Raw genomic sequence first — 173,021 nt, 5'->3', positions numbered from 1 at the left:
GACAGCACAGCCCACTCGGCATCCGAAAGCTCATGACGACGCACCATGCCCGACATGATCTCTCATCACTTGATCAGCTTTGAAGACGGGCCCTAGGCGGGCGCGATGGCGAAGCCCAGCATGACGGCGGCCGAGACCACGACGGAGCCGGGGGCGAGGTCGGCCTCGGACGCGCTGCCCGAGTCGCCGTGTCCCCGGTAGCGGCCTCCGCCGATGCTCTCCGGATCGACGTCCTCGATGTGGAGGACCGGGCCCAGTCGGACGCCCGCGGCCGTGGCGTACAGCTCGGCCTTGGCCCTGGCGGCGTGGACGGCCTTCTCCCGTGCCTCGGCCCGCAGTTCCGGCTTGTTGCGCACGTCGAAGTCCACGCCGTCGAGTTCGTTCGCGCCGGCGTCGACCGCCGCGATCAGGAACGGTTCGAGCGAGTCGAGGTCCTGGTACTCGATGGCGAACCCGGCGTGGCAGCGGTAGCCGAGGAACTTCCGGTCCGAGCCGTAGCCGCTCCAGGCCGTTTCGAGGTCGAGTCGGGACGCCGAGACCTGCGCGTCCTGCACACCGTGGCGCCGGACCGCTTCGCGCAGGTTCGCTATCGCGGTGCGCGCGGCGGCGAAGGCCTCCTGGGGGGTCGCTTCGACCCGTTCGACACCGAGCCGGATCCTGGCGAGGTCCGGTGCGGCCTGGACGCTCGCGGCGCCGTAGCCGGTGATTCCCCACGGCGACTTGATCGTTGTCTGCATGAGCGGGAGTCAACCACGAAGCCACCGGGGAAGCAGCGGAGTTTCCCGGGTCCGGAGACCCCGGGGGCGAAGGGGGTGGCGCCGGCCTCCTCGGTCGAGGAGGCCGGCGACCGGGGGCGGTGCGTGGTCGGGCTGGCGGTGCGGTCGGTGGTGCCGTCAGGCGGGGCTGCCGATCAGGGGTCGGGCCGCCGGCACCCGGTCGAGACCGAGGCCGAGGTTGCGGTGGATCTCCAGCGCGGCGGTGGAGCGGTTCAGCGTGATGTAGTGCAGGCCGGGCGCGCCCTCGCGGAGCAGGCGCTCGGCCATCCGGGTGGCGTGCTCGACGCCGATCCGGTGCGCGGCCGCCCGGTCGTCGCGGGCCGCCTCCAGGAGCCGTGCCAGGCCGACCGGGAAGGACGCCCCGCTGAGCTCGGCGAAGCGGCCGATCTGCCGGACGTCGGTGGCGGGCATGATCTCCGGGATGACCGGGGTCTCGCACCCCGCCGCGGCCAGCCGGTCCCGCAGCCGCAGGTAGTGCTCGACCTCGAAGAACATCTGGGTGACGGCGTAGTCGGCGCCGGCCCGGCACTTGGCGACGAAGTGCCGGATGTCGCTGCCCCAGTCCGCGGAGCGCGGGTGCCGCTCGGGGAAGGCCGCCACGCCGACGGTGAACGCGCCGCACTCCCTGACCAGCCGCACCAGCTCGATGGCGTGCCGCAGGCCCTGCGGGTGCCGCTCCCAGACACCGTTGGGGTTGCCGGGCGGATCGCCGCGCAGGGCGAGGACGTCGCGGATCCCGACGTCGGCGTAGCGCCGCAGGACGGCCTGGAGCTCGGCGGTGGAGTGGCCGACGGCCGTCAGGTGGGCGACCGGGCGCAGCGTGGTCTGCGCGGCGATCCGCTCGGTGGTCTCGATGGTGCGGTCGCGTGAGGAGCCGCCGGCGCCGTAGGTGACCGAGACGAAGGTCGGTGCGGCCGCCTCCACCCGCCGGATGGCCGCCCACAGGGCGCGTTCGCCGGACTCGTCCTTGGCGGGGAAGAACTCGAAGGAGTAGGTCCGTTCGCCGGCGGCGAGGAGTTCGCGCAGGCCGCGTGGGCCGCGCGGGGTCGTCTGGTCCATGGGGTTCACCTCGTGTGGTGGGGTTCGGTCGTCCGGGGGCATGAGGGAGCGCCTCCACCCTGCTCGGTCACCCGCAACAGGGGTGTCACAGCGGCGCGTTGGCGGACCCGTGGCGCCCACCGGGGGGCGGCCGCGTCCTGCGCCGGACCCGTCCGGGATCTCTTCAATACCCTGGGGGGGTATGGTATGTTCGAAGAGAAGCAGCCGCCGGACCACTCCGGCCGGCGCCGGGCCATGACGACAGGAGCACACCCATGAGCGAGACCACCGTCACCGTCGAGTCGGCCAGCATCGAGGCCTCCTCCTGCTGCGGCTCGTGCGGCACCGGCGCCACCGCCGCCCCCGCCACCGGTTCCGCCCCGACCTCGGTCTTCCAGGTCTCGGGCATGACCTGCGGCCACTGCGTCACCTCGGTCACCGCCGAGCTGAAGAAGCTCGACGGCGTGACCGACGTCGCCGTGGACCTCGCCTCGGGCAGGGTCACCGTCGGCAGCACCCGGCCGCTCACCGACGCCGACGTGGCCGCCGCCGTCGACGAGGCCGGCTACGACCTGGTCGGCCGCCTCGACGGCTGAGGCCTCGACGACGATCCCCGACCCCTTGACGCCGGCCCGGTGCGGCACCCCCACCCGCCCGGGCCGGCCCTCCCCCTACCGCGCGCCGGTAGAGTGAGCACCCTCCTCGCCGCACAGGAACCGGAGACGGCCGTGGCCGGCTACAGCTCCCACAAGGACGACTTCCACAAGCGGCTCCGCCGCATCGAGGGCCAGATCCGCGGCCTGCAGCGCATGGTCGAGCAGGACACCTACTGCATCGACGTCCTCACCCAGGTCTCCGCCGCCAGCCGCGCCCTCCAGGCCTTCGCCCTCCAACTCCTGGACGAGCACGTCGAATGCTGCGTCCGCGATGCCATCGCCGAGGGCGGCCAGGAGGCGAGCACCAAGATCCGCGAGGCCAACCAGGCGATCGCCCGCCTCGTACGGTCCTGACCCGCTTCCCCGTCAAACCGCGGGGGCCCGGCGGTGAAGTCCGCCGGGCCCCGGCCCCATTCCCGCGCCGACCGGTACGGGGTGGGGGTACCCTCGAAGCCCGCCGGACGACGGGCGGGGCCGCCAACCGGGACGAGGGGGAGCCGCCATGCCATCGATCGAATTCGTCCGCCGCCTGGACGGTCTGGTCTACCGCTTCCGGCCCGACGGCACCTTCAACGGCCGGCCGTCGTTCAAGCGGACCGACCTGGACATCTGGTGCCGCTGGCTGCCCGACCGCGGCTGGTGCACCGTCGACGCCGCAGGCGTCCCCAACTCCGCGCCCCTGCCCGGCGGTACGGCCGACCAGCCGCTCCCGCCGCGCTGCCCCTGGCGCAGCTGGAAGGCCGGCAAGTCCTACCTCTACGACCTGCGCCTCAGCGACCCCGACGAGCTCGACGGCCTCAGCGACCCCGACGACCTCGACGACCTCGGCGAGCCGGAACTCCCGGGCGGCTGAGCCCCCTCCGCCTGGCCGGCGATCCGTCAGACCCGCTCGAGCGCCCGGTGCGGGCCCTCCGGCAGCTCGACCGCGATCCGGTCCCCGGGCCGGACCGGACCGCCCGCGCGGACGACGCCCATGATGCCGGCGCGGCGGACGATCGTACCGTCCTCGGCGCGGCCGACGACCTGCTTGAGCAGGCCGGCCCGGTAGTCGTCGATCTGCGCGCACGGGTTGCGCAGGCCGGTGACCTCCACCTCCGCCTCCGCGCCGATCCTCAGCACCGCGCCGACCGGCAGGCCGAGCAGGTCCACGCCCTCGGTGGTGATGTTCTCGCCGAGCCCGCCCGGCGCCACGTCGAAGCCGGAGGCGGCGAGTTCGGCGAGGAGTTCGCGGTGGATCAGGTGGACCTGCCGCAGGTTGGGCTGGGTCGGGTCCTGGGCGACGCGCGAACGGTGCTTGACCGTCACTCCGGCGTGCACGTCGCCCTCCACGCCGAGCCCGGCGAGCAGCATGATGCCGTCCCGGTTCGGCTTGGTGAACGCGTACTCGGCGTTGCTGCTGACTGCCACCACGGTGCCGCTCATGCCTCGGACCTTCCTCGCGCCCCGACGTTCGACCGGCCCGAAGCCTAGTCCGTGCCGGTCGGTCCGTGCCGGTCAGTCCGCGACCGGCGCCTTGAGGAGTGGAAGCACGATCTCGTCGAGGACCTCCGCCACGACCCGGTCGGACGGGACCGCCGCGCCGACCAGGAACGCGTCCCGCAGCAGGTCGAGCGGGAGCGAGACGACGCGCGGGGTGATCCGGCCGGGGTGGATCTCGCCCCGTGCGGCTGCCCGGCGCATCATCAACCCCAGGCTGTCGACCGGGCCTTCGGTGTTCACCAGGCCCGAGAAACCGGCCCGGAGCTCGGGGTGGCGCAGCAGGTCCACCAGGACACTGTGGACGGCGTCGGTCGGCAGGTCGTCGAAGCGGTGCAGCACGCTGCCCAGGAACTGCGCCAGGTCGGTGCGCAGGTCGCCGGTGTCCGGCGGCTCCTGGTAGTCGGGGGCGTTGCGGCCGAGGGCCGCGATGACGAGGGCGGCCCGGTTGGGCCAACGGCGGTAGAGGACCGGCTTGCTGGTCCGGGCGCGGGCCGCGACGCCCTCCATGGTGAGGCGGTCGTAGCCGTGGTCGGCGAGTTCGGCCCAGACGGCGTCCAGGATCGCCCGCTCCAGCTCGTCACCGCGCCGCCGCACCGGCTTGTCGCCACCGGTGGAGTCCACCCCGCCCTGCCCGTCCCGCACGTCCCGCACCCGGCCCTCATAGATACGTTGCGTTTCTTATCGGGGCCAGTCTACAGTCGAACACAAGAAACGTGCCGTATCTTATGGCCGCAACGGCCAGGGGGAGATCCGTCATGCGCACTGCCCGCGCCACTGCTGACACCACCGCTGACGCCACGACTCACCACCACCGGACCGACGTCCTGGTCGTCGGTGCCGGACCGGTGGGTCTCGCGCTCGCCCTCGGGCTGGCCCGCGCCGGGGTGGACTGCCGCGTCATCGAGCGGGAGCCGGAGTTCCGCGACCGCGGCGTCCGCGGCAAGGGCGTCAACCCGCGCACCCTGGAGGTGTTCGACGACCTCGGCGTCGTGGACGCGATCCTCGACCGCGGCACCCTCGACCTCAAAGTCCGCACGTACGAGGGGAGCCGCCTCCTCCGTGAAGTCGATCCGACCCCCGGGCTCCGCCCGACGCCGGACCGCCCGTACGCCGGGATGGTGCTGCTCGCCCAGCACCACACCGAGGCCGTGCTGCGCGAACGGCTCGCCGCGTACGGCGTCACCGTCGAGGCCGGCACCGAGCTGCTCGACCACGTCCAGGACGCGCACGGCGTGCTCGCCACCGTCCGGCGCGGCGACCGCACCGAACGGCTGGGCGCCCGCTACCTGGTCGGCTGCGACGGCGGTCGCAGCACCGTCCGCAAGCTGGCCGGCATCCCCTTCCTCGGCGAGACCTGGGAGGAGGAACGGTTCCTGATGGCCTCGATCGAGGTCGACGGCCTGGACGCCGACGCCATGCACATCTGGAACGACCCCCGGCTCGGCGTCGGCGCGCTGGTCATGGTCCCGATGCGGGCGGACGGCAACTGGGCCGTGCACGCCTGCGTCGACCCGGACGCGCGGGGCCGGATCCCGGCCCCCACCGGGGACACCTTCCGCGCGCTGTTCGCCGAACGGGCCGGCCTGCCCGGCGTCACCCTGCGCGAACCGGTCTGGTCCACGGTCTGGCGGCCCACCGTCCGCATGGTCGAGCGCTACCGCGACGGCCGGGTGCTGCTCGCCGGGGACGCCGCGCACTGCCACTCCGCGGCCGGCGGCCAGGGCATGAACACCGGCATCCAGGACGCCCACAACCTGAGCTGGAAACTGGCCGCCGTCCTGCGCGGCGCGCCCGACGCCCTGCTCGACAGTTACCAGGCCGAGCGGCTGCCGGTCGCCCGCGCCGTCCTCGCCGCCACCTCGGCCCAGCACAGGGCGTTGTTCGGCGCCGACGGCGCCCGGGTGCTCACCGACCAGTTCGTCAATCCGGCCGCCGCGGGCTCCGACTTCACCGGGCTCTCCGTCGGCTACCGCGGCGGCCCGCTCAGCCGTGACCTCGACGACAGCACCGGCATCCGGGCCGGCGACCGGGCCCCCGACGCCCCCTGCACCGCCGCCGACGGCACGCCGACCCGACTGTTCGACCTCTTCCGCGGCCCGCACTCCACCCTGCTCACCATCGGCGACCACCCGGCGCTTCCGGCCGAACTACCTTTCTCGAACGGGCACTTCACCGAAATCCGCCGGGCCGCCGTGCTCGACCCCGACGGTCACGTCGCCCGCGCGTACGGGCTGCGCGGCGACGCCGTCGTCCTGGTCCGGCCGGACGGCTACGTCGCGCTGACCGGGGCCACCGCCGATCCGGGCACCCTCGCCGAGCAGCTGGGGGGCTACGCCCCGGTGGCCTGAGCCCCGCCCGACTCCGGCAGGCACGACCGCGCCCACTCCCGCCCCCGCTCCCGCCCCCGCCCCCGCTCCCGCTCGTCAGCGTCGGCGAGCCGGAAGTAGACCGGCGGGAGGGCGAGTTCGATCCCCATCAGCACCACCTGGAAGCCGTGCGGCCACCCGTCCACCGCGATGGACAGCACCCGGGCGAGGCCGCCCAGCAGGAGCACCGCCGCCAGCCACCGCACCACCCGGGCGGGCACCGGCTCCTGCCGGGCGGCCCACACCCAGGCCGCGCCGTACCCGGCGAAGACCGCGCCCATGAAGCGGCCGAAGCCGCCGACCGTCGGCCCCGCGCCCGCGGTCCCGGGCATCGCGGCGTTCCCCAGCAGGATGTGGAGGGACCCGATCGCCACGCAGGCGATCCCCATCGTCCACACGAGCACCCGCAGCGTCCTGGCCATGCCCCCGACTGGGGGCGGTAGCCCCCGCCGGGCACCCGCCGGCACCTCCGGACGCATACCATCGATCCGCAACGGGAAAATCCGCACGAAGCATCCAACTCTCGCTGAAAATATGACAGTTGGATGTGAAGTCCGCATCCACCCCGAAGGGACCCATGGACTCCGCCGCCGACACCCGGACCGCCCTCCCCCCGCTCCACCGGCTCCCCCTCTCCCCCGCCCTGCCGCCCCACCCGACCACCCTCCCCGACGGCACCCCCGCCTGGCTGGTCACCCGCTACCACGACGTCCGGCAGGTCCTCGGCGATCCCCGGCTCACCCGGGCCGACCTGCACGAGGTCGGCACCGCGGGCGCCACCGCCGACGTGGCCGCCAACCCCGCGTCCCTGTTCAACCAGGACGGCCCCGCCCACCGACGCCTGCGCGGCACCGTGCAGCGCGCCTTCACCCCGCGCGCCATCGCCGGCTGGCAGCCCTGGGTCGCGGCCGCCGTCCAGCAGTCCGTGGACGCGCTGGTCGCCGCCGGGCCGCCCGCCGACCTGGTCACCGCCTTCGCCCGGCCGGTGCCCTTCGCCGTCACCACCCGGCTGATGGGACTCGACGGCGACGGACCGGACAGTCTCGACGAGGAGCGGCTGCGCCGCTGGACGCTCGCCCTGCTCGCCCAGGGCGAGGGGCCGACCGCCGAGGAGGACGGCGGCGCAGGCCCCGACCACGCCGACGTCCTCGCCGAATTCGGCTCCTTCACCCGGGAGTTGATCGATCGCCGGCGCCGCGAACCCGGCGACGACCTGGTCAGCCGACTCGTCCGAGCCGCCGACCAGGACGGCGGCATCCCCGAGGAACCGCTGGTCTACCTCGTCGCCGGCCTCACCGCCAGCGGCAACGAGAGCGTCGCCGGGGCCCTCGGCAACGCCCTCCTCTACCTCCTCGGCGAACGCGCCGACCACTGGCGCCGCCTCGCCGACCCCGGCACCGCCGAACGCACCGCCGAACGCCTGCTCCACTTCATCCCGCTCGGCGACGACGAGGCCACCATCCGCCGCACCACCGCGCCGGTCGAGCTCGGCGGCGCCACCATCCCGGCCGACGCCGTCGTGGCCATCAGCCTCGGCAGCGCCAACCGCGACCCGGCCGTCTACCCCGAGGGCATCGACGCCGACCTCGACCTCCCGCTCGCCTCCCCCACCCTCGCCTTCAGCGCCGGCCCGCACTACTGCATCGGCGCCTGGCGGGTCCGCCTCGAAATGCGCGAGTCCCTGCACCGCCTCGCCGCCGCCCTCCCCGGCCTCCGCCTCACCACCCCGGTCGAGGAGATCGCCTGGCAACTCGGCGGCACCACCCGGAGCCCGGCCCGGATCCCCGTCACCTGGTGAGCCCCGGGGCCGGGCCGCCGCCACCCGCACGGGCCTCGGACGGCGGCAGCTCGGCCCGCCCGGCGCGCCCGGCACGGAACGGCACGGAACGGCACGGCACGGCCCCGCCCCGGGCGGCGCGACTCGGCTCGGCTCAGCTCGGCGCGCCGTCAGGCGTCAGGCGTCAGGCGTCAGCCGAACAGCCCCTCCCCCAGCACCCCGCCCTCCGGCGCCCCCGGCAGCACGTACGCCACCGCCGAGGCCGTGTGCTCCAGGAAGGCGTTCAACGCGTCCCGCGCCGCCAACCGGTTCTGCACCCGGGTGAACTGGGCCGGGTCCCGCATGAAGGCGCAGAACAGCAGCCCCCGGTCCGCCGGCCCGTCGTCGTAGCTGTAACCCCGCCGCAGCATCCGGGCGCCGCCGTCCAGACGGGGGCTGGAGAGCCGCACGTGGGCGGTGGCCGGGATGACGTACGAGCCGTCGTGGTTCTTCGCGTAGACGTCCGGCTCGTCGTGCTCCGCCGTGCCGGTGAGCGGGGCGCCGTCGCCCTCCCGGCGTCCCATCGCCTGCTCCCGGCGGTCCGCGGGCAGGGCGGCGAAGGCGGCGGTGTCCATCCGGATCCGCCGGTAGACCAGCGCCGTGCCGTGCTCGTGCGGCCCCGGCGGACCCCAGACCCACTGCCGGGCGGCCTCCTCGTCCGGGTTGGCCGTGCCGTCCTTGAAGCCGAACAGGTTCCGCGGCGTGGTGCCCGCGGGCGTCCGGGGCAGGAAGCCGGACTGCGTCCACCGCGCGGACGCCCCGGCCGCCGCAGCGGCCGCACCCAGCTGCTCGGCGACCACCGAGAGCGGCCACCGGTCGGCCGCGCACAGCTGGACCAGCAGGTCACCGCCGCCCCGCGCGGGATCGAGCCGGTCCCCCGGGAAGGCGGGCAGCTCGGCCAGGACGGGCGCCGGAACGCTCAGCCCCAGCCGGGACGCGAGGCCCGGCCCGACCCCCACCAGGCTGCTCAGCCGGGCCGGCTCCCCGCCCCGCAGCCGCGGATCCGCCGAGCCGCCACCGGCCGCCTCGGCGAGCACCCGGGTCACCTCCCCGAGCAGGCCCCGCAGGGCCGCCCGGCCGTCCGAGGTCGCGGCGGGCGCGAGGTCGAAGGCCAGCAACTGGGTGGCCGGCTGCTGCGGGGCCGTCACCCCGGCCTGCCGCGGGCCGTGGAAGGGCACATCCGGCTCGGGCGGCACCGCAGCGGCGGCCCGTCCGCCGCCACCTCCGCCGTCCCCGCCACCTCCGCCGTCCCCGCCGCGGACCAGAGCCGTGACACCCGCGCCGACCCCGGCGGCCAGCACCGCCCCGCCCGCCAGCAGGGCCCTGCGGCCGACACCGGCACCGACAGTTCGTGGCCGGTCCTGCTCCTTTTCGGCTTCGGCATGCATGGCCGACATTGGAGACGATAGAACACGGATCATGCAACTTTTGACCACACGTCAATTCCCTTCCAGGGCAGCGCGGCCCGGCGCGCCGACGACCCGCGGGCTGCTCCCCGCCCTGCTCACCGCCGCCGCCCTCACCCTCGCCCCCGCCCTCTCCGGCTGCTCGTCGAGCGGTTCGACCTCGACCGACGCGAAACACCCGGACGGCACGGTGGTTCGGGTCCCGCAGAACTTCCCGACCGTCCAACAGGCCGTCGACGTGGCCCGCGAGGGCGACACCGTCCTGGTCGACCCGGGCACCTACCGGGAGAGCGTCCGGATCACCAAGCCCCGGATCGTGCTGCGCGGCACCGACCGCAACACCGTCGTCCTGGACGGCGGCGTGCGGCTCGTCAACGGCATCACCGTGACCGGCGCGGGCTCGGTCGTCGAGAACCTCACCGTCCACGGCTACCTCGCCAACGGCGTGCTGTTCACCGGCGTCACCGACGAGAAGCTGCAGCAGCGCGGCGCCGGCGGCTCCGCCTACGACCCGCTGGACACCGCCCGCTTCCCCGTCGTCCAGGGCTTCCGCGCGACCAGGGTCACCGCCTACAACAACGGCCTGTACGGCATCTACGCCTTCGACGCGCGCGGCGGCGTCATCGAGGACTCGTACGCCTCCGGGCAGGCCGACTCCGGCATCTACGTCGGCCAGTGCAAGCCCTGCGACACCCTGGTGCGCGGCAACACCACCGAGCGCAACGCCGTGGGCATCGAACTCACCAACGCCTCGGACGGATTGACGGTCGTCGGCAACCGCGTCAGCGGGAACCGGGTCGGCGTCACGGTCAACTCCAACGACCTGGAGGCCCTCGCCCCGCAGCACGGCGCCGTCATCGCGGGCAACGTCGTCACCGACAACAACGCCGCCGCCACCCCCGAACAGGCCGACGGCGGCTTCGGCATCGGCATCGGGATCGGCGGCGGTACGGCGAACCTGGTGCAGCGCAACCTCGTTCAGGGCAACCGCGCCGTCGGCATCGTGATCACCGACCCGCCCGGCCACCCGGCGAGCGGGAACCGGGTCGAAGGCAACCGGGCCACCGGCAACGGCACCGACCTCGCCCTCGCCTCCGTCGACCCGGCCAACTGCTTCACCGGCAACCGGCCCACCGTGCAGAGCCCGGAGGACCTGGAGACCGCGGCCGCCTGCCCGGCCGCCCAGGGCCGGGGCCCCCTGCCCGCGGGCCGCACCACCCCGGTCCAGGCCCCGCCCGGCATCCCCTTCAGCCAGGTCCAGGCCCCACCCGCGCAGCCCTCGCTCCCCGACCCCACCGCCCCTGCCCACCCTGCCACCGACCTCCCCGGCCCCGTCGACCCCGGCGCCTACCCGCTCCCGGAAACCCCCGACGCCCTCCCCCGGCACTGACCACTCCCGCACACGCCCCGCACACCGGAGGCACGGCGGCCGCCGGCCGACCGGGTGCGGGCGGACGGTGCCCGGCCGTCAGGGCCGGGCCCGGCCCTGACGGCCGGTCCGACCCCTCTCGGCACAGGCGCCCCGGGGGCCCCTCGGCCGGCGGATCCCCCGTCAAGAGTTCGCAAACCCGCAGGACAGGACGGACAGCAGCGGACGACCCCGACTTCCCTGCCGACACGGTCAGTTCAGGACACCCCGGGCAGTTCGGAATCCGCCCGAACAGTCCTCCGCGGACATGACATACTGCGTCGGTGACCGCAGCAGACCTGGCCGAGAAGCCCCCAAAATGCCGCCCGCACCTGGGGCGGAAGTTCACCATGCTGTGGTCGGCCTCGGCGATCTCCTCGGTCGGCGACGGCATGCGGGACTCGGCCCTCCCCCTGCTCGCGGTCGCCGTCTCGGACTCCCCCAGCGCGGTCTCGGTGGTCTCCGTCGCCGGATCGCTGCCCTTCCTGGTGATGTCGCTGTACGGCGGTGTGCTGGCCGACCGCTCCGACCGCCGACGGCTGATGTGGACCATCGACGCCCTGCGCGCCGTCCTCGTCCTCGGCTTCGCCTGCTGGGTCTTCCTCGCCCACCCGCCGCTGGCCGCGCTCGCCGCGCTCGCCTTCCTGCTCGGCTGCGGCGAGACGGTCTTCTCCAACGCCGCCACCTCCGCCGTCCCGGAACTCGTCCGCCCCGACCAACTCGACGCCGCCAACGGCCGGATGCAGGCCAACATGCTCGTCGGCGGCAACCTGATCGGCCCCCTGCTCGGCTCCGCGCTGTTCGCCGTGGCCGCCGGCTTCCCGTTCACCGTCGACGGCGTCTCCTTCGCCCTCGCCGCCGCCCTGGTCGCCGCGACCGGCCGCTCCACCGCCGCCCGCGCCACGGCCGGACGGCCCGTGCTCACCGAGATCCGCGAAGGCGTCAACTGGCTGCTCCGCCACCGCGAAGTGCGGATGCTCGCCGTGCTCTCCACCCTCGGCGCCCTGACCTGCTTCATGGGCACCACCATGATGGTCCTGATGGTCACCAAGGTCGTGCACGCCCCCGCCGCCTCCTACGGCATCGTCCTCGCGGCGGGCGCGATCGGCGGCACCGCCGCCAGCACCCTGGCCGGCCGGCTCAGCCGCCTGCTCAGCCGCGGCACCCGGATCGCCGCCGCCTTCCTGCTGATGGGCGTCTCGCTGATCCTGATGGGACTGAGCACCTCCGTCCTGGAGATCGCCGCGCTGTACGGCGTGATCGGCTTCGGCATCGTCACCTGGAACATCCAGGCCATCTCGCTGCGCCAGCAGGCCGTGCCCAAGGAACTGCTCGGCCGGGTCAACAGCTGTTACATGCTGCTCAGCCGCCTCGGCATCATGGCCGGCGCCGCCCTCAGCGGCTGGATCGCCTCCGTCACCAGCATCCGCACCCCGCTCCTCCTCGGCGGCGGCCTGATGCTCGTCCTCCTGGTCGCCGTCCTGCTGTTGCTGCCCCGGATGACGGCCATGGAGTCCACGCCGAGCCAGACCCCCGCCCCGGAGGCCGCCCCCGCCCCCGCCCCGGAGAAGGGCGAGTAGTCCCCCGTCCGGCGGCGGTCGGCACACTCGCCACCGATCAGCCGGACGTCGAACGGGATCGCGTTCGCGCACGGATCAACGGGCGTGCGCCCCAGGACAAACGCGGCAGCCGGAACACGCGGATGCTGGATCGGTACACCGGGACCGCGCCCGTCGCGGTGTCAGGTCCCCTCCCCGCCACCGATCTCCGAGAAGGCACCGTGCTCAAGAAGACCTCCTCCGTGCTGCTGTCGATCTCCGCGGCCACCGCACTCCTCCTCCCCCTGGCGGGCACGGCGTCCGCCGCGGCCGGCCCCACCGCGAACCCGGCCGCGGTGAGCCAGGCCGCGCCCGCCGCGGCCAACCGCGCGGCGGCGACCTGGCCCGTCATCGAATGGGACATCACCAACATCACCGCCGGCGGCGGCGAGCACGCGCGCCGCTACTGGGACATGGTCGACTCGATCCACCGCTCCAGCTACGGCGAGCCGCCCCACGTCGACAGCGGGGTCGTCCGGCAGACGACCCGGAACACCAACCAGCTGATCCAGGTGCGGGTGAGGAACCAGGGGTCGGACCTCGTCTCCGTCTACCTGTGGGCCGACAACCTCTACGTCGCGGGCTTCTACTCTCCCGCGGCCAACCAGCACTGGGCCTTCCAGGACGGCCGCCAGCAGCAGTTCCAGAACGACCTGGGCGCCGTGCCGGTGCGCCTCATGCCGCGCAACGGAAGCTACCTCAGCCTCAACGGCGGAACCACGCGCGAGAACCTGACCCTCGGCACCGAGAACATCTTCAACGCCCTTCGCGACCTGTACAACGTCCGGGACTGGGACCAGACGCGCGTCGACCGGGGCATGCTGATGGCCATCACCATCTTCTCGGAAGCCGCCCGGTTCGGACCGATCTTCAACCGGGTCCACGGGAACATCAACACGGGGAGCAGCAACCAGCTGAGCGTGGACTACCGCGACATGGAGAACCAGTGGGGCGCGCTCTCCCGCGCCGCCCACAGCTGGCACCAGGGCCAGCCGGCCTCGGTGCGGCTGATCGGCACCAACGTCACGAACTTCGACCAGCTGCGGCGCGTGGTCGGCTTCGTGGAGCTGCACGGCTCGGAAGCGCTGCTGTAGCGCGGCGGCGGGATCGGACGCCGGACCGCGCTGCGGTGCCCCGCCCATCGCCCGGGCGGGGCACCGCAGCGCGGTCCACGCGGCCGCCGCCGTGCGGCCTACCGCCCGCCCGGGCCCCCGCCCGTCGCCGCCCCGCGCAGGGACACCCCGAAGTGCGAACGGAGCCGGTGCACCTCCCACCACGCCACCGCGGTGACCGTCGCCGGCCCGCCGACGACCGAGCACAGCTGCACCACCGGCGGACCGGGCGGCAACCCGCCGATCGCCAGCCCGATCGCGGCCAGCTCCCACACCAGCACCACGGTCAGCACGGGCGGGAACACCGCGTGCACCCGGTCCATCGTGAAGGCCGTACGGACCACCGTCGGCGAGGCGAACGCCACGAACATCAGCGCCCAGACCGGCACCGCCAGCACCAGCATGTCGAAGACCTGGCCGAGGAGCAGCACCTGGACCGACCCCCGCAGCCGTGCCGCCAGCCAGAGCAGCGCCGGCACCGCCGTCCACGCGCCCACGTACTGCAGCGCCATCAGCGCCGCCGGCCGCACCTGCGCCCGCATCGCGGGCCGCGCGGCCGGCCCGGCCAGCCGGAACAGCACCCCGACCACCACCGGCGCCGTCACCAGCACCAGCCACGGCGTGATCACCAGCCGCGTCTCCAGCTGGTCGTTGGCCTGGCTCCAGTCGTCCGGCGTCCCGTAGACCGCCAGCAGCGTGAACCCCGCCGCGAGCGCCAGCCACCCCCGGATCCGCTGCACCCGCAGCACCACCCGATCGGTGATCCCCCGCGGCCCGGGCGCCACGAACACCCGCCGCGCCAGGCGCCGCGCCGACCGCGCCATCGGGTAGAGCCCCAGGAACAGCAGGAACGGGCACAGGCAGAACAGCAGCGGCACCCACACCCAGCAGCCGACCGCCCGCCGCGCGGGCGCCAGCACCTCCCGCAGGGTGGGCCACTCCCCGTCACCCCGGAACCGCTGCCACAGCGGAGCCCCGCGCTGCGGCTGCTGCCACTGCGGGTGTCCCTGCTGATATCCCGACCACGAGAAGTCCTGATCCCCGTACGTCACGCCCTACCCCTCACGCGGCCACTTCCCCCAGCGGGCACTTCGTCAACTCCGCAGCTCCGCAGAGTACTGCCGCGTGCCCACACTCCGCCCGCCCGTTTTCCCGCCCGGCAGGACGACGAAGGCCGTCGACCTCCCCCCGGTGGGGCGGAGTGGGTCGACGGCATTCAGACTGCACAGGCCGATCAGCTGCCGGACGGAACCTCGGCCCGCTCGGCGTCGCGGAGCAGGGCGAGCAGGTTGAGGACGGTACTCGTCGGAGCGTTGCCGAAGCGGACGAGGACGCGGCCGTCCACCACGCTGTCCGTGGTTGCGGACGGCCAGAGCAGGCCGAACTTCGCACCCAGCTCACGGACTTCGGCCAGCAGGGCGGCGACCTGCGGCTCGGTGAAGGTGCGGATCGACGGGTCGGCCGGGTCCGTCGGACGGCGTTCGGCGCCGGTCACGCGGCGGCGTCCAGCTCGAACCAGACGGACTTTCCGGATCTACGGGGGTCCGAGCCGAAGCGGTGGGTGAGCGACCGCACCAGCCGCAGACCCCGGCCGGACACGGCATGGAGGCCGGAACCCTCCCGCTGGACCGGCAGGACGGGGCTCGGATCACTGACGGAGACCCGCAGCACCCCGTCGATCGCCGTGATCACCACGAGCGGCGCCGGACTGCCCCCGTGACGCCAGGCGTTGACGAACAGTTCGAGCAGCGCGAGCTCGGCGTCGCCCACCAGGCCGGGCTTCCACCCGGCGCGCGTCATGGCCCCGCGCAACTCCTCACGCGCGGCCGACCAGTCAGGGGGGATGTCGAGGGAGAACACGAAGCGACCTCCGTGAGGGGTGTAAGGGGATCATCCATCGCCGCACGCCGAGAGAAGACGGCCCAGAAGACGGCGAGATCACCGATCACTGCCTACTCAGCGCATGCGACCGGCTACGCTCAGCATGACGTGAGGGCATCCTCTTGCGCAAGCAGACTCAACTAATCTGCAAAATCTCATATCGAACCCGAATTCGGTTCCATCGTCTGCCAGTTGTCGGTAGCGCCCGTGCAATAGGCGAGGGCAGACTGGTCCACCGACAGGTCAGGAGGGGCACCGCATGGCGGTATCAACCGTTCGCCGTCGTCGACTGGGCGAGGAGCTGCGAAGGCTGCGTGAGCAAGCGAAGATCGCCGCCGACGTCGCAGCCGAGGCCACCGGCATGAGCCTGGCCAAGCTGAACCGCATCGAGAACGCCCGCACAGCCGCCAAGATCGAGGACGTCAACAAACTCCTCGACCACTACGGCTGCGACGACGAGGAGTTCCGCGCCGGCTTGATCGCCATCACCAAGGACGGCAGCAAGCGAGGCTGGTGGCTGAGCTACCGCGATGTGATCGACGCCTACGCGACCGACCTGATCACGCTCGAGACCGAGGCTTCGACTTTCAAGACGTACGAACCCGCCTTCGTTCCAGGCCTCTTCCAGACTGCCGACTACGCCCGCCTTGTCATCGACCGGCTTCGAACCGTGAAGGGCGGCACGGTTGAAGACCTCGTGCAGGTCCGGATGGCGAGGCAGTCCATCCTCACCCGCCCGAATCCCGTCGAGGTCTGGGCGGTCATCCACGAGGCCGCGCTCCGCGCGATCGAGAACCGTCCCGACATCATGGGTCCGCAACTCGACAAACTGCTCACGCTGGGCCGGCTGACGAACGTCAACATCCAGGTCATGCCCGCCGGTGCGGCCATCCACCCTGGCATGAGCGGCGCGTTCACGCTGCTCGGATTCCCTCAGCGGAAGGATCTCGACGTCGTGTTCATCGAAGGGCTGCTGAACGCGTTCTGGGTCGAGGACCCGGCCGATGTCGAGCTGTACCGGGCGAAGTTCCAGGAAATCACCGCCGAGGCCCTGACGGTCGACTCCTCGCTCGCCTTCATCACCGCACAGAGAGAACAGATCAAGTGACCCAGCTGACCTTCAAGAAATCGAGCTACAGCGGCGGCAATCAGAACTGCGTCGAGGTGGCCCTCCCAGCCGGTCCGGTCTCCCACATCCGCGACTCGAAGGACCCCGACGGCCCGACCCTGACCTTCCCGCGGGAAGCGCACACCGCCTTCATCACCGCGGTCGCCGCCGGCGAATTCGACTTCGACCTCCTCTGAGAAGCCACAGCGGTGCCTCGCCCACCCGGGCGAGGCACCGTTCCCTCAATCACCCCCACGGACCGCCCGGCAGGCCCTCGCGATCACCCGGTGAGCCGCCGGCCCGTAGACCGCACTCTCCGCCAGCGCCTCCCAGGCCCGGACGTGCAACGCCACGTCCGCCGGATCGTCCAGCCACATCTCCGCGTGCCAGGACTCTGTGACGACCAACGCGCCGTCATGGATCGAGAATCCGACCCCCGCGGGCACCTGCAGATCGGCCGAGAACGGCACGATCCCGAGCCGGACGTTCCCCGACGCCAGCCGGGGAACCAGAGCCTCCAACTGGTCGACCAGAACGCCCGGAGGACAGAGCCGGGAGACCAGGGCGCCTTCCCACTCCAGGAAACGGAAAGACCGCGCCCGATCCTCAAGCACCCTCTGACGTTCCATCCGAGCCACCACCGCGGCCTCGACATCGCTGATCGACGGACGGATCCTGGTGTATCGCGTGAGGATCGCACGCGCGTAGTCGGCGGTCTGCAGCAGACCGGGAACCACAGTCGGATCGAACGACTGGCGGTGCTCGGTCCTCTCCCCCTGCGCAGCATGCGCCTCCTGCACAGGCCGGACACCGCCCGCCAGTTGGCGCCGCCACGAACGGTACTGGGTTTCCAGCGTCCGCAGTCGGCCGACCAATTCGGCGGCGCACTCGGGTCTGCCGACGGCCTCGGCCCAAGCGACGACATCGGCCGGGGTGGGCGACTGCCTTCCGTTCTCCACCTTGCTGACCTTGGACTGCGGCCAACCAAGCCGCTCGGCCAAGGAACGGCCCGACAGGCCACTCTCGGTGCGAAGTTCGCGCATCCTGGCACCGAGAGCAGCCCGCGCCTGCTGAAAGTCGGTGCTCACATACCGGAAGGTACCTGAGCCAGGAACTCGGCATACCGCGTGGCGTGGTGCCATGCGGCATCACGGGCCTGGCAGGCGCGAAGGACTTCCAGTGGGTCGGTGACGAGCTCCATACCGACGGTGCGCTCCCCCTCGAAGTGGAAGCGGGCAACCGTTCGCGAGTCGAAGAGCCAGAAGTCCGACAGCCCGGCCAGGCCCGCCGTCTCGGCGTCCGAGCGCCACAGGTACCGGATGTCCTCGCCGGCAGCCACGTTGGTCCGAGCGCACGCCAGCAGGTATCGCTGACCCTCGGTCGGCGGGTTGTCCACCAGACGCACGCGCTCGAACCTCTTGCCCTTGTTCACCATGCGCCGCACGTTCTCGAACCACGGGTGCCCGACCTCACCGGCCGTGTCCCCCGTCCGCAGGAACTCGGCGTAGGAAGGCATCTGCTTGTCGGAGAGGTACCCGGACCTGGTCTCCAGCCTCCACGCGGTGTGCTCGAAGCCGTCGTTGATGAACTCGTTGATCTTCTGCTGAGGCACGAACTCGGGCACCGGCGTTGACTCCTTCGGTGCGAACCGCACGAGCAGTTCGCGGGGGACGACTACGAAGCCTTCATCGTCCTTCACGTACTTGAGCTGCGCCACATCGTCCGGGTCCGTCACGGCGTATCCCTGCACCACCACTTCGCCGGTGTCCACGTCCTCGTACAACGTCGGGCAGTCACCGACAGCCGACGTGCTTCCGATGACCCGCAGTCGCCTCGCCACAAGCCGTTCCTTTCGCCGACAGACAGGGAGATCCCCATGATCGGACTCAACTGGCCGTTCGCAAGCCGTGATTCTCGAATATTCTCAGCCGATCGGATCTCCGTGAAGCTCCCCTCAGCCGGGGGTCGCTGAGGTACCGTCCGACACGTGAGCACCCATGAAGCGGGAACTCGTCCCTGGAAACAGCAGTTGGCCTCCGGACATCGGCCGGTGCAGGACGCACTGACCGTCGAGCACGAACGTTCGACGGTCATGCGCGCGTGGGAGGCGTCCATTGTCGTCGGCCTTCTTCAGACTGCCGACTATGCCCGACACGTCTTCAACGCGTTCGTCGACCTCCGCGAGACAGTGCGAGACGTCGACGACGCCGTGCAAGCTCGGATGCAACGGCAAGAACTCCTGGACCGGCCGGACAAGCAGTATCACGTCCTCATGTCGGAATCCGTACTCCGCGCGCAGCTGTGCCCGCCGGGCGTCATGGCCGCGCAGCTCGACCGGCTCAGCGACGCCACCGCACTGGACACCTTTTCCCTCAGCATCATTCCGTTCGAAGCATCACTGGCATTGCCGCCCGCGAACGGCTTCTGGATGCACGACGAACGACTCGTCATCGTCGAGGACTGGCACGCGGAGCTGTGGCTCGATCAGCCGGACGATATTGCGCTGTACCGGCGTGTGTGGGACACGCTGTCCGGTTCGGCCGTCTTCGGCGAGGACGCCCGCAAGGTGATCACTCGGTGCCGCAAAGCTCTCGGATCCGTCTGAAGAATCTCCACGACCAGGAATATTCGAGAATCACGCACCCGTCGGCGACTCTCACCCGCCTAACGTCTTCACCAGCACCCGCCATGGGAGCGGGAATTGGCGAAAGGACCCTCACATGGGAACGCACGGCGGTGGCACCGGTGGCGGCAAGGGCGGCGGCCAGCAGGACGACAGCAACAAGGGGGCCGGGCACGGCGGTGGCGGGTCCGACGAGGGTGGCAACACGTCGGACGGCTCGTCCCCGGCGGGCGGCGGCGGCAAGTGAGCGGCGAGATGCCCGGGGAGGCGGGCCCGCGCGGGCTCGCCTCCGTGCTGGTGACCGGCGGCGCGCTGACCTCGGACTGGCTGCCCTCCTACCACGCCGTGCCCCGCGAGCTCTTCGTCCCGGACCGGATCTGGCCGGGTATCGCGGACGGCACACGACAGCACCCGGCCCTGGACAAGTCCAAGGACCCCGAGGCGTGGCGCCGGGCCGTCTACTCCGACGTCCCGCTGACCACGCAGTGGGACGACGGCGCGCACCAGGGCGACGGGCTCGGTACGACGCCGACCTCGTCCAACTCCATGCCCACCATGGTCTTCTCGATGCTGCAGGACCTCGACGTCCGCCCGGGCCACCGCGTGCTGGAGATCGGCGCCGGGACGGGCTGGAACGCGGGTCTGCTGGCGCACCGCCTGGGCGACCTCAACGTGGTGACCGTCGAGTACGACCCGGAGGTCGCCCGTGGCGCCCGGGAGAACCTCCGCCGCGCCGGCCTCGCTCCGACCGTGGTCGAGGGCGACGGCCGGGCCGGGTGGGCGAAGGGCGCACCGTACGACCGGATCATCGCCACCTGTTCCCTGCTGGAGATCCCGCCGGCGTGGCTGGAGCAGGCGGCGCCCGGGGCGGTCATCGTCGCGCCGTTCGGCACCGAGTACGGCGGCGAGCAGATCGTCCGGCTGACGGTGAACGGCGACGGGACGAGCGCGAGCGGCCGGTTCACCCGAAGCTCCGCCTTCATGCGCCTGCGGCAGCACCGCACCGACCGACCACCGTTCGAGTCCTACCTGCACGGGCGGCCCTGGCCGGCGGACGGGATCCGGAGCACCACCACCCTGCCCCCGCCGCACACCGGCGGCTGGCTGGAACAGTTCGTCATCGGCGTGGCCGTCCCGGAGGCGTTCTGGCGAGCGGAGCGCTACGCCGACGGCGCCTACACGCTCTGGCTCTACAGCCGCGACGCCCGCTCCTGGGCCTCCGCCGACTACGAGCGGGGCCGCACCAGCTACGAGGTGTACCAGTCCGGCCCCCGCCGGCTCTGGGACGAGGTGGAGGCCGCCTGGCGCTGGTGGGACGCCCAGGGCCGCCCCAGCCCCGACCGCTTCGGCCTCACCGTCACCCCGGATGCTCACACCCTCTGGCTCGACGCCCCGGAGGACCCGGTTCCCGTGCGGCGTTGAGCGCGGACACGCAACGGGGCCCCGACCGCAGGCTGCGGTCGGGGCCCCGTCGACTGGCGTTCCGTCACTCCGCCGGTGACAGCTCCACCTCGTACCGGTAGAGGCGGTCGTTCACCCAGCACGCCAGGTCGGCACCACTGGTGATCCCGGCGAGCTCGGCGGCCAGCCGGTCGGTGAACTCGGCCAGCTTCCGGGCGTCGACCGGCACCGGACCGGAGCGCGCGCCCCGGGCGAAGGCGAGTTCCTCCGCCCGGTGGGCCACGGTGTGGGTCACCGAGTCACCCGCGCTCCCCGACGGGATGACGTGCCGGCCGGGCTCGTCCTCGGTGAAGACCAGCCCGGTGCCCGAGGCGGCGCGGTTGGCCGTCTCCACCAGGGAGAACGCGATCGGAGCCTCGCTCCCCAGGCGCAGGTCGACCACGGCCTCCGGCAAACCCTGGCGATCGATCCGGTAGCTGTAGTTCCCGTCGACGTCGACATAGGAGGCCGTCTCCAGGCCCCCTAGTGCGGCGTGCAGCCGGGCGGTCGCGGAGCGGCAGTAGGCGCGGAGCGCGGCGACCGCGTCCTCGCCCGCCGACTCGGCGACGCCGACGTGCAGTCGGCCGTCGTACAGGCGCTCCGCGTACCAGTCGCCGCGGACCACTCCGACGGCCGGGCCGGACAGGTCACCGGGGTCGGTGCTCAGCCAGAGGCTGAGCACCGAGCCGTCCGGGCCCGTCGCCCCGTGCCAGGTCCGTGCCGCCGGACCGTTCCGGAAGCCGAGGACCGATCCGATCTCCTCGGCGGTCAGGGCAGGCCCTTCGAGGCGTCGGACGGCGAGCACCGCATCGATCGACAAGGTTCAGCACCCCCAGCCGTTGCACTTGGGTTCGCTGCCGACCTTACCGCTGATCACCCAGCCGCCTCGCAGATCCCCTCGGGCCCAGATCTGGTACTCCTGGAAGTGGGCCGTGTTGTTGTGCAGGAAGCTGTTGAGGCTCTTCATGGCCGTCTTGGCGTCGTAGCCGTCCTTGAGGGTCACATAGGCCCGTACGGCGCCCTTGCCTTCCGTGACGGCCCTGAGCGAGTTCCTGACGACGTCGTCGCCGGTGCCGGTGGATGCCTTGAACTCCGACGGCACGCCGTCCACGTAGGCGTCCGGCGTCTTGCCGCCCGCCTCGGGCACCGACACCACCGAGTGGCCGCCCCGGGCCAGGTCGAACGCGATCCGGTACTCGCCGAGGCTGAAACCGTTCTGGCTCTGCTTGCCCTTCGTCAGCCGCTTGAAGTCCAGCGCGGTGAACGGGTTGGCGCTCTCGTCGATCAGCGCGGCGGCGTCCTCGACCATCTTCCGGTTGAGGTACTCCTGGGTGATGTTGGCGAACTGGCAGCCGTCCTTGGCAGAGGGGCGGCAGTACTTCTTGTTGATCTCCCGGATCTTCTCCAGGTACTCGCCGATGATCGGGTTGTCCTTCTGCATCAGCCAGGCCACCCGGGCCTCGTACCACTTCTGGCGCTCCTCCGGGGAGCCGGCGGTGGTGCTGCCCGGGTGTCCGCCACCACCACCACCGCCGCCGCCGCCACCGCCACCGTCGCCGTCGCCACCGTCGCCGTCGCCACCGTCGCCGTCATCCCCGCCGCCGCCGTCGCCGTCGTCGGCACAGTTGGTGACGCACTCGGGACCCCTGACCGGGTCGTGGAAGGTGCCGTCCGGGCCGACCCAGCCGTGCAGCGCCATGTCGCTGCCCGAGCAGTCGTCGGCGCACATCTTGCGGCCGTCGGGGTCACTGGTGCTGATCGGGTTGCCGCCGGAGTAGGCGTAGCCGTTCAGTTCCTTGGGGCTGGCCGGGTTGAACTCCGGGTCGATGCTGAGGAACCGGCCGAGGGTCGGGTCGTAGTCGCGCGCCCCGAGGTGGACCATGCCGGTCGGCTCGTTGACGCCGCCGAGGAAGCCCCGGCTGCCCGCCCACGAGGTCGGCGCGGTGCCGCGCTGCTCGCCGTACGGGGTCGTCCGGCGCTGCGCCACCCTTCCGGTGGAGGCCTCGACGTTGAGCTCGGACGTGCCGTGGTGGTCGGTGACCTGGAAGCCGAGCTTGTTGTCGTCCGTACGGACGCCGACCGCCGAGCCCAGCGAGTAGTAGCGCGTCGCGGTGGGCTTGGCGGCGCCCTTGGTCAGTGTCAGCTCGGTGGCGCCGAGGTACAGCGTCCAGCTCTCCGCGCTCGGGTTGGCACTGTCCAGGGCGTGCGAGGTCAGTCGGCTGCCGGCCGGGTCGTAGAGGTACTCCGTGGTCCTGGTGCTGGTGACGGGCCCGTTCTTGACGGTCTCGACGACCTTGCCGAGCTTGCCCTCGGCGTCCCAGGTCAGGGCCTGGTCACTGGTGCCGCCCGCGGCGAGGTCCCGGTGGCGGGCGATGGTGTTGCCCGCCGGGTCGTAGCCGGCGGTCTCGGCGAGGACGCCGGTGCCGCTGGTGCCCTTCAGCGTGTGCGGCTGGGCGGCCGACGCGCCCGGGTAGTTGTACTTGGTGGTGACGTCCTTCGTCGCGTCACCCGTGGTGTCGTGCCGGGTCTGGGTGTCCCGGGTGCTGTCGGGGTTGAACTTCCAGCTGGTCCAGTACGGGGCGGGGCCACCGAGGGCCTTGGCGTCGGGCGTGGCCGGGCAGCTGGTGCCGCTCGGGGTGAACGCCTCGGTGAGCCGGGCCAGGTAGTCGTACTGGAAGCACTGCCGGTCGGTGCCGGAGCCCGACGCGTCGGTGATCGAGGTGACGTTGCCGACCTGGTCGTAGCTGTAGGCGGCCGCGCGCAGCGGAGTCGCGACGCCGTACTGGTCGGTCCGCGAGGAGGCGAGACGCTGGGTGCCCCACTCGTAGGCGTTGGTGACGTAGAGCTGCTTGTTCGGCGTGCCGTCGGACAGCGTGGCCTGCAGCGGCTTGCTGGTCAGGCTGTAGGTCTGGTTCGTGAGGTAGCTGCTCAGACCCTGGGCCGTGGTCATCCGGGTGAGGGCGTCGTAGCCGTAGGCCACCGACTCGGCGGCGAGGTTGCCGGCCGCCGGGTAGCTGGTGCTCTGCGGCTTGCCGTCGAGCCGGTAGATCGTCCCGCTGACGTAGTTCCCGGCCAGCGGCTCCTGGCCCGGGACGGACGGGACGCTCAGCGTGGTGCGGGTCGCGCGGCCCAGCGCGTCGTACAGCGACCAGGTGGTCTTGTACGGGTACGAGGTGCCGCCGACGGTGAGGTACCGGGTCGCCGAGGAGATCAGGCCCTTGTTCCCCGCCGGGTCCCAGGTCTGCGAGGTGAGCAGCGGGCCCGACGCGGAGCCGGAGTGCAGCTCGGTCTGCCGGTCGAGGTTGTCGTAGACGTAGGCCAGGGTCTGGTTGTTGCCGTCCCGGCTGGTGGCCAGCCGGCCGCGGTCGTCGTAGGTCTTGACCGACGTGCCGGAGTCCGGGTCGACGGTCTTGACCAGGTGGCCCTGCTGGTCGTAGGTCCAGCTCCACTGCGTCCCGGACTGGTCCGTCAGCCGAGTGGTGTGCCCGGCCGCGTCCTGGGCGTAGGTGATGCGGTCGTAGTCGCCGGTGGCCGAGCCCCCGCGGTACTGGCGGACCTCGGTGGTCCGGCCGCGGGCGTCCGTGATGGTCGTCGACGGGGTGCCGCCCTTGGGCGGGGTGACGGTGACCCGGTCGCCGCCGTACTCGGTGAGCGTGGTGGCGATCGGGGTGCCGACGCCGTTGCCGGCCAGGGTGGTCGAGTTGGTGACGCGGCCGAGGCCGTCGAAGGTGTTGGCGGTCTGGGTCTCGACGCCGGTGGCGTCCTCGACCTTGAACAGCGTGGTGGAGGGTGCGCCCGTCGCGTAGTAGGCGGCGTAGGCGAGCGCGGACTGGCCGCGCTCGTCGTAGAAGGTGTCGGTCAGGACGCGGCCGCCGTTGTCCCCCGGGTCCTGGGTCTGCCGGATCCGGCCGAAGCCGTCGTAGAGGGTGTACGCGGTGGCCTGGGAGCCGTCGGCGAGGAGCGCCTTGGTCGAGACGACGCGGATCTGACCGTCGTTGTCGAGGTAGCCGAACTCGTGGTTCGGGGTCTGGCCGGTCGACTTGGAGCGGTTCGGCAGCCAGACCTTGAGGGTGCGGCCGAGCGCGTCGTACTGGGTGTCGGTGCGGCGGTTGTTGGCGTCGACGGTGTCGACGGCCTGCCCGCGCAGCAGGTCGAGGTCGGCGACGGTGACCATGGCGGTGGCGGCGTTGCCCGCGACCGCCGGCGGGCCGGTCGTGGTGACCTTGGTCGGCCGGCCGTTCGCCGGGGCGAAGGCGGTGGTGGTGGTCTGGGCCAGCGGGCTGGCCGTGGTCACGGGTGCCGTGGCGCCCGTGGTGTCGAACACCGTGCTGGACGCCAGCTTGGTGGTGCTGTCGGGGCGGCCGTAGCCGTCGAAGTGGGTCGTCCCGTCCAGGTAGGTGGCCCGGTTGCCGGAGCGGGACTTCAGGGTGTGCACCGTGGTGGGATCGCCCTTGACCGGCGCCGCGCCGTAGGCCTGGCCGTCGTAGCGGGTGCGGACGTCCGACAGGACGGCCGAGGTGCCGTCCGCCTGGGTGTCGCGGTTGACGGTCGCGCCGCAGCCGGCGGCGACCGTCTCGACCTGGACGGTTCCGGTCAGGATCCAGGCCGCGGTGTTGTCGGCGTACGTCGTGCGGGTGCACGTGTCGTCGGTGCCGACCGCGACGTCGCCCTGGTCCTCGACCTGCGTCGTACGGCCGTAGCCGTCGAACGAGGACGACGAGCGGGTCTCGCGCCAGATCGCGCCCGCGCCCTTGTCGAGCGAGGTGAAGGAGCGGGTGGCCTGGGTGCCGGTCAGGTTGGCGGTGGTGGTGCCCCAGTCGTTGGAGCGCTTGGCGGTCTCCTGCTTCCACGGGGTGCTGACGGTCTTGCCGACGATGACGCCGCCGGGCTTGTCGTACTGCTCGCTGCGGTACTCGAAGCCGGCCCAGGCCTGGTCGTCGGTCAGGACGGTGCCCTGGCCGTCGTCGACGGTGACGCTGCGCTTGCCGTTCTTGTCGGCAGGATCGTTGCGGTCCTGGTCCATGCCGCGCAGGTAGTAGTGGTCGGCCTGGGTGGACATGCCGGTGACGCCGCCGGTCTCGACCCGGGCGTGGGCGTAGCCGCGCCACTGGGACCAGGTCTTGAGCTTGGCGGGGGTGAGGCCGTCCTCGTCGTCGAAGTGCCAGGCGGCGTCACCGAGGTAGCTGTAGTGGGTGACCATGTCCGGCGCGCCGCCGGTGCGGTCGGTGGCGATGACCGACTCGACGACGTACTTGTTGAACCACTCGGTGGTCACCGGCACGTCGTTGGACGGCTGGTACATCTGCGGGAAGCAGCGGGTGGTGTTGCTCTGCGGCGTGGGCAGGGCGTTCCAGTCGCAGACCGCGGCCGAGTAGTTGACGTCGAGCTGGCCGCCCTGCTCGTCGGTGATGGTGCCGATCCGCTGCTTGATGAACGGCATGCGGCCGTCGCCGACCTTGTCCAGCCGGTTCGCGAGCTGCTTGTACGCGAAGGTGGTCTTCGGCAGGGTGAGCGCCGGGGTGGCGGAGGACCCGGTGTGCTGGATGGAGTCCAGCAGCAGCTGGTAGTCGAAGTCGGCGGTGCCCCACTTGTGGTTCAGGGTCCACGTGTCGACGGCGGCGTAGCTGCCGTCGGCCTGCAGCGTCTTCGCGGTGACGGAGGTGAGGCGGGTCCGCGTGAAGTAGGTCGGCGAGTACTGGCCGGTGCAGTCGGTGCCGTCCTTGCAGTTCTGGTCCCACGGGGTGTCGTACCAGTACTGCCGGTTGGCGTCGATCTTCGCCGGGTCGCAGAGCGCGGCGTTGGTCTCCAGGCAGCGCTCGGCGGTGCCGAACTCGACCCGGCCCATCGGCTTCACCGTGGCCGAGTAGAGGTCGCCCTGCTGCTGGCCGTACTCGATGTGCTCCAGCCGGCCGCCCCGGACGTACGGGGTGCGGTCCGAGGCCTTCAGGTCGCGGCCGTAGTTGTTGGTCTCGGGGGTGTACCAGTAGGTGATGTCGTTGCCGTGGGCGTCGACCACCAGGTCGAGGTTCCACCGCCAGCCCTGCTGGCACCAGGACGATCCGAAGTCGGCGCCGTTGCACGGCTCGCCCGCGTTGTTGCCGTAGACGGGCACGGTGTAGACGGACTTGGTCTCCGGCTTGCCGGCGCCCCAGTTGGGCAGGCGGTTGTAGCCGAAGTAGTAGCTGGTGCCGTCGGCGGTCACGGCGCGGAAGTACTCACCGTCGTTGTCGCCGTTGCCCCGGCCGGTGTCGCGAAGGCGGGTGACCTTGGTGTTGTCGTCGCCCTTGATCCGCCACTCGTCACCGGAGACCGGGATCAGCTCACCGGAGTGCCCCGTGAAGCTGATGGTGGCGTTGTCGGTGCCCCAGCACAGGTCACCCGGGCTGGCGGTGCCGGTCTTGGGGGCGCCGTCGTCGGCGCAGGCCTTGTAGCTGCGCTCGACGAAGCCGGGCGACAGCTCGAAGCCGTCGCCGGCCCAGGAGGCCTGGTTGTTGCTGTTCGCGGTCCGGCCGTCGACGCTGCCCGAGCTGTAGGACAGGCCGATCTTCGGCGTGAGGTCGCCCGGCATCGCGGTCAGCGGCATGTCGTACGACCAGCTGAACGCCCCGCTGTTGAGCGAGGTCGACCACGAGGACGCCGAGGACAGCGGCGTCGCCTTGTAGGAGCCGCTCGGACCGGCGCTGCCGGTCGTGGCGGCGACCACCATCGCCCCCGGCGCGGCCGCCAGGCGCATCGACCCGGCCGGGGCCGTGGTGAGGGCGTCCGCGGCCACCGTCTGGTGCTCGACGTCGTTGCCGCCCGGCAGCGGGGTCTGCACCCGGCACTCGGGCCGCTCGGGCGTGGTCAGCGCGCACTCGGGCAGGCGCACCAGCTTCAACCGCGAGCCGAAGCCGGAGCCCGCCGCCTGCGCGAAGGACGAGTAGTCGACGGCGAGCCCGCTGTTCTCGTCGGCGCCCGCGACGGTCAGCAGCACGCCGTTGATCCCGGCCTTGACGGCGGCGTCCTGGCCGAGCAGCTCGACCTTGGCCTTGCCCGCGGAGCCGGCGGAGGCCACGGCGACCGGAAGCTGCCCGGCCTTGACCGTCTTGCCCTTCTCGCCGGGGACGTCGACGGTGGCGCTGCCCGCGCCGGGCAGGCCGCCGTGCTTGCCGTCGACCTTGCTGACGGTGGTGTCGGCCTTGCGGCCCTTGGACTTGGCGTCCGAGCCCTTGACCGGCTTCTCCGGTGAGACGGCGGACGGCTTGGTGTACGGTTCGGCGGCCGCCGCGACGGCGGCCAGCGGCAGTGCCGGCAGCAGTGACCCGACCAGGGCGCCCGCGATGACCGCGGACACTCTGGGCCGGGCCGGCCGCAGCACCGACCTCTTCCTGCTCATGGTGGAACGACTCCTTCGGGAGAAGGTGGATAGGACAGACCGCGGGCCGGGCGGCAGGTTGCCGCCCGGCCCGTGGAATCGGGGGGATCAGACGCCGGTGGCGGTGGCCAGCTCGGTGTTGTAGTCGGCGAGCTTGGCGATCTGTGCCTGGCTCAGCACGCCCTGGTACAGCCAGACGTCGTCCAGCTCACCGGAGAAGTACTCGCCCCAGGCGCCGGCCGCCCGGTTCCGGCCGAACTGGACGCCGCCGGTCGCCTCGTAGGGCTGCGGGGCGCCGGTCGAGGAGACGTGCGGGACGCAGCCGGGCACGCCGTCCGGGCAACCCTGGTTCTCCGGCTGGCCGTTGACGTACAGCACCAGCCGGTCCGCGAAGGCGTCGTAGCTGACCGCCAGGTGCGTCCAGTTCTCCAGGACGGAGCTGGCCGGGGTGTGCGCGGTCAGGGTGCGCACCGCGCCGTTGGCGTCGGAGTCGCGGACCTCGGCCTGCCACTGGCCGGTGGGCTGCCCGTTGGCGTCGTTGCCCAGGGCGTGCCAGCGCAGGGTGACCGCGCTGTTGCCGGAGCCGGCCACCGACAGGGCCGTCATGTCCCGGGTCGGGACGCCCGCGGTGTTCGCCCAGCCGGCCAGGGTGAAGCTCTGGCCGGTGTGCAGCGGGGTCGACGTCGTGGCCGCGTAGGCGGTGGTGCCGTTCAGCTTGAGGCTGCCGGCGGAGAGATACAGGCCGCCTCCGGTGTTGATCTCGGCCGCGCCGCCGAGCTGGGCGCCGGCCTTGGCCGGGCCCTCGTCGGGGGTGATGAGCGCGGGGGTGCCGGTGGCTGAGGAGAGCTTCCAGCGGCCGGCCAGCTGCGGGCGCTGCTGCACCATCGCGGTGGCCTCCGGGCCGGTGACGACCCGGTCGTAGAGCCGCACGTCGTCGATGTCGCCGCCGAAGAACTCGGCGTTGACGCCCTCGCGGTTGACGGCGCCGATCTGCACCGGGCCGGGGTTGGCCCACGGCGCGTTCTGGGTGTAGTCGGACTCCCCGACCGGGTAGCCGTTGATGTAGAGGCGCAGCTTCTTGGCGGCGGTGTCGGACACGCCCAGCAGGTGGGTCCACTCACCGGTGGTGCCGGCGAAGCACGGCACACCGTTCACCTGGGTGTTCGGGGTGCAGTCGGGCTGCCAGGTGCGCACCAGGGTGTCGGCGGAGGTGTCCTCCTTGTAGCGGCCGAAGATCCACCGCTTCCAGTAGGGCGAGTAGTACAGCGAGAACTCGTTGTTGTGCTGGCCGTTCTGGGTGACCGCCATCTTCGGGTTGGTGTCGCCGGCGGCGGGCGCGGGGAGCTTGACCCAGGCGGAGACGGAGAAGTCCCGGCTGCCGTCGACCTGCGGACGGGTGCCGCGCAGGTAGTCGTCCACGCCGTCCAGGTGGGCCGCCTTGTCGACGATGCCCGGACGGCCGAGCGCGACGCCGTTGTTGGCGGTCAGGTTGTCGGTCTCGGTGGTGCCGACCGGCTTGGCGTCGGCGCCGTCCAGGTGCCAGACGGCCTTGGCGGGGCGGCCGGTGGCGAGCTGCTTGTCGGCCGCGACGTCGGTGGCCTCGGCCTTGCTCAGGTTGCGGTCCCAGAGCCGGACCTCGTCGATCGAGCCCTTCCAGGGGTCGGTCATGTTGCCGTGCCACTTGGAGCGGCCGAACTCCAGCGGGCCGCGGGCGTCCCAGGCGGCGGTGACGGGCACCGGGGTGCCGGGCACGCCGTTGACGTACAGCGTGCTGGTCTTGGCCACCGGGTCGTAGACGCCCGTCAGGTGGGTCCACTGGCCGAGCACGACCGGGGTGTCCGAGCTGGCCACGTCCAGGGTGTAGACGGCGTTGGTGTCCTGGCTGGAGGTCCACATCGCCCACTTGCCGCTCATCAGGCCGAGGGCGAAGCGGGCGGCCCAGTTGCCGTTCTCACTGACCGCGACCCGGTTGCGGGTGGTGTCGCCGGTGAGGTTGACCCAGGCGGAGACGGTGAAGCCGCGGGTGGTGTCCAGCACGTTGCCCTGGGTCTCGCCGTAGCCGTTGGCGGTGCCGTCCAGGGCGAGGGCCTCGCCGAGGTGGCCGGGCGCGCCCGGGGTGGCGCCGGGGGCGAGGGTGGCCTCGAAGCCGCCGCCGGTGCCGGTGACGCTGGTGCCGCCCGTGTCGTCCATCGCCCAGCCGGTGCGCTGGGTCTGCCCGGAGAGCACGTTGAAGTAGTACGACTCGGGCTGCGAGGCGTTTCCGGCGCCGTCGATCGCCTTGGCGGAGAACAGGTGTGGTCCGGCGGTCTGCGGCTGGATGCGCACGGTCTGCGCGGCGCCGCCGCTGGTCGCCACGTCGGTCAGCGCCGAGCCGTCGAGGGCCCACTGGTACTTGACCACGTCGGTGGCGGCCGACTTGAGGGTGAACAGGCCGTTCTTGCCCACGCCGTCGGTCCACGGCAGCGCCGCGGTGGCGTCCTTGGAGCCCGGGTAGGTGTCGGAGGTGATCGCCGGGCCGTCCGGGGCGGAGGTGTCGACGGTGAAGTAGCAGCCGGTCGGGTCGCCGTCGGAGGACCACGGCCCCCACTGCGCACCGTCCCAGGCGCGGGCCTCCCAGTCGAGCTGGGTGTTCTGCGGCAGGGAGGTCGGCAGCGGCCAGGAGAACATCGAGCCGGAGCCCTTGAAGGTGTTGCCCGCCGGGGCGGCGTCCTCCGAGCCGGTGGACCACCAGCGGCGGCGCAGGCCGGTGCCGTCGTCCCAGGCGACCGCGAACTGCACGCCGATCGCCTCGCCGTCCGGGTCACTGGCCCGGGCGGTGACCTGCGGCATCTTGTTGATCTTGATGCCCGGGTACTGGCAGACCGAGCCCGGCGACATCGTCAGGTCGGCCATCGGGATCTGGTTGGGCCGCAGGTTGTAGTACACCGTCAGGTAGGCGTCGTCGGTGAAGCGCTTCCAGGCGAGGGTGTCGCCCTCGTTCTGGGCCTTCAGGCCGAAGCTGATGGTCGGCCAGCCCCAGTTGGCGGCGTCCTGGACGAGGTTGCGCACCGCGCCGTCCTCGCCGTACTCCAGCCAGCCGCCGGGGCAGCTGCCGCTCCAGCCCTTGGCGGTGTTGATGGTCTGCAGGTAGCGGCTCCAGAAGCCGGAGGCGTTCTGGGCGTTCCAGTTCAGGCTCGGGGAGATGTAACCGGTGTTCCACAGTTCGACGGGCCGGGCGTCGCAGGAGTAGGACCAGCTCTCGTAGGTGCCGAAGGTGGCGGCGAGCACCTGCTTGCCGACGAACGGGTTCGACATCTGGAAGAACGCCCGCTTCACGTCGGTCGGCGCGCACCGCGAGGTGTCGCCGCAGTAGCCGACGCCCCAGTCGTGGACGTAGGTGCTGTTGTACGTGAAGTGCCAGTAGGCCTGGTTCGGGTAGGTGCGCGAGACACCCGCCCAGTCGCCCGCGTGCGGGGAGTTCCACGCCGGGTCGATCATCACCGGGTAGACCGTGTCCGGGGCGGCCAGCATGCCCTGGTCGGGCGACAGCAGCAGGCCGTCCTTGGGCAGCTCGACCTTGAGGCGGGCCATCTTGGCGCCCTCGCCCGGCAGATCGCCGAAGCCGGCGGCGGGGTCGGGGACACTCTGGCCGGCGGGGGCGCTCTGCGCGGGGGCGGGGGCGCTCTGCGCGGGCGCGGCGACGGGGGCCTCGGCCTGCGGGGCGGCCTGCGGGGCGGCCTTGAGGGCCTTCGCCGCGGCTGCGGGAGCGCTCGGCGCCGGGGCGGGCGCGGTCGGCGCGGCCGGACCGGTCGGCGCGGCCGGACCGGTCGGCGCGGCCGGCTTGGAGGAGTCCCACATCACCGGGACGGGCGCCTCGAAGACGGTGCCACCGCCGGAGGTGTCCTTGGCCTTGAGCGTGCCGTCCGGCTCCTGGCTGATCGTCAGGCCGTCGCCCTGGAGGCCGAGCCGGAGCTGGTCCAGCTCGGGGTTCTTCGCGGCCGCGGCCGTGTGCACCACGATGACCTGGGTGAACCCGGTCTTGGTGGCGGAGAGCCGCAGGTCCACGTCCGGCAGGATCGACCGGTACTCGGCGGTCGCGCCGTTGATCGTCGGCTTGGGCAGCGGCTTCGGCCAGCTGAGCTTGAGCTCCTTGCCGGCCCGGGCCATCGTGACCAGCGGCGCGCTGCCGCCACCGGAGAACCGCAGGTCGGCGGTGGAGCCCTTGGGGGCGATGGTGCCGCCGGGCAGCGCCTGCAGCGTCGGGTCGAGCTCCACCCAGGCGCCGTTCTTGCGCACCCGCTTGGGCTGGACGTAGGTGGTGGTCTTCAGCTTGCCGTCGGGCTGGGCGACGGTGTCACTGGTCTCGCTGCGCTTGGCGATCACCTCGACCGGCTTGCCCGAGCGCGCGGCCTCCCGGACCGCCTGGGTCTCGGCGGTGTCCTGCGACCCGGCCGCACCGGGCGGAGGCGCTCCGCCGGGCGCGGCGGCGGCCGGCACCACCGCGGTCGCGGCCAGCGCGACCGCGGCGAGGGCCGCGGCGAGCACACTGCCCGACCGTCTTGCTGCTGTTCTCACTGTGCGTGGGCTCCGACTTCCGATATGTGAGCGAAGTTTGGAGCGGATCTTCATGGAAATTTAAAAGAACTGTCAATGGACCCTCAGAAAGGAGTGTCCTCGCACGACCTGCCACTCCGCCCCCGAACCAGGACCAGCACAGGTAAAAACGGATGAACCACCCCGTGGGATGTGAGGGAGATCACGGCGCCGAAAGCGCGCCCGCCCGGGCTGAGAGGTCGCCGTTTCGAGGCATCGGCGCTGGTCATCGATGGTGCGCCGGATGCGGACGGCCGCACTTCCGGCCGTCCGCTCCGTACCGACCGGCCGGTCGGGCAACTGCGGTGCCCGGCAGGGGAGTTATTGCGCCAGGATTTCATTGCCCCGAAAAATACAGGCGACTTGCTCCGCGGATTTCGGGCGTCTCCGGAATGGCACGGCAGAGGTGAGAAACTGACGTCGAATCAATTCTCGTCGGTGCCACCGGGCCGGGCCGTCCGCCGGCGGCCCGGCCCGGCGCTCCGAGGCCGGAGCCACGGAGTCCCGGGGGTGCCCGCCGGTCGAGGGGCCGCTCACCACGCCCGCGACCGACCGTGCGGCGGTCGTCTGCCCCCTTCCGCCCGGTTCATGCACGTTCGGCCCGACGCGCTCCCCGGGTCCCGCACGGCGAAGGCCGCCGCCCCGCCCGCCCGCGGGCGAGGAGGCGGCGGCCTTCGGCCCCGTCCGGTCCGTTACGGCAGCGGGACCGACGTGAAGGTGCCGGCCGGGGTGCCGTTGAGGGCGCCGTCCATGGCGTCGCGCCAGATCGGGCCGGCCAGGGTGCCGCCGAAGGCCTGGCCCACCGTCTTGCCGCCGATCCGCTGGCCGTCCAGCGACTTCGGGTTGTCCGTGTCGCTGACGACGGTGGCGCCGGCCATCTCCGGGGTGTAGCCCACGAACCAGACCTGGAGGCTCCCGTTGGTGGTGCCGGTCTTGCCCGCGCTGTCCCGGCCGGTGAGACCGGCCGCCTTGCCGGTGCCGTCCTCCACCACGCCCTTGAGCATCGCGGTGACGGTGTCGGCGGTGTTCGCGGACATCACGGCCGAGCAGTTCGCCTGCGGCACCGCCAACTGCTTCCCGTCGGGGCCGGTGACCGAACCGATCGCGGTCGGCGTGCAGTAGGTGCCGTGCGCGGCGAAGGCCGCGTAGACACCCGCCATCGCCAGCGGGGTCAGGTCGTTGCTGCCGAGCGTCATCGACGGCACCACCTGGAGCTTCTCGCCGCCCGCCTGCTCGGTGATGCCGAGCTTGTTGGTCATCTGGGCGACGCCGCAGAGCCCGGTGTCGGCCTCCAGCTTCGCGAAGTAGGTGTTCACCGACTGCGCCATGGCCGACTTCATGTCGAACTGGCCGGTGAGGGTCGGGCTGTCGTTGTGCACCTGTCCGGCGGACGGGAACTTCCCGCCCGAGCAGTCCTTCATCGCCGGCCACGGGATGCTGTAGTCGGTGGTGTAGCTCTGGCTCGGCGAGAGACCGCTCTCCAGGGCCGCCGCCGCGACGATCGGCTTGAAGGTCGAGCCGGTCGGGAAGCCGAGCCCGCCGCCCATGGCCTTGGGGACGTTGTAGTTGATCTGGGTCTGGTCGGGCTTGTCCTCGACGCCGTACGGGCGGCTCTGGCCCATCGCGAGGATCCTGCCGGTGCCCGGCTGGACGATGCTCATCGCCGTCGCCGCCTTGTCGCCGGCGTTCACGTGGCTGGTCACCGAGTCGTTGAGGGCGGCCTGCGCCTTGGGGTCCAGGGTGGTGTGGATCTGCAGACCGCCGCGCTTCCAGAGCGCCAGCCGCTCGGCCGCCGACTTCCCGAAGGCCGGGTCGGTGAGCACCACCTTGCGCACGTAGTCGCAGAAGAAGCCCTCGCCCTGCTTGGCCAGGATGCAGCCCTGCTGCGGGGCCTGGATGTTCAGGCCGAGCGGGGTCGCGATCGCCTGCTCGGCCTGCTCCTTGGTGATGTGCCCGTACTCGGCCATCTTGCGCAGCACCGTGTCGCGCCGGTCCTTGGCCGCGGCCGGCTTGACCGCCGGGTCGTAGCCGCTGGGCGACTGCACCAGGCCGGCCAGCATCGCGGCCTGCGGCAGGGTGAGGTCCTTGGCGTGCACGCCGAAGTAGCGCCGCGAGGCCGCCTCGATGCCGTACGCCTTCTCCCCGAAGAAGGTGATGTTCAGGTAGTTGGTGAGGATCTGGTCCTTGCTGAGGGTCTCCTCGACCTTGATCGCGTACTTCAGCTCCTGGATCTTGCGGCCGACGGTCTGCCGCTGCGCCTCCTGGACCTTCACCGGGTCGTCGCCCGCCTCGTCGACGAAGACGTTCTTCACGTACTGCTGGGTCAGCGTGGACGCGCCCTGCGCGGTGGTGCCCGAGGAGGCGTTCTTGTCGACGGCGCGCAGCACGCCCTTGAGGTCGATCGCGCCGTGCTCGTAGTACCGGTTGTCCTCGATGTCCACCAGCGCGGTCTTCACCAGCGGGGATATCTGGTCCCCGGGGACGACGGTGCGGTCGCGGTCGTACACGGTGGCGATCGTGCCGCCCTGGGCGTCGAGGATCGTCGAGGCCTGCGACAGCGCCGGGGTCTTGAAGTCGTCGGGCAGGCTCTGGAAGTCGTCCGCCGCCGACTGGGCCCCCAGCCCGGCCGCCGCCACCGCCGGCAGCGCGATCCCCGCCGCCACGACGCCGGCGACCACGCTGACCCCGATCAACCCCAGTCCGTGCCCGAACTTCCGCATGCCCGTCCCCGCCCGCTTCGCTGCCATGCCAAGGACCCTATGTGCACGTCATGAGGAACTCGTCAGAGATCCGGCACCGGTCTGTCACAGCTCTGTGACAGCCGACCGGCACGGGCGTCAGAGGGCTTCCCGGGCCCGCCCGGGACGGCTGGCGGCAGCCGCTCCGGGTGGGCGGCGAGGCCCGCTACAGCCGCTCGGCCAGCGCCCGGTGGACGCGCTGCCAGGCGTCGGCCGTCGCGGCGGCGTCGTGGTCCTCCGGGCGGTCGGCCGCGAAGCCGTGGCGGGCCCCCGGGTAGGTGACCAGCTCGTGGTCGACCTTGGCCCCGGTCAGCCGCCGCTCCGCCTCCCGCCACTCCTCCTGCGGGAGGATGTGGTCCAACTCGCCGCAGAAGCCCAGCAGGTGCACGCCGTTGGCGGCGATGCGCTCGGCCGTCTCCAGCGGCGGCACCGGACCGACCAGCGGGAAGCCGGAGTTCAGCAGCCAGCCGGGGTAGAACACGGCGGCCAGCTCGAAGCGCAGCTCGGTGGCGGCGCGCACGGCGATGTGCCCGCCCATGCTCGTCCCGACGAACGCCACCCCGTGCCCGCCGGCCAGCCGCCGGGCCTCCTCCAGCGCCGCGGCGGAGTCGGCGACCAGCTCGTCCCGGTCCAGGGCGCGCATCAGCACCAGGCCCGCCTCCCGCTCCTCGGCGCTGTAGCCGAGTTCGGTCCGGCGGGCGTTGCGCCAGTAGAAGTCCGGCGCCACCGCCACGTACCCGAGCTCCGCCAACTCGGCGCAGACGCCCCGGAGGTACGCGTTGACCCCGTACAGCTCGGAGCAGACCACCACCGCCCCGCGCACCTCGCCCGCCGGGCGGTGCACGTACGCCTCGATCCCGCCGGGCGCACCCAGCTCCTGCCACTGACCCGTCATCGGATTCCCCCGTCGTACCGGCCGGAAAGTGTCGCTGCGCATCGTAGTGCCAACTCCCTTCGCCGACCGCCGACTCCGGCATCCGGACCCGAACCCGGACCCGGACCCGAACCCGGACGCGATCACTCGCGGTAGAGCAGCAGGGTCGCCCCGGCCAGGACGGCGCTGGCCACCAGCGCCCAGGCGGTCTGCCCGTGCAGGACCAGGACCGCGCCCGGGGCGGCGCCGGCCAGCATGGTGAGGACCGAGAGGATCCGCCGACGACGGCGCGGAGCGGTGCCGCCGGCCAGCCGGGAGTCGGCGGCCAGACCGGTCAGGGTCAGGGTGAGCACGGTGGTGGTGAGGTCCGGTATCCCGAGGCCGCGCACGGTGCCGTTGCGGACGCCCATCGCCAGGGCGAGCAGCGCGATCACCCCGTACTGCGCGAGCCCGTCCGCAGTCCAGGCGAAGACGACGGCGGCGGCCGCCCCGTGCAGCGCCACCTCCAGGACCAGGGCCGTACGGAGCCGCCGGGGGCGCTCGGCGACGGCGGGCCGCGTCGCGAGCCGGCCCGCCAGGACCGCACCGAGCAGGAAGGCGGCGAGCGAGGTCAGCGAGCCGACGACGGAGAAGCCGGGCGCTCCGGCGAGGGCGAAGGCGATGACCACGACGTTGCCGGTCATGTTCGCGGTGAAGACGTGGCCGAGGCCGAGGTAGCTCACGGCGTCGATCAGCCCGCTGACCAGGGTGAGGCCGAACAGGGCCAGGGCCAGCGGGTGCCGGTCGTGGATCTGCGGCCCCGGTGGCGGCCCGGAGGCGGTGCGGGAATCGGCTGCGGGCGTGGTCACGGCGGCTCCTCGGGATCGGTGGTTCGGCGGTTCGGCGGTTCGGCGGTTCAGGGCGGGTACGGGGCCGGTACGGGGGCGGGACGCGGTGGGCGGCGCCCCGGCAGCAGGCGCCGTCAGAGGAAGCAGGGGTCCAGAGGCGCCTCGGGCTGCCCGGGCTGGGCGAGGCCGCGCGCCACCCGCCAGGTGTGCTGCTCGCCGGAGGCGGCCACCGCCTCCAGCACGCCCTCGGCCTGCCGGACCCCGGCCCGGCCGGGGGCGGAGGTGGGGGCGGGAGTGGCGTGGTACCCGCCGAAGCGGGCGACCGGGCTCCACGACGGCGAGACGGCGGGCGGCTCCGGGGCCAGCCCCTGGTGCTCCGCGACGGCGTGGACGATGCGTCCGCCCACGACGGTGAGGACGGACTCGATGTGCGGGATCTCCTGCTCGGGCACGGTGAAGTAGTCCGCGCTGAGCAGCGCGAGGTCCGCGTAACGGCCCACGCTCAGGCGGCCCTTGAGGTCCTCCTCGCCGGTGAGGCGGGCGCCGCCCAGGGTGTACAGCTCCAGGGCCTGCTCGCGGCCGAGCCGGTTGTGCTCGGCGGCGAGGCGCCGCCCGCTGACGGCGCGGCCGGAGACCAGCCAGTGCAGGGCGACCCACGGGTTGTACGAGGAGACCCGGGTGGCGTCGGTGCCCGCCGCGACGGTGAGGCCGCGGTCCAGCATGGCGCGCAGCGGCGGGGCCTCGGCGGCGGCGGGCGCGCCGTAGCGCGCGAGGAAGGCCTCGCCCTGGAAGGAGAGCCGGTTCTGGACGGAGACGGCGCCGCCCAGGGCGGCGATCCGGTCGAGGCTGTCCGGGCTGACGGTCTCCGCGTGGTCGAAGAGCCAGCGGTTGCCCTGCGGGAACAGGCCCTCGGCGGCGAGCTTCTCGAAGACGGCGAGGTCGCGGCGGATCGTCTCGTCGTAGGTGGCGTGCAGCCGGAAGCCCCAGCCGTGCTCGGTCAGCAGCCGGACGGCCTTCTCGAACTCACCCTCGTAGGCGTTCAGTTGCGGCCTGGGCTCGGTGAAGTTCTCGAAGTCGGCGGCGGCCCAGGTGAGATTCTCCCCCGCGCCGTTGAGCCGCAGCCAGGCGTCGCCCTCCCCGGGGCGCACGGTTTCGACCCAGCGGGTGAGGTCGTCCAGCTCTTGCCCGGCGGTCTGCGGGAAGAGGTGGTAGGCGATGCGCAGGGTCAGCTCGCCCCGGCGGGCGAGTTCCATGACGGTGCCGTAGTTCTCGGGGAAGCTCTGGAAGCCGCCGGCCGCGTCGATCGCGGAGGTGAGGCCGAAGCGGTTCAGCTCGCGCAGGAAGTGCCGGGTGGAGCCGATCCGGTCGGCCTCGTCCAGGGTCGGCGCCTTGGCGAGGGTGGAGTAGAGCAGCAGCGCGCCGGGGGCGGCGACCAGCAGGCCGGTCGGTTCGCCGTCGTGTCCCCGCACGATCTGTCCGCCCGCGGGGTCGGCGGTGTCCCGGGTGAAGCCGGCGGCGCGCAGGGCGGCCCGGTTGAGCAGGGCCGACTGGTAGAGGTGCAGCACGAAGACCGGGGTGTCGGGCGCCGCCGCGTTGAGCTCCGCCAGGGTGGGCAGCCGCCGCTCGGCGAACTGGTCGGCGGACCAGCCGCCGACGACCCGCACCCACTGGCCGGGCGGGGTGCGCTCGGCCTGGAGCCGGAGCATCGCGAGGGCCTCGCGCAGCGTCGGGACGCCGTCCCAGCGCAGCTCCAGCACGTAGTTGAGGCCGCCGCGGATGACGTGCAGGTGCGCGTCGTTGAGCCCGGGGACGGCCCGCCGGCCGAGCGCGTCGACCACCCGGGTGCCGGGGCCGACCAGCGGGACGACGTCCGCGTCGTCACCGACCGCCTGGATCAGCCCGTCCCGCACGGCCAGGGCGGTGGCCCGCGGACGGCGCGGGTCGTTGGTGTGCACCTTGGCGTTGCGGATGACCAGGTCGGCGGGCTGCTCGGGGGCGCCGGGGCGGATCCCGGCGACGGGCATGGTGGACAACGGGGGTCCCTTCGTTCGGCGGTGGTCACGGCCCGGTGGGGCCACCCCGCGAAACCTAGGCAGCCCGACGGCGGCCGACGCACTCCGCAGCGCATCGTCAGTTGACCCGCAGTGCACGGCGGTCGCCCTCGCTCGCGGCGGCGTCCGGCCGTGCGTTGTCGGAACAGTCCCGGGCGCCCAGCGAGCAGAACCGCCGGCCGGCCCGCCGTTAACGTCGTCGATGTACCGCCCCGGGCTCTCCGGGAGCGTGAACTGACGGCACGTCACAGTGCTTTTCCCACAGACACGTTGCCGATGAGCTCCCCCCGCGGATTCCCGCATCCACCAGAAGGAGAAGAACCGTGTTCGACCTCGACCGGGTCCACGCCGCCCCGAGCCCCGACCTGCTCACCCCGGACAACGCGATGATGCTGTTCGTGGACCACCAGCCGCAGATGTTCTTCGGCACCGGCAGCGGCGACCGTACCGCCGTCATCAACTCCACCGTCGGCCTGGCGAAGGCCGCGAAGATCTTCGACGTGCCGGTGGTGCTCTCCACCGTGGCGGCGGAGTCCTTCTCGGGCCCGCTCCTCCCCCAGCTGCGGGCGGTCTTCCCCGAGCAGGAGGTGATCGACCGGACCAGCATGAACGCCTGGGAGGACGAGGCCCTGGTCGAGGCCGTCAAGGCGACCGGCCGCAACAAGATCGTCCTGTCCGGACTGTGGACCGAGGTCTGCCTGGTCCTGCCGGCGCTGTCGGCACTGGAGCAGGGCTACGAGGTGTACGTGGTCGCCGACGCCTCCGGCGGTGTCAGCCCCCGGGCCCACGAGCACGCCCTGCAGCGGATGACCGCCGCCGGCGCCGTGCCCGTCACCTGGGTGCAGGTGCTGCTGGAGCTCCAGCGCGACTGGGCCCGCGCCGAGACCTACGTCCCGGTGACGGACCTGGTCAAGGAGCACGGCGGTGCGTACGGCCTGGGCATCGTCTACGCCCAGTCCATGATCGACCCGCACGCCGCCGGCTGACGGCCCACGCGCTACCCCACGGAGTCCGACATGAACACGGGTCTACTCCTGCTGCGCCTGGTCGCCGGTCTGCTGATCGCGGGCCACGGCGTCCAGAAGGTCAGCCACCACCTCGGCGGCGCCGGACTGGAGGGCGGCACCGCCGAGTTCCGGGGTGACGGCTTCCGCGGTGGCGTGCTCACCGCGCTGGCCGCCGGCGGCACCCAGATCGGGGCCGGGCTGATGCTGGCCCTCGGCCTGCTCACCCCGCTGGCCGGCGCGGGTGCCATGGGGGTGATGACCGTCGCCCTGACGGTCAAGTGGCCGCACGGGCTGTGGGTGCAGCACGACGGGTACGAGTACCCGCTCGTCCTGATCACCATCGGCGCGGTGCTGGCCGCCACCGGCCCCGGCCGATGGTCGGCCGACCACGCCCTCGGCATCACCCACTGGCCGCTGTGGTGGCTGCCGGTGGCCGTCCTCGCCGGCGTCGGCGGCGGCCTGGCCACCCGGCTCGCCCTGCACCGGGCCCCGGACCGGCCCTGACGGCAGCGGCGGGATCCCCGAACGGCTCGGGCCCCTGGACACGACGGTGTCCAGGGGCCCGAGCCGTTTCCCGGTGCCGGGGAGGAGGAAAGCCGGGGAGGAGGAAAGCCGGGGAGGAGGAAAGCCGGGGAGGAGGAAAGGCGTCCGGCCACGGCCGGGCCCGCCCGAGGACGGACCCGGCCCACCGGTCACGCCCCCGGCTCGGGAAGCACCACGAGGTGCTCGGCGAGGAACCAGACCTGGTTCTCACCGGTGCGGATGATCTGGGAGACCAGGAGGTCCTGGGTGCCGTCGTCGCCGAGCCGCGCCGTGCGGGCGGCGGCGTCGCGGGCTTCGGCCAGGACGGTCTCGTGCGCGTCGAGGAGCCGTGAGAGCATCGACCGCACGTCCTCGATCCCGTCCGGCGGACGCGGCACGCCCGTGATCTGAGCGGCGTGGCGCGGATCGCCCACCGCCACACCGCCGAGCATCTGCACCCGCTCGGCCAGCGCGTCGACCAGCTCCAGCTGTTCCTGGGCGTGCTTGTCGAAGAGCAGGTGCAGCTGGTACGCCGTCGGCCCGCGCATGCCCCAGTGGTACTTCTTGTACAGCGCGTACAGGAACTGGGTGTCCGCGAGGACGCGGTTGAGCCGCTGGGCGGAGTACTGGCGGGTGTCGTGGGAGAGTGCGATCGGCAGCTGGGTGACGGTGCCGAACTCCTGGATCTCGGCGCCGTGCTGGTGCAGGCGCGGCTGGCTGGTCATGCGGTGCTCCTGGGGCTCTCGGGGGGACAACTCTGTGGGGAACGAAGGGGTTTCGGCGCGGTCAGTCGCGCACGGACCGGACGGCCTCGCGGATCACGTCGGCCACCAGGCCGGGGTGGGAGAGCATGACCAGGTGCGAGGAGTCGACCTCGACCGTGGTCGTGCCCGCCCGCCGGTAGCCGAAGCGCTGGACCTCGGGGTTGATGGTCCGGTCGGCGGCGGCGACGATCCCCCAGGACGGCGTGGTCCGCCACGCGGCGGCGCTCGCGGCCTCGCCGAACGCCGCCGCGGCGAGCGGCCGTTGGGAGACCGCGAGGACCCGGGTCAGCTCGGGGTCGACGTCGGCCGCGAAGATCGCCGGGAGGCGGTCGACCTGCACCGAGACGTCGGTGCCCTCGCCCGCCCCCTCGGCGAGCGGGTACGGGGTGTACACCAGCGCGGAGGCGAGCTCGGAGTCGGGGAAGCGGCCCTGCAGCTCGCCCAGGCTCTCCCCCTCCTCCAGCGCGTAACCGGCCAGGTACACCAGCGCCTTGACGTTCTCCTCGGCGCCCGCCACGGTGATCACGGCGCCCCCGTACGAGTGGCCGACCAGCACCACCGGGCCGGGGATCCGCCGCACCACCGAGGCCAGGTAGGCGGAGTCGCCGATCAGACTGCGGTTGGGCACGGCCGGCGCCACCACCTCCAGCCCGTCGTCCAGCAGCGCGGGGACGACCCGGGCGAAGCTGGAGGCATCGGCGAAGGCGCCGTGCACGAGCACGACGGTGGGCGTCTCGTTCGTCGTCATGACTGGTCCTCGAAATCGTCGAGTCGGTCGGGGAACCCACGCCGCTCCGGGCTCCGACGCGGCGCGGGGCGGCCTCACCCTAGGAAGGCCCGGGCCCGCCGCCTGTTCCGACGGCGCACCGCCGGCAGCCGGTCCGTGCACCCCATCCGGCCGTCCGACGGTCCGGCCGTCGGGCCATCGGGCCATCGGGCCGTCGGGCCTTCCGGCGGCCACCGGAACCTCCTCGGCACTCTCGGACGACACCGTGTGCTCTCACAGGACATCGGCCCTCCGAGGCCGCGCCTAACGTATGGCCCACTCACCGCGACACCGCGGCACCGCAAGACCGCGACACCGCTGTCCGAAAGGAACGAACACCCGTGCCGTACATCACCGTTGGCCAGGAGAACTCCACCTCGATCGACCTCTACTACGAGGACCACGGCACCGGTCAGCCGGTCGTCCTGATCCACGGGTTCCCGCTGAACGGGCACTCCTGGGAGCGTCAGAGCGCCGCGCTGCTCGACGCCGGCTACCGCGTCATCACCTACGACCGCCGCGGCTTCGGCCAGTCCTCGCAGCCGACCACCGGCTACGACTACGACACCTTCGCCGCCGACCTCAACACCGTGATGGAGACCCTGGACCTCCGGGACGCCGTCCTGGTCGGCTTCTCCATGGGCACCGGCGAGGTCGCCCGCTACGTGTCCGCGTACGGCACCGAGCGGGTCGCCAAGGTCGCCTTCCTGGCCTCCCTGGAGCCCTACCTGCTCAAGACCGACGACAACCCGGAGGGCGCCGCCCCCCAGGAGTTCTTCGACGGCATCGTCGCCGCCGTGAAGGCCGACCGGTACGCCTACTACAGCGACTTCTTCCAGAACTTCTACAACCTGGACGAGAACCTCGGCACCCGGATCAGCGAGGAGTCCGTCCGCAACAGCTGGAACACCGCCGCCGCCGGCGGCTCCTACGCCGCGTCGGCCGCGCCGACCACCTGGTACACCGACTTCCGGGCCGACATCCCCCGCATCGACGTGCCCGCCCTGATCCTGCACGGCACCGCCGACCGCATCCTGCCGGCCGAGAACACCGCGCGGCCCTTCCACCGCGCCCTGCCCTCCGCCGAGTACGTGGAGATCGAGGGCGCGCCGCACGGCCTGCTCTGGACCCACGCCGAGGAGGTCAACGCGGCGCTGCTGGCCTTCCTGGCCAAGTAGACCCGGGCGGCCGCGGCGCCCCCGTCCGCGGCCGTCCGTCCATCCGCACGTCCGTACGTCTGTCTGTCTGTCTGTCCATATATCCGTACGTCCGTCCCACGGAACCGCGCCCGGCGCCCGCGTCCAGCGGGCGCCGGGCGCGCACTACGACCAGGAGGTCACCCGTGCAGCTCCGCTTAGCCCGCCGCATCGTCCCGCTGGTGACGGCGATCGCCGCGCTGACCGCGGTTCCCGTCGCCTCGGCGACCCAGAACGCGACCCAGAACGCGGCCCAGAGCGCGACCTCGGGCACGGCCCAGGCCACGGCGGCCCGGGGCACGCACCGGCAGTTCGCCGTCGGCCCGCAGTACGACTCCACCCACGTGTACGTCGCGCCGGGCACCGAGCAGGCATTCGTGGCCAGTTGGACGTCCACCTTCGGCGGCACCACGATCGGGCCGGTCTCCACCCAGGTGACGCCCACGCCCAGCCGGACGCTGTCCGAGCTGGTGGTCTCGCCGGTCGGCACGCTGTCGGTGTTCGACTACACCACGCCCGTCCCGTACCCCTTCGGCGCCGAACGCACCGGCTGGCTGGTCACCGACCTCGACCAGGCCGTCCGCGCCGCCCGGGCCGACGGCGCGGCCGTCACCGTCGCCCCCTTCGCCGACCCGATCGGCCGGGACGCCGTCATCCAGTTTCCCGGCGGGATCAACGCCCAGCTCTACGTGCACACCACGCCGCCGTCCTACCCCGCCCTGGCGAGCGTGCCGGAGAACCGGCTCTACCTCTCACCGGACTCGGTCGGCGCCTTCCTGCGCAGCTACCTCGCCTTCACCCAGGGCCGCATCGTCTCCGACGACCACCGCGCCGACGGCTCCGCCATCGGCCTGCCCGGCACGACCTACCGGCTGATCCGCCTCACCTCCGGCTTCGGCACCACCGTCGTCACCGTGACGGACGGCCACCTGCCCCACCCCTACGGCACCGAACTCACCGGCTACGGCGTCCCCGACCTCGGCGCCACCCTCCAGCGCGCCACCGCGGCCGGCGCCACCGTCCTGTCCGGCCCGGTCCGCACGGGCGGCCGCGACAGCGCCATGGTCCGCTTCCCCGGCGGCTACACCGCGGAGCTCCACACCGACCACTGATCCACCCCCCGCTCCGCGGTCGCCACCGGGCGGCCAGGCCCCTCCCCGCCTGGCCGCCCACCGGCACACCCGGCTCCCCCGCTCACCGTCCCGGGGGCGAGCACCCGCCGCCACAGCGCAGCACCCCCACGCGGCCGCACCGCCTGCCCCCCTCTGCCCTTCCATCCCACCGCCCCCGACCGGACAGCCCGGGGGCGAGCCCCGCGCCCGGGGTCGGCCGGGAGACGGCCACGACGCCGGAGGCGTGCGGCACCCCGCCCGGCGCGGCCGTCGTGCTCGTCCGCGACGGCCGCGCCGGGCGGGGTGCGGGGCTGCTCCTCGGGTGCCACCGGGACCAGACCCGCCGTACGCGGACCGGGTCCGGGGCACGCGGCCCGGTCAGGACGCGGTGTCCCGGATCCCACCCCGGGCCGCGAACGCCTGCCACTCCCGGGGCGAGACCCCGTACGCCTCGCGGAACGCCCGGCTGAAGTGGGAGTGGCTGACGAAGCCCCACCGGTGGGCGACGGCGGCGACGTTGGTCTGCCGGCGGGAGGGTCGTTCGAGCTCCCGGCGGCAGGTGTCCAGGCGTCGCTGCCGTACCCACTGGCCCACGGTGGTGCCGTCCTGCTGGAACAGCTTGTGCAGGTAGCGCACCGAGATGTGCTGCGAGCGGGCGATCGACTCGGGCGAGAGGTCCGGGTCGGCGAGGTTCTCCTCGATGTGGGCGCGGAGCCGGGTCAGGAGTTCGGCGGCGCCGGTCTGGTGCTCGGGGTTCTCCTGCTGGAGCAGCTCGGTCACCAGGACGGCGACGATGTCGGAGACGCTGCGCGCGAGGTGGTTGCCGGGCCGGGCGTGGTGGGCGCGGGTCTGGGTGGCGAGGGTGCGCAGGAACTGGGAGGCGAGCGAGCCGATGCCCTCGTTCCCGCGTGCCATCAGGCCGCCGGTGCGCCGGACGTCGCCGTGCCGGACCCCGAGGTGGAAGCAGGGGACGCGGAACCGGACCATCCGGCACCCGGCGTCCTGCAGCAGCCCTGCCGGGTGCGGGGTGGTGCCGATCAGCAGGTCCCCGGGGGCGAGTGCGGTGCTGGCGCCGTGGCGGCGGACCGAGGCCGCGCCGTGGATGTGGAGCACGACGTACAGGCAGTCCTCGGGGTCGCCCCCGGGCGGCGGGGCGAGGACGTCGATGCAGCCGTTGCCGCCGTTGCCGCCGTCGTCGTCGGCGTGGTCGACGTGGTCGACGTGGTCGACGTGGTCGACGTGGTCATGCGGCTGCGGGTGGTACGCGGTTTCGGGCATGGGTGAGGGACCCGACGGGATCACGGAAGGCTCCGACCGGTTCGATAGGTGCTGGGGATGCACGGCTGCGCTTCGGGCGACGGCTCGTTCAGGTCCGTCCGGGAGGTCCGGGACCAGCGGGTCTCCGGGGGATGAGCGGCAGCTCGTACGGATGATTCTGGCGACGTCCCGGGCCCGTTGACCACCGACCGGCGTAGGGATTGCCCGACGGAGCTTCCTCGCTCTGTAGCAAGGACGGCACCCCCCTCCCGGCCCCCGACGCCGCAGGTCAGGGCCGGTGCCCCTCCCCGGGCTCCTGGAGCAGGTCCCACAGCCGCAGTCCCAGGTGGAGGACGAGTCGGTGCGCGCCGTCGTCCAGGTCCAGGCCCGTGATGTCCTGGATCCGGCGCAGGCGGTAGTACAGCGAGGTGCGGTGGACCTCCAGGGCCTCCGCCGTCCTGGGCACCGAGCCCGCGTTCTCCAGGAAGCAGCGCAGGGTCTCCTCCAGCCGGGCGTTGCCCCCGCCGTCCAGCAGGCGCCGCAGCGGCTTGGGCAGCAGCGCCCCGTCGAGCGCGCTGTCGGGCAGCTGGAGGAGGACGGCGTACTCCCCGAGCCGCTCCCAGTCCCCGATGCCCTCCAGCCGGGGCAGCCGACGGGCCGCCCGGAGAGCCACCCTGGCCTGGTCGTGGGAGATCCACGCGTCGGCGAGGCCTGTGCGGCGTCCGCCCACGCCCACCAGCGGGACCGCGTCCGCGTCCAGGAAGGTCCGCAGGGAGCGGACGATGCCGCGGGACTGCAGGTCCAGGTCCTCGTCCGTCGGTTCCGTCTCGAAGACCTGCACCAGGACCGCCCGGTCCTGGTCGACCGCGGCCAGGCCGCGGGCCGTACGGGTCCGGCGGAACGGTTCGAGCGCGCCGCGCAGCGCCACCGAGACGTGCCCGGACGGCCCGCGCTGCCCGGCGACGGCCACGCCGGTGACCACGGCGTGGGGGCCGGCCGGCAGCAGTCCTTCGTCCAGCAGGCACCGGTGCGCCGCCCAGCGCAGCGTCACCTCCGAGCCCACCAGGTGGTGCACCAGCCGGCGGGTGCGCTCCTCGTCGGCGTCCGAGGCGAGCCGCTCGGCGTACATCTCGGCGGCCACGGCGCGGGCGGCCCGGTCGATGGCCTCGGTGTCGGCCGGGGTGAGGGGCTTCGCCGCCACGACCATCAGGATGCCCAGCAGGTGACCCCGTTCGCGGATCGGGACGCAGTAGCGCGGCCGCAGTCCCAGGTCGTCCCGGCCCGGCAGGACTCCCGGGCCGGTCCACCGGGCGACCCCCTGCGCCAGCACGTAGCGGATGGCCTCGTCGTCCGCGATGCCCTGCAGCAGCGTGCGGACCCGTACCGGGTCCTCGTCCCCGAAGTGCCGACTGGTGCAGATCATCCGCACCAGCGGGTCGTCGAGGACGACGGACCGCCCCAACTCCTCGGCCAGGCCGTCCACCAGGGACTGGAGCGCCTCGCCTCCCGGACGCGCACGCCGGCTCCACCTCTTCATGATCAATTGCCTCCCGGGGGGCATTGATACATTGGGCGAAACCGGGCGGACAAGCCTGCGACAAACCGAGGAACCGAGGGTCGCGACACGCCCGGATCACACCCGCACGGGGCGCCCGACAACCCCGGTCCGAGGAGAGCGGCCGCACCAACCTGCTTTTCTCGCACTGGGATTGACGTTCCATCACCTACCAGGAGCCCCTCCCGCCGGCGGTCCCACCCCCACGACGCGGAGCAACCCCCGCCCCGCCCCGCACCCCGGACGAACGGTGCACGGATCGTCATATCGCGGTGCACCGCCGGAACAGCTCCCCCACCACCGCTCCCTAGCCTGGGGAGCGGCTCCGCCTCCCCCTGTTCCCCGGCAGTTCCCAGGGGCCGGGGCGAGAGCACCGGCCCGCCCCGCCCCCGCGCACCCGACCGGCCGGCCTTCCCCCACGCCCGAGGGGCCGCCGGCCCCGGCACTCGCCCCGCACCACCCAGGAGAACCCGTGCCCACCCACCACCCCCTTCCGGAGGCCACCAGCACCGACCTCCTCCTCGACGCCGGACTCGTCCTCGGCGAGCGCGACTCCGTCGACGTCCCGGTGCGCCTCGGCTACCGCAGCGACGACCCCCTCGCCGTGGCCCTGGAGTTCCTCGGGCCGGCCGCGCAAGCAGGCGTCTGGCGCTTCGCCCGCGACCTCCTCTGGGAGGGCCTGCAGAAACCCAGCGGCCTCGGCGACGTCCGCATCTGGCCGCCCTGCCCCTGCCACGGCCGCCCCCACCTGCGCATCATGCTCCGGGGCCACGGCGCCGTCGTCCTCCTCGACCTCCCCTCCCGCCAAGTCCGCCGCTGGCTCCGCCGGGAGACCTTCCCCCTGGTACCCCCCGGCTCCGAAGGCCCCCTCCTCGACTGGTCCACCCCGCCCCGCCAGCTCGGTGGTGACGCGCAGGCCTGAGGGGCGACCCTCCGGTCAGACCTGACTCGCGGAGGCGAACCGGACGAACGCCGCCCAACCAGCGGACGCGATGCGGAGGACCGGCCCGTCCGGGTCCTTCGAGTCACGGACGTGGACAACAGCCCCTGTCAGCGCCACTTCTACGCACTGTCCGCCCTCCTCGCTGCTGTAAGTGCTTTTGACCCACGCGATAGGGGATTGATCAGCCTTCATGGCTCTCCCAACAACTTCTCGACGAACTCCAGGGACTCGTGAGGTGTGAGCGCCTGAGCGCGGAGGATTCCGTACTTGACCTCCAACCCACGGACCTTGTCCCGCTCCGTGTGGACATGGCTCACGTTCTGCACCTCGACGTAGGCGATCCTGCGCCCATCCTTCGTCTCGATCAAGGTGAACGGCCCTGCGAGCCCGGCGTTCTGCTTCCGGTGCAGCGGCATGACCTGAATCTCCACGTTCCGCTGTTGGCCGATCAGCAGAATCTGCTCCAGCTGGCCACGCTGTACACCGCTACCACCGATGGGTCTCCGGAGCACCGACTCATCGATGACGAAGCTCAACGTGGGAGCGGGCCGCTTGGCGAAGAGGCTCTGGCGTGCCAGGCGGGCGCTCACTCGCTGTTCGATGAGGTCATCATCGAACGGTGGTCGCATCATCGAGAAGACGGCACGCGCATATTCGTCGGTCTGCAGCAGGCCGTTGACCACAAGAGCGTCGTAAGCATGCAACTCCACCGCCTCCGCCTCCAGCTTGGCGGCGTCCCGGAAGAACGCGGGGTACCGGGCACGGGCGACCTCGTCCTTCATCGCGATCAGCACGCCGCCCGCGTTCAGCTCGTGATCCGCCCTGTCGATCAGCTCGGGCCGGGGGATTCTCCGCCCGAGCTCCACCGAGGCGATCAGGTCCTCGCCGTACCCCAACCGGGCACCCAACTGGGCCCGGGACAGCCCCGCCCGCTCCCGCAGGAGCTTCAATTGCCGTCCGAAGGCGCGTAGAAGGCCTGCCCCGTCGTCCTGTTCCGCCATGTCGACCACCTCCGGCCCACCAAGTCCACCCGGACATCCGCCCACGATCGGCTAGCGGAACCCTACGGAACGCAACCAGCCGGTGCGCCCGGAATCCTGCGAATTCACCCCGGCTATGCCGCTGCCGTGACCACCGCACCGCGCAGCAGGCCGCGCGCGCGTTCCGCGCCTCGGCGGTTGCGTTCGGCCGCGGCCACATCCGGCCCGACCCGAGGAGGCGCAACGCCCCTACAGCGTCCGCAGATCACGCCGCCACCCGGCACCGGATCCGCGCAACGCGCGCATTCCCCCATACCACCGGCGGCAGCGTCAGGCGCGGCGACGACCGCCCCCGGCATCCGCCGCTCCAGGCGTGCTCGCACGAAGCCCGCCGGCGCGAGGACATGCGTGGGCAGACCGCCCAACAGTGCCTCCCGTAGCCGCCCCACGTCCGGGTCCCGGGCGAGCCAGTCCGCCACCAGCGGTGCGAGATCGAGGACTTCAGCCACCCCCAACCGCAACCGCCGGTCCCGGGCGGTCAACCGACCGAGCAGCCCGGCCGCCTCCCCCTCGACCGACCCCACGAGGGAGGAGGTGTTCCCCTCTCTCTTCTCCTCCTTGGGGGAAGTGCCGACCTCCCGACCCTCCCCCTCACCGAGTGCCGGGTTTCGGACCGAACCGCGCCAGGCCGCCTCGATCTCGTCCGGCTCCGTCAGCGGCACGCTGCTGACGAGGACGCGGGTCGTCCACGTGCCCTTCGTCGGGTGCTGGGAGCGCCGCACGTGCAGGTAGCCCTCCTCGATCAGCTGGGCCCGCGCGCGGGCGATCGCCGTGCGCCCTTCGGGCATCCGCTTGCCGATGGTGAGGACGGTGTCCCGGCTGCCGGGCGGCAGCGACAGTGCCCACAGCAGCAGCGTCTTCGCCGTGGCCCGCAGACGGGGGTGGCGGACGATCTCGTGTGACGCCCGTACATAGCGTTCGGGCGCGATAAAGTGCACGTGCATGAGGAGGCCTTGTTCCTTGTGCCTGACCCCGGGGTGTTCCAGCACCGCCGGGGTCATCTATTGATCTGTAGCCGGACGGTAGCACGCGGTGACCACCCCCCGCCCCCGAATCCGCGAACCGCCCGCCTCAGCCCGCTCCACCACAGACGGCACCGGACTCCGCCGGTATCAGCCGCACCTGCCGTGCCGTCAACTTGAGAGGCTCGGCCTCCGCCAGTCCCGCGCACCGCCGCGCACCTCGATCAGCGTCAGAACCCGCTGGTCGTACACCTTCGTTCCCATGCCCGCGGCCTACCCGGAAGGACCTCCTCGACACCCGCGTACACGGCTGCCCACCGGCCGTACACGGCCCGGCCGTACGCGCGTCGCCGCTGGTCACGGCCTCTCCGCGCCCGGCACGCTCCTGCCCATGACATCCCTGCACAACCCCAGCACTCCCGAAGCGGCCACTCCCCTCCGGGAGTTCGCCATGCGGTTCAGCTCCACCCCGCGCGGTGCCCGGCTCGCCCGCCGGCTCGTCTCCCACCGCCTCGACGGCTGGGGGTACGGCTACGACTCCCCGCTCAACGAAACCCTGACCCTGATCACCGCCGAACTCGCCGCCAACGCCGTCCGCCACGGCCGCGTCCCCGGCCGGGACTTCGCCGTCCGGCTCGCCGAGCACCCCGATGCCCTCCGCATCGAGGTGTCCGACACCCGCGCCGAACGGACTCCCCCGACCGCTCCCCCGGCCCCGCCCGCCGACGCGGAGTCCGGCCGCGGCCTGCTCCTGGTCGCCGCCCTCGCCGACGGCTGGGGTACCTCCCCGCGCTCGGCAGCCCCGGGCAAGACGGTCTGGGCGGAGTGCCGGCGACGGTAGACCCGCAGCACAGTCGATGGGATCGTTCCCACCCCCGGACGAACCGGCCAGCAGGATGACCGTACGTATATGCCTGGGGGCGAAGCGAGGACGCGGGCGGTGACTGGCTGTCCCAGCGCGTCGACCGCTCGAAGAGCCGGGCCGGCGCGCAGAACATGCACGACTTCCTGATGCGCAGGAGCAGCGCGGCCACCCGAAGCCGCACTTCGTCCGCGTCACCCCGGACCGGTACTGGAGCGACGTCGGACGACCAGCGCTCCCCTCGCCTGTCCCGGGCCCGCGGCCCGGTCCCCCGAACACACGGCGCCGACATCGTCCGGCCCGGCGAGCCGACCCTCCTGAAGGCTGTTCTCACGCCCTGAGACACGTCACGACGCCAAGCCGGTCGGCCGCAGACAGGAAGCGCCCGGGTGAGCCCATCCCCGGGACCCGTCCCCGTGGCCGGCTGCACGAGAACGCGCGATGCGACGACCCCCCCACCCTCTGACCGCCCACGCATGGCGAATGACGGTCGTGCACGCACGAGACCGCGTTCCCCCGCCTCAGCGCTCCCGCCCACGCGCCTTCAGGGGCAGGGCGGGGAGCTCCGGGGCGGGGAGGCGGTCGCCGGCGTAGCCGTGGACGGTGCCGAAGCGAGTGCCGGTCATCCAGTCGGTGCGGGCCTGGGCGATGTCCTCGGTGGACCGCCCGATGAAGTTCCACCACATGACGATCTTCTCGTCGGAGGGTTCGCCGCCGAGGAGGAGGACGGCGGCGTCGGTGTGGGCGTGGAGGGGGAGGTCGGGGCGGCCGCAGCCGAGGTAGAGCATGGAGCCGGGTTCGACGGGGACGCCGTCGACGTCGGCCCGGCCGGACATGGCGAGGACGGCGTACTCGAAGTCGCGGACGAGGGGGATCCGGAGGTCCGCGCCCTCGCTGAGGGCGAGGTCGGCGCCGACCAGGGGGGTGTGGGTGGTGCCCGGCGACGTGGCGGTGTCGAGGGTGCCGAGGATGACGGTGCCGCGCAGGCCCGGGGCGGTGACGACGGGCAGGTCGGGGTGGTGCTCGAAGGCGGGGGCGGTGTGCCGGTGGGCCTCCGGGAGGGCCACCCAGAGCTGGGCGCCGTGCAGGTAGCGGGCGTGCGGGCGCGGGGACTCCTCGGAGTGGGAGATCGCCCGGCCGGAGGTCATCAGGCCCAGTTCGTACGGCCGGACGGTCTGCAGGCTGCCGAGGCTGTCGCGGTGCAGCACCTCGCCCTCGTGCAGCCAGCTGACCGTCTGCAGGCCCATGTGCGGGTGCGGCGGGACCTGCATGCCGGGCTCGGCGGCGATGTCATCGGGGCCGTAGTGGTCGACGAAGCACCAGGCGCCGACCATCCGGCGGCCCAGGTTGGGGAGCAGGCGGCGGACCACCGTGCTTCCTCCGAGCGGCACTTGACGCGGCGTCAGCAAATCCTTCACCGGGCCGGGGCTGGCCTCGCGGCCGCAGGTGGTCGGGGCGGGCTTGAGGTCGAGGTTACTCATCGCGGTTCCACCACCGTACGAGGAGGGCCGGGCGGAGAGAGCCGGGCCGAGAGGGGCCGGGCCGAGGGGCGCCGGGCGGAGAGGGCTCCGTCACCGATCATCCGGCACCGCCCGGTGTTCCTCCACCCGCGCCCGTCCATCCGGCGCCCCACCAGCCGGCGCCCCACCAGCCGGCGCCCGGCGCTGAGCACCCCGGCGCCGACCATCCGGCCGTGCGCACCCGGCCGTGCGCACCCGGCCCAGGCCGGCCGCCCAACCCCCAGGCCGCCCGCCCAGGCCCGAGCCGTCCGCGCCGGCTCAGTGCCGGCAGGCCCACCACGCGTCCGCCGACGCCTGGTCGGCGAGCTCCCGCAGCTTGCGGACCGCCTCCGCGGGGTCCTCCGCCCCGTACACCGCCGAGCCGGCCACGAACACGTCCGCACCGGCCTCGGCGCAGCGCTCGATGGTGCTCGCGGAGACGCCGCCGTCGACCTGCAGCCACAGCTCCAGGTCGTGCTTGGCGATCAGCTCCCGGGTGCGGCGGATCTTCGGCAGCATGATGTCCAGGAACGCCTGGCCGCCGAAGCCGGGCTCGACGGTCATGATCAGCAGCATGTCGAGCTCGGGCAGCAGGTCCTCGTACGGCTCGATCGGGGTGCCGGGCTTGAGCGCCATGGACGCCCGGGCGCCCTTGGCGCGGATCTCGCGGGCGAGCCGGACGGGCGCGGCCGCGGCCTCGACGTGGAAGGTGACCGAGCCGGCGCCGGCCTCGATGTACTGGGGGGCCCAGCGGTCCGGGTCCTCGATCATCAGGTGCAGGTCGAGCGGGATGTCGGTGGCGCGGGCGAGCGACTCGACCACCGGCACGCCCAGGGTCAGGTTGGGCACGAAGTGGTTGTCCATGACGTCCACGTGCAGCCAGTCGGAACCCCGGACGGCCTCGGCCTCGTCGGCGAGCCGGGCGAAGTCCGCGGACAGGATGCTGGGGTTGATCTGGGCCATGACCGACTACCTTCACATGAGGGCTGGGGCGCCCCGGGAGCGGGCACCTCGCCCCATCATCTCGCGCCGTACCACCGCCGCCCGCACACGGGTGACCCCCGAGTGACCGTCATCACATCCCCGCCGGGGTTACCGGGGCCGTCGCCGTGGTCATCAGCCCTGAGCGGTCCACGCACCCGCCGGAGCGCCCCCACCCACGGGCCGCCACGACGCCCGCGGACCGTCCCGAACCACGGGCCGCCACGGCACCCGCCGGACCGTCCCGACCAGCCGAGCTCCCGCTCCCACCCGGAGCTCCGTCCGAGGAAGGTCTCCCGATGACCGATCTCGTCCACCCCGCCCGCGCGCTGTGGTGGCTCTTCGAGCCGGTGCACGCCGTCACCTACTTCCAGCCCGAGGGACGCGCCGCCTTCGAGGAGGCCGGGCTGCACGGCCGGCTGCACGGCTACTTCGCGAGCCGCTCGGCCCCGCTCGGCGCGGTGGACGCGGCGCCGGTGGTCGCCGCCTTCTTCACCTTCGCCCCCGCCATGGTGGAACGCGCGCTGCCGGAGGTGTGGACGCACGCGAGCCCGGAGGAGGCGCTGGCCGCCCGGCTGAAGGGCTCGGCGGCGACGCTGGCCCGGCTGCTGGAGCACGTGGACCCGGAGCAGGTCGACCTGGTCGCGGACACCCTGGAGCGGGCCGCGTCCCGGCTGGACTGCGCCGGCCGGGTGCTGGCCGCCGCCAACGCGGCGCTCCCACCGACCAGCGGCCGGTACGAGCGGCTCTGGCAGGCCGCCACCGTGATGCGCGAGCACCGCGGGGACGGCCACGTGGCCGCGCTGGTGGCGGCCGGGCTGGACGGCTGCGAGGCGCTGGTGGTCCGGTGCGCGATGGACATGCGGCGGGAGATGATCCAGCCGCTGCGCGGGTGGACGGACGCCGAGTGGGAGGCGGCCGTGGAGCGCCTGGTCGAGCGCGGCTGGCTGACCGAGCGGGGCACCCTCACCGAGCTCGGCCGGATGGGCCACCAGTCCCTGGAGGCCGCCACCGACCTCGCCGCCGCCCGGGTCTGGGAGGACTACCCGCGCGCCGAACTCGACCGACTGGCGGCGGCGTTGAAGCCGATGTCGGCACTGTGTCGCAGCCAGCTGCCGGTCAACCCGGCGGGGCTTCCGGACCAGCCGTACACCGAGGCCCCGGCACAGCCGTAAGCGGGGCCCGGGCCGGCCGTCACCCCCAGGCCCGACGGTGAGCCGACCTAGACGCCGGGCGGCGGCCCCAGGACGATCCCCCGCCCGGCGTAGAACGCCCCGAACGACCGCCACGGCACGCGCGCGAAGGCCTGCGACTCCCCCGGGAAACCGGACGGGTTGTGGATCACCAGTGCCGTGTCCGTGGCGCCCACGGCCAGCACCAGGTGCCCGCCGCGCCGCACCGGTGCCGGCCCGCCCGGCTCCCGGATCGACGGGTGCACCGACAGCATCACCAGCCGCCCGCCGGCGACCTCGGCGGCCACCTCCTCGGGCGTCAACTCCCGCGCCTGCGCCGCCAGTCCCCACCGCCGCCGGACGTAGCCGGCGAACGGCTGGTGGATCAGCCCGCGCAGGTTCTCACCGTCCCGCACGTACGCGCCTGCCGCCATGCACTCACCCGCGAGCGCCATCGCCGTCGGAGTCACGCCCCACCAGTGCTCCAGCGCCATCCGCAGGCAGGCCACCCCGCACAGCCGCCACGACCACCACGCGTACTCCTCGGGGTCGGCCGCCCCGGACTCGCCCCAGCGCGGGTCCGCTGACGCGCTCAGCCGCCCGTCGACGATCTCCCGCACCAGCTCGGGCGACTCCCACTGCGCGCGGTACGGCACCTCGTGCACCACAACCTCGTCCGCCATCCCCCGACGCTCTCACGCCGCGGCGACCGACCGACTCACGACACACTTGAGTACCCGTACTCAGGCGTCCGACCTGCGGCTTTCCCTAACGTGATCACGCCGCGGAGAACGACCGGGCGCACCGAGGACGACCGAGGGCCGAGGCCCGGGAGGCAACGCCGATGAACGCCGGAGCGAAGGTACTGCTGGGCCTGCTGACCGTCCTGGCGGCGGGCGCCCTGATCGTCATCGCCCCGTGGCTCTACCTCGCGGCCACGATGGGGCCCGACTCGCCGCCCGCCACCGCCACCTACGCGCCCGTCGCGCCCGCCCCGTCCCCGACGGCCGTCTCCCCGAGTCGCTTCCCGGCGCCGGCCGAGTCGCCCGCCCCGCCCGTCTCGCTGGACCGGTAGGCCAGCCGCTGCGCCGCGTGCCGGCCGCGCTGCTCCACCGGGACCGCCCCGGTGGCGCGGGCCAGCCCGAACGGCGGCATGTCGAAGTAGATCGACTCGTACCCGCCCTCCGGGGCGATGTACGTCTCGTGCCAGAGCCCGACGTGCCCGCGCGCCTTGCCCTCCCGCAGCTTGCGGTTGGCGATGCCCCACACGGTGTGGTGGAAGCCGTCCGGCGCGGTGGCGTAGCCGTACAGCTTCTCCTTGGACTCCCAGTACTGGACGACGTAGTAGGTGCGCGGCGAGGCGGTGAGCAGGACCCGCGCGAGCAGGCCGCGTTCCCGGCCGCGCTCGGAGCCGCGGCGCAGCTCCCAGAGCATCCGGAACATCGCGAACATCACCGGGCCCCAGTGGTGGACGGCCCAGAACCGGTTGATCCGCATGCCGATCAGCAGGACGACGGTGTCGCCGGTGGCGGCGGCGGTGGTGTAGCCCCGCAGCGGCTTGGCGAACATCGAGCGGACGGACCCGCCCTCCGACCCACCGGGCGTGCTCTCCGCCCCGACGGGCGTGCTCTCCGTGTGCATCCCGGCCTCCCCCTGCCCGCACCCATGTAATCGGTGATTACATCAGCGCCCGATGACCCGGTCAAGGCTCGCCGCCGCCACAATTCGGCTACGGAGCAGGCCGGTTGGCCATCGCGATGCCCTGCCCGAAGGTGTCCAGCACCTGCCCGGCCAGCTCCTCTGCCCGCTCCGGCGGCAGGTAGCCGTCGACGATCATCTGCGCCAGCCCGTACACCAGCGCCTGCCCGGCCAGCCTGACCAGCGCCGGGTCCCCGGGTCGCAGCCGGCCCGCCTCCTGGTCCGCGACGACCACGTCCGTCAACGCCCGGTCGATCCCGTCCAGTTGCTCCCGCAGCTCCGGCTCCCGCGCGGACGTGAACACCCGCGAGCGCACCAGCTCGAACCGCCGCGGATGCCGCATCGCGTACCGCACGAACCCCAGCCCGACCGTCCGCATCACCGACCCACCGCCCGACCCACCGCCCGACCCACCGCCCGACTCGGCACTCGCCCCACCGCCCGACCCGGCGGCCGCCACCTCCGCTTCCTGCCACCGCATCAGGTCGGCCAGTACCCGGTCCGCCAACGCGGTCAACAGCGCCTCCCGGTCGGCGAAGTGCCGGAACGGCGCCCCCGCCGACACCCCCGCCCGCCGCGCGACCTCCCGCACGCTGACCTTCGCCTGCCCCTGCTCGTCCAGCACCTCGAACGCCGCCGCCATCAACGCCTCCGGCAAGGCCCCGTGGTGGTACGCCCCCCGGCCCTTCGTCTCGCTCATGCCTGTCTTGCTACCACAGCCGCCGGCCCCGCCCCCCTCCATCGGGGGACGGGGCCGGCAGCCTCCGCGACAGCCGCGCCGCCTACCAGCGCAGCCACCTCCCGGGCGCAGCCACCTCCCGGGCGCAGCCACCTACCAGGCGTAGTCCTCCGGAGCGGGCCGGTGGCCCGGGAAGAGCTCGTCGAGGCGGTCCAGGGTCTTCTGGTCGAGCTGCAGGTCGAGCGCACCGAGCGCCGCGTCCAGGTGGGCCGGGGTGCGCGGGCCGATGATGGGGGCGGTGACGGCCGGGCGGGAGAGCAGCCAGGCGAGGGCGAGGTCGGCGGGGTGGGTGCCGAGTTCGTCGGCGAAGTCCTCGTAGGCCTGGATGCGGTCGCGGTGCTCGGCGAGGAGTTCGCTCGCGTGGCCCAGGGCGCTGCGGCCGCGGGTGCCCTCGCGCTCCTTGCGCAGGACGCCGCCGAGCAGGCCGCTGCGCAGCGGGGACCACGGGAGGAGCCCGAGGCCGTAGTGCTGGAGCGCGGGGATGACCTCCAGCTCGACGGTGCGGTCGAGCAGGTTGTAGAGGGACTGCTCGCTGACCAGGCCGAGGAAGTGGCGGGAGCGGGCGGCCTCCTGGGCCTGGGCGATGTGCCAGCCGGCGAAGTTGCTGGAGCCGACGTAGATGATCTTGCCCTGGGCGACCAGGACCTCCATCGCCTGCCAGATCTCCTCCCAGGGCGTGGCCCGGTCGATGTGGTGCATCTGGTAGAGGTCGATGTGGTCGGTCTGCAGCCGGCGCAGGCTGGCCTCCACGGCCCGGCGGATGGCGAGCGCCGAGAGCTTGCCGCCGTTGGGCCAGTCGGTCATGTCGGCGTAGGCCTTGGTGGCGAGGACGGTGCGCTCGCGGCGGCCGCCGCCCTGGGCGAACCAGCGGCCGATGATCTCCTCGGTACGGCCCTTGAGGTTGCCCTCGCTGTCGCGGCCGTAGGCGTTGGCGGTGTCGAAGAAGTTGATGCCGTGGTCGTGGGCGGTGTCCATCAGGCGGTGGGCGTCGGCCTCTTCGGTGTGCGGGCCGAAGTTCATGGTGCCGAGGCAGAGGCGGGAGACGGTCAGGCCGGTGCGGCCGAGGTGGGTGTACTCCATGGCGCCCCACCCAAGACCACACCGGCCCCGCTGTCCAGCACATTCCACGGGCGTGCCGGAGCCGCCGGTCACCGCCCGTGCGTGCTGAACTTCCGTACCGCGAGCGGCAGGCAGAGCGCGAGCAGCACGGCGCTCCAGAGCAGTGCGGCGAGCACGGCGTGCTGCGTCGGCCAGGCGGAACCGGGCGCCGACGGGTTGCCGAAGAGCTCCCGGCACGCCTGGACGACGGAGCTGACCGGGTTCCAGTCCGCGACGAAGCGCAGCCAGCCGGGCATGCCGCCGGTGGGCACGTACGCGTTGGTGACCATCGCGACCGGGAAGACCACGACGGCGAGTTGGCCGGCCGCCTCCTCCTTGCCGACGGCCAGGCCGAGCAGCGTGCCGACCCAGGTCATCACGAAGCGGAAGAGCAGCAGCAGCGCGAACGCCCCGGCCGTGTCGGCGAGCCCGTGCCGGGCGCGCCACCCCGCGGCGAGCCCGACCAGGGCGAGCAGTGCCAGGACGACCACGCTGACCAGCAGGTCCGCGAGGGTCTGCCCGAGCAGCAGGCCGGTCCGGGAGACCGGCATCGAGCGCAGCCGGTCGGTGACCCCGCGCCCGACGTCCCGGGCGGCGCCGACCATGGTCGGCATGATGCCGTTGGTGGCGACCATGGCGAACAGCCCGGGCATCAGGAACTCCCGGTAGTCCCCGCCGCCCGGCACCCGCATGGCGCTGCCGAAGACGTACCCGAAGACCACCACCATGACCACCGGGACACCCAGCGAGGCGGCCAACAGGCCTGGCGAGTGGCGGTAGTTGAGCAGGACGCGGAGCATCGACGTCCAGGTGTCGGGGAACAGCCGACCCGCGCCGGACGGTCGCCGGGCGGCGTACGCGACGGTGGACATCAGGCGGCCCTCCCCGCCCCGGCGCGGTCACCGGTGGGCTCACCGTTCGGACCGTCGGCGAGCCGGCCGGGCCTTCCGGGCTGGCCGGGCCGGCCGGGCTGGCCGGGCCGGTGGGTGAGCGCCAGGAACACGTCGTCCAGGGACGGCACCCGCACCGCCACGTCCTGCGCGACCACCCCCGATCCGTCCAACTCCCGTACCAGCGAGGGCAGCAGGACGGACACCCCGGGTGCGGTCACGACCGTGACGGTCCGCTCGGCGACGTCCACCCGCGCGTCGCCACCCGACAGCGCGGACAACACCACGGCCGTGGAGGCGAGTTGCGCCGGGTCGGCCAGGGTGACGGAGACCTGGCTGCCGATCGCCGCCTTGAGCCGGTCCGGTGGGCCGGTGGCGATGGCGGCGCCGTGGTCGACGACGACGACGTCGTCGGCGAGCCGGTCGGCCTCCTCCAGGTACTGGGTGGTGAGCAGCACGGTGGTGCCGCCGTCCTTCAACTCCTTGACGGTCTCCCAGATCTCCTGCCGGCTGCGCGGGTCGAGCCCGGTGGTCGGCTCGTCCAGGAAGAGCACGGGCGGGCTGGTGACCAGGCTGGCGATGAGGTCGAGGCGCCGGCGCATGCCGCCGGAGTAGGTGCGCACGAGCCGGTCCGCGGCGTCGACGAGGCCGAAGCGGGTGAGCAGTTCGTCGGCGCGCTCCCGGGCGCGGCGGGCGCCCAGCCGGTGCAGCCGGCCGAACAACTGGAGGTTGTCGCGCCCGGTGATGCCCTCGTCCACGGCCGCGTGCTGCCCGGCGAGACCGATGGAGCGCCGGACGTCCTCGGCCGCGCGGACGACGTCGTGCCCGGCGACCCTGGCGGTGCCGCGGTCGGGGGCGACCAGGGTGGCGAGGATGCGGACGGCGGTGGTCTTGCCGGCGCCGTTGGGACCGAGGAGGCCGCAGACGGTGCCCGCCGGAACGGTGAGGTCGAGGCCGCGCAGGGCCTCGGTGGCGCCGAACCGTTTCGCCACGCCCGCCATCTCGATGGCGGGCCGGGTGGTGTCGGGCCGGGTGGTGTCGGACATGTCTCTGCCCTTCTCTAGGTACAGCGTACGTAGAAGTGCGCGCAGGCGCATCGTACTACGTACGGTGTACGTGTCCAAGGGAGCGGGGCGCCGGCGCGCGGCGGTGAGCGGGGGCGCGTCTCTAAGATGGGGAGCGCGAGGTGATCTTCCAGTGCCGTCCAGCAAGCCCACGCCCCCCGAGGCCCCCGAACTGATCTGGCTGCGCCCCGAGCGCACCGGCCGCGGCCCGCGCCCGGCCCACAGCCGCGACTCCATCGCCGCGGCGGCCATCGGGATCGCCGACGCCGAGGGCCTGGACGCGGTCTCCATGCGCCGGGTCGCGGCGGCGCTCGGCGCGGGCACCATGTCGCTCTACAACTACGTGCCGAAGAAGGAGCACCTGCTCGACCTGATGCTCGACGCGGTCGCCGCCGAGTACCGGCTACCCGCCACCACCAGCGGCGACGTCCGGGCCGACCTCACCGAACTCGCCCACCAGCAGCTCGGCATCTTCCGCCGCCACCCCTGGCTGCCCGCACTCGTCCTGGCCCGCCCCAGCATCGGCCCCAACGCCCTGCGCTACACCGACCACTTCCTCGCCGCCACCGCCCCCACCGGCCTGGCCGGCGGCGCCCGGATGGAGGCGATGGCCCTGTTCAACGGGTTCATCTGCCAGTTCGCCCAGTACGAGCGGACGGCCGCCGCGGGCGCCAAGTGGCAGGCGGAGATGGTCGGTTACCTCACCCGGGCGGCGATGAGCGGCGACTACCCGCACCTCGCCCAGGCCTTCGCCACCGCAGGCCCGCCGGCCGACCCGGACCAGGCCTTCGACCGCACCCTGGACCGGATGATCTCCGCCATCCTGGCGCCCGCGAACGACGCCTGACGGACCGTCACTCCGACAGAGCCTCCCGCGACAGCACCCCGGCCACCCGTCCGTCCACCAGCACCAGGACGGCGGGGTGCGCCGCGCCCCGGCCCCCGCCCGCCAACGCCGCCCGCGCCTCGGCCACCGACTGCCCGACACCCACCGCCGGCAGCGCCGCCCCCAGCAGCGCGCCCAGCGGATCGCCCGGCTTGGCACCGCCGTCCGCGAGCGCCGCCACCAGCACCTCCCGCGACACCGAGCCCACCACCTCCGTCGCACTCACCCCGAACGGGCGCGCCGCCCGGGCCAGCGCCACCGGGGCCACGCCGCCCGGCACGTCCCGCAGCGCCTCCACCGCCCCGCCGACGGTCGCGTCGGCCGGAACCACCACCAGCGGGCCGGCCGCCGCCAGCGCCTCCCGCACCGCCGGCCGGCCGGCCTCCGCCGGCTCCTCCAGGAAGCCCCACTCCCGCATCCACGCGTCGCTGTGCACCTTGGACAGGTACGAGCGGCCCGAATCCGGCAGCAGCACCACGACCAGGTCCTCCGGGCCCAGCCGCCGCGCCACCCGCAGGGCCGCCGCCACCGCCGTCCCGGAGGACGGGCCGGCCAGGATGCCCTCCTCCCGCGCGAGCCGGCGTGCCGTCAGCAGCGACTCGCGGTCCGGGATCCGCTCGAAGGAGTCGACCGTCTCCGGCCGGTAGGCCTGCGGCCGGCGGTCCTCGACCGTCTCGGGGTGGAGGAAGTGCCCGATGCTCTCGACGAACCAGGGGCTGCCGTCCCCGCCCCCGTAGGTGGAGGACTCCGGGTCCGCGCCGACCACCGTCACCCCGCCGCCGGACACCTCCTTCAGGTAGCCGCCGGTGCCGGTGATCGTGCCGCCGGTCCCGACGCCCGCGACGAAGTGGGTCACCCGGCCGCCGGTCTGCTGCCAGATCTCGGGGCCGGTGGTCCGGACGTGGGCGTCAGGATTGGCCAGGTTGTCGTACTGGTTCGCGAGCCAGGCGCCGGGGATCTCCTCGGCCAGCCGCTGCACCACGTTGAACAGGTGCCGCGGATCCTCCCGCGCCACGGCACTGGTGGCGAGCACCACCTCGGCGCCGTACGCCCGCAGGATGTCCGACTTCTCGGGCGCCGACCGGTCCGACACTCCGACGATCACCCGGTACCCGCGCTGCCGCCCGACGATGGTCAGGCCGATGCCGGTGTTCCCCGACGTCGCCTCGACGATCGTCCCGCCCGGCCGCAACAGACCGTCCCGCTCCGCGGCCAGGACCATGGACAGCGCCGCACGGTCCTTGACGCTGCCACCGATGTTGAGGAACTCGGCCTTGGCGTACACCGGCGCCCCGACACCGGCACCGAGCCGCGCGAGGCGGAACAGCGGCGTCCCGCCGATCGCGTCGAGGACTGATTCGTGCACTGCGGTCATCCCGGGCTCCTCCATCGGTGCGGTCCTGCACGAACGCTCCGCCCGAGCCTGCCCAACCCACCCCCCGGCTAGGCCTTCTCCTTGCCTTCAGCGCACGTCGACGGTGAACTGCCGTTCGCTCCGGTCGGACCCGCCGGCGAACTTCCCGCCCCCGTGGGCGGGCACCCCGTCGTGCAGCGTGATGGTGGTCCGGCCCGTCCCCTGCGCCCGGAACGTGAAGTAGTAGTGACCGCCCGAGCCGAGCGACCCGCCGAAGCCCGTTGCGGCGCGGTCGTCGTTCATGGTCCTCCCCCGTTGTCCTGCGCGTTCGGTCCGCAGACCGCCGGACAGCGTAGTGCGGGCCCGGAGCACCGGAGCGCCGGAGGACCCCGAGGGCCGGGGTCGAGGGTGTGTCCGTCCGTCACACCCGTCCCACCAGCCCCGGCCTGGGGTAATCCGCTCGTCACGGCCGCCCGGCTCCCGTAGCGTGGTCCGGTCGATCTTGAAGTCAGAACGGGGCACCACATCATGCAGCAGTACCAGGGCTGGGCCGACGAGCGGTTCGGCGCCGTGGCGGACGTCTTCGCCGCCAACTTCGAGGAGTTCCCCGAGCTGGGCGCCGCGGTCACGGTGTTCGCCGGGGGCCGCAAGGTCGTCGAGCTGTGGGGCGGCACGGCCGACGAACGCACCGGCCGTGCCTGGACGCAGGACACCGTGGTGCCGGTGTTCTCCTGCGCCAAGGGCGCGGTGAGCATCTGCGCGCACCTGCTCGCGCAGCAGGGCCGGCTCGACCTGGACGCCCCGGTCGCCCGCTACTGGCCCGAGTTCGCGCAGCACGGCAAGCAGGCCGTCACCACCCGGATGGTCCTCGGCCACCGGGCCGGTCTGCCGGCCCTGGACGCGGTGCTCTCCTTCGAGGAGATCGCCGCCTGGGATCCGGTGATCCGGGCGATCGAGGCGCAGCGGCCGCTCTGGGAGCCGGGCACGACGTACGAGTACCACGGCCATGTGCTGGGCTTCGTGGTCGGCGAGCTGATCCGCCGGATCACCGGGCTGACCCCGGGCGCGTTCCTGCGCAAGGAGCTCGCCGAGCCGCTCGGCCTGCCGGTCTGGATCGGTCTGCCGGAGAGCGAACTGCCGCGCCTGGCGCGGCTGGTGGAAGCCGAGGGCCGCCGTCCGATGCCCGGCCCGGAGCACCTGCTGACCAGGATCGTGACGATGAACGGCGCGCTGGTCTTCCCCGGTCTGGACGCGCCGCACGGCTGGAACGACCCGGCCCTGCACGCGATCGAGCTGCCCGGCGCGGGCGCCGTCGCCTCCGCGACCGGCCTGGCCGGACTGTACGCGGCGGCGGTCACCGGCCTGGACGGCTCCCCCCGCCTGCTCTCCCCCGACACCGTGACCGACGCGGTGCGCGAAGTCTCGTCCGGCGCGGGCTTCCTGGGCTTCGACATGGGCGCCCGCTGGGGCTCCGGCGTCCTGCTGGACTCCCCCGCCTTCCGTCCCCTGCTCGGCGCGCGGAGCTTCGGCAACGACGGCGCCGGCGGCCAGTTCGCCTTCGGTGACGACGAGTTCGGCATCGGCTTCGCCTACGTCGCCAACCGGATGATCGGGCACGGCGACGCCCGGGCGAACCGGCTGATCGACGCGGTGCGCGGGTGCCTGGGGTGACGGACTTCCTCCCCCTCCTCACCGGCCTGGCCACCACCGGTGGCCTCGGCGACCTGCACTGCGGCGCCTCGCTGCCCGAACTCGCGGCCCGCTACGGCGAACCGTGGGACGGCGGCCGGATCCACCGCGCCACCCGCTGGCCGCACGGCTTCGGCTGGGGCGACGTCCAGACGGTGTTCTGCCGCTGCCGGGAGCTCCGTTCGCTCTCCCTGCCGGTCTGGCACGGCGAGCTCGAACTCCCGCTGCCGGGCGGCGCATCGGTGACGCTCGGCACCCGCGTCACCGAGTCCGCCCTGATGGCGGCACTGACCGCCACCGGCCACAGCTGGCGGACGGTGACGTACGAGAACCTCCCCGACCAGCGGAACCTGATGTTCTCGCCGGCCGAGGAGGTCCGGGTGGAGCTGGTGCTGACCAACCGCGAGGCCTACGACGAGCCTCCGCTGGAGGAGTTCGTGCTGCACAAGGCCGTGCTCTGGGACTGCGACCACGTGGACTGCCCCGAGCCGGACGGCACCCTGCCGGACGACGGCTGGGGCGCGGCCGAACGCTGAGCCGCCCGCCGCGCCCCGGGCCCCCGGTGGGCCGTTCCCACCCCCGTGGAGAACGGCCCACCGCGCTTACCCCCGCGGCTACTTGAGCAGGAAGTCGTACACCGCCTGCTGCCCGGCCGTGGTCCGCTGCACCGAGTGCGCCGCCCCGGGGACGATCACGATCTTCGGGTCGTGCGCCGACTTCGCCTGCTGGTACAGCCACTCGTACGGCGTCGAGAGGTCCCGGTCACCGCCGAGCAGCAGCACCGGCACGTCGGGCAGCTTGCGGTGCGCCGGCGGGGTCGGCGGCACCGGCTCGCGCGGCCAGTCCTGGCAGACCAGCAGGCTGCCGAGCCCGGTCGCGGTCGCGGCGTCGTACGGCCAGGTCTGCTCGGCGGTCAGCGCCTGCCGGGTGCGCTCCAGCGCGGCCGCCCGGCCCGCGACCGGGGTGTCCGACGTGCCCCACGGGTAGTGCCCGTCCGCGCACAGGGTGGCGGCGTGCAGGCCCTGGCTCAGCAGCTCGGCCGGAGCGGCGTCGTTCGTGTGCACGTCGGCGATGAAGGCCTGGAGCTTCTCCGGCTTCCCGGCGGCCGCCTCGTGGAGGACCTCCGGCACGCCGCCGTAGTTGGGGTCGGCGAACTCGTAGCTGGTCAGCGCGTCCAGGATCTGCGCCCCGTTGCCGTACTTCCGCACGGTGGCGGCGAGGTCGGCGGCCGGGTCGGTGGTGCAGCCGGTGGCCTGGCAGGCGGCCCGCAGCACCCGGGCGGTCGCGGGCAGCGCGACGAGGTCGAGCGGGTCGTAACCCTGCTGCGGGACCACCGAGTCGAGCACCAGCCCGGCCACGTGCGCCGGGTGGGCGAGCGCGTACCGCTCGGCGACGAAGCTGCCGTACGAGACGCCGTCGATGGTCAGCCGGTGGGCGCCGAGGGCCTGGCGCAGCCGGTCCATGTCGGCGACGGTGTCCGCGGTGCTGTAGAAGCGCGCGTTCGGGCCGAGGGCGGCGGCGCAGTCGGCGATGGACTGCTTGCGGGGCGGGGTGAGGTCGGAGGAGCCCATGTCCTCCTGCAGCCCGGGGCACTGCAGCGCCCGCTGACCGGTGCCGCGCTGGTCGTACATGACCAGGCGGTAGTCCTTGAGGAGCGGGGCCAGCCTGGTCGCGATCCGCTGGAACAGCGGCAGGCCGGGCTGGCCGGGGCCGCCGGTGAGGAACAGCAGGTCGCCCTCGGGGGCGTCGGCGTTCCCGGTCATCGCCACGTCGAGCTGCAGGGTGCCGGGGACGGCGCCGCTGTGGTCGAGCGGCACGGTCAGGGTGCCGCAGGTGTACTCGGGCATGCCCTGGCAGGGCGCCTGCCCGGTGATCCCGCCGTGCCGGTCCGGTGCGGCCGGCGCCGCGACGGCGGGGGCGGCCAGGGTGGTACCGGCGACCACCGCGACGGCGCCCAGCAGGGCGGCGATGCGGCCGCGCGTGCTCGTCATGTTCGTCCTTCCGGTCGCGCCGCGTCCGTACTGACGCGGTCACGGAGTCAGCTTGGGCCCGGGCCGCGTCGAAGGCGAGCTTTCATGCCAGGATTCGACCAGGGTCGAAACGTCGTGGGCCGAATGGCCAACAAATGCGGTCAGGTCCGGCGTTCGACGATTCGAAGGAACGACACGCCGACCGACAGCACCGGACGACCCGACCGCCCGTCAGCCCACCATCCCGACAGCCCACCATCCCGACAGCCCGCCAGCCCGTTGGTCCGACAGGGGAAGGACGCCGTGATCCGGCTCACGATCGACTCGACCGGCCTCGCCCGCACCCGCTTCGTGGTCTCACCCCTGCACGAGGCGGTCAACACCCTGATGGCCTCCGCGCTCAGCTCCCCCACCGGGCCGTACGCCTGGGTCGGCCGCACCCGCCGGCTGCTGCGCCGGGAGAAGCTGGAGCTGCTGTCGGGGCTGGCCCTGGAACAGGACGGGGGCTACATTCCCGACTTCCTCTCCCCGCACCCCGAGGGCCCGGAGCCGACGGTGGCAGAGCAGCTGGAGGCCGTCCGCCGCACCGACCCGGAGCGGGTGCTGGCGGAGCTGGAGACAGCCCAACGCGGGCTTCCGGAAGCGAACTTGGCGGGCCGCCGACTGCCCGAGGCGGTGCTGCGCACGCTGCGACGCGGCCCCCGCTACTTCGCCGAGCGGGTCGCCGACGAACTGGGCCACTACTGGGAGTCGGCGCTCGCCCCGTACTGGCCGGACGCCCGGGCCGTGCTGGACGCCGAGATCGACCAGCGCGGCCGCCACCTGGCCCGGTACGGCTCCGGCTCGCTGTTCAACTCCCTCTCCCCGCAGCTCTCCTGGGCCGACGGGCTGATCCGGCTGGAGAGCCGCTTCGACGTGACGCTGCCGGCCAGGATGGTGCTGCTGATGCCGACCCTGGTGAGCCGGAGGATCCACGTCATCCTGGACCCGGTGGACGGCTGCCACCGGGCACCGACGCTGATGTACCCCATCGGCACGCCGGCGGCCGCCCCGCAGACCCCGACCCCGGCGCTGGCGCAGCTGCTCGGCCCGACCCGGGCGGACCTGCTGGCCGCCCTGGTCGACCCGATCACCACCGCCGACCTGGCCGCCCGGCACTTCCTGAGCGCGGGCACCGTCTCCTACCACCTGGGCGTCCTGCACCGCTCCGGGCTGGTCAGCCGGGTGCGCAGCGGCCGGGAGGTGCTGTACCGGCGCACACCGCGCGGCGAGGAGATGCTGGCCACCGAATAGCCGGCCGGCGGCCTGGGCCCCACACCCGACCGCCAGGCCCCGGGCCGTCACGCCACGGCCCCCGACCGTCACGCCACCGCCCCGACCGCCACCCCCGGCCGTCAGGCCAACGCCCGCGGCAGGACCACCCGTACCCACTCCTCCGGCTGCGACAGATGCGGAGCGTGTCCGGCCCCCGCGTACAGGTGCCGCTCCGCCTTCGGCAGGGCGAGGTCCACGAGGTCCAGCACCTCGCCGAACATCGGCGCGCTGTCGTCACTCTGCGTGAGAAGTGCCGGTTCGGTGAACCGGCCCAGCCCGGTGAGGTCGAGGTCGAGCGCGTCGGGGTCGCGCAGCTCGTCCAGGTAGGTGGGCGCGTTGCGGATGTAGGTGTGCCGGACGGGCGCGGGCAGCTGCTCCCAGGCGCCCGGCCCGAAGGCGAGGCTGTCCACGTACAGTTCGGCGGCCGCGGCCGACTCGGCCTGCTCCAGCAGCTCGCGGACGGCGGCGATCCGGTCGGCGAAGGCGGTGCCGATCGGGCGCAGGTCGGGGTCGGCGAGCAGGATGCCGGTGCCGGGCGGCTCGTGCACGCCGATCCCGCGGAGCAGGTCGGGCCGGGCGGCGGCGAGACGGAGGGTGACCAGAGCGCCGTAGGAGTCGCCGTAGACGAAGGCTGGTGCGAGGCCGAGCCCCTGGATCAGCCCGGCCAGGTCGGCCGCGTCCTCGTACACCGAGCCCTGGGTGAGCAGGTCCTCGCTGCGACTGTGGCCCCGGCGGTCGTAGGTGACCACGCCGGCGGACTCCGCCAGGCCCGGGATCACCCGCGCCCAGGCGTCCCCGTCGCTCCACGAGCCGTGCACCAGGACGACGCCGGGGCCCTCGCCGTGGACCTCGTAGTGCAGCGCCACCCCGTTCACCCTGATCTCGGCCATCATGAGCCTCCCGATCTCGGCGGTGCTCCCCCACCAGCCTGACACAACCGCCTGGAAGGCTCAGTTCCGCCGGTCACGGGCCTCGCTCCCCCCGCACCGCACGGGCCCCGGCGCCCGGGACGAAGATCCGGGACGAAGATCATCCGTCCGGGACGAAGATCATCCTCACGCGTGATCCCGCCGCACCGCCGCCGTGCCAGGCTCGGCGCATGCACTACGCCGTACGCCGGATCACCGCCGAGGAGTGGCGGGAACTCCGCGAGCTCACCCTGGAGGCGCTGCGGGACTCCCCCGGCGCCTTCAACCTCTCCTACGCCGGCACCGCCGCCCGGTCCGAGGACGACTGGCGGCAGCAGACCGCCGCAGAGGCCACGGCCGGGTCGCACGCCACCTTCACCGCCCGTGGCGAGGACGGCGCCTGGGTCGGGCTGGCCGGCGTCGAACCCGTCCCGGGCGTCCCCGACACCGTGTGCGTCCGCTCGGTCTACGTCGCCCCGGCCCACCGCGGTGCCGCCGGCCCCGCCGCCGAGCTCGTGCGGGCCACCATCCGTCACGCCCGGGACCACACCGACGCGCGGTGGCTGACCCTCGGCGTCAACGAGAGCAACGGACGCGCGCTGGCCTTCTACCGGCGGCTGGGCTTCGAAGACACCGGCAAGGTCATCCCGTACGTCCGCAACCCGGCCGAGCGGGTCCTCATCCTGGGCTACCCGCACTTCCGGGACGACTCCCGGTAGCCGGGCCGCTGCGTCAAGCCCGGACCGCTGCGTCAAGCCCGGACCGCTCGGTCGAGCCCCGGCCGCTGCTCAAGCCCCCGGCCCACCCCGACAGCCCCGCGCGCGACCGGCCCCCAGCCCGGCGGAGCCCCCTCAGCCCATCCCGCGCACCGGCGGCTCGTCCCGCGTCCCGTCCTCCGCGACCACCGTGAACCGCCTGGCCCCCGACCCCGACCCGACCCCCGCCCCGGACACCGACAGGTCCGCCGGGTACAGCGAGGCCGTGCCGTTCACGTCCAGCTCGGCACTCCGCCGGCCCGTCGCGGTGTCCACCCGGGCGAGCCGGCTGCGCGTCATCGCCCACACCGACGTCCCGTCCACCGCCAGACCGGTGACCTGGTCGTCCAGCCCCGCCGTCCAGCGCTGCCCGCCGTCCGCGAGCGAGTACGCCACCAGGCGGCCGGTCGCGCTGCGGCTCGGGTGCCTGCCGCCGCTGATGCTGACGTCGCCGGGCTTCTCGCCCGGCACGATGAACAGGTCCCCGACGACCACCCCGCCGAACAGCGGCCGGGCGTCGAACTGGTCGAAGGCGTGCAGCCCGCCCAGCATCACGTCCAGGTCGTACTCCTCGCCGGAGACCGGGATCGCCGCCCGCTGCTTGCCCGCCCGGTCGTAGCTGAGCACCGCGTGCGTGCCGCGTTCGCCCTGGGAGTCGACCCAGACCGCGAGCGGCTCGACCGACACCACCGCGAGGTTCTTCAGCCCGCCCGCCGCCGGCAGCGCGATCCGCGACCGTTCCCGCCCGTCCGCGGCGGCCAGCGACGTCAGGACGGGCTCCGCCGCGCCGCACTGCGCCACCGTCACCACGTCCGCCGCACCGCCCGCGACCTGCAGCGGGGCGCAGCCCGCGGCGGCCGTGGTGCGCCAGGCCGGCGCGCCGTCCGCCAGCCGCACCGCCAGCCAGCCGGCCTTCTCCTGCAGGACGGCCTGCCGCCCGGCGACGGCGACCACGTCGGGTGTCGCCGCGTCCCCGCCCCGGGGCGGCGCGTCCACGGCGGTGGTCCACGCCTCCGTGCCGACGGCGAGGTCGAGCGCGGTCACCGCCGAGCACGGCCGGTCGTGCGGCGAGTGGCCGATCAGCCCGACCGCGCCCGCACCGGCCTCCCCCGCACCGGCCTCCCCCGCACCGGCCTGCCCCGCGCCGGCCGCCCCCGGACCGCCGGGCCCGGTCCCGCGGCTCATCGCGCACACCGAGTCCTCCCCGGGCGGCGTCCACCGCCAGGCGACGGCCCCGGTGGCGCTGCGGTACGCGACCACCAGATCGGGGCGGACCCGCACCACCAGGTCGCCGTCCGTCCAGCTGCCCAGAGCGCGGGTCGTGGACGGCCGGTCCAGCGGCGCCGTCCAGGAGTCGTTGAGGCCGTCACCGGCGAAGCCGACGAAGATCCCGAGGCCGAGCAGCACCCCGACGGCGGCCGCGGGCAGCCCGCGCCGGGGGTGGATCAGCGCCCAGACGAAGCCCGCGCCGCAGGGCATCAGCCCGAGGATGCTGATGACGCCCATGTACGCGAGGCTGTCGCCGCCGAACCCGTTGGCGGGACCGAACAGCACCGCGAGCCCCATGCTCGCGAACAGGGCCCCCAGCACCCCGCCGGAGACCACCATCCAGGCCTCCTTGTCCCAGGCGAACCTGGCGCCCCACCCCGCCCGGACCACGGTGTCCTCGGGCCCAACGGCCATGCCGGTCTCTCCCCTGCGACGCCCCTGCGACGCGTCGCCCGCCACAGCAGGCGACGATCATCGGATCGTCGCAGAGCCCCGGTGCGGTCCGAAACAAAGAGCAGGGAAAACCCCGGCCATCACCTGCACATGAGAGGCGCGGAATGCGGTGATCATTACGAATCCTCACCTCCCCACAGCCGCCCGGCCGTTCGGCCGCCGACGCCACGCTCTCCCCGACCGCCCCCCATCCGGGCACCGGTTGACGGTGGAGCAGGACTCGCCCCACCCCTCCGTCACCCGACCGGGTGGGCCTCGGCAGCCGACAGTACGTGTACGCCGGGTCGACTCGTTCTGCAGGGCATGGCTCCCCCGCTCTTCACACCTCCGCCACCACCCGCACACAACGCCGCGCCGAGGCCCCCGTGGCGGTGATCGGCCGGGCGACGGCGGCGGTGATCTCCCTCACGATCCTGCTCGTCCCGGCGGCGGTCACCCCGGCCGCCGAACGGCCCCCTGAGGTCGGGGCCGGCCGGTGGGAGGTGTCGGCGAACGCCGCCAACGTACGGATCGACCACTCCGGCGGGGAGACCGTCGTCGGGCTGGCCCACTCCGGCGACGTCGTGGAGGTCGTCGACACCTGGACCTCGCCGCTCGGCGCCCGCTGGGCCAAGGTCATGGTGGCCCGCACCCGGGTCACCGGCTGGGTCCTGTGGTCGCTGCTGGCGCACCGTGACACGCCACCGGAACCGTAGAATCGACCGGTACGAACCAGGGAGGATTCCGCGTGTTCCGAGCGCACCGTCCGCGCACCCCCGAACTGACCCCGCGCCAGGGGGACGGACCGGTCAGGGGCGTCGCCCTGCTGCTGCCCGGCGGGTTCGTCCGGAGCCGGACCGGTCCGCTGAAGGTCGCCGAACTGGGCCTGCGCGAGCTCGCCGCCGAGCTCACCGAGCGCGGCCGGCCGCACGGCCTCGCCGTGCACCTGCTCCGCTACCGCTACAGCGGCTGGAACGGCGACGACGCCGACACCGCCGTCGACACCCGGTGGGCGCTCGACGAACTCGCCCGACGCCACGAGGGCGCGCCGGTGGTCCTGATCGGCAACTCCCTCGGCGGACGCGCCGCCTTCCGGTGCGCCGGACACCCCTCCGTCGTCGGCGTCGCCGGCATCGCCCCCTGGCTGCCCAGCGGCGAGCCCGTCGCCCAGCTGGCCGGGCGCCGGGTCCTGATCGTCCACGGCACCGGCGACCACAGCGCGGCCAACGCCGCCCAGTCCCTGGAGTACGCGCTGCGCGCCCGGCAGGTCGTCCCGGACCTCGCCCGTTACGAGATCCCCGGCGGCAACCACTACCTCGTCCGCGAGACCGGCGACATCAGCGCCCTCACCACCGCCTTCACCCTCGCCACCCTGGGCGCCGAACCCGCCGACCTCGCCACCGGCGCCGTCTGCACCCGCCTCCCCGCCCGCGCCTGAACCCCTCCCGCCCCGGACCTCAGGCCCCCTCCCCGCCCCCGCCCCCTCGTCCCACTTCCCCTTCGCCGGGCGCGGCACGGGACGGCTCGACGCGCGCCTGCTCCGCCAGGAGATCGGCGAAGGCCACGGTCAGCGGGTCGGGGCGGGTCCGGGTGTAGGCGGTGAGGGTGCGGCGGACCGGCGGGTCGGGGCGGAGCACGACCCCGTCGAAGTGCGGCGGGACGATGTTCGCCGGCACCAGCGCGGGGCCGAGCCCGGCAGCGGCCAACAGCGGTGCGGCGGAGGTCTGTTCGGCGCGGACGGCCGCGCGGGGGTGGAAGCCGGCCTGGGCCGCGACGCGGTCGAGCAATCCGGCGAGCCCGTTGTCGGGGGCGTAGTGCACCCAGGCGCGGTCGGCGAGTTCGGCGAGCGGGACCGCCCCGGTGGACCGGCCGGCCGACGGGTCGTCAGCCGGCAGGACGACCACGAACTCCTCGACGCCGAGCTCGCGGATCGGGCCCTCCCAGTCCACCGGAGCGGGCCCCACGGCGACATCGGCCCGGCCCGCGGCCATCGCGGCCTGGAGCCGGTCGGCGTGCGGGTACTCGCGCAGCCGGATCCGCACCCCGGGGTGGAGCCGGCGCCAGGCGCGCAGCACGGGCGGCAGGATGCCGAGGCTGACCGAGTAGATCGCCGCCACCTCCAGCTCGCCCTCCTCCAGACCGGCCGTCCGCCGGGCCACCGCGCGCAGCCGCTCCACTTCGGCGAGCGCGGCCCGGGCGTGCGGCAGCACCGAACGTCCCATCGGGGTGAGCCGCACCGAGCGCGGCAGGCGTTCGAGCAACGGGCCGCCGACGGCCCGCTCCAGCGCGCGCATCTGATGGGACAGCGCGGGCTGGGTGACGTGCAGCTGCTCGGCCGCGCGCGTGAAGGAGCCGGTGTCGACCACCGTGACCAGGTATTCGAGCTGCCGCAGCGTTGCCATGAAGAAATGTTATCGCTGCACTGAAAAGCATGCCTTGGACTCATCACCGCAGCTCGGGAGAGGGTCGAGGTGCGGCCGCCGCCCCCGCGGCGGCCGACCGATCCCCACCACTGCGAAGGAGTTCCCATGTCCAACGACGGTTCCTTGAAGGGCCGACGCCTCGTCGTGGTCGGCGCGGGTTCGCACACCGGACGGGCGCTCGCCAAGGCCGCCTCCGCCGCCGGGGCCGAACTCGTGCTGGCCGGTCCCGATCCGCGCAAGCTGGAGTGGACGGCCGGCGAGCTGGCCGGACCCTCCGAGGTGCTCGCGCTCGACATCGCGGACGAGCGGTCGATCACCGACTTCGCCGCGCGGGTCGGCCGGTTCGACCACCTGGTGTCCACCGCGGCGATACCGGCCAACGGTCCGCTGCGGGAGCTCGACGCGGCCGACGTGCAGCGTGCCTTCTCGGCCAAGGTGGTCGGACCGCTGCTGCTGGCCAAGCACCTGGCCGACCTGGTGTCAGCGGACGGCTCGTTCACCTTCTTCTCCGGCGTCGCCGCCTGGCGCCCGGCTCCGGGCCGAACGGTGATGGCCACCACCAACGGCGCACTCGCCTTCCTGGTGCAGGCGCTGGCCGTGGAGATCGCGCCGGTACGGGTCAACGCCGTCTCCCCCGGCATCGTCGACACCGGTTCCTGGGACGGCCTCGGCGCCGACAAGGAGGCCTTCCTGCGCGGCGTCGCCGCCCGCAACCCGGCCCGCCGCGTGGGCAACCCGGAGGACCTGGTCAAGGCCGTCCTCTACGCCGTCGACAACCCGTACGTCACCGGCACCGTGCTGCACGTCGACGGGGGCGGTCGGCTTGTCTGAGCGCCGCCACTCGTCCGAGCGCCGTCCCTTGTCCGAGCGCCGTCCCGCCGCAGCGGCACCGCACCGCTCCCGCCTCCTGACCCGGGCGGCCGCCACGGCCGCCGCCCTGGCCGCTCTGGCCGGCGGCACCGCCGCGGCCGCGCCCGTCCACGACACCGCCCGCCCCGGCGCCTCGAACGCCTGGCCGCAGCGCCTGATCGACCGCTCGCCCGACCTGGTCCAGCCGAAGGCACTCACCGCGGACCGTTCGCTCGGCACCCGGCGCGCGGCCCAGGAGGTGCGCCTGGCCCAGCAGTTGTACACCTTCTGGAACACCGGGCAGCAGCGCTACCTGGACGCGGCGATCGATCCGCGGTTCAGGGACAACACGCTGCCGCCCGGCCGTCCCCAGGGCCCCGCCGGCCCGGTGGCCGCCTCCCGCGCCTTCCGCGCCGCCGTGCCGGACCTGACCTGCGAACTGTCCGACGTCCTGGTCACCGGCGACCGGATCACCGCCCGACTGGTCTTCCGCGGCCACTTCACCGGCACCTTCAACGGGGTGCAGGGCAGGGGCCAGCGCGTCGAGTTCGGCGCCATCGACATCCAGCACGTCGGCACCGACCGGATCGTCGAGGACTGGCACATCGAGGACAACACCACCCTGCTGTCCCAACTGGGCGTCGAGGGCTGACCGGGGGCTCCCCCGAGGGGTCGGCGACCGCCGTCGCGAGGAGAATCGCGTTGGCGGTCGGCGGCCCCTCCTGCCTATCGTCGGGGGATGACCATCCGAACCTTCCGCATCATGGTGCGCGGCGTCTTCGACGGCCTCAGCGACGAGCAGCGCGCCGAACTCCTCGCCGCCGCACCCGAACACGACGTCCTGCGCGCGTCCTTCACCCGCGAGGGCCACCTCAGCTACGACCTCTCCGCCCGGGCCGCCTTCACCTTCCGCTTCCTCGACGAGGGCGAGGCCGAGGAGGACATCCTGACGGCCACCGAGCGGGCCGAGCGGACGGCCCGGGACTGGCTCTCCGAGCGCGGGTACGGCCACAAGAACCTCCGCTCCCAGGCCGAGGACCTCTCCCAGGCACCCCTCGGCAAGCGACAGCGCCGCGCCGCCGACGCCGCCCGCTGACCCGACCCCCTCCCCCTCCGCCACCTCCTTGACAGCTCCCTCCAGGGATATACTTGAGCAGTCAAGGAGGTGGCAATGACAAACCCGAAGCCCCAGACCCCGCAGAACCCGACCCCGTCGGCCCCGGCCCCGGCGGTCCCGACCCCCGACCCGCTGGACACCGCCCTCCGGCTGGTCCGCGCCCAGACCGCCGTCGTCAAACGCTTCGACGCGAGCCTCAGCGGCCTGCACGGCGTCAGCCTGTCCGACTTCACCATGCTGCTCCACCTCGCCCAGGCCCCCGGCGGCCGGATGCGCCGGGTCGACCTCGCCGAGGCCCTCGGCCTCACCGCCTCCGGCGTGACCAGGGGACTCGCACCGCTGGAGCGGATCGGCCTGGTCACCCGCGAGGCCGCCGCCCGCGACGCCCGGGTCGCGTACGCCGCGCTCACCCCGACCGGCCGCGACCGGCTCGCCGAGATGCTGCACACCGCCCGCCAGGTCGCAGCCGACCACTTCGCCGCCGAGCAGTGGAGCCCCGAGGACCTCACCCGACTCTCCGCCCTGCTCACCCGCCTCGGCGGCACCGCCCCCGGCCAACCCCTCCGCTGAACGCCCCTCCCGGGAGCCCCGCCGCACCCGTCGCCCACCCCGAGTCATAGCCTGGACCGGCACCACCGCCCCGCCCCCACCCCCCGAAGGCCAGCACCATGACCGACACCCCCGGCGCCCCGGAGAGCACCGTCCCGGACGGCACCGCCCCCGACCTCACCGTCGACGGCACCGGCCTGCTCTGCGTCCAGCTCCTGCTCCGCCTGCGGGCCCGGATCGCCCACCTGTCGGCCGGCGCGGTGGTCCACATCCACACCACCGACCCCGCCGCCCCGCTCGACCTGCCCGCCTGGTGCCACCTGACCGGCCACCAGTACCTCGGCCCGGTCCCCCACGACGCCACCAACCGCGAGGTCTACGCCCTGCGCCTCACCTCCACCCCCCTGCCCACCCGCCCCGACCGCCCCTGGCACCCGGCCCCCACCACCACCTGACCATCCGCCGTCCGGCCACGACCGGCCACGACCGCCTGCGGGCCACCCGGCGGGCGGCCCGAGAACGGCTCACTCCCGACTTCCCTCCTCCGACCGGTGTGCCACGATGAGGGACTACGAACAACCGGGAACCCCAGGGAGGTTGGCCACCATGGACCAGGACCGGACCCTCCACTGCCACTGGCACGACAAGGAGGGCCACTGGGCACTGACCGTCAGCCACAACGGCCGGGAGTGGGAGCTGTTCGCCGCCGGCCCCTTCGGAACCGAGTCGCTCCCGTTCGCGAACCCGGACGAGGTCCGCCGGCTCGCCCAGGCCCTGCTGGACCTTCCCGCCGAACCCGAACCGTACGAGTTCGAATGGGAGCTCTCCCGGACCGAGTCCGGGCGGTCGGGGCGCGAGCGCACCTGGTTCGCGACCTTCGCCGTCGGCCTCGACCCCAGCGACGACCACCGGCCGTACCTGGCCTTCCAGTCCTACCTCCACTGGGACCAGACGACCGCGCTCGGCATGGAAGTGGTCTGCGAGGACCCGCCGGTCGACGACCTCCGCGCCCAGGCCCACGCCTTCCTCACCGGCTTCCCCGGCCCCGTGCGCCCCCAGCCGTAACCGCCGCGCCCGCGTGACCCGAACCGGTTCAGGCCACCACAGGCCGCACCCGGTCCGACTCCGCCGCCCGACCCCCGGGCACCGCACACCCGTTGACCACCGTCAGCTGCTCCAGCCGACTCTCCCCGGCGTGGATCCGCCGTCCCGGCGGCCTCTCCCCCACCGCCACCCAAGACGCAGCGGCCGCTCAGGCCGAAGCCCGAGCGGCCGCCACCGATCGACCGCGCTCCGTCAGGCCGTCCGCCGCAGCAGCGCCAGGTACATCGCGTCCGTCCCGTGCAGGTGCGGCCACAGCTGCACGTCCGGTCCGTCGCCGAGCGCCGGGACGCCGGGCAGCAGCGGGCGCGCGTCGATCCACTCGACCCGGCCGCCCTCGGCCCGCAGCACGTCGTCCACGACCGCCCGGGTCTCCGCGAGGTGCGGCGAGCAGGTCGCGTAGCCGACCACGCCGCCGACCCGGGTGGCCTCGATCGCCGAGCGCAGCAGGTCCCGCTGCAGCGGCCCGAAGGCCGCCACGTCGGCCGGCCGGCGCCGCCAGCGCGCCTCCGGACGGCGCCGCAGCGCGCCCAGGCCGGAGCACGGCACGTCGACCAGCACCCGGTCGAAGCCGCCGGCCCGCCAGGCGGGGCGCGTCCCGTCCGCCGCGATCACCGTGTACGGGCCGGGGTTGCCCTCCAGCGCCCGCGCCACCAGCCGGGCCCGGTGCGGCTGCTTCTCGCTGGCGACCAGCGCCGCCCCGCGCTCGGCGGCCAGGGCGCCGAGCAGCGCGGCCTTGCCACCGGGGCCGGCGCAGCCGTCCAGCCAGACCCGGTCCGGGCCGTCCAGCGGCGCCGAGGCCAGGGCGAGCGCGACCAGCTGGCTGCCCTCGTCCTGCACGCCCGCCCGGTTCTCCTGCACCGCGGCGACCGAGCCCGGGTCGCCGCCCTCGGCGAGCCGCAGCGCGAACGGCGACCAGCGGCCCGGCGCGGCCTCGGGCAGGGCGTCGGCCAGCTCGCCGACGGTGGCCCGGCCGGGGCGGGCGACCAGGGTGACCTCGGGCCGCTCGTTGTCGGCCCGCAGCAGTTCCTCCACGTCGCCGCGCCCGGAGGCGTCGGGCTGCCAGCGGCCGAGCGAGTCCCAGAGCGCCGAGACCACCCAGCGCGGGTGCGAGTGGACGACCGCCAGGTGGTCCTCGGCATCCTGCTCGTACGGCGGGGCGACCTGGGCGATCCAGGCGTCCAGGTCCTGGGCGCTGATCCGGCGCAGCACGGCGTTGACGAACTTCGCCTTGCCGTCGCCGAGCACCACCCGGGCCAGCTCGACGGTCGCCGAGACGGCCGCGTGGGTGGGGATCCTGGTGGTGAGCAGCTGGTGGGCGCCGAGCGACAGCACGTCCAGCACCGGCGGGTCGACCTTGCTGAGCGGCCGGTCGATGCAGGCGGCGATGACCGCGTCGTAGGTGCCCTGCAGCCGCAGGGTCCCGTAGACCAGCTCGGTGGCGAGGGCGGCGTCGCGCCGGTCCATGCCCTTCTGCTCGGCCTCGCGGAGCAGCGAGGGCAGGATCAGGTTCGCGTAGGCGTCACGCTCGTCGACGGCGCGCAGGGCGCGGAACGCGACGATCCGGGCCGGGTCCTTCTTGGGACGGCGGTGCGGACGGGGTGCGCGCTTGGCGCTGGGGGTGGTCACAGGTGCCTCAAGGTGCTGCGGTGGTTATCGGGTGGTACGAAACGGGGTGCTTCGGACCAGGTGGTACGAAACGGAGTGCGACGGGCCGGGTGGTACGAAACGGAGTGCGACGGGCCGGGTGGTACGAAGACTATCGCCGAACGGGGTGCTCAGCCTTCGGAGCCGAACCGCTCGCCGGCCTCCAGCCGGGCGCCGCGGGCCCAGTCGGCCGCCCGCATCTCCTTCTTGCCCTGCGGGCGGACCTCGCCCAGCTCGACGTCGTGGCTGCCGGTGCCGACCCGGACGCTGTTCTTGCCGACCATCGCCACCTCGCCGGGCGCCAGCTCGGCGGACTCCGGCAGCAGCTTGACCGGCCCGGTGACCTTCAGCCGCTCGCCGCGGAACTCGGTCCACGCCCCGGGCGCCGGCGCGCAGCCGCGCACCACCCGGTCGACCCGCAGCGCGGGGTGGTTCCAGTCGATCCGCGCGTCCTCGACGCTGATCTTCGGCGCGAGCGTGACGCCCTCGGCCGGCTGCGGCACGGCGTGCAGGGAGCCGTCCTCGATGCCGTCCATGGTGGCGGCGAGCAGCCGCGCGCCGGAGAGCGACAGCCGGGTGAGCAGTTCGCCGCTGGTGTCGGTGGGGCGGATCTCCTCGGTGATCACGCCGTAGACCGGACCGGAGTCCAGCCCCTGCTCGATCAGGAAGGTGGAGGCGCCGGTGACCTCGTCGCCGGCCAGCACCGCGTGCTGGACCGGGGCCGCGCCCCGCCAGGCGGGCAGCAGCGAGAAGTGCAGGTTGACCCAGCCGTGCTTGGGGATCTCCAGGGTGCCGGGGCGGATCAGCGCGCCGTAGGCGACCACCGGGCAGCAGTCGGGGGCGAGTTCGGTGAGCCGGGCGACGAACTCCGGGTCGCTGGGCTTCGCCGGCTTGAGGACCTCGATCCCGGCCTCCTCGGCGCGCTGCGCGACGGGGCTGGCCACCAGCTTGCGCCCGCGCCCGGCGGGGGCGTCGGGGCGGGTGACCACCGCGACGACCTCGTGCCGGTCGGAGGCGAGCAGGGCGTCCAGGGCGGGAACGGCGACCTCGGGGGTGCCGGCGAAGACGAGACGCATCAAGTGCCTTTCTGCAGAGGAGAATCGGAGGAAAGCGGGCTCAGCGCGCGGCGCCGAAGGTGCTGTGCGGCGAGACCTTGACGACCGGGGCCGGCCCCTCGCCCCATTCCGCCTCCCGGATCGCCTTCAGCGCGGCCTTGCGCTGCTCGCGGTCGAGCCGGTCGATGAAGATGATGCCGTCCAGGTGGTCGGTCTCGTGCTGGATGCACCGGGCGAGCAGCTGGGTGCCCTCCAGGGTCACCGGGTCGCCGTACATGGTGAAGCCCTTGGCCACCACGCCGTACGCGCGCTTGGTGTCGTAGCGCAGGCCGGGCAGCGACAGGCAGCCCTCGGGGCCGTCCTGCTCCTCCTCGGTCAGCGACAGGTCGGGGTTGATCAGGTGCCCGGTGACGCCGTCCACGTGGTACGTGAACACCCGCAGGGAGACCCCGAGTTGGGGCGCGGCCAGTCCGGCGCCGGGGGCGTCCAGCATGGTCTCGGTGAGGTCGCGGACGAGGTTGCGCAGTTCCTTGTCGAACACGGTCACCGGCTTGGCGGTGGCCCGCAGGACGGGGTCTCCGAAGAGACGGATGGGCTGGATCGCCACGGGGTACGGGCTCCTGTCCGTCGGGATGTCGGGAGTCGGAAGGGACTGCGGGCAACGGCTGTTCCCGCCAAGTCTATGCAACGCGCCGCCCCCGTCCCCCGTGCCCGTGGGGCGGGCCCACGGGCACGGCCACGGACCCCCGGCACACCGCACTGGCATATCCCGACTCTGCCGAGCGGCGTTACCCCGGCCCCCGCTTCGGCGTTGGTCAAGAGAGATTGACCGGGGCCGGGCGCACGGGACACCGCGCCCCGGCCGAGCCGAACCGTACGGAAGGTGGCACGTAGGCCATGGCCGAGCAGATCAATCACGACGCCCGGGCGCGGGCGAGCCTGCACCTGCTGGTGCGGGACATCGAGCGGGTGAGGCGCCAGGTCGACGCGCTGCGGACGCTCACCGCCCAGCTGGGCAACGTCTACCGTCCGCGCCGCCCGAGCACCTCGGCCGGCTTCGTGGTGTACGGGCGGGCGCCGGCGCCCACCGTGCGCCTGGCGCAGGAGCTGCGGGAGAGCGTGGAGACCCTGGTGGCGGCGGCGGTCGAGTTCGACCGGGCGCTGGGCTTCTCCTGGGACTCGGTGGGCTCCGCCCTCGGGGTCACCAAGCAGGCCGTGCACCGCCGCTACGGCATGCGCCGCCCGACCAGCGAACTCCTCGCCGCCAGCGGCGCCGTCCCGGGTCCGACCCGTCCGGACCGCTCCGAGGACCTGCCCGCCGCGCCCACCGGCGGCCTGACCGCGACCGTCCCGGCGGCCCGCCAGGGCGGCCTGGACCGCGCCAGCCTGGAGCGCGGCACCATCGACCGCACCCCGCTGGACCGCGACCGCACCCCCGTCGAGCGCCCGCAGCCCGGACTCCCCCTGCGCGGCTGACGTCCCCGGACAACCCACGGCACCACCGCACCACCGCACGAACAACCGGCCACCCGGGGCGGGGTGGCCCACTCACCCCGCCCCCACCCCCGCCGGAACCCCCGGAGCGCCGGAAAGCACCGGAGCGCCGGGAAGCACCGAAAGCCCCGGCCGGCCCCCGCGGCGCCCGCTCAGCCGATGTCCGTCGGATCCACCCGCACCCGCACCGGCTCCGCCGTCCGCAACGCGATCCGCGCGATCTGCGCCGCCTTGAGCGCCGCCGCCAACGCCGCGCCCTGCCCGGGCGGCACCCGCAGCAGCGCCCGCTCCTGTTCCTCCCCCCGCAGCGCCGGCACCGGCACCGGCCCGAGCACGTCGGCCTCCGCCGGCAGCCGGATCAGCCCCAGCAGGTCGGCGACCGCCGCCGGGCTCCCGCTGACCGAGGCCATCCGCGACACCGGCGGGAAGTGCAGCTGCGCCCGCTCGTCCCGCTCCAGCCCGGCGTGCCCCAGCGGGTCCCAGCGCACCAGCGCCTGGACCGGCCGGGCCGAGGGCTCGGCGACCACGACCACCGTGCCGCCCTCGGTCGAGGGCCGCACCAGCGCGGCGGCCGCGACCCAGAGCCGCAGGGTCTCCTCCCCGGCCCGCAGGTCCGGCCGGCTCAGCAGGGCCCACCCGTCCAGCAGCAGCGCCGCCCCGTACCCGGAGCCGCCCTCCACCACCGGTTCCGCGCCCGGGGTCGAGATCACCAGCGAGGGTTCGTCCGGCACGGTGGCCAGGACGGCGTCCCGCCCGGAGGTCCGCACCGGGATCCGCGGGAACGCCTTGCCCAGTTCCTCGGCCGTCCGCCGGGCGCCGACCACCTGGGCCCGCAGCCGGAACGAGCCGCACTCCGGGCAGTGCCAGTCGTTCTCCGGCTGCCCGCACCACCCGCAGTGCAGCGCGGCGTCCGCCGAGGGCGCCTCCAGCGGCCCCTCGCAGCGCCGGCAGCGCGCCGGGGTGCGGCAGCGCCCGCAGGCCAGCCGGGGCACGTAGCCGCGCCGGGGCACCTGGATGAGCACCGGGTGTCCGGCGGCCAGCGCCTCCCGGGCGGCCTCCCAGGCCACCGAGGGCAGCCGGGCGGCCTGCGCGGCGGCGTCCCGGTGCTGGTCCTGGTCGGTGACGGTGCGCACCCGCGGCGCGACCTGCCGCACGGTCTCCCGGTCGGCGACCAGCGGGCGCGCCCAGCCGGTGCTGACCAGCTGCGCGCCCTCCACCGTCACCGCGTGTCCGCCGAGCAGCACCGCCGCGCCCTCCTCGGCGGCGCGCAGCAGCGCCACCTCGCGGACGTGCGGGTGCGGGGCGCGCGGGTCGCTGTGGCTGCTGTCGCCGTCCGACCAGACCACGACCAGCCCGAGGTCCCGCACGGGCGCGAACATGGTCGCGCGGGTGCCGATGACGGCGTGCACCGAGCCGCGGCTCACCGCGAGCCAGCGCTTGTACCGTTCGCGCGGGCCGAGGTCGGCGCCCAGGGCCACGTGCATGCCGGGTCCGAGCAGCTCGGTCAGCGCCTGGTCGACCCGGGCCACCGACCGCCCGTCCGGCAGCACGACCAGGGCCCCGCGCCCGCCCGCCAGCGTGGCCGCCACGGCCCGTGCGATCTCGTACGGCCAGCCGGGCCCGGGCAGGGCGGCCCACACCGCGCGGGGCGCACCGCCCTCGGCCAGCGCGGTGAGGAACTCGGGGCCGGGCGGGTAGCGCTGCCAGCCGCCGGGGCCGGGGGCCGCCGGGCGGGGCAGCGGCGGCGGCGAGGGCTCGGCCTCGGCCTTGGCGTGCCGGGGCGGGACGGCCAGCTGCAGCACGTCGGCGAGCGTCCCGGCGTACCGGTCGGCGACGGTGCGGCACAGCCGCAGCAGCTGCGGGGTGAGCACGGGCTCGGGCGAGAGCACCTGCGCCAGCGGGGCGAGCGGTCCGGGGAACTCGCTCTTCTCCAGCCGGGCGACGATGAACCCGTCGTGCAGTTCCCCGCCCTCGCGCTGGCCCTTCACCACCCGCGCGCCGAAGCGCACCCGCACCCGGACGCCCGGCTGGGCCTCCTCGGCCATGCCGGCCGGCACCTCGTAGTCGAAGAACTTGTCGATGGTGAGCACGCCCTTGTCCACCACGACCCGGGCCACCGGCAGGTGCTCGGCCCGCTTCGCCCCGCGCCAGGTGCGCGGCTTGGCCCGCTTGACCGTCTCCCGGATGAACGCCAGCTGCTCCGGCTCGGCGGCCCCGTTCTCCCCTGTGCTGCTCATCGCTCCCAAGTACTACCAGGTCACACCGACAGGACGCACAAAGCGGAGCGGCGCCCGCCCCCGGAGGGACGGGCGCCGCATCACGACGTACGGACGTCAGTCCTGCACGGCCGCCTTCAGCTGCTCCACGCGGTCGGTGCGCTCCCAGGTGAAGTCCGGCAGCTCACGGCCGAAGTGGCCGTACGCGGCGGTCTGCGAGTAGATCGGCCGCAGCAGGTCCAGGTCACGGATGATCGCGGCCGGACGCAGGTCGAACACCTCGGAGACGGCCTTCTGGATCGCCAGGACCGGCACGCTCTCGGTGCCGAAGGTCTCCACGAACAGACCGACCGGCTCGGCCTTGCCGATCGCGTACGCGACCTGCACCTCGGCCCGGCGGGCGAGACCGGCGGCGACGATGTTCTTCGCCACCCAGCGCATCGCGTACGCGGCCGAGCGGTCGACCTTGGACGGGTCCTTGCCCGAGAAGGCACCGCCGCCGTGACGGGCCATGCCGCCGTAGGTGTCGATGATGATCTTGCGGCCGGTCAGACCGGCGTCGCCCATCGGGCCGCCGATCTCGAAACGGCCGGTCGGGTTGACCAGCAGCCGGTAGCCGTCGGTGGTCAGCTTGATGCCCTGCTCGGCCAGCGCCTTCAGCTCCGGCTCCACCACGAACTCGCGGATGTCCGGGGTCAGCAGCGACTCCAGGTCGATGTCACTGGCGTGCTGGGTGGAGACCACCACGGTGTCCAGGCGCACGGCCTTGTCGCCGTCGTACTCGATGGTGACCTGGGTCTTGCCGTCCGGGCGCAGGTACGGGATCGTCCCGTTCTTGCGCACCTCGGTCAGCCGGCGCGACAGCCGGTGGGCCAGGGTGATCGGCAGCGGCATCAGCTCGGGCGTCTCGTCCGACGCGTAGCCGAACATCAGGCCCTGGTCGCCGGCACCCTGCTTGTCCAGGTCGTCCTCGTCGCCCTCGACCCGGGCCTCGTACGCCGTGTCGACGCCCTGCGCGATGTCGGGCGACTGGGCGCCGATGGAGACCGAGACGCCGCAGGAGGCGCCGTCGAAGCCCTTCTTGGAGCTGTCGTAGCCGATCTCCAGGATCTTGTCCCGGACGAGCTGAGCGATCGGCGCGTACGCCTTGGTGGTCACCTCGCCGGCCACGTGCACCTGGCCGGTGGTGATGAGCGTCTCCACGGCGACCCGGGAGGTCGGGTCCTCGCGCAGGAGCGCGTCAAGGATGGTGTCGCTGATCTGGTCAGCGATCTTGTCGGGGTGGCCCTCGGTCACGGACTCCGAGGTGAACAGGCGGCGAGACACAGCGCTCCCTGGGGTTGCAGCGGCTGCTGACTGAAGTTCCCCGGGTGACTCCGGGGAACTCCGGAAAGACTTGATTCCTGGAGTCTAACGGGCTGGTTCCTCCGAACGTCACCGGCTTCAGGAATTCTCAAGCGATCTGCGGCCGATTCTGATCAGTTGCCGCCCGTTTCCAGCCGCTTTGCGACCAGATCCCAGACCACGTCCGCAAGCGCCTCCTTCGGGCCGACCGGAACGGGCGTCTCACTGCCGTCCGAGCCCAGTACGACGGCCTCGTTGACGTCCGTGCCGAAGGCCTTGCCGTTGCCCACCTCGTTGACCACGAGCAGGTCGCAGCCCTTGCGCGCGAGCTTGGCCCGGCCGTTGGCGAGCACGTCGTCGGTCTCCGCCGCGAAACCCACCACCAGTTGACCCGAACGGGGCCGGTGGGCCGACAGCTCGGCCAGGATGTCGGGGTTGCGGACCAGTGCGACCGGGGCCGGCTCGACCCCCTCGACCTTCTTGATCTTGCCGGTCGCGTACTCGGCGGGCCGGAAGTCCGCCACCGCCGCGGCCATCACCACGGCGTCCGCGTCGGCCACCGCCTTGAGCGCCGCCTCGCGCAGCTCCAGCGCGGTCGAGACGTGCACCACGTCCACCCCGGCCGGGTCCGGCAGCTCGGCGTTGGCCGACAGCAGGGTCACCCGCGCACCGCGCGCCGCGGCGGTCACCGCGAGCGCGTAGCCCTGCTTGCCGGAGGAGCGGTTGCCCAGGTAGCGCACCGGGTCCAGCGGCTCCCGGGTGCCGCCGGCCGAGACCACCACGTGCCGGCCCGCGAGGTCGGTCGGCACCGCGCCGCCGCGGCGCAGCACGGCCCGGCAGGCGTCGAAGATCGCGGACGGCTCGGGCAGCCGCCCCTTGCCGGTGTCCTTGCCGGTGAGCCGCCCGACGGCCGGCTCCAGCACGATCACGCCCCGGCGGCGCAGCGTGGCGACGTTGTCCCGGGTGGCGGGGTGCTCCCACATCTCGGTGTGCATGGCGGGCGCCACCACGACCGGGCAGCGGGCGGTGAGCAGGGTGTTGGTCAGCAGGTCGTCGGCGAGCCCGTGGGCGGCCTTGGCGATCAGGTCGGCGGTGGCCGGGGCGACCACGACCAGGTCGGCCTGCTGCCCGATCCGCACGTGCGGCACCTCGTGCACGCGCTCCCAGGTCTCGGTGGCGGCCGGCCGGCCGGACAGCGCGGCCCAGGTCGCCTCGCCGACGAAGTGCAGCGCCGCCTCGGTGGGCACCACGGTGACCTGGTGGCCGGACTCGGTGAACCGGCGCAGCAGCTCGCACGCCTTGTAGGCGGCGATCCCGCCGCTCACGCCGAGGACCACGCGGGGGGCGTCCGCAGTCGTCATGGACCGACCTCTCTACGCATCGGGAACCCGCCCACCCTACGGCCCCTCAGCTGCCCCGGGCGCGGCACCCCACCCCCGGCGACACGACGGGAGGGCCCGGCGGAAACGATTCCGCCGGGCCCTCCCGGAAATTCAGCGACCGCCTCAGGCAGCCTCGACCGCCTCGGCGGTCAGCATGCCCGCGTTGATCTCGCGCAGCGCGATCGACAGCGGCTTCTCGTGCACGTGGGTGTCGACCAGCGGGCCGACGTACTCCAGCAGGCCCTCACCGAGCTGGGAGTAGTACGCGTTGATCTGGCGCGCGCGCTTGGCGGCGTAGATCACGAGGCTGTACTTCGAGTCGGTGGCCTCGAGCAGCTCGTCGATCGGCGGGTTGATGATGCCCTCGGGCGCGGTCATGGAAGAGGACACGCGAAAACCTTCCGAAAGGGTGGAAACGACAGACAGGTCAGGCTACACCGAGCAAGGCTAGCAGTTCGGCCGCTACCTGCTCGACGGAGGTGTTGACAAGGGTCGTGTCGAACTCCGGCTCCGCCGCGAGCTCGATCTTGGCGGCGTCGAGCCGCTTCTCGATCACGTCCTGCGGCTCGGTGCCCCGGCCGGTCAGTCGACGGACCAGCTCGTCCCAGCTCGGCGGGGCCAGGAAGACCAGCTGCGCCTCGGGCATCGACTCGCGCACCTGCCGGGCACCCTGCAGATCGATCTCCAGCAGCACGGGCTCGCCGCGCTCCAGCTTCTCCAGCACGGCCGCGCGCGGGGTGCCGTAGCGGTTCCCGGCGAACTCGGCCCACTCCAGCAGCTCACCGTTGGCGATCAGCTTGTCGAACTCGTCGTTGTCGACGAAGTGGTACTGGACCCCGTTCTTCTCGCCGGGCCTCGGGTGGCGGGTCGTCGCCGACACCGAGAGCCAGACCTCGGGGTGCATCTTCCTCATATGAGCGACGACCGTGCTCTTGCCGACCCCCGAGGGGCCGGAGAGCACGGTCAGCCGCGGACGCTCACTCATGCACCGATTATCCCGGATCGCGGACGATGACGGGACCACCGGGGCACGGTCAGGCGGCACCCCCGCCGAACTCCCGCTCCAGGGAGGCGATCTGGTTCGTGCCGAGACCCCGGACACGCCGGCTCTCGCTGATGCCGAGGCGCTCCATGATCTGCTTGGCGCGAACCTTGCCGACGCCCGGAAGCGACTCCAGCAGGGCCGAGACCTTCATCTTGCCGATCACGTCGTTGTCGGCCTTGCCGGCCTTGATCACCTCGTGCAGGGAGGCGCCGGAGTGCTTGAGCCGGTTCTTGACCTCGGCGCGCTCCCGGCGAGCCTCGGCGGCCTTGGCGAGCGCGGCGGTGCGCTGTTCAGGGGTAAGGGGCGGAAGAGCCACGCCGTTCACCTCAGGTGTGGATGGAAGGGATTGAGCTATGACTGGTTTGGTACCCAGGACACCGTCCGCAAGGGGAACCACAGGGCCCTGACCTGCGGGAGCCACGGAATTCGCGGCTCGCCGATGACCTATCGCCGGACACTACCCGCATTGCGGCGCCACGTCAGGAAAAGAACACGAAAAGTCCTGGTCAGCCAAGGCCGACCAGGACTTTCCAGGGCAAAATGACCGCGATTGCGAGACTTTGACGGGCCCGATGTGACGGCGCTCACGTCAACCGCCCGGCGGCGCCGCCGTCCTGCGGACACTCCACAGGGTCACCGATCGGCTACCGGCAGGGCGGCTTCCGCCGCCCGCCGGACACCTCCCGCCCCGCGGCGCCGTCCGGTTCCGGTCCTCGACGGCCACCGCAGCGCCCCCTCGACGGCGTCGGGCCCGCCCGCCCGACGGCACCCCGGGCCGCCCACCGGACCGCGCCCGCGCCGCCTACTTGACCGCGTCCGCGAACTCTCCGACGAAGCGGTCCGCCGCCTCCCGCAGCGCCGCCACGGACGGACCGTGCTTGAGCACGTCCCGGCTGACGCTCGGCACCACGTTGATCACCGTGCCGCCGAACACCCGCGGCAGGTCCGCCATGGTCGCGCCCTGGGCGCCGATCCCCGGGGCCAGCAGCGGGCCGTTGATGGCCAGCTCCACGCCCGCGTCGGCGAGCGTCGCGCCGACCACCGCGCCGAAGGAGCCCAGCGGCGCGGCGCCCTCGTTCTCGGCCGCCAGCTGCCGCAGCACCGAGGCCGCGACCGGCTCGCCGTCCGCGCCCACCGCGCGCTGCACCTCGGCGCCCTCCGGGTTGGAGGTGAGCGCCAGCGCGAACACGCCGCAGCCCTGCTCCCGGGCCAGGTCGAGGGCCGGACGCAGCGAGCCGAAGCCCAGGTACGGGCTGACCGTCACGGCGTCCGAGAACAGCGGGCTGGCGGGCGACAGGAAGGCCTCGGCGTAGGCGGCCATGGTGGAGCCGATGTCGCCGCGCTTGGCGTCCATCAGGACCAGCGCGCCGGCCGCCCGGGCCTCCTCGACGGTCTTCTCCAGCACCGCCACGCCCTTGCTGCCGAAGCGCTCGAAGAACGCGGCCTGCGGCTTGAGCACGGCCACCCGGTCGGCCAGCGCCTCGACCACGGTGCGACTGAAGGCCTCCAGGCCGGCCAGGTCGTCGCCGAGCCCCCAGGAGGAGAGCAGCGAGCCGTGCGGATCGATGCCGACGCAGAGCTGGCCGCGGGTGTCCATGGCGTGGCGCAGCCGGGTGCCGAACGGGGCGAGGGTCATGTCGTCTCTTTCCGGAGGTGGTGGGAGGGGTTCAGGAGCTGCGCACGGCGCTGCCGACCGCCGAGGCCAGGTCGCGGAAACCGGCGGCCCGGAGACGGGCGGACAGGCCCTTGTGGATCTTCCGGCACCAGAACGGGCCCTCGTAGATGAAGGCGCTGTAGCCCTGGACCAGGTCGGCGCCGTGGACGATCCGCTGCCAGGCGTCCTCGGCCGTCTCGATGCCGCCGACCGAGACCAGGGTCAGCCGGCCCCCGGTCCGGGCGCGCAGCCGCTGCAGCACCTCCAGGGCGCGGGCCTTCAGCGGGGCTCCGGACAGGCCGCCCATGCCGATCTCCTCGACGCGCCGGGCGTCGGTGCGCAGGCCCTCGCGGCCGATGGTGGTGTTGGTGGCGATGATGCCGTCCAGGCCCAGCTCCAGGGCGAGGTCGGCGACCGCGTCGACGTCCTCGTCGGCCAGGTCGGGGGCGATCTTGACCAGCAGCGGCACGTGGTGCGGGGTGGTGCGGTCGGCTGCCTCGCGGACGGCGGCGAGCAGCGGGCGCAGGTGGTCCACGGCCTGCAGGTTGCGCAGCCCGGGGGTGTTCGGCGAGCTGACGTTGACCACCAGGTAGTCCGCGTACTTCGCCAGCCGCTCGGTGGACTTGACGTAGTCGGCGACGGCGTCGGCCTCCTCGACCACCTTGGTCTTGCCGATGTTGACGCCGATCACCGGGGTGGAGCTGGTGTGCGGGCGGGCGGCCAGCCGGGCGGCGACCCGCGCCGAGCCCTGGTTGTTGAAGCCCATCCGGTTGATCAGCGCGCGGTCCTCGACCAGGCGGAACAGCCGGGGCGCGGGGTTGCCGGGCTGGGGCTCGCCGGTGATGGTGCCGATCTCGACGTAGTCGAAGCCGAGCATGGACAGGCCGTCGATGCCGACGCCGTTCTTGTCGAAGCCGGCCGCGAGCCCGAACGGGCCGGGCAGGTCGAGGCCCAGGGCGCCGGTGCGCAGCGCCCGGTCGCGCGGGGCGAGGACGAGCCGCACCAGGGTGCGCAGTCCGGGCACCGAGGAGGCCAGCCGGATCCAGAAGAAGGCCAGGTGGTGGGCCTTCTCGGGGTCCATCTTCTTGAAGACCAGGTCGAACAGAAGCTTGTACAAGGGTGGTTCAACTCCCGGAGCGGAGAGGGGGCGCGGGCGCAGCCCGTCGGAAGAAGGGTGGCGGCGGGCGGCGGGTGGGCGGGCACAAGAGTGGGGGGCACCCGACTGGTTCCGGTGCCCCCCACTGCGGTGGCGCTACTTGCGGCCGGCGTTGATCAGCTCGGCGTGCTCCTGGAGCGACATGACCCCGACCTCGTCGCGCAGCAGCCGGTCGATGCCCTGGACGGCCGCGCCCATCGCCTGGACGGTGGTCAGGCAGGGCACCGCGCGGGCCACGGCCGCGGTGCGGATCTCGTAGCCGTCGAGGCGGCCGCCGGTGCCGTACGGCGTGTTGATGATGAGGTCGACCTCGCCGTCGTGGATCAGCTGGACGATGGTCTTCTCGCCGTTCGGGCCCTCGCCCTCGCTGTGCTTGCGCACCACGGTGGCGGGGATGCCGCCGCGCTGCAGCACCTCGGCGGTGCCGGCGGTGGCGAGCAGCTCGAAGCCGAGGTTGACCAGCGCCCGGGCCGGGAAGACCAGGTTGCGCTTGTCGCGGTTGGCGACGGAGACGAAGACCTTGCCCTTGGTCGGCAGCGCGCCGTAGGCGCCGGTCTGGGACTTGGCGTAGGCCGTGCCGAAGACCTTGTCGATGCCCATGACCTCACCGGTCGAGCGCATCTCCGGGCCGAGCACGGTGTCCACGCCGCGGCCGTGGACGTCGCGGAAGCGGCTCCACGGCATCACGGCCTCCTTGACCGCGATCGGCGCGTCGGCGGGCAGCGTGCCGCCGTCGCCCTCGGCCGGGAGCAGGCCCTCGGCGCGCAGCTCGGCGATGGTGGCGCCGAGCGAGATCCGGGCGGCGGCCTTGGCCAGCGGCACGGCGGTCGCCTTGGAGGTGAACGGGACGGTCCGGGAGGCGCGCGGGTTGGCCTCCAGCACGTAGAGGATGTCCCCGGCCATGGCGAACTGGATGTTGATCAGGCCGCGGACGCCGACCCCGCGCGCGATGGCCTCGGTGGAGGTGCGCAGGCGCTTGATGTCGTAGCCGCCGAGGGTGATCGGGGGCAGCGCGCAGGCGGAGTCGCCGGAGTGGATGCCGGCCTCCTCGATGTGCTCCATGACGCCGCCGAGGTAGAGCTCGGTGCCGTCGTAGAGCGCGTCGACGTCGATCTCCACCGCGTCGTCCAGGAAGCGGTCGATGAGCACCGGGTGCTCGGAGATCAGACCGGCGTGCCGCTCCAGGTAGGAGGCGAGCGAGGCCTCGTCGTAGACGATCTCCATGCCGCGGCCGCCGAGCACGTAGGACGGGCGGGCGAGCACCGGGTAGCCGATCTCGTCGGCGATCGCCTTGGCCTCCGCGAAGGAGAAGGCGGTGCCGTGCTTGGGCGCGGGCAGGCCGGCGTCGCGCAGGACGCGGCCGAAGGCGCCGCGCTCCTCGGCGAGGTCGATCGCCTCGGGCTGGGTGCCGACGATCGGCACGCCGTTGTCCTTGAGCGCCTGGGCCAGACCCAGCGGGGTCTGGCCGCCGAGCTGGACGACGACACCGGCGAGCGGGCCGGCCTGCTGCTCGGCGTGGACGATCTCCAGCACGTCCTCCAGGGTGAGCGGCTCGAAGTAGAGCCGGTCGGAGGTGTCGTAGTCGGTGGAGACGGTCTCCGGGTTGCAGTTGACCATGACGGTCTCGTACCCGGCGTCGGCGAGCGCGAAGGAGGCGTGCACGCAGGAGTAGTCGAACTCGATGCCCTGGCCGATGCGGTTCGGGCCGGAGCCCAGGATGATCACGGCGGGCTTGGAGCGCGGGGCGACCTCGTTCTCCTCGTCGTAGGACGAGTAGAAGTACGGGGTCTTGGCGGCGAACTCGGCGGCGCAGGTGTCGACGGTCTTGAACACCGGGCGGATGCCGAGGGCGTGGCGCACCTCGCGGACCACGTCCGCCTTCAGGCCGCGGATCTCGCCGATCTGCTGGTCGGAGAAGCCGTGCCGCTTGGCGTGGCGCAGCAGCTCGGGGGTGAGCTCGGCGGCCGCGGCCAGCTCGCCGGCGATCTCGTCCAGCAGGAAGAGCTGGTCGACGAACCACGGGTCGATCTTGGTGGCCTCGAACACCTCCTCCGGCGTGGCGCCGGCCCGGATCGCGTCCATCACGGTGTTGATCCGGCCGTCGGTCGGCACGACCGCCTTGGCCAGCAGCTCGGCCTTCTCGCCGACGGGGCCGGTCCAGGAGAACTGGGAGCCCTTCTTCTCCAGCGAGCGCAGCGCCTTCTGCAGCGCCTCGGGGAAGTTGCGGCCCAGCGCCATGGCCTCGCCGACCGACTTCATGGTGGTGGTCAGCGTGGCGTCGGCGCTCGGGAACTTCTCGAACGCGAACCGCGGCACCTTGACCACGACGTAGTCGAGGGTCGGCTCGAAGGAGGCCGGGGTCTCCTCGGTGATGTCGTTGGGGATCTCGTCCAGGGTGTAGCCGACGGCCAGCTTGGCGGCGATCTTCGCGATCGGGAAGCCGGTGGCCTTGGAGGCGAGCGCCGAGGAGCGGGAGACGCGCGGGTTCATCTCGATGACGATGACCCGGCCGTCGGCGGGGTTGACGGCGAACTGGATGTTGCAGCCGCCGGTGTCGACGCCGACCTCGCGGATGACGGCGATGCCGATGTCGCGCAGGATCTGGTACTCGCGGTCGGTGAGGGTCATCGCCGGGGCGACGGTGATCGAGTCACCGGTGTGCACGCCCATCGGGTCGAAGTTCTCGATGGAGCAGACGACCACGACGTTGTCCTGCTTGTCGCGCATCAGCTCCAGCTCGTACTCCTTCCAGCCGAGGATGGACTCCTCCAGGAGCACCTCGGTGGTCGGCGAGAGGGTCAGGCCCTGGCCGGCGATGCGGCGCAGGTCCTCCTCGTTGTGGGCGAAGCCGGAGCCGGCGCCGCCCATGGTGAAGGAGGGGCGGACGACGACCGGGTAGCCGCCGAGCGTGTCGACGCCGGCCAGCACCTCGTCCATGGTGTGGCAGATGACCGAACGGGCGGACTCGCCGTGGCCGATCTTGGCGTTGACGGCCTCGACGACGCCCTTGAAGAGGTCGCGGTCCTCGCCCTTGTTGATCGCCTCGACGTCGGCGCCGATCAGCTCGACGCCGTACTTCTCCAGCGTGCCGGCCGCGTGCAGCGAGATCGCGGTGTTCAGCGCGGTCTGGCCGCCCAGGGTCGGCAGCAGCGCGTCGGGGCGCTCCTTGGCGATGATCTTCTCGACGAACTCGGGGGTGATCGGCTCGACGTAGGTGGCGTCGGCGATCTCCGGGTCGGTCATGATCGTCGCCGGGTTGGAGTTGACCAGGACGACGCGCAGGCCCTCGGCCTTGAGGACCCGGCAGGCCTGCGTGCCCGAGTAGTCGAACTCGGCGGCCTGGCCGATCACGATCGGGCCGGAGCCGATGACCAGGACGGACTTGATGTCGGTGCGCTTAGGCACGCTGGCCCTCCATAAGGCTCACGAAGCGGTCGAAGAGGTACGCGGCGTCGTGCGGTCCGGCGGCCGCTTCGGGGTGGTACTGCACGCTGAAGGCGGGGACGTCGAGCGCCTGCAGGCCCTCGACCACGTCGTCGTTCAGGCAGACGTGGGAGACCTCGACCCGCCCGTACGGGGTGTCGCTCACCTTGTCCAGCGGCGCGTTGACGGCGAAGCCGTGGTTGTGGGCGGTCACCTCGACCTTGCCGGTGGTGCGGTCCTGCACCGGCTGGTTGATGCCGCGGTGGCCGTACTTGAGCTTGTAGGTGCCGAAGCCCAGGGCGCGGCCGAGGATCTGGTTGCCGAAGCAGATCCCGAAGAACGGGGTCTTGCGCTCCAGCACGCCCTGCGCGACGGCGACCTGGTGGTCGGCGGTGGCCGGGTCGCCCGGGCCGTTGGAGAAGAAGACGCCGTCCGGCTGGACCGCGTAGACGTCCTCCAGGGTGGCGTCGGCCGGCAGCACGTGCACCTCGATGCCGCGCTCGGCCATCCGCTGCGGCGTCATCGCCTTGATGCCGAGGTCCAGCGCGGCGACGGTGAACCGCTTCTCACCGATCGCGGGGACGACGTACGGCTCGGTGGTGGCGACCTCGGCGCACAGGTCGGCGCCCTTCATCTCGGGCGACTGCTGCACCCGGGCGAGCAGGGTGGCCTGGTCGGCCAGCGCCTCGCCGGAGAAGATGCCGCAGCGCATCGCGCCGCGCTCGCGCAGGTGGCGGGTCAGCGCGCGGGTGTCGATGCCGCTGATGCCGACGACGCCCTGGTTGACCAGCTCCTCGTCGAGCGAGCGGCGGGAGCGCCAGTTGGAGGCGACCCGGGCGGGGTCGCGCACGACGTAGCCGGCGACCCAGATCCGCTGGGACTCGTCGTCCTCGTCGTTCCAGCCGGTGTTGCCGATCTGCGGGGCGGTCATCGCGACCACCTGGCGGTGGTACGACGGGTCGGTCAGGGTCTCCTGGTAGCCGGACATGCCGGTGTTGAAGACCGCCTCGCCGAAGGTCTCGCCGATCGCGCCGTAGGCCTGGCCGCGGAAGGTCCGGCCGTCCTCCAGGACGAGCACGGCGGGGACGCGTTCCCGCCGTTGGCGCTGCGTGGTGGGGGCAGGTGCGGTCATTGCGCGGCCTCTTCCGTCATCTTCGTCTGCGTACGTGTGGCAAGGTGAGCGACCGCCTCGACCCAGGCGGCGTGCTCGTCGGGGTGGTCGGCCCGGAAGCCGGAGTCCAGCTCGGTTCCCTCGTGCGTCCAGGTGACGACGAGCAGGCCGGAGGGGACGACCTTGCCGGCGATCCCGTCATCCGTCCGGGCGCCCGTGAGCTGCTCGGCCGGAATCCAGAAGTCGACGTCGCCGGGGCGCCGGACCAGCAGGCCGTCCTCGCCGAGGGTGAGGTCGGCCCGGCTGCGGGTGCCCAGGCCGTGCGCGACGACCCGGTCGAGCCAGTTCCCGGCGGTGGTCGTGCCGTGGTAGCGCCCGCTGGTCTCCAGGATGGTGCGCCCGGCCCGCTCCGGCACGGCGGGCAGCGGCGGGATCCCGGACTGCAGGGTGCGCCGCCAGTTCCAGCCCTGGCGCATCAGCCAGTAGACGAGGCCGATCAGGATCAGCAGGCCGACGGACCAGCCGATGTACCCGGGCCAGTCGGTGACCTTCGCCTGCTCCTTGGCGAGCGTGAGGTGGTCCATCACCGCTCGCCGTCCTGCTCGACCAGGTCCCCGGCGAGCACCGTGGCGCGGCCGCGCAGGAAGGTGGCGTGCACCCGTCCGGGCAGGTCCAGGCCCTTGTAGGGGGTGTTGCGGCTACGGGTGGCGAAGCTGTCCGGGTTCACGGCACCACGGTACGCGGGATCGAACAGCACCAGGTTGGCGGGCTCACCCACCGAGATCGGCCGACCGTGGCCGGTGAGACGGCCGATCCGGGCCGGGCGGCGCGACATCCGGTCGGCGACGCCCTCCCAGTTCAGCAGGCCGGTCTCGACCATGGTCTGCTGGACGACCGACAGCGCGGTCTCCAGGCCGACCATGCCCATCGCGGCGACGGCCCACTCGCAGTCCTTGTCCTCGGCCGGGTGCGGCGCGTGGTCGGTGGCGACGGCGTCGATGGTGCCGTCGGCGAGCGCCTTGCGCAGCGCCTGGACGTCCTCGGCGGTGCGCAGCGGCGGGTTCACCTTGTACACCGGGTCGTAGGAGCGGACCAGCTCGTCGGTGAGCAGCAGGTGGTGCGGGGTCACCTCGGCGGTGACGTCCCAGCCCTTGCTCTTGGCCCAGCGGATGATCTCGACCGAGCCGGCCGTGGAGACGTGGCAGACGTGCAGCCGGGAGCCGACGTGCGCGGCGAGCAGCACGTCGCGGGCGATGATCGACTCCTCGGCGACGGCCGGCCAGCCGCCGAGCCCGAGCTCGCCGGAGACCTGGCCCTCGTTCATCTGGGCGCCCTCGGTCAGCCGCGGCTCCTGGGCGTGCTGGGCGACGACGCCGTCGAAGGCCTTGACGTACTCCAGGGCGCGGCGCATCAGCACCGCGTCGTCCACGCACTTGCCGTCGTCCGAGAAGACCCGGACGCCGGCGGCGGACTCGTGCATCGCACCGAGCTCGGCGAGCTTCTTGCCCTCCAGGCCGACGGTGACGGCGCCGACCGGCTGCACGTCGCAGTAGCCGGCCTCCTGGCCGAGCCGCCAGACCTGCTCGACCACACCGGCGGTGTCGGCGACCGGGGTGGTGTTGGCCATCGCGTGCACGGCGGTGAAGCCGCCCATCGCGGCGGCCTGGGTGCCGGTGAGCACGGTCTCGGCGTCCTCGCGGCCGGGCTCGCGCAGGTGGGTGTGCAGGTCGACCAGGCCGGGGAGGGCGACCAGCCCGGTCGCGTCGATCTCGATGTCCGCCACGGCCGTCAGGCCGGTGCCGATCTCCTTGATCACGCCGTCGGCGAGGAGGAGGTCCTGCGGGGCGCCGCCGAGGATCTGGGCGTTGCGGATCAGGTAGCTGGTCACTGAGCGGTCTCCACGGAGTCGGTGCGGGGGCTGTCTGCGAGGGTGGCACCGCCGAGCAGCAGGTACAGGACGGCCATGCGGACCGAGACGCCGTTGGCGACCTGCTCGACCACGGTGCAGCGCGGCGAGTCGGCGACCTCGGCGGTGATCTCCATGCCGCGGACCATCGGGCCGGGGTGCATCACGATGGCGTGCTCCGGCAGCTGGGCCATCCGGATGCCGTTCATGCCGTAGCGGCGGCTGTACTCGCGCTCGGTCGGGAAGAACGCGGCGTTCATCCGCTCGCGCTGCACCCGGAGCATCATCAGCGCGTCCGTCTTGGGGAGCACCCGGTCGAGGTCGTAGCTGATCTCGCAGGGCCAGTTCTCGATGCCGATCGGCAGCAGCGTCGGCGGGGCGACGAAGGTGACCTGGGCACCGAGGGTGTTCAGCAGGTGGACGTTGGAGCGGGCGACCCGGCTGTGCAGGACGTCACCGACGATCGTCACCCGGCGGCCGGCCAGGTCGTGACCGGCGCCCGGGTTGAGGTGGCGGCGCATGGTGAAGGCGTCGAGCAGCGCCTGGGTGGGGTGCTCGTGGGTGCCGTCACCGGCGTTGATCACACTGCCGTGCAGCCAGTCGGACTGGGCCAGCCGGGCCGGCGCGCCCGAGGCGTGGTGCCGGATGACGACCGCGTCGGCGCCCATGGCCTGCAGGGTGAGGGCGGTGTCCTTGAGGCTCTCGCCCTTGGAGACCGAGGAGCCCTTGGCGGAGAAGTTGATGACGTCGGCCGAGAGGCGCTTCTCGGCGACCTCGAAGGAGGTCTTGGTCCGGGTGGAGTCCTCGAAGAAGAGGTTGACGACGGTACGGCCGCGCAGCGTGGGCAGCTTCTTGACGGCCCGGCCGGAGAGCTGGGCCAGCTCCTCGGCGGTGTCCAGGATCAGCAGCGCGTCGTCGCGGCTGAGATCGGCGGCGGAGACGAGGTGGCGCTTCACGCGGGTTACTCCGGGAGGTGCGGTTCGGTGGGCTTGGCGGCCATGGCCTGCGAGGAGCGCACGGTGAAGTCGCGGTCCCCGACCAGGACGGCGTCCACGCCGTCGGCGTCGGAGAGGCGCACCTGCACGGCCTCGCGCAGCGAGGTGGGGAGGTTCTTGCCCACGTAGTCCGCACGGATCGGCAGCTCACGGTGGCCGCGGTCGACCAGGACGGCGAGCTGGACGGCCCGCGGCCGGCCGATGTCGTTCAGCGCGTCGAGCGCGGCGCGGATGGTGCGGCCGGAGAAGAGCACGTCGTCGACGAGGACGACGAGCTTGCCGTCGATGCCGCCGGGCGGGATCTCGGTGTGCTCCAGGGCGCGGGCGGGCTTCAGCCGCAGGTCGTCCCGGTACATGGTGATGTCCAGGGTGCCCAGCGGGATCTCGCGCCCGGTGATCTGGGCCAGCCTGCCGTGCAGGCGGCGGGCGAGGTGGACGCCCCTGGTGTGGATGCCGAGCAGCACGACGTCCTCCGCGCCCTTGGCGCGCTCGACGATCTCGTGCGCTATCCGGGTGATGACCCGGGCGATGTCCGTGCCGTCCAGCACCTGGTGCGGCGGCCGCGGCGTCTGTTCCTGGTGTGCGGTCATGCCGAAGCGGACCTCCTTCCCCGCCTCACTGGACGGGCCTTAAAGGATGTCTGGGACTGCCCCCGCCGACTCGGCGCGGGCTTCGGGTCATCCTAGCAGTGCCCCGGACGGCGAACCGAAGTCAACCATTCCGCTTCCGCCGGTTAACACCCAGGACGCGCCGATGATGCGGGCCATTCGCACGACTGCCCCATTCGGCTTGACGCAACTACCTTACTCTACGTAACCTCACAGTGAGTTACGAGACGGACGTCGAACCCACCGGTAACGGCGTCGGCAATCGCCCGTGACCCACCACTGAACGCGAAGCAATCTCGTCCGGGGAGATCAATGTCCAGCGACTACGCGAAGCAACTCGGAGGCAAGCTCCGAGCGATCCGCACTCAGCAGGGGCTCTCCCTGCACGGTGTCGAGGAGAAGTCCCAGGGGCGCTGGAAGGCAGTCGTCGTCGGCTCGTACGAGCGTGGCGACCGTGCGGTCACCGTGCAGCGACTGGCCGAGCTGGCCGAGTTCTACGGCGTCCCGGTGCAGGAGCTGCTGCCCGGCGGCACCCCCGGCGGCGCGGCCGAGCCGCCGCCGCGCCTGGTGCTCGACCTGGAGAGACTGACCCAGGTCCCCTCCGAGAAGGCCGGCCCGCTGCAGCGCTACGCGGCGACCATCCAGAGCCAGCGCGGTGACTACAACGGCAAGGTGCTGTCGATCCGCCAGGACGACCTGCGCACCCTGGCGGTCATCTACGACCAGTCGCCGTCGATCCTCACCGAGCAGCTGATCTCCTGGGGCGTGCTGAACCCCGACGCGCGCCGCGCGGTGCGCGAGGAGGACGCGAGCTGAGGCTCACCGCACCGGCTCCCGCCGGCGGATCCTTACCAGATCCAGCACTCGTTCCACCTGTGCTGGCAAGCAGAAACGTCACGGCGCGGCACCCCGAACGGGGGGCCGCGCCGCGGTGTTCGGGGGCACCCGGGGACGCCACGGGGCGCCGGTGCGCCGGGCGCTCAGCAGACCGTGCCCAGGCTGTAGCCGGGCTGCGCCGCCACCCCGTCCAGCCGGACCGGCCGGTCCGCCGGCGCCCAGTCCTGTCCGCCGGTCGACCAGGCCCAGGAGGCCGTCAGGTACTCCCCGCAGGAGGCGGCCGAGCCCTGCGAACCGTGCAGCACCGCCACGCCCGGCAGCTCCAGGGCCAGCCCGGCGCACAGCACCGCGCAGAGCAGCTCCAGGTCCTCGTCGTTGATCCGCACCACGCCGTCCTCCCACTGCAGGACCCGTGCCGCCGCCGCCAGCTTCCCGCCGGGCGCGTCCACCCGCAGGCGCAGCTCGTACACGCCGGCGCCCGCACCGACCAGCATCCGGCGGAACACCTCGGCCCCGCGCTGGTAGGCGGCGCGCACCCAGCGGGCGTGCTCCTCGTCCGGCTCGCCCGCGCCCCCGTACAGGCCGCCGTCGAGCAGCAGGTCGACGTGGCAGAGCGTCAACCCGTTCTCCCGTGCCCGGACCAGGCGCGGCACGAAGTCCCCGGCCAGCTCCTCGCCCTGGTAGGCGAGCAGCTGGGTGTGCAGCGACGGGTTGACCAGGTAGCGGTCACGGGCGGTGGGCTCGGCCGGGTCCAGCGCGTTGAGCAGGCAGAACTCCTCGAAGTCCTGCGGGTGGAACATCCGCGCCCGGACGGTCTCGAAGCGCTCCAGCGCATCGGCCAGCAGCTCGGCGGTGCCGGCCAGGTAGCGCTCGAAGTCGGGGGCGTCGGTGATCCCCCAGGCGCGGGCCCGCGCGAAGTCCGCGGCGCTGGTCAGCACCCCGATGACGAACGCCCGGTCGGCGCCCTCGGCCCCCTCGGCCGGGCGCGGCCGGTGCGAAGCCCGTACCGCGGGCCGCGAGCCGGCGGAACAGTCGGAGTTACGGCGGCCGCGGCGGCTGTTCATCGGATGCTCCTGGCTTCGGCGGGCGACCGTCGGCGGTGACGGTCGGCGGCGGGCTCGCCGCTGACCGCCTTCCTCCCCATCACCCGCGCGCCGCACACGTACGGCGTGTCACAGGAATGTAACCACCGGTAATAGCACCGGCGCCGCGGCCCGCCCCCAACTAGCGCGGTACCCGGGCCAGCTGGCGGGACTGCGCGACCAGGCGGCCGGACTCGTCCCAGATCTCGGCGTCCTCCTCGAAGTACCCGCCGGCCAGGTTGCGGGTCGCGTGGGTGACGCGCAGCCAGCCCGGGGCCGGCTTGGCGCGGAGGTGGACGGTCAGCTCGATGGTCGGCGCCCAGCCCGGCATGCCGAGGTCGAAGGTGACCGGCGGCAGGGCGTCGGCGACCAGCAGGAGCAGCAGCGGGTCGGGCTCGCGGCCGTCGGCCAGCCGGAACCAGCCCTGGATCCGCCCGCGGCCGGAGGGCTGCCCGAGCGCCCAGCCGACGGTGGCCGGGTCCAGCCGCAGGTCGAAGCGCTCCAGCAGGGCGGCCTGGGCGATCAGCTCCTTGGGCGCGTGCTCCACGCCGATGCACTGGTCCGGCGGCGGCAGCTGCGGCGGCTGTGCGCTGGTGCGCACCTCGCCGTCGTCGCCGGAGAGGTCACCGTGGCTGGCCACCACGCGCAGCCGCTCGACGCCGTCCTGGCTGAGCGAGGCGGTGCCGGTGGAGAGGCCGCGGCCGGTGCGCAGCACCTCGGTGCGGACGGTGGCCGGGCCGGGAGTGGAGGCGGACAGGTAGTAACCGCTGATCGACACCGGGTCCGGGTGGGTGCCGTGCTCCAGCGACAGCGCGTGTCCGGCCACGGCGAGCAGCAGTCCGCCGTTGACCCCGCCGCCGATCTGCCAGCCGTCGCCGAGCTCGGCCTCGTAGCGGCCGGGCTCCTCGGGGTGTCTGCTCAGGGCGATGCCCCGGTCGAACTCGCTGCGCGTCGCGGTGGTCATGTGAGGTGGCCTGCCCTTCAAGTTACTGACGAGTAGGGCCCCACACTACGCCTCCGGGGTGAAACGCGGAACGGCCGCCGGACCCGAGATGATTCGGGTCCGGCGGCCGTCCGGCGGGCATCGGCGGTTACCGGCGGATGCTCGGCTTCAGCTCGAGGAAGCGGGCGAGCAGGCCGTTGACGAAGGCCGGGGAGTCGTCCGTGGAGAACTCCTTGGCGATCTCGACCGCCTCGTCCAGGACGACCGCGTCCGGGACGCCGTCCTCCCAGATCAGCTCGTACGCACCGAGCCGCAGGACGTTGCGGTCCACGATCGGCATCCGGTCGAGCGTCCAGCCCACCGCGTACTGCTCGATAAGGTCATCGATGCGACGGGCGTGCTGCACGTAGCCCTCGATGAGCTCCATGGTGTACTCGCCCACCTGCGGGGTGCCCTCGTCGGGCTTGGGCTCGCGGGCGCGGGCCACCCAGTCGGCGAGGACCTGCTGCGGGTCGACCCCGCGGTGGTCGGCCTCGAAGAGGATCTGGAAGGCCCGGGTACGGGCCTTGCTGCGTGCGGCCGACACGGACTTACTTCACCCGGCCGAGGTAGCTGCCGTCGCGGGTGTCGACCTTGACCTTCTCGCCGGTGACGACGAAGAGCGGGACCTGGATCTCGGCACCGGTCTCGAGGGTGGCCGGCTTGGTGCCACCGGTGGAGCGGTCGCCCTGGACGCCCGGCTCGGTGTGCGCGATGACCAGCTCGACCGAGGTCGGGAGCTCGATGTAGAGGACGGCGCCCTCGTTGGTGGCGACCAGGGCCTCGAAGCCCTCCAGCAGGTAGTTGGCGGCGTCGCCGACGACGGCCGGCTCGACCGTGATCTGGTCGTAGGTGTCCATGTCCATGAACACGAAGTTCTCGCCGTCCTTGTACGAGAACTGCATGCCGCGCTTGTCGACGTTGGCGGTCTCGACCTTGGTGCCGGCGTTGAAGGTCTTGTCGACGACCTTGCCCGTCAGGACCTCCTTGAGCTTCGTCCGCACGAAGGCCGGGCCCTTGCCGGGCTTGACGTGCTGGAACTCGACGACGGACCAGAGCTTGCCGCCCTCCAGCTTGAGGACCATGCCGTTCTTGAGATCGTTCGTGGAAGCCACGGGCGCACTTACTCCTGGATATAGCTGTCAAGGAACCAAGGGATTCGCGTCCTGCCGCCGACGGCCCACGGGGCCGCCGTCACAGGGCGAGGAGCTCCTTGGTGGTGATGGTGAGCAGCTCGGGCCCGCCCTCCTCGAGGGGGCGCACGACGAGCGTGTCCTCGATCCGGACCCCGCCCTTGCCCGGGAGGTGGACCCCTGGGCCGACGGTGACCGGCACGCGGCTGTCCAGTTTACCCATGTCCGACGGACCGAGGCGCGGCGCCTCCCTGATCTCCAGCCCGATGCCGTGGCCCACCGGGTGCGGGGAGCCCTCGGTGTGGCCCGCCGCCTCCAGGACCTGGCGGGCGGCCCGGTCGGGTACGCACTGCTCCACGCCCGGTCCGAGCGCCTCCCGGCCGGCCCGCTGGGCGCGGAACACCAGCCGGTGCAGCTCCACCTGCCAGGGCGCCGGCGCCGCGCCGATCACGAAGGTGCGGGCGGTGGAGACGCCGTAACCGCGGTACTGCGCGCCCATCACGACGGTGAGGAAGTCGCCCTCCTCAACCCGGCGGTCGGTCGGCTGGTGGGCGGCCTGCCCGGAGTGGGTGCCGGTGCCGACCGAGACCGGGAAGGCCGCCCGGTCGGCGCCGTGGTCGATCATCCGGCGCTCCAGCTCCATCGCCAGGTGGCGCTCGGTGCGGCCGACCAGGATCGACTCCAGCAGCTCGCCGAGCGCCTGGTCGGCGATCTCCGCGGCGATCCGCAGATCGGCGATCTCGTGCTCGTCCTTGACCACCCGCAGCCGCTCGACCACCTGGCCCAGGTCGGCCAGCCGGGCCTTCCCGGCCAGGCCGGCCACCGCCCGGTGCCGGCTCACGGTCAGGTCGTGCTCCTCCACCGCCAGGCCCGCCACCCCGAAGGCCGCCGCGGCGGCAGCGGCGGCCAGCGCGGTGTCCGCTCCGCCCGCCACCGGCAGCTGGGTGACGTCCGGGGCGATCAGGTGCTCCCCGGAGTCGTCCGGCGGCAGGTCGTCCGGCAGCGCGAGCAAGGCCCGCTCCCTGGTCAGCAGCAGCGTCGCCCCGCAGGGCGCGCAGCCCGTCAGATACCGCACGTTCGCCGCCCGGGTGATCAGCGCCGCATCGGCTCCGGCCGCACTGCAGTGCTCCCTCACCCGCTCCCGCCGCCCCGCGTACGCATCCGCCATGCGTCGAGCCTACGAACCCCCGGCCCGAACCGCCCGCCGAGCGCCCCCGGCCGCACCCCGCGGTGCCTCCCCCACCCCCACCCGCGCCGCCGCGAGCCCCCGCCCCCACCGCCGACGCTACGCCTGCGGATCGATCAGACCGCGCCGGTACGCCCGCACCAGGCTCTGCGGGACGAGCAGCTCCCGCCCGTCGACCGTGATCGGGACCAGCTTCGGCGGCGCGGCCTTCCACCGGGCACGGCGGTGCCGGGTGTTGCTGCGGGAGGTCTTGCGCTTGGGTACGGCCATCGGGGGTGCTCCTATCGGGTCGGGCCGGAGGTGTACGGCAGGAGGGCCATCTCACGGGCGTTCTTGATCGCCCTGGCCGTCGCCCGCTGCTGCTGCACGGTGAGGCGGGTGACCCGGCGACTGCGGATCTTGCCGCGGTCGGAGATGAAGCGGCGCAGCAGGTCGGTGTCCTTGTAGTCGACGTACTCGATGCCGGCCGCGAGCAGCGGGTTGGGCCGGTTCCGCGGCGGGACGGTGCGTTTGCGGTTCACGGGGCGGGCTCCTTCGGTGGACGGGCGCGATTTCAGTGGACGGGCGCGAGCAGGTCGCGGAAGGCGTCGGGCAGGGCCTTCCAGCCGGGTTCGCCGGCGGCGAGTTCGGCGTCGGTGAGCAGGCAGGAGTCGAGCAGGTCGGTGATCCCGTCGGCGTCCAGCCCCTCCGCGGTGAAGCTGAGCTGCTGGACCCGGTCGCCGTGCAGGGGGTGCCAGTCGAGGGCCGCGGCCGCCCGCCGGGCCGGCGGGTAGAGCTCCCAGGCGGCGTCGGGCAGGGTGGTCAGCCACGGCCCGCACTCCTCGACCGCGAGGTTGGCGCCGGCCGCGTCCCAGGCGAGCAGCAGGTCCGGCCGGTTGGCCAGCCAGAACCGCCCGCGGCTGCGCTGCGCGGCCGGGACGAGCAGTTCCAGCGCCTCGTGCAGCCGTTGCGGGTGCAGGGGCCGGCGGCGGGTCCAGACCAGGGTGGTGACCCCGGCCTCGTCCCGTTCCTGCGGCAGCAGGGCGATCGCCGGGTTGACCCGGTCGCGGGCGGCGGCGACGTCGAAGCCGCCGAGCGCGGCGCGGGTGAGGGTGCCGGTGCCGAGCCGGACGACCCGGGCGGTGGCGTGGAGCTGGCGCAGCAGCGCGAGCCCCGGCGCGTGCGCCGCGGCGCGCGGCACGGCGAGCGTGGTGGCGTACTCGATCTGGTGGGCGAGCGCCTCCGCGCGGGTCCGCTCGTCCCGTCGGGCGGTGTGCTCGCCGTGTTCGGCGAGGTCGTCGGGGACGGAGAGTTCGCCGATCAGCCGGTCCGGGTCGACGGCGGTCACCACGCCCGCGAGTTCGACGGCGTCCGCGAGGTCCCGGCCGTCCGATTCTCCGCCGGCGATCACCTCGACCGCCGGGTGCGGATCGCTGCCGCCCCAGAGTTCGACGATCGCCAGCCCGTACCGGCCCTCGTCGGCGATCTCCAGCAGCCGGGGAAGCAGGTCCTCGCGCAGGGCGCAGCACGGGCAGTCGTTGGTCAGCGGCACCCGGTCCTCGTCGAACGGCCCTTCGGCGTCCCGCAGTTCGCGGTGGACGAGGCCGAGCGAGGCGTCCCGCAGGTCGTGCCGCAGCACCACCGCGTCCACCGCGGCGGCGGCCAGTTCCTCGACGGCGTCCCGGCGCGGGTCGGCGTGCAGTCCGGCGACGACGACCACCGGCAGCTTGATCCGCTGCGGGAGGCCGTCCACGCCGCTCACCAGCTCGCCTTGCGGACGCCCGGCAGGTGGCCCGCGTGGGCGTGCGCGCGCAGGTTGACCCGGGAGAGGCCGAAGGCGCGCAGATAGCCGCGGGGGCGGCCGTCCACGGCGTCCCGGTTGCGGACCCGGGTGGCGCTGGCGTCGCGCGGCTGGCGGGCGAGTTCGGCCTGCGCGGCGGCGCGCTCGGCGGGGCCGGTGCCGGGGCGGGCGATGATCCGCTTCAGTTCGGCCCGGCGCTCGGCGTAGCGCGCGACGACCGCGCGCCGCTGCCCGTTCTTGGCGATCTTGCTCTGCTTGGCCATCAGACCTTCTCCCCGCGGGCCCGGATGCGGGCGACGGCCGCCTCGATGCCGATCCGGTCGATGGTGCGGATGCCCTTGGCGCTCAGCACGAGCCGGACGTACCGGCCCTCGCCGGGCAGCCAGTAGCGCTTGCGCTGGATGTTGGGGTCGAAGCGGCGGCCGGTGCGGCGGTGCGAGTGCGAGATCGCGTTGCCGAAGCCGGGCCGGCGGCCGGTGAGCCGGCAGTGGGCGGACATGGGTGCTCCCTGGCGTCCGGGAATGGGCAGGACCGGGCTCACGTTACACCAGATGAAAATGACTTCCATTTCAGGTACGGTCTCGAACCGGCACCCCAGGACCCAGGAGGAACCCCGTGGCCCGCAGCGAACTGCGCCCCGTCATCAAGCTCCGCTCCACCGCCGGCACCGGCTTCACGTACGTGACCCGCAAGAACCGCCGCAACGACCCGGACCGGATGGTCCTGCGCAAGTACGACCCGGTCGCGGGCCGGCACGTCGACTTCCGCGAGGAGCGCTGAGCGGCGCACCCCGACCGCACCCGGTACCGGCCGGCACCCCCGGCCCCACCCCCCCGCCCCCGAGAGGAGCCCGTCCATGAAGCCCGGAATCCACCCCGCCTACCGCCCCGTCGTCTTCCGCGACAAGGTCGGCGGCCTCGCCTTCCTCACCCGGTCGACGGTCGGCAGTGACCGCACGGTCGAGTGGGAGGACGGCCGCACCTACCCGGTGATCGACGTCGAGATCTCCTCGGCGAGCCACCCCTTCTACACCGGCCAGTCCCGGGTGCTCGACACCGCGGGCCGGGTCGAGCGCTTCCGCCAGCGCTACGGCGACCAGCACTGAGAACGCCGAACGGCGCCTCCCCGGGTGGGGAGGCGCCGTTCGGCGCGGCCGGGCGCGCGGCTCACGGCTCCCGGGGAGCCCAGCGGTTCTCGACCCGGGCGAGCTTCCAGTACCCGATCGCCAGCGCCCAGACCACCACGAACAGCCCGGCGATCGCGTAGCCGACGTTGTCCAGCGAGATGTCCGCGATCCAGCCGGTCACCGGGTCGGTCAGGTCGAACTTCTCGTGCAGCACCCCGACCAGCTCGATGGTGCCGATGATGAAGGCCACCGCGATCGACAGCCCGGTGATGGTCAGGTTGTAGTACACCTTGCGCACCGGGTTGGAGAAGGCCCACTGGTACGCGAAGTTCATGAACGTCCCGTCCAGGGTGTCGAACAGGCTCATCCCGGCCGCGAACAGCAGCGGCAGGCAGGCGATCGCGTACCAGGGCAGCCCGGAGGCCGCACCCGAACCGGCCATCACCATCAGGGTGACCTCGGTCGCGGTGTCGAAGCCCAGGCCCAGCACCATGCCGACCGGGAACATCTGCCCGGGCCGGGTGATCGAGCGGGTCGCCCGGTTCAGCACCCGGGCCATGAAGCCGCGCGAGTCGAGGTGCGCCTCCAGCTGCGCCTCGTCGTACTGCCCGGCCCGCATCGCCCGGAACACCTTGATGATGCCGAGCAGCGCCGCCAGGTTGAGCGCGCCGATCAGGTAGAGGAACACGCCGGAGGTGGTCGTCCCGATCAGGCCGAGCCACTTGTGGGTGGTCGACTCGTCGTCCATCAGCGTGTCCGCCAGCTGCGCGCCGCCCGCCACCAGGGCCGCCATGAGGACGACCATCGAGGAGTGCCCGAGGGCGAACCAGAAGCCCACCGAGACCGGCCGCTTCCCGTCCGCCATCAGCTTGCGGGTGGTGTTGTCGATCACCGCGATGTGGTCGGCGTCGAAGGCGTGCCGCATGCCGAGGGTGTACGCGGTGATGCCCAGGCCCACCCCGAAGACCTGGGTGCCCACCGCGTACCGTTCGGGCGCCACCAGGAAGACGAGCGTCCCGAAGGCCACCACGTGCATGGCCAGGATCACCCCCATCAGCCCGGCCGTTCGGACGGTGTCCTCGCGCCTCCACTTGAAGCCGGGCAGCACCGACGGCGCCGCCTTCGCGTCGATGGCGGCGGTTTCGGGCAGGGTCATCTGCGGATCACGCTCCAGCACCTCGTGGAATCACTTCGTGAAGTGCCGTGGCCGGTCTCCTGGCTTACGGGGACACCCGTACCCGCCTTCCCGAGCGCGCGAGGCGCCAGTGGCGTCAGGGGTACGGACTCCACTCCCCCGGGTAGCCGGCGGAATGCCCGATCACAGTGGCGAGGGCCGCTCCGGAATCCGGACCCCTGAGGGTCCGTCACCGGTCTTCCCGAACACCACGGCGGGCTACACCGTAGGGGTCCGTCCCGACCCATGCAAGGCTGCGCACCTGCGCAGGTGTCCAGGATCACAGCCCCCCGCCTGCAAGAATGTCCGCATGCATCTCGTACCGGCCGACCGCGCGGGCCACCGCACCATCGACGGGCACCGGGTCTGCGAGGCCATCGCCGCGATCGGCGACACCGCGCACGTCCGGTCCTGGGCCGAGCGGTTCTCCCTGCTCGCCGACCCCGGTCGGCTCTCCCTGCTGCTCGCCCTCCACCGGGCCGGCCCGCTCGCCGTCACCGACCTCGCGGTGGCCACCGGTATGCGCGACCCCGCCGTCTCCCAGGCGCTGCGGCTGCTCCGCACGGCCGGGGTGGTCACCGGCGACAAGGACGGCCGGGTGGTGCGCTACCGGCTCGTGGACGAGGCCATGCGCCCCCTCCTCGACGAGTGCGCCGCCGCCGAGCACCACGAGCCCACCGCTGCGGCGGGCTGACCGACACTCGGCGAACAGCCCTCGGGCCGGTACCCGGATGAGTACGATCATGGCGTGCCGTCCCACCCCCACGCCTGGCCCGCCGACCGCTGGAACACCCGGCCGGTCAAGGCCCGCGTGCTGGCGGTCGCCCGCACCCTCACCTCCGCCACCCGGGTCCTGGACGTCCTCGCCCTGCTGAACCCCGACGGCATCGCCCGCTACTTCACCGTCAACCCCGGCTCCGCCTTCGCCGACCGCGCCCTGGACGACTACCTGCGCGGCCTGCCCGGCTTCACCCTGCTGGACTGGGAGGAAGCCGTCCGGCACCGCTTCGACCTGGCCGTCGCCTGCGCCGTCCACTCCTCCATGCACCGCCTGGACGCCCGACTCGTCGTCCTCCCGCACGGCGCCGGCTACAACCGGCTCGTCACCGAGTCCACCGGCGACACGGTCAGCGCCGCCGGGCTCTCCCGCAACGAACTCACCCACCGCGGCCGGGTGTTCGTCGACGTCCTCGGCCTCTCCCACCCCGAGCAGCTGGACCGCCTGCGGGTCTCCTGCCCCGAGGCCCTGGACGTCGCCCGAGTGGTCGGCGACCCCTGCTTCGACCGGATGCTGCGCAGCCGGCGCTCCCGCGACGCCTACCGCGCCGCGCTCGGAGCCGTCGACGGCCGACGGCTCGTCGTCGTCGACTCCACCTGGAGCGAGTACTCGTTATTCGGCCGCCACCCCGACCTGCCGCAGCGACTGGTCCGCCGACTGCCCGCCGACGAGTACACCGTGGCCGTCGTGCTGCACCCCAACATCTGGAGCCGGCACGACCCCGCGGCCCTGCTCGACGACGCCCGACGGATGGGCCTGCGGCTCATCCCGCCCCACCAGGGCTGGCAGGCCGCGCTCGTCGCCGCCGACGTCATGATCGGCGACCACGGCTCGGTCTCCGTCTACGGCGCCGCCCTGGAGCACCCCACGATGGTCGTCGCCACCGGCGCCGCCGAGCTCGACCCGAGGTCCCCCGGCTACGCCTTCGGCCAGGCCGCGCCCGTGCTCGACCCCGGCGGCGACCTCGCCGCCCAACTCGAACGCGCCCTCGCCCGGGACCCGTCCGACCAGGCCGACCTGACCGACCTGACCGACATCACCGACCGCTCGCTCGCCCACCGCGGCGAATCCGCGCGGCTGCTGCGTCCGTTGCTCTACTCCTTCCTCGACGGCCTCGACGAACCCGCCGGCGAACCCGTCCTGCCGCCCTACCCCAAGCCCGTGCCCGACCACGGGGACAGTGACGGGCCCACCGCGTACGACGTCGAGGGCACGAGCGACGCCACCGAGGTCAGCCTGCGCCGCTACCCCGTCCCCCGCCACGACCACAGCCCGCGCGGCTTCCACGCCCTCACCGACGACCACCCCGACGACGCCCTGCGGTACACCGCCGAAGTCCTCGCCCGCACCGAGCCCCACGCCGAACGCCCCGCCGTCGACTGGCTCGCCGACACCACCCGCGAACTGCCCGGCCTCGCCGTCGCGGTGGCCGCCCTCGGCCCGGCCCTCCACCTTCTCCGACTGCACGGCGGCCTGCTGCTGGAAGCCCGCGCCGAGCGGGGCTTCGGCCGCCCCGATCCCCGCCTCGACCCGCTGCTGCTCGGCTCCGCCGTCGCCTGCTGGCTCGCCGACGGCGGCGACCCGGCCGGCCTGCCCGAGCACGGCCTCACCGTCCGCACCGGCCGGCACCGCACCCGGGTGTCCTTCACCACCGGTCCCTAGGGAGGGTCGTGCGGCCCTAGCCGGCCAGCTCCCGCAGCCGGGCCCGGCTCCGCTCGGCCAGCTCCGGGTCGTCCAGTTCCGCGGCGAGGGCGACCAGCAGGGTGTGCGCCTGGGCCTCCTTGGCGTACTGGCTCCGCGCCTTCGCCCTCCGGACGCAGTCCTCGGCGTGCGCGACCGCGGGAAGGAGCTGTCCCAGCGCCCGGTGGGCCCGGGCGGTCACCAGCGGCAGTTTCATCAGCATGTCCTCGTCCCCGGTGGCCCCGGCCTGCGCGGCGGCTCCGGCCAGCACGGTCAGCGCCTCGTCCGGGCGACCGTCGGCGATCAGTGCCTGCGCCACGTTGTAGCTCTGCACGATCTCGCCGTGCGGGTCGCCCCGGTTCTCCTCCAGGGCCAGCGCGAACCGCTCCACCGCCCGGCCCGGACGGCCGTCGGCCAGACAGAGCAGGCCGTCCGTCTCGTGCAGCACCCCCGCCACCTGACGCCTGGTCACCAGCGGCAGCTGCTCCGCCGCCAGCGCCACCTGCTCGGCGGCGAGCGGGTACTCCTTGCGCTCGTAGTACGCGCGGGCCAGCTGGTTGCGCATCCGCACCACGGCATCCGGCTGGTTGTCCCAGTGCGCCGACTCGACACCGAGCCGGTGGGTGGCGATCCAGTCCTGGTAGAGCTTGCGACCGTGGTACAGCGGCCAGAGCGACTCGCACAGCCGCCACACCTCGCCGTGCCAGCCCTGCTCGGCCGCCGCCTCCACCACCGCGCGCAGGTTGGCCCGTTCTGCGTGCAGCCACTCCAGCGCGGCCGCGCCGGACGGGAATCCCGGCAGCCCGTCGCCGCTCGGGTCCTGCAACCGCAGCCGGGGCCCCATCGCCCGGTCCGCCACCGAGGCCCTGCCCCGGAAGTACGCCACCACCCCGGCGAGCAGTTCGACCCGGTCCGGCCGCTCCCGGACCCGGCCGTAGGCGTGCAGCCGCACCACGTCGTGGGCGCGGAAACGCTTCTCGGACGTGTCGTCGTCCACCACCTCGTCCACCAGGTGGGTGGCGCGCAGCTCCGACAGCACCCGCGCGGCCCGCTCGATGCCCGCCGCCTGCGCGAGTCCGACCGACAGGAACGGGCCGGGGTGCACGCCGATCAGGTGGTAGAGCGCCTTGCCCGGCGCCGGCAGCCGGTCGTACACCGCGTCGTAGCTCGGGCCGAGGTCACCGTCCTCATCGTTCAGCACGGCCAACCGTCCCTCCCGGTCGTGGAGTTCGGCCACCACCTCACCGATCGGCAGGTTCTCGTGGTCCAGCAGCTGACTGCCCACCACGCTCAGCGCGAGCGGAAGGCCACCGCACAGCTCGACCAGCGCCGAGAGCTCCTCCTCGGTGCCGTGCTCGGAGCCCGGCCAGGTCCGCACCAGCTCGGCGCCGGACTCCGGGCTCAGCGGCCCGAGCTGCCGCACCTCGGCGCCGTCCATCCGCAGGGCGGGCAGCCTTCGCCGGCTCGCGACCACCACCAGTCCCCCGGAGGGGAGCAGCGCCCGGACCTCGGCGGCGTGCTCGACGTTGTCCAGGAAGAACAGGCACCGGCGCCCGGCGGTGACCGTCCGGAACCTGGTGAACCGCTCGGCCTCCACCGCCGGGGGCTCGGTGCCGAGCGCGCGCAGGAAGCCCGCCAGCAGCTCCGGCAGGTCCACCCCGCCCTGGTGCCGGTAGGCCTGGAGATCCGCGTAGAGGTCCCCGTCCGGGAAGCGCGCCCGGTGCTGCTCCGTGAACCTGGCGATCAGCTCGGTCTTCCCCACCCCACCGAGGCCGGTGAACACCACCACGCCGAGCTCACCCGCCTCGACCCGGCCCAGGGCGGCGGTCAATGCGGCGAGTTCCGGCTCCCGGTTGACGAACGGGCCGTGCGGACGCCGGACCTGATGCGGTCTCGGCGACTCCTCGGGCTGGTGGACGTGCACCGCGCCGATGTGCTGCGCCTGCACCAGGTGGCCGCCCACCGTGGTGCCTGACACGGTGTTGGCCACGTCCCGCCGCTCCATCAGCCTGCTCCCTCCGGCCGGTCGGCCCCAGCCTACGGGCTGCGGACCGGCCCGGCGGCCGGAATCCGCGCCTCAGGCCGCCTGGCAGGTCGGGCACCAGAAGAGGTTGCGCGCGGCGTGCTCCTCCGTCCGGACGTCCGTGCCGCAGACCAGGCAGGGCATGGCCGCCCGCCGGTACACGTACACCTCACCGCCGTGGTCGTCCACGCGGGGCGGACGGCCCATCGCCTCGGGGGTGTGCTCGGGACGGACGGTGTCGATCCGGCCGGCCGCGACGCCCTCGTGCATCAGCGCGACCAGGTCGGACCAGATCGCGTCCCATTCCTTCCGGGTGAGGTCGCGCCCGGCCCGGTGCGGGTCGATGCCGTGGCGGAACAGCACCTCGGCCCGGTAGACGTTGCCGACCCCGGCCAGCACCTTCTGGTCCATCAGCAGTGCGGCGACGGTGGTGCGGCTGCCCGTGATCCGGCGCCAGGCGGCCTCCGGGTCGGCGTCCGCGCGCAGCGGGTCGGGGCCGAGCCGGGCAGCGACGGCGGCCTTCTGGGCGTCGGTGACGAGCGCGCAGGTGTTGGGACCGCGCAGGTCGGCGTAGCCGTCCTCGCCCTCCAGCCGCAGCCGGACCAGCCCGACCGGCTCGGGCGCCGGCCCGGTGCCGAAGGTGAAGCCGCCGTAGAGGCCGAGGTGGACGTGCACCCAGGCGCCCTCCTCGAAGCCCAGGAAGAGGTGCTTGCCGGTCGCCTCGGCGCCGGTGAGCAGCTGCCCGTCGATCACCTTGGCCTCGTCGGCGAACCGGCCCTGCGGGCTGGACACCCGGACCGGACGGCCGCCGAAGGCCTTCCGGTTCTCGACGGCGAGGCGGTGGATGATGTGGCCTTCCGGCACGGGCGTCAGCTCCCCCGGTGGTTCGACTGGACGGGCCGCCGCAGGGGCCCGAGGACACCTCCATCATCGCAGCCCGCACCGACACCGCCCCGGGCCCGACCGGTCAGCGGACGGGCATGCCCATCAGCCGGGCCAGGATCACCCGGTCCAGCTCGGCGGCCGTCCCGGCCACGTCCAGGGAGGAGTTGTCGATGATCGGCAGCCCGGAGTTGTACCAGCCGGCCATCCGCCCGTGGATCCGCGCCACCTCCTCGTCCCCGAGGCGCCGGTTGCCGCTGCGCCGGGCGTTGCGGCGCAGCACCGAGTCCAGGCTGGGCAGCAGCACGACCGGGATCATGCCGGGGCCGATGTGCCGCTTCCAGCCGCCGAGGCCGATCGCCGGGCGGTCCGGGAAGACGGCGTCGTCGATGATGCAGGAGATGCCGTTGGCCAGGTAGTTGCGGCAGGCGAAGCCGCAGGTGCGGCGGGCCAGCCGGTACTGCGCCTCGGAGGCGTTGTTCCAGCCGGACTGCGGGTTGGCGAAGCCGGACTGCACCCATTCCCGGACGTCGTCCAGGCTGATGTGCGCGGTCGGGGTCGGCCGCCGCTCGGCCCAGTAGCGGGCGACGGTGGTCTTGCCGGCCCCGGCCGGACCGATCAGCAGGACGGCGATCGGCCCGGTGGGCGCGTGCTGCTGCGGGTGGGCGGGCAGTTGGACCGGCATCCCGGACGGCAGCACGAAGTGCCCGGTGCCGCCCGCGGGGACCGGCGCGCTGGGCACCGGGGCGGGCGCTTGGACCGCGGCCGGAGCCGGCGCGGGCCCGGCCGCGGGCGCGGGAGCCGGCGCGGGCCCATGAGCCGGGCCGGGCGCGGGAGCAGGAGCCGACGGGCCTGGAGCAGGAGCCGGTGCGGGTCGAACCGGCGGCGGAGGAGGCGGCGGAACCGGCGCACCCGACGGGGACGCTCCCGCACCGCCCACCGGCGGCACCGGCGGAGCGGCGGGACGCGGCGGGACCTGCCCACCTCCGGCGTACTGCGTCACGGCACCTCCCGACACCTCTCAGCGGGGACACTACACGGCGGCCCGGCGGCGGGCACAGTCCGCCGCCGGGCCGTGCGCCCCGGTCCGACCGGTCGTCAGCGCGTGGCGCGCTGCTCGGCCAGCGCGCGCAGCGCCAGTTCGTACGAGCCGAGCCCGAACCCGGCGATGGTGCCGGAGGCCACCGCGGCGATCACCGAGGTGTGCCGGAAGGTCTCCCGGGCGTACGGGTTGGAGATGTGCACCTCGATCAGCGGCGCGGTGCGCTGCGCGGCGGCGTCCCGCATCGCGTACGAGTAGTGGGTGAACGCGCCCGGGTTGATCACCACGGGCACCTGCCCGTCGGCCGCCTCGTGCAGCCACTCCACCATCTGCTGCTCGGAGTTGGTCTCGTGCACCTCGACCTCGAAGCCGAACTCCTTGCCCAGCGCGGTGCAGCGCTCGACCAGCCCGGCGTAGGAGGTGGCGCCGTAGACGTCCGGCTCCCGGCTGCCCAGCCGGCCCAGGTTGGGCCCGTTGAGCACCATCACCCTGGTCACGCCGAGACCTCCGCGTAGGCGGCGACCAGCAGGGACGGGTCGGGGCCCTCCAGCACGGAGGTCTTGCCGAGGCCGTCCAGCACGATGAAGCGGATCAGGTCCCCGCGCGACTTCTTGTCGATCTTCATCGCGTCCAGCAACTTCGGCCAGGCGTCCGCCCGGTAGCTCAGCGGCAGGCCGACCGAGGCCAGCACGGTGCGGTGCCGGTCGGCCGTCTCGTCGTCCAACCGGCCCGCCAGGCGGCCGAGTTCGGCGGCGAAGACCATGCCGATGGAGATCGCGGCGCCGTGCCGCCACTTGTACCGCTCGTTGCGCTCGATGGCGTGGCCGAGGGTGTGGCCGTAGTTGAGGATCTCGCGCTGCCCGGATTCCTTGAGGTCCCCGGAGACCACGTCGGCCTTGACCTGGATGGCGCGGCGGATCAGCTCGACGGTGTGCGGGCCGGCCGGGGTCTTGGCGCCCTCGGGGTCGGCCTCGATCAGGTCGAGGATGGCCGGGTCGGCGATGAAGCCGCACTTGATGACCTCGGCGAGGCCGGAGACGTAGTCGTGCTTGGGCACGGTCTCCAGGGTGCCGAGGTCGGCCAGCACGCCCGCCGGCGGGTGGAAGGCGCCGACCATGTTCTTGCCCTCGGCGATGTTGATGCCGGTCTTGCCGCCGACGGCCGCGTCGACCATGCCGAGCAGCGTGGTGGGCATGGAGATCCAGCGCACCCCGCGCAGCCAGGTGGCGGCGACGAAGCCGGCCAGGTCGGTGGTGGCACCGCCGCCGAGGCCGACGACGACGTCGCTGCGGGTGAACCCGGTCTGCCCGAGCACCGACCAGCAGTACGCGGCGACCTCGGCGCTCTTGGCGTCCTCGGCGTTGGGCACCTGCAGCGCGATCGCCTCGTAGCCCTCGCCGGCCAGGTCCTCGCGGATGGCGTCGGCGGTGGCGGCCAGCGCCTCCGGGTGGATGATCGCGACCCGCTTGGCACGGGTGCCGATCAGCGGGGCCAGCTCACCGAGCAGCTGGTGCCCGATCAGCACGTCGTACGGGTCGTGGCCGGCGCTGCCGCCGACGTGGATCCTGACGGTGGTGTCAGTCATGGGGGGTCTTCAGCTCCAGTGCTTCCAGTACGGCGTCCGCGACCTGCTCGGGGGTGCGCCCGGCGGTGTCGACCACGGCGGTGGCCACCTCCAGGTAGAGGGGGCGGCGGGCCTCCATCAGCTCGCGCCAGCGGGCCCGCGGGTTGACGGCCAGCAGCGGTCGCGGGGCGTCCAGGCCGACCCGCTTGACCGCGTCGGTCAGCGGGACCTCCAGGAACACCACCGGCAGCTCGCGCAGCAGCTCGCGGGTGGCCCCGGCCATCACCGCGCCGCCGCCGAGCGCGAGCACCCCGTCGTGGCCGGTGGCGGCCGCGCGCACGGCCGCCACCTCCAGCGCGCGGAAGTGCGGCTCGCCCTCGTCGATGAAGATCTCCGGGATGGGCTTGCCGGCCGTGGCCTCGATGTCGGCGTCGGTGTCCCGGAACCCGACGCCCAGACGCTCGGCCAGAGCCCGCCCGACGGTGGACTTGCCACTGCCGGGCGGGCCGACCAGCACGACAACCGGACTGGTCATCGGATGATCAGGTGGTCGAGGTAGCCCTGCACGTTGCGGCGGGTCTCGGTGACGTTGTCGCCGCCGAACTTCTCGTTGACGGCGTCGGCCAGCACCAGGGCGACCATCGCCTCGGCGACGATGCCCGCGGCCGGCACGGCGCAGACGTCCGAGCGCTGGTGGTGCGCCTTGGCCGGCTCGCCGGTGCGCACGTCCAGGGTCTGCAGCGCCCGCGGCACGGTGGCGATCGGCTTCATCGCGGCGCGCACCCGCAGCACCTCGCCGGTGGACAGGCCGCCCTCGGTGCCGCCGGAGCGGCCGGAGGTGCGCTTGACGCCCTCGGGGGTCGGGACGATCTCGTCGTGCGCCTTGGAGCCCGGCACCCGGGCCAGGTCGAAGCCGTCACCGACCTCGACGCCCTTGATCGCCTGGATGCCCATCAGCGCGGCGGCCAGCCGCGCGTCCAGCCGGCGGTCCCAGTGCACGTGCGAGCCGAGGCCCACCGGCACGCCGTACGCCAGCACCTCGACCACGCCGCCCAGGGTGTCGCCGTCCTTGTGGGCCTGGTCGATCTCGGCGACCATCGCCTTCGAGGCGTCCGCGTCCAGGCAGCGCACCGGGTCGGCGTCCAGCCGGGCCTCGTCCGCGGGCAGCGGCACCACACCGGCCGGCGCCTTGGCGGCGGCCAGCTCGACCACGTGGCTGACGATCTCGATCCCGGCCACCTCGCGGAGGTAGGCGCGGGCGACGGCGCCCAGCGCGACCCGGGCGGCCGTCTCGCGGGCGCTGGCGCGCTCCAGGATCGGCCGGGCCTCCTCGATCGAGTACTTCTGCATGCCGGCCAGGTCGGCGTGGCCGGGGCGGGGGCGGGTGAGCGCCTCGTTGCGGGCCAGGCCCGCGAGCACCTCGGGGTCGACCGGGTCGGCCGACATGACCTGCTCCCACTTCGGCCACTCGGTGTTGCCGACCATGATCGCGACCGGGCTGCCCATGGTCACACCGTGCCGGACACCGCCGAGGAAGGTCACCTCGTCCTGCTCGAACTTCATCCGCGCCCCGCGGCCGTAACCGAGCCGACGGCGCGCCAGCGCGTCGGCCACCACGGCGGTGGTGACCGGTACACCGGCGGGCAGGCCTTCCAGCGTCGCGACGAGTGCGGGGCCGTGCGACTCCCCCGCCGTCAGCCAGCGCAACGTACCCAACGGAGCTCCTTCATCAGCGGACCGGCCCACGGCACCGCCGGGGCCCGCCCGAGCGTGCCTTCTGCCTGAATCCTTTCATGACCCGGCGGCACCCGGGGCCCGGAGTCCGCGTGCCGGACGCGACCGACGGCAATCCACCCGGTGACCGGCCGGAGCTCGCCGACCGGACGTCCACATCGCGGACACCCGGCGGCCCACCGGAGGGCCGAGCGGACCGGAAGCCGCCCGGGCCGTCCGGCTCAGCCCCCCGCGAGCGCCTTCTCCCCGGCCTCGCGCATCGCCGCGAGCGGCCCGGGCGTCCGCCCGGTGAAGGCCTCGCTCTGCAGCACCGCCTGGTGCACCAGCAGGTCCAGCCCGCCGAGGACGGTCGACCCGCGCTCGGCGCAGGCGGCGGCCAGCGCCGTCGGCCAGGGGTGGTACAGCACGTCGAACAGCGCCCCCGGCTCGGCCGGCAATGCGCCCGCGAAGCCGTCCGTCGCTCCGACCGGCGTGGTGGAGACGGTGAGCGGCTGCGCCAGCGCCTCGGCCCCGCGCTCCCAGTCGGCGGTGCGCACCACCACGCCCAGCCGCTCGCCCAGCTCGGCCATCTCCCGGGCCCGCTCGGCGCTGCGCACGTAGACCGTCACCTCGCCGGTGCAGACCTGGGCGAGCGCGGCCAGCGCCGATGAGGCGGTGGCCCCGGCGCCCAGCACGGCCGCGCCCGGCACCTCGGTGATCCCGCGCTCGCGCAGCGCGTTGACCAGCCCGGGGACGTCGGTGTTGTCCCCGGTGCGCCGCCCGTCGGCGGTGAACACCACGGTGTTCACCGCGTCCACCGAGCGGGCCGTCGCACTGACCTCGTCCAGCAACGGGATGATCGCCCGCTTCAACGGCATGGTCAGCGACAGCCCCGCCCACTCGGACTCGTCCAGCCCGGCGACGAAACCGGGCAGCGCGGCCTCGTCGACCTCGAAGCGGTCGTAGCGCCAGCCGTCCAGGCCGAGCGCCGCGAAGGCGGCCCGGTGCAGGTCCGGCGAGAGCGAGTGGGCGATCGGCGAGCCGAGGACGGCCGCCCGGTGCTTGCTGGTCAACGCTGCCTCTCCATGAACGACCGTACGGCCGGGGCTACTTGGTGGTGCAGTGGCCACGGGCCTCGTCGAAGTTCTGCCCGGCCGCCTGGCAGTACTCCTTGACGTTGGCGTAGTGCTCCTTGCTCGTCTCGGCGAAGCGGGTCTCGGTCGGGGACATCGCGATGAAGTACAGCCACTTGCCGTCCGCCGGGTGCAGCACCGCGTTCAGCGCGTCGTCGCCGGGGTTGGAGATCGGCGTCGGCGGCAGGCCGGGGTTGATGTAGGTGTTGTACTTGTTGGCCGCGTCGTCCATGTCGCCCTTGTTGAGCTCCTTGCGGCCCAGCGAGTACTGGAGCGTGGTGTCCATGCCGAGCCGGTGGTTGATCTCCCCGCCGGCGGCCAGCCGGTTCTGGATGGTCTTGGCCATCTTCGCGAAGTCCGACACGTTGTTGCCCTCGCGCTGGAGGATGCTCGCCTCGGTGATCACCTCGTACCCGGTCTTCAGACCCACGGAGGCGGCCTGGGAGTCCAGGCCGGCGTACTTCTCGGTGGCGTTCTTCACCATCTGCTTGAGCAGGTCCTCGGGCTTCATGCCCTCGGCGATGTTGTAGCGGGTCGGCCAGAGGAAGCCCTCGATCTTGCCGTTGGCGTAGGCCGGCAGGCCGAGGTCGTTGATCTGAGCCTGGGCGATGCCGGCCGTGGTGCCCTTCTGCAGCTTCAACTTGGTGTCGATCAGGGCGTAGATCTCGGTGGAGTTCTTGCCCTCGGGAACCACGATCGCCGCGCCGCCCGCCTGGGCGAGCAGCTCCTTGAGCACGGCGGCGGCCGGCATCTCCTTCTTCAGACCGTAGAAGCCGGGCTGGACGGAGGTGCACTTGGGCTCGGCGCTGCAGGCCTTGGTGAAGGCGTCGACGCTCTTCACCACGCCGGCGTTCTTCAGCGCCAGGCCGATCTGCCCGGCGACCGCGTCCTTCTTGACCTCGAACTGGACGGAGCCGGTGCCCTCGCCGGTGAAGTCCGGCGGCGGGCCGAAGTGGTCCTGGTAGAAGCCGTAGCCCCACCAGCCGGCCCCGCCCATGGCGCCGAGCAGCACCAGCGCGACCAGCAGGCAGGCGCCGCCGTTGCGGCGGCCCGACTTCTTGCCCTTCTCCTTGCGCTTCTTCTTCGCCTCGCGGGACTCGTCCTGCTCACCGAGGAACCCGCCCGCCTCGGCGTGCTCCTCGGCGTACCCGGCATCCTCGGGCCGGCCGTCCTCCCGGCCGTCCCACTCGTCCGTCCCGCTCTCGCGGACCTCACCGACCGGGTCGGCACCGGACTCCAGCGCGGCGGCCTCGGCCTCCCAGTCGATGCCGTCCGGCCCGGGCCCCGAAGCGGGCGCGGGAGCCGCCGCCTGCGGACGGGCCTGCTGCGGCGCCATCTGCTGCTGGGGCGGCACGGCCTGCTGCTGCATCTGCTGCGGCATGCCCTGCTGCTGGCCCCCCGGGAATCCCTGCTGCTGCTGATATCCCTGGGACTGGCCCTGGGGGTGGCCCTGCTGGGGGTAGCCCGGCTGCGGATAGCCCTGCTGCGGCATCTGCTGCTGGGGGTAGCCCTGCTGCATCTGCTGCTGCGGGTACCCCTGCTGCGCCTGGCCCTGCGGCACGAAGCCCTGCTGACCGCCCGGGTACCCCTGCTGCTGGTATCCCTGCGGGTAGCCCTGCTGCGGCATCTGCTGCTGGGGGTACCCCTGCTGCATCTGCTGCTGCGGGTACCCCTGCTGCGCGTCGCCGTACGGCTGCTGGCCCTGCTGGCCCTGCTGCGGGTACTGCTGCTGCCACTGGCCGTCCTGCTGGCCGGGGACCGGCTGCCGGCCGTCGTACCCGGGATCACCGGGGTGCCACGGCTCGCCCTGGGGGCCGTAGCCCCCGCCCAGATCGGTCATTGATCCCCTTAACCGACGGTGACGACCGGCGGATCGGACCGGCCGTCCGGGACGGCTTCGTCCCGGCTGAATCTCGAACCGGCGTGCTAGCGCGACGCCTGGAGGGAGACGTTACCGTACCGCAGCCTTACCCCCGGCCGGGCGAACGTGGCGTCAGCGGGCGACCTCACGGAGGGCACACAAGATCACTACGGAGTCGCCGCACCGGGCCCGACCGGCGCCGCCGGGGCCGACGCGGAGCCGGAAGCCGCAGCGGACGCCGAGGCCGTCGCCGACGCGCTGGGCTTGGCCGCCCGGTAGGCGTTGAACTCCGCCACGTTGCGCTGCTGCACGGCGAAGCTGTCGGTGAAGCGGGTGTCCCCGGGCTTCACGGTGACGAAGTACAGCCAGTCCCCCGGCGTCGGGTCCAGCGCCGCCATGATCGCCTGCCGCCCCGGGTTGGAGATCGGGGTGGGCGGCAGCCCCGGGTGCAGGTAGGTGTTGTACGGGGAGTCCAGCTTGGTCTCGGTGACACTGGTGTTCAGGGTCGAGCGGCCGAGCGCGTAGTTGATCGTGGAGTCCAGCTGCAGTGGCATGCCCTTGGCCAGTCGGTTGTAGATCACCCGGGCCACCTTGCCCATGTCCTCCGTGTTGTCGGCCTCGCCCTGGACCATGCTGGCCACGGTGACCAGCCCGTACACGCTCTGCCCGAGGGTCTGCGCGACGACCGTGGCGTCGTCCCGGCTGTACTCCTTGCCGGCCCGCTCGACCATCTGCTTCAGCAGGTCGATCGCGGTGGTCCCGTCGGTGACGGCGTACGTCGCCGGGAAGAGGTAGCCCTCGGGGCTGCCGTTGGCGAACTCCGGCAGGCCCAGTTCGGCGCCCTGTTCCTGGGCGGTGCGCTGGGTGGTGCCGTCGGGCAGGCCGAGCTTCTTGTCGACGGCCGCGTAGATCTGGTAGCCGCGCCAGCCCTCGGGGATGGTCAGGCCGTTGGCGTTGGCCGGGTCGACCAGGATCGCCAGCGCCGCCGCCGCGGACATCTTCTGCTTCAGGGTGTACGTGCCGGGCTGGATCCGTCCGGCCGCCGCCGCGCTGCCCTTCGCGGCCCGGGTGAAGGCGAGCGAGCTGGCCACCACCCCGTTGCGGACCAGCGCGGAGGCGATCTGGGAGAGGCCGGCGCCCTCCGACACCGAGACCTGGACGCTGCCGGTGCCCGGCCCCGCGAAGTCGGCGGCGGCGGGCGGCTTGCGCTGCGCCTGGAACCAGGTGTACCCGGTCAGGCCGATCCCGCCGAACACCGCGATCAGCGCGAGCGCGGTGAGCCCGCAGGCCAGCCCGTTGCGCCGTCGGTGCGGATCCGGCGCATCGAAGCGCGGACGGGGCGCGGACGGCGGACGGCCCTCCGGCTCCAGTACCGGTGCACCCAGGTGTCCGGGGGTGAGCCCCGGGTGGAAGTCCTGGTCGGTCATGGCGCGTCCCCTCGGCGGTCCCAGATCGATCCGGATCGACCTCAATCGATCCAAAACGGAAACGGAAACGAACGAAAGAGGGGTCCGTGCGGACGCGTCCGCACGGACCCCTCAAACGGGACGTTAGATCAGGCTCCTCAGCCGACCGCCTCGACGCTCTCACCGGGCGGGCGTCCGCTCACCCGTTCGGACTCAAGGGCGGTCTGCAGGATCACCACCGCGGCGGCCTGGTCGACCACCGAGCGGCCCTTCTTCGCCTTGACCCCCGAGGCACGCAGCCCGTGGGTCGCGGTGACGGTCGACATCCGCTCGTCCACCAGCCGCACCGGCACCGGGTAGAGCCGGTTGGCCAGCCGGGCCGCGTACGCGCGGACCTTCTCCGCCGCCGGGCCCTCCTTGCCGCTCAGTGAGCGCGGAAGCCCGACGATCACCTCCATCGCGCCGTACTCGTCGACGATGGCGGCGATCCTGGCCTGGGACTTCACCCCGGCCGGGACGGTCTCCACGGGTGTGGCGAGCACCCCGTCGGGGTCGCAGGACGCGACCCCGATCCGGGCGTCACCGACGTCGACGGCGATCCGCCGCCCCCGCCGGAAGGGGCGCTCCTCCTGGACGGGCTCCATCAGCTGGCGCGCTCCGCGACCAGGCCGCGCACCGCGGCGATGGCCTCGCCGACCGCGGCCGGGTTGGAGCCGCCGCCCTGGGCGACGTCGTCCTTGCCGCCACCGCCGCCGCCGAGGGTCTTGGCGGCGGTCCGCACCAGCTCGCCGGCCTTGATGCCGCGGCCGCGGGCGTCCTCGTTGGTGGCGATCACGGTCAGCGGGCGGCCGCCCGCGACGGTGAACGCGGCGACCACGGCCGGGCGCGAGCCGAGCCGGCCGCGCACGTCCAGCACCAGCTTGCGCAGCTCGTCCGCGCCCACGCCGTCGGCGACCTGCGCGGCGACCACGGCGATGCCGTGCACGTCCTCGGCCGAGTCGGCCAGGCCCGCCGCGGCGGCCAGCACCTTCTCGGCGCGGAAGCGCTCGATCTCCTTCTCGGCGTCCTTGAGCTTGGCGAGCATGCCCGAGATCTTCTCCGGCAGCTCCTCCGGGCGGCCCTTGACCAGCTCGGTGAGCTGGGAGACCACGGTGTGCTCACGGGCCAGGAACTTGTACGCGTCGACGCCGACCAGCGCCTCCACGCGGCGCACGCCGGAGCCGATCGAGGACTCGCCGAGCAGCTTCACCAGGCCCAGCTGGGCGGTGTTGCCGACGTGGGTGCCACCGCACAGCTCCTTGGAGAAGTCGCCGATGGTGACGACCCGGACCTCGTCGCCGTACTTCTCGCCGAACATCGCGATGGCGCCGGCCTTGCGGGCCTGGTCCATCGTCATCACCTCGGCGGTGACGTCCAGCTCGCGGCCCAGCACGTCGTTGATCTTCTGCTCGACGTCGACCAGCACGGTGCCCGGGACGGCGGCGGGCGAGCCGAAGTCGAAGCGGAAGCGGCCGGGGGCGTTCTCGGAGCCGGCCTGGGCGGCCGTCGGGCCGAGCGCGTCGCGCAGCGCCTGGTGGGTCAGGTGGGTGGCCGAGTGGGCGCGGGCGATCGCCCGGCGGCGCTCGGTGTCGATCGTGGCGTACGCCGAGGCGCCCAGCACGACCTCGCCGAACAGCACCCCGCCGGAGTGCACGATGACGCCCGGGACGGGCTGCTGCACGTCGCGGATCTCCACCACCGCGCCGGACTCCAGCCGGATCCGGCCGTGGTCGGCGAGCTGGCCGCCGCCCTCGGCGTAGAACGGGGTGCGGTCGAGGATGATCTCGACCTCGTCGCCCTCGGTGGCGGCCGGCGACGGGACGCCGTTCACCAGCAGGCCGACCACGGTGGCCTCGCCCTCGGTCAGGGTGTAGCCGGTGAAGACGCTGGCGCCGGACTTGTCGGCGACGTCGCGGTACGCGGCGACATCGGCGTGGCCCATCTTCTTCGCCTTGGCGTCGGCCTTGGCGCGGTCCCGCTGCTCCTGCATCAGGCGGCGGAAGCCGGCCTCGTCCACCTGGAGGCCCTGCTCCTCGGCCATCTCCAGGGTGAGGTCGATCGGGAAGCCGTAGGTGTCGTGCAGCTTGAACGCCTGGTCGCCGGAGAGCACCGCGCCGCCGGACTGCTTGGTCTCGGTGACCGCGGCGTCCAGCAGGCTGGTGCCGGCCTTCAGGGTCTGCAGGAAGGCGGCCTCCTCGCCGATGACGACCGTCTCGATGCGCTTGCGGTCGGTCTCCAGCTCGGGGTACTGCGGGGCCATCGCCTTGATCGCGACGTCGATGAGCTCCTTGGCCACCGGCTCGGTGGCGCCCAGCAGCCGCATGTTGCGGATGGCGCGGCGCAGGATGCGGCGCAGCACGTAGCCGCGGCCCTCGTTGCCGGGGGTGACGCCGTCGCCGACCAGCATCAGCGCGGTGCGGATGTGGTCGGTGACCACGCGCAGCGAGACGTCCGACTTGTGGTCGGCGCCGTAGCTGTGGCCGGTGAGCTCGGCCGCGCGGTCGAGGATCATCCGGCTGGTGTCGATCTCGAAGAGGTTGTCGACGCCCTGCAGGATGGCGGCGAGGCGCTCCAGGCCGAGGCCGGTGTCGATGTTCTTGCTCGGCAGGTCGCCGAGGATCTCGAACCCGTCCTTGCCGTCGCCGTGGCCGCGCTCGTACTGCATGAAGACCAGGTTCCAGATCTCCAGGTAGCGCTCGCCGTTGACGGCCGGGCCGCCCTCCTCGCCGTACGCGGGGCCGCGGTCGTAGTTGATCTCCGAGCACGGGCCGCACGGGCCGGGGACGCCCATCGACCAGAAGTTGTCCTTCATGCCGAGGCGCTGGATCCGCTCGGCGGGGACGCCGATGACGTCACGCCAGATCTGCTCGGCCTCGTCGTCGTCCTTGTAGACGGTGATCCAGAGCTTCTCCTTCTCCAGGCCGTAGCCGCCGTCCGCGACGGGAGTGGTGAGCAGCTCCCACGCGAACTTGATGGCCCCTTCCTTGAAGTAGTCGCCGAAGGAGAAGTTGCCGCACATCTGGAAGAAGGAGCCGTGCCGGGTGGTCTTCCCGACCTCCTCGATGTCCAGGGTGCGCACGCACTTCTGGACGCTGGTGGCGCGCGAGAACTGCGGCTTGACCTCGCCCAGGAAGTAGGGCTTGAACGGCACCATGCCGGCGTTGACGAGCAGCAGGGTGGGGTCGTCGGCGACCAGGGACGCCGACGGAACGACGGTGTGGCCGCGCTCCTCGAAGAAGCGCAGCCAGCGGCGGCGGATCTCAGCCGACTCCATTAGTGGTCCTTCCGGTTCGGGGTGCCGCCCCGCGGCGGCAGCGCGCGGCGGGGCGTTTCTTCAGTGGTCTGGGTGGTGCGGGCACCGTCGGGTACCGCGCGGGCACTGCGGGCTGGGGGCAGGGCGGCGGCCGGGCTGCCGGGCGCCGCCGAGATAGCTCGGTACTGCGGCTCCCCGCGCAGGACGCGGCGCGCCGTCCGGGGCTCCACCACGGCGGTGCCGCGCAGCCCGAGGTCGTCCTTCAGCTGCTCCTCGCGCTCGGCCATGCCGGCCTTCACGTCCTGGGCGAACTGCTTGGCGAGGTCGCCGAGGTGCAGTGCGCCACGCGCGGCGCTGCCGGAGAGGCTGTCCGGGGTGAGCCGGTGCACGGCCTCGTTGGCCTTGTTCATGGCCCAGACGGTGGCGCCGGCGCCGACCGCCATCCAGAAGATGCGTCGCACCATGCCGTCAGCCCCTCACCGCGCGCCGGACCCGGGAGAGCAGGCCGCTGCGGGGCGCGGTCGCGGCGCGCACCTCGGCCCGGATCAGCCGGGCCAGCTCCTCGCGCTCGCCGGACTGCAGCGGCACGGACGGCAGGCCGCCCTGCTGCTTGGCGACGGCCTTGCGGACGCCGTAGCTGAAGGCCGCGACCTTCACCAGCGGTCCGCCCAGGGTGGCGGCCACGGTGGAGGAGAGCGCGTTGGCGTTGGCGGCGGCGTCCTGCACGTTGGCGGTGATCTCGTCCACGCGCTCCAGCTGCTCGTTGGCGCTGCGCACCGCGGCGCCCGCGTCGGTCAGCAGCGGCACGGCCTGCTCGGTGACGGCGGAGACCAGGACGGTGGCCTCCTTCAGCACCCGGGAGAGGCGGACCAGCACCACGGCGAGCAGGGTGACCAGGACCGCCCAGAACACGGCGACGAGCAATCCGGCCAGCTCTCCCACGGACACCTTTGCGCGCTCCCTCGCCTTGTTGTTCTCCAGACGGAACCCTATCGCGCCCACGCCCGGTTTCCGGACCGGGTTGTCCGCGCGGCCGATCCGACCGGGTGTGCGATCCGCGCGCGTAACCTACCGGCCGGTCACCTCGTTCTGCCAGGCAGGCCGTCGCGCGGACGGCCCAGCACGCCCGGACCGCGACGGTCCGGCCTGGATCACGGGAGCAGCCCTTGGCCGGCGACTGGAGAGCACAGCCCGGGCGGTCCGCGGCGCGGCCGCCCGAGCCGGAGCACGGCCGGCTGCCGGCCGAGGTGACCGGCTTCGTCGGGCGGCAGCGGGAGTTGGCCGAGCTGGCGGACCTGCTGGCCGCCGCCCGGCTGGTGACGGTGACGGGCCCGGGCGGGGTGGGCAAGAGCCGACTGGCGCTGCGGGCGGCGGCCCGCGCGGGCGGTGTCTTCCCGGACGGCGCCTGGCTGGTGGACGTGGCCCCGGTGCAGGATCCGCTGCTGCTCGGCCACGCCGTCCTGGAGGCCCTGCGGCTGACCGACGGCACCGCCCGTCCGCCGCTGGACGTCCTGACCGAACGACTGGCGGGCCGCCGCATGCTCGTGGTGCTGGACGGCTGCGAGCACCTGGTGGAGTCCTGCGCCGAGCTGGCCGACGCGCTGCTGCGGGCGCTGCCCGGCCTGCGGCTGCTGGCCACCAGCCGCACCGCCCTGCGGGCCTGCGGCGAGCACCTGCTGACCCTGGCGCCGCTGCCGGTCGACCCGCCGCCCGCCGGCCCGGCCGCGGCCGGCGCACTGCCGGACGCGGTGCGGCTGTTCGCCGACCGGGCCCGGGCGGTGCTGCCGTCCTTCGAGGTGACCGAGGCCAACGCGGAGGCGGTCGGCCTGCTCTGCCGCCGGCTGGACGGCATCCCGCTGGCCGTGGAGCTGGCCGCCGGACGGCTGCGCGCGCTGTCGGTGGAGCAGATCACGGCCCGGCTGGACGACCGCTTCCGGCTGCTCACCGGTGGCTCCCGCACGGCGCCGCCGCGGCACCAGACGCTGCGGACGACGATCGGCTGGAGTCATGAGCTCTGCACGGTGCAGGAACGTTTACTCTGGGCCCGCCTCTCGGTCTTCGTCGGCAGTTTCGACCTGGAGGCCGCCGAGTACGTCTGCGCCGGCGAGGGCCTCGAACCCGAGGACGTCCTGGACCTGCTGGACGAGCTGGTCGCCAAGTCCGTGGTGCTGCGCGAGGACAGCGCCTTCGGGGTCCGCTTCCGCCTGCTGGACACCCTGCGCGAGTACGGCGGCCACTGGCTGCGCGCCGCCGGCCAGGAGCAGCGGCTGCTGCGCCGCCACCGGGACTGGTACCTGGGCGTCGCCACCTGGGGCGAGGTCGAGTGGTTCGGCCCCCGGCAGGCCGAGACCGCCGAGCGCACCGAGCTGGCCCACACCAACCTCCGCGCGGCGCTGGAGTTCTGCCTCGGCGAGCCGGGCGAGGAGCAGCTCGCGCTGCTGCTGGCCGGCACGCTCTGGTTCTACTGGGTCGGCTGCGGCCACCTCGGCGAGGGCCGGCACTGGCTGGACCGCGCGCTCGCCCTGGACCGCGAGCCGACCGAGGCCCGCGCCAAGGCGCTCTGGGTCACCGGCTACATGGCCACCCTGCAGGGCGACCTCGCCGCCGCCCGCCCGGCCCTCGAGGAGTGCCGCCGCCAGGCCCTGGACACCGGCGACGACCGGGCACTCGCCTACGCCGTCCACCGCCAGGGCTGCGCCGCGCTGATCGGCGACGACCCGGACCGCGCCGCCGAGCTGTTCGAGGAGGCGCTCTGGCACTACCGGACCATCGGCGAGCTCAACAGCAACGTGGTGATGGCCATGCTGGAGCTGGGCCTGGCCTACCTGTTCCAGGGCGATCTGGACAGCGGCGAGCTCTGGTTCGGCCAGGCCCGCGAGCTGTGCGAGGAGCACGGCGAGCAGTGGGCGTACGCGTACGTGCTGTACGCGACGGCCTACTCGCACTGGCTGGACGGCGCCGTCCAGCCGGCCCGGGCCCTGGCCCGGGAGTGCGTCCGGCTGAACCACCTCTTCCACGACCTGCTCGGCATCGTGCTGGGCATCGACCTGCTGGCACTGCTGGAGACCGAGCCCGGCGGCCCGGGCGAGCCGGGCAACCTGCGCGAGGCCCGGGTGCTGCAGGGCGCCGCGCACCGGATCTGGCGCACGGTCGGCACCCCGTTCCTGGGCTCGCGGAACTTCTTCGGCACCCACCAGGAGTGCGCCGAGCGGGCCCGGGCCGGGCTGAGCGAGCGGGACTACGAGGAGTGCTACCGGGCCGGCACCCTGCTGGACCTGGACGCGGCCGTCTCCCGGGCGCTCGGCGGCGGGGGGTCGGCGGACGGTCCGGAGGCCGGTCCGGGGCCCTGCTCGGTACCGCCCGCCCCGGCACCCTCGCCCGTCCGGAATAGTTGAAACTTGTCCGTTGCTTGAGGAGGCAAGGATCCACCCGGAAGGAGCACCATGGCCGTCCACAACGCCGCCGACGAGTACCGCATGGCGAAGTTCTACTTCGACTCCAAGGCGTACAGCGACGCCGCCCGCATGCTGGAGGGCGTGCTGGCCGACGAGCCGGCCAACCTCTCGGTCCGGCTGCTGCTCGCCCGCAGCTACTACCACTCCGCCCAACTCGGCCGCGCCGAGGCCGAGTTGCACCGGATCCTGGAGGCCGACCCGGCCGAGGACTACGCCCGGCTGATGCTCGGCCGCACCCTGGAGCGCCAGGGCCGCGCCGAGGAGGCCCGCCCGCACCTGCGGCTGGCCGCCGCGATGGCCGGCGAGAGCCTCTGACCTGCCCCGGCTCACCGGCCCCGGCTCATCGGCCACGGCCGACCGGCCGCGACCGGAGAACGCGACCGGGAAAGGGGCGAGCCCCCGCCGCCTCGAAAGGCGACGGGGGCTCGCTCGTGGTCCCGCGAAGAGCGGAGCGGGTCAGCGCGAGTAGTACTCGACGACCAGCTGCTCGTCACAGATCACCGGGACCTCCTTGCGCTGCGGCGCACGGTCCAGGCGGAAGGCCAGGGCCTTCAGGTTGACCTCGAGGTACTTCGGGGTCTGGCCCTCACCCGCGTAGCCACCCTCACGGGCGACCTGGAAGGGGACCTTCTCCTTGGAGCGCTCGCGGACGGTCACCACGTAGCCCGGCTTCATCTGGAACGACGGCTTGTTGACCTTGCCACCGTTGACCTCGATGTGGCCGTGGACGACCATCTGGCGGGCCTGGTAGATGGTGCGGGCGATGCCCGAACGCAGGACCAGGGAGTCCAGACGGGTCTCCAGCTCGGCGACGAGCGCCTCACCGGTCTTGCCCTCGGCCTTCTTCGCGCGGTCGAACGCACGCGACAGCTGCTTCTCGCTCAGGTCGTACTGGGCGCGAAGACGCTGCTTCTCGAGCAGACGGACCTTGTAGTCCGAGTTCTGCTTGCGGCCACGGCCGTGCTGGCCGGGCGGGTACGGGCGGGCCTCGAAGTACTTGACGGACTTCGGGGTCAGCGGCACGCCGAGCGCACGCGCGATCTTGACCTTGGGGCGCTTCTGGTTCGCCATGAACCAAACCTTCCTTGCTTACGAATACGGCTTCACCAGGTGTTGACGGAGGTCGCATCTCGCGACCCGGAGAAAACCCCGCCGCCTGCGCGACGGGATCAGCCGCTCTCCAGAGCCGGGCACGAATGTGCTTGTCACACGGACCGGCCCAGTGGACTGGGCCCGCCCGCGACACCGAAACGGTGCGCGACGCTCCTGGTGCGGGCCCCTCGGAAGGGGCCTACGGCCGGTGTCCCGCTGGTGCGGCCGGTCGGTGGGGTCTCCCCCGCCGCCGTCCCGGGACATGGCACTCCGATCGAGTATACCGGTGGATCACTCGCCCTCGTCCCCGGCCTGCTTCTCGTGCCTGCGCTCCCCGCGCAGCCGCCCCCTGGTCCACTCCACGACGTCCGCGTACCGGGCCTCGCCGCCGCGCCGGGTCGGCCGGTAGTACTCCTTGCCGTGCACCGCGTCCGGCGCGTACTGCTGGGTGGCGATGCCCTCCGGCAGGTCGTGCGGGTACTGGTAGCCCTTGCCGTGGCCGAGCTTGCCCGCGCCGCCGTAGTGCGCGTCCCGCAGGTGCGCCGGCACCGCGCCCGCCAGGCCCTGCCGGACGTCCGCCAGCGCCGCGTCGATCGCCAGGTAGGCCGCGTTCGACTTGGGCGCCAGGGCCAGCGCGATCGCCGCCTGGGAGAGGATGATCCGCGCCTCCGGGAAGCCGATCAGCGCCACCGCCTGCGCGGCCGCCACCGCCGTCTGCAGCGCCGTCGGGTCCGCCAGCCCGACGTCCTCGCTGGCCGAGATCATCAGCCGGCGGGCGATGAACCGCGGGTCCTCGCCCGCCTCGATCATCCGGGCCAGGTAGTGCAGGGTGGCGTCCACGTCGCTGCCGCGGATCGACTTGATCAGCGCGCTCGCCACGTCGTAGTGCTGGTCGCCGTCCTTGTCGTAGCGCACCGCCGCCTGGTTGACGGCCGTCTCCGTGGTGGCCAGCGTGATGGTCGGCTCGCCCTTCTCCAGCGCCGCCCCGGCCGCCGCCTCCAGCGTGGTGAGCGCCCGCCGGGCGTCGCCGCCGGCCAGCCGCACCAGGTGGTCCTCGGCCTCCTCGCTCAGCTCCAGGGCACCCTCCAGGCCGCGCTCGTCGACCACCGCGCGGCGCAGCAGCGCCCGGACGTCCTCGTCGGTCAGCGACTCCAGGGTGAGCAGCAGCGAGCGGGACAGCAGCGGGGAGATCACCGAGAAGTACGGGTTCTCGGTGGTCGCCGCGATCAGGGTGACCCAGCGGTTCTCCACGGCCGGCAGCAGCGAGTCCTGCTGGGCCTTGGAGAAACGGTGGATCTCGTCGAGGAAGAGCACCGTCTCCCGGCCGGACATCCCGACCGCCCGGCGGGCGCCGTCGATCACCGCCCGGACCTCCTTGACCCCGGCGGTGATCGCGGACAGCTCGACGAAGCGCCCCTCGACGGCCTGGCTGATCACGTGCGCCAGGGTGGTCTTCCCGGTGCCGGGCGGCCCCCAGAGGATGACCGAGCTGGTGGCCGCCGGCCCGCGCGAGCCCGCCACCAGCCGCCGCAGCGGCGAGCCGGGCTTCAGCAGCTGCCGCTGCCCGGCCACCTCGTCCAGGGTGCGCGGGCGCATCCGTACGGCCAGCGGCGCCCGCCCGGGCTCCTTGGCCTGGCGTTCCTCGGCGGCAGCGGTGAAGAGGTCCGGTTCGTCCACACCGGAAGCCTATGCGAGGGCGGTGACAGGGCTCAGCCCTGCGGCGGACGGCGGTCCAGCACGACCACCTCGAACTCCTCCACCGACCGCACCGTCACACCCACCGTGGAGGTGACCCGGGCCCGTGCCTCGGCCTGCGGGCCGCGGGAGGCCTCCAGCGCGGCCCGGTCGCGGAAGACCGCACCCACCGAGGCCCGCCCGCGCTCCCGCTGGATCAGCAGGGCGCCGCCGACGAAGCCGTCCATCCGTTCCAGGGCGGGCAGGGTCCGCTCCCGGAACAGCCCGACCAGCCGGTCGGCCGCGGCGGGGTCGAACTCGGCCTGGACGAGGCGGAAGCCCCCGCCCGGCCCGCCCTCCCCGGGCGGCGCGAAGGCCGCCGCCTCCCAGACGTCGACGGCCACCGTCCCGGCGAAGGGCGCCACCAGCTCGGCCCGCCGCCCGCCCAGCTTCGCGTCGCTGTCCCGCTCGGCCTGCGCGTCCTCCCACCAGGAGCCCATGGTGAAGACCCCGAGCTCACGGTTGGCGAAGAGCCCGTAGCCCCGGTAGCCGGGTTCGGCGGAGAGCAGGCCGACGGCCTCCGCGCTGAGGCCGTCGAGGGTCCGGCCGAGCCGGGCCGGGTCGCCGGTGAAGTAGCCGGTGCGCACGAACATGGGCGGGTCTCCTGACGTCCGGCGGGCGCCGCGCGGGCGCCCGCACCGTGGTGGGCACGTCCATCGCACGGCCCCTCACGGGCACCGGCAACGCCACGCGTCCGTTCGGACGCTAACCCAGTGTGGCGGCGTGGTCCGGGACGTACTTCTGCAGGTCGCGCGGGGGCCGCTGGTAGCCGCGGGAGGCCGGGCGGGGCGGCAGCTCGACCTGCGGCGCCTTGATCTCGTGGTACGGCACGGTCGAGAGCAGGTGGGCGATCATGTTGATCCTGGCCCGGCGCTTGTCGTCGCTCTCCACCACGTTCCAGGGCGACTCGGGGATGTCGGTGTGGATGAACATCTCGTCCTTGGCCCGCGAGTAGTCCTCCCAGTGGGCGATCGACTCGACGTCCATCGGGGAGAGCTTCCAGCGCTTCATCGGGTCGTCCAGCCGGTCCCGGAAGCGCCGCTCCTGTTCGGTGTCGCTCACCGAGAACCAGTACTTGCGCAGCAGGATGCCCGCCTCGATCAGCATCCGCTCGAAGGTCGGGCACTGGTGCAGGAACTGCCAGTACTCCTCGTCGGTGCAGAAGCCCATCACCCGCTCGACCCCCGCCCGGTTGTACCAGCTGCGGTCGAACAGCACGATCTCCCCGGCGGCCGGCAGGTGCTCGACGTACCGCTGGAAGTACCACTGGGTCTTCTGCCGCTCGGTCGGCGTGGGCAGCGCCGCGACCCGGGCGATGCGCGGGTTCAGGTACTCCGTCACCCGCTTGATCGCCCCGCCCTTGCCCGCGGCGTCACGTCCCTCGAAGACCACCACCACCCGGGCGCCCCCGACCCGCACCCACTCCTGGAGTTTCACCAGCTCGTACTGCAGCCGCAGCAGCTCCCGCTCGTACGGCCTCCTCGCCAGTCGCTCCGGCTCCGCGGTGCGCTGCTTCTTGGCCACCCTCTGGTCCTCCGTCCGACGTCCGCTGATGAGCACTCACCGTAGGCGCAGCACGGCGAACTCGCAGTCGGAACGAAGCGACGCGGCAGCGGGGCGCGGTCTAGACCGCGACGACGAAGGGCTCGGGGTAGCGGCACAGCCCGCGGGGGGCGCCGTCGTACGCCGGCAGCGGCAGCACCTGGAAGTACGCGTCCGGCACCTCGAACGGGCCGACGACCTCGTGCCGCCCGGCCGGCGTGAAGCCGAACCGCGCGTAGTACCCGGGATCGCCGAGCACGACCACCAGCTTCTCCCCGGCCCGCTCGGCCTCCGACAGCGCCGCCCGGACGACGAGTTCGCCGACGCCCCGGCGCTGCCACTCGGGCGCCACGGCGACCGGCGCGAGCGCCAGCGCTTCGCCGTCGCCGACCTGCAGCCTGGTCAGCAGCGCGTGCCCGACCACCAGCCCGGCCTCGTCGACCGCGACCAGCGACAGCCCGGGCAGCCAGGCCGGATCGCGGCGCAGCGCGTCCACCAGGTCCGCCTCGTCCGGCCCGGGGAACGCGGCCATGTGGACGCGTCTGGTCGCCGGGGCGTCCTGCGGACATTCGACTCTCGTTGTGACCGGCATGAGTCAACCCTCCCTGTGTCACACACCGTTGTGGACCGGCCCCGGACGGTGGGTGGACCGTCCGGGGCCGTTGCAGGTTAGCGGATGACGCTCCGTCAGCCCTTGGGCTGAGCCTCGGACTTGGCGTCCTCGCGGACCTTGGGCTGGGCGTCCACGCCGGCCTCGCGGCGCTGCGCCGGGGTGATCGGGGTCGGAGCACCGGTCAGCGGGTCACCACCGGTGGACGTCTTCGGGAAGGCGATGACGTCGCGGATGGTGTCGTACCCGCCGAGCAGCGTGACGATCCGGTCCAGGCCGAAGGCGACGCCACCGTGCGGCGGCGGGCCGTAGTTGAAGGCGTCCAGCAGGAAGCCGAACTGCGAGGCCGCCTCCTCCTCGGAGAGGCCGATCGCGTCGAACGCCCGCTTCTGCACGTCACGCTGGTGGATACGGATCGAACCGCCGCCCAGCTCCGAGCCGTTGAGGACCAGGTCGTACGCGTTGGACAGCGCCGCACCGGGGTCGGTGTCGAAGGTGTCCAGCGACTCCTTGGTCGGGGCGGTGAACGGGTGGTGCACCGCGTGCCAGCCCTGGAACTGGCCCTTGTCGTCCTCGATCGGCTCGAACATCGGGAAGTCGACGACCCAGAGGAAGGCCCACTTCGACTCGTCGATCAGCTCGCAACGGCGGCCGATCTCCAGACGGGCGGCGCCGAGCAGCTCCTGCGAGGCGCGCTCCTTGCCGGCCGCGAAGAAGATCGCGTCGCCGTTCTTGGCGCCCGCGGCGGCGGCCAGGCCGGCCAGGTGCTCCTCGGAGAGGTTCTTGGCGACGGGGCCGCGCAGCTCGCCGGTCTCGGCGTCGATCAGCACGTAGGCCAGGCCCTTGGCGCCGCGCGCCTTGGCCCAGTCCTGCCAGGCGTCCAGCTGCTTGCGGGGCTGCGAGGCACCGCCGGGCATGACCACGGCGCCGACGTACGGGGCCTGGAAGACGCGGAAGTCGGTGCCCTTGAAGTACTCGGTCAGGTCGGTGAGTTCCTGGCCGAAGCGGACGTCCGGCTTGTCGGAGCCGTAGCGGCCCATGGCGTCCGCGTAGGTCATCCGCGGCAGCGGGTTGGGGACCTCGTAGCCGTGCACCTCGCGCCAGATGGCGCCGATGATCTTCTCGCCGAGGGCCAGGATGTCCTCCTGGTCGACGAACGAGGCCTCGATGTCCAGCTGGGTGAACTCCGGCTGCCGGTCGGCGCGGAAGTCCTCGTCGCGGAAGCAGCGGGCGATCTGGTAGTAGCGCTCCATGCCGGCCACCATCAGCAGCTGCTTGAACAGCTGGGGCGACTGCGGCAGCGCGTACCAGTGGCCGGGCTGCAGGCGGACCGGGACGAGGAAGTCGCGGGCGCCCTCGGGGGTGGAGCGGGTGAGGTACGGCGTCTCGATGTCGAGGAAGTCGTTCTCCTCCATCACCCGGCGGATGATGTTGTTGACCTTGGAGCGCAGCCGCAGGCCCTTGGCCGGGCCCTCACGGCGCAGGTCCAGGTAGCGGTAGCGCAGCCGGACCTCCTCGTTGACCGTGCCGGGCTCGTACTCGGCGACCGGGAAGGGCAGCGGCGCGGCCTCGGAGAGCACCTCGATCTCGCTGACCACGACCTCGACGGCACCGGTCGGGATGTCCGGGTTCTCGTTGCCCTCGGGGCGGACGCGGACGTCGCCGACGACCTTGACGCAGTACTCGGCACGCAGGCCGTGCACCGAGTCCAGGTCGCGGACCACGATCTGCACGGTGCCGGAGGCGTCCCGCAGGTCGATGAAGGCCACGCCGCCGTGGTCGCGGCGGCGGGCGACCCAGCCGGCCAGGGTGACGGTGGTGCCTGCGTGCTCCGGGCGGAGCGTGCCCGCGTCGTGCGTGCGGATCACAGCTGCTTCTCCTTCAGGGTGGTGACGAGTGCGTCGAGGGCGACGGGGGTCTGCTCGCCGGTGGACATGTCCTTGAGCTGGACGACGCCCTCGGCGAGGTCCCGGTCCCCGGCGATCAGGGCGAAGCGGGCGCCGGACCGGTCGGCGGACTTCATGGCGTTCTTGATGCTCTTGACGCCGAAGGCGAGGTCGGTGGCGACGCCGGCCCGGCGCAGCTCGACCACCTTGGCGAACAGGAGGTTCTTGGCCTCCTCGCCGAGCGCGACGGCGTACACGGAGGTGGCGGCCGGCAGGTCGAGGTCGACGCCCTCGGCCTCCAGGGCCAGGTAGGTGCGGTCGACGCCGAGCGCCCAGCCCACGGACGGCAGCGCCGGGCCGCCGATCATCTCCGACAGGCCGTCGTAGCGGCCGCCGCCGCCGATCGCGGACTGCGCGCCGAGGCCGTTGTGCACGAACTCGAAGGTGGTGCGGGTGTAGTAGTCCAGGCCGCGGACCAGCTTCGGGTCGTCGACGAAGGCCACGCCGTTGGCGGTGAGCAGCTCGCGGACCTTCTCGTCGTACGCCTTGCACTCCTCGCACAGGTAGTCGCGGAGCATCGGGGCGTCGGCGAGCTGGGCCTGCACCGACTCGCGCTTGTCGTCCAGCACGCGCAGCGGGTTGATCTCCGCGCGGCGGCGGGTGTCCTCGTCCAGGTCCAGGCCGGAGAGGAACTCGATCAGCGCGGCGCGGTAGACCGGGCGGCACTGCTTGTCGCCGAGGCTGTTGAGCAGCAGCGAGTAGTCGCTCAGGCCCAGCGAGCGGAAGGCGTCGTCGGCCAGGATGATCAGCTCGGCGTCCAGCGCCGGGTCCTCGGCGCCGATGGCCTCCGCGCCGACCTGGGAGAACTGGCGGTAGCGGCCCTTCTGGGCGCGCTCGTAGCGGTAGTACGAGCCGGAGTACCAGAGCTTGACCGGCAGGTTGCCCTGCTTGTGCAGGTTGGCCTGGAGCGCGGCGCGCAGCACCGAGGCGGTGCCCTCCGGGCGCAGCGCGAGCTCGTCGCCGCCCTTGGTGGTGAGGGTGTACATCTCCTTGGAGACGATGTCGGTGGACTCGCCGACGCCGCGGGAGAACAGCTTCACGTCCTCGAAGACCGGGGTCTCGACGTAGCCGTAGCCGGCCCGGCGGGCGGGCGCGGCGATGCGCTCGCGGATCGCCAGGAAGGTCGCGGAGCTGGGGGGCAGCAGGTCGTAGGTGCCCTTGGGGGCGGTGAAGGTGCTCAACTTCTCTTCCGTCACATTCCTCGTCGCGGGAAAGCCGGGGCGCCGGCCGCCCCCGCTGCCTGTCGGAGGTAGGGGTTGGTGGCGCGCTCGCGGCCGATGGTGGTCTGACCGCCGTGGCCGGAGAGGACCACGGTGGAGTCGTCGAGGGGCAGGCACACCCGGGCCAGCGACGCCATGATCGCCTCGCCGTCCCCGCCCGGGAGGTCGGTACGCCCGATGGAGCCGGCGAACAGCAGGTCGCCCGAGAAGAGCACCGGGGGGAGGTCCTCGGCACCGGGCGTCCGGAAGGTCACCGACCCCCCGGTATGGCCCGGGGCGTGGTCCACGGTGAGCTGCAGGCCGGCCAGCTCCAGCACGCTGCCGTCGGTGAGCTCGCGGACGTCGTCGGGCTCGCCGACGGTCAGTTCACCCATCAGCTGGGTGCCCAGGGAGCGGCCGAGCGCCTTCTCCGGGTCGGACATCATGTACCGGTCCTCGGGGTGGATCCAGGCCGGGACGCCGCGGGCGCCGCAGACCGGGACCACCGAGGCCACGTGGTCGATGTGGCCGTGCGTGAGCAGCACGGCGACGGGCTTCAGCCGGTGCTCGCGGACCAGTTCCTCGACGCCGCGGGCGGCCTGGTGGCCGGGGTCGACGATGACGCACTCCTCGCCCGCCGCCGGAGCGACCAGGTAGCAGTTGGTGCCCCAGGCTCCAGCGGGGAATCCGGCGATGAACACGCGCGTCCTTCGGGTGTGCGGCGGTCGGCTGGCGAGGACCGGTGGTGCGGGAACCACCAGTGGTGATGCTGTCTATGTGGTCATTCAGGGGCAGCCTACCGGCGGTCCGGCTCCGGTTGCGAACCAGATACGGGTGGTGGGACGCGGCCGCCTGACAGGTTCACCACGTTCTTACGGGCCCGGTCCCTACACTTGGCCGCCGGGGGATGCGATGATCCGCTCCGGAATCCATCCACTTTTCCAGCACATCCGTAGGAGACACGGCCGGTGGTCAGCAGCGAACAGCGGCGGCGGCAGCTCGCCCGCGAGAAGTACGAGCGCCAGATGGAGCGCCGGGTCGCGGCGGCGGCCGCGCGCAGGCGTCGCAACACGATCCTGGGCGCCTCGCTGGCCGTCGTGGTCCTGGCCGGCGGCGGCACGCTGATCGCCACCGGCGCGTTCAGCTCGGACGACAAGGACAAGAGCGCCTCCGCCGCGAGCAGCGCGCAGGCCGCCCCGACCCAGGCGAACGAGCCGACCACGCCGACCCGCAAGCCGGTCGAGGGCTGCACCACCCCGGCGCCGGGCGCGCCCAACGGCAAGAAGTGGCAGGCCGAGCCGGCCATGTCGATCGACCCGGCCGCCTCGTACACGATGGCCCTGGACACCACCTGCGGCAAGGTGACGATCGCGCTGGACGCGGCCAAGGCCCCGCACACCGTGAACTCGTTCTCGTTCCTGGCGGGCGAGCAGTACTTCGACCACACCAAGTGCCACCGCCTCACCACGGACGGCATCTTCGTGCTGCAGTGCGGTGACCCGACCGCCAGTGCGACCGTCCCCGGCGGCTCCGGCGACCCGGGCTACAAGTTCGCCGACGAGAACCTGACCGGCGCGACCTACCCGGCGGGCACCGTGGCGATGGCCAACTCCGGCGCCGGCACCAACGGGAGCCAGTTCTTCCTGGTCTACAAGGACACCCAGCTGCCGCCGAAGTACACCCCCTTCGGCAAGATCACCGGCGGCCTGGACGTGGTGCAGAAGATCGCCGCCGCCGGCACCCTGGAGGGCCGCTCGGACGGCCACCCGATGGCCGACGTGACCCTCAACTCCGTTACGGTGTCGAAGGGTTGACCATCCCCGGGGCATCCGGCGACCGGCCTGCGGGCCGCCGTCGCCGGGCCCCGGACCGAAATCGCCCGGCCCGGATGCGGACAGCACCGGGCCTGGTCGCCTATGTTGGCGTTGTATAGGGTGCCCGGACCCGCCCAGCCGTCACACCCTCGGCAGCAAGGCAGGGCGGACGGGGACGGCGGACTCATCGGTCCGCCGCACATCAACTGTGGACGACGGACGCGCGCCGCCCCGGCGCGGGCGCGACGTCATGTGGAGGACGCGCTATGAGCAGCGACCCGTGGGGCCGTGTGGACGAGCAGGGCACGGTCTACGTCAGGACGGCCGACGGCGAACGCGTCGTGGGTTCCTGGCAGGCCGGCTCGCCCGAGGAGGCCCTCGCCTACTTCGAGCGCAAGTACCAGGGCATCGAGGTGGAGATCGGCCTGCTGGAGAAGCGGGTGCGCACCACCGACCTGGCCGCCAAGGACGCCCAGACCGCGCTGGAGCACCTGCGCGCGCAGGTGGTCGAGGGGCACGCGGTCGGCGACCTGGACGCCCTGGCCAAGCGGCTGGACACGCTGGCCGGCGAGATCGAGAGCCGGCGCGAGGAGCGCAAGGCCGCCCGTGCCAAGGCACAGGACGAGGCCCGCGCCGCCAAGGAGGCCCTGGTCACCGAGGCCGAGCAGCTCGCCGAGTCCACCCAGTGGCGGGAGGCCGGCGACCGGCTGCGTGCCCTGGTGGACACCTGGAAGGGCCTGCCGCGCCTGGACCGCAAGAGCGACGACGAGCTGTGGCACCGCTTCTCGCACGCCCGCTCGGTCTTCTCCAAGCACCGCAAGGCGCACTTCGCCACCCTGGACGCCGAGCGCGACAGGGCCCGGCAGACCAAGGAGGCGCTGGTCGCCGAGGCCGAGGCGCTGTCCTCGTCCACGGACTGGGGCAGCACCGCCGCGGCCTACCGCGACCTGATGGCGCGCTGGAAGGGTGCCGGCCGGGCCCAGCGGGACATCGAGGACGAGCTGTGGGCGCGGTTCCGCGGCGCGCAGGACGTGTTCTTCCAGGCCCGCTCCGCGGTGTTCAGCGAGCGCGACGCCGAGCAGGTGGAGAACCAGAAGCTCAAGGAGGCGCTGGCCACCGAGGCCGAGGCGATCCTGCCGATCACCGACCTGAAGGCCGCCAAGGCCGCGCTGCGCGAGATCAACGAGCGCTGGGAGGCGATCGGGCACGTGCCGCGCGAGGTCCGTCCGAAGCTGGACGGCCGGCTGAACGCGGTCGAGCGCGCCATCCGCGAGGCCGAGGAGGCCGAGTGGAAGCGCTCCAACCCGGAGGCCAAGGCCCGCGCGGCCGGCATGGTGGGCCTCTTCCAGGCCAAGGCCGACAAGCTCCAGGCCGACCTGGACAAGGCCCGCGCGGCGGGTAACTCCGCCAAGGCCGCCAAGCTGGAGTCCGAGCTGGCCGGCGTGCAGACCCTGCTGGAGCAGGCGCACAAGAGCCAGGAGGAGTTCAGCGGCTGATCCACCCGCTGAACGGGTGGACCTCTGAACGGTGCACACGACGAAGGCCCCCGGGGAGCGTCCCGGGGGCCTTCGTCGCACCCGCTACTTGCGGGCGGAGGTGACGCGGTAGACGTCGTACACGCCCTCGACGCCGCGCACCGCCTTGAGCACGTGCCCGAGGTGCTTCGGGTCGCCCATCTCGAAGGTGAAGCGGCTCATCGCCACCCGGTCGCGGGAGGTCTGGACCGCCGCCGACAGGATGTTGACGTGCTGGTCGGAGAGCACCCGGGTGACGTCCGACAGCAGGCGCGAGCGGTCCAGCGCCTCGACCTGGATGGCCACCAGGAAGACCGAGGACTGGGTGGCCGCCCACTCGACGTCGATCATGCGCTCCGGCTGCTGGCTCAGCGCCTCCACGTTGACGCAGTCGGCGCGGTGCACCGAGACGCCGTTGCCACGGGTCACGAAGCCGACGATCGGGTCGCCCGGCACCGGGGTGCAGCAGCGGGAGAGCTTGACCCAGACGTCCTCGACGCCCTTGACGATCACGCCCGGGTCGCCCTTGGCCCGGCGGCGCGCCGCGCGGCGGGTGTCGTGCGTCGGCGTGGCGGTCTCCGCCAGGTCCTCGGTGGCACCCTCCTCGCCGCCGAGCGCCTGGACCAGCTTCTGCACGATGTTCTGCGCGGCGACGTGGCCCTCGCCGATCGCGGCGTAGAGCGAGGAGATGTCGGGGTAGCGCATCTCGTGGGCCAGGGTGACCAGCGAGTCGCCGGTCAGGATCCGCTGGATCGGCAGGCCCTGCTTGCGCATCGCCCGGACGATCGCCTCCTTGCCGTGCTCGATCGCCTCCTCGCGACGCTCCTTGGAGAACCAGGCGCGGATCTTGTTGCGGGCGCGCGGCGACTTGACGAAGCCCAGCCAGTCCCGGGAGGGGCCGGCGTTCTCCGCCTTGGAGGTGAACACCTCGACGGTGTCGCCGTTCTCCAGGGTCGACTCGAGCGGCACCAGCCGCCCGTTCACCCGGGCGCCTATCGTCCGGTAGCCGACCTCGGTGTGCACCGCGAAGGCGAAGTCGACCGGGGTCGCACCGGCCGGCAGGGCTATCACGTCGCCCTTGGGCGTGAAGACGAAGACCTCGTTGCTGGCCAGGTCGAAGCGGAGCGACTCCAGGAACTCGCCCGGGTCGGCGGTCTCCTTCTGCCAGTCCAGCAGCTGCCGCAGCCAGGCCATCTCGTTGACGGCGCCGGCCTTGTCGTCCTTGCGGGTCTGGGTCGGGGTGTCGGTGCGGACCTTGGACGCCCCGGCCACGGCGCGCTGCTTGTACTTCCAGTGCGCGGCGATGCCGTACTCGGCCCGCCGGTGCATGTCGAAGGTGCGGATCTGCAGCTCGACGGGCTTCCCGCCGGGACCGATCACCGTCGTGTGCAGCGACTGGTACATGTTGAACTTGGGCATCGCGATGTAGTCCTTGAACCGCCCCGGCACCGGGTTCCACCGCGCGTGGATGGTGCCCAGCGCCGCGTAGCAGTCGCGGACGGTGTCGACCAGGACCCGGATGCCCACCAGGTCGTAGATCTCCGCGAAGTCCCGGCCCCGGACGATCATCTTCTGGTAGACCGAGTAGTAGTGCTTCGGCCGACCGGTGACGGAGGCGGTGATGCGGGCGCCCCGCAGGTCCGCCTGGACCTGGTCGATGACGGTCGCCAGGTACTCGTCCCGCTTGGGGGCGCGCTCGGCGACCAGCCGGACGATCTCGTCGTACATCTTGGGGTAGAGGATCGCGAAGGCGAGGTCCTCCAGCTCCCACTTGATGGTGTTCATGCCCAGCCGGTGCGCCAGCGGGGCGTAGATCTCCAGCGTCTCGCGGGCCTTCTTCTCCTGCTTCTCCCGCTTGAGGTAGCGCATCGTGCGCATGTTGTGCAGGCGGTCGGCGAGCTTGATCACCAGGACCCGCGGGTCCTTGGCCATCGCGACGACCATCTTGCGGACGGTCTCGGCCTGCGCGGCCTCACCGAACTTGACCCGGTCCAGCTTGGTGACGCCGTCCACCAGCAGGGCCACCGAGTCGCCGAAGTCCTTGCGCAGGGTCTCCAGGCCGTAGTCGGTGTCCTCGACGGTGTCGTGCAGCAGCCCGGCCATCAGGGTCGGGGCGTCCATGCCGAGCTCGGCGAGGATCGTCGCGACGGCCAGCGGGTGGGTGATGTACGGGTCGCCGCTCTTGCGCTTCTGCCCGCGGTGCCACTTCTCGGCCACCGCGTAGGCGCGCTCGATGTCGCGCAGCAGCGCCGGGTCGGCCTTGGGGTCGTTCGCCCGGATCGACCGGAACAGCGGCTCCAGGACGGGGTTGAGCACGCTGGAGCGCTGACCGCCGAGGCGGGCCAGCCGGGCGCGCATGCCGCCGGTGGAGCCACGGCCCGAGGGGGCGAGCGAACGCGAGGAGGTCGGCGCCGGGCGTGCCGGGGTGGCCCCCGAGGGCGTGGGACGGTTTTCGGGGGCGGCCGCTGCGGCCGTGGGCACAACCTCGTCGGGCAAGGACAACTCCTCGGGGCACCGGGCCGACCCCTGCCGTGGCCCGAACGCACGGACACAACCGGGAGGGGATGAATCTTCATGGTACCGAGCCGGGCGGCCGGGTGTTCATCCGGCCGGGCCCGGAAACGGAAGGGCGGCGGTCGGATGTTCCGACCGCCGCCCTTCGCGCGGGTTCCTCAGACCGTGACCAGCGTCTCCAGCGGAGCGCCGCCCAGGTGCCCGGCCAGCCGCTCGCGGCCGTCCAGGAAGCCCAGCTCCATCAGCACCACGACGCCCGCCAGCTCGGCGCCGGCCTCCTTCACCAGGTCCAGCGAGGCACCGATGGTCCCGCCGGTGGCCAGCACGTCGTCCACCACCAGCACCCGCTCACCGGGCGCGAAGGCGTCGCACTGCACCTCCAGCGTCGCCGAGCCGTACTCCAGCTCGTACGAGCGCCGGAACACCTCGCCGGGCAGCTTGCCCTGCTTGCGGATCGGCACGAAGCCGAGCCCGGCCGCGAAGGCCGCCGGAGCCGCCAGCACGAAGCCGCGCGCCTCCAGGCCCACCACCTTGGTCGCCCCGAGCGCCTTCGCCCGGTCCGCCAGCGCCCGGGTGAGGGCGCCGAAGGCCTCGGCGTCGGCGAGCAGCGGCGCGATGTCCTTGAACAGCACGCCCGGCTTCGGGTAGTCCGGGACGTCCCGGATCCGGCTGTTCAGCAGCTCGGCCAGGGTGGTGTCGGCGGTGGTCACGGTGGGGGGTCCTTAGGGGTAGGGGCTCAGCGCTTGGTGGACGGACGGCCCTTGGCACGGGTGCCGGCCGAGCGGCCACGCTGACCGACCATACCCGCAGGCTGGCCCTCGTCCACGCCCTCGTCCCCGGGCACCGCGTCCTCGGCCTTGGCGGCCGCGGCCCGGTGCTGCAGGACGCGCTTACGCAGCGCCTTCATGTCCGGCTGCTCCTCCTTGAGCTGCGCCAGCAACGGGGTGGCGACGCAGATCGAGGAGTAGGCACCGGCCGCGAGACCGATGAACAGCGCGAGCGAGATGTCGTTCAGCGTGCCGGCGCCCAGGATGCCGCCACCGATGAACAGCAGCGCGGCGACCGGCAGCAGCGCCACCACGGTGGTGTTGAGCGAGCGCACCAGGGTCTGGTTGAGGCCGGCGTTGGCCGCCTCGCTGTAGGTGAGCTTGTTCTGCTTGGTGAGCCCCTTGGTGTTCTCCTTCACGGTGTCGAAGACGACGACCGTGTCGTACAGCGAGTACCCGAGGATCGTCAGGAAGCCGATCACCGTACCGGGGGTGACCTCGAAGCCCACCAGGGCGTAGACCCCGATGGTGATCAGGAGGTCGTGGATGAGGGCGACCAGGGCGGCCACCGCCATCCGCCACTCGAAGGCGATCGCCAGGTACGCCGTCACCAGGATCATGAAGATGATCAGACCCGTGATGGCCTTGTTGGAGATCTGCTTGCCCCAGCTGGGGCCGATCACCTGGGCCTCGACGGTGTCCAGCGGAACGCCGATCTTCTCGGCGAGCTGCGAGCGCACCTCGTCGGAGCTCTTGGGCTCCTCGGTGCTGACCTGGATGCGGATCTTGCCGTTGTCGGTCGACTGCACCAGCGGGTGCGAGGAGACGACCTGGTCGGCCTTCTCCTGCGCCTGCGAGACGGTCAGGCCGGGCTTGGCCACGGTGTAGACCGAGCCGCCCTTGAACTCGATGCCCAGGTGCAGGCCCATGGCCAGGCCGATCGCCGCGACCAGCACGATCACGCCGGAGATGGAGTACCAGAGCTTGCGGCGACCGACGAAGTCGAAGCTGACTTCACCCTGGTAGAGCCGGTGGCCCAGGTTGGAGAAGCGTGACACGGTGTCAGGCCTCCTTCACGGCGGCAGAGGAGGAGCTACGGCGACGGCTGCTGCGCAGCGGCGGGCGGGCGCCCAGCCGCTTCGGGTCCAGACCGGACCACGGGTGACCGTCGAGGAAGAACTTGCGGCGGGCCAGCAGCGTGATCAGCGGCTTGGTGAAGAGGAAGATCACCACGACGTCGAGCGCGGTGGTCAGACCCAGCGTGAACGCGAAGCCCTGGACCTTGCCGACCGAGACCACGTAGAGCACGGCGGCACAGAGGAAGGACACGAAGTCCGAGACCAGGATGGTGCGCCGGGCGCGCGGCCAGGCCCGCTGGACCGCCGGGCGCAGCGGGGCGCCCTCGCGGACCTCGTCGCGGATGCGCTCGAAGTACACGATGAAGGAGTCTGCGGTGATGCCGATCGCGACGATCGCACCGCAGACCGCGGGCAGGTTCAGCGCGAAGCCGATCCCGCCGCCGAGCAGGCTCATGATCGAGTAGGTCAGGGCCGCCGAGACGAGCAGACCGGCGATCGAGACCAGGCCGAGGCCGCGGTAGTAGACCAGCGAGTACACGACGACCAGCAGCATGCCGATCGCGCCGGCGATCAGACCGGCCTTGAGCTGGTCACTGCCCAGCGCCGGGGACACCGTGGTGATGTCGCTCTTGGTGAACTCCAGCGGCAGGGCGCCGAAGCTCAGCACGTTGGACAGGTCCTGCGCCTCGGCCTGGGTGAAGCGGCCGGTGATGACCGCGCTGCCACCCGGGATCGGGCCGTTGACCTGCGGGTGCGAGACGACCTGGTTGTCCAGCACGATGGCGAACTGGTTGGTCGGCGGGGTCTGGGTGGCCAGCTGGCCGGTGACCTTGGCGAAGGCGTCGGTGCCGGTGCCGTTGAACTGCAGCTGCACCTGCCAGCCGGCACCGGTCTGGGTGTCGATGGTGGCCTGCGCCTTGGAGACGTCCGCGCCCTTCACGGCCGCGGGGCCGAGGGCCAGCTTCTCGTAGTAGCCGTTCTCGGCCTTCTGGGAGCAGGCGACGACGGCCTTGTCCTCGGGGCCGGTCTGGGCGGCGCGCACCTCGGGCTTGGAGCAGTCGAGGGCGGCGAAGGCGGCGGACAGCTCCGGCGGCACGGTGCCCTGGGTCATCGCGGCGCTCAGGTCCGCGGCGGACGGCGGGGTGGCCGGGGCGCTCGGGGTGCCGGTGGCGGCCGGAGCCGCACTGCCGGTGGCGGAGGGGGCCGCGCCGGTGGCGGCGGCGGACGGGGTGGCGCCCTCGGCGGCCAGCGCCTCACCGACGGTGCGGCCCTGCTTGGTGGCGCTCGCGGTCGCGGACGGCGTACCGGTCGCGGCGGGGGCGGTGGCCGCGTGGGTGGCACCGGCCGACGGGGTCGCGCCCGGGGTACCGGCGGCACCGGCGGACGGGGTCGCGGCCGGGGTGCCGGTGGCACCGGCGGACGGCGTGCCGCTGGGAGCCGGGGCGGTGACGCCGCTCGGGGCGACGGCCAGGACCGGGCGGAAGAACAGCTTCGCGGTGGTACCGACCTGGTCCGCCGCGTTCTGCCGGTCGCCGCCCTTGGGGATGTTCACGATGATCGTGCTGTCGCCCTGGGTCTGGACCTCCGCCTCGGAGACACCCATACCGTTGACGCGGCGCTCGATGATCCCGGTGGCGATGTCCATGTTGGACTTGTTGATCGCCTTGGGGTCGGTCGACTTCGCGGTCAGCGTGATGCTGGTGCCACCGGCGAGGTCGATCCCGAGCCGGGGCTTGGTGTTGCCCGTCCCGAACATGAGGGCGACCAGTCCGACGGTGACGACCAGGATGAGGGCCAGCGCCCGCCCTGGGTAGCCGTCGCGCGGGCGCGACTTGGGTGTTGCCACCTTGCTCGTTTCTCCCTGTCCATGCCACATCCCCGACCGGACCCCCGTCCGGCTCGTGGCTGGACAGGGGTCTGAGTGGTTCTGCGGCCCTGAGGTCCTGTGGGCTCGCGGCACTGTGCCGCGCGACCGGGCGGGTTGCCCGGCCGTACTACTTGCTCGCGGGAGCCCCGCCCTCGACGTCGCCCTTCTCGGCGCTGTCCTTGGTGAGCGACAGCGGCTTGTCCTCGACCGGCTCGGCGTCGGCGTCCTCGGCCTCCGGCTCGGGGAGCTCGTCGTCGGCGGGGCGACCGTTGATGATCGCGTCGTACTCCTGGGGGTCCAGGACGGCCGCGATCGCGCTCTTGGTGAAGTGGGTGACCACGCCGGGCGCGATCTCCAGCTCGACGGTCTCCTCGTTGACCGCCTTCACCTGGGCGTACAGACCGCCGATGGTGCGCACGCCCGCCCCGGGCTCCAGCGAGGTCTGCATGCTCTGCATCTGCTGCTGGCGCTTCTTCTGCGACCGGAACATGAGCACGATCGCGATGATCGGGAGGAGAAGGATGATGAGGTTCACTGCAGCCAGGGTCCTTTACGGGCCGCCGGCCGGCGGCCTGTGTGGTATGGGTCGGCCCGTCGGGTGAGAGGGGCGGTCCGGCGGAGTCTATGCAACCCCGAATCGATCGGACAACGCCAAGCATCGCATCCTGCCGCCGAAAGTGGCGACCCTCCGCCTGCACAGTTTCCCCGGGCCCCGCTCGCGGCTCCCCCGTACCGCGCGCCGGTGGCCCCGGCCGGGACCGTCACCCCGCGCGGCTCACCCGTTCAGCCGATGACGGTCAACTTCCGTCGGCGGGGAAGAGCTCCGGCTGCGGCGGGACGCCCCCGCGGGTGGTCTGGACCGGCGGGGTCTGGACCGGTGGGGTCAGGCCGAGGTGCTGCCAGGCCGCGGCGGTGGCGATCCGCCCGCGCGGGGTCCGGGCGAGCAGCCCCTCGCGGACCAGGAAGGGCTCGGCGACCTCCTCGACCGTCTCGGACTCCTCCCCCACCGCGACCGCGAGGGTCGACAAGCCGACCGGTCCGCCGCCGAACAGCCTGAGCAGCGCGTCCAGCACCGCGCGGTCCAGCCGGTCCAGGCCGCGGGCGTCCACCTCGTAGACGTCCAGCGCCTGGGCGGCGATCTCCGCGGTGACCTGCCCGTCGTGCCGGACCTGCGCGTAGTCGCGGACCCGGCGCAGCAGCCGGTTGGCGATGCGCGGGGTGCCGCGCGAGCGCCCGGCGATCTCGGCGGCGCCGGCCGGGTCTATCTCCACGTCCAGCAGCGTGGCCGAGCGGTGCACCACCCGCTGCAGCTCGGCCGGCGCGTAGAACTCCATGTGGCCGGTGAAACCGAAGCGGTCGCGCAGCGGGGGCGGCAGCAGACCGGCCCGGGTGGTGGCACCGACGAGGGTGAAGGGCGGCAGCTCCAGCGGGATGGCGGTGGCGCCCGGGCCCTTGCCGACGATCACGTCGACCCGGAAGTCCTCCATCGCCATGTAGAGCATCTCCTCGGCGGGCCGGGACATCCGGTGGATCTCGTCGAGGAAGAGCACCTCCCCCTCGGTGAGCGAGGAGAGGATCGCCGCGAGGTCCCCCGCGTGCTGGATGGCCGGGCCGGAGGTGATCCGGATCGGGGCGCCCAGCTCAGCGGCGATGATCATCGACAGCGTGGTCTTGCCCAGCCCGGGCGGCCCGCTCAGCAGCACGTGGTCGGGCGCGCTGCCGCGCTTGCGGGCGGCCTGGAGCACCAGGGACAGCTGCTCGCGCACCCGCTCCTGACCGATGAACTCGTCCAGCAGCTTGGGGCGCAGCGCCGCCTCCACCGCCTGGTCCTCGCCGTCGGCGGCGGCCGTGACCAGCCGGTCGGCGGATTCCGGGTCGTACATCGTTGCGGGCTCCCGAGTCTCCAGGGTCGACAAACGGACAGATCGTCAGACGGCGTCAGCGGGCCCGGTTCAGGCCGCGCAGCGCGAGCCGGAGCAGGGCGCCGACGTCCGGCGTCTGCTGGGCCTCCGCCTCCGGGGTGACGGCCGCGACCGCCTCGTCAGCCTCGCGCGGGGCGTAGCCGAGGCCGGTCAGCGCGGAGTGCAGCTGCTCGCTCCACGGTGCCGGGCCCGCCGCGATCGGCTTCTGCGCGGGCACCGCGCCGTGCGGGGCGCCCAGCTTGTCCTTGTACTCCAGCAGCAGCTTGGCCGCCTTCGCCTTGCCGATGCCCGGCACGGCGACCAGCGCCTTCTCGTCACCGCTCGCGATCGCGGCGCGCAGCGCGTCGGGGCTGTGCACCCCGAGGATCGCCTGCGCCAGCTTGGGGCCGACGCCCGGCGCGGCCTGCAGGATCTCGAAGACGGCCCGCTCGTCGTCGTCCGCGAAGCCGAAGAGCGTCAGCGAGTCCTCCCGGACCACCAGCGAGGTCGCCAGCCGGGCCGGCTCGCCCAGCCTCAGGCCGGCCAGGGTGTTCGGGGTGCACTGCACGGCCATGCCGACCCCGCCGACCTCGACCACCGCCGTCCCGGAGGAGATGGCCGCCACGGGCCCTTGCACGAAGGCGATCACCGGATACTGCCTTTCGACGTGGAGCTGGCTCTCAGGGGGGTGGAGCGGGAGGTGGCGCGGGCGGCCAGGACGGCGGCCTCCAGCCGGTTGGCCGCACCGCCGCGCCAGATGTGGCAGATGGCGAGCGCCAGCGCGTCGGCGGCGTCTGCGGGCTTGGGCGGGGCGTCCAGCCGCAGCAGCCGCTGCACCATGGCCGTGACCTGCGCCTTGTCGGCCCGGCCGGAGCCCGTGACGGCCGCCTTGACCTCGCTCGGGGTGTGCAGGGTGACGGGGATGCCGCGGCGCGTCGCGCAGAGCATCGCGACCGCACTCGCCTGCGCGGTGCCCATCACGGTGCGGACGTTGTGCTGGGCGAAGACCCGCTCGACGGCGACCAGGTCGGGCCGGTGCTCGTCCAGCCAGGCCTCGATGCCCTGCTCCACCTGGAGCAGCCGCTGCCCGATCTCGGCGTCCGCGGGGGTGCGCACCACGCCGACCCCGGCCATCCGCAGGGGCCGGCCCGGCGCGCCCTCGACCACGCCGACCCCGCACCTGGTCAGTCCCGGGTCGACACCCAGTACGCGTACCACCGGCCCCGCCTTCCGTTCCACCACCGCTCGCGACCTGCGAAGGCTATCGTCCGGGTCCGACAACGCGACCGACGACACCGGCCCGGCGGTCCTGGGACCACCGGGCCGGGCAGTGGGAACGGTCACTCGTGCCGTTACTCGGCGTCGAGCTGCGCACCGACCTCGTCGGAGATGTCGAAGTTGGCGAAGACGTTCTGCACGTCGTCGCTGTCCTCCAGCGCGTCGATCAGCTTGAGGATCTTGCGGGCGCCGTCGACGTCCAGCTCGACCTGCATGCTGGGCACGAAGTTGGCCTCGGCCGAGTCGTAGTCGACGCCGGCGTCCACCAGGGCGGTGCGGACGGCCACCATGTCACCGGCCTCGGAGGTGATCTCGAAGGCCTCGCCCAGGTCGGTGACCTCCTCGGCGCCGTGGTCGAGCACGATGTCGAGGAGCTTGTCCTCGTCCACGCCGTCGGCCTTGGGGACGACGACGACACCCTTGCGGGTGAACAGGTACGACACCGAGCCCGGGTCGGCCATCGAGCCGCCGTTGCGGGTCATCGCGACGCGGACGTCGGAGGCCGCGCGGTTGCGGTTGTCGGTGAGGCACTCGATCAGGACCGCGACGCCGTTCGGGCCGTAGCCCTCGTACATGATGGTCTGGTAGTCGGCGCCGCCGGCCTCCAGACCGCCACCGCGCTTGACGGCGCGGTTGATGTTGTCGATCGGGACCGAGCTCTTCTTCGCCTTCTGGATGGCGTCGTAGAGGGTCGGGTTGCCCGCCGGGTCGGGACCGCCGGTGCGCGCCGCCACCTCGATGTTCTTGATCATCTTGGCGAAGAGCTTGCCGCGCTTGGCGTCGATCACGGCCTTCTTGTGCTTGGTGGTAGCCCACTTAGAGTGGCCGGACATCGCCAGCTCCTTTACGTCGCCAAAGGGAAATGAACAGAAGAGATCTTACCGGTGTCGCCACCGGTGGTAGGACCGCCGTTACTTCGCGGCCGCCGCGAGATGCTCCTCGACCATCTTCACGAAGTACGCGTGCACCCGGTGGTCGCCGGTCAGCTCGGGGTGGAAGGAGGTGGCCAGCAGGTTGCCCTGGCGCACGGCCACGATCCGGCTGTCCGGACCGTCCGCGGCCGGCAGCTCGGCCAGCACCTCGACGCCCGCGCCCACCGACTCGACCCAGGGGGCGCGGATGAAGACGCCGTGCACCGGCGCGTCGTCCATGCCCTTGAAGGCGATCCCGGACTCGAAGGACTCGTTCTGGCGGCCGAAGGCGTTGCGGCGCACCGTCATGTCGATGCCGCCGACCGTCTCCTGGTCCTCACGGCCGTCCAGGATCTTGTCCGCCAGCATGATCATGCCCGCGCAGGTGCCGTACACCGGCATGCCGGCGGCGACCCGCTCGCGCACCGGGTCCATCACGCCGAACAGCAGCGCCAGCTTGGACATGGTGGTGGACTCCCCGCCGGGGATCACCAGCGCGTCGACCTCGGCCAGCTCCTCCGCACGGCGCACCGGACGGGCGAGCGCGTCGGCCTCGGCCAGCGCCACCAGGTGCTCGCGGACGTCGCCCTGCAGGGCGAGGACGCCGATGACTGGAGTGCTCACGGTCTTCAACCTCAATCGATCGTTGCTACTGAGTACGTGGCGCGGCCCGCCGCAGCGCCGAACGCTGCGGCGGGCCCGGGCCCTCGGAACCTGCGGGGGCGATTACCAGCCGCGGTTGGCGTAGCGCTCGGTCTCCGGCAGGGTGTCGCAGTTGATGCCGACCATGGCCTCGCCGAGGTTGCGGGAGGCGTCCGCGATGATCTTCGGGTCGTCGAAGAAGGTGGTGGCCTTCACGATGGCGGCGGCGCGCTTGGCCGGGTCGCCCGACTTGAAGATGCCGGAGCCGACGAAGACGCCCTCGGCGCCCAGCTGGCGCATCAGCGCGGCGTCGGCCGGGGTGGCCACGCCACCGGCGGAGAACAGCACCACCGGCAGCTTGCCGAGCTCGGCGACCTCCTTGACCAGCTCGTACGGGGCGCGCAGCTCCTTGGCGGCGGCGTACAGCTCGTTGTGGTCCAGGGCGCGCAGGTGGCCGATCTCGTTCTTGATCTGGCGCAGGTGGCGGACGGCCTCGACGACGTTGCCGGTGCCGGCCTCACCCTTCGAGCGGATCATGGCCGCGCCCTCGGCGATGCGGCGCAGGGCCTCGCCCAGGTTGGTGGCACCGCAGACGAAGGGGGTGGTGAAGGCCCACTTGTCCGAGTGGTTGACCTCGTCGGCCGGGGTCAGCACCTCGGACTCGTCGATGTAGTCGACACCCAGCGACTGCAGGACCTGGGCCTCGACGAAGTGCCCGATGCGGGACTTGGCCATCACCGGGATGGAGACCGCACCGATGATCTCCTCGATCATGTTCGGGTCGGACATGCGGGCCACGCCGCCGTCCTTGCGGATGTCGGCCGGAACCCGCTCCAGCGCCATGACGGCCACCGCGCCGGCGTCCTCGGCGATCTTGGCCTGCTCGGCGTTGACCACGTCCATGATCACACCGCCCTTGAGCTGCTCGGCCATGCCGCGCTTGACCCGGGCGGTGCCGATCTGCGGCTGGTCTGCGGTGGTGGGGGTGGTGGACACGTGAGACCTCACTCGAAGATGAACCAGTGCTATCGCCCTATGGTAGGCGGAACAAGTGGCCCATCCATGTGCCACCGAGTCCAGCCAGGACGACGGGATACGACAAACGGGCCGTATCCGTGGACACCCTAAGCAGGAGCGCCCTCGGGCGTCAGGGCGGGCGGCGGAGCGTCGTCCATCTCGAACGCCATCGGGAACGGCGCCTTCCCGGCCAGCCGGAAGTACCGCACCAGCCGGTGCTCCCGGACCGCGCGTGCGGCCCGCACCGCGTCGTTGTGGAACCGGCGGGCCATCGGCACCCGGCGCACCGCGGCCGTCAGATCACGAACCGCCTCCTCGCCGCCCGGCTCGGCCACCAGCACCGCCACCTGCTCCGGCTCCTCGAACACGGCCCGCAGCGCCAGGCTCAGCTGGCTCTCCGCGACCTCGCGGTGCTCGTCCTCGGCCTGCCGGGCCGCGTGCGCCGCGTCCAGCAGCAGCAGCGAGGCCGCCGGGTCCAGCAGCGAGGACGTCGCGAGCTCCATCGCCACCGAAGCGCGGCGGACCAGCTGCGCGTCCAGCGCCGCCCGCGCGGCGTCGATCCGGGCGTGCAGCCGGTCCAAGCGGCCGGCCGTCCAACTCAGGTACATGCCGAAGAGCACCACGGCCACGCCGGCCCAGATCCAGGTAGTCACGGGCCGCTACGTTACCGGGTGTCACCGGCCGGCCCGACGGGTGTCAGCCCCCCGCGACCGCGTGCCGGTAGCAGTCCCGGTCGATGTCGGCGACGTCCACCGCGCTGAACAGCCGGGCACCGGGCAGCGGCCGCACGTGCTCCGCCACCAGCTTCAGCACGCCCTCGCTCAGCGCCGCCTTCGCCTCCGGCGAGCGCCCCGGGAAGATCTGGAACTCCACGAACACCTGGACGTCCCCGGCCTCGCCGCCGGTGCCGACCACCAGCTCCTCGCTCTGCCGGAACACCGTCTTGCAGGACTCCGGCTTGGCGTCGATGGTCTCCTCCGCCAGCCGGTTGATCGCCAGGCCCAGCGCCCGGCGGTCGAAGGTGCCGGCCAGGCCGGCCGAGTAGTCGACGGAGATCTGCGGCATCGGTTCCCCCATGCGGTCAAGCGGTACGGTCGCCCGACCCTAACCCCACCTACACCGGGGCCCGCGTCGACCCCACCGCAGCCACCGCACCCGCCGATCCGTCCCGGGCCGGCCCGCCGCGCCCAATCCCGGGCCGGCCCGCCGCGCCCAATCCCGGGCCGGCCCGCCGTGCCTAATCCCGGGCCAGCCCGAACCGGCCGCGCCGCCCGCTGCGCTCGTCCTCCTCGACCACCGCGGCGGCCCCCGCCGTCACCGTCTCGTAGACCGCCAGGATGTCCGCGCCCACGGTCGACCAGTCGAACCGCCGCACGTGCCGCGAGGCCGCCTTCCGCAGCTCCTCCAGCCGGGCCGGATCGCCCAGCAGCCGCAGCGCGGTACGGGCCAGCGCGTCCGCGTCCTCCACCGGGAACAGCTCGCCGGCGTCCCCGCCGTCCAGCACCTGCTTGAACGCGTCCAGGTCGCTGGCCAGCACCGGGGCGCCCGCCGACATCGCCTCGACCAGGATGATCCCGAAGCTCTCGCCCCCGGTGTTCGGCGCCACGTACAGGTCCACGCTGCGCAGCAGCCGGGCCTTCTCCTCGTCGCTCACCATGCCGAGGAACTCGACCTGTCGGCGCACCTCCGGCGCCAGGCCCGCGACGGCCTCCTCCTCGTCGCCCTTGCCCGCCACCAGCAGCCGCACCCCGGGCCGCTCGGCCAGGATCCTCGGCAGCGCCGCCAGCAGCGTCGGCAGGCCCTTGCGCGGCTCGTTGATCCGGCCGATGAAGCCGATCGTGCCCGGCTCCCCCTTCGCCGCGTGCCCGAGCCACCGCTCGTCCGGCTCGGCGTCCGCGAAGAAGCCCACGTCCACGCCGTTCGGGATCACCACCGCGTCCCCGCCGAGGTGCTCCACCAGCGTGCGCCGGGCGTACTCCGACACCGCGATCCGGGCCCGCATCTTCTCCAGGCCCGGCTGCAGGATCGGCGAGGCCGCGATCATCGCCCGCGAGCGCGGGTTGGAGGTGTGGAAGGTCCCCACCATCGGCCCGGTCGCCGACCAGGCCGCCAGCATCGACAGGCTCGGCGAGGCCGGCTCGTGCACGTGCAGGATGTCGAAGCGCCCGTCGTGCAGCCACCGCCGCACCCGCGCCGCGGACAGGATGCCGAAGCTCAGCCGGGCCACCGACCCGTTGTACGGCACCGCCACCGCCCGGCCGGCCGAGACCACGTACGGCGGCAGCGCCTCGTCGTCCTCGGCCGGCGCCAGCACCGACACCTCGTGCCCCAGGCCGATCAGGTGCTCGGCCAGGTCCCGGATGTGGAACTGCACCCCGCCGGGGACGTCCCAGTCGTACGGGCAGACGATGCCGATCTTCACGGGTTCCTCAAGCTCCTTCGGACAGTCGTACGGGTCGGGCGGTCGTACGGGTCGGTCGGTCGTGCTCGGTCGGTCGTGCTCGGCGGACGGCCGTACCGGCCGGGCTCAGGACCCGGAGGCCTCGGCCGCGGGCTCCTGCGCCGCCTCCGCGGGCACCGCGGCGGGCTCCTCCACCGTCCCACGGACCGGCAGGTCGGAGAGCCAGAACTTCTGCAGCATGTGCCAGTCCTGCGGGTGCTCGCGGATCTCCCGCTCCCACACGTCCGCCATCGCCTGGGTCATCGCCCGCGTGCGCTCCTTGCGGTCGCCCTCCTCGGGCGCCACCACCTCGGGGTGGATCCGCGCCCGCATCACCGGGCCCTCGTACCAGAGCGTCACCGGCAGCAGCGCCGCCCCGGTCCGCTGGCACAGCGCCGCCGGACCGGCCGGCATCCGGGTCGCCTCACCGAAGAACGACACCTCGATCCCCGCCTCCGACAGGTCCCGGTCCCCCACCAGGCACACCAGCCGGCCCTCGCGCAGCCGCCGCGCCAGCGTGCCGATCACGTTCACCGAACCGCCGGTCAGCGCCAGGACCTCCATGCCCTGGCCCTCCCGGAACGCCACGAAGCGGTCGAACAGCCGCTCCGGCTTCAACCGCTCCGCGACCGTGGTGAACGGGTAGCCCTGCTGCGCGACCCAGGTGCCCGCGAGGTCCCAGTTGCCCATGTGCGGCAGCGCTATCACCGCGCCCCGACCGGCCTCCATCGGCGCCCGCAGGTGCTCGAAGCCGTCCACCCGCACATCGCGGGCCACCCGCTCCCGGCTCCACACCGGCAGCCGGAACGACTCCATCCAGTACCGCAGGTACGAGCGCATCCCCGCCCGCGACAGCGAACGCATCGCCGCCTCGTCCAGCCCCGGACGGACCCGGCGGAGGTTCGCCTCCAGCTGCAGCACCCGCTTGCCGCGCTTGCGCCACGCGTAGTCCGCCAGCCGGTCGAACAGACCCCGTGCCCACGACTCCGGCAGGTGCTTCAGCAGCCCCCACCCCAGCGCGTACGCCCAGTACACCAGTCGGTCCGTCACCGCAGGACGCCCCCCATCAGCTCCCGGCCGCCGCTCGGTCGGCCTCGAACGCCTCCCGGCGCACGGTCAGCATCCGCTGGAACACCGTCACCAGGCTGCCCGCCGCCACCAGCCACAGCGCCACCGGCAGCAGCCACTCCACGTACGGCACACCGAACGTGTGCAGACCGGCCACCCCGGCCGCCACCAGGCTGGCCACCAGCCGCTCGGCCCGCTCCACCAGCCCCGACACGTCGCACGGCAGGCCCTGGCTCTCCGCCCGCGCCTTGGTGTACGACACCACCAGACCGCTCGCCAGGCAGAAGATCGCCACCGCGCACAGCAGGTTGTCGTCACCCTTGCCCGCGTACCACATCGCCAGCCCGCCGAAGATCGCCGCGTCCGCGACCCGGTCCAGCGTGGAGTCCAGGAACGCCCCCCACTTGGTGCTCCGGCCCAACTGGCGGGCCATGTTCCCGTCCACCAGGTCCGAGAAGATGAAGAGCGTGATCGTGATGGTGCCCCAGAAGAACTCCCCGCGCGGGAAGAACACCAGTGCACCGGCCACCGAACCGGCGGTACCGATCAGCGTCACGGCGTCCGGGCTCACGCCCAGCCGGATCAGGAACGCGGCGAACGGGGTCAGGACACGTGTGAAGAAGGCACGCGCGTATTTGTTGAGCATGGCCTTCTCAGCCGCTCCGATCTCCCAGATACCCGCCTGGCGCAGCACGCGCGGCAGACGGCCGGACGGATCAGCCCGCCCGGCGCACCCATCGTAGCCAGGCCCGCGACACGCTCCACCGCACGCACCGCCGCACGCCGCCCCCACCACGGCCCGCACACGCACGATCACCGAGCGGCCGTAAGACACGCGCCACCCGGGCCCCACCGGGGCCGCTCCCCGAACCCCGCCGTCCGCAGGCGGGGGCCCGAAGACCGGCCCTAGACTGCCAAGGACAGCCTCGGCGCCACGGGAGGAGACCCCGATGCCCGACCGCAGCACGGCACGAGCCGGCCAGGCACCCGCCGTCACCGGCCCCCGGGACCTGCGCAACGTCGTCCTCATCGGCTCCAGTGGTGTGGGCAAGACCACCCTCGCCGAATCCCTCGCCCACGCCGCCGGCGCCACCGGCCGCGTCGGCCGCGTCACCGACGGCACCACCGTCTCCGACCACGAGGAGATCGAGCACCACCAGCAGCGCTCCGTCCAGCTCTCGCTGCTCCCGCTCGAATGGAAGGGCGTCAAGATCAACCTGATCGACCCGCCCGGACACCCCGACTTCACCGCCGACCTGCGCGCCGCCCTGCACGCCGCCGACGCCGCCGTCTTCGTCGTCTCCGCCACCGACCCGGTCACCGCCCCCACCCGCGCCCTGTGGCGCGCGTGCGCCGCCGAAGGCATCCCCCGCGCCATCGCCGTCGCCAAGCTCGACCTCGCCCGCAGCGGCTTCGACGACATCCTCACCGCCTGCCACGACGCCTTCGGGCTCGGCCCGGACACCCTGCGCCCGCTCTTCCTGCCCGTCCTCCACGACGGCCGCCCCGACGGGAGCGTCGACCTGCTCACCGGCGACACCTACGGCGACGCCGCCCCGCTCCCCGACACCGGCCCCGCCCACGACAGCCTCGTCGAGGCCATCTCCGGCCAGGACGACACCCTCATGGAGCGCTACCTCTCCGGCGACACCCTCGACACCGACTCCCTCGAAGCCGGCCTGCGCCGCGAAGTCCTCGACTGCACCCTCCACCCCGCCGTTCCCACCAGCGACAACGGGCTCGGCGCCGCCGAACTCCTCGACCTCATCGCGCACACCTTCCCCGACCCCACCGAACGCACCCGACCCGGCCCGGCCTGCGACCCCGACGCCCCGCTCGCCGCCCAGGTCATCCGGGTCACCGGCGACGCCTACGTCGGCCGGATCAGCCTGCTGCGCGTCTTCGCCGGCACCCTGCGCCCCGACACCAAGATCCACCTGGTCGGCCCGGCCCACACCGCCGACCAGGACGGCGACGAACGCGTCACCGCCCTGAGCAGCCCCTTCGGCAAGCTCCAGCGCCCCGTCCCGCACGCCGTGGCCGGCGACCTCGTCTGCGCCGCCAAACTCACCACCGCCCGCGCCGGCGACACCGTCCACGAACCCGGCCACCCCGTCGAACTCGACGGCTGGACCCTCCCCGAACCCCTGCTGCCGATCGCCGTCGAAGCCCACAGCAAGGCCGACGACGACAAGCTCTCCCAGGCCCTCGCCCGCCTCACCGCCGAGGACCCGGCACTGCGCCTGGAACAGAACCCGGACACCCACCAGCTCGTCCTCTGGTGCACCGGCGAGGCCCACGCCGAGGTCGTCCTGGACCGCCTGCGCACCCGCCACGGCGTGCACGTCGACACCGTCGAGCCCAAGGTCGCCCTGCGCGAGACCTTCGGCACCGCCGCCGCCGGCCACGGCCGCCTGGTCAAGCAGTCCGGCGGCCACGGCCAGTACGCCATCTGCGACCTCGAGGTCGAACCCCTGCCGGCCGGCTCGGGCTTCGAGTTCCAGGAACACGTCGTCGGCGGCGCCGTCCCCAAGCACTTCATCCCCTCCGTCGAGAAGGGCGTCCGCGCCCAGCTCGCCAAGGGCGTCGCCACCGGGTACCCGCTCGTCGACGTCCGGGTCACCCTCACCGACGGCAAGGCCCACTCCGTCGACTCCTCCGACGCGTCCTTCCAGAACGCCGCCGCCCTCGCCCTGCGCGACGCCGCCGAGCACGCCGTCATCCGCCTGCTCGAACCGGTCGCCGCCGTCAGCGTCCTGCTGCCCGACGACTACCTCGGCGCCGTCCTCGGCGACCTCTCCGCCCGGCGCGGCCGCGTCCTCGGCACCGAGACCGGCGGCTCCGGCCTCACCCTGCTGCGCGCCGAGGTCCCCGAACTCGAACTCGTCCGCTACCCGGTCGACCTGCGCGCGCTCACCCACGGGACCGCCGAGTTCTCCCGCGCCTACCTGCGCCACGAACCCATGCCCACCGCCCTGGCCGAGCGCTACACCGACTGAGCCGCCCGCCGGTCGAACGGCCTACGGACTCACGGCCGGAGGACGTGACGACGGAACGACGTCACGTCCGGGCGACGTCGCGGTTCGGCAGCGCACACGCCGCCGTACCTCCCGGCATCCGGTGCCGGTTGCGCGCCACCCACCGGTACACCAGGCCCGCCACCGGACGCACCGGCGCCGCCGTCAACACCGCGCCCAGGTACGCCCACACTCCCCCGGAGCGCATCAGCAACCGCGCGACCGCCTGTGCGCCCCCGTGCACCCGCCCGGTCGGCGTGACCCAGAGCACCTCGCGCTCGGCCCGCTCGGCCGACACCTCGCCGCGGCCGCCCGCGAGCACGTCCAGCGCCGCGAGGTCCGCGAACTGGAAGGCCACCGCCTCCCACCCGCCCGAGGCCAGCGTCTGCCGCAGGTACCGCTCCGCCCACCGCACGCACGACGAACAGAACGCGCAGTCCCCGTCGAAGACCAGCACCGGATCCTTCACAGCGGCTCCCCTTTCCTCGCTTCCACCACCATGCTCCTCCACCCCGGCCCGGCCCGCTCCGGCGGGGTATCGACCGGCCCGAAGCTGGGCATCATCCCCGTCAGGCCCGGCACGGCCCGATCGTGACGGTACTTCAGACGATCATCCGCGCGGGGTGCCACGGCACGGTAACCTGCCGCTGACAAGGGGAGGAGGGGACGCCACCGTGACCACACTCGACATGACCCCGGGTGCGCAGATACCCCGGACCGACGCCGGCCCGCAGACCGCCATCACCCAGGCGCTCTCCTCGGCCGCCTACCGCGACGGCGAGATCGGCGACTTCGTCACGGCCGTGACCGACGCCACCGCGAAGAAGGGCCGCTTCGCCCTCTTCCGCCCCAACGTCGGCGAGGCCTTCAGCAAGGCGCTGGTCTCGCGCGCCCTCGGCGGCGACCGCAAGCCGATCGTCCCGGCCTTCGGCGTCGACACCCGCCAGGTCGTCGAGCACTGCCTGGCCGCCGAGGAACTGCGCAACACCCGGGACCGGCAGCTCACCACCGTCACCCTCGTCACCGGCGCCCTCTTCCTCCCCGGCACCCTGCTCTGGCTCGCCGCCTTCCAGGTGCGCGCCTGGCTCAAACGGGACAACCCGAAGAACGCCGGGGTCTACGGCGGCATCACCCTCGCCCTGGCCGCCGCCCTCGCCGTCTTCCTGGTCCTGCGCCCGCCCGCCGCCGGCGTCCTCGGCGTCTACCTGCGGGTCACGATGCTCGCCCCGGTCATCGGCTGGTACCTCGCCCGCCGGATCGTCGAGCGCTCCGCCAAGGACCTGCGGGCCCGCTGGCAGTCCCTGGTCGAGGGCTCCGCCGTGGCCGCCACCGTGGCCAAGGCCGTCCCCCGCGACGACCTCGACAAGAAGGCCGCCGACCTGCGCGACAAGCTCGGCCGCCTGGACGCCGAGCAGGAGACCAACGTCCACCACTACGCCGGCCCCAAGGGCATCCTCGGCGCCGGCCGCCGCTGGGGCGAGTGGCGCCTCGCCGACACCCTCCACCCCGCGGCGGGCCACGTCGACTTCCGCGCCTTCCACCCCTGGGACCTGGTCCGCCGGATCTCCTCCCACCTCAAGGGCCTCGGCATCAGCCACGTCGCCAACAGCGGCATGCCCAACGTCTCCATCAAGCAGTGGGTGGTCTTCGACATCGGCGAGGGCGCCGACGAGATCAGCCGCCCCGGCAACGCCGACATGGACGGCGACCGGATGCGCGACTTCGCCGTCCAGAGCATCGCCGACAAGCAGACCTTCTCCGGCGGCCCCCGGCACTACCTCGCCACCCAGTTCATCACCCACGACGGCAAGCTGGTCCTCACCTTCACGATCACCGTGACGCTGCTCGCCGACGTGCTGACCATCGCGGTGGCCGGCTACGCGCTCGGCCCGGTCAAGGGCGTCTTCTTCGACAAGCCCAAGGACAAGGAGAAGTCGGTCGCCAAGACCGTGAAGTTCTGGGAGGAGCGCACCGTCAAGCTCCCCCTGATCGACAACGACGAGGTCGTCCGCCAGGCCGTCCGCGCCCCGTTCTACCGGATGCCCGGCCTGCTCGGCTGGCTCGGCGGCGGACTCGGCCTGCCCGAGCCGTTCGGCCTGCGGCACATCTGGGTCGGCCGCGCGTGGGACAACCGCTCCATGGTCGACAACGCGATGAACGCCTCCGTCCCGGTGCTCAACGCGGTGCACACCGCCACGCTGGAGTTCCTGCAGGAGCACGACCTCGACGCCGACCGCTTCTTCAAGAACCGCACCTCGATCATCAAGTCCGAGGCGCAGAGCCCCCGGCCGTACGACGTCGACACGTTCAACGCCGGCTGAGCCGAGCCGCGGACACCGGAAAGGGGCCCGTCACCGAGGAATCGGTGACGGGCCCCTTTCCGGTGGCTCTCCGGGTCAGCGCTGCGGCCAGACCTCGGCCAGCATCTTCCGGGTGTCCGCCAGCAGCTGCGGCAGCACCTTGGTGTGGCCGACCACCGGCATGAAGTTGGTGTCCCCGCCCCAGCGCGGCACCACGTGCTGGTGCAGGTGCGCCGCGATCCCGGCGCCGGCCGCCGCGCCCTGGTTCATCCCGATGTTGAAACCGTGCGCGCCGGAGGCCGCCCGCAGCGCGGTCATCGCCTTCTTGGTGAAGTCCGCCAGCTCGGCCGTCTCCGCCTCGTCCAGGTCGGTGTAGTCGGCCACGTGCCGGTACGGGACCACCATCAGGTGCCCACCGTTGTACGGGTACAGGTTCAGCACCGCGAACACGGCGCTCCCCCGGGCGATGACCAGGCCGTCCTCGTCGCTCAGCGACGGGATCGAGCAGAACGGACAACCGTCGTCCGGAGCCGGGCCGGTGGGCTTGTTCTCACCCTGGATGTACGCCATCCGATGGGGGGTCCACAGGCGGCGGAAGCCGTCCGGCTCCCCGACGCCCCGCTGCAGTTCCGGCTCAGTCGTCATGCTGATCAGCATATTCGCCCGGCCGTGCTTGCAAAGCCGCGCGGGGCAGACTCATCGAGAGCCTGCCCCGCGCATGACGGTCGTGCTACCGGATCACACCTGGATGCGGTTCTTCACCGCGTCCACGATCTCGGCGACGGCGTCCGCGACCGGGACGCCGTTCTTCTGCTCGCCGTTGCGGTAGCGGAAGGAGACCGCGCCCGCCTCGACGTCGTCGTTGCCGGCGATCAGCATGAACGGGACCTTGGACTTCTGCGCGTTGCGGATCTTCTTCTGCATGCGGTCGTCCGAAGTGTCCACCTCGACCCGGATCCCGTGCTTCTTCAGCTCGGCCGCGACCTCCAGCAGGTACGGCACGTGCTCGTCGGTGATCGGGATGCCGGTCACGGTGACCGGGGCCAGCCACGGCGGCATGGCACCGGCGTAGTGCTCCAGCAGCACCGCGAAGAACCGCTCGATCGAGCCGAACAGCGCCCGGTGGATCATGACCGGCCGCTGGCGCGAGCCGTCCGCCGCGGTGTACTCCAGGTCGAAACGCTCGGGCAGGTTGAAGTCCAGCTGGATGGTGCTCATCTGCCAGGTCCTGCCAATGGCGTCCTTCGCCTGCACCGAGATCTTCGGGCCGTAGAAGGCCGCGCCGCCCGGGTCCGGAACCAGCGGCAGGCCCTGCTTCTCGGCCACGGCCGCCAGGACGGCGGTGGCCTCCTCCCAGGTCTCGTCGCTGCCGACGAACTTCTCCTCGTCCTTGGTCGACAGCTCCAGGTAGAAGTCGGTCAGACCGTAGTCACGGAGGAGGTTGAGCACGAAGGTCAGCGTGGAGTCGAGCTCCTCCGCCATCTGCTCGCGGGTGCAGTAGATGTGCGCGTCGTCCTGCGTGAAGCCGCGGGCCCGGGTCAGGCCGTGCACGACGCCGGACTTCTCGTACCGGTACACCGTCCCGAACTCGAAGAGGCGCAGCGGCAGTTCACGGTACGAGCGGCCGCGCGCGTCGAAGATCAGGTTGTGCATCGGGCAGTTCATCGGCTTGAGGTAGTAGTCCACGCCCTCGTCGAGCTGCATGGGCGGGTACATACCGTCCGCGTACCAGTCGAGGTGGCCGCTCTTCTCGAAGAGCTTCCCCTTGGTGGCGTGCGGGGTGTAGACGAACTCGTAGCCCTCTTCCTCGTGCCGGCGACGCGAGTAGTCCTCCATGGCGCGGCGGATGATGCCGCCCTTGGGGTGGAAGACGGCGAGGCCGGAGCCGATCTCCTCGGGGATGGAGAAGAGGTCGAGCTCGTTGCCGAGCTTGCGGTGGTCGCGCTTCTCGGCCTCGACCAGGAAGTCGAGGTGGGCCTTCAGCTCGTCCTTGGTCGGCCAGGCGGTGCCGTAGATGCGCTGGAGCATCGGGTTGCGCTCGCTGCCGCGCCAGTAGGCGGCCGCGTTGCGCATCAGCTTGAACGCCGGGATGTGCCGGGTGCTGGGCAGATGCGGGCCGCGGCAGAGGTCGCCCCAGCACTGCTCGCCGGTCTTGGCGTCCAGGTTGTCGTAGATGGTGAGCTCGCCCGCGCCGACCTCGACGTCGGCCCCCTCGCCGGCGGTGGCGGCGGAGCCCTTGAGGCCGATCAGTTCGAGCTTGTACGGCTCGGCGGCCAGCTCCTCGCGGGCGGACTCGTCGGTGACCACGCGGCGGGAGAACTTCTGCCCGCGCTTGATGATCTCCTGCATCTTCTTCTCGATGGCCTTGAGGTCATCGGGGTGGAAGGGCTTCTCGACGTCGAAGTCGTAGTAGAAGCCGTCCTTGACCGGCGGGCCGATGCCGAGCTTGGCCTCGGGGTAGAGCTGCTGCACGGCCTGGGCCATCACGTGCGCGGTGGAGTGGCGCAGGATGTCGAGGCCGTCCTTGCTGCCGATCTCGACCGGCTCGACCTCGTCGCCGTCCTGGACGGCGTAGGCGAGGTCCTTGAGCTGGCCGCCGACGCGGGCGGCGATGATCGAGCGGTCGTCGGCGAAGAGCTCGGCGGCCGTAGTGCCCGTGGTCACCACGCGCTCTTCCCGATCGGGTTCGCGGCTGATGATTACCCGGACGTCCGTCACCGGTCTCTCCTGACGTACTGGATTTCAGAGGACGCAACACAGCGCTGCGCGTGACGATGGTACCGAGAGCGTCGCCCCCGCCGTCCACCTACGTCCCCTGTCCCCCTTCTTCCGGCCCCTCCCCCAGCGACTTCAGCAGCCGCTCGCGGTCCCCTTCCTCCCAGCCGCACAGCTCCAGCCCGTGGGGCCGGGTCAGCCGGCGGAAGCCGCCGTCGCGCTCCAGCCGGCCGGAGACCCGGACCGGCAGCCCGGCGAGGTGGGCCTCGACGGCGAGCCGGTAGTCGGGGTCGGGCAGCCGGAGCTTGAGGTCGCGGACCTCGGCGCCGGCGAGCACCCGCAGCCGGACCGAGCCGGGGCCGGCCGGGTCGGCGCGCTTGAGCCTGGTGACCACGCCGACCACGGTGACGGCGACGGCGGGCTCGATGCGCTCCAGCAGTTCGGCGGCCTCGGCGAGGGCGGGCAGGTCGCCGGGCGAGAAGTCGAGGACGACGCGGCGGTCCCCGAAGCCGCCCGGTGTCCCGGCCGCGGCCGACCAGGCGACGGTGAGCCGGGCCGCCGTGGTGCCGCGCACGAGCTCCTCCACGGACCGGACGAGTTCCCGGCTGACCCCGGCCCGGACGGCGTTCTCGAAGGCCTCGGGCCCGCCGCTGACCCGGCGGTAGTCGACCGCGTCGCGCAGCGCCTCCAGGGCGCGGACGAGGGTGGTGACGGCGGCGCGGCCCTCCGGGGCGGGGGTGTAGGCGGTGAGGACGGCGCCCTGTTCGACCACCAGGACGCGGTCCAGGAAGTCCGCGGCGGGCCCGTCCAGCCGGGCTCCGAAGTAGGCGGCCCTGGTCCGGGCCGCCTTCGCCCCGGCGGCGAGCATCCCGCGCGCCGCGCCCCGGAGGCGCTCGGCGTCGTCCCAGGAGGTGGCCCCGGCGGGGCCCGGCGGCTCCCGGCGCCAGCGCAGTTCGTCGCCGGGCACGGCGAGGGCGAGCAGGATCGACCGGGCGGAGGGGGTGCGGGAGCGGGAGAGCGCGGTGACGGCGTCGGCGAGGAGGTCGACGGCGTCGTCGAAGCCGTCCCCGGCCGGGACGAGGAGGCTGGTGCCGGGTTCGCCGTCCGGCGGGGTCCAGCGGCCGTAGCGGGCGGCCGGTCCGCCGCGGCGGACCCAGCCGTGCCGGGCGAGCAGGGTGGCCAGCACCGCGGGGTCGACGGCGGCCGGGTCGGGCAGGGGCCGGACCGGGTCGCCCGGTCCGTTCGGCGGTGTCACGGGGTCGGCTCCTCGCTGCCGGGGCCGGGCGGTCACGGGCTTCCGCCCGCGCCGACCCGGGCCATGATGTCGCAGAGCGCGCGGTCGTCGAAGACCTTGTCGGTGGGCACCCGGACGTTGGTGCGCCGCTGCCCGGTGACGGGGTGGCCGGCCAGGTTGACCCAGTAGCAGCAGTGCCGCAGCTCCAGGGCGTCCGGGCGGGCGCGGAGCCACTGGTCGACCCGGCTCGGCAGCAGCATCACGACCAGGATCCGGGGCACGGCGACCCGGGCCCGGGCGAGCTTGCGCAGGTGGTCGTTGTCCAGGGTGAAGCTGAAGAACCGCCCGGCCGGGTCGGGCGCGATCTGCTGGGTGGCCTTGAGCTGGATCTTGATGGTGACCTCGTCGTCCACGGCGTGCGCCCGGGAGCCGTGGTTGACCTGCCAGTCGATGCCGTTGTCCGGGAACGGCTGGGAGAGCGAGCACCCGGCCGCGGCGGCGACCGCGTGCAGATAGCCGACCTGCAGCGTCTCCATGCACGCGGTGACGGCGAGGTTCCCCCGCAGGACGGCCGCCGCCTCGTCGGGCTGCGGCTGTGTCAGTGCCATCGACCCGTGACCTCCCCCGGGCGCCGGGCCCGTCCGGATTCGAACGGGGCAGTCGATTCGAACGGACGGTCATGGGCAGGATCCCCGGTCGGGCCTGGGCCAAACGGGTTGAAGACCCGTCAGAACCGGGTATCACCCGGGCGCGGAACGCACGCCTGAGGGGCAGTCATGCAGCAGCACTGGTACACCGGCCCACTCGCCTCCTTCGACACCGAGACCACCGGCGTGGACGTGGAGAACGATCGCATCGTCTCGGCCGCCCTGGTCGTCCAACTCGCCCCGGGCGAACCGGCGCGGACCACCACCTGGCTCGCCGATCCGGGCATCCCGATCCCGGACGGCGCCCGCGCGGTGCACGGCATCACCGACGAGCACGTCCGGCAGCACGGCCGTCCGGCCCGCGCGGTGGTGGCGGAGGTCACCCGCGCGCTGGCGGCCGAGGCCAGGGCCGGGCACCCGGTGGTGGTGATGAACGCGCCCTACGACCTGACCCTGCTGGACCGGGAGTTGCGCCGCCATCACGGGCTGGCGCTGGCCGACGGGCCGGCGGCGGCCGGGCTGCTGGTGCTGGATCCACGGGTGCTGGACAAGCACGTGGACCGCTACCGCAAGGGCCGCCGGACGCTGACCGACCTGTGCGCCCACTACGGGGTCGAGTTGGCCGGGGCGCACGACGCGGCGGCGGACGCGACGGCCGCGCTGACGCTGACCCGGCGCATAGGCGCCCGCTACCCGGCGGCGCTCGGCGGGCTCACGGTGGGCGAACTGCACCTGCGGCAGGCGGTCTGGCACGCGGCGCAGGCGCGCGGGCTGCAGAGCTGGTTCGACCGCTCGGGCGCGACGGAACGGGTGGACCCGTCCTGGCCGCTTCGGCCGGCCCGGTGCGGCTGCGGGCGCCGGCTGGAGCCGGAGCACGGCTGCCGGGCGGCGGCGTAGCGGACGGCCCCGGCGGATCGGGCCCGAACGCGCCGCAGGCCCTGACCGGTTTCCTGGTCAGGGCCTGCGTGCTGTCCGGTGGGCGATACTGGGATCGAACCAGTGACCCCTTCGGTGTGAACGAAGTGCTCTCCCGCTGAGCTAATCGCCCGGGCAACGAGATGAACTGTAGCACCGTTCGGGGGTCGTCGTACAACTCGGCCTTCCGGGGGTGCGCCGACGCACCCGCAGAACTCGCGCTCCGCACGGAAGGTGACTGAGCCTCAGCCGATTACCGACGGCCCTTCAGGCGTAATCCGGAAATACACGTGAGGCCCAGCCGATAATCGGCTGGGCCTCACATATCACAATGCATTCCGGTGGGCGATACTGGGATCGAACCAGTGACCCCTTCGGTGTGAACGAAGTGCTCTCCCGCTGAGCTAATCGCCCGGGTGCAGGGAAAACATTACCGCATCCGGACGGGTGGTCCGAACGCCCTCCCCGGTCCCGCCTCCGGGCCCGGGCCGCTCAGCTCTCGTCCAGCGCCCAGGGGGCGACCAGGCCGTAGCGGGCGAGGTACCAGCCGCCCGCCGCGACGACGACGGCCAGCCCGATCGCGGTGAGGGTCAGGTTGCGGCGGCGCACCCTCGGGTCCAGGGCCCGGTGGGCGGCCTCCGCGACCTTGCGGCGGGTCCAGCGCAGCACCAGCTGGGCCCAGACGAACTCGGTGGCCCAGATCCCCATCCCCAGGAAGATCACCACCCAGCCGGGTCCGGGCAGCGGCAGCAGGACCACCCCGAGCCCCACCACGGCGAGGCCGGCCACGAAGACCGCCACCTGCCACGCCCGGTGCAGGGTGCGGGAGCGGCGGACGAAGGCCGGGGCCCGGGAGCCGACCGCCCGGCCGCCGCCGGCCGCGCCATCCGGCTCGACCGCTTCACCCGTTCTCGTGTTCCCGCCCGTCTTGTCGTTTCGCACAGTCATGCCAGGAAACTAACCAAGAAGTGCCTCGTTAATGCCCGACCCGGCCGCTCCGCGGCGATTCCGCAATGCGCCGTAAGGGGTACGACTCGCGCCCGAATCGGGACAGAGGGGTTTACATCGGTCTTGGGGGTGGGATGGTCCGTTCGCCGACGTGCGATTCCCCGAGCGCACACTGAGCGAAAGGCCATGGCGCTTATGAACACCACGGTCAGCTGCGAGCTGCACCTGCGCCTCATCGTGTCCAGCGAGTCCTCACTGCCCGTCCCCGCGGGCCTGCGCTACGACACCGCCGACCCCTACGCCGTGCACGCCACGTTCCACACGGGCGCCGACGAGACCGTGGAGTGGGTGTTCGCCCGAGATCTCCTCGCGGAGGGGCTGCACCGACCCACCGGTACCGGCGACGTCCGGGTGTGGCCGTCGCGCAGCCACGGGCAAGGGGTGGTCTGCATCGCACTGAGCTCTCCGGAAGGAGAAGCCCTGCTGGAGGCCCCGGCCCGGGCGCTTGAGTCGTTCCTCAAGCGGACGGACGCCGCGGTGCCGCCCGGCACCGAACACCGTCACTTCGACCTCGACCGGGAGCTGTCCCACATCCTCGCCGAAAGCTGACCCCGACCGGAGGCGGTCACGCCCCGCCATCGGCGGGGCCGCGGCCCCTGCCGTCAACGCAGCCGTCCTACTCGGGGGCACGGCAGCGGACTCAACCGCGCACGACGCGGTCTCGGGGCCGGTGGACGGCCCGCTCCCACCGGAGCGGGCCCGCAGCACCGCAGGCGCCCGGCATCGAGGCCGGTCACCCACACGGGTGGCCGGCCTCGGTGCCGGGCGCCGCCGTCTTTCCGGGGCGCGCCTCCCGGCCTGCGCGACGAGGAGCGCCCGGTTTCGGATGCTCTGACGGGATCCGTACGCGCCTTCGAAACAACGGGCCACCCCTTGGGGCACAAGGCCCGGTATGGTCTGGGGTAACCGTGGACGCGGGGTATCGGAGTCCCCCTGCGCGAGGAGCCCCCAACGTGCTGATCACCCATGACACCGAGTGCGCGCTGAGCATCCTCGTGGAGCTGCTCAACACCGCACCCGAGGTGTGCGGCGCCGAGCGACTGCCGGACGTCGCCTCGCTCGACGCCTTCGTGGTCCGCCAGGAGATCAGCGAGATCGACTCGCTGACCGAGGACGACCTGCGGCGGGTGCACGAGCTGCGCACCCGGCTGCGCGAGGTGTTCGGGACGGAATCCACCGCGGAGGCCGCCGAGCTGGTCAACGCGATCGTCGCCGCCGCCGGGACGACGCCCCGGCTCACCGACCACGACGGCCACGACTGGCACATCCACTACTTCGCCCCGCACGCCGCGCTCGGTGACCACCTGGCGGCCGAGCTGGGCATGGCGCTGGCCTTCATCCTCATGGCGGGCGAGCGGGAGCGGCTGCGCCGGTGCGAGGCGCCGGACTGCGCGCGGGTCTTCGTGGACCTCTCCCGGAACCGCTCGCGGCGCTACTGCGACAGCCGCACCTGCGGCAACCGGCTTCACGTCGCCGCCTACCGGGCGCGGCAGCGCTCGGCGGAGGCCGTCCCCTCCGTCTGAGCGCCGCGCCGCGGGTCAGATCCCGCGCTTGCGGAGGATCTCCTCGATGTCGGCGAAGTCGCCGAGGCCGTCGTCGCGCTTGCCTCCGGCCGGCTTCTTCGCGGCCTTGGGGGCCGGCGCCACGGCCGGGCGCTCGGGCGCCGGGCCCGCTGCGGCGGGGCGCTCCGGCGCGCTCTCCACCGCGGTGCCGCGGCGGCCCACCCAGCGGGTGGTGACCAGCAGGGCCGCGGAGACGCCGAGCAGCACGATGCCGGTCCACACCCGGGGGTCGAGGACCAGCTTGGCCGCCCAGTCTCCGAACGCCCGGCCGATGGTGCTCGCCAGCGGGAACAGTCCGGTCAGGTAGAGCCCGGCGGGCAGCAGGGCGACCGCGAACCAGCGGGTCGCCGACAGGAAGCGCCGCCGGTAGGCCCGCAGGCCCGCGACGGCCACCCCACCCGCCGTGAGCAGGAAGCTGATCGCCGCACTCAGCACGGGGCCACCTCTTCGCGTCCGGTCGTCCTGGTCATCGGTGCCTCCCTCTCGGTCCGCCCTGGGGCGCACCGCCGGCCGGAGCGGACGCCCACTAGTGGAACACTGGGGGAATGATCGATGGTTCCCTCCCCCGCCTCGAGTTCTGGTGCGACCTCCAGTGCCCGGACTGCCGTACCGCGCTGGCCGACGTACGGGCGCTGCGCGCGCAGTACGGCGACGCGCTGACCGTGGAGCTGCGGCACTTCCCGTTGGAGAAGCACAAGCACGCCTACGCCGCCGCGGAGGCGGCCGAGGAGGCGTTCGCCCAGGGGCACGGCTGGCCGTTCGTCGAGGCGCTGCTGGCCCGGGTCGAGGACCTGGACGCCCGCGGGCAGCAGGTGCTGCTGGACGTCGCCCGCGAGGTCGGGGCGGACGTCGAGGAGGTCGACACCGCGCTGATCGACGGCCGGCACATGCTGACCGTCGACGCCGACCAGGCCGAGGGGAAGGCGATCGGGGTCACCGGCACGCCGACGTACGTGATCGGCGGCAAGCGCCTGGACGGCGGGCAGAGCCAGGACGGTCTGCGGGAGCGGATCGTGGACATCATCGAGGCCGCGCCGGCTTCCTGACGGCACGTCAGAGCGCTTTGCCGTAGAGGTGTTCGGTGACGCGGTAGCCGAGCGACTCGTAGAGCCGGACGGCGACCGCGTTGTCGGTGAAGACGTTGAGGCCGAGGGTGCGCACCCCGGCGGCGAGGCACTCCCGCTCGGCGAGCAGCATCAGGGTGCGGCCGTGTCCCCGGCCCCGGTGGGCCGGGGACACCTCGACCACCATCACCCAGGCGAGCGGCTCGCCGTCCGGCAGGTCGCGCAGGTGCAGGGCCACCCAGAGGGTGCCGTACGGCTCCGGCCCGCCGTCCGCGCCGTACAGGGCGGTGAGGACGACACCCGGGGTGTCGACGCCCTGGGGGAGCAGGTTCTGCCGGCCGCCGCCCGACTTGGCGCGCGCCTGCTCCTCGGTGAGGCCGGAGGCCACGAGCGAGCGGGCGAAACGCTCCGCGCCCCGATCGAGCCAGGGCTGGAGCGCGTCGGCGGCGACCGGGCGCACCACCAGTCCGGCGGGCAGGGCGGGGGCGCCGGCGAGCCGCTTGGTCATCGTCCGCATCCGCTCGGTGTAGCCGAGGGTGGCGGCGAGGGCGCGGGCGACCGGCGCCGACCCGGGGATCTTCACGTCCACCCGTACGCAGCCCCAGGTGCGCAGCACCTCCTCCGCGGCCAGCGCGCCGAACGTGCCGCGACCCCGACCGCGCCCTTCCGCCACCTCCAACTCGGATATTTCGCCCCAGAGTTGGCCACCGTAGGGGGTGGCGGTGGTGCGCAGCGTGCCGACCGGGTGACCGTTCGTCAGAATCCGCCAGCGTCTGGTGCGGCCGCCGGCCGCGGTGGGTGTCTCCGGGCCCTCGGGGCGCAGCGTGGTGGTCATGTCGTGGTCCCTTCCCCTTGCTCGGGAGGTTATCCACGGGCTGAACACCCGGCCGGTTCCGTGGCCCGGGAACGGGGATCAGGGGTCGAGGTCGTCGCCGCTGCGCTCGGCGAAGACGGTCATGGCCTTGGCGGTGACCGGGCCGATGCCGGGCAGCTCACGGTCGTCGACGCGGGTGACGGCCTGGACGTCGCGGGTGGTGGAGGTCAGGAAGACCTCCTCGGCGTCCCGGAGGGCGTCGAGCGGGAGGTCCGCCTCCTCCGCGCCGCACCAGTCGACGACGAGCTGCCGGGTGATGCCGGCCAGGCAGCCGGAGGAGAGGACGGGGGTCAGCAGGCGCCCGCCGATGACCACGAAGACGTTGGAGCCGGTGCCTTCGCAGAGCCGGCCGGCGGTGTTGGCGAACAGGGCCTCGGAGGCGCCGACGCGGTGGGCGGCGGCCAGGGCGACGACGTTCTCGGCGTACGAGGTGGTCTTGAGGCCGGCGACGGCGCTGTGCTCGTTGCGGCGCCAGGGGACGACGGCGACGGCGGTCTCGTCGGGACGGCGGTTGATGGCGCCGAAGGCGACCACCAGGGTGGGGCCGGTGGTGCCGCGCTCGGAGCCGAGCGGGGCCTGGCCGCCGGTGTAGGTCACCCGCAGCCGGCCGAGCGGCGCGGGGTTGGCGGCGAGGACCTGGGTGCAGGCCTCGCGGACCAGGTCGTGGTCGGGGTCGGGCAGCCCGAGGCCTCGGGCGGAGCGGGTGAGCCGGTCGAGGTGCCGGGTGACCGCGAAGGCGCGGCCGTCGACGGCCTTCATGGTCTCGAAGACGCCGTCGCCGGTGGTGAGGCCGTGGTCGAGGACGGAGACCGCGGCGTCGGCGGAGTCGACGAGGGTGCCGTTGACCCAGCTCGTGGTGCTCGTGTGCATCGGGGCTGCTCCTAGGACCCGGGGTTCAGGCCCCGGTCGGGTCGGGTTCGCTGCCCGACGCTATCGCGACCAGGCGGGCGGCCTTCAGTTCGGTTTCCGCCCACTCGCGGTCGGGGTCGGAGCCCCAGGTGATGCCGGCGCCGGTGCCGAAGCGCAGGACGGGCGCGCCGGGGTCGGTCCGGTCGAGCCAGAAGGTGCGGATGCCGACGGCGAGTTCGCCCTCGCCGCGGTCGGCGTCGACCCAGCCGACGGCTCCGCAGTACGGGCCGCGCGGGGCGGTCTCCAGGGCCTCGATGATCCGCAGGGCGCTGGACTTGGGGGCACCGGTGACGGAACCGGGCGGGAAGGTGGCGGCGAGGAGTTCGGGCCAGCCGGCGTCCGCGCGCAGGGTGCCCTGCACGGTGGAGACCAGGTGCACCAGGCCGGGGTGCTTCTCGACGGCGCAGAGGTCGGGGACGGTGACGCTGCCGGTGTCGCAGACGCGGCCGAGGTCGTTGCGGACCAGGTCCACGATCATCACGTTCTCGGCGTGGTCCTTGTCGAGGAGGTCGTCCTCGGTACGGCCGGTGCCCTTGATCGGTCCGGAGGAGACGGTGCGGCCTGTGCGGCGCAGGTAGAGCTCGGGCGAGGCGGTGGCGATCTCGACGCCGTGCTCGGGCAGCCGGATGGTGCCGGCATAGGGGGCGGGGTTGCCGTGGGCCAGCAGGCCGGTGAGGGCGTCGATGTCGCTGAGGTGCGGATCGGGCAGCGGCGCGGACAGCACTCGGCAGAGGTTGGCCTGGTAGACCTCGCCGGCGGCTATGTGCTCGCGGATGCGGCGTACGCCAGCGGTGTAGGCGGCGCGGTCCAGGGAGCTGTGCCAGCTGCCGGCGTCCGGGCCGCGCCAGCCGGCGCCCGAGGGCGGGGCCGGGGCGGGGCGGAGCTCGTCGAAGCGGGCGCAGGTCAGCCGGCCCTCGAAGTCGTAGGCGACGGCCCAGTAGCCGGAGGAGTCGAGGGCGGCCGGGTCCGAAGTGACGTCGCGCAGTCCGGTGGCCAGGCGGCCACCGAAGCGGGCGAGCGGGGTGCGGGGGTCGGGGTGGCCGGACACGGTTCTCCTGCGCGGTGCTGGGCGGCGGTGCCTGAAGTGTAGGTCGGGGGCGCGGAGGCGGCCCTGGTGAGCGCGCGTGCGACGGCGCGCGCGAGCGGGGGCGCGGCCCCGGGCGGGAGGGCGCTCGGAGGGCATCCCCTCGGCACGCTGCGGGAACGGATTTTTAGCTGGCCCGGGAATCCGCTAGAGTTCAACACGTCGCCAGGGAGCGCAGCCGGGAAAAACGGTGAAGCCCCCGGGAGACAGGCGGACGTGGCTCAGTTGGTAGAGCATCACCTTGCCAAGGTGAGGGTCGCGAGTTCGAATCTCGTCGTCCGCTCGATGGAGAACAGTGTAAGATCGTTCTTCGTGTGTTGCCTGGTGGAGTGGCCGAGAGGCGAGGCAACGGCCTGCAAAGCCGTGTACACGGGTTCAAATCCCGTCTCCACCTCCAAGAGGATCACCCGGTTCCACCGGGGGACCTCCCCGCGCGATTAGCTCAGCGGGAGAGCACTACCTTGACACGGTAGGGGTCACTGGTTCAATCCCAGTATCGCGCACGTCGGACCCTCCGGGGTCTGCTGCAGGACCGCCACACCAGGCGCGATTAGCTCAGCGGGAGAGCACTACCTTGACACGGTAGGGGTCACTGGTTCAATCCCAGTATCGCGCACGTCGGACCCTTCGAGGTCTGCTGCAGGACCGCCACACCAGGCGCGATTAGCTCAGCGGGAGAGCACTACCTTGACACGGTAGGGGTCACTGGTTCAATCCCAGTATCGC

At 73.0% G+C, this 173,021-nt stretch carries 164 protein-coding genes, 7 tRNA genes and 1 riboswitch; of the genes, 54 read left to right on the top strand and 117 right to left on the bottom strand.

From position 1 onward, the window contains the following. Positions 1-92: 92 nt before the first annotated feature. Complete coding sequence (locus tag ACIRD3_RS17690) at positions 93-737, bottom strand: SIMPL domain-containing protein (protein ID WP_402217036.1); 645 nt, start codon at positions 735-737, stop codon at positions 93-95. A 156-nt stretch (positions 738-893) separates the two neighbouring features. Further along, positions 894-1,835 carry a methylenetetrahydrofolate reductase [NAD(P)H] gene (metF, locus tag ACIRD3_RS17685; RefSeq protein ID WP_402217034.1) on the bottom strand — a complete coding sequence of 314 codons (942 nt, stop codon included), beginning with the start codon at positions 1,833-1,835 and terminating at the stop codon, positions 894-896. A gap of 254 nt (positions 1,836-2,089) precedes the next feature. Here metF and ACIRD3_RS17680 point away from each other — a divergent pair, with 254 nt between their 5' ends. The 3 genes from ACIRD3_RS17680 (at position 2,090) to ACIRD3_RS17670 (ending at position 3,323) form a co-directional block, all read left to right on the top strand. Next, positions 2,090-2,410 carry a heavy-metal-associated domain-containing protein gene (locus ACIRD3_RS17680; RefSeq protein WP_402217031.1) on the top strand — a complete coding sequence of 107 codons (321 nt, stop codon included), beginning with the start codon at positions 2,090-2,092 and terminating at the stop codon, positions 2,408-2,410. Positions 2,411-2,542: 132 nt separating this feature from the next. Next, the gene (locus ACIRD3_RS17675; RefSeq protein ID WP_402217074.1) at positions 2,543-2,824 is read left to right on the top strand and encodes a metal-sensitive transcriptional regulator; all 282 of its coding nucleotides are present in this window, start codon (positions 2,543-2,545) and stop codon (positions 2,822-2,824) included. Positions 2,825-2,972: 148 nt separating this feature from the next. Further along, positions 2,973-3,323, top strand: a complete 351-nt coding sequence (locus ACIRD3_RS17670) for a hypothetical protein (RefSeq protein ID WP_402217028.1) — start codon at positions 2,973-2,975, stop codon at positions 3,321-3,323. A 26-nt stretch (positions 3,324-3,349) separates the two neighbouring features. Here the strand turns inward: ACIRD3_RS17670 and ACIRD3_RS17665 are convergent, their stop codons facing one another. After that, entirely contained in the window at positions 3,350-3,892 is a 543-nt protein-coding gene (locus ACIRD3_RS17665) for an MOSC domain-containing protein (RefSeq protein ID WP_402217025.1), read from the bottom strand. 72 nt (positions 3,893-3,964) lie between these two features. Next, the gene (locus ACIRD3_RS17660; protein WP_402217023.1) at positions 3,965-4,600 is read right to left on the bottom strand and encodes a TetR/AcrR family transcriptional regulator; all 636 of its coding nucleotides are present in this window, start codon (positions 4,598-4,600) and stop codon (positions 3,965-3,967) included. A 104-nt stretch (positions 4,601-4,704) separates the two neighbouring features. On the opposite strand from ACIRD3_RS17660, the gene ACIRD3_RS17655 reads away from it, so the two are divergent. Beyond that, positions 4,705-6,297: an FAD-dependent monooxygenase gene (locus ACIRD3_RS17655; protein WP_402217020.1), complete on the top strand. Its 1,593-nt coding sequence runs from the start codon at positions 4,705-4,707 to the stop codon at positions 6,295-6,297. Here the strand turns inward: ACIRD3_RS17655 and ACIRD3_RS17650 are convergent. Continuing rightward, positions 6,279-6,737 carry a DUF4345 domain-containing protein gene (locus tag ACIRD3_RS17650; RefSeq protein WP_402217018.1) on the bottom strand — a complete coding sequence of 153 codons (459 nt, stop codon included), beginning with the start codon at positions 6,735-6,737 and terminating at the stop codon, positions 6,279-6,281. The two genes, ACIRD3_RS17655 and ACIRD3_RS17650, sit on opposite strands and share 19 nt — an antisense overlap. Positions 6,738-6,892: 155 nt before the next feature. On the opposite strand from ACIRD3_RS17650, the gene ACIRD3_RS17645 reads away from it, so the two are divergent. Continuing rightward, positions 6,893-8,113, top strand: a complete 1,221-nt coding sequence (locus tag ACIRD3_RS17645; protein WP_402217015.1) for a cytochrome P450 — start codon at positions 6,893-6,895, stop codon at positions 8,111-8,113. A 170-nt stretch (positions 8,114-8,283) separates the two neighbouring features. Here the strand turns inward: ACIRD3_RS17645 and ACIRD3_RS17640 are convergent, their stop codons facing one another. After that, positions 8,284-9,519 carry a Dyp-type peroxidase gene (locus ACIRD3_RS17640; protein ID WP_402217012.1) on the bottom strand — a complete coding sequence of 412 codons (1,236 nt, stop codon included), beginning with the start codon at positions 9,517-9,519 and terminating at the stop codon, positions 8,284-8,286. 40 nt (positions 9,520-9,559) lie between these two features. Between ACIRD3_RS17640 and ACIRD3_RS17635 the strand changes: the two genes are divergently transcribed. The 3 genes from ACIRD3_RS17635 (at position 9,560) to ACIRD3_RS17625 (ending at position 13,637) form a co-directional block, all read left to right on the top strand. Next, positions 9,560-10,927, top strand: coding sequence for a right-handed parallel beta-helix repeat-containing protein (locus ACIRD3_RS17635; RefSeq protein ID WP_402217010.1), 1,368 nt, complete (start codon positions 9,560-9,562; stop codon positions 10,925-10,927). Between the two features lie 368 nt (positions 10,928-11,295). Then, positions 11,296-12,525 (top strand): MFS transporter, encoded by a 1,230-nt coding sequence (locus ACIRD3_RS17630; protein ID WP_402217007.1) that lies wholly within the window; start codon positions 11,296-11,298, stop codon positions 12,523-12,525. A gap of 200 nt (positions 12,526-12,725) precedes the next feature. Beyond that, entirely contained in the window at positions 12,726-13,637 is a 912-nt protein-coding gene (locus ACIRD3_RS17625) for a ribosome-inactivating family protein (protein WP_402217004.1), read from the top strand. A 98-nt stretch (positions 13,638-13,735) separates the two neighbouring features. Here the strand turns inward: ACIRD3_RS17625 and ACIRD3_RS17620 are convergent, their stop codons facing one another. From ACIRD3_RS17620 to ACIRD3_RS17610, 3 genes are all read right to left on the bottom strand, one after another. Next, entirely contained in the window at positions 13,736-14,707 is a 972-nt protein-coding gene (locus tag ACIRD3_RS17620) for a hypothetical protein (RefSeq protein WP_402217002.1), read from the bottom strand. 182 nt (positions 14,708-14,889) lie between these two features. Then, positions 14,890-15,150 carry a hypothetical protein gene (locus ACIRD3_RS17615; protein WP_402217001.1) on the bottom strand — a complete coding sequence of 87 codons (261 nt, stop codon included), beginning with the start codon at positions 15,148-15,150 and terminating at the stop codon, positions 14,890-14,892. After that, positions 15,147-15,515 (bottom strand): ATP-binding protein, encoded by a 369-nt coding sequence (locus ACIRD3_RS17610; RefSeq protein WP_402216998.1) that lies wholly within the window; start codon positions 15,513-15,515, stop codon positions 15,147-15,149. The genes ACIRD3_RS17615 and ACIRD3_RS17610 overlap by 4 nt, the downstream gene beginning before the upstream one ends. A 280-nt stretch (positions 15,516-15,795) precedes the next feature. Here ACIRD3_RS17610 and ACIRD3_RS17605 point away from each other — a divergent pair, with 280 nt between their 5' ends. Together ACIRD3_RS17605 and ACIRD3_RS17600 are read left to right on the top strand one after the other, a co-directional pair. Continuing rightward, positions 15,796-16,644 (top strand): helix-turn-helix transcriptional regulator, encoded by an 849-nt coding sequence (locus tag ACIRD3_RS17605; protein WP_402216995.1) that lies wholly within the window; start codon positions 15,796-15,798, stop codon positions 16,642-16,644. Continuing rightward, positions 16,641-16,841 (top strand): DUF397 domain-containing protein, encoded by a 201-nt coding sequence (locus ACIRD3_RS17600; protein WP_402216992.1) that lies wholly within the window; start codon positions 16,641-16,643, stop codon positions 16,839-16,841. Before ACIRD3_RS17605 ends, ACIRD3_RS17600 begins: the two co-directional genes overlap by 4 nt. A 45-nt stretch (positions 16,842-16,886) precedes the next feature. Here ACIRD3_RS17600 and ACIRD3_RS17595 read toward each other — a convergent pair whose 3' ends face one another. Next, positions 16,887-17,732 (bottom strand): helix-turn-helix domain-containing protein, encoded by an 846-nt coding sequence (locus tag ACIRD3_RS17595; protein ID WP_402216990.1) that lies wholly within the window; start codon positions 17,730-17,732, stop codon positions 16,887-16,889. Continuing rightward, positions 17,729-18,484 (bottom strand): DUF6879 family protein, encoded by a 756-nt coding sequence (locus ACIRD3_RS17590; RefSeq protein WP_402216988.1) that lies wholly within the window; start codon positions 18,482-18,484, stop codon positions 17,729-17,731. Before ACIRD3_RS17590 ends, ACIRD3_RS17595 begins: the two co-directional genes overlap by 4 nt. 147 nt (positions 18,485-18,631) lie before the next feature. Here ACIRD3_RS17590 and ACIRD3_RS17585 point away from each other — a divergent pair, with 147 nt between their 5' ends. The 3 genes from ACIRD3_RS17585 to ACIRD3_RS17575 all read left to right on the top strand — a co-directional run bounded on the left by ACIRD3_RS17585 (position 18,632) and on the right by ACIRD3_RS17575 (position 20,689). Further along, entirely contained in the window at positions 18,632-19,249 is a 618-nt protein-coding gene (locus ACIRD3_RS17585; protein ID WP_402216985.1) for a DUF5753 domain-containing protein, read from the top strand. Between the two features lie 115 nt (positions 19,250-19,364). Then, entirely contained in the window at positions 19,365-19,514 is a 150-nt protein-coding gene (locus ACIRD3_RS17580) for a hypothetical protein (protein ID WP_402216984.1), read from the top strand. Positions 19,515-19,522: 8 nt separating this feature from the next. Further along, positions 19,523-20,689: a methyltransferase domain-containing protein gene (locus ACIRD3_RS17575; RefSeq protein WP_402216982.1), complete on the top strand. Its 1,167-nt coding sequence runs from the start codon at positions 19,523-19,525 to the stop codon at positions 20,687-20,689. A 64-nt stretch (positions 20,690-20,753) separates the two neighbouring features. Here ACIRD3_RS17575 and ACIRD3_RS17570 read toward each other — a convergent pair whose 3' ends face one another. The 7 genes from ACIRD3_RS17570 to ACIRD3_RS17540 all read right to left on the bottom strand — a co-directional run bounded on the left by ACIRD3_RS17570 (position 20,754) and on the right by ACIRD3_RS17540 (position 39,096). Continuing rightward, positions 20,754-21,527 (bottom strand): hypothetical protein, encoded by a 774-nt coding sequence (locus tag ACIRD3_RS17570; RefSeq protein ID WP_402216979.1) that lies wholly within the window; start codon positions 21,525-21,527, stop codon positions 20,754-20,756. A 3-nt stretch (positions 21,528-21,530) separates the two neighbouring features. Then, on the bottom strand, positions 21,531-28,082 hold the full coding sequence (locus ACIRD3_RS17565) for an RHS repeat-associated core domain-containing protein (protein ID WP_402216976.1): 6,552 nt from the start codon (positions 28,080-28,082) through the stop codon (positions 21,531-21,533). Between the two features lie 87 nt (positions 28,083-28,169). Then, positions 28,170-32,585 (bottom strand): LamG-like jellyroll fold domain-containing protein, encoded by a 4,416-nt coding sequence (locus tag ACIRD3_RS17560; RefSeq protein ID WP_402216974.1) that lies wholly within the window; start codon positions 32,583-32,585, stop codon positions 28,170-28,172. A 740-nt stretch (positions 32,586-33,325) separates the two neighbouring features. Continuing rightward, positions 33,326-35,380 carry a transglycosylase domain-containing protein gene (locus tag ACIRD3_RS17555; protein ID WP_402216971.1) on the bottom strand — a complete coding sequence of 685 codons (2,055 nt, stop codon included), beginning with the start codon at positions 35,378-35,380 and terminating at the stop codon, positions 33,326-33,328. A 157-nt stretch (positions 35,381-35,537) separates the two neighbouring features. Beyond that, entirely contained in the window at positions 35,538-36,266 is a 729-nt protein-coding gene (locus ACIRD3_RS17550) for a dienelactone hydrolase family protein (protein ID WP_402216969.1), read from the bottom strand. Between the two features lie 122 nt (positions 36,267-36,388). Next, on the bottom strand, positions 36,389-37,093 hold the full coding sequence (locus ACIRD3_RS17545) for a YoaK family protein (protein ID WP_402216967.1): 705 nt from the start codon (positions 37,091-37,093) through the stop codon (positions 36,389-36,391). A 113-nt stretch (positions 37,094-37,206) separates the two neighbouring features. Then, a complete protein-coding gene (locus ACIRD3_RS17540; protein ID WP_402217072.1) occupies positions 37,207-39,096 on the bottom strand; it encodes an amidohydrolase in 1,890 nt (629 codons plus the stop codon). Between the two features lie 350 nt (positions 39,097-39,446). Between ACIRD3_RS17540 and ACIRD3_RS17535 the strand changes: the two genes are divergently transcribed. Continuing rightward, positions 39,447-40,109 carry a hydrolase gene (locus ACIRD3_RS17535; protein WP_402216964.1) on the top strand — a complete coding sequence of 221 codons (663 nt, stop codon included), beginning with the start codon at positions 39,447-39,449 and terminating at the stop codon, positions 40,107-40,109. Positions 40,110-40,139: 30 nt separating this feature from the next. Further along, on the top strand, positions 40,140-40,634 hold the full coding sequence (locus ACIRD3_RS17530) for a DoxX family protein (protein WP_402216961.1): 495 nt from the start codon (positions 40,140-40,142) through the stop codon (positions 40,632-40,634). 188 nt (positions 40,635-40,822) lie between these two features. Here ACIRD3_RS17530 and ACIRD3_RS17525 read toward each other — a convergent pair whose 3' ends face one another. Together ACIRD3_RS17525 and ACIRD3_RS17520 are read right to left on the bottom strand one after the other, a co-directional pair. After that, on the bottom strand, positions 40,823-41,377 hold the full coding sequence (locus ACIRD3_RS17525) for a Dps family protein (protein ID WP_402216959.1): 555 nt from the start codon (positions 41,375-41,377) through the stop codon (positions 40,823-40,825). Between the two features lie 61 nt (positions 41,378-41,438). Further along, positions 41,439-42,164: an alpha/beta fold hydrolase gene (locus ACIRD3_RS17520; RefSeq protein WP_402216957.1), complete on the bottom strand. Its 726-nt coding sequence runs from the start codon at positions 42,162-42,164 to the stop codon at positions 41,439-41,441. Between the two features lie 359 nt (positions 42,165-42,523). Between ACIRD3_RS17520 and ACIRD3_RS17515 the strand changes: the two genes are divergently transcribed. Next, positions 42,524-43,360 (top strand): alpha/beta fold hydrolase, encoded by an 837-nt coding sequence (locus tag ACIRD3_RS17515; RefSeq protein WP_402216954.1) that lies wholly within the window; start codon positions 42,524-42,526, stop codon positions 43,358-43,360. A gap of 164 nt (positions 43,361-43,524) precedes the next feature. Beyond that, a complete protein-coding gene (locus tag ACIRD3_RS17510) occupies positions 43,525-44,490 on the top strand; it encodes a VOC family protein (RefSeq protein WP_402216951.1) in 966 nt (321 codons plus the stop codon). A gap of 378 nt (positions 44,491-44,868) precedes the next feature. Here the strand turns inward: ACIRD3_RS17510 and ACIRD3_RS17505 are convergent, their stop codons facing one another. Together ACIRD3_RS17505 and ACIRD3_RS17500 are read right to left on the bottom strand one after the other, a co-directional pair. Continuing rightward, positions 44,869-45,768 (bottom strand): helix-turn-helix domain-containing protein, encoded by a 900-nt coding sequence (locus ACIRD3_RS17505; RefSeq protein WP_402216948.1) that lies wholly within the window; start codon positions 45,766-45,768, stop codon positions 44,869-44,871. Between the two features lie 268 nt (positions 45,769-46,036). Beyond that, complete coding sequence (locus tag ACIRD3_RS17500) at positions 46,037-47,284, bottom strand: PucR family transcriptional regulator (RefSeq protein WP_402216946.1); 1,248 nt, start codon at positions 47,282-47,284, stop codon at positions 46,037-46,039. Between the two features lie 490 nt (positions 47,285-47,774). Between ACIRD3_RS17500 and ACIRD3_RS17495 the strand changes: the two genes are divergently transcribed. Then, positions 47,775-48,224: an SsgA family sporulation/cell division regulator gene (locus ACIRD3_RS17495; RefSeq protein WP_402216943.1), complete on the top strand. Its 450-nt coding sequence runs from the start codon at positions 47,775-47,777 to the stop codon at positions 48,222-48,224. A gap of 15 nt (positions 48,225-48,239) precedes the next feature. Here ACIRD3_RS17495 and ACIRD3_RS17490 read toward each other — a convergent pair whose 3' ends face one another. The 3 genes from ACIRD3_RS17490 to ACIRD3_RS17480 form a co-directional block, all read right to left on the bottom strand. Continuing rightward, positions 48,240-48,437 (bottom strand): DUF397 domain-containing protein, encoded by a 198-nt coding sequence (locus ACIRD3_RS17490; RefSeq protein WP_402216941.1) that lies wholly within the window; start codon positions 48,435-48,437, stop codon positions 48,240-48,242. Further along, positions 48,434-49,246 (bottom strand): Scr1 family TA system antitoxin-like transcriptional regulator, encoded by an 813-nt coding sequence (locus ACIRD3_RS17485; protein WP_402216938.1) that lies wholly within the window; start codon positions 49,244-49,246, stop codon positions 48,434-48,436. The genes ACIRD3_RS17490 and ACIRD3_RS17485 overlap by 4 nt, the downstream gene beginning before the upstream one ends. Before the next feature lie 113 nt (positions 49,247-49,359). Beyond that, positions 49,360-50,286 carry a hypothetical protein gene (locus ACIRD3_RS17480; RefSeq protein ID WP_402216936.1) on the bottom strand — a complete coding sequence of 309 codons (927 nt, stop codon included), beginning with the start codon at positions 50,284-50,286 and terminating at the stop codon, positions 49,360-49,362. Between the two features lie 352 nt (positions 50,287-50,638). Here ACIRD3_RS17480 and ACIRD3_RS17475 point away from each other — a divergent pair, with 352 nt between their 5' ends. Next, on the top strand, positions 50,639-51,088 hold the full coding sequence (locus ACIRD3_RS17475; protein ID WP_402216934.1) for an ATP-binding protein: 450 nt from the start codon (positions 50,639-50,641) through the stop codon (positions 51,086-51,088). Between the two features lie 542 nt (positions 51,089-51,630). Here ACIRD3_RS17475 and ACIRD3_RS17470 read toward each other — a convergent pair. Continuing rightward, complete coding sequence (locus ACIRD3_RS17470) at positions 51,631-52,590, bottom strand: pirin family protein (RefSeq protein WP_402216932.1); 960 nt, start codon at positions 52,588-52,590, stop codon at positions 51,631-51,633. Positions 52,591-52,887: 297 nt separating this feature from the next. Further along, entirely contained in the window at positions 52,888-53,571 is a 684-nt protein-coding gene (rpe, locus tag ACIRD3_RS17465) for a ribulose-phosphate 3-epimerase (protein WP_402216929.1), read from the bottom strand. 317 nt (positions 53,572-53,888) lie between these two features. Between rpe and ACIRD3_RS17460 the strand changes: the two genes are divergently transcribed. Beyond that, complete coding sequence (locus ACIRD3_RS17460) at positions 53,889-54,764, top strand: hypothetical protein (RefSeq protein ID WP_402216926.1); 876 nt, start codon at positions 53,889-53,891, stop codon at positions 54,762-54,764. Positions 54,765-54,811: 47 nt separating this feature from the next. On the opposite strand, the gene ACIRD3_RS17455 is transcribed toward ACIRD3_RS17460, so the two are convergent. The 6 genes from ACIRD3_RS17455 to ACIRD3_RS17430 all read right to left on the bottom strand — a co-directional run bounded on the left by ACIRD3_RS17455 (position 54,812) and on the right by ACIRD3_RS17430 (position 60,232). Next, complete coding sequence (locus ACIRD3_RS17455; protein ID WP_402216924.1) at positions 54,812-55,444, bottom strand: C39 family peptidase; 633 nt, start codon at positions 55,442-55,444, stop codon at positions 54,812-54,814. Between the two features lie 289 nt (positions 55,445-55,733). Beyond that, positions 55,734-56,330 (bottom strand): DUF4188 domain-containing protein, encoded by a 597-nt coding sequence (locus tag ACIRD3_RS17450; protein WP_402217069.1) that lies wholly within the window; start codon positions 56,328-56,330, stop codon positions 55,734-55,736. 160 nt (positions 56,331-56,490) lie between these two features. After that, positions 56,491-57,159 carry a TetR/AcrR family transcriptional regulator gene (locus ACIRD3_RS17445; protein WP_402216921.1) on the bottom strand — a complete coding sequence of 223 codons (669 nt, stop codon included), beginning with the start codon at positions 57,157-57,159 and terminating at the stop codon, positions 56,491-56,493. A gap of 132 nt (positions 57,160-57,291) precedes the next feature. Beyond that, entirely contained in the window at positions 57,292-58,278 is a 987-nt protein-coding gene (locus tag ACIRD3_RS17440; RefSeq protein WP_402216918.1) for an aldo/keto reductase, read from the bottom strand. Between the two features lie 68 nt (positions 58,279-58,346). Next, positions 58,347-59,168 (bottom strand): ABC transporter permease, encoded by an 822-nt coding sequence (locus ACIRD3_RS17435; RefSeq protein ID WP_402216915.1) that lies wholly within the window; start codon positions 59,166-59,168, stop codon positions 58,347-58,349. Next, a complete protein-coding gene (locus ACIRD3_RS17430) occupies positions 59,168-60,232 on the bottom strand; it encodes an ATP-binding cassette domain-containing protein (RefSeq protein WP_402216912.1) in 1,065 nt (354 codons plus the stop codon). The genes ACIRD3_RS17435 and ACIRD3_RS17430 overlap by 1 nt, the downstream gene beginning before the upstream one ends. 151 nt (positions 60,233-60,383) lie before the next feature. On the opposite strand from ACIRD3_RS17430, the gene ACIRD3_RS17425 reads away from it, so the two are divergent. Continuing rightward, the gene (locus ACIRD3_RS17425) at positions 60,384-61,097 is read left to right on the top strand and encodes a TetR/AcrR family transcriptional regulator (RefSeq protein WP_402216910.1); all 714 of its coding nucleotides are present in this window, start codon (positions 60,384-60,386) and stop codon (positions 61,095-61,097) included. A 7-nt stretch (positions 61,098-61,104) separates the two neighbouring features. Here ACIRD3_RS17425 and ACIRD3_RS17420 read toward each other — a convergent pair whose 3' ends face one another. After that, positions 61,105-62,511: a PLP-dependent cysteine synthase family protein gene (locus ACIRD3_RS17420; protein ID WP_402216907.1), complete on the bottom strand. Its 1,407-nt coding sequence runs from the start codon at positions 62,509-62,511 to the stop codon at positions 61,105-61,107. Positions 62,512-62,598: 87 nt separating this feature from the next. After that, entirely contained in the window at positions 62,599-62,793 is a 195-nt protein-coding gene (locus ACIRD3_RS17415; RefSeq protein WP_402216905.1) for a hypothetical protein, read from the bottom strand. A 225-nt stretch (positions 62,794-63,018) separates the two neighbouring features. On the opposite strand from ACIRD3_RS17415, the gene ACIRD3_RS17410 reads away from it, so the two are divergent. Together ACIRD3_RS17410 and ACIRD3_RS17405 are read left to right on the top strand one after the other, a co-directional pair. Further along, positions 63,019-64,161, top strand: a complete 1,143-nt coding sequence (locus ACIRD3_RS17410; RefSeq protein WP_402216902.1) for a serine hydrolase domain-containing protein — start codon at positions 63,019-63,021, stop codon at positions 64,159-64,161. Continuing rightward, complete coding sequence (locus ACIRD3_RS17405) at positions 64,158-64,715, top strand: hypothetical protein (RefSeq protein WP_402216901.1); 558 nt, start codon at positions 64,158-64,160, stop codon at positions 64,713-64,715. The genes ACIRD3_RS17410 and ACIRD3_RS17405 overlap by 4 nt, the downstream gene beginning before the upstream one ends. 78 nt (positions 64,716-64,793) lie before the next feature. Here ACIRD3_RS17405 and ACIRD3_RS17400 read toward each other — a convergent pair whose 3' ends face one another. Then, on the bottom strand, positions 64,794-66,170 hold the full coding sequence (locus ACIRD3_RS17400; protein ID WP_402216898.1) for an alpha/beta fold hydrolase: 1,377 nt from the start codon (positions 66,168-66,170) through the stop codon (positions 64,794-64,796). 282 nt (positions 66,171-66,452) lie between these two features. Here ACIRD3_RS17400 and ACIRD3_RS17395 point away from each other — a divergent pair, with 282 nt between their 5' ends. Continuing rightward, positions 66,453-67,442, top strand: a complete 990-nt coding sequence (locus ACIRD3_RS17395) for a MarR family transcriptional regulator (RefSeq protein WP_402216895.1) — start codon at positions 66,453-66,455, stop codon at positions 67,440-67,442. 101 nt (positions 67,443-67,543) lie between these two features. Here the strand turns inward: ACIRD3_RS17395 and ACIRD3_RS17390 are convergent, their stop codons facing one another. Further along, positions 67,544-68,353 carry an alpha/beta fold hydrolase gene (locus ACIRD3_RS17390; protein ID WP_402216893.1) on the bottom strand — a complete coding sequence of 270 codons (810 nt, stop codon included), beginning with the start codon at positions 68,351-68,353 and terminating at the stop codon, positions 67,544-67,546. A gap of 209 nt (positions 68,354-68,562) precedes the next feature. On the opposite strand from ACIRD3_RS17390, the gene ACIRD3_RS17385 reads away from it, so the two are divergent. Next, entirely contained in the window at positions 68,563-69,090 is a 528-nt protein-coding gene (locus ACIRD3_RS17385; protein ID WP_402216891.1) for a GNAT family N-acetyltransferase, read from the top strand. Between the two features lie 132 nt (positions 69,091-69,222). Here the strand turns inward: ACIRD3_RS17385 and ACIRD3_RS17380 are convergent, their stop codons facing one another. Then, a complete protein-coding gene (locus ACIRD3_RS17380) occupies positions 69,223-70,809 on the bottom strand; it encodes a PQQ-binding-like beta-propeller repeat protein (RefSeq protein WP_402216889.1) in 1,587 nt (528 codons plus the stop codon). Between the two features lie 404 nt (positions 70,810-71,213). Between ACIRD3_RS17380 and ACIRD3_RS17375 the strand changes: the two genes are divergently transcribed. Together ACIRD3_RS17375 and ACIRD3_RS17370 are read left to right on the top strand one after the other, a co-directional pair. Beyond that, a complete protein-coding gene (locus tag ACIRD3_RS17375; protein WP_402216887.1) occupies positions 71,214-71,543 on the top strand; it encodes a hypothetical protein in 330 nt (109 codons plus the stop codon). Between the two features lie 32 nt (positions 71,544-71,575). After that, on the top strand, positions 71,576-72,265 hold the full coding sequence (locus ACIRD3_RS17370; RefSeq protein ID WP_402216884.1) for an alpha/beta hydrolase: 690 nt from the start codon (positions 71,576-71,578) through the stop codon (positions 72,263-72,265). 19 nt (positions 72,266-72,284) lie between these two features. Here ACIRD3_RS17370 and ACIRD3_RS17365 read toward each other — a convergent pair whose 3' ends face one another. Next, positions 72,285-73,229 (bottom strand): LysR family transcriptional regulator, encoded by a 945-nt coding sequence (locus ACIRD3_RS17365; protein WP_402216882.1) that lies wholly within the window; start codon positions 73,227-73,229, stop codon positions 72,285-72,287. A 126-nt stretch (positions 73,230-73,355) separates the two neighbouring features. Here ACIRD3_RS17365 and ACIRD3_RS17360 point away from each other — a divergent pair, with 126 nt between their 5' ends. The 6 genes from ACIRD3_RS17360 (at position 73,356) to ACIRD3_RS17335 (ending at position 76,830) form a co-directional block, all read left to right on the top strand. Next, positions 73,356-74,081: an SDR family oxidoreductase gene (locus tag ACIRD3_RS17360; protein WP_402216880.1), complete on the top strand. Its 726-nt coding sequence runs from the start codon at positions 73,356-73,358 to the stop codon at positions 74,079-74,081. A gap of 28 nt (positions 74,082-74,109) precedes the next feature. Then, positions 74,110-74,751 carry an ester cyclase gene (locus ACIRD3_RS17355; RefSeq protein WP_402216877.1) on the top strand — a complete coding sequence of 214 codons (642 nt, stop codon included), beginning with the start codon at positions 74,110-74,112 and terminating at the stop codon, positions 74,749-74,751. A gap of 87 nt (positions 74,752-74,838) precedes the next feature. Beyond that, positions 74,839-75,195, top strand: a complete 357-nt coding sequence (locus ACIRD3_RS17350) for a DUF6204 family protein (protein WP_402216874.1) — start codon at positions 74,839-74,841, stop codon at positions 75,193-75,195. Positions 75,196-75,270: 75 nt separating this feature from the next. Then, on the top strand, positions 75,271-75,786 hold the full coding sequence (locus tag ACIRD3_RS17345) for a MarR family winged helix-turn-helix transcriptional regulator (RefSeq protein WP_402216872.1): 516 nt from the start codon (positions 75,271-75,273) through the stop codon (positions 75,784-75,786). Between the two features lie 98 nt (positions 75,787-75,884). Then, positions 75,885-76,220: a sulfurtransferase TusA family protein gene (locus ACIRD3_RS17340; protein ID WP_402216870.1), complete on the top strand. Its 336-nt coding sequence runs from the start codon at positions 75,885-75,887 to the stop codon at positions 76,218-76,220. Between the two features lie 151 nt (positions 76,221-76,371). Further along, entirely contained in the window at positions 76,372-76,830 is a 459-nt protein-coding gene (locus ACIRD3_RS17335; protein WP_402216867.1) for a hypothetical protein, read from the top strand. Between the two features lie 231 nt (positions 76,831-77,061). Here the strand turns inward: ACIRD3_RS17335 and ACIRD3_RS17330 are convergent, their stop codons facing one another. From ACIRD3_RS17330 to def, 3 genes are all read right to left on the bottom strand, one after another. Beyond that, positions 77,062-78,495: an RsmB/NOP family class I SAM-dependent RNA methyltransferase gene (locus tag ACIRD3_RS17330; RefSeq protein ID WP_402216864.1), complete on the bottom strand. Its 1,434-nt coding sequence runs from the start codon at positions 78,493-78,495 to the stop codon at positions 77,062-77,064. A gap of 149 nt (positions 78,496-78,644) precedes the next feature. Beyond that, positions 78,645-79,589, bottom strand: a complete 945-nt coding sequence (gene fmt, locus ACIRD3_RS17325) for a methionyl-tRNA formyltransferase (RefSeq protein WP_402216861.1) — start codon at positions 79,587-79,589, stop codon at positions 78,645-78,647. 40 nt (positions 79,590-79,629) lie between these two features. Beyond that, on the bottom strand, positions 79,630-80,175 hold the full coding sequence (gene def, locus ACIRD3_RS17320) for a peptide deformylase (RefSeq protein WP_402216858.1): 546 nt from the start codon (positions 80,173-80,175) through the stop codon (positions 79,630-79,632). 290 nt (positions 80,176-80,465) lie between these two features. Here def and ACIRD3_RS17315 point away from each other — a divergent pair, with 290 nt between their 5' ends. After that, positions 80,466-81,044: a hypothetical protein gene (locus ACIRD3_RS17315; protein WP_402216856.1), complete on the top strand. Its 579-nt coding sequence runs from the start codon at positions 80,466-80,468 to the stop codon at positions 81,042-81,044. 170 nt (positions 81,045-81,214) lie between these two features. On the opposite strand, the gene ACIRD3_RS17310 is transcribed toward ACIRD3_RS17315, so the two are convergent. The 14 genes from ACIRD3_RS17310 to pyrR form a co-directional block, all read right to left on the bottom strand. Beyond that, positions 81,215-83,299, bottom strand: a complete 2,085-nt coding sequence (locus ACIRD3_RS17310; RefSeq protein ID WP_402216854.1) for a primosomal protein N' — start codon at positions 83,297-83,299, stop codon at positions 81,215-81,217. A 96-nt stretch (positions 83,300-83,395) separates the two neighbouring features. Continuing rightward, positions 83,396-84,604: a methionine adenosyltransferase gene (gene metK, locus ACIRD3_RS17305; protein ID WP_402216852.1), complete on the bottom strand. Its 1,209-nt coding sequence runs from the start codon at positions 84,602-84,604 to the stop codon at positions 83,396-83,398. Positions 84,605-84,756: 152 nt separating this feature from the next. After that, on the bottom strand, positions 84,757-85,983 hold the full coding sequence (coaBC, locus tag ACIRD3_RS17300) for a bifunctional phosphopantothenoylcysteine decarboxylase/phosphopantothenate--cysteine ligase CoaBC (RefSeq protein WP_402216850.1): 1,227 nt from the start codon (positions 85,981-85,983) through the stop codon (positions 84,757-84,759). A 144-nt stretch (positions 85,984-86,127) separates the two neighbouring features. Then, complete coding sequence (rpoZ, locus tag ACIRD3_RS17295) at positions 86,128-86,394, bottom strand: DNA-directed RNA polymerase subunit omega (protein ID WP_030056185.1); 267 nt, start codon at positions 86,392-86,394, stop codon at positions 86,128-86,130. Between the two features lie 37 nt (positions 86,395-86,431). Further along, positions 86,432-86,989, bottom strand: a complete 558-nt coding sequence (gene gmk / locus ACIRD3_RS17290) for a guanylate kinase (protein ID WP_402216848.1) — start codon at positions 86,987-86,989, stop codon at positions 86,432-86,434. A gap of 49 nt (positions 86,990-87,038) precedes the next feature. Beyond that, positions 87,039-87,365 carry an integration host factor, actinobacterial type gene (gene mihF / locus ACIRD3_RS17285; protein ID WP_030056187.1) on the bottom strand — a complete coding sequence of 109 codons (327 nt, stop codon included), beginning with the start codon at positions 87,363-87,365 and terminating at the stop codon, positions 87,039-87,041. A gap of 486 nt (positions 87,366-87,851) precedes the next feature. Continuing rightward, on the bottom strand, positions 87,852-88,685 hold the full coding sequence (gene pyrF, locus ACIRD3_RS17280) for an orotidine-5'-phosphate decarboxylase (RefSeq protein WP_402216845.1): 834 nt from the start codon (positions 88,683-88,685) through the stop codon (positions 87,852-87,854). A 31-nt stretch (positions 88,686-88,716) separates the two neighbouring features. Beyond that, positions 88,717-89,820, bottom strand: a complete 1,104-nt coding sequence (locus tag ACIRD3_RS17275; RefSeq protein ID WP_402216844.1) for a quinone-dependent dihydroorotate dehydrogenase — start codon at positions 89,818-89,820, stop codon at positions 88,717-88,719. 135 nt (positions 89,821-89,955) lie between these two features. Further along, positions 89,956-93,264, bottom strand: coding sequence for a carbamoyl-phosphate synthase large subunit (carB, locus tag ACIRD3_RS17270; protein ID WP_402216841.1), 3,309 nt, complete (start codon positions 93,262-93,264; stop codon positions 89,956-89,958). Then, on the bottom strand, positions 93,257-94,414 hold the full coding sequence (gene carA / locus ACIRD3_RS17265; protein WP_402216838.1) for a glutamine-hydrolyzing carbamoyl-phosphate synthase small subunit: 1,158 nt from the start codon (positions 94,412-94,414) through the stop codon (positions 93,257-93,259). Before carA ends, carB begins: the two co-directional genes overlap by 8 nt. Next, a complete protein-coding gene (locus ACIRD3_RS17260) occupies positions 94,411-94,977 on the bottom strand; it encodes a hypothetical protein (RefSeq protein ID WP_402216836.1) in 567 nt (188 codons plus the stop codon). Before ACIRD3_RS17260 ends, carA begins: the two co-directional genes overlap by 4 nt. Continuing rightward, the gene (locus tag ACIRD3_RS17255; protein WP_402216833.1) at positions 94,977-96,281 is read right to left on the bottom strand and encodes a dihydroorotase; all 1,305 of its coding nucleotides are present in this window, start codon (positions 96,279-96,281) and stop codon (positions 94,977-94,979) included. Before ACIRD3_RS17255 ends, ACIRD3_RS17260 begins: the two co-directional genes overlap by 1 nt. Further along, positions 96,278-97,255 carry an aspartate carbamoyltransferase catalytic subunit gene (locus ACIRD3_RS17250; RefSeq protein ID WP_402216830.1) on the bottom strand — a complete coding sequence of 326 codons (978 nt, stop codon included), beginning with the start codon at positions 97,253-97,255 and terminating at the stop codon, positions 96,278-96,280. Before ACIRD3_RS17250 ends, ACIRD3_RS17255 begins: the two co-directional genes overlap by 4 nt. Positions 97,256-97,260: 5 nt before the next feature. Beyond that, the gene (gene pyrR / locus ACIRD3_RS17245) at positions 97,261-97,884 is read right to left on the bottom strand and encodes a bifunctional pyr operon transcriptional regulator/uracil phosphoribosyltransferase PyrR (protein WP_402216827.1); all 624 of its coding nucleotides are present in this window, start codon (positions 97,882-97,884) and stop codon (positions 97,261-97,263) included. A 330-nt stretch (positions 97,885-98,214) separates the two neighbouring features. Here pyrR and ACIRD3_RS17240 point away from each other — a divergent pair, with 330 nt between their 5' ends. Further along, the gene (locus tag ACIRD3_RS17240; RefSeq protein WP_030056198.1) at positions 98,215-98,718 is read left to right on the top strand and encodes a transcriptional regulator; all 504 of its coding nucleotides are present in this window, start codon (positions 98,215-98,217) and stop codon (positions 98,716-98,718) included. A 164-nt stretch (positions 98,719-98,882) separates the two neighbouring features. On the opposite strand, the gene ACIRD3_RS17235 is transcribed toward ACIRD3_RS17240, so the two are convergent. The 10 genes from ACIRD3_RS17235 to rpmB all read right to left on the bottom strand — a co-directional run bounded on the left by ACIRD3_RS17235 (position 98,883) and on the right by rpmB (position 105,401). Further along, positions 98,883-99,803 (bottom strand): hypothetical protein, encoded by a 921-nt coding sequence (locus ACIRD3_RS17235; protein WP_402216825.1) that lies wholly within the window; start codon positions 99,801-99,803, stop codon positions 98,883-98,885. A gap of 160 nt (positions 99,804-99,963) precedes the next feature. Beyond that, positions 99,964-100,785: a thioesterase family protein gene (locus ACIRD3_RS17230; protein WP_402216822.1), complete on the bottom strand. Its 822-nt coding sequence runs from the start codon at positions 100,783-100,785 to the stop codon at positions 99,964-99,966. 127 nt (positions 100,786-100,912) lie between these two features. Next, positions 100,913-101,350, bottom strand: coding sequence for a transcription antitermination factor NusB (nusB, locus tag ACIRD3_RS17225; RefSeq protein ID WP_049651353.1), 438 nt, complete (start codon positions 101,348-101,350; stop codon positions 100,913-100,915). Between the two features lie 4 nt (positions 101,351-101,354). Further along, positions 101,355-101,918 carry an elongation factor P gene (efp, locus tag ACIRD3_RS17220; RefSeq protein WP_402216819.1) on the bottom strand — a complete coding sequence of 188 codons (564 nt, stop codon included), beginning with the start codon at positions 101,916-101,918 and terminating at the stop codon, positions 101,355-101,357. A gap of 79 nt (positions 101,919-101,997) precedes the next feature. Further along, positions 101,998-103,104, bottom strand: coding sequence for a M24 family metallopeptidase (locus tag ACIRD3_RS17215; RefSeq protein WP_402216816.1), 1,107 nt, complete (start codon positions 103,102-103,104; stop codon positions 101,998-102,000). A 117-nt stretch (positions 103,105-103,221) separates the two neighbouring features. Beyond that, on the bottom strand, positions 103,222-103,392 hold the full coding sequence (gene rpmF, locus ACIRD3_RS17210) for a 50S ribosomal protein L32 (RefSeq protein WP_402216813.1): 171 nt from the start codon (positions 103,390-103,392) through the stop codon (positions 103,222-103,224). 11 nt (positions 103,393-103,403) lie between these two features. Next, positions 103,404-103,643, bottom strand: a complete 240-nt coding sequence (gene rpsR / locus ACIRD3_RS17205; protein WP_402216810.1) for a 30S ribosomal protein S18 — start codon at positions 103,641-103,643, stop codon at positions 103,404-103,406. 32 nt (positions 103,644-103,675) lie between these two features. Continuing rightward, on the bottom strand, positions 103,676-104,863 hold the full coding sequence (locus tag ACIRD3_RS17200; RefSeq protein WP_402216807.1) for a CobW family GTP-binding protein: 1,188 nt from the start codon (positions 104,861-104,863) through the stop codon (positions 103,676-103,678). Further along, positions 104,860-105,165: a 30S ribosomal protein S14 gene (rpsN, locus tag ACIRD3_RS17195; RefSeq protein ID WP_402216805.1), complete on the bottom strand. Its 306-nt coding sequence runs from the start codon at positions 105,163-105,165 to the stop codon at positions 104,860-104,862. Before rpsN ends, ACIRD3_RS17200 begins: the two co-directional genes overlap by 4 nt. After that, the gene (gene rpmB, locus ACIRD3_RS17190; protein ID WP_402216802.1) at positions 105,165-105,401 is read right to left on the bottom strand and encodes a 50S ribosomal protein L28; all 237 of its coding nucleotides are present in this window, start codon (positions 105,399-105,401) and stop codon (positions 105,165-105,167) included. The genes rpsN and rpmB overlap by 1 nt, the downstream gene beginning before the upstream one ends. 116 nt (positions 105,402-105,517) lie before the next feature. On the opposite strand from rpmB, the gene rpmG reads away from it, so the two are divergent. After that, positions 105,518-105,682: a 50S ribosomal protein L33 gene (gene rpmG, locus ACIRD3_RS17185; RefSeq protein WP_097238718.1), complete on the top strand. Its 165-nt coding sequence runs from the start codon at positions 105,518-105,520 to the stop codon at positions 105,680-105,682. Positions 105,683-105,758: 76 nt separating this feature from the next. Beyond that, on the top strand, positions 105,759-106,007 hold the full coding sequence (locus tag ACIRD3_RS17180) for a type B 50S ribosomal protein L31 (RefSeq protein ID WP_402216798.1): 249 nt from the start codon (positions 105,759-105,761) through the stop codon (positions 106,005-106,007). Between the two features lie 61 nt (positions 106,008-106,068). Here ACIRD3_RS17180 and ACIRD3_RS17175 read toward each other — a convergent pair whose 3' ends face one another. Beyond that, the gene (locus tag ACIRD3_RS17175; RefSeq protein ID WP_402216795.1) at positions 106,069-107,184 is read right to left on the bottom strand and encodes a HoxN/HupN/NixA family nickel/cobalt transporter; all 1,116 of its coding nucleotides are present in this window, start codon (positions 107,182-107,184) and stop codon (positions 106,069-106,071) included. Positions 107,185-107,215: 31 nt separating this feature from the next. Further along, positions 107,216-107,431: riboswitch (cobalamin riboswitch) on the bottom strand. Between the two features lie 81 nt (positions 107,432-107,512). On the opposite strand from ACIRD3_RS17175, the gene ACIRD3_RS17170 reads away from it, so the two are divergent. Both ACIRD3_RS17170 and ACIRD3_RS17165 read left to right on the top strand, forming a co-directional pair. Then, positions 107,513-107,896, top strand: a complete 384-nt coding sequence (locus tag ACIRD3_RS17170) for an ArsR/SmtB family transcription factor (RefSeq protein WP_402216792.1) — start codon at positions 107,513-107,515, stop codon at positions 107,894-107,896. A gap of 54 nt (positions 107,897-107,950) precedes the next feature. After that, entirely contained in the window at positions 107,951-109,642 is a 1,692-nt protein-coding gene (locus tag ACIRD3_RS17165) for a hypothetical protein (protein ID WP_402216789.1), read from the top strand. A 16-nt stretch (positions 109,643-109,658) separates the two neighbouring features. Here ACIRD3_RS17165 and ACIRD3_RS17160 read toward each other — a convergent pair whose 3' ends face one another. The 14 genes from ACIRD3_RS17160 to ACIRD3_RS17095 all read right to left on the bottom strand — a co-directional run bounded on the left by ACIRD3_RS17160 (position 109,659) and on the right by ACIRD3_RS17095 (position 125,524). Further along, on the bottom strand, positions 109,659-111,665 hold the full coding sequence (locus ACIRD3_RS17160; RefSeq protein WP_402216786.1) for an AAA family ATPase: 2,007 nt from the start codon (positions 111,663-111,665) through the stop codon (positions 109,659-109,661). A 72-nt stretch (positions 111,666-111,737) separates the two neighbouring features. Then, a complete protein-coding gene (locus ACIRD3_RS17155; RefSeq protein ID WP_402216783.1) occupies positions 111,738-112,547 on the bottom strand; it encodes an Fpg/Nei family DNA glycosylase in 810 nt (269 codons plus the stop codon). A gap of 103 nt (positions 112,548-112,650) precedes the next feature. Then, positions 112,651-113,514 (bottom strand): AAA family ATPase, encoded by an 864-nt coding sequence (locus tag ACIRD3_RS17150; protein WP_402217066.1) that lies wholly within the window; start codon positions 113,512-113,514, stop codon positions 112,651-112,653. Between the two features lie 149 nt (positions 113,515-113,663). Next, positions 113,664-114,092, bottom strand: a complete 429-nt coding sequence (gene aroQ / locus ACIRD3_RS17145; protein WP_402217063.1) for a type II 3-dehydroquinate dehydratase — start codon at positions 114,090-114,092, stop codon at positions 113,664-113,666. An 8-nt stretch (positions 114,093-114,100) separates the two neighbouring features. Further along, entirely contained in the window at positions 114,101-115,192 is a 1,092-nt protein-coding gene (aroB, locus tag ACIRD3_RS17140; protein ID WP_402216780.1) for a 3-dehydroquinate synthase, read from the bottom strand. After that, entirely contained in the window at positions 115,185-115,706 is a 522-nt protein-coding gene (locus tag ACIRD3_RS17135) for a shikimate kinase (RefSeq protein ID WP_402216777.1), read from the bottom strand. Before ACIRD3_RS17135 ends, aroB begins: the two co-directional genes overlap by 8 nt. After that, positions 115,703-116,887 carry a chorismate synthase gene (gene aroC, locus ACIRD3_RS17130; protein ID WP_402216774.1) on the bottom strand — a complete coding sequence of 395 codons (1,185 nt, stop codon included), beginning with the start codon at positions 116,885-116,887 and terminating at the stop codon, positions 115,703-115,705. The genes ACIRD3_RS17135 and aroC overlap by 4 nt, the downstream gene beginning before the upstream one ends. A gap of 239 nt (positions 116,888-117,126) precedes the next feature. Next, positions 117,127-117,957, bottom strand: a complete 831-nt coding sequence (locus tag ACIRD3_RS17125; protein WP_402216771.1) for a shikimate dehydrogenase — start codon at positions 117,955-117,957, stop codon at positions 117,127-117,129. Between the two features lie 34 nt (positions 117,958-117,991). Further along, complete coding sequence (gene mltG / locus ACIRD3_RS17120) at positions 117,992-119,857, bottom strand: endolytic transglycosylase MltG (RefSeq protein ID WP_402216768.1); 1,866 nt, start codon at positions 119,855-119,857, stop codon at positions 117,992-117,994. A 188-nt stretch (positions 119,858-120,045) separates the two neighbouring features. Continuing rightward, entirely contained in the window at positions 120,046-121,305 is a 1,260-nt protein-coding gene (gene mltG / locus ACIRD3_RS17115; protein ID WP_402216765.1) for an endolytic transglycosylase MltG, read from the bottom strand. A 137-nt stretch (positions 121,306-121,442) separates the two neighbouring features. After that, positions 121,443-121,928, bottom strand: coding sequence for a Holliday junction resolvase RuvX (ruvX, locus tag ACIRD3_RS17110; protein ID WP_402216762.1), 486 nt, complete (start codon positions 121,926-121,928; stop codon positions 121,443-121,445). Further along, positions 121,928-124,597 carry an alanine--tRNA ligase gene (alaS, locus tag ACIRD3_RS17105; protein ID WP_402216760.1) on the bottom strand — a complete coding sequence of 890 codons (2,670 nt, stop codon included), beginning with the start codon at positions 124,595-124,597 and terminating at the stop codon, positions 121,928-121,930. The genes ruvX and alaS overlap by 1 nt, the downstream gene beginning before the upstream one ends. Next, positions 124,597-125,040 carry a DUF6167 family protein gene (locus ACIRD3_RS17100; protein ID WP_402216757.1) on the bottom strand — a complete coding sequence of 148 codons (444 nt, stop codon included), beginning with the start codon at positions 125,038-125,040 and terminating at the stop codon, positions 124,597-124,599. Before ACIRD3_RS17100 ends, alaS begins: the two co-directional genes overlap by 1 nt. A gap of 4 nt (positions 125,041-125,044) precedes the next feature. After that, positions 125,045-125,524 carry a DUF948 domain-containing protein gene (locus ACIRD3_RS17095; RefSeq protein ID WP_402216754.1) on the bottom strand — a complete coding sequence of 160 codons (480 nt, stop codon included), beginning with the start codon at positions 125,522-125,524 and terminating at the stop codon, positions 125,045-125,047. A 218-nt stretch (positions 125,525-125,742) separates the two neighbouring features. Here ACIRD3_RS17095 and ACIRD3_RS17090 point away from each other — a divergent pair, with 218 nt between their 5' ends. Next, a complete protein-coding gene (locus ACIRD3_RS17090) occupies positions 125,743-127,971 on the top strand; it encodes an ATP-binding protein (RefSeq protein ID WP_402216751.1) in 2,229 nt (742 codons plus the stop codon). Positions 127,972-128,019: 48 nt separating this feature from the next. Then, a complete protein-coding gene (locus ACIRD3_RS17085) occupies positions 128,020-128,346 on the top strand; it encodes a tetratricopeptide repeat protein (protein ID WP_402216749.1) in 327 nt (108 codons plus the stop codon). Between the two features lie 141 nt (positions 128,347-128,487). Here ACIRD3_RS17085 and rpsD read toward each other — a convergent pair whose 3' ends face one another. The 8 genes from rpsD to ACIRD3_RS17045 all read right to left on the bottom strand — a co-directional run bounded on the left by rpsD (position 128,488) and on the right by ACIRD3_RS17045 (position 136,855). Next, positions 128,488-129,102, bottom strand: coding sequence for a 30S ribosomal protein S4 (gene rpsD / locus ACIRD3_RS17080; protein WP_270148363.1), 615 nt, complete (start codon positions 129,100-129,102; stop codon positions 128,488-128,490). Between the two features lie 312 nt (positions 129,103-129,414). After that, on the bottom strand, positions 129,415-130,800 hold the full coding sequence (locus ACIRD3_RS17075; protein ID WP_402216746.1) for a replication-associated recombination protein A: 1,386 nt from the start codon (positions 130,798-130,800) through the stop codon (positions 129,415-129,417). Between the two features lie 32 nt (positions 130,801-130,832). After that, entirely contained in the window at positions 130,833-131,450 is a 618-nt protein-coding gene (locus tag ACIRD3_RS17070; RefSeq protein WP_402216744.1) for an antibiotic biosynthesis monooxygenase, read from the bottom strand. A gap of 112 nt (positions 131,451-131,562) precedes the next feature. Beyond that, on the bottom strand, positions 131,563-132,381 hold the full coding sequence (gene ppk2, locus ACIRD3_RS17065) for a polyphosphate kinase 2 (protein WP_402216741.1): 819 nt from the start codon (positions 132,379-132,381) through the stop codon (positions 131,563-131,565). Between the two features lie 100 nt (positions 132,382-132,481). Further along, positions 132,482-132,991 (bottom strand): GNAT family N-acetyltransferase, encoded by a 510-nt coding sequence (locus tag ACIRD3_RS17060; RefSeq protein WP_402216738.1) that lies wholly within the window; start codon positions 132,989-132,991, stop codon positions 132,482-132,484. A gap of 95 nt (positions 132,992-133,086) precedes the next feature. Then, positions 133,087-134,877 carry an aspartate--tRNA ligase gene (aspS, locus tag ACIRD3_RS17055; RefSeq protein ID WP_402216737.1) on the bottom strand — a complete coding sequence of 597 codons (1,791 nt, stop codon included), beginning with the start codon at positions 134,875-134,877 and terminating at the stop codon, positions 133,087-133,089. Next, on the bottom strand, positions 134,874-136,136 hold the full coding sequence (gene hisS, locus ACIRD3_RS17050) for a histidine--tRNA ligase (RefSeq protein WP_402216735.1): 1,263 nt from the start codon (positions 136,134-136,136) through the stop codon (positions 134,874-134,876). Before hisS ends, aspS begins: the two co-directional genes overlap by 4 nt. Positions 136,137-136,147: 11 nt before the next feature. Continuing rightward, positions 136,148-136,855, bottom strand: coding sequence for an MBL fold metallo-hydrolase (locus ACIRD3_RS17045; protein ID WP_402216732.1), 708 nt, complete (start codon positions 136,853-136,855; stop codon positions 136,148-136,150). A 267-nt stretch (positions 136,856-137,122) separates the two neighbouring features. On the opposite strand from ACIRD3_RS17045, the gene ACIRD3_RS17040 reads away from it, so the two are divergent. Both ACIRD3_RS17040 and ACIRD3_RS17035 read left to right on the top strand, forming a co-directional pair. Then, positions 137,123-137,968 (top strand): peptidylprolyl isomerase, encoded by an 846-nt coding sequence (locus ACIRD3_RS17040; RefSeq protein WP_402216730.1) that lies wholly within the window; start codon positions 137,123-137,125, stop codon positions 137,966-137,968. A 266-nt stretch (positions 137,969-138,234) separates the two neighbouring features. Then, on the top strand, positions 138,235-139,464 hold the full coding sequence (locus ACIRD3_RS17035) for a DUF349 domain-containing protein (protein ID WP_402216728.1): 1,230 nt from the start codon (positions 138,235-138,237) through the stop codon (positions 139,462-139,464). An 84-nt stretch (positions 139,465-139,548) separates the two neighbouring features. On the opposite strand, the gene ACIRD3_RS17030 is transcribed toward ACIRD3_RS17035, so the two are convergent. The 16 genes from ACIRD3_RS17030 to pgsA form a co-directional block, all read right to left on the bottom strand. Then, complete coding sequence (locus ACIRD3_RS17030) at positions 139,549-141,963, bottom strand: RelA/SpoT family protein (protein ID WP_402217060.1); 2,415 nt, start codon at positions 141,961-141,963, stop codon at positions 139,549-139,551. Positions 141,964-142,154: 191 nt separating this feature from the next. Next, positions 142,155-142,706 carry an adenine phosphoribosyltransferase gene (locus tag ACIRD3_RS17025; RefSeq protein ID WP_402216725.1) on the bottom strand — a complete coding sequence of 184 codons (552 nt, stop codon included), beginning with the start codon at positions 142,704-142,706 and terminating at the stop codon, positions 142,155-142,157. A 26-nt stretch (positions 142,707-142,732) separates the two neighbouring features. Next, positions 142,733-143,821 (bottom strand): protein translocase subunit SecF, encoded by a 1,089-nt coding sequence (secF, locus tag ACIRD3_RS17020; protein WP_402216722.1) that lies wholly within the window; start codon positions 143,819-143,821, stop codon positions 142,733-142,735. Between the two features lie 4 nt (positions 143,822-143,825). Further along, positions 143,826-145,688: a protein translocase subunit SecD gene (gene secD / locus ACIRD3_RS17015; protein WP_402216720.1), complete on the bottom strand. Its 1,863-nt coding sequence runs from the start codon at positions 145,686-145,688 to the stop codon at positions 143,826-143,828. A 148-nt stretch (positions 145,689-145,836) separates the two neighbouring features. Then, entirely contained in the window at positions 145,837-146,244 is a 408-nt protein-coding gene (yajC, locus tag ACIRD3_RS17010) for a preprotein translocase subunit YajC (RefSeq protein ID WP_402216717.1), read from the bottom strand. Between the two features lie 262 nt (positions 146,245-146,506). After that, positions 146,507-147,592 carry a Holliday junction branch migration DNA helicase RuvB gene (gene ruvB, locus ACIRD3_RS17005; RefSeq protein ID WP_402216714.1) on the bottom strand — a complete coding sequence of 362 codons (1,086 nt, stop codon included), beginning with the start codon at positions 147,590-147,592 and terminating at the stop codon, positions 146,507-146,509. 55 nt (positions 147,593-147,647) lie between these two features. After that, positions 147,648-148,259 carry a Holliday junction branch migration protein RuvA gene (ruvA, locus tag ACIRD3_RS17000; RefSeq protein ID WP_402216711.1) on the bottom strand — a complete coding sequence of 204 codons (612 nt, stop codon included), beginning with the start codon at positions 148,257-148,259 and terminating at the stop codon, positions 147,648-147,650. Continuing rightward, positions 148,256-148,828, bottom strand: coding sequence for a crossover junction endodeoxyribonuclease RuvC (ruvC, locus tag ACIRD3_RS16995; RefSeq protein WP_402216708.1), 573 nt, complete (start codon positions 148,826-148,828; stop codon positions 148,256-148,258). Before ruvC ends, ruvA begins: the two co-directional genes overlap by 4 nt. 134 nt (positions 148,829-148,962) lie before the next feature. Then, on the bottom strand, positions 148,963-149,721 hold the full coding sequence (locus tag ACIRD3_RS16990) for a YebC/PmpR family DNA-binding transcriptional regulator (protein WP_402216705.1): 759 nt from the start codon (positions 149,719-149,721) through the stop codon (positions 148,963-148,965). 78 nt (positions 149,722-149,799) lie between these two features. Next, the gene (pdxT, locus tag ACIRD3_RS16985) at positions 149,800-150,423 is read right to left on the bottom strand and encodes a pyridoxal 5'-phosphate synthase glutaminase subunit PdxT (protein WP_402216703.1); all 624 of its coding nucleotides are present in this window, start codon (positions 150,421-150,423) and stop codon (positions 149,800-149,802) included. A gap of 102 nt (positions 150,424-150,525) precedes the next feature. Further along, positions 150,526-151,437 (bottom strand): pyridoxal 5'-phosphate synthase lyase subunit PdxS, encoded by a 912-nt coding sequence (gene pdxS / locus ACIRD3_RS16980; protein ID WP_396249516.1) that lies wholly within the window; start codon positions 151,435-151,437, stop codon positions 150,526-150,528. Positions 151,438-151,565: 128 nt separating this feature from the next. Then, positions 151,566-152,066 (bottom strand): hypothetical protein, encoded by a 501-nt coding sequence (locus ACIRD3_RS16975; RefSeq protein ID WP_270151358.1) that lies wholly within the window; start codon positions 152,064-152,066, stop codon positions 151,566-151,568. Between the two features lie 88 nt (positions 152,067-152,154). Next, the gene (locus ACIRD3_RS16970) at positions 152,155-152,523 is read right to left on the bottom strand and encodes a 5-carboxymethyl-2-hydroxymuconate Delta-isomerase (RefSeq protein WP_402216700.1); all 369 of its coding nucleotides are present in this window, start codon (positions 152,521-152,523) and stop codon (positions 152,155-152,157) included. 172 nt (positions 152,524-152,695) lie between these two features. Beyond that, positions 152,696-153,880, bottom strand: coding sequence for a glycosyltransferase family 4 protein (locus ACIRD3_RS16965; RefSeq protein WP_402216698.1), 1,185 nt, complete (start codon positions 153,878-153,880; stop codon positions 152,696-152,698). A gap of 105 nt (positions 153,881-153,985) precedes the next feature. Beyond that, positions 153,986-154,948, bottom strand: coding sequence for a phosphatidylinositol mannoside acyltransferase (locus ACIRD3_RS16960; RefSeq protein WP_402216695.1), 963 nt, complete (start codon positions 154,946-154,948; stop codon positions 153,986-153,988). Between the two features lie 16 nt (positions 154,949-154,964). Next, entirely contained in the window at positions 154,965-155,612 is a 648-nt protein-coding gene (pgsA, locus tag ACIRD3_RS16955) for a phosphatidylinositol phosphate synthase (protein ID WP_359825323.1), read from the bottom strand. A 304-nt stretch (positions 155,613-155,916) separates the two neighbouring features. Here pgsA and ACIRD3_RS16950 point away from each other — a divergent pair, with 304 nt between their 5' ends. Next, on the top strand, positions 155,917-157,965 hold the full coding sequence (locus ACIRD3_RS16950) for an elongation factor G-like protein EF-G2 (protein WP_402216692.1): 2,049 nt from the start codon (positions 155,917-155,919) through the stop codon (positions 157,963-157,965). A 61-nt stretch (positions 157,966-158,026) separates the two neighbouring features. Here ACIRD3_RS16950 and ACIRD3_RS16945 read toward each other — a convergent pair whose 3' ends face one another. Beyond that, positions 158,027-158,452: a thiol-disulfide oxidoreductase DCC family protein gene (locus ACIRD3_RS16945; protein WP_402216690.1), complete on the bottom strand. Its 426-nt coding sequence runs from the start codon at positions 158,450-158,452 to the stop codon at positions 158,027-158,029. A 205-nt stretch (positions 158,453-158,657) separates the two neighbouring features. Here ACIRD3_RS16945 and ACIRD3_RS16940 point away from each other — a divergent pair, with 205 nt between their 5' ends. Beyond that, on the top strand, positions 158,658-160,304 hold the full coding sequence (locus ACIRD3_RS16940) for a hypothetical protein (RefSeq protein WP_402216687.1): 1,647 nt from the start codon (positions 158,658-158,660) through the stop codon (positions 160,302-160,304). A 75-nt stretch (positions 160,305-160,379) separates the two neighbouring features. Here the strand turns inward: ACIRD3_RS16940 and ACIRD3_RS16935 are convergent, their stop codons facing one another. From ACIRD3_RS16935 to ACIRD3_RS16920, 4 genes are all read right to left on the bottom strand, one after another. After that, positions 160,380-160,940, bottom strand: a complete 561-nt coding sequence (locus ACIRD3_RS16935) for an HIT family protein (protein ID WP_402216685.1) — start codon at positions 160,938-160,940, stop codon at positions 160,380-160,382. 81 nt (positions 160,941-161,021) lie between these two features. Then, entirely contained in the window at positions 161,022-163,001 is a 1,980-nt protein-coding gene (gene thrS / locus ACIRD3_RS16930) for a threonine--tRNA ligase (protein WP_402216682.1), read from the bottom strand. An 88-nt stretch (positions 163,002-163,089) separates the two neighbouring features. Further along, a complete protein-coding gene (locus ACIRD3_RS16925; protein ID WP_402216680.1) occupies positions 163,090-164,253 on the bottom strand; it encodes a hypothetical protein in 1,164 nt (387 codons plus the stop codon). Positions 164,254-164,285: 32 nt separating this feature from the next. Next, positions 164,286-164,840: a DUF4365 domain-containing protein gene (locus ACIRD3_RS16920; RefSeq protein WP_402216678.1), complete on the bottom strand. Its 555-nt coding sequence runs from the start codon at positions 164,838-164,840 to the stop codon at positions 164,286-164,288. Positions 164,841-165,008: 168 nt separating this feature from the next. Between ACIRD3_RS16920 and ACIRD3_RS16915 the strand changes: the two genes are divergently transcribed. Further along, positions 165,009-165,776 (top strand): exonuclease domain-containing protein, encoded by a 768-nt coding sequence (locus ACIRD3_RS16915; protein WP_402216676.1) that lies wholly within the window; start codon positions 165,009-165,011, stop codon positions 165,774-165,776. Positions 165,777-165,855: 79 nt separating this feature from the next. On the opposite strand, the gene ACIRD3_RS16910 is transcribed toward ACIRD3_RS16915, so the two are convergent. The 3 genes from ACIRD3_RS16910 to ACIRD3_RS16900 all read right to left on the bottom strand — a co-directional run bounded on the left by ACIRD3_RS16910 (position 165,856) and on the right by ACIRD3_RS16900 (position 166,742). Continuing rightward, a tRNA-Val gene (locus tag ACIRD3_RS16910) sits at positions 165,856-165,927 on the bottom strand. Positions 165,928-166,136: 209 nt separating this feature from the next. Continuing rightward, positions 166,137-166,208, bottom strand: a tRNA-Val gene (locus ACIRD3_RS16905). A gap of 78 nt (positions 166,209-166,286) precedes the next feature. Beyond that, complete coding sequence (locus ACIRD3_RS16900; RefSeq protein ID WP_402216673.1) at positions 166,287-166,742, bottom strand: TIGR02611 family protein; 456 nt, start codon at positions 166,740-166,742, stop codon at positions 166,287-166,289. A 195-nt stretch (positions 166,743-166,937) separates the two neighbouring features. On the opposite strand from ACIRD3_RS16900, the gene ACIRD3_RS16895 reads away from it, so the two are divergent. Further along, complete coding sequence (locus ACIRD3_RS16895; protein WP_030056266.1) at positions 166,938-167,351, top strand: SsgA family sporulation/cell division regulator; 414 nt, start codon at positions 166,938-166,940, stop codon at positions 167,349-167,351. A 404-nt stretch (positions 167,352-167,755) separates the two neighbouring features. Beyond that, the gene (locus ACIRD3_RS16890) at positions 167,756-168,325 is read left to right on the top strand and encodes a CGNR zinc finger domain-containing protein (RefSeq protein ID WP_402216670.1); all 570 of its coding nucleotides are present in this window, start codon (positions 167,756-167,758) and stop codon (positions 168,323-168,325) included. Positions 168,326-168,340: 15 nt separating this feature from the next. On the opposite strand, the gene ACIRD3_RS16885 is transcribed toward ACIRD3_RS16890, so the two are convergent. Next, positions 168,341-168,799 (bottom strand): hypothetical protein, encoded by a 459-nt coding sequence (locus ACIRD3_RS16885; RefSeq protein WP_402216669.1) that lies wholly within the window; start codon positions 168,797-168,799, stop codon positions 168,341-168,343. A 110-nt stretch (positions 168,800-168,909) separates the two neighbouring features. On the opposite strand from ACIRD3_RS16885, the gene ACIRD3_RS16880 reads away from it, so the two are divergent. After that, entirely contained in the window at positions 168,910-169,410 is a 501-nt protein-coding gene (locus tag ACIRD3_RS16880; protein WP_402216667.1) for a DsbA family protein, read from the top strand. Positions 169,411-169,417: 7 nt separating this feature from the next. Here ACIRD3_RS16880 and ACIRD3_RS16875 read toward each other — a convergent pair whose 3' ends face one another. The 3 genes from ACIRD3_RS16875 to ACIRD3_RS16865 all read right to left on the bottom strand — a co-directional run bounded on the left by ACIRD3_RS16875 (position 169,418) and on the right by ACIRD3_RS16865 (position 172,259). Continuing rightward, positions 169,418-170,263: a GNAT family N-acetyltransferase gene (locus tag ACIRD3_RS16875; RefSeq protein ID WP_402216664.1), complete on the bottom strand. Its 846-nt coding sequence runs from the start codon at positions 170,261-170,263 to the stop codon at positions 169,418-169,420. A gap of 78 nt (positions 170,264-170,341) precedes the next feature. Beyond that, positions 170,342-171,172 (bottom strand): aminotransferase class IV, encoded by an 831-nt coding sequence (locus ACIRD3_RS16870; protein ID WP_402216662.1) that lies wholly within the window; start codon positions 171,170-171,172, stop codon positions 170,342-170,344. Positions 171,173-171,197: 25 nt separating this feature from the next. Then, positions 171,198-172,259: a chorismate-binding protein gene (locus ACIRD3_RS16865; RefSeq protein ID WP_402216659.1), complete on the bottom strand. Its 1,062-nt coding sequence runs from the start codon at positions 172,257-172,259 to the stop codon at positions 171,198-171,200. A gap of 246 nt (positions 172,260-172,505) precedes the next feature. Here ACIRD3_RS16865 and ACIRD3_RS16860 point away from each other — a divergent pair. The 5 genes from ACIRD3_RS16860 (at position 172,506) to ACIRD3_RS16840 (ending at position 173,021) form a co-directional block, all read left to right on the top strand. Beyond that, positions 172,506-172,578, top strand: a tRNA-Gly gene (locus ACIRD3_RS16860). A 40-nt stretch (positions 172,579-172,618) separates the two neighbouring features. Further along, a tRNA-Cys gene (locus ACIRD3_RS16855) sits at positions 172,619-172,692 on the top strand. 34 nt (positions 172,693-172,726) lie between these two features. Further along, positions 172,727-172,798, top strand: a tRNA-Val gene (locus tag ACIRD3_RS16850). A 41-nt stretch (positions 172,799-172,839) separates the two neighbouring features. Further along, positions 172,840-172,911 (top strand) — tRNA-Val (locus ACIRD3_RS16845). A 41-nt stretch (positions 172,912-172,952) separates the two neighbouring features. Then, positions 172,953-173,021: transfer RNA gene (locus tag ACIRD3_RS16840), tRNA-Val, on the top strand.

Origin of the sequence: Kitasatospora sp. NPDC093550 (assembly GCF_044764985.1) — a bacterium.
GTDB lineage: Bacteria > Actinomycetota > Actinomycetes > Streptomycetales > Streptomycetaceae > Kitasatospora.
The sequence above is the reverse complement of the archived record's forward strand: the minus strand, read 5'-3'. Positions and strand labels throughout refer to the sequence as shown.

Bases quoted from the DNA above. Each gene is read 5' to 3' on its own strand.
- ACIRD3_RS17690 (WP_402217036.1), bottom strand. From the start codon at position 737: ATGCAGACAACGATCAAGTCGCCGTGGGGAATCACCGGCTACGGCGCC.
- metF (WP_402217034.1), bottom strand. From the start codon at position 1,835: ATGGACCAGACGACCCCGCGCGGCCCACGCGGCCTGCGCGAACTCCTC.
- ACIRD3_RS17680 (WP_402217031.1), top strand. From the start codon at position 2,090: ATGAGCGAGACCACCGTCACCGTCGAGTCGGCCAGCATCGAGGCCTCC.
- ACIRD3_RS17670 (WP_402217028.1), top strand. From the start codon at position 2,973: ATGCCATCGATCGAATTCGTCCGCCGCCTGGACGGTCTGGTCTACCGC.
- ACIRD3_RS17665 (WP_402217025.1), bottom strand. From the start codon at position 3,892: ATGAGCGGCACCGTGGTGGCAGTCAGCAGCAACGCCGAGTACGCGTTC.
- ACIRD3_RS17655 (WP_402217020.1), top strand. From the start codon at position 4,705: ATGCGCACTGCCCGCGCCACTGCTGACACCACCGCTGACGCCACGACT.
- ACIRD3_RS17650 (WP_402217018.1), bottom strand. From the start codon at position 6,737: ATGGCCAGGACGCTGCGGGTGCTCGTGTGGACGATGGGGATCGCCTGC.
- ACIRD3_RS17645 (WP_402217015.1), top strand. From the start codon at position 6,893: ATGGACTCCGCCGCCGACACCCGGACCGCCCTCCCCCCGCTCCACCGG.
- ACIRD3_RS17640 (WP_402217012.1), bottom strand. From the start codon at position 9,519: ATGCATGCCGAAGCCGAAAAGGAGCAGGACCGGCCACGAACTGTCGGT.
- ACIRD3_RS17630 (WP_402217007.1), top strand. From the start codon at position 11,296: ATGCTGTGGTCGGCCTCGGCGATCTCCTCGGTCGGCGACGGCATGCGG.
- ACIRD3_RS17605 (WP_402216995.1), top strand. From the start codon at position 15,796: ATGGCGGTATCAACCGTTCGCCGTCGTCGACTGGGCGAGGAGCTGCGA.
- ACIRD3_RS17580 (WP_402216984.1), top strand. From the start codon at position 19,365: ATGGGAACGCACGGCGGTGGCACCGGTGGCGGCAAGGGCGGCGGCCAG.
- ACIRD3_RS17575 (WP_402216982.1), top strand. From the start codon at position 19,523: ATGCCCGGGGAGGCGGGCCCGCGCGGGCTCGCCTCCGTGCTGGTGACC.
- ACIRD3_RS17565 (WP_402216976.1), bottom strand. From the start codon at position 28,082: ATGAGCAGGAAGAGGTCGGTGCTGCGGCCGGCCCGGCCCAGAGTGTCC.
- ACIRD3_RS17555 (WP_402216971.1), bottom strand. From the start codon at position 35,380: ATGGCAGCGAAGCGGGCGGGGACGGGCATGCGGAAGTTCGGGCACGGA.
- ACIRD3_RS17550 (WP_402216969.1), bottom strand. From the start codon at position 36,266: ATGACGGGTCAGTGGCAGGAGCTGGGTGCGCCCGGCGGGATCGAGGCG.
- ACIRD3_RS17540 (WP_402217072.1), bottom strand. From the start codon at position 39,096: ATGCCCGTCGCCGGGATCCGCCCCGGCGCCCCCGAGCAGCCCGCCGAC.
- ACIRD3_RS17530 (WP_402216961.1), top strand. From the start codon at position 40,140: ATGAACACGGGTCTACTCCTGCTGCGCCTGGTCGCCGGTCTGCTGATC.
- ACIRD3_RS17525 (WP_402216959.1), bottom strand. From the start codon at position 41,377: ATGACCAGCCAGCCGCGCCTGCACCAGCACGGCGCCGAGATCCAGGAG.
- ACIRD3_RS17520 (WP_402216957.1), bottom strand. From the start codon at position 42,164: ATGACGACGAACGAGACGCCCACCGTCGTGCTCGTGCACGGCGCCTTC.
- ACIRD3_RS17505 (WP_402216948.1), bottom strand. From the start codon at position 45,768: ATGCCCGAAACCGCGTACCACCCGCAGCCGCATGACCACGTCGACCAC.
- ACIRD3_RS17500 (WP_402216946.1), bottom strand. From the start codon at position 47,284: ATGAAGAGGTGGAGCCGGCGTGCGCGTCCGGGAGGCGAGGCGCTCCAG.
- ACIRD3_RS17490 (WP_402216941.1), bottom strand. From the start codon at position 48,437: ATGAAGGCTGATCAATCCCCTATCGCGTGGGTCAAAAGCACTTACAGC.
- ACIRD3_RS17485 (WP_402216938.1), bottom strand. From the start codon at position 49,246: ATGGCGGAACAGGACGACGGGGCAGGCCTTCTACGCGCCTTCGGACGG.
- ACIRD3_RS17480 (WP_402216936.1), bottom strand. From the start codon at position 50,286: ATGACCCCGGCGGTGCTGGAACACCCCGGGGTCAGGCACAAGGAACAA.
- ACIRD3_RS17475 (WP_402216934.1), top strand. From the start codon at position 50,639: ATGACATCCCTGCACAACCCCAGCACTCCCGAAGCGGCCACTCCCCTC.
- ACIRD3_RS17470 (WP_402216932.1), bottom strand. From the start codon at position 52,590: ATGAGTAACCTCGACCTCAAGCCCGCCCCGACCACCTGCGGCCGCGAG.
- rpe (WP_402216929.1), bottom strand. From the start codon at position 53,571: ATGGCCCAGATCAACCCCAGCATCCTGTCCGCGGACTTCGCCCGGCTC.
- ACIRD3_RS17460 (WP_402216926.1), top strand. From the start codon at position 53,889: ATGACCGATCTCGTCCACCCCGCCCGCGCGCTGTGGTGGCTCTTCGAG.
- ACIRD3_RS17455 (WP_402216924.1), bottom strand. From the start codon at position 55,444: ATGGCGGACGAGGTTGTGGTGCACGAGGTGCCGTACCGCGCGCAGTGG.
- ACIRD3_RS17450 (WP_402217069.1), bottom strand. From the start codon at position 56,330: ATGTTCGCCAAGCCGCTGCGGGGCTACACCACCGCCGCCGCCACCGGC.
- ACIRD3_RS17445 (WP_402216921.1), bottom strand. From the start codon at position 57,159: ATGAGCGAGACGAAGGGCCGGGGGGCGTACCACCACGGGGCCTTGCCG.
- ACIRD3_RS17440 (WP_402216918.1), bottom strand. From the start codon at position 58,278: ATGGAGTACACCCACCTCGGCCGCACCGGCCTGACCGTCTCCCGCCTC.
- ACIRD3_RS17435 (WP_402216915.1), bottom strand. From the start codon at position 59,168: ATGTCCACCGTCGCGTACGCCGCCCGGCGACCGTCCGGCGCGGGTCGG.
- ACIRD3_RS17430 (WP_402216912.1), bottom strand. From the start codon at position 60,232: ATGTCCGACACCACCCGGCCCGACACCACCCGGCCCGCCATCGAGATG.
- ACIRD3_RS17420 (WP_402216907.1), bottom strand. From the start codon at position 62,511: ATGACCGCAGTGCACGAATCAGTCCTCGACGCGATCGGCGGGACGCCG.
- ACIRD3_RS17415 (WP_402216905.1), bottom strand. From the start codon at position 62,793: ATGAACGACGACCGCGCCGCAACGGGCTTCGGCGGGTCGCTCGGCTCG.
- ACIRD3_RS17410 (WP_402216902.1), top strand. From the start codon at position 63,019: ATGCAGCAGTACCAGGGCTGGGCCGACGAGCGGTTCGGCGCCGTGGCG.
- ACIRD3_RS17400 (WP_402216898.1), bottom strand. From the start codon at position 66,170: ATGACGAGCACGCGCGGCCGCATCGCCGCCCTGCTGGGCGCCGTCGCG.
- ACIRD3_RS17390 (WP_402216893.1), bottom strand. From the start codon at position 68,353: ATGGCCGAGATCAGGGTGAACGGGGTGGCGCTGCACTACGAGGTCCAC.
- ACIRD3_RS17385 (WP_402216891.1), top strand. From the start codon at position 68,563: ATGCACTACGCCGTACGCCGGATCACCGCCGAGGAGTGGCGGGAACTC.
- ACIRD3_RS17380 (WP_402216889.1), bottom strand. From the start codon at position 70,809: ATGGCCGTTGGGCCCGAGGACACCGTGGTCCGGGCGGGGTGGGGCGCC.
- ACIRD3_RS17365 (WP_402216882.1), bottom strand. From the start codon at position 73,229: ATGGCAACGCTGCGGCAGCTCGAATACCTGGTCACGGTGGTCGACACC.
- ACIRD3_RS17360 (WP_402216880.1), top strand. From the start codon at position 73,356: ATGTCCAACGACGGTTCCTTGAAGGGCCGACGCCTCGTCGTGGTCGGC.
- ACIRD3_RS17350 (WP_402216874.1), top strand. From the start codon at position 74,839: ATGACCATCCGAACCTTCCGCATCATGGTGCGCGGCGTCTTCGACGGC.
- ACIRD3_RS17345 (WP_402216872.1), top strand. From the start codon at position 75,271: ATGACAAACCCGAAGCCCCAGACCCCGCAGAACCCGACCCCGTCGGCC.
- ACIRD3_RS17340 (WP_402216870.1), top strand. From the start codon at position 75,885: ATGACCGACACCCCCGGCGCCCCGGAGAGCACCGTCCCGGACGGCACC.
- ACIRD3_RS17335 (WP_402216867.1), top strand. From the start codon at position 76,372: ATGGACCAGGACCGGACCCTCCACTGCCACTGGCACGACAAGGAGGGC.
- fmt (WP_402216861.1), bottom strand. From the start codon at position 79,589: ATGCGTCTCGTCTTCGCCGGCACCCCCGAGGTCGCCGTTCCCGCCCTG.
- ACIRD3_RS17315 (WP_402216856.1), top strand. From the start codon at position 80,466: ATGGCCGAGCAGATCAATCACGACGCCCGGGCGCGGGCGAGCCTGCAC.
- ACIRD3_RS17310 (WP_402216854.1), bottom strand. From the start codon at position 83,299: ATGAGCAGCACAGGGGAGAACGGGGCCGCCGAGCCGGAGCAGCTGGCG.
- coaBC (WP_402216850.1), bottom strand. From the start codon at position 85,983: ATGACGACTGCGGACGCCCCCCGCGTGGTCCTCGGCGTGAGCGGCGGG.
- gmk (WP_402216848.1), bottom strand. From the start codon at position 86,989: ATGAGTGAGCGTCCGCGGCTGACCGTGCTCTCCGGCCCCTCGGGGGTC.
- pyrF (WP_402216845.1), bottom strand. From the start codon at position 88,685: ATGACCCTCGCCCCGTTCGGCACCCGGCTGCGCCACGCCATGGACACC.
- carA (WP_402216838.1), bottom strand. From the start codon at position 94,414: ATGACCGCACCTGCCCCCACCACGCAGCGCCAACGGCGGGAACGCGTC.
- ACIRD3_RS17260 (WP_402216836.1), bottom strand. From the start codon at position 94,977: ATGGACCACCTCACGCTCGCCAAGGAGCAGGCGAAGGTCACCGACTGG.
- pyrR (WP_402216827.1), bottom strand. From the start codon at position 97,884: ATGACCGCACACCAGGAACAGACGCCGCGGCCGCCGCACCAGGTGCTG.
- ACIRD3_RS17240 (WP_030056198.1), top strand. From the start codon at position 98,215: ATGTCCAGCGACTACGCGAAGCAACTCGGAGGCAAGCTCCGAGCGATC.
- ACIRD3_RS17235 (WP_402216825.1), bottom strand. From the start codon at position 99,803: ATGAACAGCCGCCGCGGCCGCCGTAACTCCGACTGTTCCGCCGGCTCG.
- ACIRD3_RS17230 (WP_402216822.1), bottom strand. From the start codon at position 100,785: ATGACCACCGCGACGCGCAGCGAGTTCGACCGGGGCATCGCCCTGAGC.
- ACIRD3_RS17215 (WP_402216816.1), bottom strand. From the start codon at position 103,104: ATGGCGGATGCGTACGCGGGGCGGCGGGAGCGGGTGAGGGAGCACTGC.
- rpmF (WP_402216813.1), bottom strand. From the start codon at position 103,392: ATGGCCGTACCCAAGCGCAAGACCTCCCGCAGCAACACCCGGCACCGC.
- rpsN (WP_402216805.1), bottom strand. From the start codon at position 105,165: ATGGCCAAGCAGAGCAAGATCGCCAAGAACGGGCAGCGGCGCGCGGTC.
- rpmB (WP_402216802.1), bottom strand. From the start codon at position 105,401: ATGTCCGCCCACTGCCGGCTCACCGGCCGCCGGCCCGGCTTCGGCAAC.
- ACIRD3_RS17180 (WP_402216798.1), top strand. From the start codon at position 105,759: ATGAAGCCCGGAATCCACCCCGCCTACCGCCCCGTCGTCTTCCGCGAC.
- ACIRD3_RS17175 (WP_402216795.1), bottom strand. From the start codon at position 107,184: ATGACCCTGCCCGAAACCGCCGCCATCGACGCGAAGGCGGCGCCGTCG.
- ACIRD3_RS17170 (WP_402216792.1), top strand. From the start codon at position 107,513: ATGCATCTCGTACCGGCCGACCGCGCGGGCCACCGCACCATCGACGGG.
- ACIRD3_RS17160 (WP_402216786.1), bottom strand. From the start codon at position 111,665: ATGGAGCGGCGGGACGTGGCCAACACCGTGTCAGGCACCACGGTGGGC.
- aroQ (WP_402217063.1), bottom strand. From the start codon at position 114,092: ATGGTGCTCAACGGGCCCAACCTGGGCCGGCTGGGCAGCCGGGAGCCG.
- aroB (WP_402216780.1), bottom strand. From the start codon at position 115,192: ATGACTGACACCACCGTCAGGATCCACGTCGGCGGCAGCGCCGGCCAC.
- ACIRD3_RS17135 (WP_402216777.1), bottom strand. From the start codon at position 115,706: ATGACCAGTCCGGTTGTCGTGCTGGTCGGCCCGCCCGGCAGTGGCAAG.
- mltG (WP_402216768.1), bottom strand. From the start codon at position 119,857: ATGACCGATCTGGGCGGGGGCTACGGCCCCCAGGGCGAGCCGTGGCAC.
- mltG (WP_402216765.1), bottom strand. From the start codon at position 121,305: ATGACCGACCAGGACTTCCACCCGGGGCTCACCCCCGGACACCTGGGT.
- ruvX (WP_402216762.1), bottom strand. From the start codon at position 121,928: ATGGAGCCCGTCCAGGAGGAGCGCCCCTTCCGGCGGGGGCGGCGGATC.
- alaS (WP_402216760.1), bottom strand. From the start codon at position 124,597: ATGGAGTCGGCTGAGATCCGCCGCCGCTGGCTGCGCTTCTTCGAGGAG.
- ACIRD3_RS17100 (WP_402216757.1), bottom strand. From the start codon at position 125,040: ATGGTGCGACGCATCTTCTGGATGGCGGTCGGCGCCGGCGCCACCGTC.
- ACIRD3_RS17085 (WP_402216749.1), top strand. From the start codon at position 128,020: ATGGCCGTCCACAACGCCGCCGACGAGTACCGCATGGCGAAGTTCTAC.
- rpsD (WP_270148363.1), bottom strand. From the start codon at position 129,102: ATGGCGAACCAGAAGCGCCCCAAGGTCAAGATCGCGCGTGCGCTCGGC.
- ACIRD3_RS17070 (WP_402216744.1), bottom strand. From the start codon at position 131,450: ATGTTCGTGCGCACCGGCTACTTCACCGGCGACCCGGCCCGGCTCGGC.
- ACIRD3_RS17060 (WP_402216738.1), bottom strand. From the start codon at position 132,991: ATGCCGGTCACAACGAGAGTCGAATGTCCGCAGGACGCCCCGGCGACC.
- ACIRD3_RS17035 (WP_402216728.1), top strand. From the start codon at position 138,235: ATGAGCAGCGACCCGTGGGGCCGTGTGGACGAGCAGGGCACGGTCTAC.
- ruvB (WP_402216714.1), bottom strand. From the start codon at position 147,592: ATGTACGACCCGGAATCCGCCGACCGGCTGGTCACGGCCGCCGCCGAC.
- ACIRD3_RS16990 (WP_402216705.1), bottom strand. From the start codon at position 149,721: ATGTCCGGCCACTCTAAGTGGGCTACCACCAAGCACAAGAAGGCCGTG.
- ACIRD3_RS16975 (WP_270151358.1), bottom strand. From the start codon at position 152,066: ATGTACCTGAGTTGGACGGCCGGCCGCTTGGACCGGCTGCACGCCCGG.
- ACIRD3_RS16970 (WP_402216700.1), bottom strand. From the start codon at position 152,523: ATGCCGCAGATCTCCGTCGACTACTCGGCCGGCCTGGCCGGCACCTTC.
- pgsA (WP_359825323.1), bottom strand. From the start codon at position 155,612: ATGCTCAACAAATACGCGCGTGCCTTCTTCACACGTGTCCTGACCCCG.
- ACIRD3_RS16950 (WP_402216692.1), top strand. From the start codon at position 155,917: ATGCCCGACCGCAGCACGGCACGAGCCGGCCAGGCACCCGCCGTCACC.
- ACIRD3_RS16935 (WP_402216685.1), bottom strand. From the start codon at position 160,940: ATGCTGATCAGCATGACGACTGAGCCGGAACTGCAGCGGGGCGTCGGG.
- ACIRD3_RS16920 (WP_402216678.1), bottom strand. From the start codon at position 164,840: ATGGCACTGACACAGCCGCAGCCCGACGAGGCGGCGGCCGTCCTGCGG.
- ACIRD3_RS16915 (WP_402216676.1), top strand. From the start codon at position 165,009: ATGCAGCAGCACTGGTACACCGGCCCACTCGCCTCCTTCGACACCGAG.
- ACIRD3_RS16900 (WP_402216673.1), bottom strand. From the start codon at position 166,742: ATGACTGTGCGAAACGACAAGACGGGCGGGAACACGAGAACGGGTGAA.
- ACIRD3_RS16895 (WP_030056266.1), top strand. From the start codon at position 166,938: ATGAACACCACGGTCAGCTGCGAGCTGCACCTGCGCCTCATCGTGTCC.
- ACIRD3_RS16880 (WP_402216667.1), top strand. From the start codon at position 168,910: ATGATCGATGGTTCCCTCCCCCGCCTCGAGTTCTGGTGCGACCTCCAG.
- ACIRD3_RS16875 (WP_402216664.1), bottom strand. From the start codon at position 170,263: ATGACCACCACGCTGCGCCCCGAGGGCCCGGAGACACCCACCGCGGCC.
- ACIRD3_RS16870 (WP_402216662.1), bottom strand. From the start codon at position 171,172: ATGCACACGAGCACCACGAGCTGGGTCAACGGCACCCTCGTCGACTCC.